This window comes from Streptomyces sp. NPDC001410, from assembly GCF_042895235.1.
Taxonomy (GTDB): domain Bacteria; phylum Actinomycetota; class Actinomycetes; order Streptomycetales; family Streptomycetaceae; genus Streptomyces.
This window is the reverse complement of record NZ_JBIAWE010000022.1, coordinates 1-200,838: the sequence shown is the minus strand read 5'-3', so window position 1 is coordinate 200,838 and position 200,838 is coordinate 1. Positions and strand designations below refer to the sequence as shown.

Sequence of the window (200,838 nt, the reverse complement as noted above, 5' to 3'; positions counted from 1 at the left end):
GGCGGATCTTCCGCAGGGCACGATGCAGCCCGAATCGAATGTCGTCAATCGCCGCAGCCGTCCTCACCCTGGAGCGGCAGCGCTGAAAAGGCTCACTGTCACGTAGGGCGGGCGAACGCGAAGACTGTACCTTCACCACGATCCCCGAGGTCGGCACTGACACCGAAGGCCCGGGTCAGTCAGCATTTCTCGCTTCCCCTGACCACCCGTAAGGCATCTGGAGATCACCACCGTTACGCTTCTCAAGCGCAACGCGTGAACTCGGTGTCCGCGAACGCAACCACAAGGCGGTCCCGGTGTTCCCGCACGCGACCCTCCAGGAGTCCTAGCTCATGGCGCGTACCACCCCGCCCCGCCCTGTCGACGTGGAGGCGGCCTTCCCCGAACTGGCCACGATGCGCCGGACCGCCACCCGGCTGCACCCCAGGCGTGGCACCCCCATGGTGCACGACAGCTCGGTCGGTGGCCCGTTGCTGTGGCCCGCCGACGAGCCCTGGCCGGTCTGCACCATCCCCCACAAGCGAACCAGTGGCTACCGCTACTCCGACATGCTGCGCGAGCGGGAGATCGAGGAGGGGGCCCGGCAGCGCGACCCACGCGGGACGACTCCCGAGGAGGCCCAGGAAATCGCCGGGTTCAAGCGAGGCCGGCACGCGCCACACCTCGCCGACACGGACCCCGTCCCGATGCTCGCCGTGGCCCAGCTGTACCGCCGTGACGTCCCCGGCCTGCCCGACACCGGCGAAGGGGACCTGCTCCAGGTGTTCTGGTGCGGCTTCGAACGGCACGGCGAGTCCCGGTACGAGCTCCACGTACAGCTGCGCTGGCGTCACTCAGACGACATCGGCACGCTGCTGACCGAGCCCCCCACGCCTGAGGCCATCGGCCGACCCGAACTCGTCCCCTACCCGTGCGTCCTGCATCCCGAGGAGGTCGTCGAGCACCCGTACTTCATGACCCTCGACCCCACCCTCCAGAACCGCATCGACGCATGGGAAGGACCGGAGGAGGACGAAGGTCCGCAGTACATCTACGACTTGTCCACGGCACCCGGCTGGAAGGTCGGAGGGTACATCTCCTGGCGCCTCACGGGACCGCAGCCACTCGACTGCTCCGTCTGCGGCACGGAACTCGCCCCGCTCCTGACGGCGGACGAACGTGAATGGGACCCCTGCACCGCCAGTTGGACCCCGTACGAGGACCAGCAGGACGCCGGTGTCCCGGGCGCCAACGTCCCCACCCTTGTGTCCGTCGGCCGCGGCCGGTTGACCATCGCCGTATGCCCCCGCGACCCGCACCATCCACTGAGACTCGTCAGCCAGTGACACCTGAGTCGACGAAGCACACAGGGAACACCGGGAGCTCCGGCTCATGCCACGTACCACCCCGCCCCGACCGGTCGACGTAGAAGCGGCCTTCCCCGAACTGGTCACCATGCGCCGGACCGCCACTCGCCTGCACCCCCAGCGCGGAGTTCCCACAGCGCACAACAGTTCTGTCGGGGGTCCATTGCTGTGGCCGCGTGCCGAGCCCTGGCCGGTCTGCACGATCCCCCACAAGCGAACCAGTGGCTACCGCTACACCGAGGTGACGCGCAAGCGGGAGATCCTGGACCGGGCCTGGCGGCGCGATCCACGATCCGGGCCGAATGCAGAGGAGCGCGAGGAACTCGCCGGGTTCAAGCGAGCCCGACACCCCCCACACCTCGCCGACTCGGCCCCCATCCCCCTGCTTGCCGTGGCCCAGCTGTACCGCCGTGACGTCCCCGACCTGCCCTGGCCCGGGGAGGACGACCTGCTCCAGGTGTTCTGGTGCGGCTTCGAACGACACGGCGACACCCGCCACGAGCCGTATGTGCACCTGCGCTGGCGGCGGGCCGGGGACGTCGGCACACCGCTGGCGGAGCAGCCGGCCCCTGAGGTCGTCGGCCGCGAAGAACTCGTCCCGAATCCCTGCGTGCTGCACCCCGAGGAGATCGTCGAGCACCCCTACTTGATGACCCTCGACCCCGAGCTGCAGGACCGCATCGCGGCGTGGGCAGGACCGGAGGACGAAGGCGACCGGTACATCTCGGACTTGTCCACGGCTCCCGGCTGGAAGACCGGCGGATACATCGCCTGGAACCTCACCGGACCGCGACCGCTTGTCTGCTCCGACTGCGGAGCGGAACTCGCCCCACTCCTGACAGCTGACCAATGCGAATGGGATCCCAGCACCACCAGCTGGATCCCGTTCGAGGAACAGCAGGACTCAGACGCCCTGTGGGCCAACGACCCCACCGAGGTCTCGCCGGGCCGCGGCCGTCTGACGATCGCCGTGTGCCCCCGCGACCTGCACCATCCGCTCGGCCTCGTCAGCCAGTGACACCTGCGTCGACGAAGCACACAGGGAACACCGGGAGCCCCGGCTCATGCCACGTACCACCCCGCCCCGACCGGTCGACGTAGAAGCGGCCTTCCCCGAACTGGCCGCGAGGCTCTGCCGGAATGGGACGGGACCGGCCCCCGGTTCCGGCAGCGTCTTGTTCGGGTCGCCGCTCTTGGCCGGACGGTTGCCGAAGGAATGGCCGACGATGAAGTCGAAGCGGCTGAGTTCGACCACCCCAGCCAGGGCTCACCTGCGTCGCAGCAGGCGGCGTAGGTGCAGCGTCGTCAGCAGCCGCTGGTCGGGATCGGTGAGATCGAGGCCGGACAACTCGGTGGCACGACGCAGGCGGAGATCGGTCACGAAAACTCCCGAAGAGACTGCACCGCAGCGCGGACGGACACCGCCGGGCCCGTAAGGGGGCCACGGGGCTCCTCGACGAACCCCCGGCGGCATCGGGACGACGGGCGGGAAGCTGTGCGGCGGGGCAGTCCGGCCGAATCGTGCCGCGGAACAGCAATACGGGAGCGGGTTCGTGGCAAGCGACAACACCCGGAGAGCGCGCCGCAGGCCGGCCTCGACGCCCTGCCGGCCGCAACCGCCGGAACCCCGCGGGGCGCTCCAAAGGAAAAGGAGGTTGCCGGTATTCGCTCATCCGGCGTCATTTCCGGTCGCAGTAAAGAATCTTGCCGGCGAGAGGTACCCGATTCCCACCGTGTCGTCGATGTGACAGGCGATCCTGTCGGTTGACGAAGGTGGAGCCCAAAGTGCTTGAGTCGGTAAGTCCCGGAGAGGTCGTGTCCGTGATCACGGGGTCGCTCGCGTTCTGCACACTGGCCGTTCGAATCGGGGGACGAGTGGCCCTGGCCCGAGAGCAGCGGCGCACGATGACCGCGGTGACCACTGCCCTCGTCGCCGAGGCGCGATCGGCACGAGCCTGTCACCGGACAGGCGGGGGCGACGAGTGGTCAGTCACCGTGGGCGCACTTGACCGTGGCGAGGAGACCGCCGGCCGACAGGGGCTCGCCGCCCCTCGGGATGGTGGCCGAACTCAGTGATCCCTTCGCACGATGGCCGCCTGCCCCACCACGACTCCGAGGAGGCGGCGCGGCAGGAGAACATGCGGCAGTTCTACGCCGCGCATCACGAGCGTCTACGGAGGTTCGTGAGACACAGGACGGGCCATGGCGGGGGAAGGGACGCAGAGGACGTCTGCCAGGAAATCTGGTTGGTGTTCTTCGCGAACTACGACGCTCACGTGGCGAAGTACGACAACCTGGCGAAGGTGCTCTTCCCCATTGCCCGGTGCAGGATCGCGGAGTACTGGAGGAAACATGGCAGAACGCACGAGACCCCGGTCGAGGCCACGAACCTCGGAGCGCTGGCCGACGCGCTGCGGTGCGTGGAGGGCGAGGCGGTCTTCGAACGGGCTGTCCGCCGTATTGACGTGGAGCGGGCCTTGGCATGTCTGACCGAACGCCAGCTCGATACGCTTCATCTGCTCTATGTGGACGGGTTGACCGTGGGCGAGGTCGCGCCGCTGATGGGTATCAGCGAGAACACGGTGAAGAAGTTTCGCACGGTGGCCTGTGACAAGCTGAGGAAGTCGGAGCAGCTTGACGGCTACCGGGCCCGGCCGCGACCCGAGGAGGTGGGCGAGTGACGCAGGACAACCGTCAATCCGCGCAGCTCGACGCCGCCGTAGCAGACCCCAACCCCGGCTTCGAGTCCGTCATGGCCCGACTGAAGGAATTGACGCCTGAAGGCACCACGGCCCTGCAGCGCGAGGCAGAGGACGCCGGCGAAGGCCACACCGACTACGCCGCGGGACTGGAGCATCTGTACGAGGCGCTGCCACTGTTGCAGAAGGCTGCCCAAGGCGCGGTCCCAGGAGCTCAGCGTCTGCTCGAACGAATCGGGCACTACGAGGAACTGCTCGAAGAAGCGGAGTCAGCTCGCTCACAGCAGGACGTCGGCGTCACCGATCGTCCTGCGTCGCTGCACCAACTGCACCAGGCCATGGCGGACATGAACTCCACACGCAGCCTGGCGGACACACTGCAGATCGTCGCGGACGGGGCGGTCAACACCCTCGGGTACGGGATGGCGTACCTCCACCTCGTGCGCTCGGACGGCGACCTGGTGGTGACCGCCCTCTCCGGCAACTCCGCCGCAGAGGCCCAGATCACCGGCCTCGTCGGCTCGCGCCAGTCCTGGGAGCGACGCCTGAACATGGGTGAGGCGTGGGGCGACCTGCGCTTCATCCCGCACACCGAGGGCTCGGTGCTCGACGAGGACGACGTACCGGAATGGGACACGGGCGGTCCCGAGCCCCGCTTCCAGGACGGGTGGCACCCCTCCGACCGGCTCTTCGCGCCCCTGTACGCCCCCGAGCCCTCCGTCGACAGCCGCAGCAAGCTGATCGGCGTCCTGTCCGTGGACCAGCCCCGCAACGGCCGGCGACCGGCGGTGCAGGATCGCGAGGCGCTCCAGATGTACGCCTTCCAGGCCGCCATCGCGATCAGCAACGCGCGTCTTCGCGCCGACATGCAGCGCGCCCTGGTCCGCCTGGAGCGCGAGCAGCAGGCCCTGCACGCCAGCGAGGAGAGCTTCCGGCAGGCGTTCGAGTACGCCCCCTCCGGTATGACCATCGCCGAGCTGGGCGGCGACCAGCACGGCCGGATCCTGCGCACCAACGACGCCCTGTGCCGCCTGCTGGGCCGCCCCGCCTCCGCGATGCGCCGCTACTCCTTCTCCGACCTCGTCCACCCCGAAGACATCGGTACGCTGCTGAGCACCTCCACCGAGGGCGGCCGCGCGGAGCTGCGCCTGGGCCGTCGCGACGGCACCTACGTGTGGGTGTCGCTGCGCAACTCCGTGATCGCCGACGCCGCCGACGGGCCCCGATTCCTGCTCACCCACGTCGAGGACATCGAGGAGCGCAAGCGCCACGAGCTGCAGCTCGCCCACCGCGCCTCCCACGACGCCCTCACCGGCCTGCCGAACTCCGCCGAGCTGCGCTCGCGCCTCAGTGCCCGGCTGTGCCCTCGTCCCGGCGAGCAGAAGACCGCAGTCTCGGAAGCAGCTGACAACAGCAGCAACACCCATCTGCATGTTTCCGGGCTCGCAACCGACGTCGACGACGCCACGAGGGGCCTCGCGGTGCTCTTCTGCGACCTCGACGGCTTCAAGTCGATCAACGACCGGTTCGGCCACAACTCGGGCGACGCGGTTCTCATCGAGGTCGCCCGCAGACTTTCACGTGGGGTCCGGGGCGGCGACACGGTCGCCCGGCTCGGCGGCGACGAGTTCGTGATCCTCGCCGAAGGCCTCGGCAAGGCCGACGCCCAGGACCTCGCCGTACGCCTGCGCAACGAGATCATCCAGCCCATCCGCGCCGAAGGACGGGCCGTCCGGGTGGGCGCCAGCTTCGGCATCGGCTGGGCACACTGCGGCATGACTGCGGACGAAGTGTTGAAGTCAGCCTGCGAGCGGATGCACATCGAGAAGCGCTCTCGCCCAAAACAGCACCGGAGGGTCTGCTGAGCCGGGCGGGACCCCGGCATTGCCCGGCTTCTCGTGCTCTGGATCACGCTCCAGTCGGCGCTCTGACCCCCGGCACGCCGGATCATGTGCTCAGTGGCGAAGAACTGACCTGGTCACCAGGGAAGTCTGCGATTCCGGACGGCCGCCCGCCAGCTCTCGCAGCTTCTCCCGCGTCTCGGGGTCCGTGGAGTACACGATCGTGCCGACCATGCCCCGGGTCAGCAGCACCTTGTACGTGTTCCGGATCAGGCGGTCCACGTCGGTGTCCGGGGTGGACTTCTTGAAGACCGGGTCCTTGGACGCCGTACGGTCCGTGACCCAGCGGTCGCCACGCCAGACCAGATCGGGGCCGATGATGACGCCGGACCAGTCGTACTCGAAGCCCTGGGCGGTGTAGACACAGCCGACCTGCCCGAAGCCTGCCGGGTCGGTGGCCCACAGCGCGGCCGGCGGCGCGCCGGAGACGGAGCGGTCGCCGCGCAGGTTCCACGGGCGGGACCAGTCGCCGATGACGACATCGGGAGGCAGCGGTTGGCCGGGCTTGGGCTCCGGGGACCAGCGCCAGCAGTAACCGGCGGACATGCGGGCGCCGTAGCCCCGGGCCCGACGGGCTTCGAGGAACGCCTCCATCTCTTGCGGGCTGTCGGCAACCAGCAACTGCATACGGTCGTCGGGTTCCCAGACCACCGGCCCGCCGGGCTCGAGGCCGAGCAGCCGGACCACCCAGCACAGGTAGGCGTCACTGCCCCCGCACCGAAACTGGCTGTCCAGGGGGACCACATGGCAATGGATGCCTCGTCTGGCCGCTGCCGCCTTGATCTCGGCCACGGTGCCCATCTCACCGGGGCGCACGACCTGGTGCTCGTCGAGGAAGAAGACGGGCACGTACGCGACGTCGATGAGTTCGTCGATCTGCGCCCTGCCGGTCCGAAGCGCCGCGCGGGTGTAGCGATTGGCCGAGGTCTCCCGGATACGGTGTGCCTCGTCGCAGATCAGGGCGCCCAGACTGTTTGCAGTCCGCGATCGGGTTCGGGTACGGCGGCCTCGTGGACGGTGTTGGTCTGGTGGTCGCGGCCCGGAATGCGCTGATGTGAGGTGTCCACGAGGATCACTGGCGCGTCGACCAGCCCGTTGAACGGGATACGGGAGTCGTCACCGTGCCCCGTCTTCAGCGGCGCGTCGGGGTACGCCACCGTGTTCACCACGTCGCAGACGGCAGGGCGCATGCGGTACTGCGTGTCGAGCGCTACAAGGCGGGCGTCCGGCACCACCGATCCGCCCTCGCTGACGAGCCCGGCGGTGTGGAACACATCTCGGGCCGTCCACTGCCGTGCATGCTCCCGATCGGCCTGGCGTGGCCTTGCGATCGCCGTCGCCTTTCGTCACCGCAGGCAGCTGACGGAAGTCCCCGGCGACCACGAGCCGCTTGCCCGCCAGGCCGGCCACGTACCAGGCGGACGGCAGATCGACCATCCCCGCCTCGTCGACGACGACCACGTCGATCCGGTCGAGGAGCTTGCGCGACTGCACCGCCTTGGTTACCGTCGCGCCGAGCACACGGCTGAGCGGTCATTGCCCGGGACGGTGCGGGGAATGGGCGCGGACACTGTCGTTCACCACGGGCCCGACCTCGTCGGCCGCCCTGATCAAGGTGTACGACGCCCACGGCCTCGTCCGCGCGCCCGACTGGAGCTGGACGGCACGCGCACTCCGCTACCGACGGCGTCCTTGGCGGTAACGGCCACGCTCCGGCCGTCCCTGCCGAACGCACCACACGGGACAATTCCGGGGCGGCGGTGTGTACGGCCAAGGCCGACTAGTGCGGGCGGAAGCGACCACCTGGCGCGGCCACCGACAGCGCCTCCACGGCCATCGCCCCGTCGAAGACGGGCGCGGATGCATCCCGGCAGCCCGGCGAGGGCTGGACGGCGGGCCGTGTCGCCCGCTCGGGTCTGTGTTGGCGCGTCCCGCAACCCTTGCGGTGCGCACGGCGTGCACCCTGAAGCGGGGAGTCGGAAACGGAGGCCGGTCCTGGCAGCAACGGGCCTGCCTGGGGCGGACGGATCGAACGTCAGGACGCATTCGTGCATGAGCGAAACCGGGCGCGGCGGATCAGGGGACCGTTCGAAGGGGGTGCATCGTCGGCCGCCAGGACGCTGTTCTTCGTCCTCGCCACCGAGAACCTGCTGATCAACTACACCGCCACCGCCATGAACGTGGCCCTGTCAGCGCTCGTCGGGGACCTGCACACCACGCTGACCGGCGTGCAGTCGGCGATTTCGCTGTACGCCCTGGTGGTGGCCGCGTTCGTGATCAGCGGCAGCAAGCTCGGCAGACGCCACGGGTACCGACGGGCCTTCGTCGCCGGCGGCGGAACCTTTGCCCTGGGGGCGCTGATCAGCGCCCTCGCCCCAAGCCTGCCGTTCTTGCTGCTCGGCTGGTCCGTACTCCAGGGGCTCGGGGTCGCGCTGATGCTTCCGTCGCTGATGGCGATGCTCACCGAGACCTTCGCCGGGGCCGTACGTACCAAGGTGCTGTCAACCCTGGCCATGACGTCCGGGATCGGTGCGGCGGCCGGTCCCGTTCTGGGCGGCCTGATCACCAACTACCTGACCTGGCGCATGTCGTTCCTGCTCGGAGCCGTGATCACCCTGGCCGGGACATGGCTCATACGGCATACGGTCGATGCCGGGCCATTCCCGGGACACCCGGGCCAGCGCTTCGATGCCCTCGGGGTGCTGCTGTCCACGACAGGACTGGTTCTGCTGGTCGTCGCGGCTCTGTTCGCGGGGCGGTACGGCCTGCTGAAGGCCCGGCAGGATTTCGCGGTGCTCGGCCATACGCTGTTGGAGCGTGGCGGTCTGTCACCCGTTCCCGTCCTGTCGGGCATAGGGCTGATCTTTCTGGCCGCCTTTGCCGGATGGGAGCTGCGTCTCGTCAAGAGCGGAAGGGATCCGCTGGTCCGTGTGACGGTGCTGCAGAACCGCACCGTCCGGACCGGGATCTCGACCCAGCTGATGCTGATCCTGGTGCCCAACGGCATGCTCTTCCTGGTGCCGGTCTTCCTGCAGACGACCTTTGGATTCGGCGCACTGCACTGCGGAGTCGTGCTGCTCCCGATTGCGTTGGGGCTGATGACGGCCGCCCCGCCGACCGCCCGGCGCATCGGGCAGGGGAGGATGACCCACCGCGCCGCTGCGATGGGGGCGTTCGTCTGCATGGGCGTCGGTTGCGTCGCTGTCGCCGTCCTGTTCAGTCCGCGTGCACAGGGAGTGGCGGCGGTGGGCCTGGCACTCGCGCCGGGCATCCTCCTCATCGGGCTCGGCCGGGGCATGGCCACGACGCTCACCGACCTCGTCCAGTCAGCGCCTGACCGGGACGAGGTGAGCGACGTGACAGGGCTCTCCTACGCGGCCGGCTATCTGGGAAGTTCGTTCGGAGTCGCGCTCGCCGGTGCCTTGATGACCACATCGCTGCTGTACGGGTTCGAGGCCGGGGTGAACGACAGCAGAGCCCTTTCCACCGCCCAGAAGGAGCTGGTGACGCGGGCCCTGGAGCACCAGGTCCAGATCACGGCCGTGTCCGACGACGCCCTGCGGGCCAGGGCGATGTCACGGGGCATCACGGGTGCCGCGGCCGACGGGCTCGTACGGATCAACGCACGTGCCAGGGAGCAAGCGCTGACCGTGTCGGCCACCGGCATGGCCACACTGGCTGCCGGCGGCTGGCTGATGTCACTGCGTCTTCCCGTTCGTGCCGGGACCGCGACAGCAACAGGCCCGGGACGTGAAACCCCTTCACAAGGCCAGTAGGGCTCGCCTGTCTGCACCATTCCGCCGGTAGAGCGGCGCCACGGCCGAGGGCGAGCATCGGCTGCGCCGGGCAACCTCGCCCCGGTCTTCGATGCCCGTGCCCATGCCGTGCCCGCGCTTCCCGAGCTGAGGTCTCGCTGCGGCCCTGGCCCGTCAGTCCGGCGAACAAGCATCGCGTCATCCGCCCTCGCAGCGGCCTCGAAGAACTGGCGGAGACCGTCGCACCAGTGCCGTCCCTATTCCACGGCGCCGGGCTCATTTCAACCCAGGGGGACAGGCCGCAGCTCTGGCCGGTTCAGCGAAGCCCGCCCCACTGATGAGCTGGGCATGACCGCCCGCTGGGCACCGGGGCCCCCGGTGTGGCAGACATTTCGAGCGGATGAGACGAGACAAGATGGAGGTACGGATGCGTCGTGCGAGGAGGAGTGCGGCATGGCCAGACCCGGCTCTGACGGTACCGAGGGCGTGGAGGGCGGCAAGTCACGGTTCGACGACATCTACGGCCGGCCGGACCCCCGCGCGTACTTCAGGCGGCTGGCGCCGCTGGAGTACGAGATCCCGCACCATGCCCAGCCGGTCTTCCGGCAGGCTGCCACCGAACGGGCCGCGCTCGATGACGGCTGCGCCCACGGGCCGGCGGTACTGGACGTGTGCTGCTCCTACGGGATCAACGCCGCGCTGCTCAACCACGACGTGACGCTGGCAGAGATGCATGAACGGTACACCTACCCTGGTACCCAGACGATGTCGACGGATGAACTGACCGCATCCGACAAGGAGTTCTATGCCGCGCGGCGCCGGCCGGACCCAGTGCCGGTGTTCGGCCTGGACGTCTCGGCCCCCGCCGTGCAGTACGCGCTCGAGGTGGGTCTGCTGGACGCCGCTTTCACCGACGACCTGGAACAGGGCTCACCCAGCCCCAGGCTGAGCCGCGCGCTCGCCGAGGTCGGCCTCATCACATTGACAGGCGGCGGCAGCTATATCACCGCCCGAACGTTCACGGCACTGCTGGACGGCGCCCGCAGACCGGTGTGGGTCAGCGCGTTCGTGCTGCGGACGGTGTCGTACCAGCCGATCGAACGGACATTGGCCGTACACGGTCTGAATACCACCGTCGATGTCTCCCGCACCTATCCACAGCGCCTCTTCACCGACGAGCGGGAACAGCACTATGCGATCGCGGCGGTACGCGCGCTGGGTGGCGACCCTACAGGGTGCGAAGAGAACGGCCGTTTTTACAGCCTGCACTACGAGTCCCGACCCGACACACCGTGACAACCGGTGCGTCGACCTCAGCGGGAGGCCGGCAGGCACGGGTTGGCGTCTCCGTCCGTCCTGTGTGAGACGAAGTGCGCAGTCCTTGAGCGCAAGGCCCGCCGGACGACCGAGTAGCAGACGGCACTCGATCGTCTGGAGGACCTGCGCCGTCCCCACCGCGCCCAGGCTGGACAGGTGAGCCGTCGACTCCTGCCACTCGACTTCGCCTGGGGCCACGGTGGGCGGGATGGGAACCGACAAGCCGCAGTCTCCCGGCTCGACGTACGAGGTTCGGTGGATAGAGGGCACGTCGTACAAGTGCGGCGCCTGATGTTACGTCAAGTCGTTCACATGTAGCGGTTATCTACCATCAAGACATCGGGAATCACGGCCCGGCCCGCCGGCCTCCCGAGCCGCTCGGTGCGCCGCTGTCCCGGGTGATCCAGTCCGGGATCCGTAACTCCGGGTCTTCGGCGATGTTGCTGGAGAGCGCCGGCTGGCAGACCGTGGTGCTGTCGCCCGACCGCCGCCAACTGCCCTCGGACGGCGAGCTGCTTGCGGTGGTCCGCGCCGCACTCACCACCACCGGCGCCGACAGCACCCGCCGGAAGGTGCTGGTCGTTCTGGAGGACCTGCACGCCCTGGAGGACGGCAACGTCGGCGAGGCGCTGGAGTCCCTCAGCGAGCTCAAGACGGGTGTCCTCGCGCTGACCCATTTCGTCGACGGAGCGGCCAACCGCTGGGACAACCACGGCGTGACCTCCTATGTCACCGTGGTGGCACCGGAGGAGGTGCCCGACCTGGCCCACCAGATGATCCGCCGGGCGCCCAGGGAGTACCGGGTCCGGGCCGACGACACGGCGGCCGTCGGCCTGGCGGTCGAGGCGTGCCAGGGGGACCTGCGTCTGCTGGGCGATCTGCTGCGGGAAAAACCGGCCGACAAGTCCGCTCCGGCGCTGCCGGAGCGGGGCCTGGGAGTCGAACTGGTGCGGGCGCGGGCGCAGTCCGCCTGCGACGGCCTCGACGCCGACGCCCGGGCCGCGGTTTACCGGCTCGCCGCGGTGTCATGGCTCGACGAAGGGGTCCCGTCCGCCCATGTGGCGGCCATCCCCGAGGAAACCCGCGCGGCCCTCGCCGTGGTCGTCCACGAGGACCTGATGAGGATCCCCAGCACCGTCCGGGCCGAGGCGGTGATCGCCTGTGCGAGCCCCGAGGGACTGGACGCCCTTCCCACCCATCTCGAACCATACGTCCTGGTCCTCCTCCGGGAGGACAACCACCAGCGACTCGACGCCCTGCTGCGCAAGTGCGCCGCCTACGCGCCGGAACAGCTCGCGCGGCTACTGGAACTGGCCTCGGTACGCCGTGCGATCACCGACTGGACGGCGACCGCGCACCCGCCCAAGGCCCTCACTCTGCTGCGGCTCTGCCGACGCAACAGCGATGCCGACTGGACCGCCGCCGCACTCCCGGCGGTCCTCAAACGAGTTCGCTCCGTAGCGGATCTGACGGTGCGTGATGTGACACTCGCGCTCACCGCGATGTGGGACGACGAGTTCCGGCTGCCCCAGAACGTGTTGCCGAACCTCGTTACCTGGGTAGGGGAGCCGGAGGGCGGCCTGGACACGGTCCTCGCCCGGTCCTCCACCCTCACGGAGCGGTACCACCTCGTCAATGCCCTGCTGAAGCTGGCCGGTGAGGGCACCACACCGGCCGGGACGGTCTGCGAGTGGCTCGAACAGCGCGCCGACGACCTCGTCCAAGGTGCCGATCCCGCTCGTCACCGGGACCTCATCGCCGTACGGCGCATGGACGACCTGATCTTCGCCAAGTCACGTCAGGCCCGGGACGACCAACCCGCGTCGGCACTGCGCCCGCTGTTCAAACCGGCGCAGTTCCTCCTGGAGGCACGTCCCACCCGGGACAGGTCCCTCGCCGCCATCCTGTCCTGGCTGTCGCTGCGGTTGCACTTCGACGGTGCTCAGGACTGGGACGAGCTCATCGAGCAGTACAAGACGCAACTCCAAGCGGCTCTGGCGTACTCGGACGCCATCCAGATAAGTCAGGCCCTGCACGACCTGTCGCAGAGCAACCGCGGGTTCAGCAACCGTCTCCTCAACCATCTGAAGTTCGGCCGCACACTGGTTCCCGTGGTGAAGGCGGCACCGCCCGCGGAGGCGGCCATCCTCATCTCGACCGTGCGGAACATCCATGGCGGCACTCTCCGGACACTGCTCTACCAGGAGAACCGGGACGGCGCCCTGGTGGCTGACGCCGGCTTGGCCCGCGAGCTGGCCAAGTCGGTTCGCAGCTTCGAGGACGTGCGCGGCGCGGGCATGCTCCTCAGCAGCGTCAGCCGCGTCGACGACCTCTACTGCGACACCAAGGAACGGTTCGGTTACCGCCTGGCCTGCGAGATCGGTCAGGATTTCGTCGAGAACGTCATGAGGCGAGAACGCCGGCCCGCCATCGTCTACCACCTGCTGCACGGCTTGTGGGAGTCGGGCGCGGACTATCGGCAGGCGATCGAGGATGCGGCGCTCGACCTCGTCGTGTCCAGCATCCACGCACAGCGCGGCACAGCCCGCCCTTGGGGTCCGCGACTGGCCATGCTCCTGATCCAGGATGACTACTTCGGCCAGCAGTTCCTCCAGAAGCTGGCGGAACGACTGGACCGGAAGGTGCTGCGCGACCGAATGTCCCAAGTCGCGCTCGACCCAGAGAGCATGGTGCACACCCATCGGCTGGGGCGCGCGCTGGTACCCGACATCGGCGCGGACTTCGCCAAGCAGCTCGAATTGGACAAGGCCGTGCGCAGTCCGCTCCTGAACACCGCGAGCAACACCGCACAGAAACTGCAAGTCATGGCCGACACCCTGCGGGCCGGCGGCGAAGTCGCGGCGACCGCTCTGGTGCTCGGCCACTTCAAACGGCAGAACCCCCGCTGGAACTGGGCCGAGCGTCTGCGAGTCGGCCGCAGTATCGGCGCCTTCGTCACGGCGCTCGGCCAGCTACGCAAGCTGGACCCGGCCGAAGCGGCCATGACCGTGGACTTCCTGAGCCGGCCACATGGCGGACAGGACCTCTCCCATCTGCGAGAACTTCTTCTCCGCAGCGTGGTGCACCCCCCGCTCACAGCCGAGTTGCTGAGTGAGGTGGAGCGCTGCAAGCCAGGACTCGGCAAGGCCGAACTCGCCGCGCTGCGGAACGAGCGCAGGCGCTGGTGGACACTCATCGATGTCTTCAAGTTCGACCAGGACCCGGTAACCCAGGGAATGGTGGGGCGCGCCCTGGCCCGACTCGGGGTGACCAACCGCACCGAGGAGACCGAGTGGATGTACACCCTGCTCACCACTCGCTGGGAGGCCACGATGCACCTCCTCGCCAGTCCCCGGGCCGTCACCGAGATGCTGACGCTCGCCCACATGTGGGAGCCGCAGTGGGGTGAGCAACTGGCCACCAGCGTCAACATCGATCGGTTGCTCAACCGGCTCCGGCTGGGTCTCCGGCCGGATCTGCAGCAAGTCCCCGGCCTGCTGCAGGCGCTGTGGCTGACCGGTCAGAGTGATGGGTTCGACGACATCCTCGGTTACGTGGACGGCTTGTCCGCCGACCTCCTGGCGAATGCGTTGGGGCTCCACCAGGCGAGCAAACTGCTGAAGGTGGCCCGGCTCACGAACAGATCCACTGACTCTCTGGCCCCAGCGGTGGCACGGCTCGTCAAGCAGGTGGCAGAACGGCACCTGGCGGTGGACGCCGAAACGCACTGGAACAGCATCGGGTGGGCGGCCCAGGCACTGCACGAGTGCTCCGGCCTTCGTTTTCTCCCGGATGTGGTCCCTGCGCTGCCGCCCAACACCGTGGCCCATCCGGCCGCCGTTGCCTGGGCGGCGGCGTGGTTGCCGCGCACAGAGTGGTCCACCACGACGGTCGTGGAGGCCGTGGACTCCTACGCAGGGTCCGGCAGCACACAGCACTGGCATCCCCAGGAGACCTGTATGGCCCTGATCGCCGCCGCGCGGACCGGCCTCCTTCCTGCCGACGGTCCACTCCCCACCCACTGGCACGCGGCCACCGAGGCGAGCCCCGAACTCCTCACGCTGCTGTGCCGCGAAGCGGCACGTTCCCCGATCCTGCGCGACCACCTCGCAACTCCGAAGATCGCCGGAGCACTGCGAAAGATGATCAGCGAGACCGGGCTGTCCCAGCATCTCTGCGGGGAGGAACTACGGTCCGCGGTGAAGCAGCTCTGCCCACAGCCACCCGAGCCTCATCCGAACCCGAACGTCGGGCTCGGGTACTAGAGCCCGACGTTCGATCTTGTAGAGCCTTCGCGATCAGGTCGTGGACGAGGTATTCGCCAGGGGTTCGGTCCTCCTTAAGGCGAGGGAGGTCCTCGGGTCCGAACAGTCGTAGGCGGTGTGCTTGGACCATTCCAGGACAGGGTGGTCCAGGTCGCCACCGACTTCGACAAGGTAGTCGGCCTCGTGCCGTGTGCCGCCACCGCCGGTCCAGGTGGCGATCCCGATCAGGCGCCGTATCCGGCGCAGACACCAACCGGTGTCTTATTCGGCTTCTTGTACAAGGGTGTCCAGCGAAGTCTCGCCGGGCTCGACGAGGCCGCCGGCCATGCCCCAACAGTCGGGGAAGAGGCGTCGATCGGGGCTGCGCTTCTGGGAGGTGGCGGCGAGGAACCGCTCCTGCCGGTGAGTGACGGGCGGTGTGGCCGGTGGCGGGACCACCGCCAGGTCATCAACGGGACACTGCATCGGGTGCACCGGACGAGCGCGTCCAGATGTCCGACCGAAGCCCTGTTCCTGCGCCGCAGATCATCCATGCCTCCCCGACGACGTCGTCACCGCACACCACGCTGCAACGGACCGCACCCGCGCCTGGGCGCCACCTGGGACCCCGACGTCGTACGTCTGCTGTACGCCTCCGGCATCCGCCCGCCCGCGCTGGGTCGCTACCTCAACTGGGTCCCGCCGACGACGGCACAGGCGTCTGCGACAACCACAGCCGCGTCTGGAACACCCGCGTATTGTGGGTCGCTGGCAACAACGTCATCCCCACCGCCACCGCTCGCAACCCCACGCTGACATCCGTCGCCCTCGCCGTCCGAGGTGCCCGCGCACTCTTCGACCACCTGGACTCGGCGGCGGAGCACAGCACGCCGGTCGGCCAGAGCGGTTCCCGCAGCGCCGGAACTGTCACGGGAACGCGTACCTGACACTCCGTCGGAAACAGCGTCAAACGAGCGTCAGGGCGGCATTCCCTCGTCCCGGCACAATCAGCGGAGGGCACCCGCCACCCCACTCACCGCTCGACAAAGCCGCAGGCAAGGCCTGCTCTCCGGACTCGCGGAAGGTTCCACGTCATGTCCCCTGGAAAACAGGTCGGCTCCGCCCTCCCGGGATGCGAGGAACCAGAGAACCAGCAGGTCAGAGGCTCTTGGAGGCAGGCTCCAGAATCGCCACGCACTCCACGTGATGCGTCATCGGAAACAGATCGAACGCCCGAAGCGTCCGCACCCGGTACCCGCCCTCGCGGAAGTACGCCAGATCCCGGGCCAGCGCAGCGGGATCGCAGGCGACGTAGGCGATGCGGCGGGCGCCGAGGGAGGAGAGGTGTTCGACCGTCTTGCGGCCGGCGCCGGCGCGGGGCGGGTCGAGGACGATGAGGTCGACCTCGGTGATGCCGGTGCGCGGGAGGACCGACTCGACCTTGCCCTGTTCGATGCGGACCCGGGGGAAGTCGGCCAGGTTGTGGCGCGCGTCCTCGACCGCGCGCTTGCCGGACTCGATGCCCAGGACCGCGCCCTTCTCGCCGAGGCGGTCGGCCAGGGCGCCGGCGAAGAGGCCCACGCCGCAGTAGAGGTCCAGGGCCATCTCGCCCTTGCGGGGCAGCAGGCCCTGCATGACCGCCGTCACCAGGGTGTCCGCCGCCTTCGGGTGGACCTGCCAGAAGCCGCCGCTGCCGACCCGGTGGGTGCGGCCGTCGGCGCGCTCGCGGACGAAGGGGCGGCCGTGGACGCGGTGCACACCGCCGTCCTTCTCGTCGACCCGCATCACCGACACCGGCTTGTCCAGTTCGACGATCGGGAGGCGGGCGCCGGGCCTCGGGGTCAGGATCACCTGGCGGTCCTGCGAGCCGGTCGCCGCGATCGCCTCGACCGACTCCATGCCGGTCCAGTCGCGCTTCTCGATGCCCAGTTCGGTCACACCGGCAGCGGCGATCATGCAGTGGTCGATCCGCTCGACCTCGTGCGAGCGGTGGCGGCGCAGGCCCGCGTGGCCCTCGGTGTCGACCGCGTACTGCACGCGCGTCCGCCACTGCGGGACCTGACCCGCCGGGAGCTTGTCGCCCTCGGCCGGCATCACCGTGCCGTCCCAGCCCGCCTCCTCGGGCGTGAGGCCCGCGAGCCGCTGGAGCTGCTCGGCGATCACCTCGCCCTTCAGCCGGCGCTGGGCACCCGGCTTGGCGTGCTGCCAGTCGCAGCCGCCGCAGCGGCCGGGGCCGGCGAAGGGGCAGGGAGCCTCGACGCGGTCCTTGGAGGCCTCCAGGATCTCGACGGCGTCCGCCCGCAGGAAGCGCGCGCCCTCCTCGCCCTCGGTCACCCGGGCCACCACCCGCTCGCCGGGCAGCCCGTGCCGGACGAACAGCACCTGGCCCTCGGAGGTACGGGCGATGCAGTGGCCGCCGTGGGCGACGGGGCCGATCTCGACCTCGTACTCCTCGCCCACCAGAGACTTGGTCGGTTCTGCCTGCATGGTGGGGTGACTCCAGATCGGGAAGGGAAGTCGGGAACGGTGCTTCTGGAAGGAAAAGGAAGCGGCCGCAGCCGGTGGGCCTGACAACAGCCCACCAGTCTACGGCCTTCCTTTGACGCCGGAGGACGCTCAGTCCTTGACCGCCGGCTCCTTCGGCCGCTCCGTCGCCGGACCACGCCGCACCGCGCCCGGCGCGTTCCACTCCTGCCGCTTGCGGGCGCGCAGCTTGGCCGCCTCGGAGGAGGCCAGCTGGTAGGGGACGGAGGTCACCATCACGCCCGGCGTGAACAGCAGGCGGCCCTTCAGGCGCAGGGCGCTCTGGTTGTGCAGCAGATGCTCGTACCAGTGGCCGACCACGTACTCGGGGATGATCACGGAGACCGCGTCGCGCGGGGACTCCTTGCGCAGGCCCTTGACGTACTCGATGATCGGCCGCGTGATCTCGCGGTACGGCGAGTCGAGGACCTTCAGCGGTACGTCGATGCCGCGCCGCTCCCACTCGTCCTGCAGCGCCTTGGTCTCCGCCGGGTCGACGTTGACGGTGAGCGCCTCAAGCGTGTCCGAGCGCATCAGCTTGGCGTAGGCCAGGGCGCGCAGGGTGGGGCGGTGGATCTTGGAGATGAGGACGACCGAGTGGACGCGGGAGGGGCGGACACTGTCGTCGGTCGGGCCCTCGGGGGCCGCGATCTCCTCGGCGACGCGGTCGTAGTGCTTCCGGATCACGGTCATCGTCGCGTAGAAGATGCACATGCCGAGCAGGGCCACCCAGGCGCCGTGCGTGAACTTCGTGACCAGGACGACGACCAGCACCAGGCCGGTGAAGAAGGCGCCGAACGCGTTGATCGCGCGGGAGCGGACCATGTGGCGGCGCTTGGCCTGGTCGCGCTCCGTCGCCAGGTGGCGGTTCCAGTGCCTGACCATGCCGGTCTGGCTGAGCGTGAAGGACACGAACACGCCGACGATGTACAGCTGGATCAGGCGCGTGGAGTCGGCGCCGTAGATGACCGTCAGCAGGGCCGCCGCGCCGGCGAGCAGCACGATGCCGTTGGAGAAGGCGAGGCGGTCGCCGCGGGTGTGCAGCTGGCGCGGCAGGTAGCGGTCCTGGGCGAGGATCGAGCCGAGCAGCGGGAAGCCGTTGTACGCCGTGTTGGCCGCCAGGAACAGGACCAGGGCGGTGGCCGCCGCGAGCACGATGAACAGGAAGCTGCCCTTGCCGAACACCGCCTCGGCGACCTGGGAGATCACCGGGTTCTGGACGTAGCCCGAGCCGAGCGCGACGCCGTTGTGGATCAGGTCGGTGGCCGGGTTCTCGGCCATGCGGACCTTGGTCACCATGGCGAGCGCGATGATGCCGCAGAACATGGTCACAGCCAGCAGGCCCATCATCGCCAGCGTGGTCGCCGCGTTCTTCGACTTGGGCTTGCGGAAGGCCGGGACGCCGTTGGAGATGGCCTCCACACCGGTGAGCGCGGCACAGCCGGAGGAGAAGGCGCGCAGCAGCAGGAAGACGAGGGCGAAGCCCGCGAGGCCCTGGTGTTCGGCCTTGATGTGGTAGTCGGCGGTGGGCGCCAGCATGGTGTCGCCGAGGACCAGGCCGCGGAACGCGCCCCACGCGATCATGATGAAGACGCCGCCGACGAAGACGTACGTCGGGATCGCGAAGAGCTTGCCCGATTCCTTCACGCCGCGCAGGTTCATCAGCGTCAGCAGGACGATCACGGCGACGGCGCAGAGCACCTTGTGCTGCACCACGAAGGGGACCGCCGAGCCGAGGTTCTCGATGCCGGAGGCGATCGAGACGGCGACGGTCAGGACGTAGTCGACGAGGAGCGCGCTCGCGACGGTGAGGCCGGCCTTGGAGCCGAGGTTGGTGGTGGCGACCTCGTAGTCACCGCCGCCGCTCGGGTAGGCGTGGACGTTCTGCCGGTACGAGGCGACGACCGTGAACATCAGCACGATGACCGCAACCGCGATCCAGGGGCTGAAGTGGTAGGCCGACACGCCCGCGATGGACAGGACCAGCAGGACCTCGCCCGGCGCGTAGGCGACGGAGGACAGCGGGTCGGAGGCGAAGACGGGGAGTGCGATGCGCTTCGGCAGGAGCGTTTCGCCCAGCCGGTCACTGCGCAGTGCGCGCCCGATCAGGATCCGTTTGGGCACGTCGGTCAGTTTGGACACGACAGAGGATCGTAGGCCTTCGAACAGACAGTCGCCCACCCGGCGTCCCGGTTCTGCCTCATGAGTGAAATCACGGGCGTACGGAAGTGCGGATTCCGTGGTTCACACGCCCTCCGTGTCTAGATGGCAGACCCCGCCTGTCATCGCACTTCGGAGGTCCCATGCCCGCGACCGCAGAGCTGATCGGGGCCACGGTCGCCCTGGTGGGCCTCGGAATCCTGACCCTGTTCAGCGTGCGCAGCATCACTCGCCGGTCGGCGCCGTCGGCCACCCGCAGGTGAGGGACGCGGAACGACAGTCGTCGGGTGTTCACAGCCGGTGATCGTGGGAAACCTCGGCACAGGGGTGCCCGCCCCGAACCACTCGTGTGTAGCTTTGGGCGTCGGTCTGAGACCCTGATGCTGAGCAGTAACTTTTGGACACCGGAAGGACGGTCGTGCACATCGTCATCATGGGCTGCGGAAGAGTGGGTTCCGCTCTTGCCCAGACCCTGGAGCAACGGGGACACACGGTCGCCGTGATCGACCAGGACCCCACCGCCTTCCGCCGACTGGGCCCCGGGTTCGGTGGCCGCCGGGTCACCGGAGTCGGCTTCGACCAGGACACCCTGCGCGAGGCGGGCATTGAGGAGGCCGGCGCCTTCGCCGCCGTCTCCAGCGGCGACAACTCCAACATCATCTCCGCGCGCGTTGCCCGCGAGATGTTCGGCGTGGAGAACGTGGCCGCCCGTATCTACGACCCGCGCCGGGCCGAGGTCTACCAGCGCCTGGGCATCCCCACCGTGGCCACGGTCCGCTGGACGGCCGACCAGATGCTGCGCCGCCTGCTGCCCTCGGGCGCCGAGCCCCTGTGGCGCGACCCCACCGGCGGCGTCCAGCTCGCCGAGGTGCACGCCTCCCCGAAGTGGGTCGGCCACAAGATCAGCAAGCTGCAGGAGGAGACGGGCGTCCGCGTGGCGTTCCTGACCCGCCTGGGCGAGGCCATCCTGCCCACCTCGCAGACGGTGCTGCAGGAGGGCGACCTCGTCCACGTGATGATGCGGGCGGACGACGTCGACAAGGTCGAAGCGGCATTCGCCGCGGGCCCGGAAGAGGAGGGCGGTCACTGATGAGGGTCGCCATTGCCGGAGCCGGCGCCGTCGGCCGCTCGATCGCGGGCGAGCTGCTGGAGAACGGCCACGAGGTCCTGCTCATCGACAAGGCACCGACCGCCATCTCGGTGGAGCGGGTGCCGCAGGCGGAGTGGCTGCTGGCCGACGCCTGTGAGATCACGTCCCTGGACGAGGCGGCGCTGCAGCGCTGCAACGTGGTGATCGCCGCGACCGGCGACGACAAGGTCAACCTGGTCATCTCGCTGCTCGCGAAGACGGAGTACGGCGTTCCGCGCGTCGTCGCCCGGGTGAACAACCCCAAGAACGAGTGGCTGTTCAACGAGGCCTGGGGCGTCGACGTGGCCGTGTCCACGCCGCGTCTGATGTCCGCCCTGGTCGAGGAGGCGGTGAGCGTCGGCGACCTGGTCCGCCTGCTCCGCTTCAGCCACGGCGACGCCAACCTCGTCGAGCTGACCCTTCCGGAGGAGTCGGCCCTGGCCGGCACCCAGGTCGGCGACGTGGAGTGGCCGCAGGACACCTCGCTGGTCACGATCATCCGCGGCACCCGCGTTCTGACCCCGTCCAAGGAGGACTCCCTGGAGCCGGGCGACGAACTCCTCTTCGTGGCCGCGCAGGCCCGGGAGGAGCAGCTGGAGGAGCTGCTGTCGGTGCGGCGCGAGAGCTGAACCCACGCGGGAGCTGAACCCATGAGAAAGGGCGCCCTGGGAACCCAGGGCGCCCTTTCTCGTCGTACGACGGCCAGCTACGCGTCCCGGCGGTGCCGTCCGCCCGTGGACTCGCCGCCCTCGGCGGCCAGCGCGGCCTTGCGCTCCTGCTCGGCCTTCTCCTCCGCCTCCATCTCCGCGAACACGTCGATCGGCGCGGGCGCCTTCGCGAGGAAGACCCAGGTGAGCCAGACCGCCAGCAGGAACGGCGGGATCTTCAGGGCGACCAGCACCCAGCCGAGCTGGGCGGTGTTGGCCCACCAGTACAGCGGGAAGAGGATCGCGCACTTGCCGAGCAGGATCAGGCCCCAGGCCCAACTGGCCTTCGCATAGGCCTTCTTGCGGCCGGGATTGCGGGTGCGCCAGGAGAGGTTCTCCTTGAAGATCGGGCCGAGGATGAGACCGATCAGGGGGACACCGGCGAGGGTCGTGATGATGTAGGCCAGCGCCATGCCCAGCGTGTAGAGCATGCCGGGGAGGTAGAAGTCCTTGGCGTTGCCCGTGAACATCGCGAACAGGACGCCGAAGCCTACGCCGAAGACACCGCTGAAGGCGTGCTTGACGGTGTCCTTGAGGGCCAGCCGGACCACGACCAGCACCAGGGACAGGGCCAGCGCGGCGATCGCCGAGACGTGCAGGTCCTTGTTGACCGTGAAGATCGCGACGAAGAGGAGACCGGGCAGGACCGTCTCGACCATGCCGCGGACACCGCCGAACGCCTCGAACAGGGCGGCCTCGGTGACCGCGCGGGCATCGTCCGACTGAGTCTGTTCGGTGTCTTCGGTCCGCTTGTCGAAGGACGTCACCGGCTACTCCCGTCCGAGGGGTCGCAGTTCGTATTTCGGGTTGAACAGCACCCGGCGGCCCCGGCTCATGGAGATCCGGCCCGATGCGATCAGCTTGCGCCCCGGTTCTATGCCGACGATGGAGCGCCTGCCGAGCCACACCACGTCCAGCGCGGCCGAGCCGTCGAACAGCTCGGCCTCCAGGGCCGGGACTCCGGCGCGCGGCCGCAGGGTGACCGTGCGCAAGGTACCAGTTACGGTGACGATCTCGCGGTCCAGGCAGTCACCGATACGGGTGCATCCTGCGGTCTCGGCGTCTTCCCGCAGCTCCTCGGACTCCAGATCCTCCTGCGAGGTGGAGAGCCGGTCGAGCATCCGCCGGAACCGGCCGGCCGGCTTTTGGGAACGAGGAACAGCAGTCATATCTGAAGCGTACCGGGGCCCACCGACACCGCCGTGGCGCAGCTCACTTCTCGAACCGGTACCCCATCCCCGGCTCCGTCATGAAGTGTTTCGGGTGCGACGGGTCCGTCTCCAGCTTCCTGCGCAGCTGGGCCATGTAGACGCGCAGGTAGTTGGTCTCCGTCCCGTACGACGGCCCCCACACCTCCTGCAGCAGCTGCTTCTGGCTGACCAGGCGGCCGGTGTTGCGGACCAGCACCTCCAGCAGGTGCCACTCGGTCGGGGTGAGCCGGACGTCCTTGCCGGAGCGGTTGACCTTCTTCGCGGCAAGGTCGACGGTGAAGCCCTCGGTCTCCACGGTCGTCACGTCGTCGTCGCCCTGCCCGACCGGCTCGGCCCGGCGTACGGCGGCCCGCAGCCGGGCCAGCAGCTCGTCCATGCCGAAGGGCTTGGTGACGTAGTCGTCGGCGCCCGCGTCCAGCGCCTCGACCTTCTCGTCCGAGGAGTGGCGGGCGGACAGGACCAGGATCGGGACACGCGTCCAGCCGCGCAGCCCCTTGATCACCTCGACGCCGTCCATGTCCGGCAGGCCCAGGTCGAGGACGACCACGTCGGGGTGGCGGGAGGCGGCGAGTTCGAGGGCGGTCCTGCCGTCGGCGGCCGCGTCGACCTCGTACTTGCGCGCCTTGAGGTTGATCACGAGCGCGCGCACGATCTGCGGCTCGTCGTCGACCACGAGCACCCTCGTGGGGGTCTGGGGGGTCCCCCCAGTGGGGCTCAGCATTGGGTCTGCCTTTCTGGTTCTGTGCTGGACTCCCCGAGGGGGAGGGGCTCGGGACGCGATCGTGCCGCACGGAGGCTGAGCACCATCGTGAGCCCGCCGCCCGGCGTGTCCTCGGCGTTCAGGGTGCCGCCCATGGCCTCGGCGAAGCCGCGCGCGACCGCGAGGCCGAGGCCGACCCCGGCGCCGCGCGGGGCGTCGCCGTAGCGCTGGAAGGGCTCGAAGATACGGTCCTTCGCCTCGTCCGGAACACCGGGGCCACGGTCCACGATCCGCACCTCGACGCGGTCGACTATGGCGCTGGCGGACACCAGGACGCGCTCCCCGGGCGGGCTGTACTTGACGGCGTTCTCCACCAGGTTGGCCACCGACCGCTCCAGCAAGCCGGGGTCGACGGCGACCATGGGCAGCGTCTCGGGGATGTCCAGCTCGACGCTGTCCTCGGGTACGCCGCCCAGCGCCATCGGGACCACCTCGTCCACGTCGATCTCGCGGATGAGCGGGGTGACGGTGCCGGTCTGCAGCCGGGACATGTCGAGCAGGTTGCCCACGAGGTGGTCGAGCCGGTCGGCGCCCTCCTCGATGCCCTCCAGCAGCTCCGCCTGGTCCTCCTCGGACCAGGCCACGTCGTCGGAGCGCAGCGAGGAGACGGCGGCCTTGATCGCGGCGAGCGGGGTGCGCAGGTCGTGGCTGACGGCGGCCAGCAGGGCGGTGCGGATGCGGTTGCCCTCGGCGAGCGCCCGGGCCTGGTCGGCCTCCTCCTGAAGGCGCCGGCGGTCCAGCACCACGACGGCCTGCGCGGCGAACGCGGCGAGCACCCGGCGGTCCTCGGCGGGCAGCACCCGGCCGGTCAGGGCGAGCGCCATGTGGTCGCCGATCGGCATGTCGACGTCGGCGTCCTCGGGCCGCTCCAGGGTAGGCCCGAATCCGGCGCGGCCCGCGCAGGTCCACGGCTCGACGTCGCTCTCCCGTTCCAGCAGGGCGGCGGACTCCATGCCGAAGGTCTCGCGGACCCGCTCCAGCAGGTCCTCCAGGCCGGTCTCGCCGCGCAGCACGTTGCCGGCGAGGAAGGAGAGGATCTCGGACTCCGCGCGCAGCCGGGCGGCCTGGTGGGTGCGCCGGGCGGCGAGGTCCACCACCGAGGCGACCGACACGGCGACCCCGAAGAAGATCGCGATGGCGACGATGTTCTTGGGGTCGGCGATGGTCAGCCGGTGCAGGGGCGGGGTGTAGTAGTAGTTCAGCAACAGCGAGCCGAAGGCCGCCGAGGCCAGGGCCGGCAGCAGACCGCCGAGCAGGGCCGCGGCGACGGTGACGGCCAGGAACAGCAGCATGTCGTTGGCGAGGCCGAGGCCGACGGTGTTCAGCAGCAACGCCAGGATCGCCGGGCCGGCCAGACCCACCAGCCAGCCCGAGATGATCCGGGTCCGGCCGAGCCGGGCACCTCGGGCCACGGGCAGTCCGCGGCCCTTGGCGACCTCCCCGTGGGTGACGATGTGGACGTCCAGGTCGGGGCCGGACTCCCGGGCGACCGTGGCGCCGACGCCGGGCCCGAAGACGTACTGCCAGGCCTTGCGGCGCGAGGATCCGAGGACGATCTGGGTGGCGTTGACGCCGCGGGCGAAGTCCAGCAGCGCGGCAGGTATGTCGTCGCCGACCACGTGGTGGAAGGTGCCGCCCAGGTCCTCCACGAGGGTGCGCTGGACGGCCAGCTCCTTCGGGGAGGCCGAGGTGAGACCGTCGCTGCGGGCTATGTAGACGGCCATGACCTCGCCGCCTGCGCCCTTCTCGGCGAGCCGTGCGGCGCGCCGGATCAGGGTGCGTCCCTCGGGGCCGCCGGTCAGGCCGACCACGATCCGCTCGCGCGAACCCCAGATCTTCGAGACCCGGTGCTCGGTGCGGTACTCGGTCAGGTACTCGTCGACCCGGTCGGCGACCCACAGCAGCGCCAGCTCGCGCAGGGCGGTCAGGTTCCCGGGCCGGAAGTAGTTCGAGAGGGCCGCGTCGACCTTGTCCGGCTTGTAGATGTTGCCGTGCGCCATACGGCGGCGCAGCGCCTCCGGCGACATGTCGACCAGTTCGATCTGGTCGGCCCGCCGTACGACCTCGTCGGGCACCGTCTCCCGCTGCCGCACCCCGGTGATCGACTCGACCACGTCACCGAGGGACTCCAGGTGCTGGATGTTGACGGTCGAGATCACGTCGATCCCGGCCGCGAGCAGCTCCTCGACGTCCTGCCAGCGCTTGGCGTTGCGGGAGCCGGGGATGTTGGTGTGGGCGAGTTCGTCCACCAGGGCGACGGCTGGGGCGCGGCGCAGCACCGCGTCGGCGTCCATCTCGCCGAAGGTGGCGCCCCGGTACTCCAGCTCCCGGCGTGGAATCTCCTCCAGGCCGTGCAGCATCACCTCGGTGCGCGGCCGGGCGTAGTGCTCGACGTAGGCGACCACGCAGTCGGTGCCCCGCTCCACCCGGCGGTGCGCCTCGGACAGCATGGCGTAGGTCTTGCCCACGCCGGGTGCCGCGCCGAGGTAGATCCGAAGCTTGCCGCGTGCCATGGCCCCATTGTCTTCCGGTAACTGCTGCGTACGCAGCGTCGACCTTACGGCCAACGTTGCGGACAAACGGGACGATGGCCCGGTCAACCGGGGTCTTTGACGCAACTCTGATGGCGGCCGAGGCCCTCAGTGCTCGACGATCTCCCCGTCCCGCAGCTCCAGCACCCGGTCGGCGAGGTCGAGCAGGGTCGCGTCGTGCGTGGCGACCAGCGCGGTGGCCCCCTCGCTGCGGACGACGGCCCGCAGCAGCTCCATGACCGCGTGGCCGGTCTCGGCGTCCAGCTGGCCGGTGGGCTCGTCGGCGACGATCAGGGCGGGGCGGTTCGCGAGGGCGCGCGCGATGGCGACGCGCTGCTGCTGGCCGCCGGACAGCTCGCCCGGCCGCTGGGCCGCGTGGTCGGCGAGTCCGACGAGGGAGAGCAGCAGGTCGACGCGTTCCTCGCGCTCGCGCGGGTCGGCCCGGCGCAGCCGCAGCGGTACGCCGACGTTCTCGGCGGCGGTGAGGATCGGGATGAGCCCGAAGGACTGGAAGACGAACCCGATCCGGTCCCTGCGCAGCTCCAGCAGCCCGCCCTCGCCGAGCCCGGCCAGATCCTGCCCGTCGACCTCGACGCGCCCCCGGTCGGGGGTGTCGAGTCCGCCGACGATGTTCAGCAGGGTGGTCTTGCCGGAGCCCGAGCGCCCCTTGAGGGCGACCAGCTCGCCGCGCGGGACCTCGAAGGAGACCCCGCGCAGGGCGTGGACGGCGGCGGCGCCGTGCCCGTACGACTTGTGGACGTCCTCGACGCGCACCATGGTCTCGGTGAGCACCTGACTCACAACGCCTCCCCCGTTTCCCCCGTGTCGCCCGTGGGCCGGGCGCCAGTATCGCCGCGGGACGCCCGGCCGTTCAACGGTTCAGTTCGGGTTGTCGCCGTGGGTGAGGGTCTCCCAGGCGACGAAGAGGTTGTTGCTGCCGGCCGGGCGGTTGTTCAGGGTCAGCGCCTGGGTGTTGGTCATGGCGACGCCGAGGCGGTTGTGCAGGGCGTTGTAGCCGACCTCGGTGACCGGCCCGAGCCCGAGTTTGATGGAGCCGCCGCACAGCCAGCTGGGGACGGCCGCGCCGAGCTGGTACTTGGACTGGAAGCCGAGCGCCTGCCGCAGCCGCTCGCCGACGTCGGTGCCGTACAGGTCCTGGCCCTGGATCCGGCTGGTCTCGGCGACGTGCGAGATCGCGGAGATGCCGTACCCGGTGTGCACGAAGTCCCGGCAGGTCTCCTGGGTGAGCCCGGTGACGAAGGTGGACTGGCCCTGCCAGTAGGAGACGATCTTGGCGGTGGTGTCGAGGTTCTGGCTGGGCACGGTCTTCGGCACGGAGCCGTCGGAGGCGAGGTAGACGTACGCGGCCGTGCGGGTCCGGAACTTTGCCATGGCCGTGTCGTACGACGCCTTGTCCTCCAGGAAGACGGAGATGCCGACGGCGGCCTCCATCATCGACAGCTCCCAGTTGCCGTTGGAGTTGGAGCCCTTGATGACGACCGGCAGATAGACGTTGCGGAGCATGGTCGCGAAACGGCCCTGGTTGGCCCAGCCGCCCGGATACGTGTACTTGATGATCTCGGCGGCCTTGGGCCAGGAGGAGCCCGCCCAGCCGGTCTGCAGGGGCGCGTTGCTGTTGGTGTGACTGGTGATGGTGGCCGACCAGGCGTCCATGATCTGGATGGCCTTCTGGGCGTAGCGCGTGTCGCGGGTGACGTACCAGGCGAGCGCGTCGGTGTAGGCGGCGATCGCGTCCTCGCGCTCGTCGGTGCAGCCGTAGTTGGGGTTGGAGTAGGAGCCGCACTCCACGGTGGCCCGCGGCTTGGGCGTGCGGTTCAGGTCGGCGTACGGGCTCGCCATCATCTGGTCGTACGCGCCCTTCCAGGGCTGGGCGCCGGCCAGCACCTTGCCGCGGGCGAAATCCAGCTGGCTCTGGGAGACGGTGACTCCGGGATGGACGAAGGCGGTGGGGGCGGAGTGGGCGGCGGGTGCCGTGAGGGCGCCCAGCAGCAGGGCAGCCAGGGCAGCGAGCAGACCGGTACGGCGCATGACAAGTCCGTTCTTGTATGTGAACGTGGAGCGCCTTTGTGAACGCAGGCGTTGAGCCGAGACCGTAGGTACAGACCAATCTGCCGTCAAGGGGTCCGGCGCGCGCGCATGCGAAAGGGCCGCACCCCGTGAGGTACGGCCCTTCGTCGTCGCGTTGTCAGCGGACCTCGGTGATCTCCGGTCCGCGCTGCAGCTGGCCCATACCGCCGGAGAAGCGCGAGCCCTCCTCCTGCTGGACGCCCTCGGGAACCATCTGGGCGTCGTTCGGCAGCTTGAGGACGATCGGGTCGCGGGGCGCCATCGGGCCCTCACCGCGGACCACGACGGTGTCCCGGAAGATCTGCTCCAGCAGGCCGGCGACCTGCGGCTGCACCGCGGCCTGACCCGAGATCACACCGCGCAGGAACCAGCGCGGGCCGTCCACACCGACGAACCGCACCACCTGGAAGCCGCCGGTGCCGTCCGGCAGCTGCACCGGCACCTGGGCACGCAGCTCCCAGCCCAGCGGACCCTCGACCTCGTCGACGATGCCGCCCTGCTGGGTGATGCCGCCCGCGATCTCCTCGCGGACCTCGCCCCAGATGCCCTCGCGCTTGGGCGCGGCGAAGGCCTGGAGCTGGATGGCGCTGTCGCGCAGCACGACGGTCGCCGCGACGATCGCGTCACCGGCGACCTCGACCCGCAGCTCCATGCCGTCGACGCCCGGCACGAAAACGCCGCCGAGGTCGACGCGGCCCTCGCCCGGATCGCGCACCTCGCTGCTGTCCCACGGCCCGTCGGGCCGGGGCTCGGGCTCCAGCCGGACGCGCTCGCGCTCGGCCTCTTCCTCGTCCGCCTCGGTGTCGACGCTGTCGACGACCTGCTCGGCCTCGCCGGCCGCGTCCTCGGCGGCACCCTTCTTCTTGCGACGTCCGAACACGTCACTGTCCTTCCCGGTCGGATACGACCGAAGCGTATCGATTCCCACCCGTCCCGCCGCCCATGGCGGCCGGACCGCTTGTGCCGCTTTCGTCGCCCACCGAGGCGTGGCCACCGGTGGACCCGAAGCCCCCTTCGGCCCGCGCCGAGCCGGGAAGTTCCGCCACCTCCTGGAAGCGGACCCTCTCGACCTGCTGGACGACCAGTTGGGCAATCCGGTCGAAGCGCTCGAACCGCACTGCCTCGCGCGGGTCGAGATTCACCACGATCACCTTGATCTCCCCACGGTACCCGGCATCAACCGTCCCCGGGGCATTCACGAGGGCGACACCGCAGCGGGCGGCGAGCCCGGAACGCGGGTGCACGAAGGCCGCGTACCCCTCCGGGAGGGCGATCGACACTCCCGTGGGCAGTACGGCCCGCTCACCGGGCTTGAGTTCGCAGGCCTCGGTGGTCCGCAGATCGGCTCCGGCGTCCCCGGGGTGCTCGTACGCCGGAAGCGGTACGTCCGGGTCGACGCGGCGGATCAGCACGTTCAGGGGATCGCGGCGCAGCGGGCCGAGGGAGTACTCGAAGCTCACGGGTTCACCTCGAAGGCGCGGGCGCGGCGGATCTGGTCCGGGTCGCTCATGGCGGCCTGGATCTCCTCCTCGCGTCCGTGGTCGATGAAGTGGTCGACCTTCACCTCGATGAAAAGGGCGTCCGCACGGACGGCGACGGGCCCGTCGGGGCGGCCGATCCGGCCGGTGGCGGTGGAGTAGATCTTCCGCCCGGCCACGGCGGTGACCTCCGCCTCCAGGTACAGCGTGGTGTCCACCGGGACCGGCCGCACGAAGTCGGTCTCCAGCCGGCCGGTGACGGCGATGGTCCGCAGCAGCCAGTTCAGCGAGCCGAGGGTCTCGTCCAGGGCGCTGGCCAGCACTCCGCCGTGGGCGAGGCCCGGGGCGCCCTGGTGAGCCGGCTGGACGGTGAACTCGGCGGTCAGCGAGACACCCTCACCGGCACGCGCCTCCAGGTGCAGGCCGTGCGACTGTGCGGGACCACAGCCGAAACAGTGTTCGTAGTGGGCACCGAGAAGCTCCCCGGGTGCGGGAGCATCGGGGTGCCGTACCGGTTGCACGGCGTCGGCGGGGGGCTGAAGAGCTGCGGAACTACCACTCACAGGCGCAGACCTTACCCGCCCGCCCGTCACCCACCACCGCCCTACCCGACAGCGCTTCGCGCTGGCTGCCCCGACTCTGGCAATAACCGGACACCGTGCCAAGCTTGGCCCCATGCAGCTCTCCGCCACCCCCTACGAAGAACGCCTCACCGCCCCCCGCTCGTGGTGGCTGATCAGCTTCCTCGTGGGCGTCTCGTTCGCCCTGATCCTGCTCCCGTTCGGCACCCTGCCGCTGCTCGGCGGCCTGGTCGGCGGCACGGCCGCGGCCGCGGTGGTGGCCAGCGCCTACGGCTCCCTGCGCATCCGTGTCGTGGGTGACGCCCTGATAGCGGGCGAGGCGAAGATCCCGGTGTCGGCGCTCGGCGACTCGGAGATCCTGGACCCGGAGGAGGCCCGCGCCTGGCGCACGTACAAGGCCGACACCCGCGCGTTCCTGCTGCTGCGCGCCTACATCCCGAGGGCCCTGCGCGTGGAGGTCACGGACCCGCAGGACCCGACGCCGTACCTGTACCTGTCGACGCGCGAGCCGGAGCGGCTGGCGGCGGCCATCGAGGCGGCCAAGCAGCAGGCGAGCGACCAGGCGAAGGACCAGCAGGCTTAACCGGGTGCGGGGGACGTCAGTCCCCCCAGTCCTCGGGTGGCTCGTCCAGGTTCAGGGGCTTGGCGGGCTTCTCCAGCGGCGGCAGCTCGGGCAGCGCGTCCCAGGACACCTGGATCTTCCGCAGGTCCGTCCGGACCCGCCCGGCGAGCTTTCTGGTGTCCCGGCGGTTCATGACCGCGCCCACCGCCGCGCCCACCATGAACGGCATGAGGTTGGGCAGGTCCCGGACCATCCGCTTCATGATCTGCTGACGCAGCTCGCGTTTCATCTGGCCCCCGAGGGCCGTGTTGATCGTCGACGGCTTCATCACGTCGATCCCGCGCTCCCCCGACCAGGAGGACAGATACGCGGTACTGCGGGCCATCAGGTTCCCCGGCGGCCGCACGCCGTACACCTCGTACAGCTCGGCGATCAGCTTCAGCTCGATCGCCGCGACCCCGGTGATCTCCGCGGCCAGCTCGGTCGGCATGGCCGGCGGCACCGGCAGCATCGCCGCAGCCCCGATCCCGGCCCCGACCGTGGACGTCGCGCCGGCCGCGCCCGCCACGAGTTTGTCGGCGATCTCCTCGGGCCCGAGGCCCGGGAACTGCCTGCGCAGCGTCGCGAGGTCGCGTACGGGGACACGCGGGGCGATCTCGATGATCCGGTCCGTGATGTACGCCAGCCCCGCCCGCGCGCGGCTGCCGCCCATACGGACGCCTTCCCGGGCCAGAGCCCGGGCCCTGTCACCGATCACCGCGGCCCGTCGCCTGGCGACAGGCGCGGGCCGCCGCGCCGGCGCCGGCAGGCCTTCTGGGCCCGACGCCGGTTCGAGCGAGGCTCCCACACCGGGTGAGCCCCGCTCGTCGTCACGCGCGCCCTGCAGGCCGTCGTACGGCCCCTTGTCCGCTCCCGGCAGAGGGAAGCGGCGCTTCCGTGGAGGGGTCGAGCCAGTCACGGCCGACCCGTCCTCAGTCGCAGTCGCGGCAGATCGGCTGACCGTTCTTCTCCCGGGCCAGCTGGCTGCGGTGGTGCACCAGGAAGCAGCTCATGCACGTGAACTCGTCCTGCTGCTTGGGCAGCACACGGACGGCCAGCTCCTCGTTCGAGAGGTCGGCGCCCGGCAGCTCGAGGCCCTCTGCGGCCTCGAACTCGTCGACGTCCACTGCGGAGGTGGACTTGTCGTTCCTGCGGGCCTTCAGCTCTTCGAGACTGTCCGAGTCGACGTCGTCGTCGGTCTTGCGTGGAGTGTCGTAATCGGTTGCCATGTCGCTCTCCCCCTCTGGGTGTCTGCGGTGTCTCCAGCGCACGTAACGCGTGAGAGGCCGGACTTGTGCCCGACCTGAGGCGGAGATTTTGCCTCACATCAAGGTCTGTTACTCAATCGACACCCAACCCGACACCTCAAGAGTGATCGGCTTGGATGGCGGTGAGGACCGTACACGGTTCGAATGCCGCACCTCAAAGGCGCCTCACCGTGTACTTCCCGTGATCAAGAGCCCTGAAAACCAGGATTTTCCCGGCTTTACGACTCCTGTCATGATCACGGAGCGTACATGGCCGGAAATCCGCCCATGTGATCGATCACACAGGGTCAACCTGATCAGGTGCCCAGAAAATTCCGCGCAAAGCGAACATCCTCCGCGTGTGTCGGATCTGTGTCACAGCGGCAGGGTGACGCGCATCACCAGGCCGCCGCCCTCGCGGGGCTGCGCCGCGATGTGGCCGCCGTGCGCGCGGGCCACGGACCGGACGATGGACAGGCCGAGGCCCACACCCTTGTCGCTGCCCGTGCGCTCCGTACGGAGCCGTCTGAAGGGCTCGAAGAGGTTGTCGATCTCGTACGCCGGCACGACCGGCCCGGTGTTCGACACGGTGAGCACCGCCTGCCCGTGCTCCACCTCCGTGGTGACCTCCACCCAGCCGTTCTTGGCCACGTTGTAGCGCACGGCGTTCTGTACGAGGTTCAGCGCGATCCGCTCCAGCAGCACGCCGTTGCCCTGCACCACGGCGGGTTTGCGCTCACCGCGGATCTCGATGCCCTTGGCCTCCGCCTCGGCGTGCACCTGGTCGACGGCCTGGCCGGCCACCTCGGCCAGGTCGACCGGCTTGCGCTCGACGATCTGGTTGTCGCTGCGGGCGAGCAGCAGCAAGCCCTCCACCAGCTGCTCGCTGCGCTCGTTGGTGGCCAGCAGCGTCCTGCCGAGCTGCTGCAGCTCCACGGGGGCGTTCGGGTCGGACAGGTGCACTTCCAGGAGCGTCCGGTTGATCGCGAGCGGTGTGCGCAGCTCGTGGGAGGCGTTGCCGACGAAGCGCTGCTGGGCCGTGAAGGCGCGCTCCAGCCGCTCCAGCATGTCGTCGAAGGTGTCCGCCAGCTCCTTCAGCTCGTCGTCCGGGCCGTCCAGCTCGATCCGGCGGGACAGATCGGATCCGGCCACCTGACGGGCGGTGCGGGTGATCCGGCCGAGCGGGGACAGCACGCGGCCCGCCATCGCGTAGCCGAACGCGAAGGCGATCACGGCGAGGCCCAGCAGGGCCAGCAGCGAGCGGCTGAGCAGGTCGTCCAGGGCCGACTGGCGCCGCAGGTCGACACAGTGGCTGATCGCGTCGTTGAAGTCCTGGAGCGACAGACCGGACGTGTTCCCGGCCATGTTGATCGCGGGGCAGTAGTCGCTGGTGATCTGCAGCTTGGAGCCCTGGGAGAAGCTGACGATCCTGAACGGCGGCATGTTGCCCGTGGTGATCGCCTGCGCGGCCAGCAGGTAGATGATCGACAGCAGCAGGATGCCGGCGATCAGGAACATGCCGCCGTACAGCAGCGTGAGCCGTATCCGGATGGTCGGGCGCAGCCACGGGAAGGGGGGCTGCGGCCGCCGGGGGTCCCAGGTGGGTTTCGGGGGCGCCTGGGCGGGCGCGGGTGTCGTGGCCACGGCGGATCAGATCCGGTAGCCGGAGCCGGGCACGGTGACGATCACGGGCGGCTCGCCGAGCTTGCGGCGCAGCGTCATGACCGTGACACGGACCACGTTGGTGAACGGGTCGGTGTTCTCGTCCCAGGCCTTCTCCAGCAGCTGCTCGGCCGAGACGACCGCGCCCTCGCTGCGCATCAGCACCTCCAGGACCGCGAACTCCTTGGGTGCGAGCTGGACCTCCTTGCCGTCGCGGAAGACCTCGCGGCGGTTGGGGTCGAGCTTGATGCCGGCGCGCTCCAGAACCGGGGGCAGAGGCACGCTCGTACGGCGTCCGAGGGCGCGCACGCGCGCGATCAGCTCACTGAACGCGAACGGCTTGGGGAGATAGTCGTCGGCGCCGATCTCCAGGCCCTCGACACGGTCGCTGACGTCGCCGGACGCCGTGAGCATGAGCACGCGCGTGGGCATGCCCAGCTCCACGATCTTGCGGCAGACGTCGTCGCCGTGCACGAGCGGGAGGTCGCGGTCGAGGACGACCACGTCGTAGTCGTTGACGCCGATGCGCTCCAGGGCGGCCGCACCGTCGTACACGACGTCGACGGCCATGGCCTCCCGGCGCAGTCCGGTGGCCACCGCATCGGCGAGCAGTTGCTCGTCCTCGACGACGAGTACGCGCACGTCGCTTGTCCTTCCTGTGTCCACCCGCGTAGCACTCAGTGAGCGCACGCGGGCAGGGGTGTCCGTGGGATGTGACCTCCATCCTGCCCTTTTCGGCCATAAGTCGGCTGTAAGGCGGGGTCCGGACCGCAGGGATGCGGCTCCCGGGGCGGGAATGCGGGATTTTCTCTGGCGGTTGAGGTTTCCACGGAAGGACGTGGGGGGAGGACGGCTTTACACCCCGCGATCACGCTCTGCATGTGCCGCAACACCATGCGGTACATCACCATCCGCTTCCGCAGAGCGGGCGTGGGTGTCCGGCACCGTGGCCGCCCGGCAGGGCAGCGCTGGGCACCCGCGAGAGACGTGATCGCCCCTTCCGAACGGCACACCCCCGTGCCACCGACCCACGACCCAGGACGAGGGGGCGCAGCATGGACGCATTCACCGCAGGACTTCTGCAGCGCATAAGGGCGACCGAGTCCGACCTGTCGCGGGCTCGTGACGAGGGCGACGACTTCCTCGCCGAAGTGGAGCAGGCCGAGCTCGACGACCTGCGCCGCCTCGCCGCCGAACACGGTGTGGAAGTCGGCGCGTCACGCGTCTGATCGGCCCGCAGCACAACAGCGGAACCCCCCGGCGAATCCAGCGCCGGGGGGTTCCGTCGTTCTCGCGTCCTGCGCAGGCATCGGCCCGGTCAGTCGTGCCAGGCCCCGAAGTCCTCCAGCAGGCGCTGAAGGGGCTCGAAGACGCCCGGTGTACCCGCGACCGTCAGATCACGTGAGGGGCGTTCTCCGGCCCGTCCACCGGTCAGCGCGCCGGCCTCCCGCGCGATCAGATCCCCGGCGGCGAAGTCCCAGGCGTTGAGTCCCCGCTCGTAGTACCCGTCCAGGCGGCCGCAGGCCACGTCGCACAGGTCGACCGCGGCCGATCCGCTGCGCCGGATGTCCCGCAGCAGCGGGATCAGCCGGCCGGCCACCTCGGCCTGGTGGGCGCGGACCTCGGCGACGTAGTTGAAGCCCGTGGAGACCAGCGCCTGGTCCAGCGGGGGCGCGGGGCGGCAGGACAGCGCCCGCTCGCCCTCCCACGCACCCGTGGCCCAGGCACCGCCGCCGCGCACCGCGTGGTACGTCTCGCCGCGCATCGGTGCCGCGACGACCCCGACGACGGTCTCGCCGTCCAGCTCGGCCGCGATGGACACGGCCCAGGTCGGCAGGCCGTACAGGTAGTTCACGGTGCCGTCGAGCGGGTCGATCACCCAGCGGACGCCGCTCGTGCCCTCGGTGTCGGCGCCCTCCTCGCCGAGGAAGCCGTCGGCCGGGCGGCGGTCGGAGATCAGGCCGGTGATCAGCTTCTCCGCCGCGATGTCCATCTCGGTCACGACGTCGATCGGGCTCGACTTGGTCCTGGCCACCGCCAGGTCGGCGGGACGGCCGTCCCGCAGCAGCTCGCCGGCGCGGCGGGCGGCCTCCTGGGCCAGGTCGAGCAGTTCCCTGTGCAGGGCGTCGGTCACGGGTCTCCTCACGCGTAGGGGGTGTCTTCTGGATCAGTTCGGCGGACAGCGACGGTGCGTTGGTGGCCGCCTGAGCGGGGTCTGGTGCGTGCAGCTGCAAGGCGGAGGAGGGCGTCGACGCGATGGGGGTCCCCCCTGTTCGAGCGCAGTCGAGAACCTGGGGGAGTCGGCAACCGACGACAACGCGGCAGATGCCCGTGCCAGGCCCCGCGTCGCCGACATGATCCAGACGACACCCCCTAAGGGCTGTCGGCGCCCGCGACGGCCGGATGGGGGGCACGGCCCGGGCAGCAGCCGACCGGGCAGAGGTTGTGGCTCGCGCCGAGCGCGCCCAGGGCGCACGGCGTGACCTCCTGCCCGCGCTCCACGGCGGCCCGCTCCAGGATCAGCTCGCGGACCGCCGCGGCGAACCGCGGGTCGGCGCCCACGGTGGCCGAGCGGCGCACCGGCAGGCCCAGTTCCCCGGCCTTGGCCGTGGCCTCGGTGTCGAGGTCGTAGAGGACCTCCATGTGGTCCGAGACGAAGCCGATGGGCGCCATGACGACGGCCGGGGCGCCGGCGGCGTGCCGCTCCTCGAGGTGGTCGCAGATGTCCGGCTCCAGCCAGGGGATGTGCGGGGCGCCGGAGCGGGACTGGTAGACGAGCCGCCAGGGGTGGTCGACGCCGGTGCGCTCACGGACCGCGTCGGCGATCAGCTGGGCCACGTCCAGGTGCTGCTCGACGTACGCGCCGCCCTCGCCGTGGGCCTCGACCGGGCCGGAGGTGTCGGCAGCGGAGATCGGGATGGAGTGGGTGCTGAAGGCGATGTGGGCGCGGTCGCGGACGTCCTCGGGGAGGTCGGCCAGGGAGCGCAGCACGCCGTCGACCATGGGCTCGACGAAGCCGGGGTGGTTGAAGTAGTGCCGCAGCTTGTCGATCTTCGGCAGGTCGAGGCCCTCGGCCTGCAGGGTGGCCAGCGCGTCGGCGAGGTTCTCGCGGTACTGGCGGCAGCCCGAGTAGGAGGCGTAGGCGCTGGTGGCGAGCACCAGGATGCGGCGCCGGCCGTCGGCGACCATCTCGCGCAGGGTGTCCGTCAGGTACGGCGCCCAGTTGCGGTTGCCCCAGTAGACCGGCAGGTCCAGGCCGTGCTCGGCGAAGTCCTTGTGCAGGGCGTCCAGCAGGGCGCGGTTCTGGTCGTTGATCGGGCTGACCCCGCCGAACAGGAAGTAGTGCTGCCCGACTTCCTTGAGCCGTTCCTTGGGGATGCCACGCCCACGCGTGACGTTCTCCAGGAACGGGACCACGTCGTCGGGGCCTTCGGGGCCGCCGAACGAGAGCAGGAGCAGGGCGTCGTACGGGGTGGCATCGAGCGCGTCTGGCATGGGTCGATCCTGCCACCCGGCTCTGACGGCCGGGCAACAGCGGGGTGAAGAGTCGAGTTCAAGCCGGTTTAGTCCGGTATTTCCGGCCGTCATCCCTGGTGCAATTAGGGTCACCTAACTCGTAAGCTGTATCAGCCGCATTAGCGCCTTACCGATGCCCCGGAGACCACGTGCCCAGCCCCTACCGCGCCCTGTTCGCCGAGCCCGGCACCAAGAGCTTCTCCGCCGCCGGCTTCGTCGGCCGGATGCCCCTGTCGATGATGGGCATCGGCGTGGTCACGATGGTCTCCCAGCTCACCGGGCGCTACGGCCTCGCGGGCGCGCTGTCGGCCACCATCGCCCTGTCCGCCGCCGCGGTCGGGCCGCAGATATCCCGGCTGGTGGACCGGCACGGCCAGCGCCGGGTACTGCGCCCCGCGACCCTGATGGCGCTCCTGGCGGCCGCCGGGCTGCTGCTCACCGCGCATCTCGGGTGGCCGGACTGGGTGCTGTTCGTCTGCGCGGCCGGCATCGGCACGGTGCCGAGCCTGGGCGCGATGATCCGGGCCCGCTGGGCGGCCCTGTACCGGGGCACGCCGAAGCTGCACACCGCCTACTCGTTCGAGTCGGTGGTGGACGAGGTGTGCTTCATCTTCGGGCCGATCATCTCCATCGGCCTGTCCACGGCCTGGTTCCCGGAGGCGGGCCCCCTGCTGGCGGGCTGCTTCCTGGCCGTCGGCGTCTTCTGGCTGACCGCCCAGCGCGCCACCGAGCCGGAGCCGCACCCGCGCGAGCGGCACGACGGCGGCAGCGCGCTGCGCTCGGCCGGGCTCCAGGTCCTGGTGGCGACCTTCGTGGCCACGGGGACGATCTTCGGGGCGGTCGACGTGGTCACCGTCGCCTTCGCCGACGAGCACGGCCACAAGGCGGCCGCGAGCGTGGTGCTGGCGCTGTACGCGGCCGGTTCCTGTGTCGCGGGTGCCGTCTTCGGGCTGCTGCGCCTCTCGGGAGTCCCGGAACGTCGCTGGTTGCTGGGCGTGGGGGCGATGGCCGTGAGTATGATCCCCCTCCTACTGGTCGGAAACTTGCCGCTTCTGGCCGTGGCGCTGTTCGTTGCGGGGCTGTCCATCGCACCGACGATGATCACGACGATGTCCCTCATCGAAGAGCACGTACCTCGCGCGAAGCTGACCGAGGGCATGACCTGGGTGAGCACCGGCCTCGCGGTCGGTGTCGCGCTCGGCTCCTCCGTGGCCGGCTGGGTGATCGACGCAGCCGGCGCGCGTGCCGGGTACGGGGTTCCGGTCGTGTCCGGAGCCGTCGCGGTCGCGGTCGGTTTCCTCGGGTACCGCCGGCTTCGCAGGCCGGCCGCGGGTCGGGGAGGCACCGTTGAGCACCACAGCGAGCGCGAAGAACGGCACCTGGCGTAACTGGGGTGGCAATGTCGCCGCCCGCCCCGCCCGGCAGGTCGAGCCGGCCTCGGTGGAGGAACTGGCCGCGGCCGTGCGCAGGGCGGCCGAGGACGGCCTGAAGGTGAAGGCCGTCGGCACCGGGCACTCCTTCACGTCCATCGCCGCCACCGACGGTGTGTTGATCCGCCCTCAGCTGTTGACCGGCATTCGCAACATTGACCGGGACGCCATGACCGTCACGGTCGAGGCGGGCACCCCGCTCAAGAGACTCAACGCGGTCCTGGCGCGCGAGGGCCTGTCGCTCACCAACATGGGCGACATCATGGAGCAGACCGTCTCCGGAGCCACCAGCACCGGCACCCACGGCACGGGCCGCGAGTCGGCCTCCATCGCCGCCCAGATCAAGGCGCTCGAACTCGTCACTGCGGACGGGTCGGTGCTCAGTTGCTCGGAGAAGGGGACCGAAGAAGAACGCGCGGTTTTCGCGGCCGCCCGGATAGGTCTCGGCGCGCTCGGCATCGTCACCGCGATCACCTTCGCCGTGGAGCCGCTCTTCCTGCTCACCGCGCGCGAGGAGCCGATGCCCTTCGAGCAGGTGCTGGCCGAGTTCGACCAACTGTGGGCCGAGAACGAGCACTTCGAGTTCTACTGGTTCCCGCACACCGGCAACACCAACACCAAGCGGAACAACCGCAGCGCGGGCCCCGAGCAGCCCGTGGGGCAGCTGGCCGGGTGGTTCGAGGACGAGTTCCTCTCCAACGGCGTCTTCCAGGTGGCCCAGTGGGCCGGCCGCGCCGCCCCCGCGACCATTCCTGCGATCGCGCGGATCTCCAGCAAGGCGCTGTCCGCGCGGACGTACACCGACATCCCCTACAAGGTCTTCACCTCTCCGCGCCGCGTGCGCTTCGTGGAGATGGAGTACGCCGTCCCGCGCGCGGCCCTGACCGACACGCTGCGCGAACTGAAGGCCATGGTCGACCGCTCCGGTCTGCGCGTCAGCTTCCCGGTCGAGGTGCGCACCGCCCCGGCCGACGACATCACCCTGTCCACTGCCTCCGGCCGGGACAGCGCGTACATCGCCGTCCACATGTTCCGGGGCACGCCGTACCAGGCCTACTTCACCGCCGCCGAGCGCATCTTCACGGCGCACGAGGGCCGGCCGCACTGGGGCAAGGTGCACACGCGGGACGCGGAGTACTTCGCCGAGGTGTACCCGCGCTTCGGCGAGTTCACCGCGTTGCGGGACCGGCTCGACCCGGAACGGCTGTTCCAGAACGACTACTTGCGGAGGGTTCTGGGGGCGTAGGCGTCGCCGTGGGTCGCAGCGCCGCCGCCATCGACACCCGTCGACGGCACGTCCGAATAGGACGAGTGGATCGAAGGGGCCGAAGGGGCCGTGCGCTCACCGGACTTCGGGGAGTACGGACGAAACCATTCGTTCCGTTTCTGGGGATTGCGTGAAGTTCGCCACGTTCATGATCGGCAAAACGGGTTGCGTACGGCCAAGTCGCAGCCCTTACGAGAAGTTGGGCGGCGCGCCAATCCACGCACGTGGTCCAAATGGAGTACTGTTGCGAGCCCTGGGTCCGGTCTCCCACCAGGGTGTCCGCGGCCTTGCAGGAACCGCCGGGAGGGGGCTTGTTGCACAGGGTGATGGAGTTCGTCACTTAGCGTTGCGAATAGGTAACCGTGCCATAACGGCGACCCAGGGCCCGTGCCCGACACGCCGGGCAACTCGGCAAGGTTGTGGCAGGCTGCACCCGGGCAGGCCACACTCGACTAGCGGAAGCAGCGACGCACGTGACGTCGGCAGGCACCACCCGGGAGGTCCCCATGCCCGAACTGCGTGTCGTGGCCGTCTCGAATGACGGCACACGGCTGGTGCTCAAGGCTGCCGACTCTACGGAGTACACGCTTCCGATCGACGAACGGCTGCGCGCCGCCGTGCGCGGCGACCGGCCACGCCTCGGTCAGATCGAGATCGAGGTGGAGAGCCATCTCCGCCCCCGCGACATCCAGGCCCGTATACGTGCGGGTGCCACCGCGGAAGAGGTGGCGCAGCTCGCCGGCATTCCCGTCGACCGGGTGCGGCGCTTCGAGGGTCCGGTACTGGCCGAGCGCGCCTTCATGGCCGAGCGGGCCCGCAAGACCCCGGTCCGCCGCCCCGGCGAGAACTCCGGCCCGCTGCTCGGCGAGGCCGTCCAGGAGCGGCTGCTGCTGCGCGGTGCCGAGAAGGACACCGTGCAGTGGGACTCCTGGCGCCGCGACGACGGCACCTGGGAGGTCCTCCTCGTCTACCGGGTCGCGGGCGAACCGCACTCGGCGAGCTGGACCTACGACCCGCCCAGGCGGCTCGTCCAGGCCGTGGACGACGAGGCGCGCTCGCTGATCGGCGAGTCCGACGACCTCGCCGTACCGGAGCCGAGCTTCCCGTTCGTCCCGCGCATCGCCAGGCTGCCGCGCGAGCGTTCGATGGACCGTGCCCTCGACCGGGGCGACCGGGAGCGGCCGAGCCTGCCCGCCCAGTCGTCCGAACCCGCCGAGGAGAGCACGGGCGAACGCGACTCGCTCACCAGCCTGTTGGAGGCGGTGCCGAGCTTCCGGGGCGACCTGGTGGTCCCGGAACGGCCCACGGAGTCCCCGGAGGAGCCCGCCGAGGAACCCGTGACCGAGGAACCCCCGGCGCCCGCCGCCTCGGCCGGCTCCGCCTACGCGGACGTCCTCATGCCCCGCTCGGTGGGCAGCCACCGAGACCGGCTCATCGGCGCCACCGACCGCCAGGCCGAGGCCGACGGCGTCCGCCCCGGCCGCCGCGCCGCGGTACCGAGCTGGGACGAGATCGTGTTCGGGACCCGGCGCAAGAAACAGGAGTAAACCGGCCGTACGGCCGTATGAAGTGGGGGCACGCGTGCGTGCCCCCACTTTTTCCGTCGCCTACTGCGGGTCCGGCCCCACCGCGACCGGACGGGACGGGTCCGAGGACCACTCCGACCAGGAGCCGACGTACAGCGCCGCCGGAATGTCAGCGACCGCGAGGGCCAGCACCTCGTGCGCGCCCGAGACGCCCGAGCCGCAGTAGACGCCCACCGGCGCCTCCTGGGACACGCCCAGGGCCTTGAAGCGGTCCCGCAGGTCCGCCGCGGGCAGGAAACGGCCGTCCGGGCCCACGTTCTCGTTCGTCGGCGCCGACACCGCGCCCGGGATGTGCCCGCCGACCCGGTCGATCGGCTCCACCTCGCCGCGGTACCGCTCCCCCGCGCGCGCGTCGAGCAACACGCCCGAGCGGGCCAGGGCGGCGGCCCCGTCCGCGTCGAGCAACCCGGCCGCGTCGGGCGCCGGTTCGAAGTCACCCTCCGCCGGGTCGGGCACGTCCGTCGACAGCTGCCCCTGCCAGGCCGGCAACCCGCCGTCGAGAACCCGCACGTCCGGGTGGCCCGTCCAGCGCAGCAGCCACCACGCGCGCGCCGCTGCCCAGCCCTGTCCGCCGTCGTAGACGACGACCGGACGGCCGGCCGACACGCCGGCGCGGCGCATGGCCGCGCCGAACTCCTCGAGGTCGGGCAGCGGATGGCGACCGTGCTCGCCGGGGGCCGAGGCCAGTTCCCGGTCCAGGTCGACGAAGACCGCGCCGGGGAGGTGCCCGGCCGTGTACTCGGCCCGGCCGTCGAACGCGGGGGCGCCCGCCGCCTTGGCCATGGTCAGCTGCCAGCGGACGTCCAGCAGGACGGGCGGGCGCCCCCCGGCCAGGCCGGCGGCGAGTTCGGTTGCGGTGATGATGGCTGTCATGGGGTCCATCCTTACGTCAGGGGTGGCCGAGGCGTCCAGGTCCGGCTACTCTGCTCCGCCGGGCAGGCTCGATCACGAGGCGTACGGGATCGGGCACACGCTGTACAGCTGACGGACACCCGTCGGCCACCGTCAGGAAGCGTCCCAAGGCGGCAGATCGGACATCCTCCCAGGGGTACCGCCCGGGCGTCGGCGCACGGTGTGCGGCACGCCGGAGGATGCGGGTACCGGCACGGGCGTGCACGCGCCAGCGGCACACCCCTTCCGGGGAGCGGAAGCGACACGGCCACCGCGAGGGGCCGGGGAGAGAGTGATCGATGACCGAGGCACGGGAGTCGGCCGGTCCGCACGCGCGGCGCACGCCGGGTACGCCCTGCTGGGTGAGCCTGATGGTGCACGGGCTGGCCACGACCGAGGAGTTCTACGGGGAGCTGTTCGGCTGGGAGTTCCGGCCGGGCCCGCAGCAGCTCGGCCCCTACGTGCGGGCGTTGCTGGACGGGCACGAGGTGGCGGGCATCGGCCAGCTGCCGCCGGACCGCCGGCTGCCGGTCGCCTGGACTCCCTACCTCGCCTCGGACGACGTGGACCAGACGGCCGACCAGGTGCGGCTGTGCGGCGGCACCGTGGCCGTCGGACCGCTGGACGCGGCCGAGGCCGGGCGGATGGCCATCGCGGCCGACCCCACCGGCGCGGTGTTCGGGATCTGGCAGGCGGCCGCCCACTTCGGCACGTCGCTCAGCGACGTCCCCGGTACCCCCGCCTGGAACGAGCTGCTCACCTTCGAGACGGAGAGCGTCAGCAAGTTCTACGAGGTGGTGTTCGGGTACGAGGAGGAGCCGGTGTTGTCGGCCGGCTTCGACTACCTGACCCTGCGCATCGGGGGGCGTCCGGTGGCCGGCATCCACGGCGTCGGCCACGGACTGCCCCGGGACCGGGGACCACACTGGCTGACGTACTTCGAGGTCGCGGACGCCGACGCGACGCTGCGGCAGGTCGCCGAGCTGGGCGGCCGGGTGCTCAGGCCGGCCCATGACAGCGAGCACGGGCGGGTCGCCACGGTGGCGGATCCGGAGGGAGCGGTCTTCTCGGTGGTCCAGGGCCCGCGCTGAGCCGGACCGCGTTCCCTGCCGCTCCCACTACTCGCCGCCCGAGGCCGCCTTTGCTCCGCTGCCGTCCCAGCGGACGACCGCTCGATCGGCTTTAGGGGACATCCGCCAGCTCGGGCTCGGCGGTGGCCGAGCTCAGCGGGATCGGGGTGAACATCGCCGGCTCGTCCTCCGGGAAGAGCGCGGTCGGGCCGTAGAGCCAGTCGACGAAGGAGTAGTCGTAGGTGTCGCGCGCCCGCAGCAGCACGTTGCGCTGCTCGCGTGCGACGCCGTCGAGGTGCCACAGCTCGCCCCAGGCGCGGGAGGTCGTGGTCACGCGGCGGGTGTGCCGGGTGCGCACGGCCTCGTACGCCGCGAGCGCCGCCGGCCAGTCGACCGCGCCGTCCTCGCCCCGGTTGCGGGCAACGTGCTCGCCGAGTACCCATCCGTCCTCGATCGCCATGATCGCGCCCTGGGCGATGTACTGCAGTGGCGGGTGCGCCGAGTCGCCCAGCAGCGCGATACGGCCGGTCACCCAGGTGGGGATCGGGTCGCGGTCGTACATCCGCCACCACTTGTCCCGCCACATGTACGGCAGGCCCTCGCGCACGAAGTCGCAGGTCTGCGCGAAGGCCTCGTCGAGCTCGTCGGGGGTGCCCCAGTCCTCGTGGCCCGCGAGTGCCTTGGGCGACTCGAAGACCGCGACCTGGTTGAGCAGTTCGCCGCCGCGCAGGCCGTAGTGGACGAAGTGGCACTGGGGGCCGACGTGCACCACGACCTCGGAGAAGTCGGCCGCATCGGCGCGCGACTCGGTCTCGGGCACCGTGCCACGGTAGGCGACGTACGCCGAGCTCACCGGACGGTCTTCGGAGAGCAGTCGGCGCGCCACCGAGTGCAGGCCGTCGGCGGCAATGACGACCTCGGCCTGCTCGGTGTGGCCGTCGGCGAAGCTCACCCGGGCGCCGTCGGCCGTGTTCTCGTAGCCGACGGCCTTCTGGGAGGTGACGAGGTCGACGCCTGCGCGCCGACAGGCACGTAGGAAGAGGCCGTGCAGGTCGCTGCGGTGGATGACGAGGTAGGGGAAGCCGTAGCGCCGCTCCAGGTCGCGCAGGTCGAGGCGGGTGAGCTGGGTGCCGTCCACGGCGTCGCGCATGACCATCGAGTCGGGGACGACGCCGAGGCGCTTGGCTTCGTCGAGGAGGCCGAAGTCGTCAAGGATGCGGCTGCAGTTGGGGGCGAGCTGGATGCCGGCGCCGACCTCGCCGAAGGCGGGCGCCTGCTCGAGGACGCGCACGGCCAGGCCCTGTCGGGTCAGCGACAGCGCGGCCGCGAGGCCGCCGATGCCGCCGCCGACGACGAGGACGTCGGGGGTCTGCTGGTTCATCGGGTGTTCCTTCCGTTCCTTCCGTGTGATGCCTACAGCCACGGGCCGAGGTCCGGGGCGGCGCTCAGGGGGTGGGGGCGGCCGGCGAGCCAGGCGGTGACGTCGGCGAGCGGCGCGCCGGCCACCTCCGCCGGGAGCTCCGCGAGGCCGCGCCCCGCGCGGATGTCGTCGCGGAGCGCGGCAAGGAAGTCGTCCGGCAGGTCGACGAAGTCCACCCCGGTGTCGAGGTCGACGGCGTGCACGTATGCCTCGCGGGCGCGGAGCCACGGGATCTCGGTGGCCGGCACGGTGCGGCCCTGGGCGGTGACGACCTCGCGGTCCCACTGCCCGGGGGTGAGAGCCGCGATCGCGTTCTCGAGGCGGGTGGCCGAGTCGCGCAGCCGGCCGAGCAGCACGGCGGCCGGCAGGGCGGCGCCGCGCTCGATGCCGGCGGCGCGCTCCTCGGGCGAGGCGTACATGGGGGTCTCCTCGCCGGTGGCCGCCCAGTGCACGAGGTTGCCGAGCGCGTCGGCGTTGGCTGCCACGTGGGCCACCAGGTGGCGCCGGGTCCAGCCCGGCAGGCCGGTCGGCTCGTCGAGGGCGGTCGCGTCGAGGCGGGCCGCCGCACCGAGGAGCAGGTCGGTGCCCTGCCGCATCCAGCGCCGGGCGTCCTGCGCCGTACGGCTCATGCCTTCACCACCTTGTTGGTGCAGGCGCCGAGTCCCTCGATCTCGGTCACGACGGTCTCGCCGCCGAGCAGGTAGACCTTCGGGTCGCGTGCGTGGCCGACCCCGGCGGGGGTGCCGGTGGCGATCAGGTCGCCGGGGTTGAGCCGGACGACCGTGGAGACGTACCGCACCAGGTGCACGGGGTCGAAGAGCAGCGTGCCGGTGTTGTCCTCCTGCATGACCTGCCCGTCGACGACGGTGCGCACCCGCAGCGCCGGGCGGACCCCGCCGGGCAGCTCGTCGGGGGTGACGACGTAAGGCCCGACCGGGGTCGAGGAGTCCCAGATCTTGCCCTGGGTCCACTCGATGGTCCGGAACTGCCAGTCGCGCACCGACACGTCGTTCATCACCGTGAAGCCTGCGATGGCACAGGCCGCCTCCTGCTCGGTGGCGCGCCGCACCGGCTTGCCGATGACGACGACCAGCTCGACCTCCCAGTCCAGGGCGTCGGTCTCGGCGGGCTTGACGATGTCGTCGCCCGGGCCACAGAGGGTGTCGGCGAACTTCGGGAACAGGGTCGGGTACGCCGGCAGCTCGCGCCCCATCTCCTTGATGTGGTTGGTGTAGTTGTGGCCGACGCAGACGACCTTCGACGGCTGCGGCACGACGGGGGCGAGATCGGCGCCGTCGACGGCGTACGTCGGGCCGGTCGCCGTGGCGGCGATCGACTGCCAGTCGGCCTGGGCGAAGAGCTCCCCGAGGTCGGCATGCCCGAGGTCGACGAGGGTGTCTCCGTCGAGGCGGACCGCGCGGGTACCGGCGGGTGTGCGGAGGGTGGCGAGCTTCATCGGGTGCACTCCTGACGGTCGAGGTGGAGCGCCTCGAAGACGGGCGCGTCGGAGAAGCGGAAGAGGTCGAGGGCGCCGGAGTCGGAGTCGGACGACCCGGCCTCGGAGCGGGCGGAGAAGGGCACCCAGGACGGCACCACGAAGAGGTCGCCGCGGGTGACCGACCAGGTGCGGTCGCCGACGGTGACCGTGCCGGCGCCGTCGAAGACCTGGTAGACGCTGGAGCCGGTCTCGCGCACCGGCGCCGTCTCGGCACCGCGGGCGATCCGGTGGAACTCCGCGCGGATGGTCGGCAGTACGTCGCCGCCGGTGTGCGGGTTGCTGTAGCGGACGGCCGCGTGGCCGGGCTCCCCCGTCCCGGCGTACCCCTCCTTCTCCAGCGCGAGCTGGTCGGCGAGGGCACGGTCGGTGAACTCCCACTTGTACGCCAGCAGCGGGCTGCCGGGGGTGGGGGCCGGGGCGCCGAGCGGGCGGAGACCGGGGTGGCCCCACAGCCGCTCGGAGCGGGACCGCTCGGGGGTGGTGCGCTCGGCGTCGCTGATCTCGTCGCGGCCGAACTCGAAGAACTGCGCCTCGGTGGCGTACTGGAACGGGATGTCGAGCCCGTCGATCCAGGCCATGGGCTGGTCGGTCGCGTTGTGATGGGCGTGCCAGTTCCAGCCGGCCTGGGGCAGGAAGTCGCCGCGGTTCATCGGGACCGGGTCACCGCCGACGACGGTCCAGACGCCCGAACCCTCGACGACGAAGCGGAACGCGTGCTGGGTGTGGCGGTGCTCGGGGGCGTCCTCGCCGGGCATGAGGTACTGGATCGCGGCCCACAGCGTCGGGGTGGCGAAGGGCCGGCCGCCGAGGCTCGGGTTGGCCAGCGCGATCGCGCGGCGCTCGCCGCCGCGGCCGACCGGGACCAGGTCGCCGGCCTGCTCGGCCAGGCCGCGCAGGCTTTCCCAGCGCCACAGGTGCGGCACGGCACGGGAGCGCGGGTGGGCCGGCATCAGGTCGCCGATCTCGGTCCACAGGGGGACCAGGAGCTCCTGTTCGAAGGCACGGTAGAGCTCCTTGAGCGCCGGGGTCACGTCGGGCTGATCGGGGGCCGTCTCCGCGCGGAGACGGACGGGCGAGGTGGTCATCTCGGGGTCCTGATCGGTTCGGGGGTCATTCGGGGGTGTTTCGGGGATCAGTGGACGAGGTCGCCGAGGGGCTCGGCCGTGCGGGCGGGACGGCTGAGGCGGTAGGTCGCGACGAGCAGTACGGCGGACAGTGCGGAGGCGCCGGCGAAGAGCAGGAAGTTGGAGCTCACGCCGTAGCCGCCTTCGAGCAGCCGGCCGGCCATGGTCGGGGCGATCACGGCGCCGATCCGGCCGGCGCCGAGCGCGAACCCGAGGGCCGTGCCGCGCAGGATCGGCGGGTAGTGGCCGGCGATGGCGGAGATGATGAGGCACTGGGTGCCGTGGGTCCCGACGCCGGCGAGGATCAGCGCGCCGTACACGACGAGGATCGAGGACGGGTAGGTCACCAGCGAGGCCAGCCCTACGGCGGCGCAGGCGGCGCCGATGACCGCGCTGCGCAGCGGGCCGATCCGGGTGGCCGCCCAGGCGGTGACCGCGGAGCCGGCGACCGCGCCAAGGTTGAGGGCGAGCAGATAGGTGAGAGGGTCGCTGCCGAGGTCGAAGCGCGGCTCGCTGGCTGTCAGCTTCGGCAACCACGTCCCCAGTCCGTACCACGCGAAAAGGGTCGCGACCGTGGCGAGGCCGAAGAGCAGCGTGGCCGGCAGGAACGGCGGGCGCAGGAGGCTGCTCAGCGCCGGGCGGAACTCCGGGGCGGCGTCACGGGCGTCCTCGGCCACACTGAGGCCGTAGCGCGCCTCGACGGTCCGGGCCTCGTCGGCGCGGTCCTTGCTGCGCAGCCAGGCCGCCGACTCCGGCAGCCACCGGGCGAGGGCCGCAACGAGCACGAAACCGACGAAGGCGAAGAGGTAGAGCGCCTCCCAGCCGAGCGCCGGCAGGACGGGGATGCCGACGAGCGCGGCGAGCGCGCCGCCGATGGGGACGCCGGACATCATCACGGTGGCCCCGACCGAGCGGAAGCGGGCCGGGACGAACTCCGCGGCGAGCGCGTTCGCGGACGGCACCAGGCCGCCGAGGCCGATGCCCGCGACGAAGCGCAGGAGGCCGAAGACCTCCGCGTTCGGCGCGACGCCGCACAGGCCGGTGAAGAGCGTGAACCAGGTGACGCAGGCGAGGATCGTGCGACGCCGGCCCAGCCGGTCGGCGAGGTTGCCGGCCGACAGGGCGCCGACGAGCATGCCGGCGAACGCGAGGCTGCCGACGTTGCCGGCCTCGGCCGGGGTGAGATTCCAGCCCGGCTCCTTGAGCAGGGCCGGGATGGTCGTGCCGTAGACGATGAGGTCGTAGCCATCGAAGACGACGATCAACCAGCACAGCCCGATGACAAGGACGGCGGGCCGCCAGTGCACGGCCACTCCGATGGGGCCGCTCGTTGGTGTGGTCATGGTCACAACGTGCCTGCTAGCCTCGCAGGCGGAACAGTAGATTCCGCAGAGCAGAATCGAGGAGCCGGATCACCATGGCGCGCGAGCTCAAGCAGCCCCCGGCGTACGCCATCGCGTCCGTCGACCACGCCCTGCGCCTGGCCACCATGCTGCAGCTCGAGGGCTCGCTCACCGTCGCCGAGGCGGCCGACCGGCTGGGCATCGCGCGCTCGACCGCGCACCGGCTGCTGCAGATGCTCGTCTACCGCGACTTCGCGGTGCAGGACGCGAGCCGCACCTATCTCGCCGGGCCGGTGCTCGAGCTCGCCGCGCACTCGCGGTCGGACACCTCGCATCTGCGGGCGGTCGCGCTGCCTCACCTGCGCCGGCTGGTCGATGTGGTCGACGAGTCGGCGAACCTCGCCATCCGCACCGGTGCCACCGCTCGTTTCATCGCCTCGGTCGAGTGCGGCCAGGCGCTGCGCGTCGGGTCGCGCGAGGGGATGGTCTTCCCGGCCCACCGCACCACCGCCGGACTGCTGCTCCTCTCCGAACTGCCGGCCGCCGAGCTGGAGGAGGTGTACGGCGAGGAACGCTACGCCGAGAGCCCCGGCGACCGCCCCGACCTCGCGAAGCTACGGGCCGAGCTCGCCCGCCTTCGCCGCAACGGCTTCGCGCTCAACCAGGGTCGCTCCGAGCGGGGCATCGTCGCCGTCGGAGTGCCGGTGCGTGGGGCCGACCACGCCATGCTCGCCGGCATCTCGGTCTCGATGCCCAGCGTCCGCTACGACCGGCACCGGCTGCCGACGCTGGTGGCGATGCTGCACAAGGCCGCGGGCGCGGTGGAGGCGGAGCTGACGACGGCAGATTCCGAGCACGGGGCTCGATCCTGAAAGGTGCCTGATCGCCTTCGATCACCCAGGACTCGCACCTGCGGCCCATGCGCCCGCCACGGGTCAACCCGACGTGACCGGCAGCATGTCAGGGGACAGTGCCGCCGCTCGCGCCGTCGCGCTCGTCATCCGCTTGCGATGATGACGACGGCACAGCACCTCGTAGCCGACCTCGCCCGCGGACTGGTTGACGTCGCCGACGACCACCTGGGCGCCTTCCACGACCATCTCGCCGCCTATCGTGCGGGCGTTGTGCGTGGCACGGGCACCGCACCAGCACAGCGCCTCGACCTGCAGCACCTCGATGCGGTCGGCCAGCTCCACCAGCCGCTGGGAGCCCGGGAAGAGCTTGGAACGGAAGTCGGTGGTGATCCCGAAGGCGAAGACGTCCATTCCGAGGTCGTCCACCACGCGGGCGAGCTGGTCGATCTGCTCGGGCGCGAGGAACTGCGCCTCGTCCGCGATCACATAGTCCGCGCGCCCGCCCTGCGAGAGGTGCTCGACGAGGTAGGCGTACAGGTCCTGGCCGTCCTCGACCTCCACCGCGTCGGTGACCAGGCCCAGCCGGGAGGACAGCTTGCCCTCGCCCGCCCGGTCGTCCCGGGTGAAGATCATGCCGGCCAGGCCGCGCGCGGAGCGGTTGTGCTCGATCTGCAGAGCCAGTGTCGACTTCCCGCAGTCCATCGTTCCGGAGAAGAACACCAGCTCGGGCATGAGGAGTTGAGCACCTTTCGGGGAGTGGTCACAGGGCGGGGCGGTTCAGGAGCGTACTTCGAGCAGCGGGACCAGCTGCTCGGCGGGGGTCATCGAACCGTGGTTGCCGGCCAGCGACGACTCCTTGGGCTCCTGCTCGGAGGCGATGATCAGGACGTCGTCGTGCGCGGCCGCGACCACGTCACCGATGCGCGCGTACACCCGGTCGTCCACCTGCGGCCCGAACCAGCCCGCCGCGATCGCCTCGTCCCGCGAGGCCACCCAGAACTGCTCGCCGAGCACCTCGCGCCAGACGGTCAGTACGTCGTTCTCGGCGCCCGGCACCGCGTACACGTGCCGCGCCCGCCCCTCCCCGCCGAGCAGGGCGACTCCGGCGCGCAGCTCCCAGTCCTCGTCGAAGTCGATGCGGTGCTGCTCGTCGAAGGGGACGTCGACCATGCCGTGGTCGGCGGTGACGTACAGCGCGCTGCGCGGGGGCAGTTGCTCGGCGAGGCGCTGGGCGAGCCGGTCGACGTACATGAGCTGTCCGCGCCAGGTGTCGGAGGCGACGCCGTAACGGTGTCCGGCGCCGTCCAGCTCGGCGTAGTACGTGTACACCAGGGAGCGGTCACCGGCGGCCAGTTGCTCGGCGGCGAGGTCCATGCGGTCCTCGCCGGTGAGCCGTCCGTGGAAGGTGCCGCCACTGAGCGCGATCTTGGTCAGCGGGGTGTGCTGGAAGGTGGGCGAGGACACCTGGGCCGAGTGCACCCCGGCCTCGTGGGCCAGCTGGAAGACCGTGGGGTACGGCTGCCAGGGGCGAGGGTCGGTGTACGGCTGCCAGCGGAGCTGGTTCATCAGCGCGCCGGTGGCCGGGTTGCGGACGGTGTAGCCGGGCAGTCCGTGGGCGCCCGGGGGCAGGCCGGTGCCGACGGAGGCCAGGGAGGTCGCGGTGGTCGCCGGGTAGCCGGCGGTGAGCGGGCGTCCGGTGCCGCCGCGCGAGCTGCCGAGCAGCGAGGTGAGGAAGGGGGCCTCGTCGGGGTGCGCCCGCAGCTGCTCCCAGCCGAGCCCGTCGACCAGGAAGACACAGGCCCGGTCCACCGGGGTCAGTTCCGTGATCGTGGCGGTGGTGCCGGGGACGCCGAGGCCGGCGGCCAGGGTGGGCAGGAGGTCGGCGAGGGAGCCACTGCCGTACTCGGGCAGCGGTGCGGTGTCGAGGGCGAGCGGTTCCGGGTGGTCCCAGGAAGACAAGGGCTGGGCCATCAGCGCGTGAGGTCCGCGGTCGCCTCGGAGATGGCCTGCGCGAAGGCGAGCGTCTGGCGCACCGTCTCCGGGCCGTCCCCGGCCTCGCTGACGCGCAGGCTGAGGTCGTCCGCCGTGGAGTTGCCCGTGTAGCCGTGGTCGGCCTCGCAGTTGGGGTCGCCGCAGGCGGCGGGCTCCAGGTCGATGCGGCTGACCGCGCCCCAGCCGATGGTCAGCACGACCTCGCGGGGCAGCGTGCCCGGCGTGTACTGCTCCGGGTTCGCGACGACCCGGCTGACCACGACCGACGAGATCCGGCCGAGCTTCACGGACTCCGTGGACGTCGTGGCGTACGGCGTCGGGGAGGTGCTGTCGGCGGCCTGCTCGTCGGTGTGGCTGACGATGAACCGGTTGCCGGTGAGGACGAGCACGGTCACATGCCGCCGCACCTCGTTCTGGTCGAACGTCGTCTCCTGGTGGACCAGGTACGACCGGATCGGCTCGCCGCCCACAGCGGCCTCCACCGCCTCGGACACGAGGGCCGGGTAGTAGCCGCTGCGCTCGATCGCCGTGCGCAGCCCCTGGGTCGTCGTACTGGTCTTGGCCATGGCGTCCATCTTAATCCGTGGGCAAGGGGGGTCCGGGCCAGTTGCGAGCACCTGTGGCGGCCCTCGCACCCGTGCGCGAGTGCCGCGGGACGAGCCCCGACAGGATGTCCAGGCCCTCGGCGGCGATCAGGCAGGAGGCGGGTTCGGGCCCGCCGGCATCCGCTTCGAACGCGACGACGACGGGCGGTGCTTCGCCCAGGGCGCGCACGAGGCGCGCGGTCTCCTCGGCCGTGGGCGCGCGGAAGACGGGGTCCTGGAAGCTGTGCGGACAGCAGACGAAGACCGCGTCGACGAAGACCAGCTCCAGGCCGTGGTGATAGGTGAGGTCGTAACCGGCGGCCAGCCGCAGCTGCCCGCCGTCCCAGACGATCACTTCCCAGTCCCACCAGCTGCCGTCGGGAAGCCGGTGGCCGGCGATCTCCATGCAGCCCCCCTCCCCCCTCAGTAGGCCGGCAGTGTGCGCGGGCCGAGGTCGTCGCGGGCGGGGGGCGGGGCGAGCCGGAGGGTGGCGCCGAGGACGCTCACGCCGTGCTGGGCGACGACGACCGGCTCCAGGGTTACGGCGACGACCTCGGGGTGGTCGTCCACCAGCCGGGACACCCGCAGCAGCAGCTCCTCCAGCGCGGGCGTGTCCACGGGCGTGGAGCCGCGCCAGCCGAACAGCAGCGGCGCCGTCCGGATCGACCGCACCAGCGAGGTCGCCTCGCGGTCGGTGACCGGGATCAGCCGGTGCGCCATGTCTCCGAGCAGCTGCGAGGCGGCCCCGGCGAGGCCGAAGGACAGCACGGCCCCGGCGGCCGGATCGATCACCGCCCGTACGACCGTGTCGACACCCCGGGGTGCCATCCCCTGCACCACCGGCCGCAGCTCCTCGGGCTGCCCGAACAGCTCGGTCAACTCGGCGTAGGCCCTGCGCAGTTGCTCCTCGTCCGCCAGGTCGAGGCGTACGCCGCCCAGGTCGGCCCGGTGCCTGAGGTGCGGGGCGGTGGCCTTGAGGGCCACGGGGTAGCCGAGGGTTCGGGCGGCCTCGGCGGCGGCGTCCGGGGTGGGGGCGGCCAGCGCCCGGCGCACGTGGATGCCGTACTTCTCGAGCAGCTCGCAGGTGTCCGCCTGCCCGATCGTGAGCCCCTGCCCACGCTCCAGCAGCCCTCCGATCAGCTCGGCGGCCCCCTTCTCGTCGATGTCGTCGTACTCCGGCACCCTGCCCGGATCGGCGGCCTCCCGCCGCCACTGGCCGTACTTCACGGCTTCGGCAAGGGCCCGGACGGCGCGCTCGGCGGCGGGATAGGCGGGGATGAGGCGGGAGTCGGCGCCTTCAGGGGTGGGGTCTACCGGGCTTTCAGGGCTTTCGGGAGGGGCTGCCGCTGTGGTGGGCAGTCGGTCCGCGGGGTGGAACGGGTGGGCAACGCCCTCGACGCCGGGCGCCTTCGCGAGGGCTTGTGGTGACGTACTGGCCGCAGCCGACAACGCCTCAGCAAGCCCTCCCAGCTCCACGTGCACCACGAGCACCGGCTTGCCCGGAACGGCAGCCGCAGCCGACCGAAGCGCCTCCGCCAGCTCCGCGTCCCCCGGCGATCCCTCTCCGATCGCCGGGATCGCCGTGACGACGACGGCGTCACACGTCTCGTCCGCCAGCGCCCGCGACAGCGCCCGATGGAAGTCCTGCGCCGTCGCCCCGGTCGTCAGGTCCAGCGGCGGCGACGGCCGCAGCCCCTCCGCGAGACAGCGGTCGTACGTCAGCACGCCGAGCGACTCGGAGTTCCCGACGATCGCCACGCGCGGCCCCGCGGGCAGCGGCTGCCGGGCGAGCAGCAGCCCCGCGTCGACCAGTTCGGTGATGGTGTCCACCCGGATCACGCCGGCCTGCCGCAGCAGCGCGGAGACGGTCGCGTGCGGCAGCCGGGTGGCCCGTACCGCGTGCCCCTGCGGCGCGGAGCCGACCCCCTGCACGACGACCAGCGGCTTCGCCGCCGCCGTGCGCCGGGCGAGGCGGGTGAACTTGCGCGGGTTGCCGATGGACTCCAGGTACATCAGGACGACGTCGGTCTCCGCGTCGTCGTACCAGTACTGGAGGACGTCGTTGCCGGACACGTCGGCCCGGTTCCCGGCGGACACGAAGGTGGACACCCCGGTGACCCCGGTGACGCCTCCCCCGCGCCGGTGCAGCCGGGACAGCAGCGCGATACCGATGGCCCCGGACTGGGTGAACAGGCCGATGCGGCCCGGGCGGGGCATCTCGGGGGCGAGCGAGGCGTTCAGCAGGACGTCCGGCGCGGTGTTGATGACGCCGAAGGCGTTCGGGCCGATGATCCGCATGCCGTACGCGCGCGCGAGCTGGACCAGGGCCCGCTGCCGCTCGCGCCCCTCTGGCCCGCTCTCGGCGTACCCGGCGGACAGCACGACCAGTCCCTGCACCCCGTGCTCGCCGCACTCGGAGACGACCGCGGGCACGTGCTCGGCCGGTACGGCGACGACGGCGAGGTCCACCGGGCCCTCGATGTCCCGCACCGAGCGGTACGCGGGCACCCCGTCGACCTCCTTGAGGTCCTCGGGGAAGGCCTTGTTCACGGCGTACAGACGGCCGGGATGGCCGGCGTCCCGGATGTTGCCGAGGACGCTGCGGCCCACCCCGCCGGGCGCGCGGCCGACGCCGACGACCGCGACGGAGCCGGGTGCCAGCAGCCGCCGTACCGAGCGGGCCTCGGCGCGCTGCTCCCGCGCGCGCTGCACCGCGAGGGAGCGGTCGGTGGGTTCGAGATCGAACTCCAGACGTACGACGCCGTCCTCGAAGCTGCGCTTCTGCGTGTACCCGGCGTCCGTGAACACCTTGATCATCTTGGTGTTGGCGGGCAGCACCTCGGCGGCGAAGCGGCGGATCCCGCGCTCGCGGGCGACGGCGGCGATGTGTTCCAGGAGGGCCGAGGCGACCCCACGGCCCTGGTGGGCGTCCTGCACCAGGAAGGCGACCTCGGCCTCGTCGGCGGGCGCGGAGGCGGGCAGACCGTCGGCACCAATGCGGTCATAGCGTACGGTGGCGATGAACTCGCCGCCGATCGTGGCGGCAAGTCCCACCCTGTCCACAAAGTCGTGGTGCGTGAAGCGGTGGACGTCCTTGGCGGAGAGTCGTGGGTACGGCGCGAAGAAGCGGTAGTACTTCGACTCGTCCGAGACCTGCTCGTAGAAGCTGACGAGGCGATCGGCGTCATCAACGGTGATGGGCCGGATGCGCGCGGTACCCCCGTCGCGCAGCACCACGTCCGCCTCCCAGTGGGCGGGGTACTCGTGCCGGTCCTGCCGGTCCGCCGGGCTCTGCATGGGCCCCAGAGTAAGGCTCGCGTACGACAACGGCGCGAGGCAGTCTGTGCAGGACGGAAGTCGGACCGAGGCCGCGGCCCGACGGCACACCGGAGCGGGACGAAGGACCGTTCCGGGCACGCTTTGCGATATGGGAAACTGGTCTAGACAACCCTGAACACCGAAGGGCAGCAACACATGGCTGAGCGCCGCGTCAACGTCGGCTGGGCCGAGGGCCTCCACGCCCGCCCCGCATCCATCTTCGTCCGGGCCGCCACGGCCGCAGGTGTCCCGGTGACGATCGCCAAGGCTGACGGCAACCCCGTCAACGCGGCCTCCATGCTGGCCGTCCTGGGCCTGGGTGCCCAGGGCGGCGAGGAGATCGTCCTCGCCTCCGACGCCGAGGGCGCGGACATCGCCCTGGACCGTCTGGCCAAGCTGGTCTCCGAGGGCCTGGAAGAGCTCCCCGAGACCGTCTGAGGTATGCCAGGAAGCCGCGTCGCCCTTTCCGGGTGGCGCGGCCTCCGCCTTTTTGGCGCCCGGTCCGGGGAATTCACCACAGGCACACCGAAGGCACACGACCGCGAATTCACGGCGCGCCGGGAAAAGGGCAGCGGAAATACCCGCCCGCCGAATATCCCCTCTTTGTATACGGCGCCCGTGTTAATGCCGCAGGCTCTGCATGTTTACGGCATGTTGCGAGTTCCTCACACGTTCGGAGCGGTCCCCGCCCGAGGTGAACCGCAACCGGTGCGCGCCCGTCGAGCGCTCCGTGTGCATCGCCGTGATCGCCCGCGCGCGCTCGCTGTCACCGCGTGCCACCGCGTCCACGATCGCGCCGTGCTCCGCCCAGGAGTCCACCGGACTCGGCGGCGCCTCCACCGTGTACATCCAGGCGATCTTGTGCCGCAGCTGGGTCAGCATCGAGGACAGCGAGGGGCTTCCGGAGGCCTGCGCCAGCGTCTCGTGGAACCAGCCGCCCAGCGAGCGCAGATCGTCGCTGCTGCCCCGCCTGGCCCGCTCCTGGCCCAGCCGGACCAGCCCTCGCAGCACCTTCAGATGGGCCTCGGTGCGCCGCTGGGCGGCCCGGGAGGCGCCGAGCGGCTCCAGGAGCGTGCGCATCTCCAGCAGGTCTGCGGCCTCCTGCTCGGTCGGCTCGGCCACGCACGCGCCCGCGTGCCGCCGGGTCACCACGAAGCCCTCCGCCTCCAGGGTGCGCAGGGCCTCACGGACAGGGACGCGCGAGACGCCGTAGCGGCGGGCGAGGACTTCCTCGGTGAGGCGGCCGCCGCGCTCGTAGACACCCGCGACGATGTCGTCCCGGATCGCCGTGCACACCGAGTGCGCCGGAATACGCATGACCGACCTCCGCTTTAATCCCCGTGAAACGTCGACGATGGACGCATGTTCCGTGACTCTATTGCAATGAGCCGGAATTTCCGACGGCAGGCCGGAATCCATGGATATTTTTTGGACAGCGGATGCCGCAGGCACTGCGAAAAACGGCGAAAGCCCCGGCTCGTGAGCCGGGGCTTCGGGATGTCGTGCGCCGGAGCGTCAGACGTTCACGCCGTGCTGGCGGAGATAGGCGATCGGGTCGACGTCCGAACCGTACTCGGAGGTCGTACGGGCCTCGAAGTGCAGATGCGGTCCGGTGACGTTGCCGGTCGCGCCGGACAGGCCGATCTGCTGGCCCGGGAGGACCTTCTGGCCCACGACGACGCCGATGGACGACAGGTGGCCGTACTGGGTGTACATGCCGTCGGCCATCCGGATCACGATCTGGTTGCCGTACGCGCCGCCCCACCCGGTGGAGACGACCGTACCGGAGCCGACCGCGTGGACGGACGTTCCGCTGGCCGCGTGGAAGTCGATGCCGGTGTGGGAACCGGAGGACCACAGGGAGCTGCTGGCCTTGTAGCCGGTGGAGACGTACGAGTGCGCGATCGGGGCGACGAAGGCGTTCAGGCGCTTGCGCTCGGCCTCTCGCGCGGCGCGGGCCTGGGCCTCGCGCTCCTTCTTCGCCTCCATGGCGGCCACCTTGGCCGCGGCCTCCTCGGCCGCCTTCTGCCGGGCGGCCACCAGCTGGGCCTCGGCCTGCGCGTCGATCTGCTCGGCGACCGAGTCGCTGGCGGTGATGACCGGGGTGAGGCCGGTGTCCTCGACGGAGTTGTCCGCGGCGAGCGCCGGGCCGGCCGCCAGGGTGCCGACGACACCGGTGGTGGTGAGGGCCGCGACACCGGCCGCCTGAACGGTGGTGCGCTTGACCCGGCCGGGCTTGCGGTGCTTCCCGGTGGCGTACATGAACGCCATGAAGTTGCTGGTCCTTTCCTTCCCTCTCGCCTACCGGGTTAGCTGACGGGTTCGGAGCAGGAAGGTCTCCTACGGACCCCCTCGCCGGTGCGCGGGCGTCCGATTCACCCCAGGGACTGCGGTGGGTCCCCGGCTCCCCTGGCTCGCGCCGTGGGGGGACTCGGCGATGACTGTCCGGTGCCGCGGGCGCGGCGCACTGCCTGACGAACAGCCCGGTCGACGCTATGCGGCCCGACTTTCGATCCCCAAACGGATCCGGGCTTTTGTAGCGCATCCCACAGGCCAGACAGGCAACCTCTGCCCCAATTCGGACATCTGGGGAAGAGTTCCGCACAGCAAAGGGCCCTGACGACCCGTCGGGTCGTCAGGGCCCCCACGCGCGCGGGGCGCGGTGAAGCCGCTACTCGGCTGTCACGACGGTGACTTCGCCGATACCGAGCGCCTCGACCGGCGCCTTGATCTCGGCCGCGTCACCGACGAGAACGGTCACCAGGCGGTCCACCGGGAAGGCGTTGATGACCGCCGCGGTGGCCTCCACGGTGCCGGTGCCGGCGAGCTGCTGATACAGAGTCGCCTGGAAGTCGTCGGGCAGGTACTGCTCGACCTGGTCCGCCAGCGTGCTCGCGACGGCCGCCGCGGTCTCGTACTTCAGCGGCGCCACACCGACCAGGTTCTGCACCGCGACGTCGCGCTCGGCGTCGGTCAGGCCCTCCGCCGCGAGCGTGCGCAGCACCGTCCACAGGTCCTGCAGCGCGGGACCGGTGTTCGGGGTGTCCACGGAGCCGCTGATCGCGAGCATCGCGGCGCCCGTGCCGTCCGGCGCGGAGCGCAGGACCTGCCCGAAGGAGCGCACGCCGTAGGTGTAGCCCTTCTCCTCGCGCAGGACGCGGTCCAGGCGGGAGGTGAGGGTGCCGCCGAGGCAGTAGGTGCCGAGCACCTGGGCGGGCCACATGCGGTCGTGCCGGTCGGGTCCGATCCGGCCGATGAGCAGCTGGGTCTGGACGGCGCCCGGCCGGTCGACGATGACCACCCGGCCGGTGTCGTCGGCGGTCACCGGCGGCACGGGTCGCGGCGCGCCCGGGGTGCCCGTCCAGGCGCCCAGGGTGTCGGCGAGCAGCTCGTCCAGGTCGGTGCCGGTGAGGTCACCGACCACGACCACGGTGGCGGTGGCGGGCCGCACATGGCGGTCGTAGAAGGCGCGCACGGCCGCCGCCTCGATCTTCTCGACCGTCTCCTCGGTGCCCTGGCGCGGCCGCGACATGCGCGAGGTCGCCGGGAACAGCTCCTTGGAGAGTTCCTTGGCGGCGCGGCGGGCCGGGTTGGCCAGCTCGTGCGGGATCTCGTCCAGGCGGTTGCGGACCAGCCGCTCGACCTCGCTCTCGTCGAAGGCGGGCGCGCGCAGGGCGTCGGCGAGCAGGCCGAGGCCCTTGGCCAGGCGGGAGGCCGGGACCTCCAGGCTGAGGCGGACGCCGGGGTGGTCGGCGTGCGAGTCGAGCGTGGCGCCGGCCCGCTCCAGCTCGGCGGCGAACTCCTCGGCGGAGTGCTTGTCGGTGCCCTCCGAGAAGGCCCGCGCCATGATCGTGGCGACGCCCTCCAGAGCGGGCTTCTCGGCGTCCAGGGGCGCGTCCAGCAGCACCTCGACGGCGACGACCTGCTGGCCGGGGCGGTGGCAGCGCAGCACGGTCAGGCCGTTGTCCAGCGTGCCGCGCTCGGGGGCGGGGAACGCCCACGGCCTGGCCTCGCCCGGCTGCGGCTGGGGGTGGAAGTCCATCGTGGCGAGCTCGGTCACTTGGCCGTCTCCTCGTTGTCGCTCTTGTCGGCGCCCGCCTCTACGGTGGCTTCCTGCTCCGGGTCCTCGGGGACGTCGGCGTCCTGGACGGTCTCCGGGTGCTTCGGCTCGTAGACGAGGACCGCGCGGTTGTCGGGGCGCAGGCAGGCCTTGGCGACCTCCTGGACCTCCTCTGGGGTCACCTCGAGGACGCGCTGGACGGCGGTCAGGGCGAGCTGCGGGTCGCCGAACAGGACGGCGAACCGGCACAGTTCGTCGGCGCGGCCGGCGACCGTGCCGAGCCGGTCCAGCCACTCGCGCTCCAACTGGGCCTGGGCGCGCTCCATCTCCTCGGCCGTGGGGCCCTCCTCGGCGAACCGGGCCAGCTCCTCGTCGATCGCGGACTCGATCACCGGCACCTCGACGTCACCGGAGGTCTTCACGTCCAGCCAGCCGAGCGAGGGCGCGCCGGCCAGGCGCAGCAGGCCGAAGCCGGCCGCGACGGCCGTACGGTCGCGGCGCACGAGCCGGTTGTACAGGCGGGAGGACTCGCCGCCGCCGAGGACGGTCAGGGCCAGGTCGGCCGCGTCCGCCTTGCGGGTGCCGTCCTGCGGGAGCCGGTAGGCGGCCATCAGGGCGCGCGCCGGGACCTCCTCCTCGACGACCTCGCGCAGCTGCTCGCCGATGATCTCGGGCAGGGAGCCGTCGCGGGGCTCGGGCTTGCCGTCGTGGGAGGGGATCGACCCGAAGTACTTCTCGATCCAGGCGAGGGTCTGCACGGGGTCGATGTCGCCGACCACGGAGAGCACCGCGTTGTTCGGCGCGTAGTAGGTGCGGAAGAACTGGCGCGCGTCCTCCAGGGTGGCCGCGTCCAAGTCCGCCATCGAGCCGATCGGCGTGTGGTGGTAGGGGTGGCCCTCCGGGTAGGCGAGGGCGGTCAGCTTCTCGAACGCGGTGCCGTAGGGCACGTTGTCGTAGCGCTGGCGGCGCTCGTTCTTGACGACGTCCCGCTGGTTCTCCATGGACTCGTCGTCCAGGGCGGTGAGCAGGGAGCCCATGCGGTCGGCCTCCAGCCAGAGGGCGAGCTCCAGCTGGTGGGTGGGCATGGTCTCGAAGTAGTTGGTGCGCTCGAAGCTGGTGGTGCCGTTCAGGGAGCCGCCGGCGCCCTGCACCAGCTCGAAGTGGCCGTTGCCGGTGACCTGCGCCGACCCCTGGAACATCAGGTGCTCGAAAAGGTGAGCCAGGCCGGTGCGTCCCTTGACTTCGTGGCGGGAGCCGACGTCGTACCAGAGGCACACCGCCGCCACCGGGGTCAGGTGGTCCTCGGAGAGCACCACGCGCAGACCGTTGGCCAGGCGGTGCTCGGTCGCTGTCAGGCCCCCGGAGCCTGCCTCGGCTGTGGTCGTGTGACCCATGGGCATGTACGTCCCTTCGCGAGCGGAGGCGGTCGTCGAAACCGCTGTTTTCCTGCCGGTCCTGCCACTGTATGCAAAGCGTGCGAGGCCTCGGCGAAGTTCCCGCCGGACGTACGCCCACAGCGGATCGCGTAGCCTGCGTCAGGCGTGCCGTGGGACGGCTTTCCGGCACCGGGCAGAGCCGCACGGACCGGGTCGTGGCCCGGCTTGTCAGTGCCTCGGTCCACAATGGTCCGCGTCAGATCCGTCAAACGCTTCAGCAAGGAGCCAGGCAGGATGGCCCGCCGCAGCACGAAGACCCCGCCGCCCGACGACTCGTACGAGGAGAAGATCCTCGACATCGACGTCGTGGACGAGATGCGTGGCTCCTACCTTGAGTACGCGTACTCGGTCATCTATTCGCGCGCCCTGCCGGACGCCCGTGACGGCCTCAAGCCGGTGCACCGCCGCATCGTCTACCAGATGAACGAGATGGGCCTGCGCCGCGACCGCGGCTACGTGAAGTGCGCCCGGGTCGTCGGCGAGGTCATGGGCAAGCTGCACCCGCACGGCGACGCGTCGATCTACGACGCCCTGGTGCGCATGGCCCAGCCGTTCTCGATGCGCCTCCCGCTGGTCGACGGCCACGGCAACTTCGGCTCGCTGGGCAACGACGACCCGCCGGCCGCCATGCGGTACACCGAGTGCCGGATGGCCGAGGCGACGAGCCTGATGACGGAGTCGATCGACGAGGACACGGTCGACTTCACGCCCAATTACGACGGCCAGGAGCAGGAGCCGGTGGCGCTGCCCGCCGCCTTCCCGAACCTGCTGGTCAACGGCTCCTCGGGCATCGCGGTCGGCATGGCGACGAACATGCCGCCGCACAACCTGCGCGAGGTCATCGCGGCTGCCCGCCACCTGATCAGGTACCCGAACGCGGACCTGGACGCACTGATGCGGCACGTCCCGGGCCCCGACCTGCCCACCGGCGGCCGGATCGTCGGCCTGGACGGCATCCGGGACGCGTATGCGACGGGCCGCGGCACCTTCAAGATGCGCGCGACGGTCTCGATCGAGACCGTGACCGCCCGTCGCAAGGGCCTGGTCGTCACCGAACTGCCGTTCACGGTCGGTCCGGAGAAGGTGATCGCGAAGATCAAGGACCTGGTCAACGCGAAGAAGGTCCAGGGCATCGCCGACGTCAAGGACCTCACCGACCGCGAGCACGGCCTGCGTCTGGTCATCGAGATCAAGAACGGCTTCGTGCCGGAGGCGATCCTGGAGCAGCTGTACAAGCTCACTCCGATGGAGGAGTCCTTCGGCATCAACAACGTGGCCCTGGTGGACGGGCAGCCGCTCACCCTGGGCCTGAAGGAGCTGCTGGAGGTCTACCTCGACCACCGCTTCAACGTCGTGCGGCGCCGCAGCGAGTTCCGCCGCGGCAAGCGCCGTGACCGTCTGCACCTGGTCGAGGGTCTGCTGACCGCGCTGGTCGACATCGACGAGGTCATCCGGCTGATCCGGTCCAGCGAGAACTCCGCGCAGGCCAAGGAGCGCCTGATGGAGCGGTTCTCGCTGAGCGAGGTCCAGACGCAGTACATCCTCGACACGCCGCTGCGCCGGCTCACCAAGTACGACCGCATCGAGCTGGAGGCGGAGAAGGAGAAGCTCACCGCGGAGATCGCGGAGCTGACCCGGATCCTGGATTCGGACGCGGAGCTGCGCAAGCTGGTCTCGGCCGAACTGGCCGCCGTGGCCAAGCAGTTCGGCACCGACCGGCGCACGGTCCTGCTGGAGTCGGCCGGCGCCCCGGTGGCCACCGTCCCGCTCCAGGTCGCCGACGACCCGTGCCGGGTGCTGCTGTCCTCCACGGGCCTGCTGGCCCGTACGGCGGACAACGAGCCGTTCACGGAGGACGCCGACGCCAGGCGCGTCAAGCACGACGTGATCGTCTCGGCGGTCCCGGCGACCGCGCGCGGTGAGATCGGCGCGGTGACCTCGGCGGGCCGCCTGCTGCGGATCAACGTGGTCGACCTGCCGCAGCTGCCCGGGACGGCGACCACGCCGAACCTCGCCGGAGGGGCGCCGCTGGCAGAGTTCGTCTCCCTGGAGGACGACGAGACGGTGGTCTGCCTGATCACTCTGGACGAGTCGTCCCCGGGTCTGGCACTCGGCACCGAGCAGGGTGTCGTCAAGCGTGTGGTGCCCGACTACCCGTCCAACAAGGACGAGTTGGAGGTCATCACCCTCAAGGAGGGCGACCGGATCGTCGGCGCGGTGGAGCTGCGCACCGGCGAGGAGGATCTGGTGTTCATCACGGACGACGCGCAGCTGCTGCGCTTCCAGGCCTCCATCGTCCGCCCGCAGGGCCGCCCGGCCGGCGGCATGGCGGGCATCAAGCTCACCGAGGGCGCGAAGGTCATCTCGTTCACGGCGGTCGACCCGGCCGCCGACGCGGTGGTCTTCACGGTGGCGGGCTCGCGCGGCACGCTGGACGACTCCGTGCAGACGACGGCCAAGCTGACCCCGTTCGACCAGTACCCGCGCAAGGGCCGGGCCACCGGCGGCGTGCGCTGCCAGCGGTTCCTGAAGGGCGAGGACTGCCTGTCGCTGGCCTGGGCGGGTCCCGTCCCGGCCCGGGCGGCGCAGAAGAACGGCACCCCGGCGGAGCTGCCGGAGCCGGACCCGCGCCGGGACGGCTCGGGCACGTCGCTGGCGAAGACGGTGTCGGTGGTCGCGGGACCGGTGTTCTAGCCCGCGTACGCCACTGCGTCGGGCTCCTCCTCGGAGCCCTGTACGTACCGCAGGACGCCCCACATGCCGTGCTCGTCGGCGTGTGGGGCGTCGTTCCTGCACCCCTCCAGCTCCTTGCCGAGGGCGTCCGCCGCGATACCGGAGCCGATCAGCACGAGCTGGGTGCGGCGGGCGTCGGCGGGCGGCCACGGTTCGGGGTGGAAGCGCAGGAACGGGCCGACGGCATGGACGGCGTACCGGTTGACGACGTCGTACGGCCCGAAGTCCACGTACCCCTTGATCCGGTACAGCCCCTGCGGACGGCTGTCCAGGAACCGCATCAGCCGACGGGGCTCCATCGGCATGTCGGAGGTGAAGGACAGACTGTCGTAGCCGGTGTGCAGGTGGCCGTGATGGTCGTCGTCGCCGCTGTGCTCGTGCAGGTCGTCGAAGGACAGCTGCCCGATGCGCTCCTCGCTGGGGCGGCAGTCGAAGAGGAACTCCGGGTCGATGCGGCCGTAGGTGGCGGGGACGACGGCGGCCTGCTCGGTCAGCGAGCGGACCAGGCGCAGGACGCGGTCGGCGTCCGGCGCCCGGTCGAGCTTGTTGACCACGACGAGGTCGGCGAGGGCGAGGTGCCGGTCGATCTCGGGGTGCTGGGCTCGGGTGCCGTCGAACTCGGCGGCGTCGACGACCTCGACAAGGCCGCCGTAGACGATGCCGGGGTGCTCGCTGGCGAGCACCATCCGCACGAGTTCCTGCGGCTCGGCAAGGCCGCTGGCCTCGATGACGATGACGTCGATGCCCGCGGCGGGCGCGGCGAGCCGCTCCAGATAGACGTCGAGTTCGCTCGCGTCGACCGCGCAGCACAGGCAGCCGTTGCCGAGCGAGACGGTCGAGTCGCCGAGGGCGCCGGCGACGGCCATGGCGTCGATCTCGATGGCGCCGAAGTCGTTGACGATCGCCCCGATGCGGCTGCCTCCGCTGCGGTGCAGCAGGTGGTTGAGGAGCGTGGTCTTCCCCGAACCGAGGAATCCGGCGAGTACGACGACGGGGATCTGCTGCGGGGTGCGGCTGTTGCCCAACGGGCGCCCTCTCTCACGTGGACCGACTGCCGGACCAGGATAAGAGCGGGGCGTCCCGGGGAGGGGCGCCGCCGGGGCCCGCGTGCGCATCGGGCCGGGCGCCGGCGGCTCGCGGGGGTCTCTCAGGGCTGTGCCGGCACCGCGGCCGGCGGCTCCGGGCCCACGTACCTCGCGACCGGCCGGATGATCTTCGAGTCCTCCGCCTGTTCCAGGATGTTGGCGCTCCAGCCGACCACGCGGGCCGCCGCGAATGTGGGGGTGAACATCTCCCGGGGCAGGCCGCACAGTTCCATGACCACGCCCGCGTAGAACTCGACGTTCGTGTGCAGTTCGCGGCCCGGCTTCAGCTCGGCGAGGATCGCCTCGACCTGCCGCTCGACCTCGACGGCGAAGGCGACGCGTGCGCCTCCGAAGCCCTGGGCGATCTCGCGCAGCATCCGCGAACGGGGGTCCTCCGTGCGGTAGATGGCGTGCCCGAAGCCCATGATGCGGTCGCCGGCGAGCACCCGCTCCCGGATCCAGGAGTCGATGCGGTCGGGCGTTCCGATCGCGTCCAGGGTGTCGAGGGCGCGGCTGGGGGCCCCGCCGTGCAGCGGCCCGGACAGTGCGCCGACGGCCCCGACCAGGCAGGCCGCCACGTCGGCACCCGTGGACGCGATGACCCGCGCGGTGAAGGTTGATGCGTTGAATCCGTGATCAATGGTTGAAATCAGGTATTGCTCGACGGCACGGGCCCGCCGCGGGTCCGGTTCGTCACCCGTGAGCATGTAGAGGTAGTTGGCCGCGTACGACAGGTCCTCGCGCGGCTCCACAGCGTCGAGGCCCTGCCCCAGCCGGTGGAGCCCGGTCAGCAGGGTCGGTACGGCCGCGCAGACGGCGACGGTGTCCGCGCGGCGCCGGTCGGCGTCGATGTCGTACACCGGCCGGAACCCCTGCGCCGCGCCCAGCAGCGACAGCGCCGTGCGCAGCCCGGCCAGCGGTCCGGAGATGCGGCTCGCCGCCGCTATGGCGGGCAGGGCAGCGCGGACCTCCCCGGGCAGCCTGCGCAGTCCCGCGGTCTCGGCGGTGAAGGCGGCGCGGCGCTCCGCGTCCGGGAGCGTGCCGTGGACGAGGAGGTGCCAGACGTCTTCGAAGCCGCGGGTCCGCGCGAGTTCGACGGCCGAGTACTGGCGGTAGTGGTAGAAGCCCTCGAGCCCCCGTACGTCTCCGATCTCGGTGTCGGTGACGACGACTCCGGCGAGGCCGCGCGGTACGTCGACACGGGGTGCGGTCCTGCTGATGGACATGATGTTCCTCCCTGGACTTGATCCGACTGTCCATGCTTGACGACTTCCTGTCAACGTTGATCCAATCAATGTATTGCTATCAAGGTGTGCGGAGGCGGCTACGGTGACCTCCATGCGCGATCACGAACCCGCTCCCGACCGTCCCGGGCGAAGGCTGACCACCAAGGAGACCGCCGAACTGCTCGGCGTGAAGCCGGAGACGGTGTACGCCTACGTGAGCCGCGGCCTGCTCAGCAGCAGGCGCGAGCCGGGCGGCCGCGCCAGCACCTTCGAAGCACGCGAAGTCGAGGCCCTGGCCCGGCGCAACCGGCGGGAAGCGGCGGGGAGTCCGGGCTCCGCCGGGGATCTGTCCGTCCGGACCCGGCTCACCTTCATCGACAAGGACCGGTACTACTTCCGTGGCGTCGACGCCACGGAGCTGGCCGCCCGCCACTCCTACGAGGAGGTCGCGGAGTGGCTGTGGACGGGCCGGATGACGCGGGGCGTGACCTTCACCGCGCCCGAGGAGACCGTCGAGGTCGCCCGCCACGCCGTGCGCGCCCTGCCCGAGCACACCTCCCCCACCGACCGGCTGCGGGTGGCGGCGATCGCCGCGGCGGCCGAGGACCCGCTGCGTTTCGACCTCTCCGAGCAGGCCGTGCTGAGCACGGCGCGCACCCTCATCCCCACGCTCGTCGCCGCGCTGCCGCCGGTCCTGCACGCCCCGAAGGACGACGGCCCGCTGGCCCACCGGCTGTGGGGCCGGCTGACCGGACGCCCCGCCGACGAGGCGGCACTGCGCGTCCTGGACACCGCCCTCGCCCTGCTCGTCGACCACGACCTGGCCGCCTCCACGCTCGCCGTCCGGGTCGCCGCCTCGGCCCGCGCGCACGCCTACGCGGCCGTCTCGGCCGGACTCGGCGTCCTGGAGGGCCCGTTGCACGGCGCCGCCAGCGGCCTGGCCCACCGGATGCTGCTCGACGTCCTCGACCAGGGCACTGCCGTCCCGGTGATCGCGGACGAGCTGCGCGCGGGACGCCGTATCCCCGGACTCGGTCACCGGCTCTACCCCGGCGAAGACCCGCGCGCGCGGGTCCTGTTCGGCCTCCTGGAACAGCTCCCGCGAGCAGAACCCGCTCTACTGGCGGCCCGTGACATCGTCGCCACGACCGCCCGTCACACCCCGCTGCACGCCAACGTCGACCTGGCCCTCGCGGTGTTCACCGCCTCCTGCGGCATGCCCGCCACGGCCGGCGAGACCATCTTCGCCGTGGCCCGGACGGCGGGCTGGATCGCCCACGCCCTGGAGGAGTACGGCGAGCGTCCGCTGCGCATGCGCCCCAGCGGTCACTACGTCGGTCCGCGCCCTCCGCAGCCCCTCCCGGAGTAGGGCACGGGCACGGCCGGAAGTCGCCCCGGGGAAAGTCAGGTTAGGCTCACCTCTGTGAGTAGGTGCGCGACCGTCTCCCGGAGCCTCGACGAGCCCGTTTCCGGCACGGCTGCCACGGCGACGACGTGGCTGCTGCTGGAACAGCCCGGCCCGTGGGGCGTCAAGGCGCTCACTTCGAGCCATCTCGACCCCGCGCTGGGCCGCGCCCTGGAGGCCGCCGCCGAGGGAACCGGCGTCCGCGTCGCGCTCATCCGGCGCCCCGGCCGCCACGCCGACCCGGGCACGCCCGCGCTCCGGCAGGTGTACGTGGCCCACACCGTCCCCGGGAACGTCTGGCTGCACAGCGCCACCACCCGCGATCCGTACCGGCTGCTCGGCCTCGACTTCGCCGCTCTGGGCGCGGGCGACCACCGTTCCTTCGGCGCGGCGCTGGACGGCAGGCCGCACACGGGCGACCCGCTCGCGCTCGTGTGCACCAACGGCAAGCGCGACCGCTGCTGCGCACTCCTGGGCCGCCCCCTCGCCGCCGAGCTGGCCTCGTCCGGTGTGCGGGGCGTCTGGGAGGTCACCCATCTGGGTGGTCATCGCTTCGCGCCCACGGTCCTCGTCCTGCCGTACGGCTACGCCTACGGCCGCGCGGAGGCGCACACCATCAAGGAGGCCCTGCACGGGGTCCAGAAGGGCCACGTGGTGGTCGAGGGGTGCCGCGGGTGCTCCGCCTGGGACCGGCCCGGCCAGGCGGCCGAGCTGGCCGTGCGCTCGGCGGCGGGCGAGTACGCGGCGGGCGCGCTGAGTGTCGTACGGACCGAGGGCAGGGCGCCGCGCTGGGAGGTCGTGGTCGCCCATACCGACGGCCGCCACTGGCTCGTCACCGTGGCCCAGGGCGCGTCCCTGCCGCCGCGCCCGGAGAGCTGCGGCGCGGCGGTGCTCGGGACGCCGGCGCGGATGGACGTGGTGGCCGTGCGCGAATTGCGGACGACGGCGCTGGCGAGCTGATCCGGAGCACTCCCGCGGCCGCGTCTCCAAGAACCCCCGCACCCACTTCTTCAAGAAACGGTCAAGAGATCCACGCCACACCCGCTACGGCGACCGACGTCCCCCCACGTACCGTCGTGGGTATGAGCCCCACTCCCCCCGCACGCCGCCTGCGCCTCGGTCTGCCGCGGCGGGTCTTCTCGCAGGTGCTGCTGATGCAGGTGGCGATCGCCGCGGGGGTCGCGGTGCTCGCGACCGGGCTCTTCCTGGCTCCGCTGAGCAAACAGCTGGACCAGGAGGCGATGCGCCGCGCGCTGGCCATCGCCCAGACCACGGCACAGGACCCGCAGATCGCCGAGGGCGTCGAGCACACCCCGCCGACCCGCAGCGGACCGGTGCAGCAGGAGGCCGAGCGGATCCGGCACGCCACGAACGCCGAGTACATCGTGGTGCTGGACCGGCGATGGATCCGCTGGTCGCACCCCACCCCGAGCGAGATCGGCCGCCAGGTCTCCACCGACCCCAGCGACGCCCTGGGAGGCAAAGATGTCATGGAGATCGACAAGGGCACCCTGGGCCGCTCGGCCCGCGGCAAGGTGCCCCTGTACGACGCCGATCACCGGATCATCGGGGCGGTCTCGGTCGGTATCGCGTACGACAGCGTGCGCGCCCGGCTGATCAGCGCGATCCCGGGGCTGTTCGCCTACGCCGGCGGCGCTCTCGCGGTGGGTGCGCTGGCCGCCTGGCTGATCTCCCGGCGGGTGCAGCGGCAGACCCGGGACCTGGCCTTCTCCGACATCTCGGCGCTGCTCGCCGAGCGCGAGGCGATGCTGCACGGCATCCGCGAGGGTGTGGTCGCCCTCGACCGCGGCGGCCGCATCCGGCTGCTCAACGACGAGGCACGGCGGCTGCTGGGCATCGGCGACGAGGCCGTCGGCAAGTCCCTGGACGAGGCGTTGGGCGAGGGTCGTACGGCGGACGTCCTGGCCGGGCGGGTGACCGGCACCGACCTGCTGACCGTGCGCGGCCAGCGCGTCCTGGTCGCCAACCGCATGCCCACGGACGACGGCGGCGCCGTGGCCACCCTGCGCGACCGCACCGAACTGGAGCAGCTGGGCCGCGAACTCGACTCCACGCGCGGCCTGATCGACGCCCTGCGCGCCCAGGACCACGAGCACGCCAACCGCATGCACACCCTGCTCGGGCTGCTGGAGCTGGAGATGTACGACGACGCCGTGGAGTTCGTCGGCGAGGTCGTCGGAGACCACCGGGTCACCGCCGAGCAGGTCACCGAGAAGATCCAGGACCCGCTGCTCGCCGCCCTGCTGGTCGGCAAGGCGACCGTGGCGGCCGAGCGGGGGGTCGCCCTGTGGGTGTCGGAGCGCACCCGGCTCCCGGACCGGCTGATCGACCCCCGGGGTCTGGTCACGGTCGTGGGCAACCTCGTGGACAACGCGCTCGACGCGGTCGCGGGCACTCCGCACGCGCGTGTGGAGGTCGAGTTGCGCGCCGAGGGCCGTACGGTCGTCCTCCGCGTGCACGACACCGGGCCCGGGATCCCGGAGGACCAACGGGAGTTGATCTTCACGGAGGGGTGGTCCACCAAGAAGCCGCCCGCGCACGGCAAGCGGGGCCTCGGGCTCTCGCTGGTGCGCCGGCTCGCCGAACGGCAGGGCGGGAGCGCGAGGGTGGGCGCCGCGGACGGCGGAGGCGCGGAGTTCACGGTCGTCCTGCCCGAGGCACTGACCGAGCCGGAACTGGAGCCGGCCCTCACGGGATCCGGGGAACCGGCCCCCGGAGATGTCCCCACCACTGCCGAGGAGGAGGCGCGATGATCGAGGTCCTGGTCGTGGACGACGACGTGCGGGTCGCTCGGGTCAACGCCGCCTACGTCGAGAAGGTGCCCGGCTTCCATGTGGCCGGGGAGGCGCACAACGCGGCCGAGGCGCTGCGCCAGTTGGAGACGCTCCCGCGGCTCGACCTGGTCCTCATGGACCACTACCTGCCCGACGACACCGGGCTCGCGGTCGTCCAGGAGATGCGCCGGCGCGGCCACCAGACCGACGTGATCATGGTGACGGCCGCGCGGGACGTGTCGACCGTCCAGGCGGCCATGCGGCACGGCGCCCTGCAGTACCTGGTGAAGCCGTTCGCCTTCGCCGGGCTGCGGGCCAAGCTGGAGGGGTACCGCCAGCTGCGCCGCACGCTGGACGGCGGCGGCGAGGCCGAACAGGCCGAGGTGGACCGCATCTTCGCCGCCCTGTCGGCGCCGTCGGAGCCGGCGCTGCCGAAGGGGCACTCCCCCACCACGGCCGAGCTGGTGCGCCAGGCCCTGATGAGTGCGGGGGGGCCGCTGTCCGCCCAGAAGATCGCCGAGCGGACCGGGGTGAGCCGCCAGACCGCCCAGCGCTACCTCAAGCTCCTGGAGCGCACCGGACGAGCCCGGCTGACCCTCAAATACGGCGACGCGGGCCGCCCGGAACACCGTTACGTGTGGGCGACCCGCGCCTGAGCGGGCGTCAGCGAGCCGTCACTCGGCCGCCTTCTCGACGAACTCGGTCGTGAACGTCTTGCTCAGGTCCACCTTGGCGTTCTGGATGGCGGGGTTGAACGACTTGAGGACCTTCTCGACGGTCTCCGGACCGTTCGCGGGCATCACACCGTCCTTGGTGAACATCGGCAGCGTGCTCTTGATCGCCTCGGCGTAGAGCGCCTTGTTGCCCTGGGAGTAGTCGGCAGGCATCTTGGCCGCGATCTCGTCCGCGCTGTGGGTGGACATCCACTTGAGCGTCTTGACGAATGCATTGGCCATCTTCTGGACGGTGTCCTTGTGACCGTTGACCCAGTCCGTCTGCATGTACAGGCTCGACGACGGGTACGGCCCGCCCAGCGCCGCCTGCGAGCCCTCCGGGGTGCGCATGTCGAGGAGGACCTTGCCGGCCTTCTTGTCCAGGATGGTGGCGACGGTCGGGTCGGTGGTCATGCCGCCGTCGATCGCGCCCTGCTGGAGTGCCGAGATGAAGGTCGGTCCTGCGCCGACGGCGACCGGCGTGAACTCGCTGACCTTCACGCCGTTCTTGACGGCGAGGTACTTGGTGAGGAAGTCGGTCGAGGATCCGAGACCGGTGACACCGAGCTTCTTCCCCTTGAAGTCCTTGGGCGAAGTGATGTCGCCCGCCGCCTTGTCGGAGACGACCTCCACCTCGCCGGGCGCGTGCGAGAACTGCACCACGGACTCCACCGACTTGCCCTTCACCTGGAGGTCGAGGGTGTGGTCGTAGAAGCCGACCGCCCCCTGCACCTGGCCGGAGACGAGCGCGGTCTCGGCCTGGACGCCGGCGGGCTCGCTCAGCAGCTCCACGTCGAGGCCCTCGGCGTCGAAGTAGCCGAGCCGCTGGGTGAGCATCGCGGGCAGGTAGATGACCTTGTCGAGGCCGCCGACCATGATCTTGACCTTCGTGCCCTTGCCGTCGCCCTTGCTGCCGGAGCCGGCCGAGGCGGTGCTCGCCGCGTCATTGGCACAGGCGGTGAGGGAGGAGAGGGCGAGCAGACCGGCGGCGGCCAGGGTGGTGTATCTGGCGGACTTGCGCATGGCGGTTCACGTCCTTGTGAGAGGGCGGTGCGGGGAAAGGGGGGTGGCTCGGAGAAGCGTTCGAAAGTGGGTGGTTCGGGGGCGTTCAGCTGTCGGAGCCCGCCGGCTTCCACCGGAAGATGCGGCGCTCGGCGAAGGTGAGCAGCCCTTCGGCGACGAGGGCGACGGCGGCGAGGATGACCATCGCGGCGTAGACGCCGGCCGCGTTGAAGGTGCCCTGCGACTGTGCGACGAGCAGGCCGATGCCCTTGGTCGCGCCGATGTACTCGCCGACGATGGCGCCGATGAGGGCGAAGCCGAAGCTGACGTGGAGGCTGGTGAAGATCCACGAGGTGGCCGACGGGATGACGACCTGGAGCGTGACCCTGCGGTCGCTCGCGCCTAGGATCCGGGCGTTGGAGACCAGGTTGCGGTCGACTTCGCGGGCGCCCTGGAAGGCGTTGAAGAACACCGGGAAGAACACCAGCACGACGGCCGACGCGACCTTGGAGGCGGGGCCGAGTCCGAACCAGATCACGAAGATCGGGGCAAGGACGATCCTGGGGATCGAGTTGAGCACCTTGATGTATGGACCAAGGACGTCGGCGAGGAAGGCGATCCGCCCGAGGGCGATACCGAACACGACACCGGCGACCACACCGAGCACCCAGCCGAGCAGCGCCTCTTGGACCGTGGCCCAGATCTGCTCGCCGAGCGAACCCTGGGCGGTCCCGTGCATCACCCAGGTCCAGATCTGGTCCCAGATCCTCGAGGGCATCGAGAAGTTGAACGGGTCGATGGTCTTGGCCCGGGAGAGCGCCTCCCAGAGGCCGAGGACGGCGATCAGGAGCAGTACACGGGCGCCCATGACGACGACCTTGCGTCTGCGGGCGGCACGCGCGCGCGACTGCGTGCGGTCCGTCTTGTTGCCGGGCTCGGTCATGGTCAGCGCGACCTGGGCCTCGGGCATGACGTCAGGCGACATTCGCGGCACCCCTCTCGCGGGTGATGCGGACCTCTTCGCCGAGGGACTCCCAGATCTCGCGGTAGATCTCGATGAACCGCGGCTCCAGGCGCACCGACTCGACCTTGCGCGGCCGCGGCAGGTCGATGTCGAAGACCTGCTTCACGGTCGCGGGCCCGGCGGTCATCACGACGACCTTGTCGGCCAGCGCGATGGACTCCTCCAGGTCGTGGGTGACGAAGACGACGGAGGCGCCGGTGCCCTCCCACAGCTCCAGCAGCTCGTCCGACATCAGCGCGCGGGTCTGCACGTCGAGCGCCGAGAACGGCTCGTCCATGAGCAGGATCTCGGGGTCGTTGACGAAGGTGGCGGCGAGGGCGACGCGCTTGCGCTGGCCGCCGGAGAGCTGGTGCGGGTAGCGGTCCTCGAAGGCCGCGAGTCCGACACGGGCCAGCCACTCGCGGGCCTTCTGCCTGGCCTCCGCCTTGGGCACGCCCCGGAAGCGGGGGCCGGCCATGACGTTGGACAGGACCGTCCGCCAGGGGAAGGTGGCGTCCTGCTGGAAAACGAAGCCGACCTTGTCGCCGACGCCGTCGACCGGCTGCCCGGCCACCAGCACCTCGCCCTCAGTGGGCTCCTCCAGGCCGCTGACGAGGGTCAGCGTGGTGGACTTCCCGCAGCCGGTGGGTCCGACGACGGCTACGAACTCGCCACGCCGCACGGTGAGGTCCAGGTCGCGCACGGCCGTGTGCAGACCCCCCGACGGGGTCCTGAAGGTTTTGCTCGCGCCCCGTAGCTCGATGGCGGGGCTGGTGTCTGTGCTCATGGGCCGGGACGGTAGGTGTGGCCCCGGCCACAGCTGCAGTCTTGTGAGCACAAGCCGTTCTTTTGCTCGCAAGAGCCTGTTGTGCTCATTTTGCTCGCGCTACAACTGCGGAGCACGAAACACGGGCTTAACGCTCGCCGGCCTTGAAGGAGAGGCCTGATGATTGACGTCCTGGTGGTGGACGACGACTTCCGCGTCGCTGAGATAAACGCCAAATACGTGGGGAAGGTTCCCGGCTTCCGGGTGACCGCCCGCGCGCACAGCGCCGCCCAGGCCCTGGCCGCCGTCGAACGCGGCGCCATCGACCTCGTCCTGCTCGACCACTACCTGCCGGACCAGACCGGCCTCGAACTCGTCCACCGCATGCGGGAGCAGGGCCACGGCACCGACGTCATCATGATCACAGCAGCCAGCGATGTGACGACCGTGCAGCAGGCGATGCGCCTGGGCGCCCTGCACTACCTGGTCAAGCCCTTCACCTTCGCCGCCCTGCGCACCCGGCTGGACTCCTACGCGGCCCTGCGCCGCACCGTCGACCGGGTGGGCGGCCGGGGGCTGACGGGCCAGGAACAGGTCGACCGGATCTTCGGCGCCCTGCGCACCTCCCCCGCGCCGTCCGCGCCGGGCCTGCCCAGCGGCCACTCGGAGCCCACGACGGACCTCATCTGCGGCGTCCTGCACCGTGCGGACCAGCCCCTGTCGGCCCACGAGGTCGCCGCCCGAACCGGCCTGAGCCGCTCCACGGCCCAGCGATACCTCCGCCACCTGGAACAGGCGGGCCGCCTCCGCCTCTCCCTGAAGTACGGCGACACCGGCCGCCCGGAACACCGCTACGCGTGGGTGGCGCCGTAGGGCGGCAGGGCGGCCGTGTGCCGGGCCACGGCCGTGCGGACGCCGCCGGCTAGACGGCTCCCGCCCCGGTCAGCGAGCGCACCTCGGTCTCCGCGTACTTGGCCTCGTCCGCGGACTCGTCCGAGGTGACCGTGCCCAGCCAGCCGGCGAGGAAGCCGAGCGGGATGGAGACGATGCCCGGGTTCTGCAGGGGGAAGTACTGGAAGTCGACGTCCGGGAAGAGCGAGTCCGGGCTGCCGGACACCACCGGGGACAGGAGCACCAAGCCGAGCGCGGGAATCAGCCCGCCGTATACGGCCCACACCGCACCACGCGTGGTGAAGGCACGCCAGAACAGCGAGTACAGCAGCGCCGGCAGGTTCGCCGACGCGGCCACGGCGAAGGCGAGGCCCACCAGGAAGGCGACGTTGAGGTCACGGGCCAGCAGGCCCAGGGCGATCGCCACGACACCGATGCCGACCGCCGCGATCCGCGCCACCGCCACCTCGCTGCGCGCCTTGACGTGCCGCCGCCGCAGCGACGCGTACAGATCGTGCGCCACGGCCGCCGAGGAGGCGAGCGTGATCCCGGCGACCACCGCGAGGATCGTCGCGAAGGCGACGGCCGCGACGACCGCGAACAGAACCGTTCCACCGGTGGAACCGGCGCCGCCGCCCAGATCGAGCGCCAGCAGGGGGACCGCCGTGTTCCCGGCCGTGTTCGAGCGGCTCACGACGTCCGGCCCCACCACGGCAGCGGCCCCCAGGCCGAGGACGATCGTCATCAGGTAGAAGCCGCCGATCAGCCCGATGGACCACACCGCCGAGCGACGGGCCGCCCGCGCGGTCGGCACCGTGTAGAACCGGGACAGGATGTGCGGCAGCCCTGCCGTACCCAGCACCAGCGCGAGCCCCAGACTGATGAAGTCGAGACGGGCCGTCCAGCTCCCGCCGTACTTCAGCCCCGGGGCCAGGAACGCGCTCCCGTGGCCGCTGCGCTCCGCGGCCGTGACCAGCAGCCGGTCGAAGTCGCCGTGGAACCGCACCAGCACCAGCACGGTCAGCGCGACCGTCCCGCTGAGCAGCAGAACCGCCTTCACGATCTGGATCCAGGTGGTGGCCCGCATGCCCCCCAGGGACACATAGATCACCATCAGCGCGCCCACCCCGATGACCGTCCAGGCCTGGGCCGCCCCGCTCGTCCGCCCCAGCAGCAGCGCCACCAGGCTGCCCGCGCCCACCATTTGCGCCACCAAATACAGAACGGACACCGTGACCGAGGAAGTTCCCGCGGCGATCCGCACCGGCCGCTCGCTCATCCGCGCGGCCACCACATCGGCCAGGGTGAACCGCCCGCAGTTGCGCACCAGTTCCGCCACCAGGAACAGCACGACCAGCCAGGCGACAAGGAAGCCCACCACATACAGCAGCCCGTCGTAGCCGAACAGCGCGATCAGCCCGGTGACCCCCAGGAAGGAGGCGGCCGACATGTAGTCACCCGCGATGGCAAAACCATTCTCCATCGGGGAGAAGAGCCGCCCGCCGGCGTAGAACTCCTCCGCCGAACCCTGCCGCCTGCGACTCACCCATGTCGTGATCCCCAGGGTGACGGCCACAAAGCCGCTGAACAGCAACAGCGCCAGCATCTGGTGATCGCCGGTCACGAGGCGCCTCCCTGGACTCCGCGCGTCAGTTCCTGGGTGTCCCAGCGCAGCTCCAGCGCCGCCCGGTCCCGGCGCAGCCGCGCATGCCGGGCGTAGGCCCAGGTGAACAGGAACGTGGTCAGGAACTGCCCGAGTCCCGCCAGCATCGCCACGTTCACCGCTCCCATCACGGGACGGGCCATGAGTCCGGGAGCGGTCGTCGCCGCGATCACGTACCCCACGTACCACGCGAGGAAGGCGGCGACCCCCGGCACCACGAACCGCCGGTACCTGCTGCGCACCTCCTGGAAGGCCTCGCTGCGCTGCACCTCGACGTACACGTTACGAGCGCGAAGATCCGACGCGTCCTGCTCCCCGCGCGCGGACGGTACGGCCCGTGCCGGCACACCGGCGCCGTCCAGCTCGCCCCAGCCGGTGGCCAGCGCGTCGTACCAAGGGTCCTCGTACCTCGCGTCGCGGGACACCGCGCCGGGGTCTTCCTGGCTCTGGGCCGGGTCCCCGGAACCGTCCCCGGCCCCGCGGGCACGACCGTTGCTTGACTGCATGCCCAAGGATGGACAGATCGGGAAGATCCCTGACTCTTCTTCCCTCGGCTCTCACCCCATCAGGTGATTCAATCCGCGCGGGGCCGCACCAGGCCCTTCCCGTACGCGTACCGCACCGCCTGCGCCCGGTCCTTGAGGCCCGTCTTGGCGAAGAGGTTGTTGATGTGTGTCTTCACGGTCGCGGTGGAGACATGCAGCTTCCGGGCGATCTCCTGGTTGCTCAGCCCTTCGCCGATCAGCACCAGGACCTCGGTCTCCCGCGCGGTGAGTCCGTCGGGCATCTCGGCCTCGGCCTGCTTGGGCTCGGGCTCCGACAGCCGTTCCAGCAGCCGGCGCTGGACGCTCGGCGACAGTCCCGCGTCCCCCGACAGGACGCTCTCCACGGCGCGCACGATCTCGTCGCCACCCGCGTCCTTGGTGAGATAGCCCCGGGCTCCCGCGTGCAGCGCGGGGAACAGCGACTCGTCGTCCGCGTACGTGGTGAGCACCACCACCTGGGTCCGCGGGTAGCGGGCCCGGATCCGCCGCGTGGCTTCCACGCCGTCGCAGCGGGGCATCCGCAGGTCCATCAGGACCACGTCGGGGGCGAGTTCCCCGACCAGCCGCACGGCCTCCTCGCCGTCCCCCGCGGAACCCACGACCTCCACACCGGGCAGCAGCCCGAGCAGCATCACGATGCCCTCCCGGACCACGGTCTGGTCGTCCGCGACGACCACCCGCGCAGGCTTCTTCTCCCCCTCCGCCTCCGTCATACCGGCACCTTCAACGTCACCAGGAACCCCTCCTCGTCCGGCCCCGCATCGAGCGAGCCGCCCAGCAGTTCGGCGCGCTCACGCATTCCCAGCAGACCGTACCCGCCGCCGGACCCGGTCAGTTCGCCCGGCGGGCCGCCCGAGTCCCGTACGTCCAGGGTCACTTCGCGCGGGCCGTAGTCGAGCCGCAGGTGCACCTTGGCGCCGTGGGCGTGCTTGCGGACGTTCGTCAGCGCTTCCTGCGCCACCCGGCGCACGGCCTGGGACGCTTCGGCCGGCAGGGGTCTGCGCTCACCCGTGACGGTGACCTCGGCTCCGTCGGCGCCGCTGACGAGTTCGGTCAGGAAGTCCTCCAGCGGAGTCAGCTCGCCGCGCAGCGCGGACAGCGCCTGCCGGGTCTCGGCGAGGCCGTCGCGGGCCATGCCCCGGGCGGCCACCACGCGCTCCAGGATCTGCTCCCGGTCGGCGCCCCGCTCGATCAGCAGCCGGGCCGCCTCGAGGTGGACCAGCTGTGCTGAGAGGCTGTGGGCCAGCACGTCGTGGATCTCCCGGGCGATCCTCGCCCGCTCGCCCAGCGCCGCCGACTCCGCCTCGGCGGCCCTCGCGGCCCGCTCCTGGGCGAGCAGCCGCTGCGCGCCGCCCCGGGCCTCCGCGTCCAGTCGCAGGACGTATCCGGCGAGGGCCATGCCCGCCACCGTGGCGGCCGTGGTCAGCCACACGTCGTTGTTGGACGCGGAGTACGAGGCCAGTGCCACCGACGTCACCGGCAGGCCGGCCGCGATGGGCAGCCTCTCCAGAGCGGCGACCCCGCAGCCGCACCAGATCACCAGGGCCGGTCCTTGGAACCCGGTGGCCTGAGCCGCGAGCGCGATCCCCAGGAGCACGCCGATGAGTCCCAGGGACGGCAGCAGCCGGTGTTCGTAGGTCGTGCGGAAGAAGGCCCAGGAGACGACGCCGGCCAGCACGACTCCCGACGCGGCCGCGAGCGCGCCCCAGACGCCGACGTGCTTCTGGCTGAAGGCGCTCCACAGGAGCAGGGCGATCACGAGCAGCCTGACGGCCCAGGCGATCATACGTCGGGGCCGGCTGGTCCCCTCCCGGCCCAGCGCCTCGCGCGACGGCCAGCGCGTCCAGGCGTTGTCCCTCACACCCGCTCCTTCCACGCCGTCCGCATGTCGTCACCGTACGCCGGGGCCGGGCGGCTCGCGGAGCCGAAGGACTGGGCCCGCCAGACCAGTACCCCGGCGCGGACGAGCAGGGTGCCGGCGAGGCCGAGCATCAGCGCCGAGCTGTCCTGGTGCACGCCGAACGCCGCGCCGAGGGCGAAGACACCGACCCGGAGGCCTATGCCGACGAGCCATACGACGACGCTGGCCCTGGTGCTCTTGGTCCACACCACGCCGTCCGGCGCCGTCCAGATCCGGGTGGTCCAGGCCCAGCCGGCGCCCGTGGCCAGACCGATGAGCACTTCCACGGCGAGCAGCACGGCGGATCCGGCGCGGTGGTGGGCGTCGAGTATGCCGGGCTCGCGCAGCGCCACGACCGCGAGGATCACGGGCAGCAGCCACCAGCGCCGGTCAGTGTCGATCGCGCGGGCCCGGAACTGCCGCACGACCACCACGGCGACGACGGCCACGATCATCAACACGTTGACGAGCCCAGACATCACGGCCTCCGTAAGCGAGAAGGTGGTGTCGGGAGCGAGTGCTGCCGACGCCTTCGAAGTTACGGAAATTCGCAGGTCAGGAGATCGGAGCAGGGGTGGATCGCGGGTGGAATCCGGCGACCGGGCAGCCTCCACCCACGGGTGGAGAGACCTGCGGTGGGGCGGTGGTCACGAGGTCGGGGCGGCCGGCCGAGCGCGATGTGTCACTGCACGGAGCGGCCACGCGCAGCGGCCGACCGGCCCGCTCATGCTGAGCGGCCCGGTCGGCCGAAGTCCGGCTCAGCGGTTACGCGTCGATCCGCGACCGGTCCAGTGTCGCGGCCGAGCTGGAGATGAACTCCTTGCGCGGCGCCACGTCGTTGCCCATGAGCAGGTCGAAGACCTGTTCGGCGGCCTCCAGGTCGGAGAGGTTGATCCGGCGCAGGGTGCGGTGGCGCGGGTCCATCGTGGTCTCGGCCAGCTGGTTGGCGTCCATCTCGCCCAGACCCTTGTAGCGCTGGATGGAGTCCTTGTACCGGATGCCCTTGCTCTGGAACTCCATGAGCTTGTCGCGCAGCTCACGGTCCGAGTACGTGTAGACGTACTTGTCCTGGCCCTTCTTCGGCTGGATCAGCTCGACGCGGTGCAGCGGCGGCACCGCGGCGAAGACCCGGCCCGCCTCGACCATCGGCCGCATGTAGCGCTGGAACAGCGTCAGCAGCAGGCACCGGATGTGGGAGCCGTCCACATCGGCGTCGGTCATCATGATGATCTTGCCGTAGCGGGCCGCGTCGATGTCGAACGTACGGCCCGACCCGGCTCCTATGACCTGGATGATCGCGCCGCACTCGGCGTTCTTGAGCATGTCGGTCACCGAAGACCGCTGCACGTTGAGGATCTTGCCCCGGATCGGCAGCAGCGCCTGGAACTCGGAGTTCCGGGCCAGCTTCGCCGTGCCGAGCGCGGAGTCGCCCTCGACGATGAACAGCTCGCTGCGGTCGACGTCGTCGCTGCGGCAGTCGGCGAGCTTGGCCGGCAGGGACGACGACTCCAGAGCGGTCTTCCGCCGCTGGGCGTCCTTGTGCTGGCGGGCCGCGACACGCGTACGGGCGGCGGCGACCGCCTTCTCCAGGACGACCCGGGCCTGGGCGGCCGCGTCACGCTTGGTGGCGGTCAGGAACGCCTTCAGTTCCTTGGAGACCACGTTGTTCACGATGCGGCGGGCCGCCGAGGTGCCGAGGACCTCCTTGGTCTGTCCCTCGAACTGCGGCTCGGCCAGGCGCACGGTGACGACGGCGGTGAGGCCCTCGAGGGCGTCGTCCTTGACGATGTTGTCCTCGGCCACACGCAGCATCTTCTTGGCGCGCAGCACGTCGTTCAACGTCTGGGTGATGGCCTGCTCGAAGCCGGTCACGTGGGTGCCGCCCTTGGGGGTGGCGATGATGTTGACGAAGGACCTCAGGATGGTGTCGTAGCCCGTGCCCCAGCGCAGCGCGACATCCACGCCCAGCTCACGCGTGACCTCGGTCGGGGTCATCTGGCCGTGCTCGTCCAGGACCGGGACGGTCTCCTTGAACGTGCCCTGCCCCGAGAAGCGGAGGACGTCGCACACCGGCTTGTCGCTGGCCAGGTACTCGCAGAACTCGCTGATGCCGCCGTCGAAGCGGAAGGACTCCTCGCCCTTGCTGCCGCCCTCGCCGAGGCCGAACTCGTCGCGGACGACGATCGTGAGGCCGGGCACCAGGAAGGCGGTCTGCCTGGCGCGCTGGTGCAGCGTCTCCAGGGAGAGCTTGGCGTCCTTCAGGAAGATCTGTCGGTCGGCCCAGTACCGCACACGCGTACCGGTACGGGTCCTGGGGATCTTCTTGCCCTTGGCCAGACCGCTCTTGGCCTCGAACTTCGCGTCCGGACCGTCTCCTCGGAAGGCCCCCGGCACACCGCGCCGGAAGCTGATGGCGTGGGTGTGGCCGCTGCGGTCCACCTCGACGTCGAGACGGGCGGACAGCGCATTGACCACGGAGGCGCCGACGCCGTGCAGACCACCGGAGGCGGCATAGGAGCCGCCGCCGAACTTGCCGCCGGCGTGGAGCTTGGTCATGACGACCTCGACGCCGGACAGGCCGGTCTTGGGCTCCACGTCCACGGGGATGCCGCGGCCGTTGTCCCGCACCTCCACGGAGCCGTCGTCGTGGAGGATCACCTCGATGTGGTCGCAGTAGCCACCGAGGGCCTCGTCCACGGAGTTGTCGATGATCTCCCACAGGCAGTGCATCAGGCCGCGGCTGTCGGTCGAGCCGATGTACATTCCCGGGCGCTTGCGCACGGCCTCGAGGCCCTCGAGGACGAGCAGGTGCCGCGCGGTGTAGTTGGAACCGTCCCGGTCTGCTCCTGCCAGCAGCGCTGTGGACGGCACGGACGTATCGGCGGTCACGCGGTTCGCTCCTCGCTGAATTTCAGGTGACCCCCTTTTGGGTAAGGGGGCGGCTTCGGTTGCCGCTCAGAGGGTACCGAGGCCTGGTAGAGCCGTTGTAACGCCACCCTCGTCGGGAAGTCAGCCTAGTCCAGGCTCGCATACATGTTCGATCCCTCGATGGAGTGAAGTACATATCACGTTCCCTTGGAGGCATGAACCATTTAGGCTCCGGGCACGTCCTCATGAACAACCGGCAACCCCGCCGGGAGGACGTGAACCTAAGACAGCGCGAAACCGTAAGCACGCAAGACACGCACTACGGCACATTCGCCGCCAACCGGCAGCAGACAGCAGCCCCGGAAAGATTTTTTCGAGGAAAAGCCACGAGCGGGAACGTTTTCGGGCTGGTTGGATGTTGACCCTGGTACGACAGCTCGTCGAGCTAGAGAAGAGGCGACGTGACTACTGTTCTGACCCCCGCGAGCCCGCTGACGGCCGCCGATCGCTGCGACCGTTGCGGCGCCCAGGCATACCTGCGCGTGGTCCTGCTCAGCGGCGGAGAACTGCTCTTCTGCGCCCACCACGGTCGCAAGTTCGAGCCGGAACTCAAGAAGATCGCCGCTGAGATACAGGACGAGACGGAGCGGCTGACGACCGTTCCTGGCTCCGCTTCCGACGAAGAGCGCTGACATCTCGCACCACGACGAGCCAGCCCAGGCCAGCGAACGGGCGGCCGCTCCTCACCACCAGGAGCGGCCGCCCGTGCTCATGCCCCCACGCAGTCCCTCAGGTGCCCTTGTGGGGCCTCTGCGGACCAGCGAGGGCCGGCTGCAGCGTGCGCAGGACGTCGGACACACGCGTGTAGACACCAGGGCTGCCGGGGCGCCCACAGCCGCTCCCCCAGGACACCAGCCCGATCAGCCGCCCTGAGGCCACCAGTGGGCCTCCACTGTCGCCCTGACAGGCGTCCGGACCGCCCGCAGCCTCTCCGGCGCACAGCATGGAGCCGGCCCGGTAGGCGCCGTCCAGACCGCCCGGGTAGGCACGAGCACACAGATCGTCGGCCAGCACACTCACGCGTGCAGCATGGAGCCGATGCGCATAGGCGCCGCCGCCGGTCGTGTCACCCCATCCGGAGACCAGAGCCTGCGTCCCCGCCCTGTACGCCGGGTCACCCGCCGGCGCCATGGCCACGACCGCGCTCTGCGGCAGCGGCGTGGCAAGCGTGAGCACGGCGAAGTCGCCGGAGTTGGTGACCGGGTTGTAGCGCGGATTCACCCGGCTGCTCTGGACGGCGATCTCCTCGCCTTCACTCGACAGCAGGTCCGTACGGCCCGCGATGACCTTGAGGTCGCGCGTCTCGTTCGGAGGCGCTCCCAGGACCTCCTCGTCCACGCAGTGAGCCGCGGTGAGCACGGTGGTCCGGGAGACCGCCACCCCGCCGCAGAACTGCCCCGCCCGCGTACCCCCGAACCGGTCACGGCTGGAGAGCGCCACGGTCCACGGGGCCTGCGAAATCTCTATCGGAAAACCCCCTACGACGACGCTGTCGGAGGCCGCCGGGGCAGCTCCCATCAGGGGTATGGCGGTCATGGTGGCCGCCAGGACCAGAGGCCGGATCAGGGCCCGGGCAATGGAACGGCGCATACATGCTCCTCACTCTGCGGTGGTGCTGGAACACCCAGAGTCAGTCACCGCACGACTGCGCGCAGCACGAAGGCCCGGCTCCCGCGAGGGGAGCCGGGCCTTCGTCGTCGTACGACCGGGACCTAGTCGAGGTAGTCGCGCAGCACCTGCGAACGCGACGGGTGGCGCAGCTTCGACATGGTCTTGGACTCGATCTGACGGATGCGCTCACGCGTCACGCCGTAGACCTTGCCGATCTCGTCGAGGGTCTTCGGCTGACCGTCGGTGAGACCGAAACGCATGGAGACCACGCCGGCCTCGCGCTCGGACAGGGTGTCCAGAACGGAGTGCAGTTGCTCCTGCAGAAGCGTGAAGCTGACGGCGTCGGCGGGGACGACGGCTTCGGAGTCCTCGATGAGGTCGCCGAACTCGCTGTCGCCGTCCTCACCCAGCGGGGTGTGCAGCGAGATGGGCTCGCGGCCGTACTTCTGGACCTCGATGACCTTCTCCGGGGTCATGTCGAGTTCCTTGGCCAGCTCCTCCGGGGTGGGCTCGCGGCCCAGGTCCTGGAGCATCTGGCGCTGCACGCGCGCGAGCTTGTTGATGACCTCGACCATGTGCACCGGGATACGGATGGTGCGGGCCTGGTCGGCCATGGCGCGGGTGATCGCCTGACGGATCCACCAGGTGGCGTACGTGGAGAACTTGTAGCCCTTGGTGTAGTCGAACTTCTCCACCGCGCGGATCAGACCGAGGTTGCCCTCCTGGATGAGGTCCAGGAAGAGCATGCCGCGGCCGGTGTACCGCTTGGCCAGGGAGACCACCAGACGGAGGTTGGCCTCCAGGAGGTGGTTCTTGGCGCGGCGGCCGTCCTCGGCGATGATCTCCAGCTCGCGCTTCAGCTTCGGGGCGAGCTTGTCGGAGTTCGCCAGCTTGTCCTCGGCGAACAGACCCGCCTCGATGCGCTTGGCCAGCTCGACCTCCTGCTCGGCGTTGAGCAGGGGGACCTTGCCGATCTGCTTGAGGTAGTCCTTGACCGGGTCGGCGGTGGCACCGGCTGCGGCGACCTGCTGGGCGGGAGCGTCGTCCTCGTCCTCGTCGGAGAGTACGAAGCCGGCGCTCTCGGTGCCCTCGGGCTCGTCGGCGACCTTGGCGTCCTCGAGGACCTCGTCCTCGGTCAGCTCGACGTCGTCCGACTTGGCCGCGGTCTTCTTGGCGGCCGTCTTCTTGGCGACGGTCTTCTTCGCGGCCGCCTTCTTGGCGGTCGTCTTCTTGGCTGCTGCCTTCTTGGCGGGTGCGACTTCCTCGGTTGGGTCGTCGGCTGCCGGGGCGGTGGGCACGGCCGGGGCGGCCGTGGTGGCGGTGGCCTTCCTGGTGGTCACCGTCTTCGCCGCGACCGTCTTGGTGGCGGTGCGCTTCGCCGGGCTCTTCGCTGCGACGCTCTTTCGGGTGCGCTTGGGCTCTGCTGCACTGACCATCAGCGTCACACCCTCTTCCTCAAGGATCTGGTTGAGGCTGCGCAGTACGTTCTTCCACTGAGTGGCCGGAATCTGGTCAGCTTCGAAGGCCCGACGCACATCGTCGCCGGCGATCTGCCCCTCAGCCTTTCCCCGCTCAATGAGCGCCATGACAGAGACGGACTCGGCGATCTCCGGCGGGAGCGTACGGGATGTGCTGGCCGACACGAACAACCTCTCGGAACGTTGGAAAACGGCTTCCGGCCCCGTCCACAGCGAACAGGGGCCGACCACCGGCCTGGGGATGGGCCGACGGAACGGGCGGGGGCCGGGAAGATGCACAGCGCCTGTCATGGCGTCCGTATTCCCTCCGCGGCTGTCACCTCTTAGGTCATCGCGCTGCTCCCGCGAGCGTTACGCCCAATCTGCGTGGCCCGAGTCACACCCCGTAAGCGGTCAAAAGCAGTCAGACATGGGCAGAGGAGATCACTGTTGTGCCGACCGGGACCGCTCCGCCGGCATGGACGGCCGGCCGCGTCGCCGGACCCCGCCGGATTCCCAAGGATCCGGCGGGGTCCGGCGACGGCCGGTTCCCAGGCCCGGCGCCGCCACGAGAACCACGAGAACGCGGCACACTGGCGACCGCACCGCCTTCGGTACGGGTCAGTGCTCGCGCGGGGCGGGAACCACGCGCTCCACCTCGGGGTGGACGGTGAGCAGTTGCCGCATCGCCGACTCCGCCGCCGTACCGTCGCCGGTGCCGAGCGCGTCGACGATCCGCGCGTGCAGCGCGAGCGAGGCCTCGTTCGGCCGGTCACATCCCGTGACCGGCCCGCCGGAGACCTGGAGGGCGGACGAGACGATCCCGGACAGGTGCTCCAGCATGCGGTTGCCCGCGATCTGGATGAGCAGCGTATGGAACTCCGTGTCGGCGCGCGAGAAGGTCAGCGCGTCACCCTGGGCCATGGCATGGCTCATGATCTCGACCATGTCGGACAGGCGCTGCTGCACCTCCTCGCGTCCGTGCCCGGCGGCGAGGCGGGCGGCGAGCGGCTCGATCGTCCAGCGCAGCTCGCTCAGCTCGCGGCGCTGGTCGTCGCGCTGCGGCCCGAAGGCGCGCCATTCGATGATGTCCGGGTCCAGGAGGTTCCAGTCGCTGACGGGACGCACGCGCGTGCCGACGTTCGGGCGGGCGCTGACGAGGCCCTTGGCCTCCAGGACGCGGAGGGACTCGCGGACGACGGTGCGGGAGACCTCGAAGCGCTGGCCGATCTCCTCGGGCACCAGCGGGCGGTCCGCCCCCAGGTCGCCGGAGACGATCATCTGACCCAGCTGCTGGACGAGTTGGCCGTGCAGTCCGCGTCCGCGGCTGCCCGCGGCGCGCCGGCCCACGCGGCCCAGCTCGGGGTCCGCTCCGTCCCAGGCGGGTGCTCCGACGCGGTCGGCCACCGGGGCCTCGGCGTAGGGGTAGCGGTCGAGATCGCCCGGGCCGGTCAGACCAGAGTCTGCGGAGCGGGCGGCGGTCATCATGGTGTGCGCAAGGGTACTCACGGATCCTTTGTCGGCGCCGCCTCCAACTCCCTTGAGGTCTTTGGTGAAAAGCACACGAAAGGGTGATCGCTCACCCCGTCGCAATTGACGCCTTATCGGAAAGAAACGGGCTTTCTCCGGGGAGTTGTGCGCACAGCAGGACCGCAAGCGTACGGACGGTCGTCATCGGACCCTGGCGCGAAGCGTCGTGACCATATACGCGCACAGCAGAGCCGCCAGCGACAACGTCAGTGCGCCACCCACGGGTTGGGTGACGACCCGGGCCATGGCGACCAGATACCGCTCCCCCCCGAAGGGCCACTGCAACAGGAAGACCTCCCGCATCCGCACCGGGAAGCCGGCCGCCGTCCGCACGGCGGGCCCCTGTAGCGCCTGGTGCACGGCGGGCACGACGAGGACGGGTACCGCGAGGACGGCGGCGAGACCCGCCGTCGTGGACCGGAAGACGCCGGACGCCAGGACACCGGCCCACGCGCAGCCGACGACCAGCCCGAGCCAACTCGCACTGAGTGAGAGCCAGTCCGAGGGAACTCGTGTCAGCTCTCGTCCGTAGACGAGATAGAGCGCTTCGGCGTCACAGCCCACGGTGAGGAAGGCCAGCATCAGGGCGGCGGCTCCGGAGACGAGGAGTTTCGCGGTGAGCAGCCCCAGCCGGCGGGGGACGGTCCCGCGGTCCGCCGCCAGCGCGGGGTGGCGGAACTCGTCTCCGAAGGCCAGCGCACCGAGCAGCCCCGCCGCGAGTGCCGTGGGCGGCAGGGGAAGCTCCCGCGGCCACGCCGCGAAGAGCCGCGCCTGCGGGGTGTGGCCGAGCCGCGCCAGGAGTACGGCGGTGAGCGCGGACACCACCAGCACGACTCCGCAGGTGAGGAATCCGGTGCCGATTCCGGTGGCGCGCCGGAGTTCGTAGCGCAGGGGGCGCAGCGGACTGCGGGCGGGGCGGACCGCGATGGAGGGTGGGAGGGAGGACAGAGCGTCGGGGGCAGGGGCGGCGTCGGCGCGCGAGCGCGCCGGTCGGCCGGCCTGCCCGGTCCGGGGCTGGGGGCCGCCGGGTCTCCGGGTGTCCGGATTCCGAGCGCCGGGGACGGTCGTGCCGACTGCCAGCGTGCCGACCGTGGTGGTGCTCGCGGCGTCGGCTTCTGCTCCCGGCTCCGTGGAGGCCTCCGGGGAGTCGACCTCGAGTGCGGCCGCGAGGGGGCGGATGTCGGCAGCGATCACAGGCGCACCGGCGGGAGCCGCCGCCTCGGCACCGCCGGCCACTCCGGCCGCCGCAGCGGAGGCCACACTCGGGGACGTACGGTCGGCTCCAGGAGCAGCACCGAGGGACGTACGGCCGGTTCCCGAGACGGTGTCGGCCTGCGACGGCCCCTCGGCCGGGGTGCCGTCGGCGATCCTCGTGCGGCTCGGCAGGGAGACACCCCCGAGCGGCGGCCACTCGTCGCCGACGACCTCACCCGACTCCGGCTCCCGCTCCGGCGTCGAGACGCTGGACACCACCAGCTCCTGGTCCACGGACGCACGATCGGACACTGGTTGCGCGGCTGGAGCGGCCCAGTCCTCCGGCGATGAGCCGGACGCGGCTTGCACCGGCCCCTCCGGCGAGTGGTCCACCTCCGTCCGTTCCGGCCCGGCCGCCACCTCCTCATCGGCCACTCTCGCCTCGCCCCCGGCTCCTGCTTCCGCGCTCGGCCCCATGTCCCCGACCTCGTCGGCGAGTTGGTGGATGAGAATGCCGTGCCGGAAGGCGGTCTCGCCGATGTCGGCGGTCGTACTGCCGTACACAAAGAGGCGATTGCCGCCCTCCCGCACGACCTCGACGGACCGCTGGTCGGTCCGGGCCTCCTTGGTGAGCAGGGCCGCGAGGCGGGCGGCGTGAGGGCTGCGGACAGCCACGCGCGGACGCAGCCGGGTACGGGCGAACTCCTTGGCCTCCAGATCGGCGACGATCCTGCCGTCGTCGAGGGTGACGACCCGGTCGGCCTCGCGTGCGGCCTCCTTGGAGTCGGCAGTCGTGAACAGGACGGTGCCGCCTTGAGTCGCGTGTGCGCGCAGCATGCCGTGCAGCCAGCGCGCCTCGCGGGCGGAGAGGCCGTCGGCGGGGTCGTCCAGCACGAGCGTGTGCGGGTCGGGCAGGAGGGCGCAGGCCAGTCCGAGTCTGCGGTCCATGCCCCGCGACAGGGTGCCGAGGCGTTCCTCGCGGAGGCTGATGAGGCCCACGACTTCGAGGACCTCGTCGGCGCGCCGGGCGGGGACTCCCGCCGCCGCGCACAGCATGCGCAGATGCCCGCGGACGGAGCGGGCCGGGTGACCGGGTACGTCGCCGAGGAGCACGCCGACTTCCCGTGCCGGGTGGGCGATCTGGTGCAGGGGCCGACCCTTGAAGTAGGTGATGCCGCGACCCTGTTGGAGTTCGAGCATCAGCCTGAGCGCGGTCGTCTTGCCCGCGCCCTCCGCCCCGAGGAGCACGGTGACACGGCCGGCGGGCGCCTCGAAGGAGACGTCGTCGACGGCAGGCGGGTGACCCTTGCGGGGGTTGCTGGTCAGTCCGAAAGCCTGGATCACCTGCAGCAAGATAGCGCGGAGTGTCCGGTTTTTCGGGTATCACCTGATCTGTTCTTCGGTGGCGCGCAAGTCGGAGGGGACTTTTGTCCCCCGTTCGATGGATCAGACCTCGGGACGGAGCATCGGAGGGTTGAGCAGGGTTGCACCGCCGGCCCGGAAGAGCTGGGCCGGCCGCCCGCCCTGGCGGGTGGTCGTACCGCCCGTCGGAACCAGGAATCCCGGCGTTCCGGTGACCTTGCGGTGGAAGTTGCGCGGGTCGAGGGCCACGCCCCACACGGCTTCGTAGACCCGGCGCAGCTCGCCGACGGTGAACTCGGGTGGGCAGAAGGCGGTGGCCAGCGACGAGTACTCGATCTTGGAACGGGCCCGCTCGACCCCGTCGGCGAGGATCTGGGCGTGGTCGAAGGCGAGCGGCGCCACCGGTTCGCCGTCGCGGCCGTATCCGCCCTGCTGGAGCAGCTCCTCGACCGGCGCCCAGCGCGCATTGCTCGCGTCGCCGCCGGCCCGCGGTGCGGGCAGGTCCGGGGCGAGGGCCAGGTGCGCGACACTGACGACCCGCATCCGGGGATCCCGCTTCGGGTCGCCGTAGGTGGCGAGCTGTTCCAGGTGGGCGCCGTTGTCGTGCGCCGGAGCCGAAGGGTCGTGGGCGCGCAACCCGGTCTCCTCGGCCAGCTCACGCGCCGCCGCCTGGGACAGGTCCTCGTCGGCCCGCACGAAGCCACCGGGCAGCGCCCAGCGCCCCTGGAACGGCGGCTCGCCCCTGCGTACCGCCAACGCGCACAGGGCATGGCGGCGCACGGTCAGCACGACCAGGTCCACGGTGACGGCGAAGGGCGGAAAGGCTGACGGGTCGTAGGGCATGCGGCGATCATAGTCGTCTGCCTGACGATAAACACTCCCTTCGTCGACCGCGCTGGCAGCGGTCCGCTTCGTTCCGGTATGGGGCGCGCGGTGGGCTCCCGCTCCTCGTGCCGGTCGCGTCGTGCGAGGTCACACGCCCAATTGCAGACCGTCCGCCGCCTCCTCGACCATGGCGAGTCCCAGTCGGCTGACCCGCACGGCGAAGGGAGCGCCCGCGACGCGCAGCCCTGTCAGACCGATCTCGCCGAGGGGAGCGCTCTGCACCGGGCGCAGGGTGACGGTCCGGGCGGGGGCGTCGGGCCGGATGCCCGCGAGCGTGGTGAGGAGCAGGACCGCGGAGGCCGCGGCGGTGGCCGCCGGGCGGCAGGCCGCCGGGTGCGGGAGAGGAGCGCTCCCGGCAGCGCGCTGCTCCCCCGCGAACATCTCCGGCAGCCGGTGGCCGAAGTGCTCCGCTGCCTCCAGCAGCCCCCTCAGCAGGCCGCTCGCCTCCTTCTCATAACCGGAGGCAGCCAGTCCGGCGACGGCGAGTGCGGTCTCGTGGACCCGCACGGCTCCGGTCCGGTGGCCGAACGGATTGTGTCCGGCCTCCTTCGTCCCGAGACCCCTCAGTCCCCAGCCCGCGTCCATCGCCGGGCCGCCGAGCAGCCGGGCGAGCTGTTCGGTCTGCACCTTGTCGAGCAGGCCGGTGGCGAGCAGGCCGGCACCGAGCAGACCGGTGTCGAGGAGGTGCACGGCGGCGGAGCCCAGGTGCGGGACGGGCCTGCCGTCCGGCGCCAGGGCCGCAGCCGGGCGCCCGCCGCCGCGGTCCTCGACCCAGAAGTCCGTGCGGAACGCGTCCCGGACGGCCTGGGCCCACTGTCTCAACTCCGAGCCCCCTGGCCTGCCGTACGCATCGAGGAGATCGGCGCCGAGGACAGCGGCACGATGAGCGTGGGCCTGCGTCTCGCAGCGGACCGGACCTCCCGGGTGAGGGTCGGGGAGGTAGGTGCCCTCACCGACGGTGGTCCGCAGCCAGGCCAGGCAGCGTTCGGCGGCGGGCAGCAGTTCCTGTGTCTCCTGCTCGGGGAGCCCCCATCGGCGGGCCTCGGCGAGCAGGACGGGGAAGAGAAGCGTGGCCTCCGTACCCGTGCACGCCGGCGGGAGGAGGGCTCCGGCGTCGCGTCGCGGACCGGGGATCAGGCCCGCCTGTGGGCCCGGGCCCGGAAGCTGCGTGCGGGCGAGGGTGCGCAACGTGCCCGCGGCGAGCCGGGTGCCGAGGGGCAGCGCCATCCGGGCCGCGGCGAGCGCCTCGGCCGGGGCCATGCCGCAGCGCCAGGGCGCGCCCGCCGCGAGGTAGGTGTCGGCGGGGTGCGCGGGGTCGCGCAGCAGCAGGGCCTGGAGGTCGTCGGCGGCGGCCCGGAACAGGGCAGCCGCCCGCGGGTCGTCGCCTGCCGCCCGGGCGGCCGCGAAGGGGCTCGTCGCGGCCTGGCCCACGGCGCGCAGCGGTCCAGCACCGTGCGGGCGTACTCGCAGTTCCACGCTCGCCGTTCCGCCCGGAGGCAGTTCCAGCTCCCAGCGCAGCAGGCCTGCGGAGGCCAGTGCGTCGGCGGGCGTGGGGTGCGCCGTGACACTGGCGCCGCCACCGGCCGAGGACCAGCGCAGACCCGAGTCATGGACGCTGGCCGGGAGTTCGGGGCCTGTCCTGCCGGAGGCGATGGCGCCGAGGTCGGCCAGGTCCGTGCCGAGGGCGACCTCGAGCGGGAGGCGGAGGGGGCGTGGGGAGGCGTTCTGGAGTGTGATGCGCTCGGTTCCGTCGGCGCTGCGGGTCCGCTCGACGACGACGTCGGGATCCGGACCCGCCCCCGGGGAGACACGCAGCGTCCCGACGAAGCGAGCCCGGTCCGCCCCGGTCATCCTGGCCTGCACCGCGAGCGGTTCCCGCCCGGCGATGCGGACCTGACACCGCGAGAGCAGACGTCGGCCGCCCCGGTAGAACCCCTCCAGTCCTTGGCCGGCCAGCTGTCCCTGTTCGCCGCAGATGGCGAGGCCCGGCAGGGCGACGCAGATCAGGGCGGTGTGTGTGGGTGGCAGGTCGGGAGCCGGCCGGGGCATCGGGTACGGCGTGCGCGGGGCAGCGCCGGGAGCCGGTGCGGTGGTGGGGCGGCGCGGCCGGCTCGTGGGCTGGGCCGAGCCTCGGTGCCGGCCGTCGGTGGCTGGGGGAATCGGAGACGTGCCTGGGGGCGACGGCGGCTTGGGGACACCGATGCTTTCCGGTGTGGTGCTCCCGGCAGCGGGCTGTGGGAAGGGCGTGTGCCCGACGTCGGGCGGGTGGCTCTCGTCGACGGCGGAGAGCCGAGTCTGCTGCTGATGCATGCGATGGCTTCTTCTGCGCTCGGTGCGCCTCGGACGCGCTGCGCGCGGGGTGGAGCGCCCGGAGGGACAAGGGTCGTAGGGCGGCATGGCCCGTCCAGGCGCTCCGCCACTCAGGTGAACGGAGAGGGACTCCTCCTGGTCACGCCTTGCATCGGGCAAGCCGACCGAATGGCGGCGTGGCGGGCGGAAGCCCGGCAAGGCACCTGTGCGGAAGAAGGGACTCATCCCGCGCCGCTGTGTCTCGGCGCTCATCCGTCCCCCTCGGTCTCCCGCTGACCGCCCGCCGCCGCGGTGTCGCGGCTCGGGCCCTCACCGGAACGCGCGCGCATGCCGCCCGGCTTCGTGCTGCCCGGACGCGAAGGTCCGCCGGCCGGCGATTCAGGGTGGGAGCCGGTCGACCGCCGTCGTACGTCCTCCCCCCGCGGCGGACGGGGGCTGCGGTCGCCGCCTTCCGCGGCCCGCGTTCGGCGACGGCGCCGAGAACCGCTTGTCCGCGAGGCTCGCTCACCCTGGCGACTGTCCGTCCGGGCGGCTGCTCCAGGGCCTGCGACGACCGTGCCCGAAGGGGCGCCCGGGGTCACTTCCACTGCCGAATCTGCCTGCTCCACGGTGTCCGTCCGGGCGCGCCCCGCGCGTTCCGCACGCAGGCAGCGGCGGACCGACTCGGGGTCGAGTCCTTCGTTGCAGGCCTGGTGGAGGAGGCGGGCGAAGAGGTAGTCGGGGTCAGCGCCCAGTGCCATTGCGAGGGCTTCTCGGGCCTCCAGCTCGTCGCCGGAGGACCAGGCGACCCAGCCCGCCAGGGTGAGCGGGGCGGCGGCGTGCTCGCCGTACGGCCCCACGCAGCGGCGGGACAGTGCGCGCCAGAGCCGCAGAGCCGGACCGGCCTCGTCGTCCTCCATCCACGCGGCCGCCCGGTCGCGGGTCGTGCGGTCCTGGAGCCCGAGGATCAGCGTCGCCGCCTCGTCGTGGGTGAGCAGTTCGTCGTCGCGGAGGTCGGCCGGGTGCGTGCCGGACACCGGCGCCGCCGCGGCGAACCTGTGAATGATCCGCTCGGCGAGATCGAGCGTTTCCTCCGCCACGCTCTGCCGGGCCGTGTCGTCCAGGATGCGGGGCACCAGGGACATCCCGGCCGCGTCCAGGGCCACCTCCTGCTCCAGGGCGGCACTGGTCTCCCAGGGCAGCAGCCTGGCCCGCAGCTCACGGAGGGTGCCGCGCACCTGGATCCCCGCATAGGCGGCTGCGGCGGCCAGCACCGAGGTGCCGGGCAGGCCCATCGGTGTTCCGTCGTCAGGACAACATCCCTCCACCGCGCAGCTGTAGGACCAGAAACGGCCGTCCGAGATGCACAAGGCCTCGACCACGGGCGCGCCGAGATCCCCGCATTCCGTGCGCAGCTGGGCGATCAGTGGCTCGAGCCGGAGCATCACGTCCCGGCCGGTCTCGAACTGGCCCGGTTCCTGGCAGACGTAGGCGACCATCTGCTCGGGCCGCCTACCGCGTCGCTCGCTGCTGGTCACCAGCCCCCGGACCAGCTGCTGCACGGCCTCCTCCCAGTCCTCGGTGCTTGCGGGGATGCCCAGGCGGGCCCGGCCGCCGAACCTGCCGCGGCCTTCCCGGTCGTGCAGGGCGACCAGCACGATGCTGTCCTCGGGTCGGTAGCCGAGCAGGTAGGGCAGGGCGTCGGCCAGCTCGGCCGGGGTGCGCAGAGTGACCTGGGTGTCGTGCGCGGACTGCTCGTTCAGCGGCTCTCGTCCCACGATGTCGCCGTTTTCGAAGGGTCCGGTCGTTTCGCTGTGATTCGTCATGCGCAGACGATCTCGCGGATCACGAGATTCCGGTTGAGCCTGTGGATAACTCGAATCAGGGACACGACAAGGCCGGCCTCGGCCGTTGGCGCTCCGTCCACGGCTGGACCGTCGCGGTCGTCCGCTCGCGACCGGCGCTCACCCGATTGTCAGTCGCGTCCTGTTGTATGGGACGCATGGAGCACACGAGCAACGCGGACCTCCGGGCACAGGCCGACGCCGTCCTCGCCCGGCTCGTCGGGGACACCACGGGCACGGCCCGGCTGCGCGAGGATCAGTGGCGGGCGATCGAGGCGCTGGTCGCCGACCGGCGCCGGGCCCTGGTCGTGCAGCGCACGGGGTGGGGCAAGTCCGCGGTGTACTTCGTGGCGACCTCGCTGCTGCGGGCCAGAGGTGGCGGACCCACGGTGATCGTCTCCCCGCTGCTCGCGCTCATGCGCAACCAGGTGGAGGCCGCGGCCCGGGCCGGTATCCACGCCCGGACCATCAACTCCTCCAACACCGAGGAGTGGGAGGCCGTACAGACCGAGATCGAGGCTGGCGAGGTCGACGTGCTGCTCGTCAGCCCGGAGCGGCTGAACAACCCCGACTTCCGCGACCAGGTCCTGCCCAAGCTCTCCGCGGCGACCGGACTGCTCGTGGTGGACGAGGCCCACTGCATCTCCGACTGGGGGCATGACTTCCGCCCGGACTACCGCCGGCTGCGCACCATGCTCAGTGAGCTTCCGCCAGGTGTCCCGGTGCTGGCCACCACCGCCACGGCCAACGCACGCGTGACCGCCGACGTCGCCGAGCAGCTCGGCACCGGCGGCTCCTCGGACGCCCTGGTGCTGCGCGGGCCGCTGGACCGGGAGAGCCTGAGCCTCGGTGTGCTGCGGCTGCCCGACGCCGCGCACCGGATGGCCTGGCTCGCCGACCACCTCGACGACCTGCCGGGCTCCGGCATCATCTACACCCTCACCGTGGCCGCCGCCGAGGAGGTCACCGCCTTCCTGCGGCAGCGCGGGCACGCCGTCGCCTCGTACACGGGCCGGACCGAGAACGCCGACCGGCAGCAGGCGGAGGACGATCTGCTCGCCAACCGGGTCAAGGCGCTGGTCGCCACCTCCGCGCTCGGCATGGGCTTCGACAAGCCGGACCTCGGATTCGTCGTGCACCTGGGGTCGCCGTCCTCCCCCATCGCCTACTACCAGCAGGTCGGCCGCGCGGGCCGTGGCGTCGAGCACGCCGAGGTGCTGCTGCTGCCGGGCAGGGAGGACGAGGCGATCTGGGAGTACTTCGCGTCGCTCGCCTTCCCCTCCGAGGATCTGGTGCGCCGCACTCTGGACGTTCTCGCCCGGGCGGACCGGCCCCTGTCGCTGCCGGCGCTCGAACCCCTGGTGGAACTGCGTCGTTCCCGGCTGGAGACGATGCTGAAAGTCCTCGACGTGGACGGAGCGGTGAACCGCGTCAAGGGCGGCTGGACCGCGACCGGGCAGCCATGGTCGTACGACGCCGAGCGTTACGACTGGGTGGCGCGGCAGCGCAAGGCGGAGCAGCAGGCGATGCGCGAGTACGCCGCCACCACGGACTGCCGGATGGAGTACCTCCAGCGCCAGCTCGACGACGAGGGCGCCAAGCCCTGCGGCCGGTGCGACAACTGCGCGGGGCCGCGCTTCGCAGCCGACACGTCCGCGTCGGCCGTGGACGCCGCGCGCGTGGACCTGGACCGTGCCGGGGTCGAGGTGGAGCCCCGCCGCATGTGGCCGACCGGCCTCCCGGCGATCGGCATCGACCTCAAGGGGCGCATTCCGGTTGGCGAACAAGCCTCGTCCGGGCGGGCTCTGGGTCGGTTGTCGGACATCGGCTGGGGCAACCGGCTGCGGCCCCTGCTCGCACCCCAGGCCGCGGACGCACCCGTGCCGGACGACGTGGCGCGAGCCGTGGTGGAGGTGCTGGCGGACTGGGCGAAGGGCCCCGGCGGCTGGGCCTCCGGGGCGGCCGGCGCGCAGGCCCGGCCCGTGGGTGTGGTCACCGTCGCCTCCCGCACCCGGCCGATACTGATCCACTCCCTGGGCGCCCGTATCGCCGAGATCGGCCGACTGCCCCTGCTGGGCTCCGTGGAGTACGACGGTGACGCGTCACGGGTGTCACGCAGCAACAGCGCCCAGCGTCTGAAGGCCCTCGACGGCTCGCTGACCGTGCCGCCCGCCCTCGCCTCCGCGCTCGCCGAGGCCCGGGGTCCGGTCCTGCTGGTGGACGACTTCACGGAGACCGGTTGGACCCTCGCGGTCGGGGCGCGTCTGCTCAGAAGGGCCGGCGCCGACGGAGTGTTGCCCCTGGTGCTGGCCGTCCAGGGCTGACCAGGCGTGGCTCGTGGGGCGTCGGCGCCCGGACCGACGCACGCACGTGCCGTGGTCGAACGTCGCAGGGGTCATCAGGGGCACTCGTGGGTAGGGATATAAGCCACGCACCGCCAGATAACAGTCGGTGGCCCCAATTGCTCGTTGCCGCATCCAAGTTCGACAGGAAGAATTGAAGTCCGCTCCCCGCACGGCTCGTCCGTGATCCGGCTGGGCTTTGCTGCGGTGCGCGGTCCCCCGAAATCCGACCTCGCCCGCAGTGTGGGCGCGTAGCCGAAGGGAGGAACGTGACCTTCGGATTCGCCTCGTCCTCGGCGGCCTCGTTGTCGACGTCCGCGTCCGCCGCTTCCGCCAGCCGCCTGCTCGAGCCCGCGGAGTGGGCAGCCGCCGGAATCCCCCTGCTGCGCAATCCCCGTGAGGTCGTCAGCGGGCTGCACGCCCGCCATCGTCCCAAGCCGTCCATGGCGATCGTGGCCGTGCTGGATCCCGACGAACGGCTGTGCGCCAGCGCCTCGTTCCTGCGCCGTCCGGCGCCGGCCGACGGCTGGATGTTCCGCAACGCGCTGCTCGCCCAGCTGCGCCGGGTCATTCCGCACGACCTGCGCCGCCGCACCCCGGTGCGCACCGCCGTGCTGCTCTACTGCCGCGAGGGCGACGCGCGTTGGACCGAGGAGGACGGTGCCTGGATGTGGGGGCTGCGCGACGCCTGCACACTGCACGGGCTGCGCTGCGGGGCGTACATCACGCTGACCGGTGACGGCTGGCAGGTGCTCGGCGAGGGGCGCGGCGGACGCCGGCCCAGCACCCACTCGCAGCCGGAGCCCTTCGCCATGTCGGAAGTCCCGGCTCCGGCACCTCGCACCGGCGGCCCGGTCTCCGAGGTGCTGCGCCGCGCGGCTGCTCGCTGAGGCTCGGCTCCGGGTTCGGCCGCGTACGAGTCACGCGACACCGAGGCTCGTACGCGGTGTGGCACGGTCCGCACGACACCCGCACGGTCCGCCCGGCACCCGGTCGCACAGCCTCCACACGGCCGCCCGGACGGTCCGACAGGCGGCCGTCCCCGGAGGAGGAACGGCCACCGCCAGTCATCCGGGCATGCCGAAAGCAGCACCGTGCGGATGCCCTCGGAGCTGCCTTCGCCGCCCCGGCACCCCAAGGTGCCGGGTGGGACTCAGACGCCCGCGCCCAGCACCGAGTTGATCTGCTGCGGGTCACCGCAGACGATCAGCAGCGCACCGGCCCGGGAGTGGGCCAGCGGAAGGGCGGTGGCGGCAGCGGCGGAACCGCCGTTGACGGCCACGACGACCACGGGGCGGGACGCGGCACGGGAGGCGAGGGCGGCGTCCGTGTAGAACACGTCGTCACCGGCGTCATGCTGCGCCCAGTAGGAGGCTTCACCGAAGGACAGTTCGTGCTCGGCCCACGGGTGCTGGGAACCGGTGGTGATCACCAGCACGTCCGCGGGGGCACGGCCCGAGTCCAGGAGCAGGTCCACTGCCTCGTCGGCTGCGTCGAGCGCACCCTCGGCCGAGGCCGGGATCAGCTGGATCTGCGGGGTAGCCGCCGGGGCGGCGGCAGCGGCCGGGCCCGATGGGCCTGGCTTGGCCGGAGCCACGTCACGTTGCGTCCGCTGCACCGGCGGCGTGGGCCGCTGAGGGCCGGGACGACCGGGGCGCGACGGAGCCGCGGGGCGGGGGCCGGGTACGGGGCGAGGGGTCGGCGCGGTACGGCCGCTGGCGGGCGTGGCGCGGGGACCCTGGGCACTCTCGTGAATCTGAGGCTCCTCGGGAATGAGAGGCATGAGCTGATATTTATCAAACGTTGGTGCGGCGCGGGCGACCGGGTGGCACATCAGTGCGAGCGGAACCGTCAGAAGTCGAAGCCGAGCTGACCCTCGATTTCCGGAGCGCCTCCGTCCGCCCAGCTGCGGACCTTCTTGAGGTGCCGCCACTGGGGCAGCGCATCAAGATACGCCCACGACAAGCGGTGGTACGGGGTGGGTCCCCGTTCCTCCAGTGCGGCCTTGTGCACGGGCGACGGATACCCGGCGTTGTCCGCAAACCTGAAGTCTGCATGGTCGATACCCAGTTCGGCCATCATTTTGTCGCGCTGAACCTTGGCGATCACCGACGCCGCCGCAACGGCCACGCACGACCGGTCGCCCTTGATCACCGTGCGCACCTTCCACGGGGCACCGAGGTAGTCGTGCTTCCCGTCGAGGATCACGGCGTCGGGGCGGACCGGCAGGGCGTCCAGGGCACGGACGGCGGCGAGCCGCAGTGCGGCGGTCATGCCCCGGTCGTCGATCTCCTCGGGGGAAGCATGCCCCAGGGCATAGGCCGTCACCCACGACTGCAGCATCTCGGCCAGTTCCGTGCGCCGTTTGACGGTCAGCAGCTTGGAGTCGGTCAGGCCCTCGGGCGGCCGACGGAGTCCGGTGATCGCCGCGCAGACGGTGACAGGCCCTGCCCAGGCGCCCCGCCCCACCTCGTCGACACCGGCAATGACCTTCGCTCCGGTCGTGGCGCGCAGGGAGCGCTCGACGGTATGAGTGGGTGGTTCGTACGGCATGGCGCCCTTAGCGTACGCCGCCGGGATCCTCGCGCGACACCCCAGGTCCCCCGGTCGGCGCGGAGGTCACCGGCAGCCGGAATCAGGCGCCGTGCGGCCGCAGCAGCGGAAGCATCAGCTGGTCGATCAGCTCTTCCAGATCCTGCTCATTCCATTCGCAGCCGCACATCTTCGAGCGGTACATCATCATCGCCGGGATGACGTCGAAGACGTAGCCGTTGGCCGCGTCGGACCGCACCTCTCCCCGCCCTATTCCTCGGGTGACGACCTCGCGCAGCAGCTTGATGGTCGGCTCGACCACCCCTTCGAAGATCACGCCATGGAAGCGCTCGACCTGCGCCGGATCGCATTCGTGAATCACCGCGCGCAACGCGAAACCGGGGCGCGAGAACATGGCGTCCCGCGCTCGCCGGCACAGGGCCAGCAGGTCCTCGCGCACACTGCCGAGGTCGGGCACCTCCTCGAAGCGAGGCAGTCCGGCCTCGAGCGCGTCGGCGACCAGATCCTCCTTGGAGGGCCAGCGACGGTAGACCGCGGCCTTGCCGGTCTGGGCGCCGGCGGCGACACCCTCCATCGTCAGGCCGTTCCAGCCGACCGTGCTGAGCTGCTCCAGAGCGGCGTCCAGGATCGCGCGCTCGAGCACCGCACCGCGCCGACGAGGGGAAGCCGCCTGAGCAGGGGCGGCCGTCCAGCGCGAGGTAACCATCTGAGTTTCTCCAGCAGACAAGGGGAAGCGGGGGTTCCGGGGCGGGGCTGCGTCGCGCCGCAGCAAGGGGGACGCGATACGCGACACAGGGATTAAGTGAACGCTTGCGTTCACTGTTGGGGACTCACTACCGTTGACGCGACAGTGAACGCGAGCGTTCACTAACGCCTTTGTGGGGGACCCATAGTGACAACCTCTCAGCTCATCCAGGAACAGAAACCAGGAGCGGCCCGCCGGGAGGGACATCCCGGCATAGCGCTCACCGTCATCGCGGCCTGCCAACTCATGGTGGTGCTCGACGCGACGATTGTGAACATCGCCCTCCCGCACATTCAAGACGCGCTCAAGTTCAGCACCACGGACCTCACTTGGGTGGTCAGCGCCTACACGCTCACCTTCGGCGGTCTGCTGCTCCTCGGCGCGCGGGCCGGCGACATCCTCGGCCGGCGCCGAGTGTTCATGACCGGCATCCTGCTGTTCACCTTCGCCTCGCTGCTGGGCGGCCTGGCCCAGGAACCCTGGCAGCTGCTGGCCGCACGCGCCCTGCAGGGCATGGGAGGCGCGATCGCATCGCCCACGTCGCTCGCGCTGATCACCACCACCTTCCCCGAAGGTCCCGAGCGCAACCGGGCGTTCGGCGTGTTCGCCGCGGTGTCGGCGGGCGGCGGCGCCATCGGCCTGCTCGCGGGCGGCATGCTGACCGACTGGCTCGACTGGCGGTGGGTGCTCTTCGTCAACGTGCCCATCGGCGTGCTGATCGCCGCACTCGCTCCGCTGTACATCAGCGAGTCCCAGCGGCACCCGGGGCGGTTCGACATCGCGGGAGCGCTGACGTCGACGGCGGGCATGGCCTCGCTGGTGTACGGGTTCATCCGCGCCTCGGAGGACGGCTGGCGGGACGGGCTCACCCTCGGCTCGTTCGGCGCGGCGGTAGTGCTTCTGCTGGCCTTCGTCTTCACCGAGCTGCGGGCGAAGGAACCGATCACCCCGCTCAAGATGTTCCGCGACCGCAACCGCTCCGGCACCTACGTGGTCATGCTGAGCCTGGCAGCGGCGATGTTCGGCATGTTCTTCTACATCGTGCTGTTCGTCCAGAACGTGCTCGGCTACAGCCCGATCAAGGCCGGTCTGGCCTTCCTCCCCGTGACGGTCGCCATCGCGGTCGGCGCGGGTCTGTCGCAGCGGTTCCTGCCCACGCTCGGCCCCAAGCCGTTCATGATGACCGGCTCGGCGCTCGTGGCGATCGGGCTGTTCTGGCAGACCTTCATCACCCCTGACAGCTCCTACGTCGGCGGGGTCCTGGGCCCGATGCTGATCTTCGGCTTCGGCATGGGCCTGAACTTCGTGACGGTCACCGTCACGGCGGTCTCCGGTGTCGCCCAGCACGAGGCGGGTGCGGCCTCCGGGCTGCTCAACGCCACGCAGCAGGTCGGCGGCTCGCTGGGCCTGTCCATCCTGACCACCGTCTTCGGCTCGGCGAGCACGGACGAGGCGAAGAAGCAGCTGCCGAAGTTTCTCGCGCAGGGCACGCCGGAGCAGCAGGCGCAGTTCGCCAAGACGCACCAACTGCCCGCGCCCTGGGGGAGCGAGGTGCTCGCCCACGGCATCTCGATCGCCTTCATCCCGGCCGTGGCGATGGCCGGACTCGCGTTCCTCACCGCCTGGATGGCGATCAAGGTCCGCAAGAGCGACCTCGAAGCCCTCGCCGGGACGGCGAGCCCGGGAATGGGCTGACCCCAGCACAACGACGACCGGCACTGACCGCACCCTCCCGACCCTGGTCCGCCGCCTGCCCGAGCCGAGCCTCGTTCGGCTCGACGCGGGCGGCGGATACCGGGACAACGGGCGACGGTCACGCAGAGTTCCCGGTGGGCACGGAGAGTCGCAGAGACCGGAACGGCCCTCAGAGACCTGCGGGCACCCAGTCCGGCAGCGCCTCGGTCCGCTCGACCCACTGAGCGGGCGGCGCCCCCGCCTTGCCGGACGCGAGCACACCGCCCACGATCGCGCAGGTGGTGTCCACGTCCCCGCCCACCTGGGCGGTCGTCCAGAACGCCGTCTCGAAGTCGGCGAGGGACCGCGCCGCGGACCACAGCGCGAAGGGGACGGTGTCATGGGCGCTCGTACGGCGTCCGCACCCCAGAACGGCGGCGACCGTGCCCGCGTCGCCGTAGTCGAGCATGTCCCGGGCACGGCGCAGCCCGGCGCCGACGGCGCTCTTCGGCACCAGGGCGATGACACCGTCGAGGAGCGCCTCGGGGCTGGGCGGTCCGTCGGGCGAGGCGGCCAGCGAGGCGGCAGCCGCAACGGCCATCGCGCCGACCACGGCCTCACGGTGCTGATGCGTGGGATAGGCCGAGATCTCCGCCTGGTGGGTCGCCTGCTCCGGATCGTCCGCGTACCAGGCACCCAGGGGTGCGATGCGCATCGCGGCGCCGTTGCCCCAGGAGCCCTGTCCGTTGAAGAGCCCCGCGGCCAGCTCACGCCAGTCCTGGCCCTCCCGGACGAGGCGGAGCAGCCGGTTGACGGCGGGGCCGTAGCCGCGGTCGAAGTCGTGGTGGTCGGCGAAGGAGCGGGCCAGTGCGTCCTGATCGAGGCGCTGGTGGGCGGCCAGGACGGCCACCACGGAGCAGGCCATCTCCGTGTCGTCGGTCCACTGCCAGGGGCCCACGGGCGCCTCGCGGCTCTTGAGCAGGGGGTAGTTCACCGGAACGAAGAACTGCGAGCCCAGCGCGTCCCCCACCGCAAGTCCGCGCAGGCTGGCCAGGGCGCGCTCCAGGCGCCGGAGAGAAGAGGAATCAGCGGTCATCGCTCTGCCACTCTATCCGGTGACCCAGTTCGGCACCGGGTCCCGCCAGCGCTCGAAGGGCCGGTCGAGGGTGTACTTGTCATCGTCCCCGAGAACGAGCATCCGCATCTCGGCGTTCCCGGGGTTCGACAGCGACTCGAATTCCGCGACCGTCCAGTGGAACCAGCGCATGCAGAACAGCCGCATCGCGAGTCCGTGAGTCACCAGGAGCACGTTCGGCGGATGGTCGGGGGCCTCGAAGCTGCGGAACAGGCTCTCCAGGAAGCCGCCGACCCGGTCGTACACGTCGGCGCCGGACTCCCCCTGCGGGAAACGGAAGAAGAAGTGGCCGTACGCGTCCCGGTACGCCTTCTGCAGGCGTACGTCGTCGCGGTCCTGCCAGTTGCCCCAGTCCTGCTCGCGCAGCCTGGGTTCCTCCCGCACCCGTATGAGGTCGGGGTCGAGGTGAAAGGCGCGCAGGGTCTCGAGCGTACGGCGGTACGGGGAGACGTACACGCTCACGCGTTCCCGGCCGAACAGTTCCCGGAGCGTCTTGCCGGTCTCCTCGGCCTGCCGCCAGCCGCGTTCGGTCAGCGCGAGAGCGTGGTCGGGCTCCCGCTCGTACACGGAGTCATCAACATTGCCCGTTGACTCGCCGTGCCGGACAAGGACGATGCGCCGTGGTCGTGCCATGCCAAAACCCTAGATCGTGCCGGGGACGGTCGAGCACTCGAACGGGTCCCATACGGCGTAGGTCACACGAATCCCGTGGATGGAACCGCTCCCGGCATGCCATTCATGCGTTGGATTTTCCAACTGTCTCAGACCGTCCAGGACGGTTCCAGCTCCACGATGTCACCGGAGAGGGCGGCGATGTCCGCCTCCGTCTGGGCACGCAGGGCGAGGCGCTCCACCCGTTCGGTGCGGTACTTGCCGTGCTCGGCCGCCGACCGCCACATGGACAGGACCATGAACTCATGCTCGGGCGCCTCGGCGAACATGCCCCGGATCATGCCGGGTGAGCCGGCCATCGCGGGGTTCCAGACCTTCTCCTGCATGAGGGTGAAGTGTTCGACGCGCTCCTCGTGCACCCGGCAGAGGGCCACACGGATCAGATCCGAGTCGGTGAACCGGGGCTCGAAGCCGGTCTTCACGTCGAAGCGGTACTCGAACAGCTTGACCTGGGCGTCCTTGAACGTGCCGGACTGGGCGGTCGCCAGGCGGTCGTGGGAGCGGGCCATGAAGGAGTCGTAGAAGGCACGGCTCTCCCAGAAGGCGAAGATGTGCGCCACTCCCGGCCGCTGCCGGCTCCAGCCGCCACCCTGCCCCCGAAACCCCGGCTCTCCCAGAAGCCCCGCCCATTTCCGCTGCCCCCGCTCGAAGCCGCGGCGGTCCACCACGGTGCAGCGAATCCACTTGACCAGCACCGCGCCATCGTAAGGCCACCGGGCGTGGCGCCGGTCATGCTCCGGCGGAGATCGCCCGCGCGTGCGCCCCCGCGCGCGTGGCACGATGAACAAGGAACCCCGGCTCCAAGGAAGTTGGGGAAGAAGGATCTTCAGGGGGGAAGGGAGCCCGGTGACCGGCTTCAGCAAGGGAAACCGCAAGATCGAGGTCGCCCTCAAGTGGGACCCCAGTCCTGCGGGTCAGCCGCCCACAGACCTCGACGTCGTAGCCGCGACCTTCGTGTCCGGTGACCCGTACGGAACTCCGGCCTATCTGGTGCACCATGGCAGCCGCTCGCCGGACGGCACGATCTTCCTCAACCGGGACAGCACGGACGGCAAGGGATTCGGCTGGGACGAGGTCATGACGCTCGAACTGGACCGGCTCGACAGCCGGTACGCGCGCGTGGTGATCGGTGTCGTCATCCAACAGCAGTCCGGGCCCAGGACGTTCGTCAATGTGCTCAATCCGGCCATGCGCGTGCGTGAGGGCTACACCGTGCTCGCCGAGGACGACTTCGGCTCGGTCCTCGGGGCCACGGCGGCCACGATCGCCGAGTTCGTGCGGGACGAGTCCGGCGGGTGGAACTTCCGCGTCGGTGTCCACGGCTTCGACGAGGATCCGGCAACCTTCACCCGGGTCATGGGCAGGGCGAACCGGTCCTGACACTCAGGCCGTGTAGGGGGCCACGATCGCGAGTGTCCGGGCCAGTTCCTCCAGGACGGCCTCGCGGTGGGTGGGCGAGCGCGGCGGCTCGTCCGTGTCGCGCCTGCTCACCCCGCGGTCGGCCAGGACGTAGAGCATCCGCAGGGTGCGCATGGCGTTGGAGGCCCAGGCCGGCACCGGGCCGGGCTCGCCGGTACGGAAGGCCGCTGCGACCGGGGCCAGCCAGCGCACCGAGTCGGCCTCGGTGAGGGCGGGGTGGGCGAGGATCTGCGCGAGCGCGTAGGCGAGGCGGTCGTCCTCCTGCGCGTCGAAGAGGTGATCCGTGGGCGCCAGCAACCGGGCGGTGACCAACTCGGCGAGCGGCTGGGGTGGCTGGCCGGGGCGCCGGGCGAGTACCGCCAGGAGATCCGCTCCGTGAGCGACGGCGTGCACCCAGCCCAGGTCCGGATCATGACCGCGCAGATCCGCCTCCCTGGGGTACCAGTCCGCGAAGGCGTCCCACCACTGCGGCCGCCAGTCGCCGGCCTCCACGATCCGGGCGAGTACGAGCGGCGCGAAACTGCGCGCCTGCACGGCCGGGTCCTTCAGATGAACGGTCATACGGTCGCCGAGCCGGCCACGCTCCCCGGAGCGGAGCGCGGGTGTCCAGCGGACGGCCGCGAGGTAGGCGCCGTCGTCGCGCACCACGGGATCGGGTGAACGAAGGTCCTCGGCCAGGGTGTCGAGGGCCATGGCCCGGTCCGCCTCGGAGAGGTCGCGGATGTCGGCGTCGTACCGCTGGGGTGGGGTCATGAACGGAGGCTACGGCGCCTCGCGCACCCCGGAGAAACAACCGCAAAAGTAAGGGGCGCCGGCCCATGGCCGGCGCCCCTTACCTCAGCAACCGCGTGTCATCAGCTGCAGCCGCTGGTCGAGCCGCAGCCCTCGCAGATGTAGCAGGAGCCGGCGCGCTGCATCTTCGTGCCGCAGGAGAAGCACAGCGGGGCGTCGGCCTGGATGCCCAGCTGCATCTCCACCAGCTCGGCGCTGGTGTGCGCCTGCTTCGGGGCGGGCTTGGCCACCTCGGCCTCGGCCTTCGGGGTGGCGACGGCCTTCAGCTCCTGGGCGCGCGGCGCCGACTGGGCCAGGCCCTCGACGTCGACCTCGTCATCGTCGATGGACTGCTCGTAGGATCCGGTCTCCAGGTGGCGCTGACGCTCCTCGGCGGAGTGGATGCCGAGCGCGGAGCGCGTCTCGAAGGGCAGGAAGTCCAGCGCCAGGCGGCGGAAGATGTAGTCGACGATCGACTGCGCCATCCGCACGTCCGGGTCGTCCGTCATACCGGCCGGCTCGAAGCGCATGTTCGTGAACTTCGAGACGTACGTCTCCAGCGGCACGCCGTACTGGAGGCCGACGGAGACCGCGATGGAGAAGGCGTCCATCATGCCCGCGAGAGTCGAGCCCTGCTTGGACATCTTCAGGAAGACCTCGCCGAGACCGTCGTCCGGGTAGGAGTTGGCGGTCATGTAGCCCTCGGCGCCACCGACCGTGAAGGACGTGGTGATGCCCGGGCGGCCCTTGGGGAGGCGCTTGCGGACCGGGCGGTACTCGACCACCTTCTCGACCGCGGTACGGATCGTCTCCTCGGCCTTCGCGGTGACCTCGGCCTTCTCGTCCTCCTTCTTCTTGGCGGAGAGCGGCTGGCCGACCTTGCAGTTGTCGCGGTAGATCGCGAGCGCCTTGACGCCGAGCTTCCAGGCCTCGTAGTAGATCTCCTCGACCTCCTCGACGGTCGCCGTCTCCGGCATGTTGACCGTCTTGGAGATGGCGCCGGAGATCCAGGGCTGGATCGCGGCCATCATGCGGACGTGGCCCATCGGGGAGATGGCGCGCTCGCCCATGGCGCAGTCGAAGACCTCGTAGTGCTCGTGCTTGAGGCCCGGGGCGTCGATCACGTTGCCGTGGTCGGCGATGTGGGCGACGATCGCCTCGATCTGCTCCTCCTGGTAACCCAGGCGGCGCAGGGCCTGCGGGACGGTGCCGTTGACGATCTGCATCGAGCCGCCGCCGACGAGCTTCTTGAACTTCACCAGCGCGAGGTCGGGCTCGACACCGGTGGTGTCGCAGGACATCGCCAGACCGATGGTGCCGGTCGGGGCGAGGACGGACGCCTGGGAGTTACGGAAACCGTTCTGCTCGCCGAGGCGCAGCACGTCCTGCCAGGCCTCCGTGGCGGCGGCCCACACCGGGGTGTCCAGGTCGTCCATGCGGACGGCCACGCCGTTGGCGTCGGCGTGCTGCTTCATGACGCGCTTGTGGGCGTCGGCGTTGCGGGCGTAGCCGTCGTACGGACCGACGACCGCGGCCAGCTCGGAGGAGCGGCGGTAGGCCGTACCCGTCATCAGGGAGGTGATGGCGCCGGCCAGGGCGCGGCCGCCGTCCGAGTCGTATGCGTGGCCGGTCGCCATCAGCAGGGCGCCGAGGTTGGCGTAGCCGATGCCGAGCTGGCGGAAGGCGCGGGTGTTCTCGCCGATCTTCTGGGTCGGGAAGTCCGCGAAGCAGATCGAGATGTCCATCGCGGTGATGACCAGCTCGACGACCTTCTGGAAGCGCTCGGTGTCGAAGGACTGGCTGCCCTTGCCGTCGTCCTTCAGGAACTTCATCAGGTTCAGCGAGGCGAGGTTGCAGGACGTGTTGTCCAGGTGCATGTACTCGCTGCAGGGGTTCGAGCCGTTGATCCGGCCGGACTCCGGGCAGGTGTGCCAGTGGTTGATGGTGTCGTCGTACTGGATGCCCGGGTCGGCGCAGGCCCAGGCGGCCTCGGCCATCTTCCGGAACAGGGACTTGGCGTCGATCTCCTCGATGACCTCGCCGGTCATGCGCGCACGCAGGCCGAACTTGCCGCCCTGCTCGACCGCCTTCATGAACTCGTCGTTCACACGGACCGAGTTGTTGGCGTTCTGGTACTGGACCGAGGTGATGTCGTCGCCACCGAGGTCCATGTCGAAGCCCGCGTCACGCAGCGCGCGGATCTTCTCCTCTTCCTTCACCTTGGTCTCGATGAAGTCCTCGACGTCGGGGTGGTCGACGTCCAGGATGACCATCTTGGCGGCCCGGCGGGTGGCGCCACCGGACTTGATGGTGCCGGCGGAGGCGTCGGCGCCGCGCATGAAGGAGACCGGGCCGGAAGCGTTGCCGCCGGAGGACAGCAGCTCCTTGGAGGAGCGGATGCGGGAGAGGTTAAGGCCGGCGCCGGAGCCGCCCTTGAAGATCATGCCCTCTTCCTTGTACCAGTCGAGGATCGACTCCATGGAGTCGTCGACGGACAGGATGAAGCAGGCGGAGACCTGCTGGGGCTGCGGGGTTCCGACGTTGAACCAGACGGGGCTGTTGAAGCTGAAGATCTGGTGCAGGAGGGCGTACGCCAGCTCGTGCTCGAAGATCTCGGCGTCGGCGGGCGAGGCGAAGTACTTGTGGTCCTCGCCGGCCTTCCGGTACGTCTTCACGATGCGGTCGATCAGCTGCTTGAGGCTGACCTCGCGCTGCGGGGTGCCGACGGCACCCCGGAAGTACTTGCTGGTGACGATGTTGACCGCGTTCACCGACCAGAAGTCGGGGAACTCGACGCCACGCTGCTCGAAGTTGACCGAGCCGTCGCGCCAGTTGGTCATGACGACGTCACGGCGCGCCCACTCGACCTCGTCGTACGGGTGTACGCCGGGGGTGGTGTGGATGCGCTCGATACGCAGCCCCTTGGTGGCCTTGGCGCCCTTCGCTCGGGAACCTCGTGCCGGACCGCTCGCCGTCTCTGTCATGCCGCCTCCCTCTACGGGCTAAAACGCCCTGAAGTGCCACGATGTTCCCGTGACACGGTGTTCTGTCTTGTGTTGCGGGCACCCTCAGATCCACCCACAACAGGTCTTGGATCGCCGCCTCCCGGCCGGAACCCGGGTCTCCGTCGGGTTCCGGCCCGCCGGTCAGTCGGCGGCGTGGGCGGGCACGGGGACCTGGGTGCTCCCGCCGGGCCCGCGATCGTCTTCCTGGCTCCCCGCTCCCGCGTCTTCGTCGTCCGCGGCGGGGCCCCGCGTCGCTTCCCTCAGCTCCGCAATGGCGGCCTCGAAGTCCTCGAGCGAGTCGAACGCCCGGTAGACGGAGGCGAATCGCAGATAGGCGACGAGGTCGAGCTCCTGCAACGGGCCGAGTATGGCCAGGCCCACGTCGTGGGTGGTCAGCTCGGCGCTTCCGGTGGCCCGCACCGCCTCCTCGACCCGCTGACCCAGCTGGGCGAGTGCGTCCTCGGTGACCGGCCTCCCCTGGCATGCCTTGCGCACGCCGTTGATGACCTTGGTACGGCTGAATGGCTCGGTGACTCCGGACCGCTTGACCACCATGAGCGAACACGTCTCCACGGTCGTGAAACGACGGGAGCAGTCCGGGCACTGGCGGCGCCTGCGGATCGACGTGCCGTCGTCGGTCGTACGACTGTCGACCACGCGGCTGTCGGGGTGCCTGCAGAAGGGGCAGTGCATGATCTCCTCCCTCCTCACAGCAGACTAAACAGCCCCCAGAGGCCTCAGGGGCCTCTCGAAGCAGCCCCAAGCATAGGCGATCGCGGAGGCCTCTCAGACCCGGGGGACCACAACTTGTGGGCTGCTGTAGCAATCCAACCACTAGATGTGGGGATTGGCTGATACATCGACAGCTCGCGCGTGTCGCGGACGTACACACCCGTACGGCCCAGCCACCCCGCCACCTGTGAAAACACGCGCGCGCGGACGTACCGCCAGGACACTTGCGGAGATAGCGTGGGCGCCGCACGGAGGACGCGTAGGACTCCGGCACAGAAGGGACCCGGATCCCGGTTGACGGGGTTCCGGGTGGCAGACTGGGGAAGCAACCCACGAGGTGATCCACCCCGGCGGTGAAGCGTACAACAATGGGCGCTTTTGTCGGCCGGAGTCGGCCAGAGGTCGCGTTAGCCATACACCCGGACACATGATCGCGCCAGGTGAATCGCACTTTTTCACTCGAACGTGTGTTTGGCGCAACCTTTCGAAAGCAACTACCGTTGTCCAGCAGGGAGACCATCGAGAGGGGCCGACGTGACCACCACCGCAGACAGTGCCACCATCACTGCCCAGGACCGCTCCCAGGGCCGAGTCGAGCCGGTACATGCGATGAACGAAGCCACGAATCCTGAGGGGCACAAGCGCTCCCTGCCGGGCCGACCTCCAGGCATCCGGGCGGACAGCTCCGGACTCACCGACCGGCAGCGCCGGGTGATCGAGGTCATCAGGGACTCCGTGCAGCGGCGCGGTTACCCGCCGTCGATGCGCGAGATCGGCCAGGCCGTCGGGCTCTCCAGCACGTCCTCGGTCGCGCACCAGCTGATGGCGCTGGAGCGCAAGGGCTTCCTGCGCCGCGACCCGCACCGCCCGCGCGCCTACGAGGTGCGCGGCTCCGACCAGGCCGTGACCGTGCAGCCCACGGACACCGCCGGCAAGCCCGCGGCGTCGTACGTCCCGCTGGTCGGCCGCATCGCCGCCGGTGGCCCGATCCTCGCGGAGGAGTCGGTCGAGGACGTGTTCCCGCTCCCCCGGCAGCTCGTCGGTGACGGCGAACTGTTCGTCCTCAAGGTCGTCGGCGACTCCATGATCGAGGCCGCGATCTGTGACGGCGACTGGGTCACCGTCCGCCGCCAGCCGGTCGCCGAGAACGGCGACATCGTGGCGGCCATGCTCGAGGGCGAGGCCACCGTCAAGCGCTTCAAGCGCGAGGACGGCCACGTCTGGCTCCTCCCGCACAACTCGGCCTACGAGCCGATCCCCGGCGACGACGCGACCATCCTCGGCAAGGTCGTCGCCGTGCTGCGGCGCGTGTGACCGCTGCGGCGGACGGGCCGGGCGGCCCGCTCCCTGACCGGGCCCCGGGACCCCTGCGCCGGTTCCGGGGCCCTGTGCGTTCGGCTCCGCCCAGAGCCGCCGTGCAGCCCACCTGGTCCTATCGGTCCAGGTGGGAGAGGTTCACTGGGCTTCCGTCTGCTTCGCGGCCGCGTCGATCGCCGCGAGCGACCTGCGCACCTGGTTGCGGTCCGTGGTGAACCAGAAGTCGGGCAGTGAGGCCTTGAGGTAGCCGCCGTACCGCGCGGTTGCGAGCCGCTGGTCGAGTACGGCGACCACACCGCGGTCCCCGGAGGCCCGTACGAGGCGGCCGGCGCCCTGGGCCATGAGCAGGGCCGCGTGCGTCGCGGCCACCGCCATGAAGCCGTTGCCGCCCGCTTCCTCCACCGCCTTCTGGCGGGCGCTCATCAGCGGGTCGTCGGGGCGCGGGAACGGGATCTTGTCCATGACGACCAGCTGACAGCTGGGGCCCGGGACGTCGACGCCCTGCCACAGCGACAGCGTGCCGAAGAGGCAGGTCCTGGGGTCGGCCGCGAAGTTCTTGATCAGCTCGCCGAGGGTCTCCTCGCCCTGGAGCAGGATCGGGAACTCGGGGATCCGGGAGCGCAGCTCCTCGGCGGCGAGCTGGGCGGCCCGCATCGACGAGAACAGTCCGAGGGTGCGGCCACCGGCCGCCTGGATCAGCTCGGTCAGCTCGTCGAGCATGTCGGTGCGCTCGCCGTCCCGCGCAGGGCGGGCGAGGTGCTTGGCGACATAGAGGATGCCCTGCTTGCGGTAGTCGAAGGGCGAGCCGACGTCGATGCCCTTCCAGGCCGGGAGATCCTCGCCCTCCACGCCCTCGGGACCCAGCCCCAGGGAGGCACCCACACCGTTGAAGTCGCCGCCCAGCTTGAGGGTCGCCGAGGCGAGGACGACGCTGCGATCGGCGAAGAGCTTCTCCCTGAGCAGCCCGGAGACCGACATGGGGGCGACACACAGGGAGGCGCCGAACCGGTCGTGGCGCTCGTACCAGACGACGTCCCACTCGGAGCCGTTCAGGACCCGCTCCGCCACGTCGTGGACCGTCTCCACCGAGGCCAGTGCCTGCTTGCGGACCGCGTCCTCGTCCTGGACGGACTTGTCACGGGTCGCACCGATCGCGGAGATGACCGTGCGGGCCGCGTCCCGCAGCGCCGTCAGGGCATAGCCGAGATCTTCCGGGATCTCCTCCAGACGGCCCGGCAGGGCCAGCTCCATCAGCCGCTCGAAGCCCTCGGCGGCGGTCTGGAGCTGGTCGGCGGCCTTCTCATTGACGAGTTTGGCGGCTCGGCGCACGGCACGGTTGACCTGGCCGGGCGTGAGTTCGCCGGTGGCGACGCCGGTCACGCGGGAGACCAGCTCGTGCGCCTCGTCGACGATCAGCACCTCGTGCTGCGGGAGTACCGGGGCGCCCTCGATGGCGTCGATGGCCAGGAGCGCGTGGTTCGTGACGACGACCTCGGCGAGCTTGGCCCGCTCGCGGGCCATCTCCGCGAAGCACTCGGCGCCGTAGGCACACTTCGACGCGCCCAGGCACTCGCGCGAGGACACCGACACCTGGGACCAGGCACGGTCGGAGACGCCCGGCGTGAGGTCGTCCCGGTCGCCGGTCTCGGTCTCGTCGGCCCAGTCTCGCAGGCGCAGCAGGTCCTGGCCCAGCTTGCTGGTGGGCGCGGCGGCCTCGAACTGGTCGAAGAGTCCGTCCTCCTCGTCCTGCGGCACGCCCTCGTGCAGGCGGTGCAGGCACAGGTAGTTCGACCTGCCCTTGAGCATGGCGAACTCCGGGCGGCGGCGCAGCAGCGGGTGCAGGGCGTCGACGGTGCGGGGCAGGTCCCGTTCCACGAGCTGGCGTTGCAGCGCGAGTGTGGCCGTGGCGACGACCACACGCTCCCCGTGCGCGAGCGCGGGCACGAGATAGCCCAGCGACTTTCCGGTGCCGGTGCCGGCCTGGACCAGCAGATGGGATCCGTCGTCGATCGCCTCGGCGACCGATTCGGCCATGGTCACCTGGCCGGGGCGCTCCGTGCCGCTGACGGCTGCGACAGCGGCATGCAGGAGTTCGGGGAGTGAGGGCTTCGTCATAGCCCGACCACCCTACGGCCCGGCACTGACAAACGGGCGATCAAGGCTGGTACGAGGGGTGGGATCACGGCCGGGGCTCCTGGGACGGGACGGGATCGGGGCGGGGGCGGGCGGCTCGTTCGGCGGGCTCCGAAATTGGTTCCGGGCGAGCGGGAACCACAGCGGCCCGCCGGACGTACAACATGTGAACGTGCCGTCACGTGGCGTTACATCAGACCGCGCAGGACTCGGTCCCGGATCATGAGGGCGGCCCGCTTGCCGGGCAGGTCGACCTCGGCCGCGAACCGAAAGCCTGCGCTCAGGAAGGCGGCCACGGAGGGGGTGTTGCTCAGATCGGGCTCCGCGACGACACGAGCGCAGGCGGGGCGCCGGTCGAGGACCAGATCGGCCACGGCTCTGAGCAGGGCGGATCCCAGTCCGCGCCCTCGGTCGGCGGCGCCGCCGATGAGGAGGTGGATCCCGGTGTCGTGCGGACGGGCCGCGTAGTGGCGGGCCAGTGGGTCCAGGTCCGCCCGGTAGATCTCCCAGTAGCTCATGGGGGTGCCGTCCAGCACGCCCAGGCAGGGAGTGCTGCGTCCGTCGCCGTCGATCTGGGCGCGCAGGTGGCTCTCCGTCTTGTTGTGGGACCCGGCCAGGTCCCAGAACGGGGCGACGGCGGGGTCGTTCATCCAGCGCCGGACAAGCGGTAGGTCGTGTTCGAGACGCACCGGCACCAGCTGGAACATGCCCACGGGTGTGGGGGTCGGCCCCCAGCCGGGGATGTGGTCGAGCAGGTCGTCCAGGCCGTCGGCTAGGCGCGGCGCGACGAACTGGGTGACGAACTCGTCGGGCAGGCGCAGGTCCAGCGTGTCCTCGCCGTCCCCGAAGGACGCGGTGTCCCCGGCGCTCTTGTCCCAGGCCACCGCGTCCCCGGTGCCCTGGATGTCCCAGGGCGCGGCGCTGCCCGGGTGGAGGGGGACGGAGCCGGGGCCGGTGCCGGCGCTCGCGTCGGTGGGAGGCACGGAGCGCTCCTCTCAGGAGACGAAGGGGGATGGCCCTCGGAGATGACGGAAGACGGTGCGGTTCGTTCAGGAGTGAAGGGGGTTGGCGATGGTGACGTAGACGGACTGGGTGTCGACCGGGCCGACGAGTTCGTCGAGGCCGTGCAACCTGGTCAGCAGGTTGGCCTTGCAGCGCAGGACGGGTGAGTCGAGCAGGAGGCCGGGCAGCGAGGAGCGCGGGGCGACGGGGCCCGAGGCGACGTCGGCGAGGAAGCGGCGGAACGCCGCGAGGAGCAGTCGCTCGTCGGCGAGGCGCTGGGAGCCGAACGCGCCGATCAGGCCGAGCACGTTGTTGATGGCGAGGTAGTACGCGAAGCGTTCGTCGGTGACCTCGTCCGAGACGAACGTGTCGCTGGGCTCGCCGATGCCGGGCAGCCGGGCATCGAGGTCGGCTCGCCGGGACTCGCGGAAGTAGTAGCCCTGGTTGTCGCGGTAGCGGCCGCCGGCGGGCCAGCCGTCGCGGTCGAGCAGGAGCAGCGTGTTCTGCTGGTGGGCCTCGAGGGCGATGCCGGCCTCGCTGTCCAGCCACAGCACGGGCCGGACGACCTGTTCGAGGTAGCGCAGGAACCACTCCGCGGCGACGGCTCCGACGGGACGGCCGGTGTGGGCGGACAGCCGTGTGACGAGCTGGGCCAGTCGGGACCGGTGGGGCCAGGGGCCGTGCACCGGTGCGGCGTTGGTGCCGGGTTCGGGAAGGGGCCGGGCCGAGACGAGACCGGCGACGCAGCCGACGTCGTCGGCCGGGGCGAACGGGTTGTGCCTGATCACGACGTCGAGGCCAGGCACAGGGCGGCCGTCCGGGTCGTCGACGGCGAGCCAGGCCGGGTCGCGGACGATGTCGAAGCCGGGGTGCACGGCCTGCCACTGCTTGAACAGGCCGCTGCGCAGCAGTCGGTGCACCTCGACTCCGCGATGGAGCTCCTTGCGCAGGTTCTCGCGACGGGAGTTGGTGATGCGCAGGCCCAGCGACAGCTTGAGCATCGCCGGGGCGCCGGACTGGTGGACGGTGCGTACGGAGGAGGTGGGGTGCCAGTCGGAGCCGAGCGGTCCGAGGTCGCGGAGTGCGCCGGAGTCGAGCAGGGCGGCGACCGGTTCACGGTGCCGGATCTCGCGCGCCTGCCAGGGGTGCAGGGGCAGGGCGCAGTATCCGTCGGGCAGCGGCAGGGCGGTCCCGGCGAGTCGTTGGGTGAGGTGGTCGGCGGGGACGGGACGGCCGCGCTCGGTCCAGGCCGAGTCGGTCGCGAGCAGAGAGGGGGCGACAGCCATCCAGTGCAGGGGGAAGGATCCGCGCAGCTCCGGCGAGTACAGCCGGGCCTCGGCCTCGGTCAGGCCCTCCCGGCTCTTCGGGGTCGGGTGCAGGGGGTGTCCGAGGAGAAGGGCCTGCTCGGCGCCGAGGAACAGGTCGGGGCCGTCCGCCGGGTGTGCGCGGCGGTCACGGATGAAGATCGCGGTGCGGCGCAGGGAGTCGGCCACCCTGGCGACCAGGTCGGCGCCGTCGTGGGGGGCCGTGGGCTTCGAGGTGCCTCTGCCCTCCCTGTCCCCGGGTGTCTCCCTGGCGAGCAGAGCTGCGAGGGCGACCGCGTCGACCGGTGGGGCCGTTTCGGGGGCGCCGGCGAGACGAGGTGGCCCGAAGCGGTGCCAACCCGTCGGGGACCAGTGGCGGATCGGTGCGATCAGGGCGGTGCCGCTGCTGGGCAGCGGAAGGCGCAGGGTGTTGGTCGCGGGTGCGGCGAGGTTCGTCTCCCGTACCCAGCAGCGCAGAAGGTTCTCCACGGCGGCGGCCTGGGCCGCGGTGCGGGGGTCGGGGTCGTCCAGCGGATCGGCGCCCACCTCTCCCGCACGCGTGCCGTCCGGGGTTCGCCTCTTCTGCGGGGGAACCGACTCGGCGAGCGGCACCGGAGAGGGCTGGGTGCCGGAGTCCCCCTGGTCGTCCGGGCTGCCGGACCTGCCGTCGGGTGTGGGGGTGGCGTTCAAGACGGCTCCTCGGGGGTGGTCTGGGGCGGGACTGTTCTCGTTCGGTCGGGCCCGCTCGGTCGTCGTGCCGTGGTCGGTGGGGCGTCCTGGTGGCGAGGGGGTGTGGTGCGGGCCGTGTCGGGCTCTGTGGCTTCGGCGGTGCGGGCGCCGGTGTGCGGTTTCTAGCCGGCGCCCTGGGCAGGGCCGTCCTGCCGGCCCTGGCGGCGGCTGCGGTCCTGCTGATGGCGGGCCGCGGCGGCCACCGCGTCGGCGAGGCGGTCCAGCACGGCTGCCGCCTGCTCGTCACTGATGGTCAGCGGCGGAAGGAGCCGTACGACACTGTCGTGGCGGCCGCCCAGCTCCACGATGAGGCCGCGGTCGAGGCACTCGCGCTGGACGACCGCGGCGAGTTCGGGGTCGGCGGGGCGAGGCGTGCGGGTGGGTTCCAGCCCGCTCATGGTGACGTGGTGGTCGCCGGCGCCTGGGGGTTCACCCGGCCCCGTCCCCTCGCCCTCCGGATCCACCAGTTCGACGCCGATCATCAGGCCGCGGCCCCGGACGTCCCCGACGCAGGGGAACTCCGTCTGGAGCTCGCACAGTTGGGACAGCATCCGGGAGCCGAGGGTGGCGGCCCGCTCGGCGAGGCCGTTCTCGCGGACGTGGGCCAGCGTGGCGGTGCCCGCGGCCATGGCGAGCTGGTTGCCGCGGAAGGTGCCCGCGTGGGCGCCGGGCTGCCAGACGTCGAGGTCGTCGCGGTAGACGACCACGGCCAGCGGGAGGCTGCCGCCGATGGCCTTGGACAGGACCATGACGTCGGGCGTGACACCGCTGTGCCCGACGCCCCAGAAGGCGCCGGTGCGGCCGACGCCGGTCTGGATCTCGTCGGCGATCAGCGGGACGGACCGGTCGGCCGTGATCTGCCGCATGCGGCGCAGCCAGTCGTCCGGGGCCGGGATCACCCCGCCCTCGCCCTGGACGGGTTCAAGGATCATCCCGGCGGGCAGCGGCACGCCCGACTTGGGATCGTCGAGGAGGGACTCGGTCCAGCGGGCGGCGAGTTCGGCGCCGGACGGGCCGCCCACGCCGAAGGGGCAGCGGTAGTCCTGTGGGTAGGGCAGGCGGGCGACCCGTACGTCGCCCGCGCCGCCGGAGGCGGCCAGGGCTCCGGAGGTCATGCCGTGGTAGGCGCCGGTGAAGGCGAGCATGCCGGTGCGCCCGGTCGCGGCCCGGACCAGTTTGAAGGCGGCCTCGACCGCGTCGGTGCCGGCCGGTCCGCAGAACTGGACGCGGGCGCGGTCGGCGAGTCCGGGCGGCAGGGTGCGGAACAGCTCGGTGGTGAAGGCGTCCTTGACGGGGGTCGCCAGGTCGAGGACGGAGAGCGGGGCGCCGGATTCGAGGACGCGGCGGATGGCTTCCAGCACGACCGGGTGATTGTGACCGAGGGCGAGGGTTCCGGCGCCGGAGAGGCAGTCCAGGTAGCGGCGGCCGTCGGCGCCTTCGATGGTCAGTCCCCGGGCCCGCACGGGCACGATGGGCAGGGCCCGTGCGTAGGTGCGCGCCGCGGACTCACGCGCCGACTGGCGCCTGAGGATCCCCTCGTGCACGGCACGCGCTCCTCCGTGCGCCCCTTCAGCCACCGATTCGGTCACGGCCACGGCTCGCTGTCCTCCCCGCTGTCCAGAGGCGAGTTGATCCACGGGGACCGGGCACAGGCAGCAGGACCCCCACCGCTACCAACAGCTCACGGGCCTGCGGGTTACGGGTTGCCTCAAGATCCTTGCCGTGACGGAACTGTTGCGCTTCCGTCGGAAGTCCCCCACAGCGAGCGCATAGTGTGTGGTCCCGTTCCCAGAAGGCCGTGAGACCGTCATGAACTCCCCATGAGTTCCTGGCCGGTGCCGTGGCCGAAGCGCCGAATTCCTTTACAGCAGGGGGAGTCAAGAGCATGCGATCCATACGGCCGTCGTTCACCGTTCGCCGCGGGAGGGGCGCGTCCCGCAGAACATCCCCCGTGCTGGCGACGGTCGCCCTCGCTTCGGCGCTGGCGCTGACCGCCACCGCCTGCAACGGCGACGACCACGCCGACGGCAAGCCGACCGCCAGTGCGACGGCGAACGGGACCGACGACGGAAAGATCCAGATCCCGGACGACATCAAGGAAAAGCTCAAAGAGCACGGGTTCGACATCGACAAGTGGAAGAACGGCGCCTGGAAGAACTGGGACAGGGACGACTGGCTGCGCGAGGCCAACGACTTCATCAACCCGATCATCAAGGGCCTGTGGGACCCGGACCGGATGCGGGGCGCCAACGACCCCGACAAGGACAAGGGCGTCGACGACAACGACATCTCCGGTGACCAGGGCGTGACGGACCCGACCCCGGCGCCGGTGAAGGCGCAGGCGGTCCGGCCGCCGTACCACACCAACGCGGCCACGTCGGGCAAGGTCTTCTTCGACTCCCCCGAGGGCACCATGGTCTGCTCGGCGACGGTCGTGCAGGACCCGGCGCACCCGGGCAAGTCCAACCTCATCTGGACGGCGGGCCACTGCGTGCACGCCGGCAAGAACGGCGGCTGGTACCGCAACATCGCCTTCGTGCCGTCGTACAACAACGCGGCCAAGTCGGCCGACCAGCTGCAGAACGCCAGCAGGGAAGAGGTCGCGCCGTACGGCGTCTGGTGGGCCGACGGGGCGAAGACCTCGCAGCAGTGGATCGACCAGGGCGGTGCGACCGGCGGCAACGGTGCCTCCTACGACTTCTCCGTGATCCATGTGACGCCGGAGCAGGGCAACGCCGGCAAGTCGTTGGAGGAGACGGTTGGCGGCGCGCTCCCGGTGAACTTCAACGCCCCTGCCGTGCCGAAGGTGCGGAGCATCACGGCGACCGGCTACCCGGCGGCGGCTCCGTTCGACGGTCAGCTGGCGTACCAGTGCCAGGACAAGCCGGGCCGGCTGTCGATCAGCAAGCCGGACCCGACGATGTACCGCATCGGCTGCACGATGACCGGTGGCTCCTCCGGCGGCGGCTGGGTGGAGACGGGCGCGGACGGCAAGCCGGCCCTGGTGTCCAACACGTCCATCGGCCCGGTGACTTCGGGCTGGCTGGCGGGTCCCCGCCTGGGTGAGGTGGCCAAGGGCGTGTACGACTCGGTCAGCAAGAAGTTCGCCGGGCGGTAGGTCCGCGGGCACAGCCCTGGCATGGGCGGCGGCCAGGCGTCTGACAGGAACCTTCACCGTCTCGCCGCCGTCCGTCCCCAGTTCCACGGGCATAGTGGGATGTCATCAAAAGCTTCAACGGGGGTTATCGCACCAATGCGTTCCGCACGTAGGTCCTCGACGGGCCGTCGCCGTACCGTCCTCGCCGCGACCGGCCTGGTCGCCGCCCTTGCGCTCACGGCCACGGCCTGCAACGGCTCCGACGACGACAAGGCGGGCAGCCAGGCCGGCGCCGGCGCTTCCCAGGCCACCGACGACGGCAAGGTCCACATCCCGGACGACATCAAGGACAAGCTCGAGAAGCACGGCATCGATGTCGACAAGTGGCAGAACGGCGGCTGGAAGAACTGGGACAAGGACAAGTGGCTCAGTGAGGCCAAGGACTTCGTCAACCCGGTGATCCAGGGTCTGTGGAAGCCGGAGCGGATGAAGTCCGCCAAGGAGGCCAACAAGACGCTGTCCACCAAGGACGCCGCCGCCGACCAGGGCGTCAGCGACCCGGAGCCGCAGCCGGTCCGGGCCGTGGCGGAGAAGACGCCGTACCACCGGAACGCGGCCCCCGTGGGCAAGGTCTTCTTCGACTCGCCCGAGGGCCACATGGTCTGCTCCGGCACGGTGATCAAGGACGTCAACCACCCGGGCAAGTCCAACCTGGTGTGGACGGCGGGCCACTGCGTGCACGCCGGCAAGGAGGGCGGCTGGTACCGCAACATCGCCTTCGTGCCGTCGTACAACGACCTCGGCAAGCCGGAGTCGGAGCTGGCGAACGCGACGACCTCGGAGGTCGCCCCGTACGGCACCTGGTGGGCGGACTGGGCCTCGACCTCGAACGAGTGGATCCAGGGAGGCTCGGAGACGGGCGGCGCGGGTGCGGCGTACGACTACTCGGTGCTGCATGTGAAGCCCGAGTCCGGGGCGAAGTCGCTGGAGGAGACGGTCGGGGCGGCCCTCGACGTCGACTTCTCGGCGCCGTCCGCGACCGAGGTGGCGACCATGGGCGCCTGGGGCTACCCGGCGGCGCCGCCGTTCAACGGGCTGAAGATGTTCAAGTGCCTCGACCGGCCCGGCCGGCTGTCGCTCAGCTCGTCGCTGCCGACGATGTACCGGATCGGCTGCACCATGACCGGCGGCTCCTCCGGCGGCGGCTGGTTCCGTGTGGTGAACGGCAAGACGGAGCTGGTCTCGAACACGTCGATCGGCCCGACGAACAACACCTGGCTCGCCGGCCCGCAGCTGGGCCAGGAGGCGCAGGCCCTCTACGAGAACATGAGCAAGACGTACGGCGGTCGGTGACCCGGACACGGCAAAAGGCCCGCTCCCTCGCGCGAGGGGGCGGGCCTTCCGGCTGTGCTGGGAGGCTCAGGCGAGCTGCGCCGGAACGTACGGCGCGAGGTCGGCCGCGAGTTCCTCGTGCACCCGGACCTTGAGCAGGGTGCCCTCCGCGGTGTGCTCCTCGGAGATCACCTCGCCCTCGGTGTGGGCGCGGGCGACGAGCTTGCCGTGCGTGTACGGCACGAGCGCCTCTACCTCGACCGACGGCCGCGGCAGGTCGGTGTCGATCAGCGCGAGCAGCTCCTCGAGGCCCTGGCCGGTGCGGGCCGAGACCGCGATGGAGCGCTTCTCGACGCGCAGCAGCCGCTGGAGCACCAGCGGGTCGGCCGCGTCCGCCTTGTTGATCACGACGATCTCGGGTACGTCGGTGGCGCCGACGTCCCGGATCACCTCGCGCACGGCGGCGAGCTGCTCCTCCGGGGCCGGATGCGAGCCGTCCACCACGTGCAGGATCAGGTCGGAGTCGCCGACCTCCTCCATGGTGGAGCGGAACGCCTCGACCAGGTGGTGCGGCAGGTGCCGGACGAAGCCGACGGTGTCGGCCAGGGTGTACAGGCGGCCGCTCGGGGTCTCCGCGCGGCGGACGGTCGGGTCCAGGGTCGCGAACAGGGCGTTCTCGACCAGGACGCCCGCGCCGGTGAGGCGGTTGAGCAGGGAGGACTTACCGGCGTTGGTGTAGCCCGCGATGGCGACGGACGGCACCTTGTGGCGCCGGCGCTCCTGGCGCTTGATCTCGCGGCCGGTCTTCATCTCCGCGATCTCCCGGCGCATCTTCGCCATCTTCTCGCGGATCCGTCGCCGGTCGGTCTCGATCTTGGTCTCACCGGGGCCACGGGTGGCGAGGCCGCCGCGACCGCCACCCATCTGGCGGGACAGCGACTGACCCCAGCCTCGGAGCCTCGGCAGCATGTACTGCATCTGCGCGAGCGCGACCTGCGCCTTGCCCTCTCGGGACTTGGCGTGCTGGGCGAAGATGTCGAGGATCAGGGCCGTACGGTCGATGACCTTGACCTTGACGACGTCCTCGAGCTGGATCAGCTGGCCCGGGCTCAGCTCACCGTCGCAGATGACGGTGTCGGCGCCCGTTTCGAGGACGATGTCGCGCAGCTCCAGCGCCTTGCCGGAGCCGATGTAGGTGGCCGCGTCGGGCTTGTCGCGGCGCTGGATCACGCCGTCGAGCACGAGCGCGCCCGCGGTCTCGGCGAGGGCGGCCAGCTCCGCGAGGGAGTTGTCCGCGTCCTGTGCGGTTCCCGTGGTCCACACCCCGACGAGCACGACCCGCTCCAGGCGGAGCTGTCGGTACTCGACCTCGGTGACGTCCTCGAGCTCGGTGGAGAGGCCCGCCACACGGCGCAGCGCCGCGCGTTCGGAGCGGTCGAACTGGTCGCCGTCGCGCTCGCCGTCGATCTCGTGGCTCCAGGCGACGTCCTCTTCCATCAGGGCATCGGCCCGAAGACCTTCGGGATAGTCGTGCGCGAGGCGCTTGGTGTCCTGGGAAGGGGAAGAAGAGGAGGTCATTGGATCCTTACGTCGATGCGAATGCCGGTCGGCGGTCATTGTGAGAACGCGTGGGCACCCCGGGAGATTCCCGTGTCCGTGCCGCGCCGACCTGAAGATGGTCGCACGGTACGGCCCGTCTCGTCACCGCCTTATTTCCGGGCCGGGCCCTTGCTGTGCCGGGCGCCTTCGGTGTTCTTGGCGTCCTTTCCCGGCTTCATGCTCTTCCAGTCCGGGTGGCCGGGCATCGGCGGGGTCTTCTCGCCGTAAAGCCAGTCCTTGAGGAATCCGCTCAGGTCTCGGCCGGCGACGGTCGAGGCGAGGCGGACGAAGTCGGCGGTGGTGGCGGCGGAGTCCCGGTACTGCTTGACCCACAGCTTCTCCAGGCGCTCGAAGGCCTGTACGCCGATCTCCTGGCGCAGGGCGTAGAGGGCGAGCGCGGCGCCGTCGTAGACGTTGGGTCGGAAGATGCCGATCTTCTGGCCGGGCGCGGGCGGCTTGGGCCGGGCGGGCGGGCCGCCGGAGGCGCGCCAGCTGTCGGAGACGCTGTAGGCGGCCTTCATCCGGTCCTCCATGGGCTTGTGCGCCTTCTCGTCCGCGTAGAGGGACTCGTACCAGGTGGCGTGGCCCTCGTTCAGCCAGACGTCGGACCAGGTGCGCGGGCTGACGCTGTCGCCGAACCACTGGTGGGACAGCTCGTGCACCATGATCGACTCGAGGTACCACTTGGGGTAGTCGGGCTCGGTGAACAGGCGTTTCTCGAAGAGCGAGAGGGTCTGCGTCTCCAGTTCGAATCCAGTGGAGGCCTGTGCCATGAGCACGCCGTACGTCTCGAACGGGTACGTGCCGACCTTGCTCTCCATCCAGGCGATCTGGTCGGGCGTCTTCGCGAGCCAGGGTTCGAGTTCCTTGCGGTCGGCGCTGGGCACGACGTCCCGGACCGGCAGCCCGTGCGGTCCCTCGCGGTGCAGGACGGCGGAGCGGCCGATGGACACCTGGGTGAGTTCGGTGGCCATGGGGTGCTCGGTGCGGTAGGTCCAGGTGGTGGTGGTGCCGACCCGGTTCGCTCCGGCCGGTACGCCGTTGGCGACGGCGGTGTACCCGTTCGGGGCGGTGACGTGGATGGTGAACATCGCCTTGTCGGACGGGTGGTCGTTGCACGGGAAGACCAGGTGGGCGGCGTCGGCCTGGTTGGCCATGGCGAGGCCGTCGGAGGTACGCACCCAGCCGCCGTCCCCGTCCTTGCCGACGACGGGATCGCTGGTGTGCTTCACGACGATCCGTGTCCAGTGCCCCTCGTGCAGGGGGCGGTCCGGTGTGACGACCAGGTCCTCGCCGGTGCCGGTGAAGCCGGCGCGGCGGCCGTCGACCTCGACGGAGGCGACCTTGCCGTGCGCGAAGTCGAGGTTGACGCGGTCCAGGTCGGTGGTCGTCCGGGCGTCGATCGTGGTGACGGCCTGGAGCGGCTTGTCGTTGGAGCCGGGATAGGTGAAGGACAGGTCGTACGACGCCACGTCGTATCCGGGGTTGCCCAGGTACGGGAAGAGGCGGTCACCGACGCCCAGAGGCTGGGCGGGTGCGGCGGCGGCGAGGAGGCAGCCGGAGACGGCGGAGGCGAGCAGGGCAGCCGTCCGGCGGCGCAGGGGCCGGTGGTTCGCGCGCGGGCGGGGGGTGAGCGGCATGCAACACCGCTACCAGCGCGCGCGAGCGCCACGGCGGCGACGCGCGCCCGGCCCACCCGAACGGGTTGGTCCGGAGCGCCTTTCTCAGGAAGCCCGGCGGCGCTTCCCTCGGGACGCCCGTTGGCGCTTCAGGAAGCCGGCGCCTGGTGCTGGGCCCTGTTCACGTCGTACACCCCGGCCACGTCGCGCATCGCGCGCATGAGGGCCGGGAGGTGGGCCGCGTCGGACAGCTCCAGGGTGTAGGTGTGGCGCACCCGCTGCTGGCTCGGCGGTTCCACGGTCGCGGAGACGATCTCGGCGCCCTGCAGGGCGATCGCCTCGGTGAGATCGGCGAGCAGATGGGGGCGGCCGAACGATTCAGCGACCAGGGTGACCCGGCATGCGGTGGTGTCGCCCCAGCGCACACCGATCTCCGCGCGCCCCCGGCTCTTCATGTGCGCCACCGCCGCACATCCCACGCGGTGCACGGTCACCACTCCCCCACGTACGGCGAAACCGGTGATCTCGTCGGGCGGTACCGGCGTGCAGCACCCGGCGAGGCGTACGGCGGCCCCGGGGCGGTCCGCCAGGACGTCGGCGCTGCGCGGGCGGCCCGCGGGGGCGCTGTCGGTCCCGGCGGACCGGACGGCCGTACGGCTCGCCGCGGCCGCGCCGCCTCCCGTGCCCGCGGTGCTCGCGCCGGCTCTGGCGGACTCGCCCTCCGCGCCGCTCGCCGCGGCCGCGATGGTCCCGTCCGCCCCCTCGGCCCCGCCCTCCGCGTCCGCGGCCGGGTGCGTGGCCAGCCACCGCTGGATGGCGATGCGGGCGGCCGGGGTGTGGGCGTGCTCCAGCCACTCGCGGGAGGGTTCGGAGGCCGGGTCCTGGCCCATGAGGAGCTGGACCGTGTCGCCGTCCCTCAGGACCGTGCTGAGGGTCGCCAGGCGGCCGTTGACGCGGGCGCCGATGCAGGCGTGGGCGTCCTCGCCGTACTGCGCGTAGGCGGCGTCCACACAGGTGGCGCCCTCGGGCAGGCCCAGGGTGCCGCCGTCGGGCCGGAAGACGGTGATCTCGCGGTCCTGGGCGAGGTCCTCGCGCAGGGTGGACCAGAAGGTGTCCGGGTCGGGTGCGGCCTGCTGCCAGTCGAGGAGGCGGGAGAGCCAGCCGGGACGGGTGGGGTCGGCGCGCTCGCCGTCGGCCGGGTCGTCGGAGCCGGGTGCGTACGGGTTGCCGAGGGCGACCACGCCGGCCTCGGCGACCTTGTGCATCTGATGGGTGCGGATGAGGACTTCGGCGACCTGGCCGTCCGCGCGGGCGACCGCGGTGTGCAGGGACTGGTAGAGGTTGAACTTCGGTACGGCGATGAAGTCCTTGAACTCCGAGACGACCGGCGTCATGCAGGTGTGCAGTTCGCCGAGGACGCCGTAGCAGTCCGCGTCCTCGTTCACGAGCACCAGGAGGCGGCCGAAGTCGGCGCCGCGCAGTTCTCCGCGCTTGCGGGCCACGCGGTGGACGGAGACGAAGTGGCGGGGGCGGATGAGGACTTCGGCCGGGATGTCGGCCTCGCGCAGCACTCCGCGGACCTCGTCGGCGATCTCCGCGAGGGGGTCGTCGGTGCGGGCCGCGTTCGCGGCGATCAGCTCCCGGGTGTGTGCGTACTCCTCGGGGTGGAGGATGGCGAAGACGAGGTCTTCCAGTTCGGTCTTCAGGGCCTGCACGCCGAGGCGTTCGGCGAGCGGGATGAGGACGTCGCGGGTGACCTTGGCGATCCGCGCCTGTTTCTCGGGGCGCATCACGCCGAGGGTGCGCATGTTGTGCAGGCGGTCGGCGAGTTTGATCGACATCACGCGCACGTCGCTGCCCGTGGCGACAAGCATCTTGCGGAAGGTCTCGGGCTCGGCGGCCGCTCCGTAGTCGACCTTCTCCAGCTTCGTGACGCCGTCGACCAGGTAACGCACCTCCTCGCCGAACTGTTCCCGCACCTGGTCCAGCGTCACATCGGTGTCCTCGACGGTGTCGTGGAGCAGAGAGGCCGTCAAGGTGGTGGTTTCGGCGCCGAGTTCGGCGAGGATCAGGGTCACCGCGAGCGGGTGCGTGATGTACGGCTCGCCACTCTTGCGCATCTGGCCGCGGTGCGAGGACTCGGCCAGGACGTAGGCGCGGCGCAGGGGTTCGAGGTCCGCGTCGGGGTGGTGGGCGCGGTGCGCGTCCACGACGTGGCTGATCGCGTCGGGCAGCCTGCCGCGAACGGCGGGGCCGAGCAGCGCGGCCCGGCCCAGTCTGCGCAGGTCGATCCGGGCCCGGGACTTCCTGCGGGCCACTGTGGGCGCCGTGGGCGCTACCGGGCCAGGGGTCGCAGGGTTCGTGGCCTCCGCACTCATGGGCACCTCCGGCTCGTCGACCGGCGGACGGAGCCCAGGGCATGCGCGGCTCAGGGATGGCGACGTTCCCCCGTCCGTGCCGGTGCTTGATGCTACCGAGCCCACCGCGTGCGACTGACCGCCTCTCGCCGAGCGTGAAACGGATCACCCAATTGAGCGACGCCGAGGAGGTTTAGAGTTTGCGTCACCTGCCCTGCACTCGGCCGCGGTTTCGAACGGTCCCCGCCGCAGGAAATCACCGAACCCGGCGTCAGGAGCCGCTCGCTGCACGGTTTTCCCCAGTCAGCGGAGCGCGTTTTCCAGCCACTCGGCGTCGATCTCGCCCTCGGCGACGATCACGGCGGGTCCGGTCATCTCGATCTCGCCGTCGGGCCGTTCGGTGATGACGAGGCGTCCGCCGGGCACGTCCACGGTGTACGTCGCCGGGGTGCCGGTGACGGCCGGGTCGGCGCCGTCGCGTCGGGCGGTGGCCACGGCGACCGCGCACGCGCCCGTGCCGCAGGAGCGGGTCTCGCCGGAGCCGCGCTCGTGCACGCGCATCGCGACGTGACGCGGGCCGCGGTCCACGACGAACTCGACGTTGACCCCGTCCGGGTAGGCGGTGGCCGGGCTGACCGGCGGCGGGGCGTACAGGTCGCCCGCGTGCGCGAGGTCCTCGACGAAGGCGACGGCGTGCGGGTTGCCCATGTTCACGTTGCGCGCGGGCCAGCTGCGCTCGCCGACGCTCACGGAGACCTCGCCCTCGGGCAGGCGGGCCCTGCCCATGCCGATGGTGACGTCACCCGCGGCGGAGCCGCTGTTGGGCGCAGTCTTCGCGATGTGCACGCTCTTCACACCCGCGCGCGTGGCGATCGCGAGGTCGCCCTCGCCCACGAGGCCGGCGTGCCGGAGGTAGCGGGCGAACACCCGGGTGCCGTTGCCGCACATCTCCGCGATCGAGCCGTCGCCGTTGCGGTAGTCCATGAACCACTCCGCCTCGGCGGCCATCTCCCGGGCCTCCGGGTGCGCGGCGGACCGTACGACGTGCAGCACCCCGTCGCCGCCGATGCCGGCGCGGCGGTCGCACAGGGCGGCGACGGCCTCCGGCGTGAGGTCGAGGGTGTTCTCGGGGTCCGGGACGATCACGAAGTCGTTCTCGGTGCCGTGGCCCTTGAGGAAGGGGATCCGCGCGCGCGTGCTCATTCCTCGATCGTAAGGGAAGGTCGTGGTCGAACTGCGGGTCGGTGGGGACCGACGGGGCGGGACCGGGTGCCTCAGCGGAGCCTTGCCACGCGCCAGACGGCAAGGGTGACCACGACGGCCACCAGCAGCATGTACCCGAGCACCACCCGCCAGTCCGGGCGGCGGCCCGAGCCGCGGGCCGGGAGGCCCGGCCAGGTGTAGCCCACTCGGCGGGCGGCCATCATGCCCCAGCCCGCTGCGCAGGAGCAGATCAGCAGGCCCAGCATGGCGATCACCGCGCCGCTGTCGCCGAAGTCGAAGGCGAGCGGGAAGGCGAACATCAGGGAGCCGCCCGCGGCCAGGGCCACGATGGGCGCGAGCTGCCAGATGCGCAGTCGCCGCTGCGGGCGCAGCTCGACCTCGACCTCCGGACCGCTCGCGTACATCTCCTCGGGCGCCGGCCCGTCGGCGGTCACGCCGCCCGGGGTCTCGTCGGGCCCGTCGTCGGTCAGGTCGGTCAGCTCGGTCAGGGAGTCCTCGCGCTGGTCCGGCTCGTCACCGTCTGTGGTGACGTGCTCGGCACTTTGTGCGGTGTCGCGAGGGCCGGCCTCCATCGCCACGCGCCCTCCCAACTAGGACTCCACTTGGTCGATCGAAGCACGATGATGGCACGGCGCCGCACGCCCCGATGACCGGCGGCGCATCCCGATGCCATCACGTGATCAGGCTGTAACCGGTCGTTCGACCAACGCCAGGGCCTGCCGCGGAAGTTCCCCGCGGTCCGCCGCGGCCCCGCTCAACCAGTGCACCCGCGGGTCGCGCCTGAACCATGAATCCTGGCGGCGCGCGAAGCGCTTGGTGGCGCGTACGGTCTCGGCCCGTGCTTCCGCTTCGGTGCAGTTCCCGGCGAGCGCAGCGAGTACCTGCTGGTAGCCCAGCGCGCGCGAGGCCGTGATGCCCTCGCGCAGCCCCTGCGCCTCCAGGGCGCGCACCTCGTCGACGAGGCCCGCCTCCCACATCCGGTCGACACGGCGCGCGATGCGCTCGTCGAGTTCAGGGCGGGCGACGTCTACGCCGATCTGGACGGTGTCGTAGACGGAGTCGTGGCCGGGAAGGTTGGCCGTGAAGGGCTGCCCGGTGATCTCGATCACTTCCAGGGCGCGGACGATACGGCGGCCGTTGCTGGGCAGGATCGCGCGGCCGGCCTCGGGGTCGGCGGCGGCCAGGCGGGCGTGCAACGCCCCGGAGCCGCGCAGCACCAGCTCCTCCTCCAGACGGGCCCTGACCACCGGGTCGGTGCCGGGAAACTCCAGGTTGTCGACCGCTCCGCGGACGTAGAGGCCGGAGCCGCCGACCAGGATCGGCCAGCGGCCCTCGGCGAGCAGGGCGTCGATCCGCTCGCGGGCCAGCTTCTGGTACTCGGCGACGGAGGCGGTGACCGTCACGTCCCAGATGTCCAGCAGGTGGTGTGGGATGCCGCCGCGCTCCTCGGGCGTCAGCTTGGCGGTGCCGATGTCCATCCCTCGGTAGAGCTGCATGGAGTCGGCGTTGACGACCTCGCCGCCGAGTCGTTGGGCCAGGAAAACGCCCAGATCGGACTTTCCGGCCGCTGTGGGTCCGACGACGGCGATGACGCGGGGGGCGGAAGATGCACTGCTCACCGCACCAGTCTCCCAAACCTCACGACCACGCCTCGAACGAGTTACGTGACGGTGCGCATCCCGCGTCGTTGCACCGAGGTGCCCGCCGGTCACCGGACACGGTGACCCGGGCGGCGCAAACGGACGCACCGGGTGACGCGGGATTTCGCCCGCACGAGTAACGTAAGGAGTGGATATGGGCGTTTTTGCACGGCTCTTCGGCAGGTCGAAGGCGACGCCGGAGGCGGCGCCCGACGAGGTGCAGACCGGCACCGAGTCGGGAGCGGCCGAGGCGGAGGCGAAGGGGCCGACCGAGGACGGGCGCGAGGGCGAGGCGGCGGAGGCGAAGGCCGCCGAGTCCGGCGCGGCCGAGAGCGCCGAGATCCCCAAGCAGCAGTCCGCGGACGAGGCCGCCGACAGCGAGGCCGGTGAGGGCGCCCGCACATGACTGTCCCCGTGAGGGAAGGTGGACCATGGGTCTGATGGACAACGTGATGGCCAAGCTCGCCCCGGCCAGGGACAAGGTGTCTGACCTCGCCCAGAAGCACGGGGGCAAGGTGCATGACAGCCTCGACAAGGCCGCCAAGGCCGTGGACGAGCGGACCAAGGGCAAGTACAGCGACAAGATCCATGCCGGTACGGACAAGGCGAAGGGGGCGATGGACCGCCTGGCGCACAAGGAGGGTCCGAAGACCGGCGACGCCGCGACCCCGCCCCGGCCGGAGGGCCCGCCACCGGCTTCCTGAACGACACGCGGATCGGCGGACGGCCGCGGAGCACCAACGCTCCCGGCCGTCCGCCGTTTCGTCTCCACGGCGGGACGACGCCTGGGACATCTGCACCGCCGGGCGACGCCTAGGGCATCTTCGCCGCCGAACGACACCTCGGACTCCTGCACCACCAGGCGACCCCTCGGACTTCTCCGCTGCCGGACGACGCCCAGGGCCCCTCTGCCACCGAACGGCCCCTAGGACCAGGTGGCGACCAGATATCCGACGCCGTACGGGGCGTCGTCGTAGAGGAGTGCCCCGCTCAGGCCCGCGCCCTCGGCCGCGCCGGCGAGGACCTGCCAGGGCGCGCGGCCGGAGGCCTTCAGCTCGTACGCCAGTTCGGCGTCCAGCGCCTCGACGGCCGCCACGTCCGCCGCCCCCAGCGCACGCGCGACCTCGGCGTCGAAGGGCGCCGCCCGCTCGTCCAGGTATCCCGGTGCCTTGAGCGTGCGGCACGCGCTGGCGTCGCCCATCACCAGCAGCGCCACCCGCCCGGCCCGGGCGGCGATGTCCCGTCCGGCCTCGACGCACCGCTCGGGCGCGAGCGGTTCCCCGACGCCGAGCCCCTCGATCGGGGCGTCCGCCCAGCCGGTGCGCTCCAGCAGCCAGGCGCCGACCGCCAGCGACGGGGGCAGCTCTCGCTCGGGTGCGGCGTCCGTGGCCGGGCCGAGGCGTACGTCCACGTCGACGCCGAAGCCCCGGAACGAGCCCGGGGCGCCCTGCGGGTGCCGACCGCGCCCGCTCTGCTCGGCGGGCCCGACGACCACCAGCAGGTCGGGGCGGGCGGCGGCGAGCACGCCGAGCGCGTCCGTGCACGCCGCGCGCGCGGTGTCCAGTTCGGGTGCGGCACCCGCGGCGACCTCGGGCACGAGCAGCGGCGGGCAGGGGCAGACGGCTGCGGCGACAAGCATGATCGGGAGCCTACTGCCAGGGGGGTGGCACCGGGTCGGAGCTCCACACCAGCTCGGCAAGCCGGTAGATCACGCGGAACGTGGAGACCAGACCCTCGATGTTCGTGTAGTAGGCGTCCCCGTCCCCGATCCGGTAGACGGCACGGCGCTGCTGGCGCAGCCCGTGGCGGGGGCGATGGGTGCAGGCCAGCTCGTAGAGGCGGGCGCGGGCCTCCTCCAGGGTGCCCTCGAAGCGCGCCGCCTCATCGCTGCGGTACTCGTCCCCGTGACCGAACTGCGCGAGAACCACCCAGTGCGCCATGTTCCGCCCCCCCTGCCCCTCGGTTCCAGGTGCGCTCAGTCCAGCGCGCAGCCGCTCGTGGCGGCCGGCAGCGGCGCCGGCACCCCGATCGTCGGCAGCCCCAGCATCACACCCGCCGGCTTGGCGGCCTGAGCGGCGTTGCGCTTCTCCCACGCGTCGCCCGCGCGCGTGCGGCGCACGGCGAGGACGGCGCCCTCGGCCAGGAGGTGGTGCGGGGCAGCGTACGTGACCTCGACAGTGACCACGTCGCCGGGGCGGACGTCCTGCTCCGGCTTGGTGAAGTGGACCAGGCGGTTGTCGGGGGCGCGGCCGGACAGGCGGTGCGTGGCGCCGTCCTTGCGGCCCTCGCCCTCGGCGACCATCAGCTCCAGGGTGCGGCCGACCTGTTTCTTGTTCTCCTCCCAGGAGATCTCCTCCTGAAGGGCGACGAGCCGCTCGTAGCGCGCCTGGACGACCTCCTTGGGGATCTGGTCGTCCATGGTGGCGGCGGGGGTGCCGGGCCGCTTGGAGTACTGGAAGGTGAACGCCTGCGTGAAGCGCGCCTCGCGGACGACGTGGAGGGTCTGCTCGAAGTCCTCCTCCGTCTCCCCCGGGAAGCCCACGATGATGTCGGTGGTGATCGCGGCGTGCGGGATGGCGGCCCGCACCTTCTCGATGATCCCGAGGTAGCGCTCCTGCCGGTAGGAGCGGCGCATCGCCTTCAGGACGGTGTCCGAGCCGGACTGCAGCGGCATGTGCAGCTGCGGCATCACGTTCGGCGTCTCGGCCATGGCGGCGATCACGTCGTCGGTGAAGTCGCGCGGGTGCGGGGAGGTGAAGCGGACACGCTCCAGGCCCTCGATGTTCCCGCAGGCGCGCAGCAGCTTGCTGAAGGCCTCGCGGTCGCCGATGTCGGAGCCGTACGCGTTGACGTTCTGGCCGAGCAGCGTGATCTCGGAGACGCCCTCGCCGACCAGGGCCTCGATCTCGGCGAGGATGTCGCCGGTGCGGCGGTCCTTCTCCTTGCCGCGCAGGGCCGGGACGATGCAGAAGGTGCAGGTGTTGTTGCACCCGACGGAGATCGAGACCCAGGCCGCGTAGGCGCTCTCGCGCCGGGTCGGCAGCGTGGAGGGGAACGCCTCCAGGGACTCGGCGATCTCGACCTGCGCCTCTTCCTGGACGCGGGCGCGCTCCAGCAGGACGGGCAGCTTGCCGATGTTGTGCGTGCCGAAGACGACGTCCACCCAGGGCGCCTTCTGCACAATGGTGTCGCGGTCCTTCTGCGCGAGACAGCCACCGACGGCGATCTGCATACCGGGGTGGCTCGCCTTCTTGGAGGCAAGGCGGCCGAGGTTGCCGTAAAGCCGGTTGTCGGCGTTCTCGCGCACCGCGCACGTGTTGAAGACCACGACGTCAGCGTCGCCGTCCGACCCCTCGGGGGCGCGCACGTACCCGGCGTCTTCGAGCAGCCCGGACAATCGCTCGGAATCGTGGACGTTCATCTGGCACCCGTAGGTACGGACTTCGTAGGTCTTGGGTGCTGCTACGTCCACTGCGGGGCTCCGGTCGCTGCTGATGGTCATGGGTCAAGGGTAGGCGCTTCCAGGGAACCCCTTGCCCGCCGTTTCCGGGAGCGGGCGCCTAGCCTGGTGGTGGTGATCCGCCCATGAGTTCTGTGTCCGGTCCCAGGGGGCCCGACGATCTCGTGCGAGCCCTCAGAGCCGCCGGGATCAGGGACGAGCGACTGCTCGAAGCCGTGCGCACGACGCCCCGGGCGGGATTCGTCCCGGCCGGTGAGGTGGCCGCCGCCTACCGGGACGTACCCGTGGCGATCGGGCAGGGCCAGGTCACCACGCAGCCGTCGCTGTCCGCCATGATGATCGAGAGCCTCGGTCTGGCCGGGAACGAGCATGTCCTCGAGGTCGGTACGGGCCTGGGCTTCCAGACCGCGCTGCTGGCCCGGCTGGCCGCCGACGTGGTCAGCGTCGAGGTGCGGCCCGGCATCGCCCGGCAGGCGCGCGCGAATCTCGCCCGGCACGGCGTACGGAACGTGGAGCTGCGGGTCGGCGACGGCAGCGCGGGCGTGCCGGACCTGGCTCCGTACGACGCGGTCCTCGTGTCGGCCGCGTTCCCTGAGGTGCCCGCGCCGCTGGTCGCGCAGGTGCGCGAGGGTGGCCGCCTCGTACAGCCGATCGGGCCGGGCGGCCACGAGGAGGTGGTGTGCTTCGAGCGCACCGCGTCGGGTCTTGAGCGGCCGCAGATGGTGACCTCGGCGCGCTTCGTCCGGCTGCAGGGACGGTACGGCTTCGCACCGGACGACGCGGACTTTCGCTGAGGACGTGGAGGGAGTCGAGGAGTCGTTGCCGACTCACTGGTGGGCGCCCCGGATGCGGTCGATGACGTGCAGCGGGTCCGCGGGCGGAGTGTCTCCGCGCCAGGCCACGTGCTGGTCGGGGCGGACGAGGACGAGGTCGCGCTCGTAGAGGGTCCGGGCGTGGGCGTCGCGGACGTCGACGACTTCGAGAGGCAAGGTGCGCTCGGCTGCGGCGTCGATGAGCGCGGTGACGTCGTGGTCGGCGAAGCGCAGCAGGGTGAAGCCGGGGTGGAAGAGGTCGAACAGGGCCCGGCCGTCCTGGAGGAGCAGGCTCGGTGGCCGGGCGCCCGGCCAGGTGCTGGGGGTGTACTCGTCCATGGTCTGGCGTGGGGCCCGGCCGTCGGGGTCGGGGCAGACGACGGGTGAGGTGTCGTAGCGGTAGCCGAGTTCGATGCCCAGTGCCTCGTTCTCCAGGTTGCCCAGGTCGGTGATCTCGCGGCCGAGCCGTCGGCGGGCGCGTGTCCCGGACCAGCGTTCGCTGTGGGCGGTGGTCCGGTGGGCGGCCTTCACCGCTGCCCGGACGGCGCTGTGCCGGGCGGCGGCCCCGCGATTGCGCAGGGCCACGGCGCGGCGCTCGTGCTCGTAGGCGCGCAGCAGGCCGGGGGTGCCCCAGCCCCGCAGGACCGCCGCGAGGGCCCAGCCGAGTCCGACGGCGTCGCCGACGCCGGTGTTCATGCCGTAGCCGCCGGTGGGAGGCACCTGGTGCACGGCGTCCCCGGCGAGCCAGACCCGGCCGCGGCGGCCGTAGGAGTCGGCGACGGTCAGGCGTGGGGTCCAGGCGTTGGCGACCAGGACGTCCATCTCGAACCTGCGGCCGACGCGCTCGTGGACGAACGCGCGCGGATCGACGCGGTCGGCGTCGGTGCCGGCGCCCAGCGGGGCGTGGAGGGTGAAGGTGTCGCCGTCGTTCTGGGAGATCAGCGTCCAGCCCTCCGGGGACTGGAGGTGCCAGACGTGGCCGCCGAAGCGCTGGAAGATCTTCCGGTCCGAAGTGGTGAAGTGGACGAGGTAGATACGGCCGTCCATGGGGCGTTCTCCGGTCGCCCGGAAGGCGCGGGCCAGCATCGCCGCCGTGCGGGGAAGTCCCAGCTCCTTGACGAGCATCCGGCGCAGGTCGATCTCGTGCAGGTCTATGCCCAGCTGCCTGCGGGTGCGGCTGCCGGCGCCGTCGCAGCCGATGAGGTACTGCGCGCGGATCGTGCGCCGGCCGTCGCCGTTCGCCGACACGAGACGGGCCGTGACGCCCTCGGTGTCCTGCTCGAAGCTCTCCAGCGCCCAGCCGTACTGCATGCACCCTCACGTGCTCGGACCGGGCCTCCAGGAGGTCGCGCAGCGCCGGTTCGAGGATCACCTGGGACACCCGCATCCAGGGTTCGAGCGGGAGGGTGCCGTCGTTGCGGTCGCGGATCGTCTCGCGCGTCTCGTCGACGCTGGGGTAGTCGAACGAGGCCAGCTCCCAGCCGACCGCGCTGGTCGCCCACGTCACCTTGGTGGGGTGAATCGGCCGGGACGGCGACCTTGCTCAGCTCGTCGGCGACGCCGAGGCGGCGGTACAGCTCCATGCTCCGCCCGTTGGTGACGTCCGTCTTCGGGTGCCGGGTGGTCGAGGTGTTGCGCTCCACGACCAGGGCCCGGACGCCTTGGTGCTCCAGCTCCATGGCCAGCGTCAGGCCGACCGGCCCCGCGCCCACCACCAGCACGGGCACGGTCTCCGCCGTCGCGGCTCCCGGTGCCGGGGGTGTCGGCTCGCTCATCCCATGGCCCTCTTCTCGTACGACGATGTCACTCGGCAGGGCACGGCGAAGTCGGCCACCCTGCGCGCCACTTCGGCCGTCGTGGCCGCCGTCGCCCGGGCGCGCAGGGTCACGGTGACCGTCACCGCCCCGGAGTCGGCGTAGGCGCGGATCTCCTCCACGTCGTCGACGTCGCCGAGGACTTCGGTCAGCACGCGGCGGGTGGCGTCGGCGCGCAGCGGGAGCTTGGACGGCTTGCCGACCGCGGTGACCGGGAGCGCGTCGAGGACGCGGACGGCCTTGGGCGCGGCGGCGGCCTCGCTCACGTGCGCCGCGGCCCAGGCGCGGAGGTCGTCCTCGGTGACCGTGCCGTCGGCGAGGGTCACGTATGCCACCGGGACCTCGCCCGCCCGCCGGTCCGGCTGTCCGACCGCCTGGGCGCCGGTCACCGCGGGGTGCGAGAGCAGCGCGTCCTCGACGACCCGGGGGTCGATGTTGTGGCCCCCGCGGATGATGAGGTCCTTCGCGCGCCCGGTGAGGTAGAGGAAGCCGTCCTCGTCGAGGTAGCCGAGGTCGCCGGTGTCCAGCCAGCCGTCGGCCACCTTGCCCTGGCCGCTGATCCGGTGACCGTCGGCGTCGCGACCCTCGACATAGCCGGGGAAGACGGTGGGGCCGCTGATGAGCACGGAGCCGACCGCGCCCGGGGGCAGGTCCCGCTCGCCGTCGGCGATCCTGATGTGCTGGTACGGCAGCCGCTGCCCGACCGAGCCGGGCCGGCGGATCTCCAGGAAGCCGCGCACGCTGGCGCAGGTCGCCTCGGTGAGTCCGTACCCTTCGAGCAGCGGAATCCCGGTCGCCTTCTCGAACGTGGCGCGCACGCCCTCGGGCAGCGCGGACGCGCCGACCATCGCGCAGCGCATCGAGCCGATGTCCGCTCCGTCGACCGGACAGGCGGCGAGCACCGCGTACACGGTCGGTACGGCGCTCATCGTGGCGATCCTGTAGTGCTCGACGATGCGCCAGAAGTCCGCGTAGAGTGCCGGGTCCCGGTAGCCCAACGGGCCCGCCCACACGACCTGCTGGCCGCGCAGCAGCGGCGCGAGCAGGGTCACGACCAGCGCGTTGACGTGGAAGAGGGGCAGCGCGGCGAAGACGACCGAGTCCTGGTCCAGTACGGAGTTGGCGGCGATCATCCAGGCATCGGTGATCTCGTTCGCGTGCGTGTGGGCCGCGAGTTTCGGCGCTCCGGTGGTGCCGCCGGTGTGGAAGAAGGAGGCCAGGTCGGTGCCGGTGGGCGGCTCGCCGAGGAAGCGGTCGTCCGGGCAGTCGGCCACGGCTGCGCTGTCATCCGCGGCACCGGTGGGCCGTAGCACCAGCACATGGTCCACCAGGCCCTGCTCGGCCAGCTCGGCGCTGGTCCGGTACGCCTCGGGGTCCAGCTCCGGTGAGGCGGTGATGATCACGCGGGCGCCGGCCCGGCGGACCAGCTCGGTGACATGCTCGCGGGCGAGCGCCGGGTTGACGGGCGTCACGATGCCGGCGAGCTGGGCGGCCAGGAGTGCGGTGATGAGTTCGTCGCAGTTCGGCGAGAGCAGGGCGACGGTGTCGTGGCGGCGGACGCCGAGCCGGTGGAGGGCGTTGGCCGTCCTGTGCACGTCGGCGAGCAGCTCCGCGTAGGTGCGGGACCTGGGCGAGCGCCAGGACGCGGCGTCGGGGAGGACGGTGAGCGCGGTCCGCTCGGGCCACTGCTCGGCCGCGCGCCGCAGCAGCTCGTACGAGGTGGCGGGCAGCCCGCGCTCGGCCAGCGGAGTGGCCTCGATGACGGCCAGGTCGTCGGGGTGGTCGTAGCGCGGCCACCCCGCACGCGGGTCGGTGGTCACGCGCACCTCACCTTGTTCTGCTGTGTGCCGAGGTCGACGGCGCCGTCGGGGGTGCGGATGGACAGTTCGAGGACGTCACCGTCGTGGAGGTACTTCTCGTTCTTCTGCTGGGAGTTGAAGAACGTCTTCCACTTCACGGCCGGCGGCAGGAGCGAGGCGATCAGCGCCACGGCCTTGGGCGGGGCCTTGAGGGCCGTGCCGCCGGGGGTGCCGGTGAGGACCAGGTCGCCGGGGGCGAGGGCCTGGAAGCGGGAGAGTTCCCGCAGGGCCTGCAGCGGGGTGTAGATCATGTCGGTGAGGTCGCTGTTCTGGCGTATCTCGCCGTTGACCTTGAGGAGCAGCCTGAGGTCGGCGAGGCGGTCCAGCTCGTCGGCGTCGAGGAGCACCAGTGCGGGGCCGACCGGGGTGAAGGTCGGGTAGGACTTCGCCTCGTAGAACTGGGTCTTGGGGAGCTGTACGTCGCGTGCGGAGACGTCATTGGTGATGACCAGCCCGGCGACGTGGTCCTTCCAGTTGGCCTCCGTCACACGCGAGCCGACGGGGAGGGGACGTCCGACGACCAGGCCCAACTCGATCTCGTAGTCGAGGAAGCGGACGTGGCCGGGTTTGACGATCTCGTCGTACGGGCCGCTGATCGAGCCGGACGTCTTGCGGAAGAAGGTCAGCGGGACGGTGGCCGGGTCCATCCCGGAGTCGCGCACGTGGGAGACGAAGTTGGTCATCTGCGCGACCACCCGGCACGGCGCGGTGACCGGGGAGACCAGCGGGAGGTCGGCGATGGTGCGGGGTTCGTCCGTCGCTGTGCGGGCCGCGTGGACCGCGGGGAGGTCGGCGAGCAGTTCGGCGGTCGTGGTCGCGGTGGTCTCGACCCGGACGGCGCGGTGTTCGTCGAGCGCGACCCACCACCCCTCGGCCGTACGGAGGACGGAGATGCTCATGAGGTTGCCACTTTCAACAGGCCACGCAGGCGTTCGAAGTCGAACTCGTTGTCGTCGGATCGGAGGGCGGTGAGGATCGAGCGCAGCTCGGCCAGCGCATCGCGGCCGGGGGCCATGCCCAGGAAGTCCTTGGTGGCCGGCGGGCCCCACTGCGCGAGGCCCGAGGCCGTCATGGGGGCCCAGCCGGGCTCCAGGCCGGCGTCGAACATGTCGCTGTCGGCGAAGTGCTCGACCAGAAAGCCGTCGGGGTCGCGCCAGTAGTCGAAGACCTGGCTGCCGAGGATGTGCCGGCCGATGCCCCAGGAGCGGCGGTAGCCCTCGTCGAGCAGGTGCTCACCGCCGGCGGCGAGCGCGTCGAGGTCGGTCACCTCGTACGCCGAGTGCACATACCGGTTGGAGGGCCCGAGCGTCAGGGCCAGGGTGTGGTGGTCGGTCGGCGTCCGGCCGCGGTCGCAGCGGATGAAGCTCATGGTCGGGCCGCGCTCGCGCTGCCCCTCGTAGAAGAGGAAGTCGCTGACGATCAGGCCCAGGTGCTCCAGGTACCAGTTCAGGGTGCGCAGGTAGGTGGTGCTCTGCAGGACCACGTGTCCCAGGCGCCGTACACCGGCCGGCTCCCGGGGCGGTCGCTGGGTGCCGTTGACCCGGTCGAGCCCGCCGCCGACGTTGAGCCGCTGCGGCCGCTGTCCCGGCAGGGCGGGCAGCTCGTCCGGGTCGGCGACGACGCGGACCCGCAGCCCGCCCGGATCGGCCAGGTCGACGACGGACCCGCCGAGGGTCTGGGGCAGCGGGTGCACCCGGGTGCCGACGGTGTCGGCCAGTCGCAACAGGTCACGGGTGTCGGCGGCCTGGAAGGCCGGACCGAGGAACCGCGATCTGCGGCCCCTGCGGATGATCACGCACGGCGCTCCCGCCTGCGTTCCCCGCAGGTGCAGCTCGCGGGTGTCGCGGTACGACGTGACGAAGCCGAACGCCTGGGCGAAGGCCTCGGCGCGGGCCAGGTCGGGCTTGAGGAACTCCAGCCACGCGATGTCGTGGACCTTGATCACCGGGTTCGCGGCCCGGCCCGGATGCTCTCCGGGGAGTGCGCCCTGCTCGGAGTGCAGGTCGTTGTGCGTCCCGTGCACAGCCACGGTCACCACCTCCTGAAGAAAGCTTCACTTTCGAAGCTGACGTCAGTCAATAGAACTGAAGAAATATTCAAGAAACAAGGAACGGCGACTAGAGTGCGGGTGAAGCCAGTACGGGCGGGACGGGGAGGATGCGATGGCCGAGAAGACCGCACAGCGGCGCGTCGACCGGCGCAAGGCACGGACGCGCACCGCACTGGTGTGCGCGGCACAACGGTTGCTGGCCGAGAGACGGACCGACGTCCCCATCCTCGAGATCACCGAACTCGCCGACATCGGGGTCGGATCGTTCTACAACCACTTCGACAGCAAGGAGGACCTCTTCCGGGTCGCGGTCGAGGAGGCGCTGGAGTGGTGGGGCTCGGTGATGGACCGCCTCACCGCGGACGTCGACGACCCCGCGGTCGCGTTCGCCCAGAGCTTCCGCATGACCGGCCGGCTGCACCGCCGGCATCCGGAGCTGAGCCGGATCCTGCTGCACCACGGACTCGAACTGGCCCAGTCCGACCGCGGGTTGGCGCCCCGCGCGTTCCACGACATCCGTGCCGCCGTGGACGCGGGCCGCTTCGAGGTGGAGGACCTGGACCTCGCGCTGGCGGTGACGGCGGGCGCCGCGCTGGCACTGGGCGCGCTGCTGCACGCGCAGCCCGACCGCGACGACGCGACGTCCGCGGACCTGGTCGTCCGTGGCCTCCTGCGCCAGTTCGGCCTCCCCGCCGACGAGGCCGAGCGGATCTGCTCGCTCGACCTGCCGGACCTGGAGGTGGCCGACACACTGGCGCGGTGAGGCCGTCCCCCTGCCTTGGGCGAGACCTCCCGCGTGCGACCGAGGTCAACTGTCGTAAGAAATAGGCATGTAGTGCACGCCCAGCGCACAAAGGGCTGAATACGACGTCAATGTGACAATCACGTAAGCAACTGATGCCCCCATATGCGCTCTGCCTATGCCCGTGTCCCTCTCGCTTGAATGGCATCAGGTGAGAAAGACCGCCCGGCTGTTCCCCGTGAGACATCTCAGGCTTCGTGCCCCCTCACCCGCCTGCCGCCGGCCGGTCGCGCCGCACGCGCACTCCACTCACGGTCGGCCGCACAACTCGCCTGCGAAGGGCAGCACAACGAGCGCAAGGAGGCCTCGCCATGCCAACTCTCACCTCACTGACACCCACCCAGAGCCACAACGGGATCACCCTCACTCTCACCGGCACGGGGCTGTCGGGCACGACCAAGGTGAACTTCGGAACGAAGAGCGTCACTCCCGCCACCGTGTCCTCCACCACCGTCACCGTCGTCATCCCCGTGCTGTGCGGTGGCCAGATCTCCGTGAGCGTCACCGCGGGAACGACGACGAGCAACTCCCTGGCGTTCTACTACATCAACCCTCCGGAGCCCACGGCCCTCAGCGCCAACACCGGCCCGGCGACCGCCACTTCGATCAGTGTCCTGGGCAGCGGCCTGCTCACCGCGACCGGGGTGACCTTCGGCTCCGCGGGCGCCGGCACCGCGCTCACCGTCGTCTCCGACAGCGAGCTCACCATCACCTGCCCGGCGCACGGCGCGTTCACCGCCCCCACCGACACGGTGAACGTCACCTGCACCACCGCCGGAGGCACCAGCATCCCGCTCGGCGCCCCCACCCAGTACACCTACTACGACGTCCCGACCGTCACCTCGCTGTCCCCCACCTCGGGAGCGGTCGGCTCCAGCACCACCGTCACCGGCACCAATCTCGTGGACGTCAGCAGCGTGACGTTCACACCCACCGGCGGAGGCACCGCGGTCGAGGCCGACTTCGCGAGTTTCTCCGCCACCAGCCTGGTCGCCACCATCCCCTCGGGGCTCGCCACGGGCACGTACGACGTCCAGGCCACCACTCCGGGCGGCCAGACCGCGATCGTCGCCGGCGACGTGTTCACCGTCACCGCCTGATCCGCGGGCCCGCCCAGGGCCGAAGGGCCGTCAGCACCGCCTCCGCGGTCGGCCGGGCACGGCCCGGCGAGCGCCGAGCGTGAACCCGCTGTGCCCCGGCCGGCACGCGCCGTCCGGGGTGCGGCACGCGAGCAAGCGCAGGAAGGAGCAGGCCATGGCCCCGGTAGTGACCAGTCTCAATCCCAACCAGGGACGGGCCGCGGGTGGGACCTCGGTGACGGTCAACGGCGGCGGCTTCACCGGGGTCACCGCGGTGCGGTTCGGCACCGTCTCGGCCTCGTTCACCGTGATCAGTACCACCCAGATCATCGCCACCTCACCGCCTGGCTCCGGGACGGTCGACGTCACGGTCACCGCGACGTCGGGCACGAGCAACGGTGTCCCGTTCACCTACGTCGCGGTCCCAGCGCTCACGTCCCTGACACCCAATCAGGGACCGACCGCCGGAGGGAACACGGTCACCCTGACCGGTACCAGTCTGTCGTCGGCCACCGCCGTGCGCTTCGACACGCGCCCCGCTGTCATCACCGGCAACACCTCCACCCAGGTCACCGTGGTCGCACCGGCGGCGCCGCCCGCCCCCGCCGACGTCACTGTGACCACGGTGGGCGGCGTCAGCAATCCACTGCCCTACTTCTACGTCCCGGCCCCGACCATCAGCCAGCTCGACCCCCAACGGGGCCCGCTCTCCGGCGGAAACACCGTCACCATCACCGGGACGAACCTGGCACTCACCAGCGCCGTCCGATTCGGAACCAGTCCGGCCACCGGCATCGTGGTCGGCTCCGACAGTGTGATCACCGCGAACGCCCCCAGCGGATCGGGCACCGTGACCGTCACGGCCACCACACCGGGCGGCACCAGCGCCCCCGGACCGGGCACCGCGTACTACACCTATCTCCCGGCTCCGGTCGTCAGCAGCCTCACCCCCGCGTCGGGCCCCGCCCTGGGCGGGACCACCGTCACCCTCACCGGCAGCGGCCTGACCTACACCGACGAAGTGCTGTTCGGGGGCGTTCCGGTGCCTTTCACGGCCATCTCCGACACGAAGGTCGTCGCCGTGGCCGCCGGAGGAACACCGGGCACGGTGACGGTTGTCGTGCGCACCCCGGCGGGCACCACTTCGGGCATCCCGTACCAGTACGTCACCTGAGTTGTACGCCCCCTGGACTCACGACGGCACGCAATAGACAACGGTTTGGACGGAGTACGACTGGGTGGTCGAGATGTTGTGGAAACTGACGGTCCAACTGCCGTCGGGGTCCGAGCCCGGGCTCGTACTCCGAAAACTGCGAACGGGGATGACCTCGTCACCTCCCACCCAACCGCCGGAAACCGCCTTCTGCCCGACGGGACAGACGGCGTCCACAGCCGTGGTCACCCCCGGTCCGAGCGTCGTCGGATCTCCGAATACGGGAGTGACGACGGCGGTGCCGGAGGGGCCTTGAGGACCGGCGGGTCCGGTGGCCCCGGTGTCACCGGCGGGTCCGGTGTCACCCTGAGGACCAGCCGGACCAGCCGGCCCGGTGGCGCCGGTCTCACCAGTAGCCCCGGCGGCCCCCGTCTCCCCCTGAGGACCAGCAGGACCAGCAGACCCGGTGTCACCCTGAGGACCAGCCGGACCAGCCGGCCCGGTGGCGCCGGTCTCACCAATAGGCCCGGCGGCCCCCGTCTCCCCCTGAGGACCAGCAGGACCAGCAGACCCGGTGTCACCCTGAGGACCAGCCGGACCAGCCGGCCCAGTCGCCCCTGTCTCCCCCTGAGGACCAGCAGACCCAACAGACCCCGTGTTGCCCTGAGGACCAGCAGGCCCAGCAGGCCCGGTCGCCCCGGTCTCACCAGCGGGTCCAGCGGGTCCGGTCTCGCCCTGAGGACCAGCAGACCCGACAGGCCCGGCATCACCTTGAGGACCAGCAGGCCCGGCAGACCCGATGTCACCCTGAGGACCAACAGGTCCAGCAGGCCCGGTCGCCCCGGTCTCACCAGCGGGCCCAGCGGGTCCGGACTCGCCCTGAGGACCGGTCGGTCCAGCCGATCCGGTGGCGCCGGTCTCACCAGTAGGCCCGGCGGCCCCCGTCTCCCCCTGAGGACCAACAGGACCTGCCGGCCCAGTTGCCCCGGTTTCACCCGCAGAACCGGCGGGTCCTGTGGCCCCGGTCTCGCCCTGGGGACCAGCAGGTCCCGCAGGCCCGGCTTCACCTTGAGGGCCGGCGGGTCCGGCCGCCCCGGTGGCCCCGGTGTCGCCCTGGGGGCCCGGGGGTCCTGGCGAACCTTGGGGACCCGGCTCACCGCACACCGGTACGGCATCCGAGACTCGGACGTAGCGGGCAGCCACCCAACCCGACCGGTTCGCAAGCCTGTACCACGTCGTATCGCCGCCGACGCTCTCGCCTCGCGCCTGGCACCAAATGCTGATCCGGGCGTCCCTTGAGTAATGGCCCAACTCGGCAGAGCGGCTCGTCGGTTGGGCACGGACACTCAAGCCGTTCCTCGCCCTGACAATCCCGCGAACCCCGGCCGGGGACACGTTCCGCTGTACTTTCGCGGATGTACTTCCTGACAGTGCGGCGCCCGTTGATTCCTGAGCTGCGGCTACGGGCCCCGACAACTCACACGCCAGACCAAGACTCACCGCTCCCAGCACAAGCGATGAAACAGCAATCCTTCGCATCACAAGCCATCACACCTTCCGTCACGCGTGTGCGATCAAGGGAGACGTGAAGAGGCAAACGTAGATAGCGCTAAAAATCTTGATATGACACGAATATAACTGAATGTCACCTTTCTGACCGACAAGGGCCATGCCACACGGCGTCAAGGGCAGCCTTCCACAGCGGAATTTCGGGCGAGCGGGTTCCCCCCTCACACCCGCTCGCCCCACCCCCGCACCACTCATGCGGAGCGGGGGTCTTCTCCCATTCCATCGGGGCGGCCGGGCGGCCGTGGGTCGTGCGGTGGTCGGATCCCGGCGGGTATGCGCTCCACGAGCGCCGCCGCCTCGGGCGTACGCACCAGGAAGTGGACGTCCCACCCGGCCCCACGGGCCAACTCCGCCTCCACGGCAGCCCATACGGCGGCCAGGCTGACGTCGTACGTCAGTCCGCCGCGGCCGGAACCGAGCAGCGGGAAGCACACCGAGCGCAGCGGCGGGTCGAAGCGGTCGCGTTCCTCCGCCAGGAGCGCGAGCGCGCGGGAGGCTGCCCTGGTGATGTCGGACGGCAGCACGTCGTAGTCGTTGGTCCCGGCCCGGGGAACGGCGACGGCCGCGTGGTAGATCCGTCGTACGCCCTGTGCGGCCAGGGCCCCCGTACCGGTGGCGGCCACGGTGCCGGGCAGCACGGCGCGCCCCGAAGTGCCGTTCCGGCACGCCCACTTGTTCAGCTCGTCGTGGACCGGGTCGTCCAGGACGTCACCGGTGACGCCGCGCACCGAGGCCGCCCGGCGCAGCGAGGCGGCGACCGACGACTTGTACGGCTCGGGCAGCGCGAAGTGGACGTTGGACGGGGAGACGACCACGTCCACGTCGCGCAGCAGGTCCACCGGGTGCACATGGAGGCTGAGCGTCACCAGCCGCTCGTCGACCATGACCCGCACGGTCCGGTGCGTGCCGACACCCTCCACGGCCACGGCGGCGGCTCCGGGCGCCACGGCCGTCTCCGCCGCCAGCCGCAGCACATGCTCGGCGATCTGCCCGAGGACCATCACCTCGTGGTCCTTGCGGAACCGCTCGACGCTCACCCCGTACACCGAGGCCGCGCGGGCCCGGCGGGAGGACGCGGGCCAGTCCCGGGTGCCCTGGGCCAGCCCCAGGGTGTACTCGGCGGCGGTGCGCAGGGTCCCGGCGTCCAGGCGCGACACGGCGAGCCGCAGCAGCGTCTCGACGGCCGCGCCGGGAGTCCGGGCGCCGGTCGCGGGCACCGCCTGCGCCGCCGACTCCAGGCCGGGCAGCGCGCGCCCGCGCAGCCTCACCAGTCCGGCGCGCCTGACCTCCTTGAGTTCACGGAGAAGTGACGCATGGTCAGGGAGGGACGATGCCATGCGCCCACGATGGCATCACGTCTCGGCCACCGACAAGCAGGACGGGCTGTCCCCGCATCACTGCCACACCGGCTCCGAGATGACCGCCCGCAGCGGTTCGAGGATCTCGTTGGCCTTCTTCATGCCCTCCTGGGAGCCGAGGTCCGGGATGCCGCCGTCCTGCAGCACCTCCAGCGGCCCGCCGTCGCAGTGCTCGAAGCGGTCGTGGAAGAGCACCAGGGCGCGCTGGGCCCGGTTGCGCCGGGACTCCCAGACCAGCCCCATCGCATCGGGTGCCTGCGCCCGGATCTCGCTCGACCAGCGCCGCGCGACCGCGTAGTTGCTCTCGTCCTCCAGGAGCGTGGAGTCCTGGCAGACGGCGGCCAGATCCTGCCCGTCGACCAGGGAGACCAGGTTCAGCGCGCACCGGGTGCGCAGGCCGCTCAGCGACCGCCGCCAGACGGCGCCGTAGGGGATCCGCCGCATGCCGGCCGGCAGTTCGAAGGGCCGGGAGCGCAGCACGCTCTCCGCGAGGGCGGTGAGCCGGGTGTCCGCCAGGTACAGGCAGTGGTACGGATCCAGCACCGTGCCCTCGAAGCGGCCCCCGCCGAAGTGGATGTCCGCGAGCTTCGGGCTGAACTGGTCCGGCGCGTACTTGGACTGGTGCACCCGCCACAGCTCGGTGCCGGCCGGGATCACCAGACGGTTGGGGCGCAACTCCAACTCGATCATGGGGAAGAAGTCGCTCATCAGTCCCCCTCCACCAGCACGGTGGCAGCGCCGACCAGCCGGTGGTCCGGCAGCCGGCCGAGCAGCGACGCGGGTGTCCCGCCCAGCCAGGTGTTGCCGCCCAGCCACCAGGCCGCGGCGCCCCAGGGGTCGATGTCGGCGAGGAGCAGCCGGTTGACCCGGAGGACGACCTCGCGCGGGGTGCCGCCGCCCTCGCCGAACTGGAACTCCGGATAGCGGTCGCCGTCCCGGGGATCCGTCAGTCTGATCAGCTCGGGGGGTGGCGCGCCGCCGCAGCGGACCCGCGCCTCCTCGGCCGAGAGGGCCGGCGCCCCGAGCAGCATCCGGTCCTCTTCGGACGCCGTGCCGTACGCCGGTTCGGGGGCGGTCGACAGGGTTGTCAGCAGAGCCATCAGCTCGCGCGCGCCCACCACGGTCCTCGGCCCGGGGGGCGCCGCGACGAGTCGTACGGAGTCCAGCGCCCTGCGCACGTGATGGTCCAGCGGCAGGGGCAGCAGGGCCAGACGAACCCCCTGGGACGCCCTGCGCACCGCCCTGTCGTCGGCCGCGTCCGTGGCCGCGAGGGCCTCCAGCCGGGCCAGCAGCAGCGCGTACTGCTCGTCGTCGAGCGCCTCGCGGATGGTGTCCCGGTGCTCGCCGATCAGGACGAGCAGCCGCTCCGTCGAGCCGCCGGGGCCGTCGCTCGTACCGCCGTCGTTCATGCGTTCCCCCCTTCGGTACCTGCTTCTGTTTCTCCACGGCTTCCGGGTCCCGTCGCTCCCGGGCCCGGATGCCCCTGGTGGATGAAGGCGGCCCAGAGCGCGATCCGGCCGAGGTCGGGGCGTTCGAGCTGCCGCAGCAGCTCGCCGCCGAGCGAGCCCGGGTTCGTGCGGTGCGGGTCGAGCATCCACAGCTGTGCCGCCCTGAGCGCGTCGACGGGACTGAGCCCCTCGACGGTCAGGTGATGATGGAACACCGCCATCAGCAGCGCCGACGCGCTGTCCTGGGTCGTCCACCGTGATCCGACGACATCCCGCGCGCCGCCCGCGACGAACGCCGTGGTGAGGGTCAGCGCCTCGTCGTGGTCGCGGGTGCTCAGATCGGTCTGGCAGGCACTGAGGACGACCAACGGTCCTTCATGGGCGGCCTGTTGGTCCGGCCGGTCGAGGAGCCGGGTCACCGTCAGCCGGCCCGGGCCCGCTTCGTCCGCCGACGTCTCCGCGGTGTCCTCGGGCGCGGCCAGATGCAGCGCCGAGACCGTGGGACGCGTGCCCGCCGATCCGTGCGAAGCCACGTGGAGCAGCGAGGTCCCGTCGGCGAGGAAGGCGAGGACGTCGTCGGGCGTGCCGGGGGTCAGCTCGTCGTCGGCCAGTTCGAAGATCCCGCCGCACATCCGGGCCCGCCCGTAGAAGGCGTCACGCAGGGCCATGACCTCGACCTCGGCATGGGTCAGGTCCAGGTTCGGGTCGGCCAGCAGGACGGGGGCCGCCGCCGGTTGGCGCGGCGCGCGCCTCAGCGTCCGCAGGAACTGGCTGCCGGACGCCGCGTAGCTGATCACGGTGGTCTGGCAGAGGTGGGTGTGGGTCGCCTCCTCCGGGAGGCGCGCGGCGTGCCAGGGGACGATGCCGAGTCGCCCGCAGGGCACCAGGACGAGCCTGAGCGGCCCCTCGCCCCGCTCGCCCTCCGCGGCGAGCCGCTCCTCCACCTCGGCGAGGAGAGGGCGGAGCACTTCGAAGGCCCAGTCGCAGAGCGCGGTGAGGGCTTCCTCCCAGGCGTCTTCGGCGGACGGGGAGTTCGGGTCGGCGTCGCGTACGGCGGTGGCGTCGAGGTAGCGCTCCAACGGGCCGCTCCCGGCGCCGGACAGCAGCTGCCGTACCCCCACCGCGGCGCCGAGCCGCGGACTCACCGCGAGCACCACGCCGGGGTTCTCGCCCTCGCCGGGAACCAGATAGACGAGCGCGTCGGCGCCGCTCTCCTCGATCCCGTCCGCGAGTTCGCTCAGCGTGGGCGTACTCAGCAGGCCGCCCTCCCGCCGGTAGCCGAGGGCTTCGAGGGCCTGGCGGCGCAGCGTGCTCGGCAGTTCGCCGGGGACGCCGTCGTCGGCATCCAGGCCCTCGGCCGTGCCGGCCGCCCGCCACGCCTCGGCCAGCGCGTGGTGCCCGCCCGCGTCCAGGAGTTCGGGCACGGCCGACGAGGTCGACGCCGCGTGCAGCACCAGGGCCCGGCCCAGTTCCAGCGCGGCCACCGCCTCGTGCAGCCGGCCCTGCGAGGCCGCCCACAGGGCCGCGCGCACACCCCTGCTCGCTCCGGCGCGGGCCGCCAGCAGTCCGTGTTCCGCACCGTCCTGGAGGAGGACGTCGGCGGCGAGCGCGGTCAGCGCCTCCTTGGCGGCCTCCAGGGCGGCGATGTCCTGCACGTCCTCGTTGCGGACACCGCGCTCGCGATAGGCCTCGGCCAAAGACCACAGCGATTCGGCGGCGACCCTCGGCGCCCTCCCCTCCCGGACGCCCGCACGGACCTGCTCCAGCTCGTCGATCAGCGTGTCCAGGACCGCGGGGTCGCGGGTGAGGGCGTAACGCAGGCGCAGGGAGAGCGCGGAGGAGTACCGCTCGTCCGTGGAGGCGTGCGGAGGCGGAAGAACGTGATCCGCCACCGCCGACAGGTCACCGTCGCCGAGGGCGGCCCGTAGCAGATCGAGGCCCTGGATCTTCGGCAGGGGGATCTCGCCGGCGAAGGGCAGATCGCTCTCGCGGACACCGGAGATCCCCTTCTCGATGTACGGCAGGGCACGCAGGAGCAGCTCCCTGTCCCGGGTGACGGCGCCGAGCCTGGCGTAGGCCGCGCCCAGGGCCGAGGAGACCACGAGACGGAACGGCTGGTCTTCGGGGACTTCTCTATCGAGTGCTTCGGCCTCGTCCACGAGATCGCGCAGCGCCTGGAGGTCCTCCGTCTCTCCGGCAGCCATGATCCGGATGTACAGCCCGAGCCCGCGGCCCAGGACCGCGGGATCCCCCACGCCGGGAGGCAGCGATCCGGCGAGCTTCGCCAAATGCCCGACAGCCTTCTCGATGTTGACCCGGCCGGCCGACATGTCCTTCAGCGTGCCGCCGGCACCGGGGCTGATGCTGAGCAGCAGGGCCCTCAGGCCATCCAGGGCGGAACTCGGGTCCGGCCCGGGGGGCGGCATGTCCTGTGCGGAGCGCAGCCGGCGGAGCATCGCGTTGAGCGCCCCGGCGGGATCGTCACTCGCCAGCGCGTCGTCGAGGCCGCGCGTGGCGGCGACGGCGTCCAGGGCGCCGGCGATCCGACGGAGGTCGTCGAGCGTGAGCGTGGGTTTCGACTCCGAGGGAGAGGCGGGTGCGGGGGTGGGGGTCGCGGACGAGTCGAAGTCCGCAGAAGGCTCTGAGGCCACAGGCGAGCCCGAGTCGGCGGGCGGCTCCGGGGCCACAGGCGAATCCGAGCCCGCGGACGGCCCTGGGGCCACAGACGGACCGGGAACCCCCCACGGCCCGCGAACCGCAGAAGGCTCTGGAGCCACAGGCGAGCCCGAGCCCGCGGACCGCTCCGGGACCACAGACGGACCGGGAACCCCCGACGGCCCGCGAACCGCAGAAGGCTCCGCGGCCACGGACGACTCGGACGCGGCGGACGCGGCGGACGGCCCAGGATCCGCCGGCTGTTCCGGGGCCGGGGTGCCGGCGGGCCACGCGGCCGTCGGCTGCCCGCTCGTGGGAGGCCCGGCCATGCCGAACATGCGCTCCATGGTCTGCCGCATGTGATCCGCGTAGGGACCCCCGTCGGGCATCATGCTCGTGATCAAGTCGGAGAGCGCCTGCTGCGGGGGAGACGTGAAGAGCCCGTGCATCCGCCGCACGTGCTGGTGGAACTCCGGCGGCAGCGGCAGCTCCAACGCCTCCTCGGTCAGCGCCTTGAGCTCCGCCGCGAGGCTCATCATCCCGGCGGGTCCCGTCCGGGAGGCCCAGTCGACCAAGGCGGAGTAGTCGGGCGCCCCGCCGAACCCGCCCTGCTGTGGCTGTAACGGCGTAAGGAGCGGCGGCAGGAACAACGCCGCCCACCGCCGGTCCTCCTCGGTCGCCGTCGCTCCCAGCGCCGTCGCGGGATCCCGCACGTCCCGCAGTAGCCTCTCCCCGCGTTCCCGGTCCCCGGGACAGCCTCCCCCGACGATCCGCCGGAAGGCCAGCGCACCCGCCAGCCATACGCTCACCGCGCTGCGCAGGCCGGGATCATGGTCCAGCAGCCTTTCCAGCTGGTCGAGTTCGGCGACGGACGCGTCGTAGGCCCGCAGCGGCACCACCGCACCGTCCCCCATGGCGGGGACCAGCCGCTTGACCCGCTCTGCGGCGTCCGCGGCCCACGCCCGCAGCCCCCGTACGCCGCCGCTCTCCTCGTCGCTCACCGGTATGTCCTGCCTTTCCGGGTCCTCGACAGCCCCTGGCCCGAACGCCACTGTGCCGATCCAGCGGACCGGTGGCGACAAGATCCAGCCCTTCGGGTGCTCATCGCCCGAAATCCACCCAGGAGGCGCCCAGTTCGACCCTCATCGCCCGCCGTGTCCGCCGCAGCCCGCCCCACAGCGCGTCGATGCCCTGCTGTACGGCGGCCGGCGAGTCCCCCGCACGCGGGGCGCCCTCGTCCAGGCGCCGGACCATGCCGTAGACCGTGCCCAGGTCCCGGCTGAAGTCGCCCGCGAGGTCGAGCACGCGCTCCGGCACCCGTAGCTGCGCCTCTGCGTACACGTCCCGGTACTGGTCACGGGCTTCGGTGAGCCGCTGTCGTACGGCTCTCGCGTCCTCGGTGCGGCCCAGCGCGTGCAACTGGTCGGTGAGCGCGGCCAGATAGTGCCGGGCTGAGGTGTTCAGCGCCACGTAGCACGACCGCAGCTCCTGGGCCTGCCTGCGCCGCTCCTGCAGTTCCTCGGCGTGCTCCTGCTCGCGTCGGCGGCTGCGGTCGGCCGCGCGCTGGGTCAGCAGCGCGGACAGCAGCGTCCCGACGACTCCGACGACCGCGACCACGAGCGCGGTCGCTCCCCCGACGTCCACGCCTCCTCCGTCCGTCGTTCCGTCCCGGCCCCAGCGAAGCAGCGGAACCCGGGCGCCGTGAACACCCGGCCCGGACGTCGCCCGGTGTTCGCCCGGCCGCCGACCACATGATCGATCCGGGCGCCTGCCGGGCACATTCCCGTTGTCGTGAGGGAGTCGCGGCGAAGACGGCGGAGGAGGAGCCGCCTCGGGGTATTCATGGGCCACGGGACGAGGTGAGTGGACGGGGGGAACGGTGAGCGACGAGGAGAGCGGCGGCGTTCAGGGACTGCGGGCCTGGGTGACCGATGTGACCGAGCGGGTCGCCGAGCTGATCAGCCGGGTGGGATCCGGGTCGGTGTCTTCCGCCGAGTTCGACGGCCCGGTCGCCGAACTCAGCGCACTGTGTGATCTCTTGGACCATGACCGACCCCTGCTCGCCATGGTTTGCAACCGGGACCACGACGAGGCGCTCACGCTGACGACCGCCTTCCTGGCGGGCGGCGCGCGCGATGTGGTGGGGTCGCGGTGGGCCACCGAGGACTCCGCCTCGGCCCTGATGATGGCCGTCTTCCACCACTACCTGTCCGAGGGCCACAGCCCGGTCGACGCCCTGTGGTGCGCCCAGAACTGGATGCTCGACCCCGACCGCCGCCCCCGAGGTCGCTCGGCGGCAGCCTTCGCGACGAATTGGCCAAGGGGCCGCGGCTGGACCACCCCGCGGCGTGGGCCGGCTTCATCCACCAGGGTCATCCCGGCCCGGGCCGGGACTGGGCTACTCGTCCACGACGCGCGCGACCGCCAGCGTGATGTTGTCGGGGCCGCCCGCCGCGATGGCGGCCTTCCACAGCTCGAAGGCCGCCCGGTTGTCCTCGCGCTCCCGCATGACGTCGTCCACGACCTCCGGCGGCACCGGATCGGTCAGGCCGTCGGTGCAGACGAGGTAGCGGTCGCCGGGCGTCAGGGGCGCGGCCGCCACGTGGGGGCGGATGGGGCGGTAGCCGGGGCTGCCGCCCAGGCACTGGGTGACGAGGGAGGTGGTGCGCTGCCCGGGTTCGAGCGGTGGACTGTCGTCGACGCTCAGCTGCCGCAGCCCGTCGTCGGAGGCGGCGAGGACCCGGCTGTCGCCCACGTTGAACACCATGAGGGAGCCGGGCTGCAGGACGATGCCGGCGACCGTCGTCCCCATGGCGGCCAGCTCGCTCGCCTCGTCGCCGCCGGCGGCCAGGTACACCGCGCGGTTGCAGGCGCTCAGGGCGTCGCGGACGGCGTCCTCGCTGCTCAGGCCGGGGCCGATCGACGCGATCCGGCGCACGACCAGCGCGCTGGCCACGTCACCGCCGGGATGCCCGCCGAGTCCGTCCGCGACGGCGACGACCAGGGGTGTCCCGAGCGGGAAGAACAGGGTCTGCGGGCTCTCGGTCACGGTGGCGCACAGGGTCCACGGGCCTACCACGAGACTGTCCTCGTTCCGCTCGCGGAGCAGCCCGGGATGGCTCAGCCCGGTCACAGTCACGTACGGCATGGAACGCCACCGCCTTCCCTCCAAGTCTAGTTTCGTGCCGGAAACCCGGTGGAGGCGTGCCGCCCGCTGTGCCTAAGGTCGCGCAATGAGTACCCGAACCTTCCGTATCACCGTCCGCGGCGCCTTCGACGGGCTCAGCGAGGCCCAGCGGGCCGAACTGCTCGCCGACGCCGCCCGGCACGACGTGCTGCACGCCGCCTACACGCCCGAGGGGCACCTCAGTTACGACATCGCCGCCCGGCCCGCCTTCGTCTTCCACTTCTCGGACACCGGGGAGGAAGAGGAGGACGTCCTGGAGGCGACCGAGCGGGCCGAGGAAGCGGCGAAGGCATGGCTGACCGAGCGCGGCTACGGCTTCAAGAACCTCCGGTCCAGCGCGGAGGACCTCTCCCAGGCGCCCTTGGGGAAGCGGCAGCGGCGCGCCGCGCGTTCCAGCGGCGCATAAACTTGAGTAGTCAAGGAGATGGCAATCAACAGGAGGGCGGCGAGCGGAGTGCCGGTGAGTGATGAGTGACGCCCTGGACGCCGCGCTGCGGCTGGTGCGGGCACAGACGGCGCTCGTGCGGCGCTTCGACGCCCGGCTCGGCGGGCTGCACGGGGTGAGCCTGGCCGACTTCACGCTGCTGCTGCGGCTGGGACAGGCGCCCGGTGGCCGGATGCGCCGGGTCGATCTGGCCGAGGCGCTGGGGCTGACCGCCTCCGGGGTGACCCGCGGGCTGGCCCCCCTGGAGCGGATCGGGCTGGTGACCCGCGAGTCGGACGCCCGTGACGCGCGCGTGGCCTACGCGTCACTGACCGGGACCGGCCGGGAGCGCCTGAAGGAGATGCTGGCCACGGCCGAGGAGACGGCCGCCGAGATCTTCTCCGGTCCCGCCTGGAGCGAGCAGGACATCGCCCTGCTCTCCGGCCTGCTGACCCGGCTCGGCGGCAGGGGGCTCACGGGCTGACCTCCGCCCGGTCAGGGGGGCGGGTCGACGGACCCCGCCCCCATGACCGGGATCCGCTCCCCGACCGGGACCCGCCCCCTGGCCGGAATCCGGCCACCGCACGGCCTGAACTAGCCGTGTGCCAGGTCACGTTGGGTTGTGGCCGAATTGTGCGAGGTCTGTGCGCGCAGCCATGGCATGCTCATGGCTCACCACCGAGTTACCGACCGGTTCTACCCATAGGTAGCCGGCCGTCGGTGCTGCCTTCTTTCCTCACCCCCCACTTCACCCCAGGACCGACCTTGCGCAGACGCACGAGGCACCGCCGTGCCCTCCTGCCCGCCTTCGCCGTGACCGCCCTCCTCCTCGCCGCCGGCTGCTCCTCGCCCGCGCCGCACGCCGCACCATCGGCGACGGGCCAGGGCCAGGACGTCCGGGCCACCGACGGCCCCACCGGCGACACCGGCCACTCGCTCACCGTCGCGGCGGCCCCCGCCGCCACCGCGACCGCCACGGCCGGCGCCTCCGGCACAGGCCGACGGGCGCACAAGACCACGCTCACCGTCAGCTCGTACGACAGCCGGACCCGCCGCGCCGTCATCTCCAAGGCACCGGCGAGGAAGGGGACTTCGCAGTCCCCCGCGACCCCCTCGCCCACCTCCTCGCCCACCTCCTCGGCGGCGCCGCAGAAGACCGCCGTGGGCGACGTCATTGCCAGCGCCCCGGCGCCCGGGGCGCCGCACGGGCTGCTCGCCAAGGTCACCAAGGTGATCGGCGAGAGCGACCGGGGCACCGAGGTGCAGACCGAACCGGCGGCGCTCAACGCGCTGCTGGGCGACGACACGGCCAAGGGCACCGTGCCGGTCGACCCGTCCTCCTTCACCGTCGACAAGCTGCTGCCCGACGTCAAGGTCTCCTGGTCCAAGACCGGGGACGTGCACGTCGGCCCCAAGGGCGGGACCGTGCCGCTCGGCAGCCTCCGGCTCGACGTCGGCGCCAAGGTGCAGACGGCCGAGGGCGCCCCGGCCTCGGCCAGTGCCTCGATGTCCGGGTTCGTCCAGGTGGCTCCGCAGGTCGACTTCAGCTACGGCGGCACCGGGACCGACGCGGCGCCCGGCTCGGCCTACCTCGGCGTCTCCGGCGACTGGACCTCCGGGTGGTCCGTGAAGGGCCGGGCCGCCGCGACCACCGACGCCCCGCTGCGGATCCCGTTCGCCAAGCTGCACGCCGACCCCGTTCTGCAGGTCGGCCCGGTCCCCGTCGTCGTCAACCTCGACCTGACCTGCTACTTCCAGATCAGTGCCGACGGACATGTGACCGTCGACGTCGAGCAGAGCCTCAAGGGCGACTTCAAGGCGGGCGGCACCTTCGGGGTGGGCAAGGGGTGGACGCCGGTCAGCTCGTCGGACATGAAGAGCACGCCCGTCCGGGCCTCCCTGACCACCGCCGGGAGCGTGAAGGCCGTCCTCGGCGCCGAGGCGACCGTCGGCCTCTACGGCACCGTCGGCGTCTCCGCCGACCTGGCGCCGTACCTGCGCGGCGAGGCCTCCGGGACCGTCACCGCCTCCTCCGACAAGCCCGAGGTGAAGGCCGAGGGCACCTGGGGTGTGTACGGCGGCGTCGACCTCTCGGGCACCCTGCGGATCCAGCTCTCCATCTTCGGCACGCCGGTGCTGCAGCGAAGCGTTCCGCTGGGCTCCCTGCACCGCGAGTGGAAGCTGGCGGGCGGCTCCCTGTCGTCGTAGACGTCAGGCTGCGCCGCCGGGTGTCCAGCCCTGGCGGCGCAGCACGGCCGACACGTCCGGCGCCCGGTAGTGCTCGCCCTTGAGGACCTTGCCGTCGGAGCGGCGGGCGACCTGGCCGTCCGGGCCCAGCTTGCTCATGTTGGCGCGGTGGATCTCGGCGATCACCTCGTCGAGATCGATCCCGTGGACCAGTGCGGTGCCGTACGCCACGTACACCACGTCCGCCAGTTCGTGCGCGAGCCTGTCCAGCGGGCCCTCGACCGACACCTCGGCGACCTCCGCGGCCTCCTCGGCGAGCAGTTCCCCGCGGTGCGCAGCCAGTTCGGATCCCACCTCCGTCGGCGTGGTGCGGGCGTCGAGGCCGAAGGCGCGGTGGAACTCACGGACGAAACGGGCGGGCGAAGAGCTCATACGGCGACTCTAACGGCCGCCACCGACACTCCCTCCGCGCCTCCCGAGGGCCCCGGAGTGACCCCGGCCCTGGTCAGCCCCGCGCACGGCCTGGCAGGATCGCCCGCATGTCCAAGGTGTTCCCCCGTATCAGCAGGCGCCGGGCGCTCCAGGGCGCGACCGTCGGCGTCGTGGCTCTCGGGCTGCTGCTGTGGTGGCTGCTGCCGCTGGGCGAGACCCCGCCGAGCGGGACGATCGTCTTCAGCACCGGCACGCCCCGCGGGGTCTACCAGGAGTACGGCGAGCGGCTGCGCACCGAGCTGGCCAGGGACATGCCGGGGCTGCAGGTGAAGCTGCTGAACAGCGCCGGTTCACAGGAGAACGTCGAGCGGGTGGCGACCGGTAAGGCCGACTTCACGATCGCGGCGGCCGACGCGGTGGAGACGTACGAGCTGCAGCACCGCAGCGGCGCTGACCGGCTGCGCGGTGTGGCCCGGCTCTACGACGACTACGTACAGCTGATCGTGCCGCGCGACTCGAAGGTGGACAGCGTCGCGGACCTGCGGCACAAGCGGGTGGCCACCGGGCTGCCCGACTCCGGGGTGCGGCTGATCGCGAACCGGGTGCTCAGGGCCGCGGGCATCGACCCGCACAAGGACATCACGCCGATGGCGGAGGGCATAGACACCGGCCCTGACCGGTTGCGGCACGGCAAGATCGACGCCTTCTTCTGGTCGGGCGGGCTGCCCACCAAGGGGCTGGTCGAGCTGGCCAAGAAGTCCGCCTTCCGGTTCGTACCGATCGACGGCGACCTCGTCACCAAGCTGCACGCCGGCGGGGACGCCGCCCGCTACTACCGGGCCACCAACATGCCCGAGACGGCGTACTCGTCCGTGCAGCACGGCACCGCGGTGCCGACGATCGCGGTGTCCAACGTGCTGATGACCCGCAAGGACATGGATCCCCGGCTGACCGAGTGGCTGACCCGCACGGTGATCAAGAGCCGCGACGGCATCGGCGCCCATGTCCACTCGGCCCAGCTGGTCGACCTTCGTACGGCGATCTACACCGACCCGCTGCCTCTGCAGGAGGGCGCCCGGCGGTACTACCGGTCGGTGAAGCCCTAGTCGGTCACGGCCTGGTCGGTCAGGGCCTACTCGGTGAGGGCCCATGGAGGCCCTGTTCGGTGCGGCCTCAGAGACCGTCCGGGTTCCTCGGCACCGCCACGGTCACCTGGAGTCCGCGCGGCTCGTTGTGCGCGTAGGTGATCGAGCCGCCGCCCGCCGCGAGCAGGGCGCGGGAGATGGACAGGCCCAGACCCGAGCCCTTGACGTTCTGGTGGCGGCCGCTGCGCCAGAAGCGGTCACCCACGCGCGCGAGTTCCTCGTCGGTGAGGCCGGGGCCGGTGTCGGTGACCACGACCGTCGAGGTGTCGCCGTTGGAGGCGACGACGATCTCGACCGTGCCGCCCTCGGGGGTGAACTTCACGGCGTTGTCGATCACTGCGTCCAGCGCGCTGGACAGGGTGATCGAGTCGGCCCAGGCGGTGATGGGCGGGCAGTCGCCGACCAGCCGGACGCCCTTGGCGGCGGCGGCCGGTGACCAGGCGGCCACCCGCTCCTCGGTCAGGGCTCCGACGTCGGTCAGCCTGAGGTCGGCCTCGGCGTGCTCGGCCAGCGCCAGGTCGAGCAGGTCGTCCAGGACCTGCGCGAGGCGCTTGCCCTCGGTGCGGACCGAGGCGATCTCCTCGTTGCCCTGCGGGAGCTCCAGGGCGAGCAGCTCGATGCGCAGCAGCAGCGCCGAGAGCGGGTTGCGCAGCTGGTGCGAGGCGTCCGCGACGAAGGCGCGCTGCTGCTCCAGCACGTCCTCGACGTTGTCCGCCATCTCGTTGAACGACCGGGCCAGCCGTCTGAGTTCCGGCGGCCCGCCGGCGACCGCCACCCGGGACTTGAGGCGTCCGGTGGCGATGTCGTGGGTGGTGGCGTCCAGGATCCGGACCGGCCGGAGCACCCAGCCGGTCAGCCGCAGCGCGGCGCCCACGGCGAGCAGCATCGCGGCGATCTCGCCGGCCCCGATGAACAGCCAGCCGAACAGGATCCGCGAACGCATCTGCGCGGTGGGCGAGTCGGTGACGACGACCGCCACGACGTCCCCGTCCCGGATCACCGGCGAGGCCACGATCAGCCGGCTGCGCTGCCACGGCCACACCTGCCGGGGGTCGTGGCTGCGGCGGCTCAGCAACGCCTCGCCGAACGCCTCCCGGACCTCCCCCGTCTGCGGTACGACCCAGTCGTCCGGGGCATTGGCCATGACCGAGCCGTTGCCGTAGAAGACGCCCACGCGGATGCCGTAGACGCCGTAGTAGCTGTCCAGTTCGCGGCGGAGCGTCTCCTGGCGCTCGTCCGGGACGGTACGGCGGGATCCGCTCGGCGCGTCGGTGACGAACTGCGCGAGCGCGGCGAAGCGCGCGGTGTCGTCGATCCGGTCGACGACCACCTTCTGCTGCTGGGCCGCGGCCACGCTGACGGCGAGCGGGAGGCCGAGGGCGAGGAGTACGGCCGCCATCAGGACGATGAGCAGCGGCAGGAGCCGTGTGCGCACCCGGCCCCGCTAGGCGGCCGGCGCGACGAGCCGGTAGCCGACGCCGCGTACGGTCTCGATCAGCGCGGGCATGCGCAGCTTGGCGCGCAGGGAGGCGACGTGCACCTCCAGGGTGCGGCCGGTGCCCTCCCAGCTGGTGCGCCAGACCTCGCTGATGATCTGCTCCCGCCGGAAGACGACGCCCGGCCGCTGGGCGAGCAGCGCGAGCAGATCGAACTCCTTGCGGGTCAGTTGGATCACCGAACCGTTCACGCTGACCTGGCGGTTGGGCAGTTCGATGAGCACGGAACCCAGCCGCAGCGAGGTCTCGGCGCCCGGTGCCGCGTCCTCGTGGGCGGTGCGCCGGCTGACGGCGTGGATCCGGGCGAGCAGTTCCCCGGTGTCGTACGGCTTCACCACGTAGTCGTCGGCGCCCAGGTTGAGCCCGTGGATGCGGGAGCGGACGTCGGAGCGCGCGGTGACCATGATCACCGGGGTGCTGGTGCGCTTGCGGATCTTGCCGCAGACCTCGTAGCCGTCCTGGTCGGGCAGGCCCAGGTCGAGCAGGACCACGCCGAATCCGGCGCCCTCGGGGACGAGCGCCTGGAGGGCCTCCTCGCCGCTGCGCGCGTGGGTGACGTCGAATCCGTGCCGCGCGAGGACCGCGGACAGCGCGGCCGCGACATGGTTGTCGTCCTCGACGAGCAGCAGTCTCATCCCGGCCCCCTCCAGTTCAGCGGTCATACGGTCACGGTTCTCGTTCGGCTTGTAGATCGCGCGCACGCGCGCGTGCACCATGGAAGTCACGCCGATGGAGAAGGACGGCGTCAAGAGGGTTCCGGTTGCCTGCCGCTTCCGTTATCCCCCCGATATGCGCACGGGTCTCAAGTGCTACGACACGTGTCCGATTGCTATCGGATCGTGATGCTCAGATTCCCCTCAGATGTGATGACGCTGGTCACCGGCCATCACTACTGTCCACCGAAACCGAGGAGGACGGAGCCTGAGAGCGATGACCAAAGTATCGGTGGCCAAGGAAGACGTGGCCACGTCCGGCGAACTGGTCGTCCTGAAGAGCGTCAACAAGCACTTCGGCGCGTTGCACGTACTCCAGGACATCGACCTGACGATCGCCCGCGGTGAGGTCGTCGTGGTCATCGGGCCCTCCGGGTCCGGAAAGTCGACCCTGTGCCGCGCCATCAACCGCCTGGAGACGATCGACTCGGGCGCCATCACGATCGACGGAAAGCCGCTGCCCCAGGAGGGCAGGGAGCTGGCCCGGCTGCGCGCCGACGTCGGGATGGTCTTCCAGTCCTTCAACCTCTTCGCGCACAAGACCGTGCTCGAGAACGTGATACTCGGGCAGGTCAAGGTCCGCAAGGCGGACAAGAAGCAGGCCGAGGAGAAGGCCCGTGCCCTGCTCGACCGGGTCGGTGTCGGCACCCAGGCCGACAAGTACCCGGCCCAGCTGTCCGGCGGCCAGCAGCAGCGCGTCGCCATCGCCCGGGCGCTGGCCATGGACCCCAAGGTCATGCTCTTCGACGAGCCGACCTCGGCCCTCGACCCCGAGATGATCAACGAGGTCCTCGAGGTCATGCAACAGCTCGCCCGGGAGGGCATGACCATGATCGTCGTCACCCATGAGATGGGATTCGCACGATCGGCTGCAAACCGGGTGGTCTTCATGGCGGACGGCCGCATCGTCGAACAGGCTGCACCCGACCAGTTCTTCAGCAATCCGCGCAGTGACCGAGCCAAGGACTTCCTCTCGAAGATCCTGCACCACTGACGGCACCGAGCCCGCGCGCCCCGGGCACCACCGGGGCCACCCGTCCCTCACGGACCGCGTTCCTCACCACTCAAAGGATGTTCACGATGAAGCTCCGCAAGGTCACCGCCGCCTCCGCCGTCGTACTGGCCCTCACCGTGTCCGCCACCGCGTGCGGCGGCGACAAGAAGGACGACAACGGCTCCTCCGGCGGCGGCAAGAAGATCACCATCGGCATCAAGTACGACCAGCCCGGCATCGGTCAGAAGACCCCGCAGGGCTACGCGGGCTTCGACGTCGACGTGGCGACCTACGTGGCCGGCAAGCTCGGCTACAAGCCCGACCAGATCGAGTGGAAGGAGTCGAAGAGCGCCGACCGCGAGACCATGCTGCAGCGCGGTGACGTCGACTTCATCGCGGCCTCCTACTCGATCACCCCGGAGCGTCAGCAGAAGGTCGACTTCGCCGGCCCGTACCTGCTGGCCCACCAGGACGTGCTGATCCGCGCGAACGACAACACCATCAAGTCGCCGGCTGACCTGAACAAGAAGAAGCTGTGCTCGGTGACCGGCTCGACGTCGGCGCAGAACGTCAAGGACAAGCTGGCCCCCAAGGCGCAGCTCCAGCAGTACCCGACGTACTCGGCCTGCCTGACCGGACTGCAGAGCAAGGCGATCGACGCGCTGACCACGGACGACTCGATCCTCGCCGGTTACGCCGCCCAGTCCCAGTTCAAGGGCAAGTTCAAGCTCGGCGGCTTCAAGATGACCAACGAGAACTACGGCATCGGCGTCAAGAAGGGCAGCGACCTCAAGGCCAAGATCAACAAGGCCCTGGAGGAGATGGTCTCCGACGGTTCCTGGCAGAAGGCCGTGGACAAGAACTTCGGCCCGGCCGGCTACAAGAACGAGCCCGCTCCGAAGATCGGCGACATCAAGAGCTGAGGCAACGCCCGGCGGGTGCGCCGTCCGTGAGGGCGGCGCACCCGGGCATCCCTACACGCGGAAGCGCGGGAGATCGTGTTCGACTTTCTTGACAAGTACGACGTGCTGGGCGCCTTCTGGACGACAGTGCAGCTCACGCTGCTGTCGGCCGTGGGCTCCCTGATCTGGGGCACGCTGCTGGCCGGCATGCGGGTGGGCCCGGTGCCGCTGATGCGCGGTTTCGGCACCGCGTACGTGAACATCGTGCGGAACATCCCGCTCACGGTGATCATCCTGTTCGCCTCGCTCGGCCTGAAGGACACGCTGAATATCACCCTGGGGTCGGACCAGGTCGACACGAGCACCTTCCGGCTGGCGGTGCTCGGGCTGACCGTCTACACGTCGGCCTTCGTCTGCGAGGCGATCCGCGCCGGCATCAACACGGTTCCGGTCGGCCAGGCGGAGGCGGCCCGGGCCCTCGGCCTGAGCTTCACGCAGGTTCTCGGCCTGATCGTGCTGCCGCAGGCGTTCCGCGCGGCCGTCGCCCCGCTGACCAACGTGTTGATCGCGTTGACGAAGAACACGACGGTGGCGGCCGCGATCGGCGTGGCGGAAGCGGCACTCCTGATGAAGGAGATGGTGGAGAACGAGGCACAGCTGCTGCTGATCTCCGCGTTCATCGCCTTCGGATTCTGCTGCCTGACCCTGCCGACCGGTCTGATCCTCGGCTGGGTGGGCAAGAAGGTGGCGGTGAAGCGATGAGTTCGGTCCTGTACGACGCCCAGGGCCCCCGGGCCAAGCGGCGCAACATCCTCTACACGGCGGGCTTCCTCGTCGTCCTCGCGGCCGTCCTGTGGTGGGTGTACAAGGGGCTCGACGACAAGGGCCAGTGGGAGTGGGTGCTCTGGAAGCCGTTCTTCACCGGCACCGAGGCCTACTCGACGTACATCTGGCCGGGTCTGCAGAACACCCTGAAGGCCGCGGCCCTGTCGATGGTCATCGCGCTCCCGCTCGGCGCCGTGCTCGGCATCGCCCGCCTCTCGGACCACGTATGGATACGTGTCCCGGTCGCGATGGTCGTGGAGTTCTTCCGCGCGATCCCGGTGCTGGTCCTGATGATCTTCGGGCTCGCCCTGTTCGCCCAGTACACCGACGTCCCCTCCGACGACCGTCCGCTCTACGCAGTCGTGACCGGTCTGGTGCTGTACAACGCGTCGGTGCTGGCGGAGATCGTCCGCGCGGGCATCCTCGCCCTGCCGAAGGGCCAGTCCGAGGCGGCCATGGCGATCGGTATGCGCAAGAACCAGGTGATGCGGCTCATCCTGCTGCCGCAGTCGGTCACCGCCATGCTTCCGGCGATCGTCAGCCAGCTGGTCGTGATCGTGAAGGACACGGCGCTCGGCGGCGCGGTCCTGACCTTCCCCGAACTGCTCGCCTCGGCCAACACGATGAGCGGCTACTACGGTGCCAACACCATCGCCTCGTTCACGATCGTCGCCACGATCTTCGTGGTCATCAACTTCTCGCTGACCTCGTTCGCGAGCTGGCTGGAGGGACGGCTGCGGCGGCGCAAGAAGTCGACCGGCGCGGTGCTCGGTGTCGACGACACCGTCAACATCGCGGGCGCCGCGGGAACGGGAATCGCAGCCTGACGTCAGGTCAAACCCGAATGCGTCACCCAGAGGCAGTGGCATGATCGCCACTGCCTCTGGTCACTTGACGCAAACTCTGCCAATGGGTTGCATACATTCTGTGATCGTGCACCCCGCTTCACCTTCCTGTTCCTCCATGTCCGTCAGGGCACCGCTGCGGACAGGGGGCGCCGCACAGTGGACCCGGTGATCATCGTCGGAGCGGGGCCCGTCGGGCTCACGCTCGCCCTGGCGCTGGCCCGTCAGGAGGTGCCCTCCGTCGTCCTGGACGAGGGCCCCGGCAAGAACGACCCACGCCCGGCGCGCACCGTCGTGCTGCGCGAGGACACAACCGCCCTGCTGGAGCGGCTGACCGGAGTCGCCGTCGGCGACCACGGCGTGAGATGGACCGGATGGCGGTCGGTCAGGCGCCGGCAGGTGCTGAACGAGATCACCTTCGACGAGGGCGATCCTGCGGCCCCGCTGCACCTCGCCCAGCACGTCCTCACGGGTGCCCTGCGTGCGGCCGTGGCGCACGAGCCGCTGGTCGAGGTCGCCGCGGACAGCCGGCTCGACTCGATCGAGCAGGAGCGTTCCGGCGTCTCCGCCCACACCCGTGGCCCCAAGGGCACCTGGTGGCGCGGCAGTTACCTGGTCGGCTGCGACGGGCCCCGCTCGACCGTGCGCAAGCTGCAGGACATCCGCTTCCCGGGCCGTACGGCGGTGGAGCGGCACGCGGTCGCGGCCCTGCGTGTGGAACTTCCGTGGGAAGGCCAGGCGTTGCTCCATCGGATGCCGCCGTGGCGGTCGTCCGGGCCCTCGGCCGGGGAGGTGACCGCCCGCCCCCTCACGGACGGCGTGTGGCGTCTGGACTGGCTGCTGCCGCCGGGCAAGGACCTGGTCACGCCCGACATCCTGGTGGCCCGGATCCGCGAGACCCTCGCGGGCTGGACGGACGGCACCACACCGGCGTACGACCTCCTCGACACCGGTGTCCACACGGTGCACCACCGGCTGGCCCGGCGCTGGCGCGCCGGCCGGGTCTTCCTCGCCGGGGACGCGGCCCATCTGCTCGGCGCGCTCGGTACCCAGGGGCTCGACGAGGGTCTCCGGGACGCCGACAACCTGGCCTGGAAGCTGGCCCCGGCCTGGCACCACGGGCGCCACGGGCACCACGAGGCACTGCTCGACAGCTACCAGGCCGAGCGGCGCGCGGTGGTCGCCGCCCGGCTGCGCGCCGCCGACCAGCTGCTGCCGGTGCTGCGCGGCGGAGGCGGGCTGCGGCACTACGTCCCGGGCGCCGCCCGGGGCCACGACGCGCTGCTCACGGACGGTCATCTGGGGCGCGGCTCGGTGGGTGCGCCGGGGACGTACGCCGACTCGCCGCTGACGCCCCGGCATCTGGAGGCGGAGATCCCGGTCGACACCCCGTTCGGCTCACCGGTCGCCGATGTGCGGGTCACGGCGGAGGACGGTTCCTTCGTACAGCTGCGCGACCGGCTGGGCCGTGGCGCGCTGCTCGTCGTGCTGATCGCCCCGGGCACGGGCGTGTGGGACCGCAAGCACTGGGTGTCCGCCGGGGTCATGCCCCGGCTCGCCGCCGCGGTGGCGGCGCTCCCGCACCCGGCCGAGCTGCTGGTCGCCGAGGACTACCCGGGTGCGCCGGCGCACAGCGTGCTGCTCGTGCGCCCCGACGGCCACCTGGTCACCGCGCTGAGCGGGGTGCGTCCGGCCGACCTGTACGCGGCGGCCGAGGCGACGCTCGGCGGCGCCGTGCAGGAGGAGAAGGAGGAAAAGGAGGAGAACGAGGAGAAGGCGGAGGCGGAGGCCGGCTCCGGCGCGCGCTGACCCTGTACCCGGTCACCCTCTGTCCACATGGTGACGGTGAGTTGACCGGAGTGCAGCAGCGTGCTGTACTCCGGATCGTGACCGACACCTGTGTGCGCCTGTGGCGGAGGGTCCATATGGACCTCGTCCGCTATGCGGGCTGCGTGTGTCGCCCGTCCTGCTGAATTCGCTCCCCCTCTTCTTTCTCCGGGCGCCGGTGTGCGCCCGTTCGGCGAACCCTCTTCAGGACGGTGCACGTGTCCGTATCCCCCTCCGTCTCCCCCGCTGCCACCGCCGGTGCCACCGGCTCGGCGCCGACCCAGGCGGACCTCCTCGACTTCGCGCGGCGCACGGCCGCCGACACCGAGCTGATCGCCTCGCTGCCGCTCGACCCGGAGGGCCGCACCTGGGTGCGCCTCGAAGGCCCAGGCGGCAGCGAGGCCTGGCTGATCGGCTGGCCGCCCGGCACCGGCACCGGCTGGCACGACCACGCCGACTCGGTCGGCGCCTTCGTCACCGCGGCCGGTGAACTCAAGGAGTACTCGCTGGCCGCACGTCTGCCCACCGACGGCTGGAAGACCCTGGAACTCACCGAGGGCGTCGACCGCGAGCGCCGGCTGCCTGCCGGACAGGGCCGCTCCTTCGGCCGCCACCACGTGCACGAGGTGCTGAACGAGTCCCCGGACCGGCATGCGGTCTCCGTCCACGCCTACTACCCGCCGCTGCCGCGGATCCGTCGTTACAGTCGCACGGGTCAGGTGCTGCGTCTGGAGCAGGTCGAGCGCCCGGAGGACTGGCAGTGAGCGGCGGTACGGAGATGCGGCCGGTCGGCATCGACGACCTGCTGGAGCAGGTCCGCGCGGGCTACCGGCGCATCGAGGCACGGGAGGCGCACGAGGCGGCCGGCCGCGGTGAGGCCCTGCTGGTCGACATCCGGTACGCCGCCCTGCGCGAGCGGGACGGCGTGATTCCCGGCGCGCTCGTCATCGAGCGCAACGAACTGGAGTGGCGCCTCGACCCCCGGGGCAGCCACCGGGTCCCCGAGGCCACCGGCCACGACCTGCGCGTGGTCGTCATCTGCAACGAGGGCTACGCCTCCAGCCTGGCAGCCGCCTCCCTCCACCAGCTGGGCCTGCACCGGGCGACGGACCTGGTGGGCGGCTTCCAGGCGTGGCGGACGCAGGGGCTGCCGGTGGAGCCGGTGACCGGCTGACGCAGGCTCAGCGGAGCGGCGCCGCCGAGGGCCTGTCCCTCCTCCTCACTCCTTCGCCGTGGACACGGTCACCGCCGGGACGCGCAGCGCCGCGCGTCCCGGAAGGGCGCTGGAGACGAGCGCAAGCAGGGCGGCGATCGCGATCACGCCGACGTAGAGCAGGGGTGTGACCGTGGGGGCCGCCCGGCCGGTCATGCCGACGCTGAACGCGGTGAGTACGGCGAGCGCGATGCCGCTGCCGAGCGCGGTGGCGAGGAGCAGCACGGACAGTACCTCGGTGCGCAGCACGCGCAGGACCTGACGGCGGGTCGCTCCTGCGAGGCGGAGCAGGGCGAACTCCCGGACACGCTCAGCGACCGACATGGCGAGGGTGTTGACGACCGCGATGGCGGTGAAGGCCAGCACGAGCCCCATGGCCAGGTAGTTGACCTCGGCGTTCGCCTGCTGCCGGTCGGCCTGGAGGGAATCCGCGGCGGCCGGCGAAAGAATCCGCAGACCCGGGAACTCACGCAGCGTAGTCGAGAGTTGTGTCTGTGTACGGGTCGTGCTGACGAGGACGGAGGAGGCGAGCGGGTTGTCGATGTGCCGGGCCACGAGGTCGTGGGCGAAGGTGAGGTCGCCGAAGCCGAGCCCCCGGTCGTAGACGGCGGCGACGGTGAGCGTGGCGGGCGTGCCGTCGCCGAGCGTGAGCTTCAGAGTGCTCCCGGGCTTCAAGTGGTGCTGGTCCGCGGCCAGTTCACTGACGGCGACGGTGCCGGGGGCGAGATCGCGCAGGGAGCCGGCGGTGACCTTCGGGTCCCAGGTGCGGGTCAGGCCTGTCGGCGTGACGCCCTGGGCCGGGTATTTGTCGAGGCCGATGCGGACGGTCGTGCGGACCACCTCGGTGACGGTGTCGTGCTGCGCGCGCAGCCGCCGTGCGGCTTCGCCCGGGACGCCGGGCCCCTGGGCGGCGACGACCCAGTCGGCGGTGACACCCTCGCGTGCCTGGCTCCGGGCGGCGTCGCCGAGGGTCGACTGGACGAACAGGACGGTGCAGGTCATGCCGATGAGCAGGGTGAGGGGGGTGACGACGGAGGCCATCCGGGTGGCGTTGCCGCGCAGGTTGGCGGTGGCGAGGCGGCCGCCGTGACCGGTGAGCCGCAGGGGACCGGCCAGCAGTAGCGCGGCCGCCTTGACCAGCAGCGGGCCGAGCAGGGCCACGGAGGTGGACAGGACGACGACGGCGAGGAAGGTCACGGGAGTCGAGGCGGGCTCGGTGCGCAGGGAGGCGAGGACAGCGACGAGGACGACTCCGCCGGCGAGGAGCAGCAGACCGGCGGCGATACGCCCCCAGGCCGGGCGGGCGCGCTCGGTCCTGGCCTCCGCCAGCGCTTCCGCCGGGCGGATCCCGGCGATCCTGCGGGAGGCGATCCGGGCCGCCGCCCAGGCACCGAGCAGGGTGGCGGCGAGGGCGGCGAGCGGCGGGAAGACGCTGACGGTGTGCTGGAGCGTGACGGGTACGGCGCCGAGGGCGACGAACCTGGAGTGCAGCCAGCTGCCCAGCGGCAACCCGAGCAGGGCGCCGGCGCTGCCCGCCGCCGCGCCGACGATCAGTGCCTCCCGGCCCAGCAGCGTGCGGATCTGTCCGGGCGTGGCGGCGATGGCGCGCAGCAGGGCGAGTTCGCGGTGGCGCTGCTGGACGGAGAGCGCGAAGGTGCCGACGACCACGAGTACCGCCACCAGCAGCGAGGTGCCGCCCATCGCGCCGCCCATGCTGACCAGCCGGGTGCGGGCGGTGGCCGCGTCCAGGAACTCGACGGGCCCGCGGGCGTCGCCGGCGCTGACCTGCGCGGTGGTGCCGTGCAGTGCCCGCGCCACGGCCTGCCGCACCGCCTCCGGGTCGGTGCCCTTGGCCGGGAGCACGCCGAACGCGGTGACCTGCCCGGGGTGCGCGGCCAGTCGCTCGGCCTCCCCGGTGGCGAAGAACAGCGACGTCTGGTGGCGGACGGCGGTGGCCGGTGTGGCGATACCGGTGATCCGGTAGCTGCGCGGGGACTGCGTCGACTGCACGGTGAGGCGGTCGCCGGGGCGGAGGTGGGCGCGTGCCGCAAGGTCGTCGTCGATGACGAGGTCGCCGGCGGCCTTGGGCGCGCTGCCCGTGGTCAGCCGGTACGGCGTCAGCGCCGCGGAGTCCCAGGCATGCCCGTAGGCGGTACGGCCGTCGGTGCCGGCCGGGGTCAACGGCTGTGCGAGGAAGGTCAGTTCGGGGACGACACGGGCGACGCCGGGGGTGCGGGCGAGGGTTTCGCGCAGGTCCGCCGAGAGCCAGGCGCGTTCGGCGACGGGTTTCGCCTTGTGCTTGACCTTGGTCTTGCCCTTCTTGTGCTTCACGGTGGTCTGGTGGACGTACTGGTCGGCGGAGACCACGACGGGAGCGGCGGCGTAGCGCTCGGTGCGGATCGTGCCGCGCAGGCCGGTGTCGAGGAGGGTGCCGCAGGCGGTGATCAGCGCGGCCGCGCACATCAGGGCGAGGAAGGCGCCGAGAAAGCCCGCCTTTCGAGCGCGGACGGTCTGGAGGGCGTAACGCAGCATCATCGGGGCGGGCTCTCTTCTGTTGTGCGTCTCGGGGGTCCGTGCGCCGGCCGGCCTCGGCGTGGGCCGTGGTCCGGGGCATGCATACACACTCGCGCGTGCACGGGTCCGGAAGCACTGCGGTGGCCCGGCGTCTTGGCCGGGGGTTAACCCCACCGCCACACGGGGCGCCCGGCCGTCAGAAGGACTCGCCCTCGAGGAACTCCGTGTCCTCGCCCTCTTCCTCCAGGGCCTGGCGGACCACGCGTAGGGCCATGCCCTCGGGGTAGCCCTTGCGGGCGAGCATTCCGGCGAGGCGCCGGAGCCGCTTGTCGCGGTCGAGGCCACGGGTGGCCCGCAGCTTGCGGGCGACCAGCTCGCGGGCGGTCGCCTCCTCCTGCTCGGAGTCGAGCTGGCCGACGGCCTCGTCGATCAGCGCGGAGTCGACGCCCTTGGTGCGCAGTTCCTGGGCGAGTGCGCGGCGGGCGAGCCCCCGGCCGTGGTGCCGGGACTCCACCCAGGCGTCCGCGAACGCGCTGTCGTCGATGAGCCCGACCTCCTCGAACCGGGACAGCACCTCCTCGGCCACGTCCTCGGGGATCTCCCGCTTGCGCAGGGCGTCCGCGAGCTGCTTGCGGGTGCGCGGGGTCCCGGTGAGCAGGCGCAGACAGATCGCCCGCGCCCGCTCAGCCGGGTCCCCCGAAGACTCCCCCCGCTCGGCCCTCGACGAGGTAGGGGTGCCTTCGTTCTCACCGGGCGGCTCCCCGAAGCCGCCCCGCCGACGGCCACGGCCGCGTCCCCGATCGCCCCGTGACCCGGCCCCGCCGTGCTCCCCGTCGCCGTACCCGTCGTCACCGGCCGTGGCGGAGCCCGAGTCGCCGCCGCTGCCCCTCCCCCGTGGGGCACCGGGGGTGGCGTGCTCGTACTCGGCCCAGTCGGTTCGTCGTGTCACGGGTCAGCTCTTGGCAGTGGCGGCCTTGGGCTTGGTGGCCTTGGTGGGAGCCGCCTTGGCGTCGTCCGCGGCCGGGGTGGTCACCGCCGCGTCCGCGCCCGGCTCGGCGGAGGGCTCCTCCGGCCGGACACCCACGCCCAGCTTCTCCTTGATCTTCTTCTCGATCTCGTTGGCCAGGTCCGGGTTGTCCTTGAGGAAGTTGCGCGCGTTCTCCTTGCCCTGGCCGAGTTGGTCGCCCTCGTACGTGTACCAGGCGCCGGCCTTGCGGACGAAGCCGTGCTCCACGCCCATGTCGATCAGGCCGCCCTCGCGGCTGATGCCCTGGCCGTAGAGGATGTCGAACTCGGCCTGCTTGAAGGGCGGGGCGACCTTGTTCTTGACGACCTTGCAGCGGGTGCGGTTGCCGACCGCCTCCGTGCCGTCCTTCAGGGTCTCGATGCGGCGGATGTCGATACGCACCGAGGCGTAGAACTTCAGCGCCCGGCCACCGGTCGTGGTCTCCGGAGAGCCGAACATCACGCCGATCTTCTCGCGCAGCTGGTTGATGAAGATCGCGGTGGTCTTGGACTGGTTGAGCGCACTGGTGATCTTCCGCAGGGCCTGGCTCATCAGTCGGGCCTGCAGACCGACGTGGCTGTCACCCATCTCGCCCTCGATCTCCGCGCGCGGGACGAGCGCGGCGACGGAGTCGATGACGATGAGGTCGAGGGCGCCGGAGCGGACGAGCATGTCCACGATCTCCAGGGCCTGCTCGCCGTTGTCGGGCTGGGAGAGGATCAGGTTGTCGATGTCGACGCCGAGCTTGCGCGCGTACTCGGGGTCGAGGGCGTGCTCGGCGTCCACGAAGGCGACCTGGCCGCCCGCCTTCTGGGCGTTGGCCACGGCGTGCAGGGTCAGGGTCGTCTTACCGGAGGACTCCGGGCCGTAGATCTCGACGACACGGCCGCGCGGCAGACCACCGACGCCGAGGGCGACGTCGAGTGCGGTCGACCCGGTCGGGATGACCTCGATGGGCTCCCTCGACCGCTCGCCCATGCGCATGACCGCGCCCTTGCCGAATTGCCGTTCAATCTGTGCGAGCGCGGCGTCGAGCGCCTTCTCGCGGTCGGTTCCTGCCATGGGTTCCACCCGATTTGCTTGAGTCGATCGCTTCACGTCAAAGACGCTAACGCCTGCCACTGACAATGCGCCCCGACGTCGGCCCGGCCTGTGGATAACAAGGGGACATCTCGATACGAAACGCGCCGAAATCCCCGTCTGAAGCCTTGCCCGAGCCTCCATAAGAATGGATGTTCGATTTTCGTGTCAAGCGCACCACGCGGTGCCCGCAGCCCCCTTCCGTGCCGCGGCACACGCCGCTACTCCCGGCGTCGTAGAGCGGGTGTCTTCGGCCGGACGACGACCGCACGGCGCACTCCCGGAAGCCTGGGGCCATGAAGAATCCGCGCCCCGCCGAGCGCCTGTGTCACGCGACCGGTCTGCTCCTCGTCCTCTCCGGTCTCGCCCACCTGGTGGTGTTCGCGGTCGACGGCGGCCCCTGGGACGGCCCCGTCTCCTGGCGCAAGCCCGTCACGTTCGGGCTCTCCTTCGGGGTGACGCTGATCGCGATCACCTGGGTCACGTCGTACCTGCGCATCGGGGCGCGGCTGCGCATCGTCCTGCTCGTCGTCCTCGCCGCGGACAGTGTGGTGGAGGTCGGCGGCATCACCCTGCAGGCGTGGCGCCGGGTGCCCTCGCACCTGAACATGGAGACCCCCTTCGACACCGCGGTGTCCATGACGCTCGCGGTGGGCGGTGGTGTCCTGGTGGCGCTGCTCACCGTCTTCGCCGTCGCGTCCTTCCGGCACCGGCCGACGGGCCCCGCCGGCATGCCGCTCGCGGTGCGCTCGGGGTTCGCGATCCTGCTCGTGGCGCTGGCCTCGGGCGCGGCGATGATCGCGCGCGGGGTCGTGCTCACCCGGACCGGCCACCAGGAGGCCGCCTACCACTCGACGGCCCCGCTCAAGCCGCTGCACGGGGTGAGCCTGCACGCCGTCCTGGTCCTGCCGCTGCTCGCCTGGCTGCTGTCCCGCACGTCCTGGAGCGAGCGCGCGCGGTGGCGCGTCGTGGCCACCGCGGTGGGCTGTTACGCGGCGGCCGTCGCCGCCGCCGCGGTGTGGGCGGTCCTGACGTACTGACCACGGCCCCGGGCAAAGGCCCCTACGAGGACTCCTCCGTGCTGGGCCGCCGTTCCCACAGCTGTCGTATGCGGGTGCGCCCGCCTGGGCGGCCGGGCCCCCGCGTGCGGTGACCGTGCACCCGGGGATCGTCCGTGACGGCGTACCGCTTCACGTACGCGCCCAGGAAGGCCTGCAGCGTGGCGACCGCCGGGATGGCGATCAGCGCGCCGACCGCGCCCAGCAGCGCGGTGCCCGCGATCACCGAGCCGAAGGCGACGGCTGGGTGGATGTCAACGGTCTTGGCGGTCAGCTTGGGCTGCAGCATGTAGTTCTCGAACTGCTGGTAGACCACGACGAAGATCAGCACCCACACCGCGTACCACGGGTTCACGGTGAACGCGATCAGCATCGGCAGGGCACCCGCGAGGTAGGTGCCGATGGTCGGGATGAACTGCGAGACGAGACCCACCCAGACACCGAGCACGGGCGCGTACGGCACGCCCAGGGATTGGAACAGGATGTAGTGCGCTATCCCGGAGATGAGCGCCATCAGACCGCGCGAGTAGAGATAGCCGCCCGTCTTGTCGACGGCGATCTCCCAGGCCCGCAGCACCTCCGCCTGGCGCGCGGGCGGCAGGACGGAGCAGAGCGCGCGGCGCAGCCGGGGACCGTCGGCGGCGAAGTAGAACGAGAACAGCGTGACCGTCAGCAGCTGGAAGAGGCCACCGAGCACCTGGGCGGACACGTCGAGCACTCCGGCCGCGCTGTTCTGCGCGTACTTGCGCAGCCAGTCGGAGTGCAGCAGGCCCTCCTGGACGTCCACGCGGCTCAGGTCCATGTGGAACGTCTCGTTGATCCAGTTGATGACCGAGTCCAGATAGTCGGGGAAGCCCTCGACCATCTTGATGATCTGGCCGGCCAGCATCGAGCCGAGCAACGTGATGAAGCCGGCGCTGACGATCAGCAGGCCGAGGAAGACCAGGAAGGTGGCGAGTCCCCTGCGCATGCCGCGGGCGGCCATCCAGCTCACCGCGGGCTCGATGGCGAGGGCCAAAAAGAACGCGATCAATATGTTGATCAACAGCCCGGTCAGCTGGTGGAAGGCCCAGCTGCCCAGCTGGAAGGCGGCTATGAGCGCGAGCGCGAGCACCATGGCGCGCGGCAGCCAGCGCGGCATGCGGCCGCCCGGCGCGGCGGCGTCGGCCGGCGGCCGGTCGGGCGTCGTCGTAGCGGTCGGGGATGCTGCGTGCCGGTCGACCGGCACGGTCTCGTCAGTGGGTGCCACGGGCCAAGTCTCGCCCACGCCGCCGACAACCCGGTGCCCGCCCGGGAAGTTCGTGCCCGGTCAGCGCTGCTCCCCGGGCACGTTCATGACCGAGCAGACCACGCGCCACACGTCCTTGGCCTCCCAGCCGGCGTCCAGTGCCTCGTGCACCGTGCGCCCACCCAGGTCCGACATCACATGATCGCGCGCGAAGGTGTCGGCGTACCCCGGACCGAAGTGTTCCGCCATCCGCTGCCAGAAGACCGTCAACCGCATGACTCCAGTATCCCGCCCCTGGGGGTGGGGCCCGCCCGGGACCGCTTGCCGAGACCGCTTTCCGCCCTACGGTCTGTCGCATGGCCGAAACAGGAGCTTCCTCCCTGCCCCCTGCGCCTCCGGCGCGCTCCGCGCTCTTCCGCGCCGAACAGTTCGTCTGGCTCACCGCGCGTGTGCTGGAGCAGCGGCTCTTCGCGTACCACTTCCTGAACGGCGCCGCCGATCCGGTGGAGGCGGCGCTGGACGCCTACCGCAACGAGGACGGCGGGTACGGCCACGCGCTGGAACCCGATCTGCGCGGCCCGGTGAGCCAGCCCCTGCACACCGGCCACGCGCTGCGCGTCCTGGACGCCGTCGGGCGCTGCGGCGGGCAGCGGGTGGAGCGGGTGTGCCGCTATCTGACCTCCGTCTCCACCGCGGACGGCGCCCTACCGGCTATCCATCCCAGCCAGCGGGGCTACCCGGCGGCCCCGTTCGTCCCGGTCGTGGACGACCCTCCCAGCGAACTGCTCGCCACCGGTCCCGTGGTCGGGCTGCTGCACCGCAACGAGGTGTGGCACGCCTGGCTGTTCCGGGCCACCGACTTCTGCTGGCAGGCCGTGGAGTCCCTGGAGAAGTCCCACCCCTACGAGGTGGAGGCCGCCGTGGCCTTCCTGGACTCCGCCCCCGACCGCCCGCGCGCGGAGGCCGCCGCCGACCGTCTCGGCCGCCTGGTGCGCGAGCAGCGGCTGGCGGCCCTGGACCCGGATCATCTCGACGCCTTCCCGGTCGCTCCCGGCTACGCCCCGGGCGAGCACCACTTCCCGCACGACTTCGCGAAGAGCCCGCAATCACTCGCGCGCGCGTGGTTCACGGACGAGGAGATGGCGCGCTCTGTGGACTTCCTCGCCGCCGAGCAGGAGGAGGACGGCGGCTGGCCCGTCCGCTGGCGCCACTGGGCACCGGCTCCCACGCTGGAGGCACGCCCCATGGTGACCATCGAGGCACTGCGCACCCTCAGGACGTACGGCCGCTTCGTGGGCTGAGCGCGGCTGACCTCGCTGAGCCCGGCTGGCCCAGGTGAGCCCGTGAGCCTGCCAGCCCCAGCCGCGCTCACCCACCGATCGCCCGCACCCCCGCCGTCACCACCACGGCCGCCGCGACGACCAGCAGGAACGGTGCGCGCAGCACCAGCGCCACGGCGGCCGCGCCGAGTCCGGCGGCCCTCGCGTCCAGCACGAGCGTGTGCCCGTCGGCGAACGTCTGCTGGGCCGTGAGCGCGGCGAGGAGGGCGACGGGCAGCAGGGCGGCGAGCCGCCGGACGAACGGCCGCTCCAGGACGTCTGCGGGGACCAGCAGTCCGGCGAGTTTGACGACGTAGCAGCCGAGAGCGGTCGCAGCGATCGCGATCCACGTGTTCATCGGACCTCCTCCGATCCGCCCGGCACATGCTGTCCGGCCGGCGCGTCCTGCCCGTCCGCCGCGTCCTGTCGGGTACGACCGCTGCGCCGGCCCTCGGCGAACAGCACGGCCGGTGCCGCCAGCGCGGCCACCAGGACGGGTACGCCGGCCGGCAGGACGGGCAGCAGGCCGAGGCCCAGCAGGATCGCGAGGCCCGCGACCACGCGCTCGGTGGGCGTCTTCAGCATCGGGGCGAGCAGGGCCAGGAAGACCGCCGGCCCGGCCGCGTCCAGGCCCCACGCGTCGCTGTCCCCGATGGCCTTCGCGCCCACCGCGCCGAGCAGCGTGGTGAGGTTCCACAGCAGGTAGAGACTGAGCCCGGTGACGGTGAACCCGATCCGCGCGGCCCGCCGGGTCGGCTGGGCCAGGGTCACCGCCGTGGTCTCGTCGATCACCCACTGGGCGGCGAACGGCCGCACCGCGCGCGGGAGGGCCAGCAGTTGCGACAGCCGCAGCCCGTAGAAGGCGTTGCGCACGCCCAGGAAGAACGCGCCGGCGGCGGCCGTCAACGGGTTGCCGCCGGCGGCGAGCGCGCCCACCAGGGCGAACTGGGAGGCGCCGGTGAACACCAGGAGGCTGAGCGCGCAGGTCTGCAGGAGTCCGAGTCCGCTGCCGACCGAGGTCACCCCGAAGGCGACCCCGGACAACCCGACGGCGACGCCGACGCCCAGGGCGTCCCGTACGACGGCGGAGTCGGGCTTTCCCGTGCCGTCGGCGGCCATGTCCGTGAGTGCTGTCTGTTGTGCCACGCCCCGGACGGTACGGGCGGCCGTCAGCCCAGGTCTTGTACGTTCTTGCGCTCGCGCTGGTAGGCGCCCGGGGGGACGCCGACGATCCGGGTGAAGTGCCGGTTGAGGTGCGGCTGGTCGGTGAAGCCGACGGCGACGGCCGCCTCGGCGGGTGCCGTGCCCGCGTCCAGCAACAGCCGCGCGCGGCGCACCCGGGCGTCGGTCAGCCAGGTGTGCGGCGGCATGCCGTAGGCGTCGCGGAACGCCCGCAGCAGGGCGAACGGGCTGGTTCCGAGGTCGGTGGCGAGGCGTTCCAGGGTCGGCGGCTCGGCCATCCGCTCCTCCAGCACGGCACGCGCGCGTGCCGCGGTCCGCGCTCCGGCGGTCCGTGTCCGCCGCTGCGGCAGCGGCCCGCCGTTGAGCTGCAGCAGTCTGGTGACGGCCACGCGCAGCAGGGTGTCCGCGGCCAGCGCATTGCCCTCGTCGGCGGCGCGGAGCACCTGATGGACCAGGCGGACCGCGTACGGATCGTCGAGGACCGGGCTGACGAAGCCCGGTGTGCCGCGGATCGTGGTGGTCTCGGCCGCGATCCCGGCCACCACCTCGGGCGAGGGATAGACCGCACCGTACCGCCAGCCCTCGGGAACGCCGGCCCGGCCCGTGTGCGGGGTGTCCGGATTGACCAGCGCGAGGGCGCCCGCCCCGGCGGACACGTCGGAGCCTCCGTGGTGGAAGACCTCGACACCGTCGGCGATGGCCGCGATCACGAAGTTCTCGTGGGTGTGCCGGACGAAGGTCTTGCGGATGTAGCGGGCCCGCAGCAGGTCGACACCGGGCAGCTCCTCGTACCGCCAGTGCCGCGCCCGCTCCGGTGAACCCGCCATACGACCATTGTCCGTCCCGCCCGCCGACCGCCCGCGTCGGCCCGCTCCCGCCTGTTTTCCGCAGGTCAGCACGATTGTCAGTGGCCGGGTGCAGGATGGGTGGCATGGTCAGCTCCGCACATCGAGCCCTCGACGGCTTCTCGCCCGCGACCCGCGGCTGGTTCACGGGGGCCTTTTCCGCGCCCACCGCGGCCCAGGCGGGCGCGTGGCGGGCCATCCGTGAGGGCTCGGACGTGTTGGTGGTCGCCCCCACCGGCTCCGGCAAGACGCTGGCCGCGTTCCTCGCCGCCCTGGACCAACTGGCCTCGACCCCTCCCCCGGCCGACCCGAAGAAGCGCTGCCGGGTGCTGTACGTGTCACCGCTGAAGGCGCTCGCGGTCGACGTCGAGCGGAACCTGCGCAGCCCGCTGACCGGCATCCGACAGGAGTCCGTGCGCCTGGGCCTGCCCGAGCCCGAGGTGAAGGTCGGCATCCGCTCCGGTGACACCCCGGCCGCCGAGCGGCGCGCGCTGTCCACGCGCCCGCCGGACATCCTGATCACCACCCCCGAGTCCCTGTTCCTGATGCTCACCTCGGCCACGCGTGACGCGCTGACCGGCGTGGAGACGGTGATCCTGGACGAGGTGCACGCGGTCGCGGGCACCAAGCGCGGCGCGCACCTCGCGCTGTCCCTGGAGCGGCTGGACGAGCTGCTGCCGAGGCCGGCCCGCCGGATCGGCCTGTCGGCGACCGTGCGCCCGGTGGACGAGGTGGCCCGGTATCTCTCGCCGCGCCGCAAGGTGGAGATCGTCCAGCCGGAGTCCGGCAAGGAGTTCGACCTCTCCGTCGTCGTCCCGGTCGAGGACATGGGTGAGCTGAGCGGCTCCCCCGCGGCCGACGCCAATGAGGGGGCGGAGAAGCCGTCGATCTGGCCGCATGTGGAGGAGCGGATCGCCGACCTGGTCCAGGCCCACCGCTCCACGATCGTGTTCGCCAACTCCCGGCGCCTGGCCGAGCGGCTGTGCAACCGGCTCAACGAGATCGCCTACGAGCGGGCGACCGGCGAGACGCTGGAGGAGCATCACGCCCCGGCCGAGCTGATGGGCGGCTCGGGTGCGGCCCAGGGCGCGCCCCCGGTGATCGCCCGTGCGCACCACGGCTCGGTCTCCAAGGAGCAGCGGGCCCTCGTCGAGGAGGACCTGAAGGCGGGCCGGCTGCCCGCCGTGGTCGCCACCTCCAGCCTGGAGCTGGGCATCGACATGGGTGCCGTCGACCTCGTCGTGCAGGTCGAGTCCCCGCCCTCGGTGGCCTCCGGGCTCCAGCGCGTCGGCCGCGCGGGGCACCAGGTGGGCGCCGTCTCCACCGGCGTGGTCTTCCCCAAGTACCGGGGCGACCTGGTCCAGTCGGCCGTGGTCACCGAGCGGATGCGCACCGGTGCCATCGAGTCCCTGAAGGTCCCCGCGAACCCGCTGGACGTGCTGGCCCAGCAGCTCGTCGCCATGACGGCACTGGACACCTGGCAGTTCGACGACCTGCTCGCCACGGTCCGCCGCGCCGCCCCCTTCGCCTCGCTGCCCGAGTCGGCGTTCACGGCGACCCTGGACATGCTCGCGGGCCGCTACCCGTCCGACGCGTTCGCCGAGCTGCGCCCGCGCGTGGTGTGGGACCGCGTGGCCGGCACGATCACCGGCCGGCCGGGCGCCCAGCGCCTCGCCGTCACCTCCGGCGGCACGATCCCCGACCGCGGCCTCTTCGGGGTCTTCCTCGCCGGTTCCGACCCCAAGAAGGGCGGCGGCCGGGTCGGCGAGCTGGACGAGGAGATGGTGTACGAGTCCCGGGTGGGGGACGTCTTCACGCTGGGCACGAGTTCCTGGCGCATCGAGGACATCACGCGCGACCGGGTGCTGGTCTCCCCCGCGCCGGGCGTGCCGGGAAGGCTGCCGTTCTGGAAGGGCGACCAGCTGGGCCGCCCGCTCGAACTGGGGCGCGCGGTGGGCGCGTTCCTGCGCGAGGTCGGCTCGCTGCCCAAGGACGACGCCCGGCCGCGCCTGCTCGCGGCGGGCCTGGACACGTGGGCGGCGGACAACGTCCTGTCCTACCTGGACGAGCAGCGCGAGGCCTGCGGCCATGTCCCGGACGACCGCACGATCGTGGTCGAGCGCTTCCGCGACGAGCTGGGCGACTGGCGGGTCGTCGTCCACTCCCCGTTCGGCGCCCAGGTGCACGCCCCCTGGGCCCTCGCGCTCGGCGCCCGCCTCTCCGAGCGGTACGGCATGGACGCGCAGGTCATGCACGCCGACGACGGCATCGTGCTGCGTCTGCCCGACGCCGACCTGATGGGCCTGGACCTGCTCGACCAGGAGCCCATGAAGGCGGGCACCGAATACGACAGCGAGCAGGCTCCGGTGGGCGCGGCGGACGTCGCCTTCGACAAGGGCGAGGTCGACCAGATCGTCACCGACCAGGTCGGCGGCTCCGCCCTGTTCGCCTCCCGGTTCCGGGAGTGCGCGGCCCGCGCGCTGCTGCTGCCGCGCCGCAACCCCGGCAAGCGCACGCCCTTGTGGCAGCAGCGCCAGCGGGCGGCCCAACTGCTGCAGGTGGCGAGCGAGTTCGGCTCGTTCCCGATCGTCCTGGAAGCGGTCCGCGAGTGCCTCCAGGACGTCTTCGACGTCCCCGGCCTCGTGGAGCTGATGGGCGACATCGAGTCCCGCAAGGTCCGCCTGGTCGAGGTCACCACCCCGGAGCCGTCCCCCTTCGCCCGCTCCCTCCTGTTCGGGTACGTCGCCCAGTTCCTGTACGAGGGCGACTCCCCGCTCGCCGAGCGCCGCGCCGCCGCGCTGTCCCTGGACTCCCGGCTGCTGGCCGAGCTGCTGGGCCAGGCGGAGCTGCGCGAGCTGCTCGACGCGGAGGTGCTGGCCGAGCTGGAGCGCGAGCTGCAGTGGCTGACGGAGGACCGGCGCGTCAAGGACGTGGAGGGCGTGGCCGACGTGCTGCGCCTGCTCGGCCCGCTGACCGAGGCCGAGCTGGCGGAGCGGGGCGCCGAGCCGGAGTGGGCACGGGAGCTGGCCGGCGCCCGCCGGGCCATCCGGGTCCGCATCGCGGGCAGGGACCACTGGGCGGCCGTCGAGGACGCGGGCCGGCTGCGCGACGCGCTCGGCACGGCGCTGCCGGTCGGTGTCCCCGAGGCGTTCACCGAGCCGGTGAAGGACCCGCTCGGCGACCTCCTCGCGCGCTACGCCCGCACCCACGGCCCCTTCACGTCGGCCACCGCGGCGGCCCGCTTCGGTCTGGGCGTGGCGGTCACCGAGGGAGCCCTGCAGCGGCTGGCCGCGAACGCCCGTGTCGTACAGGGCGAGTTCCACCCGGCGGGCATCGGCCAGGAGTGGTGCGACGCTGCCGTTCTGCGCCGACTGCGCCGCCGCTCCCTGGCCGCGCTGCGGCACGAGCTGGAGCCGGTGTCGCCGGCCGCCCTGGCGCAGTTCCTGCCGCAGTGGCAGCACATCGGCAAGGGCCACGGACTGCGTGGCATCGACGGACTGGTGCGCGCCATCGAGCAGTTGCAGGGCGCCTCCGTACCGGCCTCCGCGCTGGAGAAGCTGGTCCTGCCCTCCCGCGTGGCGAACTACACGCCGTCGATGCTCGACGAACTCACCTCCGCCGGCGAGGTGGTGTGGGCCGGAGCGGGCGCCCTGCCCGGCAAGGACGGCTGGGTCTCCCTGTACATGGCGGACGCGGCCCCGCTGCTCCTGCCGCCGCCGCACCCCCTGGAGCCGACCGCGCTCCACCAGTCCGTCCTGGACGCGCTCTCCGGCGGCTACGGCCTGTTCTTCCGCCAGATCGCCGACCAGATCCGCGCCACCACCCACCCCGACGCCACCGATCCCCAACTGGCCGACGCCCTGTGGGACCTGGCGTGGTCGGGGCGGCTCACCAACGACACCCTCGCCCCGATGCGCTCCCTGCTGGGCTCGGGCCGTACGGCGGGCTCGACGGCGCACCGCGCCAAGCGCACCGTCCCGCGCGGCCGCTACGGCTCCCTGACGGCCGCCGCCCGCCCCGCCTCCCGCACCGGCCCGCCGACGGTGGCCGGCCGCTGGGCCCTGCTCCCCGTGTCCGATCCGGACGCCACCGTGCGCGCCCACGCGCTGGCCCGCACCCTCCTCGACCGGCACGGTGTGGTCACCCGGGGAGCGGTCGCCGCGGAGGGCGTCGAGGGCGGCTTCTCGGCGGTGTACCGCGTGCTGTCGGCGTTCGAGGAGAGCGGTCAGGCGCGGCGCGGCTACGTGGTCGAGGGCCTGGGGGCAGCCCAGTTCGCAATGGACGGCGCGGTCGACCGTCTCCGCGCGGTGTCCAACGCCCGCGAACGCGGTGAGGGCCTGCCCGCCCCGGGCGTCCCGAACGGCTTCGGCAGCACTATCCCGCTGTTCCCCGACGGCAGCCACACCACCCCGAACGTCTTCGACCAGGCCGACGCCGGACTCGCCCACCCCGGCCTCGACGGCGACTTCACCTGGCCACCCGAGGACCGCCCCGCCACGCCCGGCGACTTCACCTGGCCACCGGAGAACCGTCGCGCCGACGAGTACGTCTCCCCGCGCGACCTCGCTCCGGCCGACCCCTTCGCCTCCCCCGGCTACGGCGGCCCCCGTGGCGGCGGCGCGGCCTCCCCGTACGGCTCACCGGCGAACCGCGGCTTCGGCGACCGCCGCACGCGCTCGTCGTCCCCCGACCCGCGCGCCGTGGTCCTCGCCGCGGCCGACCCCGCCAACGCCTACGGCGCGGCACTCACCTGGCCCGAGCCGCCGAACGGAGCGGGGCACAAGCCGGGCCGCAAGGCGGGCTCCCTGGTCGTGCTGGTGGAGGGCGAGTTGACGCTGTACATGGAGCGCGGCGGCAAGACGCTGCTGGCCTGGCCCTCCGACCCGGATGCCGCCGCCACCGACGATCCACGGCTGCACACGGCCGCTGAGGCCCTGGCCGCGGCAGCCCGCGCGGGCTCGCTCGGCACGGTCACGGTGGAGCGGATCAACGGCGCCCAGGCCCTGACCTCTCCCCTGGGCGCCCTGCTGGAGGCGGCGGGCTTCATCGCCACCCCGCGCGGTCTGCGCCTGAGAGCCTGAGCACGGCGTTCCCGGGGCACGGCCGCCCCGCGTCACCCCACCGTGGCACCCTTGACGCATGCCCGAAGGTGACACGGTCTGGCAGGCCGCGCGGCGGCTGCACGAGGCCCTCGCGGGCAAGGTGCTGACCCGCAGCGACTTCCGGGTGCCGAAATACGCGACGGTCGACCTCACGGGCCGTACGGTCCTGGGCACGACCCCGCGCGGCAAACACCTGCTCACCCGCTTCGAGGGCGACCTGACCCTCCACACGCACCTGCGCATGGAGGGCGCCTGGAAGGTGTACGGCACGGACGAGCGCTGGCGGGGCGGCCCGGCGCACCAGATCCGGGCGATCCTCGGCACCGCCGATCGCACCGCCGTCGGCTATCGCCTCCAGGTGCTGGAGTTCCTGCGCACCGGCGAGGAGGAGCACGTCGTCGGCCACCTCGGCCCCGACCTGCTCGGCCCGGACTGGGACCCCGAGCACGCCCTCGCCAACCTCCTCGCGGACCCCGCCCGCCCCCTCGGCGAGGCCCTGCTCGACCAGCGCAATCTCGCCGGCATCGGCAACGTCTACAAGAGCGAGCTGTGCTTCCTGCTCGGCGTGACGCCCTGGCTGCCGGTCGGCGCCCTGCCCGCGGACCGCGCCGCCAAGCTGCCCGCCCTCGCCAAGAAGCTCCTGGAGGCCAACCGCGACCGCCCGGTCCGCCAGACCACGGGTCTGCACCGGCAGGACCTGTTCGTGTACGGCCGCGCCCCCCGCCCCTGCCTGCGCTGCCGCACGCCGGTCCGGGTGGCCGACCAGGGCGACGGATCCCAGGAGCGCCCCACCTACTGGTGCCCGGCCTGCCAGACGAGCCCCGCACCGGCACCGGGGACGGCGCAGCAGTGGCACAACCGCTATCCCCGCCCGACTAATTGACGGACCGTCAGAACCGCTCGTACCGTCCCTGTATGCCCCTCAAGGCGTACGACCTCACCGGACGCACCGCGTTCGTCACCGGAGCCGCCGGCGGCATCGGCCGGGCCTCCGCCGTCCTGCTCGCGTCGGCAGGAGCCACGGTGCACTGCGCCGACCTGGACACGGACGGCCTGCACGGCACGGCCAAGCTGATCGAGGACCGCGGCGGCGCGGCCCGCACGCACGTCGTCGACGTCACCGACCGGACCGCCCTCGCGGCGGCCGTCCGTTCCTGCGGACACCTGGACGTCATGGCCGCGATCGCCGGAATCATGCACAGCAGCCCGGTCCTCGAGACCCGGGACGAGGATCTGGACCGGGTCCTGAGCGTCAACTTCAAGGGTGTGCTGTACGCCTGCCAGGAGGCGGCCCGGCTGATGCTCGCCCACGACACCCGGGGCAGCATCGTCACCATGGCTTCCGGCGCGGTCGACACCGGCGGCCCCGGACTGCTCTGCTACGGCGCGGCGAAGGCGGCCGTGGTCCAGCTGACGAAGACGCTGGCCACCGAGGTCGGCCGGCACGGCATCCGGGTCAACGCGGTCGCGCCGGGCTGGATCCGGACGCCCATGACCGACCGTCACGACCGGGAGGCACAGGCGCACACCGAGTCCCTGATGGCCCGGATGTCCCCGCTGGGCCGGGTCGGCGAGCCGGACGACGTCGCGCACACGGTGCTGTACCTGGCGTCGGACGCGTCGGCGTTCACGACGGGTCAGATCCTGCGTCCGAACGGGGGCGTGGCGATGCCCTGGTAGCGTCCTCGACCCGCCAGGCGGCCGCCCACCGCCCCGTTTCCACGGCTCCCACCGCACGCCCCTTGGCCACACAGTGCACCGGCAGCACGCTCAGCCCCCACCCGCTGACCGCGACGGCCCCTTCGAGCACCCCGGCGCCGGACCCCACGGCGATCCGCAGCACCGCCCACCACCAGAGCGCCCCGAGCCCGAGCGCGGCCCCCCAGCGCAGTATCCGCCCCACCATGGCCGCCACCTCCAGCGGGAAGCTAGAACGCCTCGTGACCCGCGCGGGAGGCGCACCGAGGGCTCACCGATGCAACACCGGGCTCTCCGACACCCTCACGCGTTCTCCGCCTGGAACATCCAGTGATGCTTCTCCAGGTCCGCCGTGATGCCGATGAAGATGTCCTGGGACACCGGATCCGCGTCCCCGGTCCCCTGGACCCGCTCCCGCATCCGGGTGATCACCGCGCCGAGGGCGTCCACCATCGTGCGCACCGCGTCCGTGTCCTTGATCCAGCCGGCCGGAGCGGCCTCGATGCCGCTGCTGGAGGCCACCGTGGCCGCGCGCCCGTCGGGCGGGACACCGAGGGCGGACGCCCGCTCGGCCACCGTGTCGGAGTGTGTGCGGGCGACGTCGACGACCTCGTCGAGCTGGAGGTGGATGGACCGGAAGCGGGGTCCGACGACGTTCCAGTGGATCTGCTTGGCGACCAGCGAGAGGTCCACCAGGTCGACCAGGGCGCCGTGCAGCGCCTCGGACACGGTCTTCAGATCGTCATCGGGCAACGGACTCTTCACGACGGACATCCACTTTCCTCCGGCGGTTTCGGCGCAGGCACGTCCCTCCACGATGACCGCCCCACCGAATACCGGCAAATGGAGGCAAAAGAGACACGAATCACACACCCGGAGCAAACAAAAGCCCCGGCCGGGCTCCCCAGGTCTCCCTGAGGAAGCCCGGCCGGGGCCTCACGCCTATCCGGGTCACTAGGCCGCGCACACGGACGTCACGCGGCGACCACGTCCACCGCCCCGGCGGGCGCCTTGATGGTCACCCGTTCCGGTGGCACACCGGCCACCGACACGGAACCCAGCACCGGACGGACCGGCGCGGGCACGGGCTCGGTGGCCGCGGCGGACTGGGCCAGCTCGGCGAGCGCCAGTTCGTCGCTCACCTCTCGCATCAGTTCCGACATCCGTACGTCCAGCGCGTCGCAGATGGCGGAGAGCAGCTCGGAGGAAGCCTCCTTCTGCCCCCGCTCCACCTCGGAGAGATAGCCGAGTGAGACTCGGGCGGACGAGGAGACTTCGCGCAGAGTACGGCCCTGGCGTTGGCGCTGCCGACGCAGCACGTCACCAAGCAGGCGACGGAGCAGAATCATCGGTGGCTCCCTCCTCGGACCGCGTAGCCGCATCCTTCTCGCCCCACCGTACCGCCTCGCGCCGCGGCCGTGCGGGGAGCGATGTCGTGTTCACTCAGGGCTGTAAACATCAAAACCCCCCGTTCCGTTCCGTATCCTGTGCCCGCTCGTTCCCGGTCTGTTCGCCCGCAAGCTCTCTCAGAAGCAGTGCGAGTACGCTCCGTACACTCTCCATACGAATTTCCGCACGGTCGCCGTTCAACCGCAGGGCTGCCACTTTTCCGCCACCGGCAGAACCGGAGTCGGACGTGAGGGGCCCGTCGACGGCCACGAAGACCGTCCCGACGGGCTTGCCGTCCTGCGGTTCGGGCCCGGCGACCCCGGTCGTCGCGATGCCCCAGTCGGCTCCCAGGGCCTTGCGGACCCCGGCTGCCATCTGGGCCGCGACCTGCGGATCCACCGCTCCCTGCGCCGCCAGCACAGCGGCGTCGACGCCCAGCAGCTCGTGCTTCAGCTCGGTGGCGTAGGCGGTGACCGAACCCCGGAAGACCTTGGACGCCCCGGGGACGGCCGTGATCTCCGCCGCGACGAGACCACCGGTGAGCGACTCCGCGACGGCGAGACTCTCGCCCCTCACGGTCAGTAGTCGCACCAGTTCGGTGGCCGGGGAACTCACGCTTCCTTCTCCTCCAACGCGCCCGCGCGCTCGGCGATTCCCCGCCGGCGCAGCACAATGGCTTGTCTCACGTAGTCGAGGCCGGTGACGACGGTGAGGACGACCGCCACAGCCATCACCCAGAACCTCAGGGTGGCCAGCCACCCCGTCAGTGCCAGGACGTACATCCCGACGGCCACGCCCTGGGTGAGCGTCTTGAGCTTGCCGCCCCGGCTCGCGGGGATCACGCCGTAGCGAATGACCAGAAAACGCAGCAGCGTGATGCCGAGTTCCCGGCCGAGGATCACGGCCGTCACCCACCACGGGAGATCACCCAGGGCGGACAGACAGATGAGCGCCGCCCCCATGATCGCCTTGTCGGCGATGGGGTCGGCGATCTTCCCGAAGTCGGTGACCAGGTTGTAGGTGCGCGCCAGATGCCCGTCGAACAGGTCGGTGATCATGGCGACGGCGAAGGCCGCCCAGGCCAGCGAGCGCCAGGCCGGGTCGTAGCCGCCGTCCGCCAGCATCAGCGCCACGAAACCGGGCACCAGCAGCAGCCGGAGCATCGTCAGCAGATTGGCGACGTTCCACAGGCTGGCCTGGTTGACGGCCGCGGCCGCGATCTTCGCGCCGCGCGGGTGCTTCGCACCTTCGGCAGCGGAGTCGGAAGCAGAACCGGAGACCTCGGAAACAGCGCCGTCGGCAGCGGCGGCGGAACCCTGCGCGCCCTGCGCGCCGGAGGAGCCGCCCGCGGCGGATGCCGGGACTCCGGTCATCTGCCCGCCTCCTCACTACACGCGAGCGAGCCGGTCAGCGGCTCGGCAACCAGGTCGACACCTTCCGTACCGACCACCTTCGCCTCGACCATACGTCCGACGCTCAGGCCCGCGCCGCTCGTGAGCAGCACCTGTCCGTCCGTCTCCGGCGCCTGGTGCGCGGCACGGCCGTACACGCCCTCCTCCTCGTCCACGGACTCCACGAGGACGTGCACGGTCTCGCCGACGCGCTCCTCGGCGCGCTGCGAGACGAGTTCCTCGGCGAGCCGGGAGATGTGGGCCAGGCGCTCGGCGACGACGTCCTCGTCGAGCTTGTTCTCGTACGTCGCCGCCTCCGTGCCCTCCTCGTCGGAGTAGCCGAAGACACCGATGGCGTCCAGGCGAGCGCCGTTCAGGAAGCGCTCCAGCTCGGCCAGGTCCGCCTCGCTCTCGCCGGGGAAGCCGACGATGAAGTTGGAGCGCACACCGGCCTCGGGAGCCTTGCTGCGGATGGTGTCCAGCAGCTCCAGGAAGCGGTCGGTGTCGCCGAAGCGGCGCATGGCGCGCAGCACGTCCGGCGCGGAGTGCTGGAAGGACAGGTCGAAGTAGGGGACGACCTTCGGGGTGGACGTCAGGACGTCGATCAGGCCCGGGCGCATCTCGGCCGGCTGCAGGTAGCTCACCCGCACCCGCTCGATGCCGTCGACCTCGGCCAGCTCCGGCAGCAGGGACTCCAGCAGGCGGATGTCGCCCAGGTCCTTGCCGTAGGAGGTGTTGTTCTCGGAGACCAGCATGATCTCCTTCACGCCTTGCTCGCCCAGCCACCGCGTCTCGTTCAGCACGTCGCTGGGGCGGCGGGAGATGAAGGAGCCGCGGAAGGACGGGATGGCGCAGAAGGAGCAGCGCCGGTCGCAGCCGGAGGCGAGCTTGACCGAGGCGACCGGGGCGCCGTCCAGGCGGCGGCGCAGGGGCGCGCGGGGGCCGGAGACGGGCGCGACCCCCTCGGGGAGGTCGGACGGGCCGTGGCCGGGCAGCGCGACGGAGGCGGCCGACTCCTGCCGCTCGGCCGGGCTGATCGGCAGCAGCTTGCGCCGGTCACGCGGGGTGTGGGAGGCGTGGATGCCGCCGGACAGGATGGTCTGCAGGCGGTCGGAGATGTCGGCGTAGTCGTCGAAGCCGAGCACGCCGTCGGCCTCGGGCAGCGCCTCGGCGAGTTCCTTGCCGTACCGCTCGGCCATGCAGCCCACCGCCACGACGGCCTGGGTTCTGCCGTGGTCCTTGAGGTCGTTGGCCTCCAGCAGGGCGTCGACGGAGTCCTTCTTGGCGGCTTCGACAAAGCCACAGGTGTTGACCACGGCGACGTCGGCGGCCGCGGCGTCCTCGACGAGCTGCCAGCCGTCCGCCTCCAAACGGCCTGCGAGCTCCTCCGAGTCCACCTCGTTACGGGCGCAGCCGAGAGTGACGAGAGCGACGGTACGGCGTTCAGGCATGGGCTCAAGACTACTTCGTCTGTCAGACACCCCATGTCGAAGGGGTTGGCCGATCTTGGCCAACCCCTTCGCGTCCGCTCCCCCAAGGGCCTGTCATCCGGCCTCGGGGTCGCCCTTCGTGTACGTGAGGCGCTCCACAGCGCCCGGCTGGAAGTTGTCCTCGATCTTCTTTCCGTTGACGTAGAGCTGGATCGCGCCGGCGTCACCGAGGATCAGGTTGATCTTGGAGCTGTCCTGGAAGGTCTTGGACTCGCCCTTCTTCAGCAGCCCGTCGAAGAGCATCCGGCCGTTGTGGTCCTTGGCGGAGATCCAGCTGCGCCCGCCCGCCGCGCTGACCTGGACGGTCACCTTGTCCTGCGGGGCGGCCGCGATGGCGCTGTCGGACGCCTCGGAGGTCGGTGCGGCGGGCTTGTCCTTCTTGGGCGTGGGCGAAGCGGCCTTGCTGGGGGTGGGCGAGGTGGCGCCGTCGGCCACCTGCGACTTGGCGTCGCTCCCGCTGTCGCCGCCCTTGAAGGCGGTGAATCCGACGAAGCCGACGACGGCGACGATCGCGGCGACCATGGCCGCGGTCCAGTTGGGCCCGCGCCGCTCGGGGCGGATACGTTCCGCCTCGAACAGGGGCGCCGCCGGAGTGGGCGCGGGCCGGCCGCCGTGCGCGGCGTCGAACTGCGCGATCAGCGGTGCGGGGTCGAGGCGTACGGCCTTGGCCAGCGTGCGGATGTGCCCACGGGCGTACACGTCTCCGCCGCAGGGGGCGAAGTCGTCCGCCTCGATGGCGTGCACGATGGCAATACGGACACGAGTGGCGCTGCTGACGTCGTCGACGGTGAGCCCGGCCTCGATGCGCGCCTGCTTCAGGGCGCGTCCCACTGAGGGACGGGCTTCCTCCGACGCGTCCTGGAACGGACGCTCGTCTTCAGGGGAGTTGCCGATGGACACGGGGGCGCCTTTCGAGCGTGTGAGCCACCTGTGCTGGAGGTTCAGTCTAGGGGGGTCCGAAAGGATGGGGCGACCGGGCGGTGCTATTTGTACGCCATCGGAACGGCCGCTCATCCCAACGGCGGGCCAGGCGCAAAGCCCACACTGAGCCCCGAACCTGTCCTCTCGCTCAACTTGACGTGCGACAAAGGGAAACGGTTGCTCGCCGCTCTCTAACGGGTGCATCACGGTCCTGCCGCCACCCGGCGTAAACCCGACACGCCGGGCGGCCCGCTGCCCTACCCGTCAGACTCCCCCCGAATCAGCGCGAGCACGCCGTCCAGTTCGTCAGGTTTCACAAGAACGTCACGCGCCTTGGAGCCCTCGCTGGGCCCGACGATGTTCCGGGACTCCATCAGGTCCATGAGCCGCCCGGCCTTGGCGAAGCCGACGCGCAGCTTGCGCTGGAGCATGGATGTCGACCCGAACTGGGTGGAGACCACCAGCTCGGCGGCCTGGCACAGCAGGTCGAGGTCGTCGCCGATGTCCTCGTCGATCTCCTTCTTCTGCTTGGTGCCCACGGTGACGTCGTCCCGGAAGACCGGCGCCATCTGGTCCTTGCAGTGCTGCACGACGGCCGCGACCTCGGCCTCGGTCACGAACGCGCCCTGCATACGGGTGGGCTTGTTCGCGCCCATCGGCAGGAACAGGCCGTCGCCCTTGCCGATCAGCTTCTCGGCGCCTGGCTGGTCGAGGATGACCCGGGAGTCGGCGAGCGAGGAGGTGGCGAACGCCAGCCGGGAGGGCACGTTGGCCTTGATCAGGCCGGTGACCACGTCGACCGACGGGCGCTGGGTGGCGAGCACCAGGTGGATGCCGGCCGCGCGCGCGAGCTGTGTGATGCGTACGATCGCGTCCTCGACGTCCCGCGGCGCGACCATCATCAGGTCCGCCAGCTCGTCCACGATCACCAGCAGGTACGGGTACGGCTGCAGCTCCCGCTCGCTGCCCTCGGGCAGCTTCACCTTGCCGTCGCGGATGGCCTGGTTGAAGTCATCGATGTGCCGGAAGCCGAACGCGGCCAGGTCGTCGTAGCGCAGGTCCATCTCGCGCACGACCCACTGCAGGGCCTCGGCGGCTCGCTTGGGGTTGGTGATGATCGGCGTGATCAGGTGCGGGATGCCCTCGTAAGCGGTCAGCTCGACGCGCTTGGGGTCGACCAGGATCATCCGGACGTCCTCCGGGGTCGCCCGCATCATGACCGAGGTGATCAGGCAGTTGATGCACGAGGACTTGCCGGAACCGGTCGCGCCGGCGACGAGCATGTGCGGCATCTTCGCCAGCGAGTGCATCACGTACCCGCCCTCGACGTCCTTGCCGAAGGCGACCAGCATCGGGTCGTCGTCCTCGGCGGACTCCGCGAGGCGCAGCACGTCGCCGAGGTTGACCATCTCCCGGTCGGTGTTGGGGATCTCGATGCCGACCGCGGACTTGCCCGGGATGGGGCTGATGATCCGCACGTCCGGGCTGGCCACGGCGTACGCGATGTTCTTGGTCAGCGCGGTGATCCGCTCCACCTTGACGGCGGGGCCGAGCTGGACCTCGTAGCGGGTGACCGTCGGGCCACGGGTGAACCCGGTGACGTCGGCGTCCACCTTGAACTCGGAGAAGACGTTGCGCAGGGAGTCGACGATCGCGTCGTTCGCCTCGCTGCGGGCCTTGCCGGGGCCGCCGCGGGTGAGGAGGTCCAGCGACGGCAGCGAGTAGGTGATGTCCCCGGAGAGCTGGAGCTGCTCCGCGCGCGCGGGCAGGTCACGCGGCGCCTCGGGGGCCGCCTTCGTGAGGTCGGGGACGCTCGCGACCTTCAGCTTCTCCTGCTTGGGGCGCGCGGCGGGCGCGGGAACCGGCGCCGGCGTGGGCTCCGGCGACGGCGCGGGCACCGGTGTGGTCTCCTCGCGCTCGCCCACGCTCACGCCCTGGGTGAGGTCGGCGACGAGCGGGGACGGCGGCATGCCGTGCAGGACGGCACCGTCGAGGGCGGCAGCGGCGGCAGCGGCGACGTCCACCGCGTCCATCTGGCGCTGCAGATCGGGCTGGGGCACCGCGGAGCGCCGGGGGCGGCCGCGGCGCTGCGAGAGGGCCTCTTCCTCGGCGTTGTCGGGGTCGTACGCCTGGGGGGCACTCCGGCGCTTTCGGGCGCGCGCGGGCAGCTCCTCGCGCCACTGCTCCTCGTAGCGCGTGTCGTCCTCGGAGGGCTCGTACTCCTCCGGGTCGGGCAGCAGGCCCAGGCGCACGCCGAGCGCACGCAGCCGCTGCGGGATGGCGTTGACCGGAGTGGCGGTCACCACCAGCAGCCCGAAGATCGTCAGCAGCACCAGCAGCGGTACCGCGAGCACCTCGCTCATGGTGTACGTCAGGGGGGTCGCCGCAGCCCAGCCGATGAGGCCGCCCGCGTCCCTTATGGCCTGCATGCCGTCGCTGCGCGCGGGCGAGCCACATGCGATGTGGACCTGGCCGAGCACGCCGAGGACGAGCGCGGACAGGCCGATCACGATCCGCCCGTTGGCCTCCGGCTTCTCCGGGTGCCGGATGAACCGTACGGCGATCACCGCGAGCAGTATCGGCACCAGCAGGTCGAGCCGGCCGAAGGCGCCGGTGACCAGGATCTCCACCAGGTCGCCGACGGGACCGCGCAGATCGGCCCAGGTACCGGCGGCGACGATCAGCGCAATGCCGAAGAGCAGCAGCGCGACGCCGTCCTTGCGGTGGGCCGGGTCGAGGTTCTTCGCGCCCTGCCCTATGCCCCGGAAGACGGCGCCGACCGCGTGCGCGAGACCGAGCCAGACGGCGCGCACGAGCCGGTACACGCCCCCCGTGGGATTCGGTGCCGGCTTGGGGGGCGCGGCCTTCTTGGCCGGAGCCTTCTTGGCGGGCGCCTTCTTGGCCGGGGCCTTCTTCGCGGCGGCCTTCTTCGCCGGAGCCTTCGCGGGAGCAGCCGCCTTCTTCGCGGGCTGCTTCTTGGCTGCGGAGGGACGTGAGGCCATGGGTGTGAGATTACCGGGGGAGACGACAGTGGACACGCGTGCCCACTGCTTCACCCGTTCGTGTCGCCCTTGCCGGGGCGCGGAACTGACGCACGCTCATGGGCAACTGCGCTCCCCGCGAGCGTCAGTTCTGCGTCGGCACCGCCGCGGCTCCGCTGCCCGTGCCGGGCTCCAGCGCGTCGAGCGCGCGGCGCAACCCGGTGAGTTTGCGTTCCAGATGGGCGGCCGTGGCCACCGCTGCCGCGTCCGCGGACTCGTCGTCCAGCTGCTTGGACAGCGCCTCCGCCTGCTCCTCGACGGCCGCGAGCCGCGCGGACAGCTCGGCGAGCAGCCCGGCCGACTCCTTGCCGCCGACCGCGCCCTTGCCGCCGCCCTCCAACTGGAGCCGCAGCAGCGCCGCCTGCTCGCGCAGCTGGCAGTTCTTCATGTACAGCTCGACGAAGACGGACACCTTCGCGCGCAGCACCCACGGGTCGAACGGCTTGGAGATGTAGTCGACCGCGCCCGCCGCGTAGCCCCGGAAGGTGTGGTGGGGACCGTGGTTGATCGCGGTGAGGAAGATGATCGGGATGTCCCGGGTCCGCTCCCGCCGCTTGATGTGCGCGGCGGTCTCGAAACCGTCCATGCCCGGCATCTGGACATCCAGCAGAATGACCGCGAAGTCGTCCGTGAGCAGTGCTTTGAGCGCTTCCTCCCCGGACGATGCCCGCACCAGCGTCTGATCGAGCGCAGAGAGGATGGCCTCCAGCGCCAGCAGATTCTCCGGCCGGTCATCGACCAGGAGGATCTTGGCCTTCTGCACCATGGCCCGCCCTCCTCGCCCCGGCGGTACACCGGGCGCCGCCCCAGGGGACGACTCCCTTTCGCCGCCCGTCCTTGTGCCGGTCATCGTAGCCGCACCCCGCCTGTCGCCACACCCTGTCACCGCGATGTCACTGTGCACGCAACGGAAACGCCGCGAGAGACCGGAAAGTTCCCGGAATCCGGGATTCCCACACGTCCCCGGCCCCTTCGGAACGACAACTCCGCGTGCACACCCAGGGTTCCCGCAGCGTTCACATCCGCGCCGGTCACCCCGTCATTCCTCACGCATCCACTGCCGCATGACCGTCAGCAGATGGTCCGGATCGACCGGCTTCGTCACGTAGTCGGAGGCGCCCGACTCGATCGCCTTCTCCCTGTCGCCCTTCATCGCCTTCGCGGTCAGCGCGATGATCGGCAGCCCGGCGAACTGCGGCATCCTGCGGATCGCCGTGGTCGTCGCGTACCCATCCATCTCGGGCATCATGATGTCCATCAGCACAACCGCCACGTCGTCGTGCTGCTCCAGCACCTCGATGCCCTCGCGGCCGTTCTCGGCGTACAGCACCGACAGCCCGTGCTGCTCCAGGACGCTGGTGAGCGCGAACACGTTGCGGATGTCGTCGTCGACGATCAGCACCTTCTCACCGCCGAACCGTACCGCGCGGGCCTGCTGCGGCGTGCTCTCCTGCTCGCCGACCGTCGCCCACTGCTCGGGCCGGTGCTCGACCGGCGGCAGACTCCGGCGGCGGCGCCGGAAGAGCGCGGCGGCGCCGTTCTGCGTCTCCTGGTACGACTTCACCTCCGCCGGCGTCTCGACCTCCACGGCGGACAGCTCGGACGACAGCTCGGCCGCGGAGGCGACCAGCTCGCCGGCCCCCAGCGGGGTCACGGACTGCTGGTAGCCCTGCGGCGGGAGTTCGCTCGGGTGCAGCGGCAGGTACAGCGTGAACGTCGAGCCGCGGCCCGGTTCGCTCTGTGCGTGGATCTCACCGCCGAGCAGCTGTGCGATCTCCCGCGAGATCGACAGGCCGAGGCCCGTGCCGCCGTACTTGCGGCTGGTCGTGCCGTCCGCCTGCTTGAACGCCTCGAAGATCACCCGCATCTTGCTGGCCGCGATACCGATGCCGGTGTCGGTCACCGAGAACGCGATCAGCGGCGCGTCCGGATCGCTGAGCGCGCCGGCCTCCAGCAACTGCTCACGGATGACCTGCGGCACACCGCCACCGGCGGGCCGGATCACCAGCTCCACCGACCCTGAGTCGGTGAACTTCACCGCGTTCGACAGCAGGTTCCGCAGCACCTGCAGCAGTCGCTGCTCGTCGGTGTGCAGGGTCGCGGGCAGCTCCGGGGAGACCCGTACGGACAGGTCCAGGCCCTTCTCCGCGGTCAACGGCCGGAAGGTGGCCTCCACGTAGTCCACGAGCTGGACGAGCGCGATACGCGTCGGGGAGACGTCCATCTTGCCCGCCTCGACCTTCGACAGGTCGAGGATGTCGTTGATCAGCTGGAGCAGGTCGGAGCCCGCGCCGTGGATGGTCTCGGCGAACTCCACCTGCTTCGGGGTGAGGTTGGTGTCCGCGTTGTCGGCGAGCAGCTTGGCCAGGATCAGCAGCGAGTTGAGCGGCGTACGCAGCTCGTGCGACATGTTGGCGAGGAACTCGCTCTTGTAGCGCATCGACACCGCGAGCTGTTCGGCGCGCTCCTCCAGGACCTGCCGCGCCTCCTCGATCTCGGTGTTCTTCACCTCGATGTCCCGGTTCTGCCGGGCCAGCAGCTCGGCCTTCTCCTCCAGTTCGGCGTTGGAGGCCTGCAGCGCCTTCTGCCGGTTCTCCAACTCCGCCGACCGCTCACGAAGTTGCTCGGTCAGCTCCTGCGACTGCTTCAGCAACTGCTCGGTCTTGGTGTTGACCGAGATGGTGTTGACGCTGGTCGCGATCATCTCGGCGATCTGATTGAGGAAGTCCTTCTGGATCTGTGTGAACGGCGTGAAGGACGCCAGCTCGATCACGCCGAGCACCTTGCCCTCGAAGAGGACCGGCAACACGATCACCTGCGCGGGCGGGGCCTCGCCGAGCCCGGAGGAGATCTTCAGATAACCGCTCGGCGCGTTCTCGACCAGGATCGTGCGTTTCTCCTTGGCGGCCGTGCCGATCAGCGCCTCACCGGGCCGGAACGACGTCGGCATGGAGCCCATCGAGTAGCCGTACGAGCCGAGCATCCGCAGCTCGTAGCGGTCCTCGGCGTCGCCGCTGAGGTCCTGGCCCTCCATCAGCGGCATCGTCAGGAAGAACGCCCCGTGCTGCGCGGAGACCACCGGTGTCAGCTCGCTCATGATGAGCGAGGCCACGTCCTCCAGGTCCCGGCGGCCCTGCATCAGCGCGGAGATGCGGGCGAGGTTGCCCTTGAGCCAGTCCTGCTCCTTGTTGGCGATCGTGGTGTCGCGCAGGTTGGCGATCATCTTGTTGATGTAGTCCTGCAGTTCCTGGATCTCGCCGGACGCGTCGACGTCGATCTTCAGGTTGAGGTCGCCGCGGGTCACCGCGGTCGCCACGCGCGCGATGGCGCGCACCTGCCGGGTCAGGTTCCCGGCCATCTCGTTCACCGACTCGGTGAGGTCCCGCCAGGTGCCGTCGACGTCACGCACGCGCGCCTGACCGCCGAGCTGCCCCTCGGTGCCCACCTCACGGGCGACCCGGGTGACCTCCTCGGCGAAGCTGGACAGCTGGTCGACCATCGTGTTGATCGTCGTCTTCAGTTCGAGGATCTCACCGCGGGCGTCGATGTCGATCTTCTTCGTCAGGTCACCCTTGGCGATGGCCGTGGTCACCATGGCGATGTTGCGCACCTGACCGGTCAGGTTGGACGCCATCTGGTTCACGGACTCGGTGAGGTCCTTCCACGTACCGGCCACACCCGGTACGTGCGCCTGACCGCCCAGGATGCCGTCCGTGCCCACCTCACGGGCCACCTTGGTGACCTGGTCGGCGAACGAACTCAGCGTCTTCACCATCGTGTTGAAGGTGTCGGCGAGCTGCGCCACCTCACCGCTCGCCTCGATCGTCACCTGACGCGTCAGGTCACCGTTGGCGACGGCCGCGGCCACCTGGGAGATGTTCCGCACCTGCATGGTCAGGTTGTTGGCCATCAGGTTGACGTTGTTGCTCAGGTCCTTCCAGATGCCCGTGACACCCGGAACGTGCGCCTGGCCGCCCAGAATGCCCTCGGTGCCCACCTCACGGGCCACCCGGGTCACCTGCTCGGCGAAGCTGGACAACTGGTCGACCATCGTGTTGACGGTCGTGACGAGTTCGAGGATCTCGCCCTTCGCGTCAACGGTGATCTTCTTGGACAGGTCGCCCTTGGCGACCGCCGTCGTGACCTCGGCGATGTTGCGCACCTGGATCGTCAGGTTGTTCGCCATGAAGTTCACGGACTGCGTGAGGTCCTTCCAGGTGCCGGAGACGCCCTGGACCTCGGCCTGACCGCCGAGGATGCCCTCCGTGCCCACCTCACGGGCCACACGTGTGACCTCCTGGGCGAACGACGACAGCTGGTCGACCATCGTGTTCAGGGTGTTCTTCAGCTCCAGGATCTCCCCGCGCGCGTCCACGGTGATCTTCTGGGAGAGGTCACCGCGGGCCACGGCGGTGGCGACCTGGGCGATGTTGCGCACCTGGGCGGTGAGGTTGCCGGCCATGCCGTTCACGGAGTCGGTGAGGTCCCGCCACACACCGGCCACGCCCGGCACCTGCGCCTGACCGCCGAGCCGCCCCTCCGTACCCACGTCGCGGGCGACCCGGGTCACCTGGTCCGCGAAGGCGGAGAGCTGGTCGACCATCGTGTTGATGGTGTTCTTCAGCTCCAGGATCTCCCCGCGCGCGTCGACGTCGATCTTCTGCGAGAGGTCACCGTTGGCCACCGCCGTCGTCACCTGGGCGATGTTGCGCACCTGCGAGGTGAGGTTTCCGGCCATGAAGTTGACGGAGTCCGTCAACTCCTTCCAGGTGCCCGAGACACCGTCCACCCGGGCCTGACCGCCCAGCCGGCCCTCCGTACCCACGTCCCGGGCCATCCGCGTGACCTGGTCGGCGAACGAGGACAACTGGTCCACCATCGTGTTCACGGTGTTCTTCAGCTGGAGCATCTCGCCGGACACGTCGACGGTGACCTTCTGGGAGAGGTCACCGTTGGCCACCGCCGTCGTCACCTGGGCGATGTTGCGCACCTGACCGGTCAGGTTGCGGAACGCCGTGTTGACGGAGTCCGTCAGGTCCTTCCACGTACCGGCCGCGCCCGACACCTGCGCCTGGCCGCCCAGTTCACCCTCGACGCCGATCTCCCGTGCGACCCGGGTCACCTCGGAACCGAACGCCGACAACTGGTCCACCATGCCGTTGACGGTGTTCTTCAGCTCCAGCATCTCGCCGGCCACGTCCACGGTGACCTTCTGCGACAGGTCGCCGCTCGCCACGGCGGTCGTCACCGCGGCGATGTCCCTCACCTGTGTGGTCAGATTCCGGAACACCGTGTTGACGGAGTCCGTCAGGTCCTTCCACGTACCGGCCGCGCCCGGCACGTTCGCCTGCCCGCCGAGCCGTCCCTCCCCACCGACCTCGTTGGCCACACGTGTGACCTCGTCCGCGAAGATCCGCAGCGTCTCCGTCATCTGGTTGATCGTCTCGGCGAGCTGCGCGACCTCGCCACGCGCCGGAACCGTCACCTTCTGCGACAGGTCACCGTTCGCGACCGCTGTCGTGACCTGGGAGATCCCCCGCACCTGCGCGGTCAGGTTGCCCGCCATCGTGTTGACGGAGTCGGTCAGCTCCTTCCACACGCCGGCCACCCCGGGCACCTGCGCCTGGCCGCCCAGGATGCCCTCGGTGCCCACCTCGCGGGCGACCCGGGTCACCTCGGAGGAGAAGGAGGACAGCTGCTCCACCATCGTGTTGACGGTGTTCTTCAGCTCCAGCATCTCGCCGGCGACATGGACGGTGACCTTGCGTGACAGGTCACCCCGCGCGACCGCCGTCGTCACCAGGGCGATGTCGCGCACCTGAGCGGTGAGCCGGTTCGCCATCGTGTTGACGGATTCGGTCAGATCCTTCCACGAACCGGACATACCGCGCACCCGGGCCTGGCCACCGAGTTTGCCCTCGGTGCCGACCTCGCTGGCCACGCGCGTGACCTCGTCGGTGAACGTCGACAGCTGGTCGACCAGATTGTTGACGGTACGGCCGACCTTCAGGAACTCGCCCCGCAGCGGATGCCCGGTGCCGTCGGGCGCCTGGGTGCGCAGGTCCATCCGCGGCGACAGATCACCCTCGGCGACCGCCGTCAGGACCCGGCTGACCTCCGAGACGGGCCAGACGAGATCGTCGACCAGCGCGTTGGAGTTGTCGATCGCGGCCGCCCAGGAGCCCTCGCAGGCGCCTGTTTCCAGCCGTTCCGTGAGCTTTCCCTCACGCCCGACCATGCGCCGCACCCGCGACAGCTCACCGGTCAGATGCAGATTCCGGTCGGCGACCTCGTTGAAGACCGCGGCGATCTCCGACATCACGCCGTCGCCGGACACCGTGAGCCGCTTGCGGAAGTTTCCGTCACGCATCGACACGAGGGCCGCCAGCAGCCGGTTCAGGGCAGCCGTGTCCACGGCGGTGGTGCCGCCGTTCCTGCGCAGGGACGGTCCGCCCTTCGCGCGCGTCTTCGTGCCCCGCGTCGCTGCGCCAGACTCCACTGTGTCCCTCCCGAAGGGGTAGACCATCACTGCCGTGCTCACCGCGTCGGCCCGGCAGGCCGATCACCCGGCTCACCGAATACTTCCGCGTACTCGTTACTGCTCGGTATTTCTGCCAGACGAGATCCGGCCACACCAGGGGCTGCTGCCCTCCGTACACGGAACACACGCAGCATGACCGGACCTTCATCAGAAGCTTGCCCAGTGTTTCACCCCGGCCGAACCAGGCCATAACAGTTCGGCAGCTTCGCACATCGTCCGCACACCCTGGGGGCGTAAACACCGGCGACCGGCATCCGCTCGGAGGGCGAAGGTAAGTAACCTTGCATGCGGCTGTCCAGCCACACCGGTCCGACCGGCCTGGGCGGTGGCACGAGCACGAGCGGGCATCGGAGGGGCGGCCGCAGACCATGACCACCGGACTGATCCCCGGGGGACATACCCCGGAGCCACGGCCGACGGGCGAACGGATGCCGCAGCAGCGGCGCGAGCCGGCCGGCCACGCTGCCCTGCACGTCGACAACCGGCCGAGGAGTTCTGTGATCACCGCGCGCGCGGCCGCCAGTTTCGAGCCCGTCGGGCGATCCGTCGCGACCGCCCGTTCCTTCGTCCGAGACACCCTCCAGGGCTGGGGCTTCGCCGAAGTCGTCGACGACGCGGTGGTCCTCACCAGCGAGTTGGTGACCAACGCGGTGGTACACGCGGGCACACACGCGGAAGTGCTGTGCCTGCGCACCGAGGACGGCGTACGCATCGAGGTCTCGGACCGCTACCCGGAGCGCGAAGTCCCCCTCCAGGCCTCGCCGGCCTCCATGGGCAGCCCCGACCGCGAGGGCGGCCGCGGCCTGCAGCTGTGCGCGGCCCTGGCCGCCCGCTGGGGCGTGGACTACACCCCCACCCACAAGAACGTCTGGTTCCATATCGACCTGCCCGAGCGTCCGGTCGGCACCCGCGCCGCCGGACCCTCCCTCCCCGCCGACCTCCTCCCGCTCGCCGACGGCCGGGTGCGTGTCGCGGTCCTCCAGATCGACCGGAAGGGCTCCATCAGCTCCTGGAACGAGGACGCGGAGGAGCTGTTCGGCTACCCGGCCCCCGATGTCATCGGAAAGCCCCTGACCGACCTCGCCGCCTGGCCGCACACCCCGGGCACCGGCACCGGCATCGCCGAGGCCCTCCAGCTCTCACGCTGGGAGGGCAGTTACGGCGTCCGCGGCTCCGACGGCCGCGTGGCCCCGGTCTACGCCTCCCACCTCAGGGTCCGCGACACCGGCGGCGAACCCTCCACCGTGTGCCTCCTGGTACGGGACCACGAACGCGCCGTCCTGCAGACGCCGTTGCGCGTCCCCACCACCGACCAGCCGACCGCCTCCGACGGCCAGAGCACCGACCCCTTCGAGGTGTTCATCGGCTCCCCCGCCCCGGACGACCTCGACGGCCTGCTGCAGCGCACGGTCGAGCGCGCCCGCGACATGCTCGACGGCGACTCCGCGTTCCTGCTGCTGGCCACCGACGACGAGACCGAGCTGGAGGTCCGGGCCTCCACCGGCCTGCCCTCCGCCCGCCAGCGCTTCGCCCGCGTCCCGGTCGAGGCCGGCCCCGGCCGCTACGGCTCCGCGCGCATGCCCGCCGTCCACGACGACCTCACCGCCGTACCCGGTGCCGTACCGCTGCTGTCCGGCACCGGCATGCGCTCGGTCGTCACGGTCCCGCTGAAGGTCGAGGGCCGTCTCACGGGCTCCCTCGGCGTGGCGGCCGAGGCACCCGGCCGGTACTCCAACGAGGAGGCGCTGCGCCTGCAGTTCGCCGCCGACCGCATCGCCCTGGCCGTCGAATCGGCCCGCCTCGGCGAGCTGGAGCGGCTGCGCCGCGGCTCCCTGAGTTTCCTGGTCGAGGCCTCCGACCTGCTGGCCGGCACCCTGGACCGCGACCAGACCCTGGCCCTGATGGCCCAGATGACGGTCCCGACACTGGCCACCTGGTGCGCCGTCTACACGATCGCCGACCAGGCCTCCGAGCCCTACCTGTCGTACGTGCTGCACGAGGACGAGGAACTCATCGACGGCATCAAGTCGTTGCTGTCGAAGGTCCCCGCGCCCGACCCGGTACCCACGCCCGGCGCCCGGGTCTGGACCGCCCCCGGCGAGGTCGCCCACCAGGCGGCCCTGCGCTCCTCGATGCGCAGCCTCGGCCTGTCCGGCGGCCCCACCCACCAGGTCGCCTCGGGCATCGGCCCGACGCTCGCGACGGCCTCCGCCGTCGGCGGCGAGACGGTCGTCCTGCCGCTCGTCGCCCGCAACCGCGTCATCGGCATGCTGACCCTGGGCAAGCCCACCGACGAGCACTTCCGGCAGGAGATCCTCGAACTGGCCGAGGACCTGAGCCGCCGGGCCGCACTCGCCCTCGACAACGCCCGCCTGTACTCGGAGCGCACGGCGATCAGCCAGTCCCTCCAGCGCAGCCTGCTCCCGCCCGGCCTGCCGCACATCAACGGCGTCGAGGTGGAGGTCATCTACCGCGCGGCCGGCGAGGGCAACGAGGTCGGCGGCGACTTCTACGACGTCTTCCCGATCGGCAACGGCGCCTACGGCTTCGCCATCGGCGATGTCTGCGGTACGGGCCCGAACGCGGCGGCGGTCACGGGCCTGGCCCGGCACGCCCTGCGCCTGCTGGCCCGCGAGGGCCTGTCCGGCCCGGCGGTCCTCGAGCGCCTGAACTCCGCGATCCTCGACGAGGGCGACCGCAGCCGCTTCCTGACGCTGCTGTACGGCGAGTTGCGGCCGCAGGAGGACGGCAGCGCCGAGCTGAAGGTGGTCTGCGCCGGCCACCCCCTCCCGCTGCGGCTGCGCCAGGACGGCACGGTGGCGGCTGCGGCCGAGCCCCAGCCGCTGCTCGGCGTCATCGAGGACCTGGAGCTGTACGAGGAGACGGTCACCCTCGACCCCGGTGACGTCCTCCTCTGCGTCACGGACGGCGTCACCGAACGCCGCGAGGGCACGCGCATGCTGGGCGACGACGGCCTCGCCGACGTCCTCACCACCTGCACCGGGCTCACCGCGGGCGCGGTCGCGGCACGCATCATGCGCGCCGTGGAACGCTTCGCGTCCGACGCCCCGTCCGACGACATGGCGATCCTGGCGATGCGGGTCCCGGGGCTTCACAAGGACTGAGGCCCCCGGGCCGGCCCGGATACCCGCACATACGACGAAGGCCCCGCCCGATAGGGCGAGGCCTTCTTTGTCGAGCCCCCAAACGGAATCGAACCGTTGACCTTCTCCTTACCATGGAGACGCTCTGCCGACTGAGCTATAGGGGCCTTGTCGTTTTCGAGGTTTCCCTCGCGGCGACAAGAAAAGAGTACCCCGAGCAGGCCCGTTTCCCAAATTCGTTCGGTGCCCGTTCAGAAGGCGGGCTGAAGCAAACCCCCAAGGGCGTTGCAGGCAGAGACGATCCGCTGCATCTCACGCTTCGTCAGGGAGGCGTCCACGGGCAGCGCGAGCGTCTCGTCCGCGGCCCGCTCGGTCGCCGGCAGCGCCACACAGCGCCGGAACTCGGGCAGCCGGTGCACGGGTGTCTTCACTGGAACGCGGCACTCAACTCCCCTGGCCCGCAGGGCTCGGGCGAAGGCATCGCGGTCCGGCCGGCCATTGCCCGGCACCCGCACCACGTACTGCTGATAGGTGTGTCCGTCGCCCCCGTCCGGGGTGCTCACGCCCTTCAGCTTGGCGTCGAGATAGGCGGCCCGCTCCCTGCGCTGCGCCATCTCGTCGTACGGCGCCTCGGACTCACCCTGTTCCAGCACGAGCAGCCCGTGCCGCTGTCCGACCTCGTGCAGCCGCGTGATGTCCGCGCGCCGGCCGAATCGGTGAACGACAACGACCGCTACGGTTCGAGGAGTTACGGCCGCTTCGACAGCCGACGGGTCGAGGCAGTAGCTGACCGGATCTATGTCGGCGAACACCGGGAGCGCACCCGCCAGGGTCACGGCCTCGGCCACTTCGACGTTCCCGAAGGCCGGTACGACGACCTCGTCACCGACTCCGACGCCGGCGGCCCTGAGCATTGCAGCAGTACCCATGTGCTGGATGCTCGGCGCGCAACGTGAACGACACGTTAAGCACAACGTAAAAAGGTCGGACCCTGAACCGAAGTTCAGGATCCGACCTTTTCAAAATTCGTTCGGCGGCGTCCTACTCTCCCACAGGGTCCCCCCTGCAGTACCATCGGCGCTGTGAGGCTTAGCTTCCGGGTTCGGAATGTAACCGGGCGTTT

At 71.1% G+C, this 200,838-nt stretch carries 162 protein-coding genes, 1 tRNA gene, 1 rRNA gene, 4 pseudogenes and 1 riboswitch; of the genes and pseudogenes, 58 read left to right on the top strand and 110 right to left on the bottom strand.

Features of this window, described 5'->3' with window-relative positions; all coding sequences use genetic code 11:
- The 5 genes and pseudogenes from ACFY3C_RS38145 to cdgB all read left to right on the top strand — a co-directional run.
- A pseudogene (locus tag ACFY3C_RS38145) lies at positions 1-86 on the top strand (IS5/IS1182 family transposase); the annotation flags it as partial.
- A 246-nt stretch (positions 87-332) separates the two neighbouring features.
- Positions 333-1,325, top strand: a complete 993-nt coding sequence (locus ACFY3C_RS38140) for a hypothetical protein (RefSeq protein ID WP_390774089.1) — start codon at positions 333-335, stop codon at positions 1,323-1,325.
- 46 nt (positions 1,326-1,371) lie between these two features.
- Entirely contained in the window at positions 1,372-2,364 is a 993-nt protein-coding gene (locus ACFY3C_RS38135) for a hypothetical protein (protein WP_390774088.1), read from the top strand.
- Positions 2,365-3,484: 1,120 nt separating this feature from the next.
- Positions 3,485-4,027, top strand: a complete 543-nt coding sequence (locus ACFY3C_RS38130) for an RNA polymerase sigma factor (RefSeq protein WP_390774087.1) — start codon at positions 3,485-3,487, stop codon at positions 4,025-4,027.
- 356 nt (positions 4,028-4,383) lie between these two features.
- Positions 4,384-5,910, top strand: coding sequence for a diguanylate cyclase CdgB (gene cdgB / locus ACFY3C_RS38125; RefSeq protein WP_390774093.1), 1,527 nt, complete (start codon positions 4,384-4,386; stop codon positions 5,908-5,910).
- A 90-nt stretch (positions 5,911-6,000) separates the two neighbouring features.
- Here cdgB and ACFY3C_RS38120 read toward each other — a convergent pair.
- From ACFY3C_RS38120 to ACFY3C_RS38110, 3 genes and pseudogenes are all read right to left on the bottom strand, one after another.
- Positions 6,001-6,921: pseudogene (locus tag ACFY3C_RS38120) on the bottom strand (DNA/RNA helicase domain-containing protein); the annotation flags it as partial.
- Complete coding sequence (locus ACFY3C_RS38115) at positions 6,903-7,103, bottom strand: hypothetical protein (protein ID WP_390774086.1); 201 nt, start codon at positions 7,101-7,103, stop codon at positions 6,903-6,905. The gene ACFY3C_RS38115 and the pseudogene ACFY3C_RS38120, both read right to left, overlap by 19 nt.
- A complete protein-coding gene (locus ACFY3C_RS38110; protein WP_390774085.1) occupies positions 7,063-7,467 on the bottom strand; it encodes an AAA domain-containing protein in 405 nt (134 codons plus the stop codon). The genes ACFY3C_RS38115 and ACFY3C_RS38110 overlap by 41 nt, the downstream gene beginning before the upstream one ends.
- A 527-nt stretch (positions 7,468-7,994) precedes the next feature.
- Here ACFY3C_RS38110 and ACFY3C_RS38105 point away from each other — a divergent pair.
- The 4 genes from ACFY3C_RS38105 to ACFY3C_RS38090 all read left to right on the top strand — a co-directional run bounded on the left by ACFY3C_RS38105 (position 7,995) and on the right by ACFY3C_RS38090 (position 16,209).
- Complete coding sequence (locus ACFY3C_RS38105; RefSeq protein WP_390774084.1) at positions 7,995-9,722, top strand: MFS transporter; 1,728 nt, start codon at positions 7,995-7,997, stop codon at positions 9,720-9,722.
- Positions 9,723-10,154: 432 nt separating this feature from the next.
- The gene (locus ACFY3C_RS38100) at positions 10,155-10,997 is read left to right on the top strand and encodes a hypothetical protein (RefSeq protein WP_390774083.1); all 843 of its coding nucleotides are present in this window, start codon (positions 10,155-10,157) and stop codon (positions 10,995-10,997) included.
- 458 nt (positions 10,998-11,455) lie between these two features.
- Positions 11,456-15,283 (top strand): hypothetical protein, encoded by a 3,828-nt coding sequence (locus ACFY3C_RS38095; RefSeq protein WP_390774082.1) that lies wholly within the window; start codon positions 11,456-11,458, stop codon positions 15,281-15,283.
- Between the two features lie 491 nt (positions 15,284-15,774).
- Entirely contained in the window at positions 15,775-16,209 is a 435-nt protein-coding gene (locus ACFY3C_RS38090) for a GMC oxidoreductase (protein ID WP_390774092.1), read from the top strand.
- A 211-nt stretch (positions 16,210-16,420) separates the two neighbouring features.
- Here ACFY3C_RS38090 and ACFY3C_RS38085 read toward each other — a convergent pair whose 3' ends face one another.
- Together ACFY3C_RS38085 and ACFY3C_RS38080 are read right to left on the bottom strand one after the other, a co-directional pair.
- Positions 16,421-17,749, bottom strand: coding sequence for a class I SAM-dependent RNA methyltransferase (locus tag ACFY3C_RS38085; RefSeq protein WP_390774081.1), 1,329 nt, complete (start codon positions 17,747-17,749; stop codon positions 16,421-16,423).
- A gap of 129 nt (positions 17,750-17,878) precedes the next feature.
- A complete protein-coding gene (locus tag ACFY3C_RS38080) occupies positions 17,879-19,927 on the bottom strand; it encodes an APC family permease (RefSeq protein WP_390774080.1) in 2,049 nt (682 codons plus the stop codon).
- A 436-nt stretch (positions 19,928-20,363) separates the two neighbouring features.
- Here ACFY3C_RS38080 and ACFY3C_RS38075 point away from each other — a divergent pair, with 436 nt between their 5' ends.
- Both ACFY3C_RS38075 and ACFY3C_RS38070 read left to right on the top strand, forming a co-directional pair.
- On the top strand, positions 20,364-21,035 hold the full coding sequence (locus tag ACFY3C_RS38075) for a potassium channel family protein (protein WP_386575848.1): 672 nt from the start codon (positions 20,364-20,366) through the stop codon (positions 21,033-21,035).
- Positions 21,035-21,703, top strand: a complete 669-nt coding sequence (locus ACFY3C_RS38070) for a potassium channel family protein (RefSeq protein ID WP_389169742.1) — start codon at positions 21,035-21,037, stop codon at positions 21,701-21,703. Before ACFY3C_RS38075 ends, ACFY3C_RS38070 begins: the two co-directional genes overlap by 1 nt.
- A 77-nt stretch (positions 21,704-21,780) precedes the next feature.
- Here ACFY3C_RS38070 and ACFY3C_RS38065 read toward each other — a convergent pair whose 3' ends face one another.
- From ACFY3C_RS38065 to ACFY3C_RS38025, 9 genes are all read right to left on the bottom strand, one after another.
- Positions 21,781-22,548, bottom strand: a complete 768-nt coding sequence (locus tag ACFY3C_RS38065; RefSeq protein WP_390774079.1) for a DUF3159 domain-containing protein — start codon at positions 22,546-22,548, stop codon at positions 21,781-21,783.
- A 3-nt stretch (positions 22,549-22,551) separates the two neighbouring features.
- Positions 22,552-22,950, bottom strand: a complete 399-nt coding sequence (locus ACFY3C_RS38060) for an OB-fold nucleic acid binding domain-containing protein (RefSeq protein ID WP_390774078.1) — start codon at positions 22,948-22,950, stop codon at positions 22,552-22,554.
- Between the two features lie 43 nt (positions 22,951-22,993).
- Entirely contained in the window at positions 22,994-23,713 is a 720-nt protein-coding gene (locus ACFY3C_RS38055) for a response regulator (protein WP_390774077.1), read from the bottom strand.
- Complete coding sequence (locus ACFY3C_RS38050; protein ID WP_390774076.1) at positions 23,707-26,265, bottom strand: ATP-binding protein; 2,559 nt, start codon at positions 26,263-26,265, stop codon at positions 23,707-23,709. The genes ACFY3C_RS38055 and ACFY3C_RS38050 overlap by 7 nt, the downstream gene beginning before the upstream one ends.
- A 126-nt stretch (positions 26,266-26,391) precedes the next feature.
- Entirely contained in the window at positions 26,392-27,084 is a 693-nt protein-coding gene (locus ACFY3C_RS38045; protein WP_386575854.1) for an ABC transporter ATP-binding protein, read from the bottom strand.
- 78 nt (positions 27,085-27,162) lie between these two features.
- A complete protein-coding gene (locus ACFY3C_RS38040; protein WP_390774075.1) occupies positions 27,163-28,332 on the bottom strand; it encodes an alginate lyase family protein in 1,170 nt (389 codons plus the stop codon).
- 157 nt (positions 28,333-28,489) lie between these two features.
- Positions 28,490-29,251: a DUF3710 domain-containing protein gene (locus ACFY3C_RS38035; RefSeq protein WP_386575855.1), complete on the bottom strand. Its 762-nt coding sequence runs from the start codon at positions 29,249-29,251 to the stop codon at positions 28,490-28,492.
- A gap of 1 nt (position 29,252) precedes the next feature.
- The gene (dut, locus tag ACFY3C_RS38030) at positions 29,253-29,804 is read right to left on the bottom strand and encodes a dUTP diphosphatase (RefSeq protein ID WP_386575952.1); all 552 of its coding nucleotides are present in this window, start codon (positions 29,802-29,804) and stop codon (positions 29,253-29,255) included.
- 23 nt (positions 29,805-29,827) lie between these two features.
- On the bottom strand, positions 29,828-30,412 hold the full coding sequence (locus ACFY3C_RS38025) for a PaaI family thioesterase (protein WP_386575856.1): 585 nt from the start codon (positions 30,410-30,412) through the stop codon (positions 29,828-29,830).
- A gap of 112 nt (positions 30,413-30,524) precedes the next feature.
- Here ACFY3C_RS38025 and ACFY3C_RS38020 point away from each other — a divergent pair, with 112 nt between their 5' ends.
- Positions 30,525-31,013, top strand: a complete 489-nt coding sequence (locus ACFY3C_RS38020) for a DUF3093 domain-containing protein (RefSeq protein WP_390774074.1) — start codon at positions 30,525-30,527, stop codon at positions 31,011-31,013.
- Positions 31,014-31,029: 16 nt separating this feature from the next.
- Here ACFY3C_RS38020 and ACFY3C_RS38015 read toward each other — a convergent pair whose 3' ends face one another.
- From ACFY3C_RS38015 to ACFY3C_RS38000, 4 genes are all read right to left on the bottom strand, one after another.
- Positions 31,030-31,950 carry a hypothetical protein gene (locus ACFY3C_RS38015; RefSeq protein WP_390774073.1) on the bottom strand — a complete coding sequence of 307 codons (921 nt, stop codon included), beginning with the start codon at positions 31,948-31,950 and terminating at the stop codon, positions 31,030-31,032.
- 13 nt (positions 31,951-31,963) lie between these two features.
- On the bottom strand, positions 31,964-32,260 hold the full coding sequence (locus ACFY3C_RS38010; RefSeq protein WP_005481602.1) for a DUF4193 domain-containing protein: 297 nt from the start codon (positions 32,258-32,260) through the stop codon (positions 31,964-31,966).
- Between the two features lie 393 nt (positions 32,261-32,653).
- Positions 32,654-33,922: a sensor histidine kinase gene (locus ACFY3C_RS38005; RefSeq protein WP_386575860.1), complete on the bottom strand. Its 1,269-nt coding sequence runs from the start codon at positions 33,920-33,922 to the stop codon at positions 32,654-32,656.
- 6 nt (positions 33,923-33,928) lie between these two features.
- Positions 33,929-34,582, bottom strand: a complete 654-nt coding sequence (locus ACFY3C_RS38000) for a response regulator transcription factor (protein ID WP_003993508.1) — start codon at positions 34,580-34,582, stop codon at positions 33,929-33,931.
- 413 nt (positions 34,583-34,995) lie between these two features.
- On the opposite strand from ACFY3C_RS38000, the gene ACFY3C_RS37995 reads away from it, so the two are divergent.
- The gene (locus ACFY3C_RS37995; RefSeq protein WP_186581674.1) at positions 34,996-35,169 is read left to right on the top strand and encodes a hypothetical protein; all 174 of its coding nucleotides are present in this window, start codon (positions 34,996-34,998) and stop codon (positions 35,167-35,169) included.
- 89 nt (positions 35,170-35,258) lie between these two features.
- On the opposite strand, the gene ACFY3C_RS37990 is transcribed toward ACFY3C_RS37995, so the two are convergent.
- Positions 35,259-36,074: an inositol monophosphatase family protein gene (locus ACFY3C_RS37990; protein ID WP_386575861.1), complete on the bottom strand. Its 816-nt coding sequence runs from the start codon at positions 36,072-36,074 to the stop codon at positions 35,259-35,261.
- Between the two features lie 239 nt (positions 36,075-36,313).
- Positions 36,314-37,435: a ferrochelatase gene (locus ACFY3C_RS37985; protein ID WP_390774072.1), complete on the bottom strand. Its 1,122-nt coding sequence runs from the start codon at positions 37,433-37,435 to the stop codon at positions 36,314-36,316.
- Positions 37,436-37,605: 170 nt separating this feature from the next.
- Between ACFY3C_RS37985 and ACFY3C_RS37980 the strand changes: the two genes are divergently transcribed.
- From ACFY3C_RS37980 to sepH, 3 genes are all read left to right on the top strand, one after another.
- A complete protein-coding gene (locus ACFY3C_RS37980; RefSeq protein WP_390774071.1) occupies positions 37,606-38,844 on the top strand; it encodes an MFS transporter in 1,239 nt (412 codons plus the stop codon).
- Entirely contained in the window at positions 38,804-40,132 is a 1,329-nt protein-coding gene (locus ACFY3C_RS37975) for a D-arabinono-1,4-lactone oxidase (RefSeq protein WP_390774070.1), read from the top strand. The genes ACFY3C_RS37980 and ACFY3C_RS37975 overlap by 41 nt, the downstream gene beginning before the upstream one ends.
- 527 nt (positions 40,133-40,659) lie before the next feature.
- On the top strand, positions 40,660-41,700 hold the full coding sequence (gene sepH, locus ACFY3C_RS37970; protein WP_386575867.1) for a septation protein SepH: 1,041 nt from the start codon (positions 40,660-40,662) through the stop codon (positions 41,698-41,700).
- 60 nt (positions 41,701-41,760) lie between these two features.
- On the opposite strand, the gene ACFY3C_RS37965 is transcribed toward sepH, so the two are convergent.
- Positions 41,761-42,612 carry a sulfurtransferase gene (locus tag ACFY3C_RS37965; RefSeq protein ID WP_386575868.1) on the bottom strand — a complete coding sequence of 284 codons (852 nt, stop codon included), beginning with the start codon at positions 42,610-42,612 and terminating at the stop codon, positions 41,761-41,763.
- A gap of 317 nt (positions 42,613-42,929) precedes the next feature.
- Here ACFY3C_RS37965 and ACFY3C_RS37960 point away from each other — a divergent pair, with 317 nt between their 5' ends.
- Positions 42,930-43,721 carry a VOC family protein gene (locus ACFY3C_RS37960; protein ID WP_390774069.1) on the top strand — a complete coding sequence of 264 codons (792 nt, stop codon included), beginning with the start codon at positions 42,930-42,932 and terminating at the stop codon, positions 43,719-43,721.
- 91 nt (positions 43,722-43,812) lie between these two features.
- Here the strand turns inward: ACFY3C_RS37960 and ACFY3C_RS37955 are convergent, their stop codons facing one another.
- Genes ACFY3C_RS37955 through ACFY3C_RS37935 form a run of 5 tightly spaced genes read right to left on the bottom strand, consistent with a single transcriptional unit; the run spans position 43,813 to position 49,085 of the window.
- Entirely contained in the window at positions 43,813-45,081 is a 1,269-nt protein-coding gene (locus ACFY3C_RS37955; RefSeq protein ID WP_390774068.1) for an FAD-dependent monooxygenase, read from the bottom strand.
- A gap of 32 nt (positions 45,082-45,113) precedes the next feature.
- A complete protein-coding gene (locus tag ACFY3C_RS37950; RefSeq protein ID WP_390774067.1) occupies positions 45,114-45,749 on the bottom strand; it encodes a maleylpyruvate isomerase N-terminal domain-containing protein in 636 nt (211 codons plus the stop codon).
- Entirely contained in the window at positions 45,746-46,576 is an 831-nt protein-coding gene (locus ACFY3C_RS37945) for a fumarylacetoacetate hydrolase family protein (RefSeq protein WP_390774066.1), read from the bottom strand. The genes ACFY3C_RS37950 and ACFY3C_RS37945 overlap by 4 nt, the downstream gene beginning before the upstream one ends.
- Positions 46,573-47,703: a cupin domain-containing protein gene (locus ACFY3C_RS37940; protein ID WP_390774065.1), complete on the bottom strand. Its 1,131-nt coding sequence runs from the start codon at positions 47,701-47,703 to the stop codon at positions 46,573-46,575. Before ACFY3C_RS37940 ends, ACFY3C_RS37945 begins: the two co-directional genes overlap by 4 nt.
- Before the next feature lie 47 nt (positions 47,704-47,750).
- On the bottom strand, positions 47,751-49,085 hold the full coding sequence (locus tag ACFY3C_RS37935) for an MFS transporter (RefSeq protein WP_390774064.1): 1,335 nt from the start codon (positions 49,083-49,085) through the stop codon (positions 47,751-47,753).
- A gap of 74 nt (positions 49,086-49,159) precedes the next feature.
- Here ACFY3C_RS37935 and ACFY3C_RS37930 point away from each other — a divergent pair, with 74 nt between their 5' ends.
- A complete protein-coding gene (locus tag ACFY3C_RS37930) occupies positions 49,160-49,957 on the top strand; it encodes an IclR family transcriptional regulator (RefSeq protein ID WP_390774063.1) in 798 nt (265 codons plus the stop codon).
- A 63-nt stretch (positions 49,958-50,020) separates the two neighbouring features.
- Here ACFY3C_RS37930 and ACFY3C_RS37925 read toward each other — a convergent pair whose 3' ends face one another.
- From ACFY3C_RS37925 to ACFY3C_RS37905, 5 genes are read right to left on the bottom strand one after another with little or no spacing between them, the layout of a single operon-like run.
- The gene (locus ACFY3C_RS37925; protein ID WP_390774062.1) at positions 50,021-50,671 is read right to left on the bottom strand and encodes a thymidine kinase; all 651 of its coding nucleotides are present in this window, start codon (positions 50,669-50,671) and stop codon (positions 50,021-50,023) included.
- Between the two features lie 45 nt (positions 50,672-50,716).
- Positions 50,717-51,910, bottom strand: coding sequence for an alkaline phosphatase family protein (locus ACFY3C_RS37920; RefSeq protein WP_386575875.1), 1,194 nt, complete (start codon positions 51,908-51,910; stop codon positions 50,717-50,719).
- On the bottom strand, positions 51,910-52,506 hold the full coding sequence (locus ACFY3C_RS37915; protein ID WP_386575876.1) for a DUF5998 family protein: 597 nt from the start codon (positions 52,504-52,506) through the stop codon (positions 51,910-51,912). Before ACFY3C_RS37915 ends, ACFY3C_RS37920 begins: the two co-directional genes overlap by 1 nt.
- Position 52,507: 1 nt before the next feature.
- The gene (locus tag ACFY3C_RS37910; RefSeq protein ID WP_390774061.1) at positions 52,508-52,921 is read right to left on the bottom strand and encodes a hypothetical protein; all 414 of its coding nucleotides are present in this window, start codon (positions 52,919-52,921) and stop codon (positions 52,508-52,510) included.
- A gap of 17 nt (positions 52,922-52,938) precedes the next feature.
- Positions 52,939-55,812 carry a GNAT family N-acetyltransferase gene (locus tag ACFY3C_RS37905; protein ID WP_390774060.1) on the bottom strand — a complete coding sequence of 958 codons (2,874 nt, stop codon included), beginning with the start codon at positions 55,810-55,812 and terminating at the stop codon, positions 52,939-52,941.
- A 177-nt stretch (positions 55,813-55,989) separates the two neighbouring features.
- Here ACFY3C_RS37905 and ACFY3C_RS37900 point away from each other — a divergent pair, with 177 nt between their 5' ends.
- Positions 55,990-56,271 (top strand): HPr family phosphocarrier protein, encoded by a 282-nt coding sequence (locus ACFY3C_RS37900; protein WP_071381868.1) that lies wholly within the window; start codon positions 55,990-55,992, stop codon positions 56,269-56,271.
- 183 nt (positions 56,272-56,454) lie between these two features.
- On the opposite strand, the gene ACFY3C_RS37895 is transcribed toward ACFY3C_RS37900, so the two are convergent.
- The 4 genes from ACFY3C_RS37895 to ACFY3C_RS37880 form a co-directional block, all read right to left on the bottom strand.
- The gene (locus ACFY3C_RS37895) at positions 56,455-57,150 is read right to left on the bottom strand and encodes a GntR family transcriptional regulator (protein ID WP_386575878.1); all 696 of its coding nucleotides are present in this window, start codon (positions 57,148-57,150) and stop codon (positions 56,455-56,457) included.
- Positions 57,151-57,348: 198 nt separating this feature from the next.
- Positions 57,349-58,104 carry a M23 family metallopeptidase gene (locus ACFY3C_RS37890; protein ID WP_390774059.1) on the bottom strand — a complete coding sequence of 252 codons (756 nt, stop codon included), beginning with the start codon at positions 58,102-58,104 and terminating at the stop codon, positions 57,349-57,351.
- Positions 58,105-58,116: 12 nt separating this feature from the next.
- Positions 58,117-58,280, bottom strand: a riboswitch (cyclic di-AMP (ydaO/yuaA leader).
- Between the two features lie 224 nt (positions 58,281-58,504).
- Positions 58,505-59,893 (bottom strand): M16 family metallopeptidase, encoded by a 1,389-nt coding sequence (locus ACFY3C_RS37885; protein ID WP_390774058.1) that lies wholly within the window; start codon positions 59,891-59,893, stop codon positions 58,505-58,507.
- Positions 59,890-61,293, bottom strand: coding sequence for a M16 family metallopeptidase (locus ACFY3C_RS37880; RefSeq protein WP_386575881.1), 1,404 nt, complete (start codon positions 61,291-61,293; stop codon positions 59,890-59,892). The genes ACFY3C_RS37885 and ACFY3C_RS37880 overlap by 4 nt, the downstream gene beginning before the upstream one ends.
- A 270-nt stretch (positions 61,294-61,563) precedes the next feature.
- Here ACFY3C_RS37880 and ACFY3C_RS37875 point away from each other — a divergent pair, with 270 nt between their 5' ends.
- Positions 61,564-64,023 carry a DNA topoisomerase (ATP-hydrolyzing) subunit A gene (locus ACFY3C_RS37875; protein ID WP_390774057.1) on the top strand — a complete coding sequence of 820 codons (2,460 nt, stop codon included), beginning with the start codon at positions 61,564-61,566 and terminating at the stop codon, positions 64,021-64,023.
- Here the strand turns inward: ACFY3C_RS37875 and ACFY3C_RS37870 are convergent.
- Together ACFY3C_RS37870 and ACFY3C_RS37865 are read right to left on the bottom strand one after the other, a co-directional pair.
- On the bottom strand, positions 64,020-65,087 hold the full coding sequence (locus ACFY3C_RS37870) for a CobW family GTP-binding protein (protein WP_390774056.1): 1,068 nt from the start codon (positions 65,085-65,087) through the stop codon (positions 64,020-64,022). The two genes, ACFY3C_RS37875 and ACFY3C_RS37870, sit on opposite strands and share 4 nt — an antisense overlap.
- Before the next feature lie 122 nt (positions 65,088-65,209).
- Positions 65,210-66,373: a citrate synthase/methylcitrate synthase gene (locus ACFY3C_RS37865; protein WP_390774055.1), complete on the bottom strand. Its 1,164-nt coding sequence runs from the start codon at positions 66,371-66,373 to the stop codon at positions 65,210-65,212.
- A 112-nt stretch (positions 66,374-66,485) separates the two neighbouring features.
- Here ACFY3C_RS37865 and ACFY3C_RS37860 point away from each other — a divergent pair, with 112 nt between their 5' ends.
- From ACFY3C_RS37860 to ACFY3C_RS37845, 4 genes are all read left to right on the top strand, one after another.
- A complete protein-coding gene (locus ACFY3C_RS37860; RefSeq protein ID WP_386575886.1) occupies positions 66,486-67,742 on the top strand; it encodes a citrate synthase in 1,257 nt (418 codons plus the stop codon).
- 54 nt (positions 67,743-67,796) lie between these two features.
- On the top strand, positions 67,797-68,738 hold the full coding sequence (locus ACFY3C_RS37855) for a sucrase ferredoxin (RefSeq protein ID WP_390774054.1): 942 nt from the start codon (positions 67,797-67,799) through the stop codon (positions 68,736-68,738).
- A 122-nt stretch (positions 68,739-68,860) separates the two neighbouring features.
- Positions 68,861-70,552 carry an ATP-binding protein gene (locus tag ACFY3C_RS37850; protein ID WP_390774053.1) on the top strand — a complete coding sequence of 564 codons (1,692 nt, stop codon included), beginning with the start codon at positions 68,861-68,863 and terminating at the stop codon, positions 70,550-70,552.
- Positions 70,549-71,229 (top strand): response regulator, encoded by a 681-nt coding sequence (locus tag ACFY3C_RS37845; protein WP_390774052.1) that lies wholly within the window; start codon positions 70,549-70,551, stop codon positions 71,227-71,229. Before ACFY3C_RS37850 ends, ACFY3C_RS37845 begins: the two co-directional genes overlap by 4 nt.
- An 18-nt stretch (positions 71,230-71,247) precedes the next feature.
- Here ACFY3C_RS37845 and ACFY3C_RS37840 read toward each other — a convergent pair whose 3' ends face one another.
- From ACFY3C_RS37840 to ACFY3C_RS37830, 3 genes are all read right to left on the bottom strand, one after another.
- Positions 71,248-72,309 (bottom strand): ABC transporter substrate-binding protein, encoded by a 1,062-nt coding sequence (locus ACFY3C_RS37840; RefSeq protein ID WP_390774051.1) that lies wholly within the window; start codon positions 72,307-72,309, stop codon positions 71,248-71,250.
- 85 nt (positions 72,310-72,394) lie between these two features.
- Positions 72,395-73,273 carry an ABC transporter permease gene (locus ACFY3C_RS37835; RefSeq protein WP_386575891.1) on the bottom strand — a complete coding sequence of 293 codons (879 nt, stop codon included), beginning with the start codon at positions 73,271-73,273 and terminating at the stop codon, positions 72,395-72,397.
- A complete protein-coding gene (locus ACFY3C_RS37830) occupies positions 73,263-74,078 on the bottom strand; it encodes an ABC transporter ATP-binding protein (RefSeq protein ID WP_386575892.1) in 816 nt (271 codons plus the stop codon). The genes ACFY3C_RS37835 and ACFY3C_RS37830 overlap by 11 nt, the downstream gene beginning before the upstream one ends.
- A gap of 159 nt (positions 74,079-74,237) precedes the next feature.
- Between ACFY3C_RS37830 and ACFY3C_RS37825 the strand changes: the two genes are divergently transcribed.
- On the top strand, positions 74,238-74,930 hold the full coding sequence (locus tag ACFY3C_RS37825; protein ID WP_386575893.1) for a response regulator: 693 nt from the start codon (positions 74,238-74,240) through the stop codon (positions 74,928-74,930).
- 49 nt (positions 74,931-74,979) lie between these two features.
- Here ACFY3C_RS37825 and ACFY3C_RS37820 read toward each other — a convergent pair whose 3' ends face one another.
- The 6 genes from ACFY3C_RS37820 to ACFY3C_RS37795 form a co-directional block, all read right to left on the bottom strand.
- On the bottom strand, positions 74,980-76,572 hold the full coding sequence (locus ACFY3C_RS37820) for a cation acetate symporter (RefSeq protein WP_390774050.1): 1,593 nt from the start codon (positions 76,570-76,572) through the stop codon (positions 74,980-74,982).
- The gene (locus tag ACFY3C_RS37815; RefSeq protein ID WP_390774049.1) at positions 76,569-77,117 is read right to left on the bottom strand and encodes a DUF485 domain-containing protein; all 549 of its coding nucleotides are present in this window, start codon (positions 77,115-77,117) and stop codon (positions 76,569-76,571) included. The genes ACFY3C_RS37820 and ACFY3C_RS37815 overlap by 4 nt, the downstream gene beginning before the upstream one ends.
- A 68-nt stretch (positions 77,118-77,185) precedes the next feature.
- A complete protein-coding gene (locus ACFY3C_RS37810; protein ID WP_390774048.1) occupies positions 77,186-77,869 on the bottom strand; it encodes a response regulator in 684 nt (227 codons plus the stop codon).
- Positions 77,866-79,017, bottom strand: a complete 1,152-nt coding sequence (locus ACFY3C_RS37805) for a histidine kinase (protein ID WP_390774047.1) — start codon at positions 79,015-79,017, stop codon at positions 77,866-77,868. Before ACFY3C_RS37805 ends, ACFY3C_RS37810 begins: the two co-directional genes overlap by 4 nt.
- Positions 79,014-79,535, bottom strand: coding sequence for a DUF1453 domain-containing protein (locus ACFY3C_RS37800; RefSeq protein ID WP_390774046.1), 522 nt, complete (start codon positions 79,533-79,535; stop codon positions 79,014-79,016). The genes ACFY3C_RS37805 and ACFY3C_RS37800 overlap by 4 nt, the downstream gene beginning before the upstream one ends.
- A 286-nt stretch (positions 79,536-79,821) precedes the next feature.
- The gene (locus ACFY3C_RS37795; RefSeq protein ID WP_390774045.1) at positions 79,822-81,945 is read right to left on the bottom strand and encodes a type IIA DNA topoisomerase subunit B; all 2,124 of its coding nucleotides are present in this window, start codon (positions 81,943-81,945) and stop codon (positions 79,822-79,824) included.
- Positions 81,946-82,385: 440 nt separating this feature from the next.
- Between ACFY3C_RS37795 and ACFY3C_RS37790 the strand changes: the two genes are divergently transcribed.
- On the top strand, positions 82,386-82,616 hold the full coding sequence (locus tag ACFY3C_RS37790; RefSeq protein ID WP_389169631.1) for a hypothetical protein: 231 nt from the start codon (positions 82,386-82,388) through the stop codon (positions 82,614-82,616).
- 97 nt (positions 82,617-82,713) lie between these two features.
- On the opposite strand, the gene ACFY3C_RS37785 is transcribed toward ACFY3C_RS37790, so the two are convergent.
- The 7 genes from ACFY3C_RS37785 to ACFY3C_RS37755 all read right to left on the bottom strand — a co-directional run bounded on the left by ACFY3C_RS37785 (position 82,714) and on the right by ACFY3C_RS37755 (position 94,138).
- On the bottom strand, positions 82,714-83,574 hold the full coding sequence (locus ACFY3C_RS37785; RefSeq protein ID WP_390774044.1) for a serine protease: 861 nt from the start codon (positions 83,572-83,574) through the stop codon (positions 82,714-82,716).
- A 122-nt stretch (positions 83,575-83,696) separates the two neighbouring features.
- A complete protein-coding gene (locus tag ACFY3C_RS37780) occupies positions 83,697-85,238 on the bottom strand; it encodes an RNA polymerase sigma factor (RefSeq protein WP_390774043.1) in 1,542 nt (513 codons plus the stop codon).
- Between the two features lie 435 nt (positions 85,239-85,673).
- Entirely contained in the window at positions 85,674-86,561 is an 888-nt protein-coding gene (locus tag ACFY3C_RS37775; RefSeq protein WP_390774042.1) for a FadR/GntR family transcriptional regulator, read from the bottom strand.
- Between the two features lie 162 nt (positions 86,562-86,723).
- Positions 86,724-89,120 carry an ATP-binding cassette domain-containing protein gene (locus tag ACFY3C_RS37770; RefSeq protein ID WP_390774041.1) on the bottom strand — a complete coding sequence of 799 codons (2,397 nt, stop codon included), beginning with the start codon at positions 89,118-89,120 and terminating at the stop codon, positions 86,724-86,726.
- A 102-nt stretch (positions 89,121-89,222) separates the two neighbouring features.
- Positions 89,223-89,981, bottom strand: a complete 759-nt coding sequence (locus ACFY3C_RS37765) for an NUDIX domain-containing protein (RefSeq protein ID WP_390774040.1) — start codon at positions 89,979-89,981, stop codon at positions 89,223-89,225.
- Positions 89,982-90,110: 129 nt separating this feature from the next.
- Positions 90,111-92,072: a glycogen debranching N-terminal domain-containing protein gene (locus ACFY3C_RS37760; protein ID WP_390774091.1), complete on the bottom strand. Its 1,962-nt coding sequence runs from the start codon at positions 92,070-92,072 to the stop codon at positions 90,111-90,113.
- A gap of 509 nt (positions 92,073-92,581) precedes the next feature.
- On the bottom strand, positions 92,582-94,138 hold the full coding sequence (locus tag ACFY3C_RS37755; RefSeq protein WP_390774039.1) for a DUF4192 domain-containing protein: 1,557 nt from the start codon (positions 94,136-94,138) through the stop codon (positions 92,582-92,584).
- 176 nt (positions 94,139-94,314) lie between these two features.
- Here ACFY3C_RS37755 and ACFY3C_RS37750 point away from each other — a divergent pair, with 176 nt between their 5' ends.
- Together ACFY3C_RS37750 and ACFY3C_RS37745 are read left to right on the top strand one after the other, a co-directional pair.
- Positions 94,315-96,480, top strand: coding sequence for a RecQ family ATP-dependent DNA helicase (locus tag ACFY3C_RS37750; protein WP_386575906.1), 2,166 nt, complete (start codon positions 94,315-94,317; stop codon positions 96,478-96,480).
- A 287-nt stretch (positions 96,481-96,767) separates the two neighbouring features.
- Positions 96,768-97,388: a hypothetical protein gene (locus ACFY3C_RS37745; protein ID WP_386575907.1), complete on the top strand. Its 621-nt coding sequence runs from the start codon at positions 96,768-96,770 to the stop codon at positions 97,386-97,388.
- A 263-nt stretch (positions 97,389-97,651) separates the two neighbouring features.
- Here the strand turns inward: ACFY3C_RS37745 and ACFY3C_RS37740 are convergent, their stop codons facing one another.
- From ACFY3C_RS37740 to ACFY3C_RS37730, 3 genes are all read right to left on the bottom strand, one after another.
- Positions 97,652-98,281 (bottom strand): hypothetical protein, encoded by a 630-nt coding sequence (locus ACFY3C_RS37740; RefSeq protein WP_386575909.1) that lies wholly within the window; start codon positions 98,279-98,281, stop codon positions 97,652-97,654.
- Between the two features lie 68 nt (positions 98,282-98,349).
- Positions 98,350-99,051, bottom strand: coding sequence for a ribonuclease HII (locus ACFY3C_RS37735; protein WP_390774038.1), 702 nt, complete (start codon positions 99,049-99,051; stop codon positions 98,350-98,352).
- An 82-nt stretch (positions 99,052-99,133) separates the two neighbouring features.
- Entirely contained in the window at positions 99,134-99,757 is a 624-nt protein-coding gene (locus ACFY3C_RS37730) for a TetR/AcrR family transcriptional regulator (protein ID WP_390774037.1), read from the bottom strand.
- A 186-nt stretch (positions 99,758-99,943) separates the two neighbouring features.
- Between ACFY3C_RS37730 and ACFY3C_RS37725 the strand changes: the two genes are divergently transcribed.
- A complete protein-coding gene (locus ACFY3C_RS37725; RefSeq protein WP_390774036.1) occupies positions 99,944-101,491 on the top strand; it encodes an MFS transporter in 1,548 nt (515 codons plus the stop codon).
- Positions 101,492-101,660: 169 nt separating this feature from the next.
- Here the strand turns inward: ACFY3C_RS37725 and ACFY3C_RS37720 are convergent, their stop codons facing one another.
- The 3 genes from ACFY3C_RS37720 to ACFY3C_RS37710 form a co-directional block, all read right to left on the bottom strand.
- Positions 101,661-102,566 carry an ADP-ribosylglycohydrolase family protein gene (locus tag ACFY3C_RS37720; RefSeq protein ID WP_386575914.1) on the bottom strand — a complete coding sequence of 302 codons (906 nt, stop codon included), beginning with the start codon at positions 102,564-102,566 and terminating at the stop codon, positions 101,661-101,663.
- A 12-nt stretch (positions 102,567-102,578) separates the two neighbouring features.
- Positions 102,579-103,238 carry a histidine phosphatase family protein gene (locus tag ACFY3C_RS37715; protein WP_386575915.1) on the bottom strand — a complete coding sequence of 220 codons (660 nt, stop codon included), beginning with the start codon at positions 103,236-103,238 and terminating at the stop codon, positions 102,579-102,581.
- 128 nt (positions 103,239-103,366) lie between these two features.
- On the bottom strand, positions 103,367-103,972 hold the full coding sequence (locus ACFY3C_RS37710; protein ID WP_386575916.1) for a YdbC family protein: 606 nt from the start codon (positions 103,970-103,972) through the stop codon (positions 103,367-103,369).
- Positions 103,973-104,057: 85 nt separating this feature from the next.
- Between ACFY3C_RS37710 and ACFY3C_RS37705 the strand changes: the two genes are divergently transcribed.
- Positions 104,058-104,657, top strand: coding sequence for a TerD family protein (locus ACFY3C_RS37705; RefSeq protein WP_390774035.1), 600 nt, complete (start codon positions 104,058-104,060; stop codon positions 104,655-104,657).
- Positions 104,658-104,660: 3 nt separating this feature from the next.
- Here the strand turns inward: ACFY3C_RS37705 and ACFY3C_RS37700 are convergent, their stop codons facing one another.
- The 3 genes from ACFY3C_RS37700 to nrdR all read right to left on the bottom strand — a co-directional run bounded on the left by ACFY3C_RS37700 (position 104,661) and on the right by nrdR (position 109,165).
- Positions 104,661-105,449 carry a DUF2785 domain-containing protein gene (locus ACFY3C_RS37700; RefSeq protein ID WP_390774034.1) on the bottom strand — a complete coding sequence of 263 codons (789 nt, stop codon included), beginning with the start codon at positions 105,447-105,449 and terminating at the stop codon, positions 104,661-104,663.
- A gap of 101 nt (positions 105,450-105,550) precedes the next feature.
- The gene (locus tag ACFY3C_RS37695; RefSeq protein ID WP_386575919.1) at positions 105,551-108,451 is read right to left on the bottom strand and encodes a vitamin B12-dependent ribonucleotide reductase; all 2,901 of its coding nucleotides are present in this window, start codon (positions 108,449-108,451) and stop codon (positions 105,551-105,553) included.
- Between the two features lie 162 nt (positions 108,452-108,613).
- Complete coding sequence (gene nrdR, locus ACFY3C_RS37690; RefSeq protein WP_386575955.1) at positions 108,614-109,165, bottom strand: transcriptional regulator NrdR; 552 nt, start codon at positions 109,163-109,165, stop codon at positions 108,614-108,616.
- A 573-nt stretch (positions 109,166-109,738) separates the two neighbouring features.
- Between nrdR and lexA the strand changes: the two genes are divergently transcribed.
- Positions 109,739-110,518 carry a transcriptional repressor LexA gene (gene lexA / locus ACFY3C_RS37685; RefSeq protein ID WP_094216449.1) on the top strand — a complete coding sequence of 260 codons (780 nt, stop codon included), beginning with the start codon at positions 109,739-109,741 and terminating at the stop codon, positions 110,516-110,518.
- A 141-nt stretch (positions 110,519-110,659) separates the two neighbouring features.
- On the opposite strand, the gene ACFY3C_RS37680 is transcribed toward lexA, so the two are convergent.
- From ACFY3C_RS37680 to ACFY3C_RS37665, 4 genes are all read right to left on the bottom strand, one after another.
- Positions 110,660-112,636: an ATP-dependent DNA helicase gene (locus ACFY3C_RS37680; protein WP_390774033.1), complete on the bottom strand. Its 1,977-nt coding sequence runs from the start codon at positions 112,634-112,636 to the stop codon at positions 110,660-110,662.
- A 206-nt stretch (positions 112,637-112,842) separates the two neighbouring features.
- Entirely contained in the window at positions 112,843-113,637 is a 795-nt protein-coding gene (locus ACFY3C_RS37675; protein WP_390774032.1) for a GNAT family N-acetyltransferase, read from the bottom strand.
- Between the two features lie 66 nt (positions 113,638-113,703).
- Entirely contained in the window at positions 113,704-115,650 is a 1,947-nt protein-coding gene (locus tag ACFY3C_RS37670) for an IucA/IucC family protein (protein ID WP_390774031.1), read from the bottom strand.
- A 161-nt stretch (positions 115,651-115,811) separates the two neighbouring features.
- Positions 115,812-117,284, bottom strand: a complete 1,473-nt coding sequence (locus tag ACFY3C_RS37665; protein ID WP_390774030.1) for a diaminobutyrate--2-oxoglutarate transaminase family protein — start codon at positions 117,282-117,284, stop codon at positions 115,812-115,814.
- 290 nt (positions 117,285-117,574) lie between these two features.
- Here ACFY3C_RS37665 and ACFY3C_RS37660 point away from each other — a divergent pair, with 290 nt between their 5' ends.
- On the top strand, positions 117,575-118,807 hold the full coding sequence (locus tag ACFY3C_RS37660; RefSeq protein ID WP_386575926.1) for a trypsin-like serine peptidase: 1,233 nt from the start codon (positions 117,575-117,577) through the stop codon (positions 118,805-118,807).
- A 135-nt stretch (positions 118,808-118,942) separates the two neighbouring features.
- Positions 118,943-120,139: a trypsin-like serine peptidase gene (locus ACFY3C_RS37655; protein ID WP_386575927.1), complete on the top strand. Its 1,197-nt coding sequence runs from the start codon at positions 118,943-118,945 to the stop codon at positions 120,137-120,139.
- Positions 120,140-120,205: 66 nt separating this feature from the next.
- On the opposite strand, the gene hflX is transcribed toward ACFY3C_RS37655, so the two are convergent.
- From hflX to miaA, 6 genes are all read right to left on the bottom strand, one after another.
- A complete protein-coding gene (gene hflX / locus ACFY3C_RS37650) occupies positions 120,206-121,696 on the bottom strand; it encodes a GTPase HflX (protein WP_386575928.1) in 1,491 nt (496 codons plus the stop codon).
- Positions 121,697-121,827: 131 nt separating this feature from the next.
- Positions 121,828-123,357 (bottom strand): M1 family metallopeptidase, encoded by a 1,530-nt coding sequence (locus tag ACFY3C_RS37645; protein WP_390774029.1) that lies wholly within the window; start codon positions 123,355-123,357, stop codon positions 121,828-121,830.
- A 128-nt stretch (positions 123,358-123,485) separates the two neighbouring features.
- Positions 123,486-125,714: a RelA/SpoT family protein gene (locus ACFY3C_RS37640; protein ID WP_386575930.1), complete on the bottom strand. Its 2,229-nt coding sequence runs from the start codon at positions 125,712-125,714 to the stop codon at positions 123,486-123,488.
- Between the two features lie 282 nt (positions 125,715-125,996).
- Positions 125,997-126,896, bottom strand: coding sequence for a diaminopimelate epimerase (gene dapF / locus ACFY3C_RS37635; RefSeq protein ID WP_386575931.1), 900 nt, complete (start codon positions 126,894-126,896; stop codon positions 125,997-125,999).
- 71 nt (positions 126,897-126,967) lie between these two features.
- Positions 126,968-127,489, bottom strand: coding sequence for a hypothetical protein (locus tag ACFY3C_RS37630; RefSeq protein WP_386575956.1), 522 nt, complete (start codon positions 127,487-127,489; stop codon positions 126,968-126,970).
- Positions 127,490-127,597: 108 nt separating this feature from the next.
- The gene (gene miaA, locus ACFY3C_RS37625) at positions 127,598-128,536 is read right to left on the bottom strand and encodes a tRNA (adenosine(37)-N6)-dimethylallyltransferase MiaA (protein ID WP_390774028.1); all 939 of its coding nucleotides are present in this window, start codon (positions 128,534-128,536) and stop codon (positions 127,598-127,600) included.
- A 175-nt stretch (positions 128,537-128,711) separates the two neighbouring features.
- On the opposite strand from miaA, the gene ACFY3C_RS37620 reads away from it, so the two are divergent.
- Together ACFY3C_RS37620 and ACFY3C_RS37615 are read left to right on the top strand one after the other, a co-directional pair.
- Entirely contained in the window at positions 128,712-128,963 is a 252-nt protein-coding gene (locus tag ACFY3C_RS37620) for a hypothetical protein (protein ID WP_390774027.1), read from the top strand.
- A 25-nt stretch (positions 128,964-128,988) separates the two neighbouring features.
- Positions 128,989-129,261: an antitoxin gene (locus ACFY3C_RS37615; RefSeq protein WP_386575935.1), complete on the top strand. Its 273-nt coding sequence runs from the start codon at positions 128,989-128,991 to the stop codon at positions 129,259-129,261.
- Positions 129,262-129,482: 221 nt separating this feature from the next.
- On the opposite strand, the gene ACFY3C_RS37610 is transcribed toward ACFY3C_RS37615, so the two are convergent.
- The 3 genes from ACFY3C_RS37610 to miaB are packed head-to-tail and all read right to left on the bottom strand — an operon-like array spanning position 129,483 to position 132,059.
- Positions 129,483-130,196, bottom strand: a complete 714-nt coding sequence (locus ACFY3C_RS37610; RefSeq protein ID WP_386580936.1) for a class III extradiol dioxygenase subunit B-like domain-containing protein — start codon at positions 130,194-130,196, stop codon at positions 129,483-129,485.
- Positions 130,197-130,206: 10 nt separating this feature from the next.
- On the bottom strand, positions 130,207-130,497 hold the full coding sequence (locus ACFY3C_RS37605) for a hypothetical protein (protein ID WP_386580938.1): 291 nt from the start codon (positions 130,495-130,497) through the stop codon (positions 130,207-130,209).
- A 35-nt stretch (positions 130,498-130,532) separates the two neighbouring features.
- Positions 130,533-132,059, bottom strand: a complete 1,527-nt coding sequence (gene miaB, locus ACFY3C_RS37600) for a tRNA (N6-isopentenyl adenosine(37)-C2)-methylthiotransferase MiaB (protein ID WP_386580939.1) — start codon at positions 132,057-132,059, stop codon at positions 130,533-130,535.
- Between the two features lie 83 nt (positions 132,060-132,142).
- Here miaB and ACFY3C_RS37595 point away from each other — a divergent pair, with 83 nt between their 5' ends.
- Complete coding sequence (locus ACFY3C_RS37595) at positions 132,143-132,811, top strand: protein-L-isoaspartate O-methyltransferase (RefSeq protein ID WP_390774026.1); 669 nt, start codon at positions 132,143-132,145, stop codon at positions 132,809-132,811.
- A 33-nt stretch (positions 132,812-132,844) separates the two neighbouring features.
- Here ACFY3C_RS37595 and ACFY3C_RS37590 read toward each other — a convergent pair whose 3' ends face one another.
- From ACFY3C_RS37590 to ACFY3C_RS37570, 5 genes and pseudogenes are all read right to left on the bottom strand, one after another.
- Positions 132,845-134,140 carry an FAD-dependent monooxygenase gene (locus ACFY3C_RS37590; protein ID WP_390774025.1) on the bottom strand — a complete coding sequence of 432 codons (1,296 nt, stop codon included), beginning with the start codon at positions 134,138-134,140 and terminating at the stop codon, positions 132,845-132,847.
- Positions 134,141-134,361: 221 nt separating this feature from the next.
- Positions 134,362-134,604 (bottom strand): annotated as a pseudogene (locus ACFY3C_RS37585) (FAD-dependent monooxygenase); the annotation flags it as partial.
- Entirely contained in the window at positions 134,601-136,463 is a 1,863-nt protein-coding gene (locus tag ACFY3C_RS37580) for an acyl-CoA synthetase (protein WP_390774024.1), read from the bottom strand. The gene ACFY3C_RS37580 and the pseudogene ACFY3C_RS37585, both read right to left, overlap by 4 nt.
- Complete coding sequence (locus ACFY3C_RS37575) at positions 136,460-137,401, bottom strand: fumarylacetoacetate hydrolase family protein (RefSeq protein ID WP_390774023.1); 942 nt, start codon at positions 137,399-137,401, stop codon at positions 136,460-136,462. Before ACFY3C_RS37575 ends, ACFY3C_RS37580 begins: the two co-directional genes overlap by 4 nt.
- Positions 137,398-138,525: a VOC family protein gene (locus tag ACFY3C_RS37570; RefSeq protein ID WP_390774090.1), complete on the bottom strand. Its 1,128-nt coding sequence runs from the start codon at positions 138,523-138,525 to the stop codon at positions 137,398-137,400. The genes ACFY3C_RS37575 and ACFY3C_RS37570 overlap by 4 nt, the downstream gene beginning before the upstream one ends.
- A gap of 139 nt (positions 138,526-138,664) precedes the next feature.
- Between ACFY3C_RS37570 and ACFY3C_RS37565 the strand changes: the two genes are divergently transcribed.
- From ACFY3C_RS37565 to ACFY3C_RS37555, 3 genes are all read left to right on the top strand, one after another.
- Entirely contained in the window at positions 138,665-139,315 is a 651-nt protein-coding gene (locus ACFY3C_RS37565; protein ID WP_390774022.1) for a TetR/AcrR family transcriptional regulator, read from the top strand.
- Positions 139,316-139,665: 350 nt separating this feature from the next.
- Positions 139,666-140,454 (top strand): IPT/TIG domain-containing protein, encoded by a 789-nt coding sequence (locus ACFY3C_RS37560; protein ID WP_390774021.1) that lies wholly within the window; start codon positions 139,666-139,668, stop codon positions 140,452-140,454.
- Positions 140,455-140,608: 154 nt separating this feature from the next.
- A complete protein-coding gene (locus ACFY3C_RS37555; RefSeq protein ID WP_390774020.1) occupies positions 140,609-141,607 on the top strand; it encodes an IPT/TIG domain-containing protein in 999 nt (332 codons plus the stop codon).
- Positions 141,608-143,346: 1,739 nt separating this feature from the next.
- On the opposite strand, the gene ACFY3C_RS37550 is transcribed toward ACFY3C_RS37555, so the two are convergent.
- The 5 genes from ACFY3C_RS37550 to ACFY3C_RS37530 all read right to left on the bottom strand — a co-directional run bounded on the left by ACFY3C_RS37550 (position 143,347) and on the right by ACFY3C_RS37530 (position 150,260).
- A complete protein-coding gene (locus tag ACFY3C_RS37550; RefSeq protein ID WP_386580953.1) occupies positions 143,347-144,492 on the bottom strand; it encodes a hypothetical protein in 1,146 nt (381 codons plus the stop codon).
- Between the two features lie 57 nt (positions 144,493-144,549).
- A complete protein-coding gene (locus ACFY3C_RS37545; protein ID WP_390774019.1) occupies positions 144,550-145,221 on the bottom strand; it encodes an RES family NAD+ phosphorylase in 672 nt (223 codons plus the stop codon).
- Entirely contained in the window at positions 145,221-145,922 is a 702-nt protein-coding gene (locus tag ACFY3C_RS37540; protein ID WP_390774018.1) for a hypothetical protein, read from the bottom strand. The genes ACFY3C_RS37545 and ACFY3C_RS37540 overlap by 1 nt, the downstream gene beginning before the upstream one ends.
- Positions 145,919-149,617 carry a CHAT domain-containing protein gene (locus tag ACFY3C_RS37535; RefSeq protein ID WP_390774017.1) on the bottom strand — a complete coding sequence of 1,233 codons (3,699 nt, stop codon included), beginning with the start codon at positions 149,615-149,617 and terminating at the stop codon, positions 145,919-145,921. Before ACFY3C_RS37535 ends, ACFY3C_RS37540 begins: the two co-directional genes overlap by 4 nt.
- Positions 149,618-149,717: 100 nt before the next feature.
- Positions 149,718-150,260, bottom strand: coding sequence for a hypothetical protein (locus ACFY3C_RS37530; protein ID WP_386580959.1), 543 nt, complete (start codon positions 150,258-150,260; stop codon positions 149,718-149,720).
- A 421-nt stretch (positions 150,261-150,681) separates the two neighbouring features.
- On the opposite strand from ACFY3C_RS37530, the pseudogene ACFY3C_RS37525 reads away from it, so the two are divergent.
- Positions 150,682-150,834 (top strand): annotated as a pseudogene (locus ACFY3C_RS37525) (CHAT domain-containing protein); the annotation flags it as partial.
- Between the two features lie 180 nt (positions 150,835-151,014).
- Here the strand turns inward: ACFY3C_RS37525 and ACFY3C_RS37520 are convergent.
- On the bottom strand, positions 151,015-151,764 hold the full coding sequence (locus ACFY3C_RS37520) for a PP2C family protein-serine/threonine phosphatase (RefSeq protein ID WP_386580963.1): 750 nt from the start codon (positions 151,762-151,764) through the stop codon (positions 151,015-151,017).
- Between the two features lie 85 nt (positions 151,765-151,849).
- On the opposite strand from ACFY3C_RS37520, the gene ACFY3C_RS37515 reads away from it, so the two are divergent.
- The 3 genes from ACFY3C_RS37515 (at position 151,850) to ACFY3C_RS37505 (ending at position 154,435) form a co-directional block, all read left to right on the top strand.
- The gene (locus tag ACFY3C_RS37515) at positions 151,850-152,209 is read left to right on the top strand and encodes a DUF6204 family protein (protein WP_390774016.1); all 360 of its coding nucleotides are present in this window, start codon (positions 151,850-151,852) and stop codon (positions 152,207-152,209) included.
- 61 nt (positions 152,210-152,270) lie between these two features.
- On the top strand, positions 152,271-152,711 hold the full coding sequence (locus tag ACFY3C_RS37510) for a MarR family winged helix-turn-helix transcriptional regulator (RefSeq protein WP_390774015.1): 441 nt from the start codon (positions 152,271-152,273) through the stop codon (positions 152,709-152,711).
- A gap of 281 nt (positions 152,712-152,992) precedes the next feature.
- A complete protein-coding gene (locus ACFY3C_RS37505; RefSeq protein ID WP_390774014.1) occupies positions 152,993-154,435 on the top strand; it encodes a hypothetical protein in 1,443 nt (480 codons plus the stop codon).
- 3 nt (positions 154,436-154,438) lie between these two features.
- On the opposite strand, the gene ACFY3C_RS37500 is transcribed toward ACFY3C_RS37505, so the two are convergent.
- Positions 154,439-154,846 (bottom strand): MazG nucleotide pyrophosphohydrolase domain-containing protein, encoded by a 408-nt coding sequence (locus ACFY3C_RS37500; RefSeq protein ID WP_386580969.1) that lies wholly within the window; start codon positions 154,844-154,846, stop codon positions 154,439-154,441.
- Between the two features lie 107 nt (positions 154,847-154,953).
- Here ACFY3C_RS37500 and ACFY3C_RS37495 point away from each other — a divergent pair, with 107 nt between their 5' ends.
- Positions 154,954-155,952 carry a TAXI family TRAP transporter solute-binding subunit gene (locus tag ACFY3C_RS37495; RefSeq protein WP_390774013.1) on the top strand — a complete coding sequence of 333 codons (999 nt, stop codon included), beginning with the start codon at positions 154,954-154,956 and terminating at the stop codon, positions 155,950-155,952.
- Positions 155,953-156,019: 67 nt separating this feature from the next.
- Here the strand turns inward: ACFY3C_RS37495 and ACFY3C_RS37490 are convergent, their stop codons facing one another.
- Positions 156,020-157,426, bottom strand: a complete 1,407-nt coding sequence (locus ACFY3C_RS37490; RefSeq protein ID WP_390774012.1) for an ATP-binding protein — start codon at positions 157,424-157,426, stop codon at positions 156,020-156,022.
- A gap of 9 nt (positions 157,427-157,435) precedes the next feature.
- Positions 157,436-158,122 carry a response regulator transcription factor gene (locus tag ACFY3C_RS37485; protein WP_386581024.1) on the bottom strand — a complete coding sequence of 229 codons (687 nt, stop codon included), beginning with the start codon at positions 158,120-158,122 and terminating at the stop codon, positions 157,436-157,438.
- Positions 158,123-158,417: 295 nt separating this feature from the next.
- Here ACFY3C_RS37485 and ACFY3C_RS37480 point away from each other — a divergent pair, with 295 nt between their 5' ends.
- The 8 genes from ACFY3C_RS37480 to ACFY3C_RS37445 all read left to right on the top strand — a co-directional run bounded on the left by ACFY3C_RS37480 (position 158,418) and on the right by ACFY3C_RS37445 (position 164,767).
- Positions 158,418-159,194: an amino acid ABC transporter ATP-binding protein gene (locus ACFY3C_RS37480; RefSeq protein WP_390774011.1), complete on the top strand. Its 777-nt coding sequence runs from the start codon at positions 158,418-158,420 to the stop codon at positions 159,192-159,194.
- Positions 159,195-159,280: 86 nt separating this feature from the next.
- Positions 159,281-160,117, top strand: a complete 837-nt coding sequence (locus ACFY3C_RS37475; RefSeq protein ID WP_390774010.1) for a glutamate ABC transporter substrate-binding protein — start codon at positions 159,281-159,283, stop codon at positions 160,115-160,117.
- A gap of 75 nt (positions 160,118-160,192) precedes the next feature.
- Positions 160,193-160,858, top strand: coding sequence for an amino acid ABC transporter permease (locus tag ACFY3C_RS37470; protein ID WP_386580976.1), 666 nt, complete (start codon positions 160,193-160,195; stop codon positions 160,856-160,858).
- A complete protein-coding gene (locus ACFY3C_RS37465; RefSeq protein WP_145882994.1) occupies positions 160,855-161,748 on the top strand; it encodes an amino acid ABC transporter permease in 894 nt (297 codons plus the stop codon). Before ACFY3C_RS37470 ends, ACFY3C_RS37465 begins: the two co-directional genes overlap by 4 nt.
- Positions 161,749-161,925: 177 nt before the next feature.
- Positions 161,926-163,575, top strand: a complete 1,650-nt coding sequence (locus ACFY3C_RS37460; RefSeq protein ID WP_390774009.1) for an FAD-dependent monooxygenase — start codon at positions 161,926-161,928, stop codon at positions 163,573-163,575.
- A gap of 50 nt (positions 163,576-163,625) precedes the next feature.
- Positions 163,626-163,739 (top strand): putative leader peptide, encoded by a 114-nt coding sequence (locus ACFY3C_RS37455; protein WP_389171925.1) that lies wholly within the window; start codon positions 163,626-163,628, stop codon positions 163,737-163,739.
- Between the two features lie 72 nt (positions 163,740-163,811).
- Complete coding sequence (locus tag ACFY3C_RS37450; protein WP_390774008.1) at positions 163,812-164,357, top strand: cysteine dioxygenase; 546 nt, start codon at positions 163,812-163,814, stop codon at positions 164,355-164,357.
- 14 nt (positions 164,358-164,371) lie between these two features.
- Positions 164,372-164,767 carry a rhodanese-like domain-containing protein gene (locus ACFY3C_RS37445; protein WP_386581026.1) on the top strand — a complete coding sequence of 132 codons (396 nt, stop codon included), beginning with the start codon at positions 164,372-164,374 and terminating at the stop codon, positions 164,765-164,767.
- Between the two features lie 45 nt (positions 164,768-164,812).
- On the opposite strand, the gene ACFY3C_RS37440 is transcribed toward ACFY3C_RS37445, so the two are convergent.
- From ACFY3C_RS37440 to recA, 3 genes are all read right to left on the bottom strand, one after another.
- Positions 164,813-167,341 carry an ABC transporter permease gene (locus tag ACFY3C_RS37440; RefSeq protein ID WP_390774007.1) on the bottom strand — a complete coding sequence of 843 codons (2,529 nt, stop codon included), beginning with the start codon at positions 167,339-167,341 and terminating at the stop codon, positions 164,813-164,815.
- 175 nt (positions 167,342-167,516) lie between these two features.
- The gene (recX, locus tag ACFY3C_RS37435) at positions 167,517-168,269 is read right to left on the bottom strand and encodes a recombination regulator RecX (protein WP_390774006.1); all 753 of its coding nucleotides are present in this window, start codon (positions 168,267-168,269) and stop codon (positions 167,517-167,519) included.
- A 3-nt stretch (positions 168,270-168,272) separates the two neighbouring features.
- Positions 168,273-169,388 (bottom strand): recombinase RecA, encoded by a 1,116-nt coding sequence (gene recA, locus ACFY3C_RS37430; protein ID WP_389169459.1) that lies wholly within the window; start codon positions 169,386-169,388, stop codon positions 168,273-168,275.
- Between the two features lie 314 nt (positions 169,389-169,702).
- On the opposite strand from recA, the gene ACFY3C_RS37425 reads away from it, so the two are divergent.
- Positions 169,703-170,446 (top strand): hypothetical protein, encoded by a 744-nt coding sequence (locus ACFY3C_RS37425; RefSeq protein ID WP_390774005.1) that lies wholly within the window; start codon positions 169,703-169,705, stop codon positions 170,444-170,446.
- A gap of 22 nt (positions 170,447-170,468) precedes the next feature.
- Here ACFY3C_RS37425 and ACFY3C_RS37420 read toward each other — a convergent pair whose 3' ends face one another.
- On the bottom strand, positions 170,469-171,713 hold the full coding sequence (locus ACFY3C_RS37420) for an AI-2E family transporter (RefSeq protein WP_386580990.1): 1,245 nt from the start codon (positions 171,711-171,713) through the stop codon (positions 170,469-170,471).
- A 60-nt stretch (positions 171,714-171,773) separates the two neighbouring features.
- The gene (locus ACFY3C_RS37415; RefSeq protein ID WP_386580991.1) at positions 171,774-171,968 is read right to left on the bottom strand and encodes a DUF3046 domain-containing protein; all 195 of its coding nucleotides are present in this window, start codon (positions 171,966-171,968) and stop codon (positions 171,774-171,776) included.
- Positions 171,969-172,048: 80 nt separating this feature from the next.
- Here ACFY3C_RS37415 and ACFY3C_RS37410 point away from each other — a divergent pair, with 80 nt between their 5' ends.
- Positions 172,049-172,993 carry a hypothetical protein gene (locus tag ACFY3C_RS37410; RefSeq protein WP_386580993.1) on the top strand — a complete coding sequence of 315 codons (945 nt, stop codon included), beginning with the start codon at positions 172,049-172,051 and terminating at the stop codon, positions 172,991-172,993.
- Positions 172,994-173,060: 67 nt separating this feature from the next.
- On the opposite strand, the gene ACFY3C_RS37405 is transcribed toward ACFY3C_RS37410, so the two are convergent.
- The 3 genes from ACFY3C_RS37405 to ACFY3C_RS37395 are packed head-to-tail and all read right to left on the bottom strand — an operon-like array spanning position 173,061 to position 175,020.
- Positions 173,061-173,369 carry an AzlD domain-containing protein gene (locus ACFY3C_RS37405; RefSeq protein WP_145883005.1) on the bottom strand — a complete coding sequence of 103 codons (309 nt, stop codon included), beginning with the start codon at positions 173,367-173,369 and terminating at the stop codon, positions 173,061-173,063.
- On the bottom strand, positions 173,366-174,157 hold the full coding sequence (locus ACFY3C_RS37400; RefSeq protein WP_390774004.1) for an AzlC family ABC transporter permease: 792 nt from the start codon (positions 174,155-174,157) through the stop codon (positions 173,366-173,368). The genes ACFY3C_RS37405 and ACFY3C_RS37400 overlap by 4 nt, the downstream gene beginning before the upstream one ends.
- Before the next feature lie 23 nt (positions 174,158-174,180).
- Positions 174,181-175,020, bottom strand: a complete 840-nt coding sequence (locus tag ACFY3C_RS37395; RefSeq protein WP_386580997.1) for an AraC family transcriptional regulator — start codon at positions 175,018-175,020, stop codon at positions 174,181-174,183.
- Between the two features lie 104 nt (positions 175,021-175,124).
- Here ACFY3C_RS37395 and ACFY3C_RS37390 point away from each other — a divergent pair, with 104 nt between their 5' ends.
- The 3 genes from ACFY3C_RS37390 to ACFY3C_RS37380 are packed head-to-tail and all read left to right on the top strand — an operon-like array spanning position 175,125 to position 181,820.
- On the top strand, positions 175,125-180,119 hold the full coding sequence (locus tag ACFY3C_RS37390; RefSeq protein ID WP_390774003.1) for an ATP-dependent helicase: 4,995 nt from the start codon (positions 175,125-175,127) through the stop codon (positions 180,117-180,119).
- A 58-nt stretch (positions 180,120-180,177) separates the two neighbouring features.
- Positions 180,178-181,023, top strand: a complete 846-nt coding sequence (locus ACFY3C_RS37385) for an Fpg/Nei family DNA glycosylase (protein WP_390774002.1) — start codon at positions 180,178-180,180, stop codon at positions 181,021-181,023.
- Between the two features lie 32 nt (positions 181,024-181,055).
- Positions 181,056-181,820 carry an SDR family NAD(P)-dependent oxidoreductase gene (locus tag ACFY3C_RS37380; RefSeq protein WP_390774001.1) on the top strand — a complete coding sequence of 255 codons (765 nt, stop codon included), beginning with the start codon at positions 181,056-181,058 and terminating at the stop codon, positions 181,818-181,820.
- Here ACFY3C_RS37380 and ACFY3C_RS37375 read toward each other — a convergent pair.
- The 10 genes from ACFY3C_RS37375 to ACFY3C_RS37330 all read right to left on the bottom strand — a co-directional run bounded on the left by ACFY3C_RS37375 (position 181,768) and on the right by ACFY3C_RS37330 (position 196,569).
- Positions 181,768-182,046 carry a hypothetical protein gene (locus ACFY3C_RS37375; protein WP_386581003.1) on the bottom strand — a complete coding sequence of 93 codons (279 nt, stop codon included), beginning with the start codon at positions 182,044-182,046 and terminating at the stop codon, positions 181,768-181,770. The two genes, ACFY3C_RS37380 and ACFY3C_RS37375, sit on opposite strands and share 53 nt — an antisense overlap.
- 95 nt (positions 182,047-182,141) lie before the next feature.
- Positions 182,142-182,612 (bottom strand): Dps family protein, encoded by a 471-nt coding sequence (locus tag ACFY3C_RS37370; protein WP_390774000.1) that lies wholly within the window; start codon positions 182,610-182,612, stop codon positions 182,142-182,144.
- Between the two features lie 200 nt (positions 182,613-182,812).
- Positions 182,813-183,187, bottom strand: a complete 375-nt coding sequence (locus ACFY3C_RS37365) for a helix-turn-helix domain-containing protein (protein ID WP_386581006.1) — start codon at positions 183,185-183,187, stop codon at positions 182,813-182,815.
- Positions 183,188-183,296: 109 nt separating this feature from the next.
- Positions 183,297-183,842 (bottom strand): CinA family protein, encoded by a 546-nt coding sequence (locus ACFY3C_RS37360; RefSeq protein ID WP_386581008.1) that lies wholly within the window; start codon positions 183,840-183,842, stop codon positions 183,297-183,299.
- Positions 183,839-184,600 (bottom strand): CDP-diacylglycerol--glycerol-3-phosphate 3-phosphatidyltransferase, encoded by a 762-nt coding sequence (pgsA, locus tag ACFY3C_RS37355; RefSeq protein WP_390773999.1) that lies wholly within the window; start codon positions 184,598-184,600, stop codon positions 183,839-183,841. Before pgsA ends, ACFY3C_RS37360 begins: the two co-directional genes overlap by 4 nt.
- Positions 184,597-186,069, bottom strand: coding sequence for a 30S ribosomal protein S12 methylthiotransferase RimO (gene rimO, locus ACFY3C_RS37350; protein ID WP_386581012.1), 1,473 nt, complete (start codon positions 186,067-186,069; stop codon positions 184,597-184,599). The genes pgsA and rimO overlap by 4 nt, the downstream gene beginning before the upstream one ends.
- A 93-nt stretch (positions 186,070-186,162) precedes the next feature.
- A complete protein-coding gene (locus tag ACFY3C_RS37345) occupies positions 186,163-187,008 on the bottom strand; it encodes a helix-turn-helix domain-containing protein (RefSeq protein WP_386581013.1) in 846 nt (281 codons plus the stop codon).
- Positions 187,009-187,286: 278 nt separating this feature from the next.
- A complete protein-coding gene (locus ACFY3C_RS37340) occupies positions 187,287-190,031 on the bottom strand; it encodes a DNA translocase FtsK (protein WP_386581015.1) in 2,745 nt (914 codons plus the stop codon).
- A 124-nt stretch (positions 190,032-190,155) separates the two neighbouring features.
- Positions 190,156-190,836, bottom strand: a complete 681-nt coding sequence (locus tag ACFY3C_RS37335; RefSeq protein ID WP_390773998.1) for a two-component system response regulator — start codon at positions 190,834-190,836, stop codon at positions 190,156-190,158.
- Positions 190,837-191,109: 273 nt separating this feature from the next.
- A complete protein-coding gene (locus ACFY3C_RS37330) occupies positions 191,110-196,569 on the bottom strand; it encodes a HAMP domain-containing protein (protein ID WP_390773997.1) in 5,460 nt (1,819 codons plus the stop codon).
- Positions 196,570-196,979: 410 nt separating this feature from the next.
- Between ACFY3C_RS37330 and ACFY3C_RS37325 the strand changes: the two genes are divergently transcribed.
- Positions 196,980-199,736, top strand: coding sequence for a SpoIIE family protein phosphatase (locus tag ACFY3C_RS37325; protein ID WP_386581019.1), 2,757 nt, complete (start codon positions 196,980-196,982; stop codon positions 199,734-199,736).
- 73 nt (positions 199,737-199,809) lie between these two features.
- On the opposite strand, the gene ACFY3C_RS37320 is transcribed toward ACFY3C_RS37325, so the two are convergent.
- From ACFY3C_RS37320 to rrf, 3 genes are all read right to left on the bottom strand, one after another.
- A tRNA-Thr gene (locus ACFY3C_RS37320) sits at positions 199,810-199,882 on the bottom strand.
- An 84-nt stretch (positions 199,883-199,966) separates the two neighbouring features.
- Positions 199,967-200,629, bottom strand: a complete 663-nt coding sequence (locus ACFY3C_RS37315) for a DegT/DnrJ/EryC1/StrS family aminotransferase (protein WP_386581028.1) — start codon at positions 200,627-200,629, stop codon at positions 199,967-199,969.
- A gap of 114 nt (positions 200,630-200,743) precedes the next feature.
- Positions 200,744-200,838 (bottom strand): 5S ribosomal RNA (rrf, locus tag ACFY3C_RS37310); the annotation flags it as partial.

Excerpts from the sequence above, each read along its gene's own strand:
- ACFY3C_RS37955 (WP_390774068.1), bottom strand. The coding sequence starts at position 45,081 with ATGAACCAGCAGACCCCCGACGTCCTCGTCGTCGGCGGCGGCATCGGC.
- ACFY3C_RS37860 (WP_386575886.1), top strand. The coding sequence starts at position 66,486 with ATGCGCGATCACGAACCCGCTCCCGACCGTCCCGGGCGAAGGCTGACC.
- ACFY3C_RS38085 (WP_390774081.1), bottom strand. The coding sequence starts at position 17,749 with ATGCAGGCAGAACCGACCAAGTCTCTGGTGGGCGAGGAGTACGAGGTC.
- ACFY3C_RS37815 (WP_390774049.1), bottom strand. The coding sequence starts at position 77,117 with ATGCAGTCAAGCAACGGTCGTGCCCGCGGGGCCGGGGACGGTTCCGGG.
- ACFY3C_RS37800 (WP_390774046.1), bottom strand. The coding sequence starts at position 79,535 with ATGTCTGGGCTCGTCAACGTGTTGATGATCGTGGCCGTCGTCGCCGTG.
- ACFY3C_RS37565 (WP_390774022.1), top strand. The coding sequence starts at position 138,665 with ATGGCCGAGAAGACCGCACAGCGGCGCGTCGACCGGCGCAAGGCACGG.
- pgsA (WP_390773999.1), bottom strand. The coding sequence starts at position 184,600 with ATGACCGGAGTCCCGGCATCCGCCGCGGGCGGCTCCTCCGGCGCGCAG.
- ACFY3C_RS37740 (WP_386575909.1), bottom strand. The coding sequence starts at position 98,281 with ATGCCTCTCATTCCCGAGGAGCCTCAGATTCACGAGAGTGCCCAGGGT.
- ACFY3C_RS37325 (WP_386581019.1), top strand. The coding sequence starts at position 196,980 with ATGACCACCGGACTGATCCCCGGGGGACATACCCCGGAGCCACGGCCG.
- ACFY3C_RS37890 (WP_390774059.1), bottom strand. The coding sequence starts at position 58,104 with ATGGCGTTCATGTACGCCACCGGGAAGCACCGCAAGCCCGGCCGGGTC.
- ACFY3C_RS37640 (WP_386575930.1), bottom strand. The coding sequence starts at position 125,714 with ATGAGTGCGGAGGCCACGAACCCTGCGACCCCTGGCCCGGTAGCGCCC.
- ACFY3C_RS37480 (WP_390774011.1), top strand. The coding sequence starts at position 158,418 with ATGACCAAAGTATCGGTGGCCAAGGAAGACGTGGCCACGTCCGGCGAA.
- ACFY3C_RS37610 (WP_386580936.1), bottom strand. The coding sequence starts at position 130,196 with ATGCTTGTCGCCGCAGCCGTCTGCCCCTGCCCGCCGCTGCTCGTGCCC.
- ACFY3C_RS37960 (WP_390774069.1), top strand. The coding sequence starts at position 42,930 with ATGACCGAGGCACGGGAGTCGGCCGGTCCGCACGCGCGGCGCACGCCG.
- ACFY3C_RS38140 (WP_390774089.1), top strand. The coding sequence starts at position 333 with ATGGCGCGTACCACCCCGCCCCGCCCTGTCGACGTGGAGGCGGCCTTC.
- ACFY3C_RS37680 (WP_390774033.1), bottom strand. The coding sequence starts at position 112,636 with ATGACGAAGCCCTCACTCCCCGAACTCCTGCATGCCGCTGTCGCAGCC.
- ACFY3C_RS38050 (WP_390774076.1), bottom strand. The coding sequence starts at position 26,265 with ATGGCACGCGGCAAGCTTCGGATCTACCTCGGCGCGGCACCCGGCGTG.
- ACFY3C_RS37930 (WP_390774063.1), top strand. The coding sequence starts at position 49,160 with ATGGCGCGCGAGCTCAAGCAGCCCCCGGCGTACGCCATCGCGTCCGTC.
- ACFY3C_RS37840 (WP_390774051.1), bottom strand. The coding sequence starts at position 72,309 with ATGCGCAAGTCCGCCAGATACACCACCCTGGCCGCCGCCGGTCTGCTC.
- ACFY3C_RS37750 (WP_386575906.1), top strand. The coding sequence starts at position 94,315 with ATGGAGCACACGAGCAACGCGGACCTCCGGGCACAGGCCGACGCCGTC.
- ACFY3C_RS37920 (WP_386575875.1), bottom strand. The coding sequence starts at position 51,910 with ATGGCCCAGCCCTTGTCTTCCTGGGACCACCCGGAACCGCTCGCCCTC.
- ACFY3C_RS37575 (WP_390774023.1), bottom strand. The coding sequence starts at position 137,401 with ATGAGCATCTCCGTCCTCCGTACGGCCGAGGGGTGGTGGGTCGCGCTC.
- ACFY3C_RS38020 (WP_390774074.1), top strand. The coding sequence starts at position 30,525 with ATGCAGCTCTCCGCCACCCCCTACGAAGAACGCCTCACCGCCCCCCGC.
- ACFY3C_RS37630 (WP_386575956.1), bottom strand. The coding sequence starts at position 127,489 with ATGGAGGCCGGCCCTCGCGACACCGCACAAAGTGCCGAGCACGTCACC.
- ACFY3C_RS37830 (WP_386575892.1), bottom strand. The coding sequence starts at position 74,078 with ATGAGCACAGACACCAGCCCCGCCATCGAGCTACGGGGCGCGAGCAAA.
- ACFY3C_RS37615 (WP_386575935.1), top strand. The coding sequence starts at position 128,989 with ATGGGTCTGATGGACAACGTGATGGCCAAGCTCGCCCCGGCCAGGGAC.
- ACFY3C_RS37850 (WP_390774053.1), top strand. The coding sequence starts at position 68,861 with ATGAGCCCCACTCCCCCCGCACGCCGCCTGCGCCTCGGTCTGCCGCGG.
- nrdR (WP_386575955.1), bottom strand. The coding sequence starts at position 109,165 with ATGCACTGCCCCTTCTGCAGGCACCCCGACAGCCGCGTGGTCGACAGT.
- ACFY3C_RS37315 (WP_386581028.1), bottom strand. The coding sequence starts at position 200,629 with ATGCTCAGGGCCGCCGGCGTCGGAGTCGGTGACGAGGTCGTCGTACCG.
- ACFY3C_RS38135 (WP_390774088.1), top strand. The coding sequence starts at position 1,372 with ATGCCACGTACCACCCCGCCCCGACCGGTCGACGTAGAAGCGGCCTTC.
- ACFY3C_RS38090 (WP_390774092.1), top strand. The coding sequence starts at position 15,775 with ATGTCCGACCGAAGCCCTGTTCCTGCGCCGCAGATCATCCATGCCTCC.
- ACFY3C_RS37620 (WP_390774027.1), top strand. The coding sequence starts at position 128,712 with ATGGGCGTTTTTGCACGGCTCTTCGGCAGGTCGAAGGCGACGCCGGAG.
- ACFY3C_RS37865 (WP_390774055.1), bottom strand. The coding sequence starts at position 66,373 with ATGTCCATCAGCAGGACCGCACCCCGTGTCGACGTACCGCGCGGCCTC.
- ACFY3C_RS37695 (WP_386575919.1), bottom strand. The coding sequence starts at position 108,451 with ATGACAGAGACGGCGAGCGGTCCGGCACGAGGTTCCCGAGCGAAGGGC.
- ACFY3C_RS37715 (WP_386575915.1), bottom strand. The coding sequence starts at position 103,238 with ATGGCACGACCACGGCGCATCGTCCTTGTCCGGCACGGCGAGTCAACG.
- ACFY3C_RS38055 (WP_390774077.1), bottom strand. The coding sequence starts at position 23,713 with ATGCTGAGCCCCACTGGGGGGACCCCCCAGACCCCCACGAGGGTGCTC.
- ACFY3C_RS37415 (WP_386580991.1), bottom strand. The coding sequence starts at position 171,968 with ATGCGGTTGACGGTCTTCTGGCAGCGGATGGCGGAACACTTCGGTCCG.
- ACFY3C_RS37485 (WP_386581024.1), bottom strand. The coding sequence starts at position 158,122 with ATGAGACTGCTGCTCGTCGAGGACGACAACCATGTCGCGGCCGCGCTG.
- ACFY3C_RS37465 (WP_145882994.1), top strand. The coding sequence starts at position 160,855 with ATGAGTTCGGTCCTGTACGACGCCCAGGGCCCCCGGGCCAAGCGGCGC.
- ACFY3C_RS37365 (WP_386581006.1), bottom strand. The coding sequence starts at position 183,187 with ATGATTCTGCTCCGTCGCCTGCTTGGTGACGTGCTGCGTCGGCAGCGC.
- ACFY3C_RS37720 (WP_386575914.1), bottom strand. The coding sequence starts at position 102,566 with ATGACCGCTGATTCCTCTTCTCTCCGGCGCCTGGAGCGCGCCCTGGCC.
- ACFY3C_RS38070 (WP_389169742.1), top strand. The coding sequence starts at position 21,035 with ATGAGGGTCGCCATTGCCGGAGCCGGCGCCGTCGGCCGCTCGATCGCG.
- ACFY3C_RS37835 (WP_386575891.1), bottom strand. The coding sequence starts at position 73,273 with ATGTCGCCTGACGTCATGCCCGAGGCCCAGGTCGCGCTGACCATGACC.
- ACFY3C_RS37370 (WP_390774000.1), bottom strand. The coding sequence starts at position 182,612 with ATGTCCGTCGTGAAGAGTCCGTTGCCCGATGACGATCTGAAGACCGTG.
- ACFY3C_RS37905 (WP_390774060.1), bottom strand. The coding sequence starts at position 55,812 with ATGCAGAGCCCGGCGGACCGGCAGGACCGGCACGAGTACCCCGCCCAC.
- ACFY3C_RS37755 (WP_390774039.1), bottom strand. The coding sequence starts at position 94,138 with ATGACGAATCACAGCGAAACGACCGGACCCTTCGAAAACGGCGACATC.
- ACFY3C_RS37390 (WP_390774003.1), top strand. The coding sequence starts at position 175,125 with ATGGTCAGCTCCGCACATCGAGCCCTCGACGGCTTCTCGCCCGCGACC.
- ACFY3C_RS37495 (WP_390774013.1), top strand. The coding sequence starts at position 154,954 with ATGTCCAAGGTGTTCCCCCGTATCAGCAGGCGCCGGGCGCTCCAGGGC.
- ACFY3C_RS38040 (WP_390774075.1), bottom strand. The coding sequence starts at position 28,332 with ATGCGCCGTACCGGTCTGCTCGCTGCCCTGGCTGCCCTGCTGCTGGGC.
- ACFY3C_RS37440 (WP_390774007.1), bottom strand. The coding sequence starts at position 167,341 with ATGATGCTGCGTTACGCCCTCCAGACCGTCCGCGCTCGAAAGGCGGGC.
- ACFY3C_RS37560 (WP_390774021.1), top strand. The coding sequence starts at position 139,666 with ATGCCAACTCTCACCTCACTGACACCCACCCAGAGCCACAACGGGATC.
- ACFY3C_RS37730 (WP_390774037.1), bottom strand. The coding sequence starts at position 99,757 with ATGGTTACCTCGCGCTGGACGGCCGCCCCTGCTCAGGCGGCTTCCCCT.
- ACFY3C_RS37385 (WP_390774002.1), top strand. The coding sequence starts at position 180,178 with ATGCCCGAAGGTGACACGGTCTGGCAGGCCGCGCGGCGGCTGCACGAG.
- ACFY3C_RS37660 (WP_386575926.1), top strand. The coding sequence starts at position 117,575 with ATGCGATCCATACGGCCGTCGTTCACCGTTCGCCGCGGGAGGGGCGCG.
- ACFY3C_RS37375 (WP_386581003.1), bottom strand. The coding sequence starts at position 182,046 with ATGGTGGGGCGGATACTGCGCTGGGGGGCCGCGCTCGGGCTCGGGGCG.
- miaB (WP_386580939.1), bottom strand. The coding sequence starts at position 132,059 with ATGACCATCAGCAGCGACCGGAGCCCCGCAGTGGACGTAGCAGCACCC.
- ACFY3C_RS37845 (WP_390774052.1), top strand. The coding sequence starts at position 70,549 with ATGATCGAGGTCCTGGTCGTGGACGACGACGTGCGGGTCGCTCGGGTC.
- ACFY3C_RS37380 (WP_390774001.1), top strand. The coding sequence starts at position 181,056 with ATGCCCCTCAAGGCGTACGACCTCACCGGACGCACCGCGTTCGTCACC.
- ACFY3C_RS37735 (WP_390774038.1), bottom strand. The coding sequence starts at position 99,051 with ATGCCGTACGAACCACCCACTCATACCGTCGAGCGCTCCCTGCGCGCC.
- ACFY3C_RS37705 (WP_390774035.1), top strand. The coding sequence starts at position 104,058 with ATGAACAAGGAACCCCGGCTCCAAGGAAGTTGGGGAAGAAGGATCTTC.
- ACFY3C_RS37475 (WP_390774010.1), top strand. The coding sequence starts at position 159,281 with ATGAAGCTCCGCAAGGTCACCGCCGCCTCCGCCGTCGTACTGGCCCTC.
- ACFY3C_RS37945 (WP_390774066.1), bottom strand. The coding sequence starts at position 46,576 with ATGAAGCTCGCCACCCTCCGCACACCCGCCGGTACCCGCGCGGTCCGC.
- ACFY3C_RS37880 (WP_386575881.1), bottom strand. The coding sequence starts at position 61,293 with ATGCCCATGGGTCACACGACCACAGCCGAGGCAGGCTCCGGGGGCCTG.
- ACFY3C_RS37875 (WP_390774057.1), top strand. The coding sequence starts at position 61,564 with ATGGCCCGCCGCAGCACGAAGACCCCGCCGCCCGACGACTCGTACGAG.
- ACFY3C_RS37405 (WP_145883005.1), bottom strand. The coding sequence starts at position 173,369 with ATGAACACGTGGATCGCGATCGCTGCGACCGCTCTCGGCTGCTACGTC.
- ACFY3C_RS37500 (WP_386580969.1), bottom strand. The coding sequence starts at position 154,846 with ATGAGCTCTTCGCCCGCCCGTTTCGTCCGTGAGTTCCACCGCGCCTTC.
- ACFY3C_RS37550 (WP_386580953.1), bottom strand. The coding sequence starts at position 144,492 with ATGGCATCGTCCCTCCCTGACCATGCGTCACTTCTCCGTGAACTCAAG.
- ACFY3C_RS37895 (WP_386575878.1), bottom strand. The coding sequence starts at position 57,150 with ATGCGTATTCCGGCGCACTCGGTGTGCACGGCGATCCGGGACGACATC.
- ACFY3C_RS37520 (WP_386580963.1), bottom strand. The coding sequence starts at position 151,764 with ATGCCGTACGTGACTGTGACCGGGCTGAGCCATCCCGGGCTGCTCCGC.
- ACFY3C_RS37545 (WP_390774019.1), bottom strand. The coding sequence starts at position 145,221 with ATGAGCGACTTCTTCCCCATGATCGAGTTGGAGTTGCGCCCCAACCGT.
- ACFY3C_RS37925 (WP_390774062.1), bottom strand. The coding sequence starts at position 50,671 with ATGCCCGAGCTGGTGTTCTTCTCCGGAACGATGGACTGCGGGAAGTCG.
- ACFY3C_RS38100 (WP_390774083.1), top strand. The coding sequence starts at position 10,155 with ATGGCCAGACCCGGCTCTGACGGTACCGAGGGCGTGGAGGGCGGCAAG.
- ACFY3C_RS37655 (WP_386575927.1), top strand. The coding sequence starts at position 118,943 with ATGCGTTCCGCACGTAGGTCCTCGACGGGCCGTCGCCGTACCGTCCTC.
- rimO (WP_386581012.1), bottom strand. The coding sequence starts at position 186,069 with ATGCCTGAACGCCGTACCGTCGCTCTCGTCACTCTCGGCTGCGCCCGT.
- ACFY3C_RS37765 (WP_390774040.1), bottom strand. The coding sequence starts at position 89,981 with ATGCCCTACGACCCGTCAGCCTTTCCGCCCTTCGCCGTCACCGTGGAC.
- ACFY3C_RS37910 (WP_390774061.1), bottom strand. The coding sequence starts at position 52,921 with ATGGAGATCGCCGGCCACCGGCTTCCCGACGGCAGCTGGTGGGACTGG.
- ACFY3C_RS37540 (WP_390774018.1), bottom strand. The coding sequence starts at position 145,922 with ATGAACGACGGCGGTACGAGCGACGGCCCCGGCGGCTCGACGGAGCGG.
- ACFY3C_RS37510 (WP_390774015.1), top strand. The coding sequence starts at position 152,271 with ATGAGTGACGCCCTGGACGCCGCGCTGCGGCTGGTGCGGGCACAGACG.
- ACFY3C_RS37395 (WP_386580997.1), bottom strand. The coding sequence starts at position 175,020 with ATGGCGGGTTCACCGGAGCGGGCGCGGCACTGGCGGTACGAGGAGCTG.
- ACFY3C_RS37445 (WP_386581026.1), top strand. The coding sequence starts at position 164,372 with ATGCGGCCGGTCGGCATCGACGACCTGCTGGAGCAGGTCCGCGCGGGC.
- ACFY3C_RS37935 (WP_390774064.1), bottom strand. The coding sequence starts at position 49,085 with ATGACCACACCAACGAGCGGCCCCATCGGAGTGGCCGTGCACTGGCGG.
- ACFY3C_RS37425 (WP_390774005.1), top strand. The coding sequence starts at position 169,703 with ATGAAGAATCCGCGCCCCGCCGAGCGCCTGTGTCACGCGACCGGTCTG.
- ACFY3C_RS37410 (WP_386580993.1), top strand. The coding sequence starts at position 172,049 with ATGGCCGAAACAGGAGCTTCCTCCCTGCCCCCTGCGCCTCCGGCGCGC.
- ACFY3C_RS37825 (WP_386575893.1), top strand. The coding sequence starts at position 74,238 with ATGATTGACGTCCTGGTGGTGGACGACGACTTCCGCGTCGCTGAGATA.
- ACFY3C_RS38095 (WP_390774082.1), top strand. The coding sequence starts at position 11,456 with ATGTTGCTGGAGAGCGCCGGCTGGCAGACCGTGGTGCTGTCGCCCGAC.
- ACFY3C_RS37595 (WP_390774026.1), top strand. The coding sequence starts at position 132,143 with ATGAGTTCTGTGTCCGGTCCCAGGGGGCCCGACGATCTCGTGCGAGCC.
- ACFY3C_RS37950 (WP_390774067.1), bottom strand. The coding sequence starts at position 45,749 with ATGAGCCGTACGGCGCAGGACGCCCGGCGCTGGATGCGGCAGGGCACC.
- ACFY3C_RS37940 (WP_390774065.1), bottom strand. The coding sequence starts at position 47,703 with ATGACCACCTCGCCCGTCCGTCTCCGCGCGGAGACGGCCCCCGATCAG.
- ACFY3C_RS37590 (WP_390774025.1), bottom strand. The coding sequence starts at position 134,140 with ATGCAGTACGGCTGGGCGCTGGAGAGCTTCGAGCAGGACACCGAGGGC.
- ACFY3C_RS37915 (WP_386575876.1), bottom strand. The coding sequence starts at position 52,506 with ATGGACGCCATGGCCAAGACCAGTACGACGACCCAGGGGCTGCGCACG.
- ACFY3C_RS37340 (WP_386581015.1), bottom strand. The coding sequence starts at position 190,031 with ATGGCCTCACGTCCCTCCGCAGCCAAGAAGCAGCCCGCGAAGAAGGCG.
- ACFY3C_RS37335 (WP_390773998.1), bottom strand. The coding sequence starts at position 190,836 with ATGGTGCAGAAGGCCAAGATCCTCCTGGTCGATGACCGGCCGGAGAAT.
- ACFY3C_RS38130 (WP_390774087.1), top strand. The coding sequence starts at position 3,485 with ATGCGGCAGTTCTACGCCGCGCATCACGAGCGTCTACGGAGGTTCGTG.
- ACFY3C_RS37900 (WP_071381868.1), top strand. The coding sequence starts at position 55,990 with ATGGCTGAGCGCCGCGTCAACGTCGGCTGGGCCGAGGGCCTCCACGCC.
- ACFY3C_RS37555 (WP_390774020.1), top strand. The coding sequence starts at position 140,609 with ATGGCCCCGGTAGTGACCAGTCTCAATCCCAACCAGGGACGGGCCGCG.
- ACFY3C_RS37515 (WP_390774016.1), top strand. The coding sequence starts at position 151,850 with ATGAGTACCCGAACCTTCCGTATCACCGTCCGCGGCGCCTTCGACGGG.
- ACFY3C_RS37965 (WP_386575868.1), bottom strand. The coding sequence starts at position 42,612 with ATGACAGCCATCATCACCGCAACCGAACTCGCCGCCGGCCTGGCCGGG.
- ACFY3C_RS37645 (WP_390774029.1), bottom strand. The coding sequence starts at position 123,357 with ATGCCGCTCACCCCCCGCCCGCGCGCGAACCACCGGCCCCTGCGCCGC.
- dapF (WP_386575931.1), bottom strand. The coding sequence starts at position 126,896 with ATGAGCACGCGCGCGCGGATCCCCTTCCTCAAGGGCCACGGCACCGAG.
- recA (WP_389169459.1), bottom strand. The coding sequence starts at position 169,388 with ATGGCAGGAACCGACCGCGAGAAGGCGCTCGACGCCGCGCTCGCACAG.
- sepH (WP_386575867.1), top strand. The coding sequence starts at position 40,660 with ATGCCCGAACTGCGTGTCGTGGCCGTCTCGAATGACGGCACACGGCTG.
- ACFY3C_RS37700 (WP_390774034.1), bottom strand. The coding sequence starts at position 105,449 with ATGACCCCACCCCAGCGGTACGACGCCGACATCCGCGACCTCTCCGAG.
- hflX (WP_386575928.1), bottom strand. The coding sequence starts at position 121,696 with ATGACCTCCTCTTCTTCCCCTTCCCAGGACACCAAGCGCCTCGCGCAC.
- ACFY3C_RS38010 (WP_005481602.1), bottom strand. The coding sequence starts at position 32,260 with ATGGCAACCGATTACGACACTCCACGCAAGACCGACGACGACGTCGAC.
- ACFY3C_RS37605 (WP_386580938.1), bottom strand. The coding sequence starts at position 130,497 with ATGGCGCACTGGGTGGTTCTCGCGCAGTTCGGTCACGGGGACGAGTAC.
- ACFY3C_RS37985 (WP_390774072.1), bottom strand. The coding sequence starts at position 37,435 with ATGCCAGACGCGCTCGATGCCACCCCGTACGACGCCCTGCTCCTGCTC.
- ACFY3C_RS37810 (WP_390774048.1), bottom strand. The coding sequence starts at position 77,869 with ATGACGGAGGCGGAGGGGGAGAAGAAGCCTGCGCGGGTGGTCGTCGCG.
- ACFY3C_RS37785 (WP_390774044.1), bottom strand. The coding sequence starts at position 83,574 with ATGCGCCGTTCCATTGCCCGGGCCCTGATCCGGCCTCTGGTCCTGGCG.
- ACFY3C_RS37995 (WP_186581674.1), top strand. The coding sequence starts at position 34,996 with ATGGACGCATTCACCGCAGGACTTCTGCAGCGCATAAGGGCGACCGAG.
- ACFY3C_RS38060 (WP_390774078.1), bottom strand. The coding sequence starts at position 22,950 with ATGACTGCTGTTCCTCGTTCCCAAAAGCCGGCCGGCCGGTTCCGGCGG.
- ACFY3C_RS37760 (WP_390774091.1), bottom strand. The coding sequence starts at position 92,072 with ATGCCCCGGCCGGCTCCCGACCTGCCACCCACACACACCGCCCTGATC.
- cdgB (WP_390774093.1), top strand. The coding sequence starts at position 4,384 with ATGGCGGACATGAACTCCACACGCAGCCTGGCGGACACACTGCAGATC.